The sequence below is a fragment of the Neobacillus sp. Soil_C_43 genome (genome assembly GCF_057656715.1).
Map to the genome: position 1 here is coordinate 34,570 of NZ_JBDGJV010000007.1, position 185,062 is coordinate 219,631.

The window sequence follows — 185,062 nt, forward strand, 5'->3', positions numbered from 1 at the left end:
CTTTTGAGCAAAGGTCTTTATCTCAATAAAAGATTAGTGAATCATCTTATTATGGCTCAGTAGCTCAGTCGGTAGAGCAGATTGCTCACATCTTGATTTTGCTTCTGCGGCAATCTGCGAAAAAGAACGGAAGTTCTTTTGAGCAAAGGTCTTTATCTCAATAAAAGATTAGTGAATCATCTTATTATGGCTCAGTAGCTCAGTCGGTAGAGCAAAGGACTGAAAATCCTTGTGTCGGCGGTTCGATTCCGTCCTGAGCCATCCAAAAAAGAAGTTTGCTTCGGCAGGCTTCTTTTTTTATTCCCTCACAAAACACATTTTGTAATCTTTTTGTAATAAAACACCCTCTTATTTTACAAAACAGGAATAATTCGCTTGTCCTATTATATAAAAAGTAATCTATTACTCTAGGACTATTGTAATCCTTGATATTATAGGAATTCTACCCTACTCCATATTTAAAAAATCCAAAGAAAAATCGAGCTAATTTGACTGATTAATTTTTAAAAAAGTAGAAAAATGTCAGCAATTATACATTTTTGTTACATTATATCAACTATTAATCTTTTTAAATCAAACTATGGTAAAGTAAAGGAGGTCTAAAATACTGGGAAATTCTTTGTTAGTCAAAAGTACTAGAGTAAGAGGGTTTTACCGTGGTTTAGGAGGAAAAGATGTTATTTTTTAATAAAATAGCGAAAACAAAAAAGTTTTTACTACTTAAAACGACCATTATTACTGTATTGGCAGCATCTGTCGTTGCCTTTAGCAATGGGCCAGTTGCACTTGCTACTTCATCGAAATTAACCACCATTTATCATGTATATTTGAATGGTACATATATCGGCAATGTTACTGATAAAAATATAGTCGATCAATTAGTGGACGAGGAAGTTATAACAGCCAAAAAATCCCTCAAGGATGTCACACTAAAATTTGGTCCACAGGTCAAGTACATACCTGAACAGGTTTTCCGTGCTTCTGCCGATAATCAAGAAACACTTCAAACTATTAAAAAGTCATTCCAACTGCAAGCGGAGGCATCAGCCATCGTTATTGATGGAAAACCAATTGCTTATTTAGAAAATAAAGAGGCCGCCGAGGATGTCATTAAGAAATTAAAGCTTCAATACGTAACTGAAGAGCAATTAAACGAACTGGAGTCTAGAAAAGCGTCTGCTACTCCTTCTTTACCCGCATTAAAGGAAAATGAAACTCGTTTATTAGACGTTCGATTATCAAAAGATGTTTCAATTAAAACGGAAAATATTGCTCCGGAAAAAATATTGTCTAGTGCGGAAGCCTTAACGTTTTTACAAAAAGGAACATTAGAGGAAAAGAAATATATTGTTCAAGAGGGCGATGTTCTCGAAACAATCGCTGCGAATCATGGCTTAAGTCAGGCTGATATCCTGGCATTAAATCCAGGTCTGACGGCTGAAACACTTTTGAAGATTGGTCAGGAATTAAATGTTACGGTTCTACAACCGTATGTGGCTGTCATTGTTGATAAAGAAGCCAATCAAAAGGAAGAAATAGCATTTACGAATGAAGTAGTTGAGGATTCATCTATGCCTAAAGGTGAAACCAAGGAAAAGCAAGCAGGACAAAATGGATCCCGCTTAGTAAACTATTTACTATCAGAACAAAATGGCGTAACCATTAAAAAAGATCAAACAAGTGAACAAATTCTACAGCAGCCAATCAATCATATTGTTATTAAAGGAACGAAAGCAATCCCGTCTCGTGGGGAGGGTTCCTTTGCCTGGCCAACTGTTGGTGGGTATGTATCCAGTAAGCTTGGCTATCGCTGGGGGAAAATGCATAAAGGGATTGATATTGCGAGACCAAGTAACAAGACTATTAAGGCTGCCGATAATGGCGTTGTTGTTTCTGCTGGTTGGGATTCAGGTGGCTATGGAAATAAAGTCATTATCGACCATAAAAATGGTTTCCGTACGCTTTATGGCCACATGTCATCGATTAACGTAAAAGTAGGCCAAACCGTTTCTAAAGGCACAGCAATTGGAATCATGGGTGCAACAGGAAACGTAACCGGCGTACACCTTCACTTCGAAGTATATAAAAATGGAAGCTTAGTTAACCCACTTACTTATTTAAAATAATGGCTATGTTAAAGAACAGTGTTGATTTTTACACTCTGTTGATTGGAGCGGAAGGCACGAAGACTCCTGTGGGAGTATGGTTCAGGGGAGACCCCGCAGGCGCATGCGCCGAGGAGGCTCGCCGAAACACCCACGAACCGCTTGTGCCTGGAGCGGAAATCAACAGGCAAGTTTAACAGAACCAAAATAATATAAATGAAAGGTCTCTAGTCGTTACTAGAGACTTTTGCTTTTTATGAAAAAAATCAAAAGTGGAAAAGTATAACATGCCAATCTTGCCAAATGCTAGTTAAAGATGAATTTATGCTAATAAAATGGTAAAGTAAAATAGTATAGTTATGACTTTTAACAACTTGTGATTGAATAGATAATTGATAAATAAAGGAGCAATGGTATGGAAAAGAAAATTCTTGTTGTGGATGATGAAAAGCCAATTGCAGATATTTTGCAGTTCAACCTGAAAAAAGAAGGATATGTTGTCTATTGCGCCTATGATGGAAACGAAGCACTCGAATTAGTGGAAGAGATACAGCCAGATCTAATTCTCCTAGATATTATGCTCCCATTAAGAGATGGTATGGAGGTATGTCGGGAAATTCGCAAAAAGTACGAAATGCCGATTATTATGCTGACAGCGAAGGATTCTGAAATTGATAAAGTATTAGGTCTAGAACTAGGTGCAGATGATTACGTAACAAAACCGTTCAGCACAAGGGAATTAATTGCCCGTGTGAAAGCGAACTTACGTAGACACCAACAAGTATTGGCACAGCCTGATGCTGAAAATGAGTCAAATGAAATTGAAATTGGTTCCCTCGTGATCCATCCAGATGCCTATGTGGTTTCCAAACGCGGTGAGACGATTGAATTAACGCACCGTGAGTTTGAGTTGCTTTATTATTTAGCAAAGCATATTGGGCAAGTTATGACGAGAGAACATCTCCTGCAAACCGTATGGGGCTATGATTATTACGGAGACGTGAGAACGGTAGATGTAACGGTTAGACGTTTGCGTGAAAAAATTGAGGATAGCCCAAGTCACCCAACATGGATTGTTACCCGCCGCGGAGTTGGATACTATTTACGGAATCCTGAACAGGAGTAATATCATTGATGAAAAAGGTTGGTTTTTTTCGGTCAATACACGTAAAATTTGTCATTATCTATGTATTGCTTATATTAGTTGCTATGCAAATTATCGGCGTGTATTTTGTAAAGCAGCTGGAAGAAACGCTTAGAACAAACTTCCAGACATCATTAAAAGAGCGCGTAAATTTGCTTGCATATAATATCGTTGAGGAAATGAAAAAGGAACGGTCCCCTGAGGATCCAACGGTCGAAGAGGATATTAAGAAAATCCTCCGAGACTTTGATGCAGGTGATATATCCGAAGTTCGAGTGATTGAAAACAGATCACTTAAAATACTAGGGACCTCTAATACCAACAATCAGGGGCTCGTTGGGCAAAGAACAACAGAGCTTAGGATTAAACAATCAATGGTGATGGAAGAAGACCAAAGTGTCATCCAAATTGACCCGCATACAGGGGACCGAATTTGGGTTCTCGCTACCCCAATTAAATCAGGAAAAAAAGTCATTGGGGCCATCTACCTTGTCGCAAAAATAGAAAATGTGTTTGAACAAATGAAAACTATTAATGGTATTTTTGCCACAGGAACTGCGATTGCTCTATCGATTACTGCCGTTTTAGGAATTTTATTAGCCCAGACGATTACAAGACCGATTGCCGATATGAAGAAGCAGGCATTAGCCATGGCAAAAGGGAATTTTTCACGGAAAGTAAAAGTGTATGGGTACGATGAGATTGGCACACTGGCGATTACCTTTAACAACCTGACGAAAAAGCTTCAAGAAGCACAAGCCATGACTGAAGGGGAACGGAGAAAACTTTCGTCGGTTCTTTCTTATATGACAGACGGGGTTATAGCTACCGATCGGAAAGGGCGAGTCATTTTAATCAATGAACCAGCAGCCAAGCTGTTGAATGTTTCACGTGAAACAGTTTTATCCCAACCGATTGTGTCCCTTCTAAACTTAGATGACACGAATACATTTGAAGACTTACTCGAGGAGAAGGATTCATTAATCCTAGATTACAGTACGAAATCGGAGCGTTATTTCCTTCGTGCGAATTTCTCTGTAATCCAAAAGGAAACCGGCTTTGTTAATGGACTGATTGCCGTTCTTCATGATATTACAGACCAGGAAAAAATTGATGCTGAGAGACGAGAGTTTGTAGCCAATGTATCACACGAACTAAGAACACCTTTAACCACGATGAGGAGTTACTTGGAAGCCTTAGCTGATGGTGCCTGGCAGGATGAGGAGATTGCACCGAATTTCCTAGAAGTAACACGGACTGAAACGGAGAGAATGATCCGGCTCGTGAATGACCTTTTACAGCTTTCAAAAATGGATAGTACAGATTATCGGCTTACGATAGAATGGGTCAACTTTGTTGACTTCTATCACCGAATCATTGACAGGTTTGAGATGACTAAGGAACAAAATGTTACCTTTAAAAGAAAGCTCCCTAACCATGCCATATTTATTGAAGTTGATGAGGATAAAATGACACAGGTTTTATATAATATCATTTCGAATGCCTTAAAGTACTCTCCTGAAGGTGGACAAGTGACCTTCTCTATTAAAGAAGAGGAAAGTAGAATTATTGTTAGTGTCAAAGACCAAGGTGTAGGAATTCCAAAAGAAAACATCGGAAAGATTTTTGACCGCTTTTATCGTGTTGATAAAGCAAGGACCCGTAAATTAGGTGGGACAGGCCTGGGTCTGGCCATTGCGAAGGAAATGGTCAATGCTCATGGGGGTTCGATTTGGGCTTCTAGTGAGGAAGGAAAAGGAACGACTATTGCGTTTTCCCTGCCATATGAGCGTTCAGAAGAGGATGAATGGTCATGAGATACGAAAATATTAAATCATGGATTTTAACCATACTAGTCTTGGTGAGCATACTTTTAACCTGGAACCTTTGGACCTATCAACCTAACTATGACACGATGGAAAATGGGAATACCGTGAAAGAGGTTACGGTAAGTGAAAAACAAGAGGTTCAAAGTATTGTCAGTCCTAACCAGATTTTATTCCATTTGAAGAGCAAGCACTATGGAACGAACAATCCAGTGGAATTAGACAAGATAGTCAAGGAACTAAGAAAATGGTCCTTTTTTGATGTGAAAAATGTGACCGACAAAGTTGGGAATATTAACGATTTAGCTCGTAAGGATGGAAATGCAGAAATTATTTATTCAGGGGAAATTCCCATTGAACTGTATCGCAGTGTATTAAATATTGAAGGAAAAAAGGTCCCCTCCTTCAATTTTAACCGTATTATTATCGATGTTGATAATTCGGAGAAGGACACGGGAAGCGTTTATTTTGTTTCCTCTGAAAATCAACAGGTGTATTTAAGTCGGATCTCTTCCGTTAATTTGAGCGAATTTAATCATGATTTTTTCAAAAATGCGACTCGGTATCCTGAATTTTTTGCCTTTGAAGCATCTGAAAGGCGAACGATTTACCTTCCTGAAGGAAAAACGGAGATGACCACTTATAAATATTTACCGGTAGCAATTAACTCAGAGGAATTCAAGGATGCGCTGTTTAATGATCCAAGTTATGTGCAAAAAAGCTTTATCTCAAATGGGGAAGAGTACGCAAATGATTCTAGTAAGATGACGATTAATTATGATACAAGTATGCTTCAATATGTAAACCCTATTCCGGAAGATACTTATATTGATAGCTCCTATGATTTAGTCAAGCGCAGCATCGATTTCGTGAATGAGCATGGCGGGTGGACAGGTCCTTATCGATATGTTTCTAAAAGCGAATATAATCGTTCCGTTACGTTCCGATTGTACAGTACTGACGGCTACCCAGTTTATAATGACAGAGGGTTATCAGAGATATATGAAGAATGGGGACGAGATGAAATAGAAAAATATGTTCGCTCGTTCATATCACTAAATCTACCGTTAACAACTGAAATGAAAAAGGTGACGCAGCCTTCAGGTCATGAAATAGTGGAGTTTTTACAAAAAAAGCAGAACTTTAAACCAGAGCTTCTTGAGGAATTGATTTTAGGCTATCGAATAGAAAGGGATTCGGAGGAGAATAAATTGATCCTCTTAGAACCTACCTGGTTTTATCGATATGATAAGACGTGGGGGCAAATTACGATGGATGATCTAGGAGGCTCGAAGCATGGATTGGAGTAAAATTAAAACCATTTTTATCTTAACCTTCTTGATTTTAGATGTGTATTTGTTATTTCAATTCATGAAAATTCGTGATGCCAATAAGTATGAAATCAAAACGGAAGCATCCTTTGAAGAACGATTAAAAACCGATGAGATAAAGTATGTAGAGCTTCCAAAGGAACCAGTAAAGAGTCAGTATCTAAGCGCTAAGCCGAAGACTTTTGCAAAAGGGGATTTGGCCAAGCTAAAGGGACAAACGCCTTCTTTAAAGGGGCCAGGGACTACCCTTGAAGCTACACTTGAAAAGCCGGTGCAGCTAAGTTCCAAGTTTGAACCAGCAGAGCTTGCCAACTTTTTAAAGGAAAATATTCTCTACGGTGAGCATTATCAATTTTGGGAGAAGAACGACAAAAAAAATACGGTTACTTACTATCAACAATATGATAATTTCCCCTTATTTAAAAATAGGAACGGGATGATTACCTTTACGATTAATACAGATAATCAAATTGTCTCTTATCAACAAACCTATCTTGAAGGAATTGAAAAGCTTATGGGGAAGGAAGAGATTCTTACTCCATTAAAGGCAATTGAAACCCTTCATTCTAAAGGGAATCTAAAACCGAAGAGTAAAATTACTAAAGTTGAACTTGGTTATTCGACACTTGTTCAGTTGGCGGCATCCCAAGTGTTAGCGCCAACCTGGCGTTTTGTTGTTGATGATAAGGAAAGCCTGTTTGTGAATGCATTTGAAGGTCAGATTATAGAATTTAACAGCGATGAAAATAGTAAAGTGGAGTGAAGTAGAATGTCTTTACGATATAGCATTCTGGCAAGCGGAAGTACAGGGAATGCTCTCTATGTGGAATCAGATGAGCATTCCTTCCTTGTAGACGCTGGTTTCAGTGGGAAGCAAATGGAGTCTTTATTTGCACAAGTTAACCGTGATATTAGTAAGCTTTCCGGCATTTTTGTCACCCATGAGCACAGTGATCATATTAAAGGCATTGGCATCCTTGCACGTAAATATCATTTACCCGTATTTGCAAATGAAAAAACCTGGCGTGCAATGGAAAGCTCTGTAGGAGCAATTCCAACGGAGCAAAAGTTTGTTTTTGATATGGAAACAGTAAAGAGCTTTGGTGGAACGGATATAGAATCATTTGGCGTCTCACATGACGCAGCTGAACCGATGTTTTATGTGTTTCATCATTCAGGAAAAAAACTGGTCCTGATTACGGATACAGGTTATGTAAGTGACCGAATGAAGGGGATCATCTCTAACGCCGATGTGTATATTTTTGAATCCAATCACGATGTACAGATGCTCAGGATGGGAAGATATCCTTGGAACATTAAGCGTCGAATTTTAAGCGATGTGGGGCATGTGTCTAATGAAGATGCAGCTTATGCGATGAGTGATGTGGTGGGTGATCAAACGAAACGTGTGTATCTGGCCCATTTAAGTCTTGATAATAATATGAAAGACCTAGCAAAGATGGCCGTGGCTCAAACGTTAGAAAGCCGCGGAATGATTGTTGGAGAACAATTTGACCTCTATGACACCGATCCAAAAACACCAACCATTTTAACAGCAGTATAATAATTGTTTCGAAAGAGGCTTCCATTCAGGGAGCCTTTTTTGGTACGAAAACAGCTAAGGTTAAATTAAACCTGTTGATTGGAACGGAAGGCACGAAGACTCCTGCGGGAGTAGCGGTCTCGGGAGACCCCGCAGGAGTGAGCGACGAGGAGGCTCCCGGAACGCCCGCGGAAAGCGAAGTGCCTGGAGTGGAAATCAACAGGTACCTGTTAAAAGAACCTTTATGAAAAAATTATGAACAAAGTCGTAAGTTTTTCTTAAATTTTGTACGTTCTTTAGAAATTTAAGGAAGAACGAGTATAATTGTTATTATAAGCCAAAATAGTAGTTAGCAATCTTTTCGAAAGAGAGGAATGGTGTAAATTGGGTTATTATGATGATCATTCACAAGGACGCTATCGGGAACAAAAAGGAAAAAAAAGCGGGATCTTTCTCGCTAGCTTAGTTGGTGCAATACTTGGAGCAATTTTAGTAATCATTGCCATTCCAGCCTTGTCCAATCAAGGTGTTCTGCCTTATGAGATTAATCCAGCTCAAAATGCAGGAACAGAAAATAACAACACGAATACAAGTCAGCAAAATATCGTCCAAAGGCAAGTTGCTTATGACGTCAATACAAATACCACAAAAGCAGTTGATAAAGCAGCAGATGCAGTGGTTGGAATTAACAACATTCAGTCAACCAGCTTCTGGTCTGACAATGGGAATGGGGATAATTCAGAGGAAGCTGCAGGAACCGGATCAGGTGTTATTTATAAAAAAGAAGGCAATCAAGCCTTTGTTGTGACGAACCATCACGTAGTAGAAGGGGCCACAAAGCTCGAAGTAAGTATGGCAGACGGAACAAAAATCCCAGCTAAGTTGCTTGGAAGTGATGTTTGGACAGACTTAGCGGTGCTTGAAATTGATGCCAGCAAAATAAAAAAGATTGCTGAATTTGGAGATTCGGATAGCTTGAAAATGGGTGAACCTGTTATTGCTATTGGAAATCCATTAGGTGCTACGTTTTCTGGATCGGTTACACAAGGGATTATCTCAGGGATTAAACGGACCATTCCAGTAGATATCAATCAAGATGGCATTATTGATTGGCAGTCAGAGGTTCTTCAAACAGATGCAGCGATTAACCCAGGTAATAGCGGTGGGGCCTTGATTAATATCGCGGGCCAAGTCATTGGAATTAATTCAATGAAAATATCTCAAGAAGCCGTTGAAGGAATTGGTCTGTCGATTCCAATTAACTCAGCTAAGCCGATTATTAATGATCTTGAGAAATTTGGTTCGGTTAAACGTCCATATATGGGCGTGGATTTAAAGTCCGTATCTGAGATTCCTGCATATTATCAGGAAGAGGCGTTGAAGCTTCCACGAGATGTAAATTACGGAGTAGCACTTCGCCAGGTAGTGCCGAATTCTCCTGCATCCTTAGCTGGATTAAAAGAACTGGATGTAATTGTGGAAATGGATGGGCAGAAAATAAATGACGTGATCGATCTTCGTAAACATTTGTACCAGAAAAAGAAGATTGGCGAGAAAATGAAGATTAAATATTATCGAGATGGCCAGTTAAAAGAGACTATGTTAACACTATCTGGAGAAAAACTACAATAATAGAAGCAGACAGGTGGTAGATTCACCTGTCTGTTTATTATTTTCATATGGTATGATGTATGAGTTATTTAAGTAGCCGTATGACGACTGCTTATAAAGTTAACAATAGGAATAACATATTTAATAGGTTTAGGAAGGTGAATAGTAAATGATTTATTGCTGTGAGGAACATGTAGATGTTGCTTTAGATACGGTTGTGGATGAATACGAAACTTTTCCGGTTTTAACAAAAATTGATGTGGATAACTTATCAACAAGTTGTGAATACTGCCAAAATACAGCTGTATATATAGTAGCGAACAAGTGATTCCATACAATATGTGGACAAATAATGTGGATATGTGGATAACTTCTGTGGATAAGTTGTTTGTAAACTGTTTGTAATAAAAATAAAAGGGCTGTGGATTGTGAATATCTCGATTGTTACGGTTGGTAAATTGAAAGAAAAATATTTAAAGCTTGGGATTGAGGAATATGTAAAGAGACTTTCTGCGTATGCAAAAATTGATATAATAGAAGTAGCTGACGAAAAAGCGCCAGAAGAATTAAGTGAGCTAGAAATGAAGCAGGTTAAGCAAAAAGAGGGAGAAAGAATTCTTGCTAAAATCAGCCCAGATACATATGTGATAGCTTTAGCGATCCAAGGAAAAATGCAATCATCGGAGGAGCTTGCGGTTACGTTAGATAAATTAGCGACATACGGAAAAAGCAAGATTGCTTTTGTAATTGGTGGCTCGTTAGGGTTAAGTGAGGAAGTGTTGAAAAGGTCGAACGAGCAGCTATCTTTTTCCCGGATGACCTTCCCCCACCAGTTGATGAAACTGATTTTGGTTGAGCAGATTTATCGGGCTTTTCGTATTAATAGAAATGAGCCTTATCATAAATAGATGCGGTTTTTTCGAAGAACTCGTTTATAGGAAAACTTGTTACTGTTTTAGCATAAGTAACAACCAAAACTTCTATATATAAAGAAAAACACATTGAATCGGGCGATCCAGTGTGTTTTTCAGCGGCCTCTCAAATCGAAAGATATATTTTATTCAGGCATAACAGCTATAAATTCGTCAATAGTTTCAGGGGTGTGTTTACCCTTTTTTCCTTTGAAAAGGTCGAGTTTAATGGTCACATCCATACAGCCAAGGTATTTTCCATTTTCATCACGTACTGCCATAAACCTTTGGTAAATTTGACCGGTTTCTCCACCAGAGCGTTTTTGAAACCAAAATTCCCATTCGTCGCGTGCTCCTGAACGGAAATCATTCAACAATTTTTCAACATGATGAGCCACTTTTGGGTGAAGCTCAAGCACATGGCGACCAATTGCTTCGTTACGACGACCATGGACACGGTTTGGATTATTTGAATACCAGCGGAAAATATCGTTAGCATCGCAAAAACCCATTTCAAAGGGTAAAAGATTGATAATTGAATCCAAAGTGCTCGCTTTAATTGCACCAGTTTCAAAATTAATGATAGCTTCAGGACTAATTAATTCTGACAATTTATTTTCAGACATTAGTAACACTCCTTTATGCAATCTCTCTTTATGAAAAGTAATAGTACAAATATTAGTGAGGAAAAGTCCTCAACTTTTAGGTGATTGTTATCTAACCTCATTAATAATGATAGCATTAATAATGATTGCGAATTGTGATTTATCTCACAAAAATTGTTTTTGATCATTACCTGCAATTAAGGGACTGGCCCTTTTCAAACCAAGATTAAAGTAAATTATCCTGAGCAATTCAAACGTTCAGGATAATTTTTTATAGGTATATTTTCAACTTTCGCAGAGTGAAATCGGTAAATAAGCCATGTTATAATTAGTGAAGGCCTGAGGTCCACTGCTTCAGTTGACTTTGAATTAACTTTTTGACTTTCTTATGTGTTAGTTCTAGTCTCTTGAAGAAGCTCGATTAGCTGCGAGACATTGTTCTAGTAGCATTTCGATTATGAAATTGATTCGGTTTATGATATAATCCCGAAGGTTATTATTTACAATCTTTGCTATCGGAATTTTAATTGATAATAGTTAATTTTAGTTTTCACTTTTTATTGAGTTATTCAAAGTTAGGAGAGTATAAATGAATGAATAGACTAGTATATTTGGATTGGCTACGGGTATGCGCGACGGTTTGTGTGGTTATTATTCATGTATGTGCTGCTGGTTATGTAACAACACTACAACCAGATAGGGAAACGACTTGGTTTATAGGAAACTTTTTTGAAACCCTTTCACGTTGGGCTGTCCCAGGATTTGTTATGATTAGTGGTGCTCTATTATTGAAAGATCAACGAGAAATGTCGTATTGGGATTTTTTTAAAAAGCGTGCGAGTAAAGTAATAATTCCTTTTGTGGGATGGAGTGTTTTATTTTATGCCTACGGAGCATATAGTGGTTATTTCCCACTATCAATTAAAAATGCTATAAAGCTTTTTATAAATAATGGTATATCCTATCACTTTTGGTTTTTTTATATGATTATTGGATTATATCTAATTACTCCTCTATTAAGGGTGTTTGTGAAGCATGCTCAAAAGCATCATATAGAATATTTTTTAATCCTGTGGTTATACACATCAGTAATTACAGGATTGTCAAATTTTTTAATTGGTATGAAATTTTCTTTGGAACTAGAACATGTAACTGGTTATGTTGGTTATTTCCTACTCGGGTATTATCTTAGTCATTTCGAAATCAAAAAGTTTTGGAGAATACTTTCATATTTTGGATTATGTATTGGTATGCTTTCGTTATTCTTTTTAACTTACTATTACACATTGGAAAATGGGGGAAAACTAAGCCAGTATTGGTATGGGTACTTTTCACCATCTGTATTCCTTTTCTCAGCTGGTCTGTTTATATTATTTCGATATAATTTTAATAAAGTATCTCTACCAATAATATTTTCAGCGATAAATAAAGCTAGTTTAGGAATATATATTATTCATTATTGGTTATTGAATAATTATTTATGGAGGGTATTCCCACAAGTTAACGCTAATTTCCATCAAGTATTGGTTATTCCAATAAATATTACAATTACTTTTGTTCTAAGTGCGTTAATTACAATAGTTTTACAACGTATTCCAATTGTGAAAAAATTGCTACCTTAATTATACATATACAACCGATTCAAAAATGTATATTTTTCATCCATGAGAACAAATTAATAGAGTGAAATATCCTGCCGACACTCGACAGGATTTTTTTCTATAAATCATTGATTAATATATAGGATGCTTTAATTGGTCCATGAACACCAACAACTAGATTTAGTTCGATGTCTGCAGAGTTACTCGGCCCTGTAATAAAGTTAATACAAGAAGGGACCTTTCCGCCTTTAAGTTCAATTTCCCTCATTTTCTTTGCAGCCTGAGTCATCCGAGGAACAAGGGTGCTCTTTGGAATGAGGGCAATATAGGTAGCTGGCAGGAAGTTTAGGGATCTGCCTCTATTCTCATTGCTATAAAGTACGACTGTGCCAGATTCAGCAAGTGTAATTTCACTGATGGTAATCCCCACATTTGCCTTTTCAGCAATTTGAATATTTTCTTCACCCTTTTTGTAGTCCCATTCATGGACATCAATTTTATTGCTTGGCCATTCGTTATGAAATAAATCACGAAGTCCCCACTCTTCAAAGCGCTTGTCTTTCCATGTCAGGATTGGACCGCCACCATAATTTGTGACAACTTGATTTAAAATGTCTGGTAACCCTTTTTTGTCTATCTTAAAGAAAGTAGTGTGAATTTCATTACACATATCCTCTAGAATATCGACTAAATCGTCTTGTGTTGCATCTTTAAAAACCTCATGTTGAGGTTGAAATTTCCACTTAGGAGGTTCAACGGATGTAACGCGTTCTCGTCCTAACCTTTTAGAAATTGTATTTAAAAACTGATCACGATTTTGAATGGTTCCTTCCATTATTATTTCCCTCCTTTTTCACGGTTTTTAAACCAATCCCTAAATCTCTCTTTGTTCGGAGCTGGGAACTCTCGAATTTCCGTCCAAGCCTTCATTGGTCCAGGTCCATTAGAGATTTTATCTCCAGTGGTGAATGGGCTCATAGCCATTGGTGCCATTTTGGATGCCATGTTATATAGTGCTGGAGAAGCTGCACCTAAACCAAATGCTTTCATGAGCAACTTTTCAGAAAATGGTGCTTTTCCTTCTTGTTCAACGATGACTTGGCGATGTTTAAGAAGAAGTTCATGCAATGGGATTTTTACCGGACAAACATCTGTACATGCACCACAAAGTGAGGACATATACGGAAGTTCCTTGAATTCATCATATCCTCCAAGCAGAGGAGTCAGAACCGCTCCGATAGGTCCCGGATAAATCGAATTGTATGAGTGACCGCCGACATGACGATAAACCGGGCAAACATTTATACAAGCTCCGCAGCGAATACACTGCAATATAGATTGGAAGTCCCCGCCTAAAATATCAGACCTTCCATTGTCAACAATGACAAGATGAAACTCTTCGGGCCCATCGACATCAAGTTCTTCTCTTGGTCCAGTCAATACGGTAATATAGCTGGTAAGTTTTTGTCCTACCGCACTTCTTGTCAACATGCTTACAAGAACTTCCATCTCTTCGAATGTAGGAACAATCCTTTCCATTCCCATTACTGTAATCTGGGTTTTAGGCAGAGCAGTAACAAGGTCTGCATTTCCTTCATTTGTTACAAGGCTAAATGAACCAGTTTCAGCCACAGCGAAGTTACAGCCGGTGATACCCACATCGGCTGATAAATATTCTTGCCGTAACACTTCACGTGCACATGCTGCCAATTCTTCAGGTTTTGATGTTCCTGTATAGCCTAATTTTTTGGCAAAAACATCGCGAATTTGTTCTTTGTTTTTATGTAGTGCTGGAACGACAATGTGTGATGGTGGATTATGGTCATCTATTTGCAGAATGTACTCTCCGAGGTCTGTTTCTACAACATCACAGCCTTCTTGTTCCAAAGCCTTATTTAAGCTGATTTCTTCTGTGACCATGGATTTTGCCTTTACAATTTTTTGGGCATTTTTCTTTTTAACAACTCCAGCGATATAGTCTCTTGCCTCTTCTGCTGTTTTTGCAAAAAAAACATGACCGCCGCGTTTTGCGACATTTTCACTTAGTTGCTCCAAATAGTAATCCAAGTTCTCCAAAACATGCTGGCGGATTTCTTCACCGTGTTTCCGCCACTCCTCCCAATTTCCAAGTGCATCAACTTGTCTTCTTCTTTTTACACCCATTCCATCTTGTGCACCTGCAACCGCACCACGCATAAAGTCATTTTGAAGCTCGTGATCGAGTCGTTCTTTCAAGTTTTCGGAGCTAATTTTCATTGCCATTTGTTGTCCCTCCGTTCAAAGATGATATCCTTTTGTTTTCATCAATGACTGTTTAATACTTCTGCTATATGTAATACTTTAACTTTCTTTCCGAGTCTATCCATACGACCACCGATGTTCATTAAACAGGCTGCATCTGCACCGATCAGATATTCCGCTCCTGTTTCTTCAACGTGCTGAACCTTTTCATCAACCATCTGCTCTGAAATTTTCCCCATTTTAACAGAAAAGGTTCCGCCAAAACCGCAACACTGTTCTTTTCCTGGCAACTCCGTAAACTCAAGACCTTTTACGTTTTTTAGCAATGTCATGGGTGCTTCTACGACCCCAAGTAATCTTGTCATGTGGCATGATGTATGATAGGTCACTTTTCCAATGAACTTTGCACCGACATCTTCAACTTTTAGAACATCAACAATAAATTGCGTTAATTCATATACTTTATCTGCTAATTTTTTTGCTTTTGGTTCCCAAATTGGATCGCCTGCAAATATATGAGGGTATTCAGTAAGCATATAAGCACAGGACCCTGAAGGACATACGACATATTCAGCATCCATAAACGTATCGATTGTCCGTTTCATTACATCTTTTGTATCTTTTACATAACCACTATTATAGGATGGCTGACCGCAACAGATTTGATTTTCGGGGAAATCAATTTCACATCCAAGGCGTTCCAACAATTCTACTGTTGCTTTTCCGACGTTGCTTTGAAACATGTCTACTAAACATGTTGCAAAAAGACTTATCTTCATGTTCTTCCACTCCTCCAATTACTAAAACTCATCGCTAGTCATTCGGTTAGATGATTATCAGGTCATCAGATGATTTATTCAAAAAAAGTAATATATTTATATTATGCATTCTTAATGATACTAGGAGATATGGTCTCTTCATAGTGTTGAAAAAAGAAAAAGTCGATTGAAATAATAGGCATTACAATTCCTCATTTTATTAATTTTATGTTATGGAATGGAACAAAATTAGCTGTGTCGAACGATTCCGAGACATTGCTGAAGCACTTGGCGAAAAAACGGATGGGATTTTTTATTATTATGAAACCCATTCTGTGGGTTCCTTTTTTGTGGTACTAACTTACTGAATTTCAAGTTTAATTTATAGGTATAAAGTAGGTAAAAAGTATGGAAATGAGGAAAATTTATGATAATTATGTAATCCTTGTATTAAATGGATGGGAACCTGGTGTAGAATGAAAAACATAGGGGAATTTGTCGAAATAGTATGACCGGGAGTGTTTGAATGTTAAAGGAGCAGACAAGATATTCACGACTAGCCAATATTACTGAAATGATTAATACGAAGCTTGATTTACGCGAAGTACTGGAGCAAGTAACAATCGCCATTTCTGAAGAAATCGTTCAATGTGATTCTGTTGGGATATATTTACCACAGGAGGATGGAAAATTCAGAGGATATGTAGGAAAGCCCGAGATCATTAATGGTTGGACATTGGATATGCATATCATTGATACGGAATATGATTTGTTAGCAAAAGAAGTAATTGAAACAAACAAGGCCATTTATATACCTGACACCTCAAAGGATGACCGACCTGATCCAAGGGCTGTCGATGGATTTCAAATTAAATCATTATTAGTTCTTCCCATCTCTTTTGAAGAAGAGCTATTTGGCTTGGTTTTTTTATTTGATTATGGAACGCCGATGAATTTAACAGACGATGAAATTCAAACCGTTGAAGCCTACGTCAATATGGCTGCTGTGGCCATCCAAAATGCCAACAACTTAACACATAAAGAGAATCTTATTTCAGAAAAGCAATTGCTTCTTGATGTAACACGTGATTTATCGATGTGTTCCTCCATGCAAGAAAGCCTAGATACGTGTTTTTCCTACATAGGAAAGGTATTAGATAATTACAATATAGGTGTTCACCTACTTGATCCTTTAGCAGAGAAACGGATTCGGCCGGCTAAATTAAGTAAAGATAGTGATTGGACTGAAGAAGAATGGATTAGGACCCATGAAAAAATAAAAATTGACCAAAGCAATGATCTGCTCATGCAAGAGGTTGCTGAAACAAAAAAGGCCATTTTGATTCCTGATGTATATGCAGATGAAAGACCGAATCATGATGTATGCCGCAATTTCGGGATGAAAGGTCTTTTTATGATTCCCTTAGTTTCTATGGGTGAAGTGTTAGGTCAAATTTCTGTTGTTGATCTTGGTGAGGATCATTTTTCGTTTTCCGAAACGCAAATTCAGCTGGCACAATCCATTGTTGATGCGACAGCTTCCACATTATCAAACCTCTTATATATGGAGAAACAAGAAGTCATTATTGAGGAGAGAACTTCAGAAATAACGGAGAAAAATCAAGAACTTGAAAAAGTTGTGACTGAGTTAAAGCAGCTTAGCCGTGAAAAGGAATTGATTCTTAACTCTGCGGGTGATGGAATATTTGGGTTAGATCTTGAGCGAAACATTACTTTTTGTAATCCTGCGGGAGCTTCCATGTTAGGCTACGATGCAAAAGGCGATTTAATAGGGAAATCTGCCACGAGTATTTTTTCAAATGGAAGTGACCAAAAAGGACAAAATAATGTGCCCACCCCTTTTGATGGAAACTGGGACCATTTTTATAAAGATGATAGGTTCATCAGAAAAGACAAATCTAGCTTTCCGGTTGAATATGTAATCACTCCTATTAAAGAGGGTGACAAAATTGTAGGGGAAGTAGTTACCTTTAAGGACATCACCCAAAGGAAACAATTGGAGGAAGAGATTAAGTACCATGCCTATTTTGATAGTTTAACAGAATTACCAAATAGAGTGCTGTTAAAAGACAGGCTTAATCAAGGGATTACTTACGCGCAGATGAATGGAGAAAAACTAGCCGTTCTCTACTTGGACCTAGACCGGTTTAAGTTTGTCAATGACACCCTTGGTCATAGCTTTGGGGATCTGTTGCTACGTGAGGTTGCCGAGCGTTTGAGTAACTGTGTGCCAAAAACAGCCACCGTTTCAAGGCAGGGTGGCGATGAATTTACGATTTATTTACCTAATATTAAGAATGAAAATGAAGTGTTAAAAGTAGTGAATCGAGTCATAGATTCATTTTCAAAGCCTTTTAACTTAGTAGATAGTGAAATCTATATTAAAACAAGCATTGGGATTAGTTTGTTCCCTGATAATGGTGATACAACAGAAATTTTAATAAAAAATGCGGATACGGCCATGTATAAATCAAAAGAAATTTCGGGTAATAGCTATCATTTCTTTAGTGAGGGAATGGACACACGAACATTTGAGACGATTAAACTTGAGAATGCCTTGTACAAGGCGTTAGAACAGAAAGAATTAGTATTGTATTATCAGCCGCAAATTAATTATCAAACGAAAAAGCTGGAAGGAGTAGAAGCCTTACTTCGTTGGAATCACCCAGACCGTGGCATGATTGCACCAGATAAATTTATTCCTATTGCGGAAGAAACGGGTTTAATTGTGCCTATTGGTGAATGGGTTTTGAAGGAGGCTTGCAGACAGTTAAAGGAATGGCATGACCAAGGATATCCTTCTATCAGTATGTCTGTAAATCTTTCCGTACGACAATTTGAACAGAACAACTTATTTTCGATTGTTAAGAACGCTTTAAAGAAGGTTGGACTATCGCCCGAGTATTTACACCTAGAGCTTACTGAAAATTTAATTATTAAAAATACTGAGTTAACCTTAAAGACCATGAAGAAATTAAAAGGTTTAGGTATTAATATTGCCATTGACGATTTTGGTACAGGCTATTCTTCACTAGGTTATTTGAAGAACCTTCCAATTAATACATTGAAAATTGATAAGTCCTTTGTACAGGACATGACCAATGATGATGCAGCCATTACCAATACGATTATTATGTTGGCTCAAAATTTAAGCCTCAATGTCATTGCGGAAGGTGTCGAGACGAAGGAACAGGCAGAATTTTTAGCCGCTCGAAATTGTCATATGATGCAAGGTTATTTTTTCAGCCGACCAGTAACAGCTCAGGAAATAATACAAAACTTTTTTTCTACCGTAGATAAAGATTAGTGAAAAGAGGGATTGTCATGAAGGCAGCACGTAGTGTATTAGAATATTTAAAAGGGTATGGGGTAAAACATATTTTTGGAATTCCGGCGGGTTCAGTCAATGCATTATTTGACGAATTATATGATATGCCGGAAATTACACCAATTGTCACGAAGCATGAAGGAGCAGCTTCTTACATGGCAGCTGCTTACGCAAAATATAGTGATCAATTAAGTGTTGTCATCGGCTGCAGTGGGCCAGGCGGAACCAATTTAGTAACAGGTGCGGCGAACGCCATGAGAGAACATTTACCTGTGTTGTTCATAACGGGTGCTGTACCTGTCAACACTGAAGGACTAAATGCCTCCCAGGAACTAGATGCTGAACCTATCTTTCGTTCGGTTACTAAATATAGTGTAACAGTTAAGGATTCCAGGGAGTTACTAAACCAAGTAGTAGTAGCTACAGAAATAGCATTATCAGGTGTGCCTGGTCCTGTCCATATTGCGATACCAATTGATATTCAACACGAACAAGTGCAAGATCATGATATCCCGAATCCACCTAAGAGAGATCCAATTGTTCCGGAGCTTGATTTCATAAAAATGGCCGCGAAAGAATTGCTGGCTAGAGAAAAGGGCTATATTTTTGCAGGACAGGGAATGAGGAACTCTGTTGAGCAATTAATAGAGTTAGCAGAAATGCTAGATTGGCCGATTGTGACTACCCCGCAAGCGAAGGGATATATTCCTGAAGACCATCCGCTTTTAGTAGGGGTGTTCGGTTTTGCTGGCCATGAGGCTGCATCAAAATTAATCACAGAAGGCGATGGCGAAGCCTTATTAATTGTCGGCTCAAGCCTAGGAGAAACGGCGACTAATAACTATAATGGCAGCCTGACAAAGAATCGCTTCACCGTACAAATGGATTTCGACCAAACCGTATTTAATCGAAAATATCCCATTGATTTGCCAATTTTAGGTGATATTCATTTAAGCTTACTATTTTTAATTGAAGAATTAAGAACGCTTGGGATAACGAGGAAAGAGCCAAAGGGTGTCGTTGATAAGCGGGAAGATACTATTCGAAATGTGGAAGAGTATAATACGAAAAATGTCTTGTTAACTCTTCAAAACTGCTTACCTTCATCTACTAGATATACCATTGATATTGGTGAATTTATGTCCTATGTCATTCATTATATGAGGGTAATAGATTCGGATAGTTTTAATATTAATGTTCATTTTGGCGCTATGGGAACTGGAATTGGCTCAGCTATCGGAAGTAAACTAGCTGAACCTGAACGCCCTGTCGTATGTATTACCGGGGATGGCTGCTTTTTCATGCATGGAATGGAAATTTTAACAGCGAAAGAATATAACCTTCCAATTTTGTTTGTCGTCATGAATAATGCTCGTTTAGGAATGGTGTATCACGGACATTCATTACAATTCCATCGTACCCATCCGTCCTTTGAACAGGAACCAATCAATATTAGTGCAATGGCAGCTGCAATGAATATTCCAAGTTTTAGGGTTTCTGCTCTAGAAGACCTTAATCAGAATGTCATTAACAGCTTATTGGATCTAAAGGGACCTGCCCTGCTAGAAATAGCGTTGACCGATAATAATGTTCCACCGATGGGCGACCGAGTGAAATTTTTATCATCTTTCGGAAAATAATCAAAAAAATCATATAGGTGCATGCGCCTATATGATTTTTTATTAGTAATTGTATAAATCTAGAATGATTTGGCGGATCGTTTCTATGGTCTCGACTTTAAATTCGTGTCCCACAGATTCCCCTGTCAGGGTACAGTAATAGCACCAGTTATGATCAGGATTATAGCGATAGCCAAGTGGCGCCAATGCTTGCTGCAACTCTGTTGGCACCAGTTCTAATCCAGTCTTTTCCTTAAAATACAGGGTAGGGTAAATCCTCACTTCCGCATCTCCGAGGGGTGTATCTACAACAAAGAGGTCATGCTCATGTTGAGTAATCCATTGCTCTTTGGAATAAATCGAAATCTTTGCCCCAGCTAACGAAGAAATGCCATCTAAATTGATGCCGAAAAGATTTTTGATGATATTGCGAGTTTCTTTCCCTGTTAATTCGCTTTTGGACTGATTTATGTAGCGGTCTATTGCCACTCTAGCCACTGGAATATCTTCATTTTGTTCATCCAATGATAGTGGCGCTAAGTATTCCTTAAAGACAACCACTTTCGTCTCTAAATCAATATCAAACAGCGATTGGACAATGTGACGCACCTCTTCATAGCCGAAGTCTTTTCCGCAAGACTCCAGATATTGATCCATCATTTCTACTTTTGACATAGTTGTCTTTGTTTGGCCCATTTTAAAACTCCCCCTCGTTACCATTCCTTTGGTTCATAGTTAAGTTCAAGGAATAATTGATTGCGTTCTTTTTTAGATAAATCGCGCCATTGTCCAACTGGTAAATTTCCTAAATGGATATTCATGATTCGAGTTCGCTGAAGCCTAACCACTTGGTAACCGAGAGCTGAACACATCCGCCGGATTTGGCGGTTAAGCCCCTGAGTTAAAATAATTTGAAAGACGTACTTAGATAGCTGTGTCACCTTACAAGGAAGTGTTGTGGTATTAAGTATCTCTACCCCCCCAGACATCCTCTTTAAAAATTCAGGGGTAATGGGCTTGTCCACAGTGACAATATACTCTTTCTCGTGTTTATTTTCCGCACGTAATATCTCGTTGACGATATCACCATCGTTCGTAAGCAGGATTAACCCTTCTGACTCTTTATCCAGTCGCCCAATATGAAAGATCCGTAAAGGATGATTAACGAAATCAACAATATTACCCTTTATATGCCGTTCGGTTGTACTTGTAATACCAACAGGCTTATTTAAAGCAATATATACATAATTGTTTGTGACCTTAATGGGATTGCCATCAATTCTTACATCATCTCCAGGCTCAACCTGGCTGCCGATTTGTGCCACCTTCCCATTAATGGTGATTCTACCCTCACTAATTAATTTATCCGCGCCACGCCTTGAAGACTTTCCAGATTCACTAATAAACTTATTAATACGCATAGTACGACACACCCTTAAGTGGATAATTGTATGTTTAAGAATAACTAACAATGGTTGGATTTTCAAGCTTCCCATTGGTGCCTGACACCCTCTTATACACGAAAATGTCATTTGAATCAGGTCTGGCCTCATAGTATAGTTAAATTAGTAGATTAATAGTAAGTGGTACCCTATTTGACTATATGCCAAGGAGAATTTGAATGGAAGAGATTTCTTTTCGAACAAAGATTTTTATTGGGGAACATGCGTTAGATCGCCTCAACCAAATAACAGCGGAACGAATATTTATTGTTACCGACCCTTTTATTGAAAAGTCTGGAATGACAGCAGAAGTGACCAATCGACTTCAGTCTAAAGATAATGAGTATCAAATTTTCAGTGATATCGTACCGGATCCTCCAATTGAAACAGTTGCAGCAGGAGTAAAAGTGATTCAGGAGTTCAATCCTAGTGTTTTGATAGCTATTGGCGGAGGCTCAGCTATTGATGCAGCCAAGGCGATGAAGGACTTTGCAATTAGATTATCACCGCAGCAAAAGGATATGAAATTCATTGCCATTCCGACAACAAGCGGCACAGGAACAGAAGTGACGTCCTTCTCGGTTATTACGGATGAAGTAAATCATGTGAAGCATCCACTCGTTTCTGATGCTTTATTACCAGATGAGGCGATTTTAGATACCCATCTTGTTAAGTCTGTACCTCCAACGGTTACAGCCGATACAGGAATGGATGTATTAACCCATGCCATTGAGGCATATGTATCAACGAAGGCAAATGATTTTTCTGATGCTTTTGCCGAAAAGGCTGTCCAGCTAATTTTGGATTATTTACCGCGCTGCTATAAGGACGGTAATGATTTAGAGGCACGTGAAAAAGTCCATCACGCTTCGTGTTTAGCAGGATTAGCTTTTAATATGGTTGGATTAGGAATCAATCATAGTATTGCCCATGTGTGTGGTGCACAATTTCATATTCCACATGGAAGAATGAATGCGCTTTTACTCACACCTGTTATTGAATATAATGCTGGGCTGCAGGGGTTAACTCACCAATCTTTTAGTGCGGCAGCAAAAAAATATGCTCAGCTTGCGAGAGTATCTGGTCTGCCAGCGGCAAACGTTCGAGTCGGTATTAATAGCCTGATTCAGCATATTAACCAATTAAAAAGAGAGCTTCAAATGCCAACAAGCCTGCGGGCATGCGGTCTGAAAAAAGAACAAGTGATGTCAGCATTGGCTGCTATCAGTGAAGCAGCCTTGAAGGATGGTTGTACGGCAACCAACCCACGAATTCCAACAAACAAAGAAATCGAAACCATCGTTGAAAAGCTATTCTAATTTAAAGTGGTTAATCCTAATGGATTAACCTTTTTTTATTGAAAAAATAGACATGTCGAATGATTCAAAGACTATTTTACTATTTTATTAAAAAAATACTAAAAAACTACGAATTATCCTCCAAATTCTGACAAAAAAATAAGTTCTAAAATGTTAACTTATTAGTAATTACCATTAGTGAGGAGATAGATATGAAAAAATTATCAGTCATTTTTGTACTCTTATTTAGTATCTTTTTCTTTAACCTGCCGCATTCAGAGGCAGCAAGTTCGCAATTACTTATTATCAATAAGCAAACGAACACCCTAGCATTTTATGATAGTGGGAAACTAGTAAAAACATTCAGGGTAGCTACAGGGAGGTCAAGAGATTTAACTCCTGAAGGTAAATTTAGGATTGTAACAAAGATTAAAAATCGTCCCTATTACACCGGAGGAATTCCTGGAGGAGACCCACGGAATCCACTTGGGGATCGATGGATGGGGTTAGAAGCAAGAGGTACATATGGAACAACGTATGGTATCCACGGTAACAACAATGAAAACTCTATTGGAAAATATGTAAGCTCCGGTTGTGTCCGAATGCATAATGAAGAAGTCCGTTGGCTGTATGACAAAGTTCAACTATATACAACGGTCATTATCACTTATTCCAGCAGCAGTTTTGATTCCATTGCGAAAGCTAATGGTTACTCTGTAAGTACAAATGGCTGGGTGTTGAATGGCGGTAAATGGTATTACTATGTGAATGGAGCAGCTAAAACCGGCTGGATGCTAAAAGGCAGCACATGGTACTACTTTGACGGATCTGGTGTCATGAAGACCGGTTGGGTATCTTATAATGGAAAGTGGTTCTATTTAGATAAAAATGGAGCGATGAAAACAGGCTGGTTGTCTTATGGTGGCAAGTGGTACTATCTAGATTCATCAGGTGCGATGAAAACCGACTGGCTTGGGTATAAAGGTCAGTGGTACTACCTAGAATCATCAGGAACAATGAAAGTCGGTTGGTTAAAAGATGGTGATGTTTGGTACTACTTACAAAATAGTGGTGTGATGAAAACCGGCTGGATGCTTGATAAAGGTAAATGGTACTACTTTGCGTCAAGCGGAATAATGAAAACAGGCTGGTTAGAATTATCAGGTGCAAAATACTTCCTAAACAGTAATGGCGCAATGATTACAGGTTGGAAGGAAATTGAAGGCAAATGGTACTATTTCAACAGCAATGGCTTAATGGCTGCAAATACGGCAATTAACGGCTATAAACTAGGTGCTGATGGAGCATGGATTCAAGTTGAGTATGTAGCGTTAGGGGATTCCTTAGCGGCTGGTATGACTCCATTAGGTGAAGACCGACATGGGGATAATGGTGAAGACCTAGATCTAGGTTATCCGAATTATATTGCAAAGAACTTTGCTAAGTCTTATCAATTACTTGATTTCGTTAATTTGGGTGTTTCCGGTTATACAACAGACAATGTTATCACGGATTTAGCGAAACCAGAGGTTCAAAAAGAAATTAAAGAAGCCACACATCTAACAATTGATATTGGGGCAAATGACCTGCTTCCAGTTATTCAAAAGAATCCTGCTGATGCACCAGCAGTGATTGGAACAATAGCAGCAAAATTAAATGGAATTTTAACCACCATCGACGGTTTAAATCCAAATGTAAAAGTATATGTGATGGGCTACTATAACCCATTCCCATATCTTCCGGAAGCACAACAGGCACAATTGCTTCCAATTTTAACCGGATTTAATGGGCAAATTCAAGCGGCGGCGGTCCAACATGGTGATACTTTTGTTCCAACGGCTCAAGTCATCAATACCGCTAATTTCGCAGAATACCTGCCAAACCCACAGAATATTCACCTAAGTGTAACAGGCTATCAAGTGGTAGCAGGGGAATTCTGGAAGGTCATGCAGTGATCAGAAACTAGCTTAAAGGCAAAGGCACCTTTTAATGAAGGTGCCTTTATTTTATGATCAATCAAAGCATTCCTAATGCTAAAATTAATAAAGGAAAACGCAATGGAAGGGAATGAAACGACGTGTCGGTTATTAAAAAGCTGCAGTTTAAAGACCAGGGACAAGCTGTGTTAGTGATCAATGCACCAAAGGCTTACGAAGAAGTAATGGCGATGTTCGAAGGTGAAGTACGTAATAAGGCTATAATTCCTGAGGGTTATGACTTTGTTGAAGTTTTTGGGACGAGTAATGAAGAGCTCCAAGCCTTCGCTAAGAGTGCTGAAGGCAGTATGAAGGATGATGGTTTGTTTTGGCTCTGTTATCCGAAGAAATCTTCTAAGACCTATAAGGGTTCGGATTGCAGCCGTGAAACAGTCATGAATTTGCTTGCTGAGGAAGGCTACGAACCTGTAAGACAAATTGCCATTGATGAGGACTGGTCCGCGCTAAGATTTCGTAAGCCCGAGAAAATTAAATCTATGAAGCGAAGCTTTGCAGTTACTGAAGAAGGAAAAAAACGTACAGAACAATAAAGGCCCCCAATACGATGACCTAAAGCAAACCATGCTTTAGGTTTTTATTTTCTTCGACAAAGTAATATTGGTCATCCTCCCCCATTTACATTTACGATTTGAGGTTGAGTTTATGTAACATTTGTAATAAATCAGCACTGTTTACTTATTTGTATACACGTGTACTTTTTGTAAACAAAATGTTTACAAGTACGTTTACATGTTTACGAATCTGTTTACTTCCCTTTAAACCAATATGTATACAATTTTGTCTATCAAGTATACAAAAAAGTATACATGTCTACCAAAGTTTACATATTGTTTACTTCTTTACACTTATATTTCTTTTCTGCCTGTGTCATTGAACAATCTATTAATCTCCTTTAGCCTTATAGAAAGTAACTAGATTTTGAGAATAAATCTATTAAATGAAAAGGAATGATGTGTATGACTAAGTCCAGAATCGCAGCAGTAGATGTGGGAAATGACTCCATTAAGGCCCTTTTCGGCGAGCTAGAGTATGAATTAAATATTCCAAACATTATCGCTAGAGACACAGAGGATCGCCCTGTCATTGGGATAGAAGAACTCGATAATAAAAACCCTTTAGACGGCATTCATATTAAGGTACACTCCCCTGCCCTAAAGGAGAACAATGCCATTTACCGTATCGGTCACCTTGCCACGAAAAGTAATAACGCCACTGAATTAGACCCTGGCAGCAGTAAATCTGAAGAAGATCAAACACTTGTCATGTTGTTTGCTACTTTGGCATTAGATGCAGTGCAGGAGAATCGCCCTTTTTCAAAAACAAAGAATGTCATTGATGCAAACTATACATTAGGAACCGGCCTCCCCCTTCGCGAAGTAAAGGAAGGGAAAGATGCGGGGTATCGCTCCAAATTAATTGGTTCCGTTCATCAGGTTGAGTTTCTTGTGACACCAAAATACCAAGGACTAAAGGTGAATATAAAATTTGATGAGGTAAAGGTTTATCCAGAAGGATTTGCCGCCTATATTAACCTAGTAATGGATAATGGCGGGAAAATTATTAATAAAGACTTACTCGATAAACGGATTTTAATCCAAGATATCGGAGGCTTATCCACTGATATCGCCGTAATCAAAAATAGAAATGTAGATGATGATAAAGCCCAGGGCTTTAACCTAGGAGTGTCTGAATCACTAGAAGCAATTCGTGAAGAGATTCGAACGAAGCATGGCGTTGAGCTCGACAGCCGCCGCGATGTCGTGGAAATTATCACGAAGAAAAATGACCGCAACCATATTATGGTGAAAGGAAGCCGGACGAGTGTTCATGACATTACAGACCGGATTTTGCTTGACTTAGCCAAAAAACAATACCGTTTATTACGGAATGTATGGCAACGAAATTCCCAAACGGAAATCTGTTATTTCGTTGGCGGCGGGGCCAATGTGTTAAAAGACTATCTTAAGACATTAAATAACAATTTGGATGGGTACAACATCGATTTCTTTGAGGATGAAAAAGAAAGCATTTGGATGATGGCCAATGCGTATTACAAACTTATTATAGATTTTGTAAGAAAATCCGAGAAACAAAAAGCAGCCACAGATAAAGCACCAGTAAAAAGTTAATAAGGTGATGCTATGAAAAAAGCTGCCGCAAATGAAATAAAGAGAGGCCAAGCGATTTCCTTTCGCGTTCCCTCTGATACCCCGGAACATATTGTTAAGCATTTGCAAAAATTAAAAGAAACCGAGCGAAGGAATTTTTCTAGTAAAATTGCTGAATTCGTAATGCAGGGTGTGAGCCACTCTTATTCCAGAGAAAAAGAAACCATAACCATCCCCCTTCCCCATAAATTAACGAAAGCTCAAAGGGACTGGTTAAAGCACGAGCACTCGGAGGCATTGCTGGGAAGTATACTTTTTCAGCTCATTTCGGACCCTGTACGGGCGACGTCGTTACTTGCCTCTTTAAATAGCCAATCACTGGACATTGAGGAAGCTCTATATCTTCAGGAAAAAATATTTCCCGAGAAACCACCAATTTCTACGTTTGAGGTTGGTGGTTTTGAAGAAACGGCGGCGGCTGTAGAAGAAGCACCCCCACCCATCGATTTGAGTGATATGGATGATGATCTCAGCGAGTTTGATTGGGATAGCGCTAAAAAAGTGGAAAATCCGGTTATAGAAGATGAGAAGGATAAAGAAGATGATGTCGAAGACCTGCTTGGCGGGTTTTTGGCGAATATGAATAAATGATGGAGTCAAGCGGCCAGACCTTTCACAGAGGGTCTGGCCGTTTGCGTTTATTGGATTAGTGCTGTTTATTTGGCAGTCGTTGGCTTTGATGTGCCCTGCTTTGACGTTCCTTATTTTTCTCATCTTTTTGCTGTTTTTCATGTAAATCTTCAACGAATTCATGCGTACTCTTGTTATCCATCTGCAACATCCTCCTTTTGTAAACTGAACCATTGTTAGTGTGACCAGATGCGGAAGAAATATGTAATCATCTACACTCACCCTAGTTTTAGAAAAATGTTGGATTGAAATGGAGTCTGGGTTCATATGAATAAATAATAGGGATTTCCTACTGACAAGCAAATTTACTTGCCATGAGTGTTGAATAAACATTATATTCATAGTGGAAACATTCGCCAAAAATAAATCTATGAAACTATTAATAGAGGAACAGGGTGGTGGGTTGATGGAGCTGCCTGCTAATATTGTCCGCGCCGACGGCACGTTAAATGATGAATTAATCTTGAAAAAAGAACAACTCTATAAAGGGATGAATGGAAGGTTTGTAGAAAGATTTTATTTGTCTCCAATGGAGAGCTATATTTTTAAACCGTTGACGAATAATGGTCAATTAGGGCAGGAGGTGTGGGTACATGAGAATGTCCTCCCCCAATTCCCTGCTATTTTCCCGAAAATTATTTCACATACGATCAGCGAGCAACCAGAGTTAAATTGGATGATTCTTGAGGACCTTGGCGCACTCACCCACACCTTTAATGAGGAAAGTGTGTTAGGTGTGATAAAGTGGGTGGCCTGGTGGCACTCACTATCGATTGAAAAGCTCACTCATGTTCCGACAGCAGGACTGAAGCCTCTTTTGGAAGACATCGTAACAGATGTGCTTCATATGAAGATTGAGTTCATGCAGCAATTAGCAGGCTTACAATTAGACAGTGGGCTGATCGAACAAGTGTACACCACACTCGAGACATTCGAGTTTTCTAAGAGGTTGGTATTATCCCATGGTGATTTGCATGTAGGGAACTTTGCTGTTGTCGGTCAGCGATTGATGATCCTGGATTGGGAGCACACACACTTAAATACACCTCACTGGGATTTGTACCATGTCATTGATATGTCTCACCCTCTTTTTCCGAAAAGGATTACGCCACAGTTTCGAGAGCAAATCCTGAAAGCATATTTGGCCCAAGTCGAATTTGAAATAGAGGAAGAGCAGTTTTTAAAGGAATATCATTTATTCTCTGCTGTATTTTCTGTTTGGATGCTTCTTCTTATTCAAAAAGATTTGAATGCCGAGGATGCCAAGTGGCCAAGAGAACAATTGGAGCGGCAATTAACAGAGACCATTTTGAGTCTAGAGCAGTGTGTTGCCGCTCTTTTCATATGCAAAAAAAGCTAACCCGTTTGTTGTGAATGGGTTAGCTTTCTTTTTGTTTTATGCTTTTTGTTCAGTTAGCTTGATGATCTCAATGACTGTTTGGGTAGCCTTAATCATGTTATCGACGGAAATGAACTCAAATTTGCCGTGGAAGTTTTCGCCACCGGTAAAAATATTCGGTGTTGGCAGCCCCATATAGGAAAGTTGTGAGCCGTCCGTACCGCCCCGAATTGGTTTGGTGATTGGCTCGATGCCTAAGCTCACCATCGCTTCGTGGGCAATGTCAACGATTTCGATGACTGGTTCAATTTTTTCCTTCATGTTGTAATATTGATCATTCAGGTCGAGGGTGATGGTGTCCTCGCCATATTTCTCTTTCAGCTCATTCACAATGCCTTCGAGGGTGGCCTTTCTAGCTTGGAAGGTTTCGCGATCATGGTCACGGATAATGTAGTTCAGCTTCGTTAGCTCAACATCGCCGTTAAATGAAATCAGATGATAGAAGCCTTCATATCCTTCTGTATGCTCTGGCGCCTCCCCTGCCGGTAGCTTACTATGTAATTCCATGGCAATTTTCATGGAGTTGACCATTTTGTTTTTAGCTGATCCGGGATGAATGTTGTTGCCCTTGATGGTAATCTTTGCTCCGGCTGCATTAAAGCTTTCGTACTCTAACTCTCCTAGCGGACCGCCGTCAACGGTGTAGGCATGCTTCGCATTGAACGCCGCAACGTCAAACTTATGTGGCCCCCTGCCAATTTCCTCGTCCGGTGTGAACGCAACGCGGACTGCACCGTGCTTGATTTCCGGATGGTTGATAAGGTACGCCATAGCTGTCATGATTTCGGTGATGCCTGCTTTGTTGTCGGCACCAAGAAGGGTTGTGCCATCTGTGGTGATTAATGTATGTCCTTTATAGGTAGGCAGGCTTGGGAAATCTTTTGGTGACATGACTACATTTAGTGCTTGGTTTAAGATAATTTCACCGCCATCGTAGTTTTCGACGATTTGTGGGTTGACGTTTGTTCCAGTGAAATCGGTGGCTGTATCAACGTGTGCAAGGAAGCCAATGGTAGGTACTGCTGGTTTCTCGGTGTTGGCCGGTAAGGTTGCCATCACGTAGGCGTTCTCGTCGATTGTTACGTCCTGCATGCCGATGGATTTTAATTCGTTGACGAGCATGCGGGCTAATGTCCACTGCCCCTCTGTCGATGGACAGGTTTCGCTGCTCTCATCAGATTGCGTATCGATTTTTACATAGGAAGTAAATCTTTCAATAAGCTCATTTTTCAATTCACTGCACTCCCCTTTTTAAGTATGATTCAAGGATATCATACCACTTTCTGGGAGGGGTTACATCAAATTGTGTGTGTGTGAATGGGCTGGATTTTGGGGTGAGGCGATATGAGTTACTGTCGGATAAGTTCCCATTACTGTCGTATGCGATTGGATAACTGTCGCATAAGAACCGTTTACTGTCGGATAAGGAGAAATAACTGTCGTAGGCCGATTTAACTGTCGTATGAGCCCAGATTACTGTCGGATAAAGATAAAAAACTGTCGTATGAGCCCAAGTTACTGTCGGATAATAATATTCCCTTTCTTACTTACGTCACTAAGTTTGATCTCATATGTCCTATTCCGAAAAGTTCCTGTGCTCGGCCAATCCATGCTTGTTAAAATCCGCTTTGCAAGCTGCATATCATCTATCCCCAAAAACTCCCTGCACTCCCGATTCGTGATTGTCCTTTTAAAAATCAAAAACCACTCCCTTAGATTTCGCTCGTGGGCCAGGTGGTCGGTTGCCTCACAAATAGGGCAGAACCACGTTCGAGGCAGCTTCACCATCCCTATCCTGCCGCACCTCCCACATCTTACGCCTGGTTTAAAATCCTTAAATGGAATCTTATATGCTTCAGAAATAGGCTTGGGGACAAATGGTTGATGACTATGGAGAAGTTCAGCAGAAAGCCAGTGGAATGTGTCATGATCTAACCTTTTTCCTTGCTGTGGAAGACTTCGAATATATGGTGGAATCAAGCTGGGGAATAACAGTTTTGTTTTCACTGGAGGAACAGCGACGATTTGTTTGGGGTACGCGAGGACGACCGCTCCGTAAATGGGAAGACGGATGTTTCGACACCGCAGCCACGTCGTCAATAAATCATGATTACGTTCCAACTGGACGACTGGGCTCTCGAACCCATCCTTATGCCCATCTTCCTTGGTCCGAATCAACTGTGGCGGATTATCCTTAAATTCCAGCACCCCGCCAATATTTTTCACCTCTAAAAGCACACCGAACCAAGGTGTCAAAGTAACAGTGTCCATTTGGAAATTCTCATTGGATGAGGGGGATAAATCGTGGAATAAGTGGTTGGTGAATGAAAATCTATGCCGGCGAAAAATCTCAGCAACCCGTTCCTCCCCGCCAATTCCTGCCTCTACAGAAGACTGTTTAGCTGCCAAAACTGGGAGCAACGGATGGCCAGCAGATAAACGGCTCTGAGCGGCAACTAGCCCTTCTAGTGTTAAAGAGTGATCTCTATTCTTCATACAAATAACACGTCACCTCCGAAAAATAAACCTTACATTATGCATCGTATCACTTTCGAACACCCCATACTATGACCAGCACAATAAATACAAATTTTTGTAAAAAATAAGGTTGAACACCATTGACCACTCCAGTCAACGGGAGTAGAATATAATTGACTCTAGTGGTCAACGGTTTACAAGGAGGACTCAAGTATGTATTCCAAATTTCTCAATCTCGATTCAGATAAACAAAACCGAATTATTAATGCCGCAATCAAAGAATTTGCTGAAAAGGGATATAGCAACGCCTCGACCAATGAAATCGTGAAGGAAGCAGGCATTTCAAAAGGGTTGCTGTTTCATTATTTTCAGAACAAAAAGCAGCTATTTTTCTTTTTATTCGATTCTTGCGTGGAACTCATCACGGATGACTTTTACAAAAAAATCGATTTATCGGAAACAGACTTCTTTCAGAGAATCCGTCAGTCCGTTTTAATCAAAATGGAACTCCTGGCCCAATACCCTGACCTCTTTAAGTTTGTCGAAAAAGCCTATATGGATGATGCTGCTGACATACAAGCAGAGATGCAGAAGAAAATCAGAGAACTAAATCACATCAATATCGGAAAAATTTACGAAGGCATTGACGTTTCCAAGTTTAGAGACGATATCGATATTCAAAAAATCTTTAAGATTATCACCTGGACCTTTGAGAAATTAAGTGACGAGGAGCTTTACAAAGCAAAGTTGTTACCTAATTATGAAATCGATTATCAAAAAGTTCAAAAGGAAGCAGAAGATTATTTTGAAATACTCATTAAGTGCTTTTATAAATAGGGGGTTGTGACGATGAATGTGATTGAAATTAATAATCTGACAAAGATGTATGGCAAATCACGAGGCATCACCGATATTAGCTTTCATGTGGAGGAAGGCGAAATCTTTGGCTTCATTGGGCCTAACGGTGCAGGAAAATCAACCACCATCCGAACACTGCTGTCGCTGATTTATCCAACCAGCGGCAGTGCGACCATCTTTGGGAAGGATTGCGTTAAGTTTGCCCCGGAAATAAAACGGGAAATTGGCTACCTTCCATCAGAGGTTTTTTACTATGACAATATGAAAGTAAAGGATCTATTAAACTATTCAGCTAGTTTTTATAAAAAGGATTGCAGTAAGAGAATCAAAGAATTAGCGGAAATCATGAACTTGGATCTGAATAAAAAAATCGATGACCTTTCTTTAGGGAACAAAAAGAAGGTAGGAATTGTCCAAGGGCTGCTCCATGAGCCAAAGCTCATCATCTTAGACGAACCGACGAGTGGTCTGGATCCGCTTATGCAGCAAAAATTCTTTGAATTGCTGGAGGAAGAAAATAAAAAAGGCGCGACGATTCTTTTTTCATCACATATCCTTAGTGAAGTTCAGAGACTATGTAATCGAGTTGCTATCATAAAAGAAGGGAAAATCGTAACCGTCGAAAAGATTAGTACCTTAAAGGAAAATACCTACAAAAAGTTCAAAGTTGAAACAAAAGTCCAACAGGACCCTGAGTATTTCAATATCAGCGGTGTCAATAATTTAACCGTAAAGGACCACGTGACGAGTTTTATTTTTAAAGGAAATATTAATACCATCATGAAAAAGATAGCGGATATTGAGATTACGAATCTTTGGATCGAAGAGCCAGACCTTGAGGAGATCTTTTTGCATTACTACGAAAAGGAGGCGTAAGGAACGATGAATATCTTTTTCCATGAATTAAAAGCCTATCGGAAGTCGACGATTATTTGGACGGTATCGTTAATACTGGTTACACTAATGTTCATGTCCATGTTCCCTGCGTTTGCGCGTGATGCAGAGGAGTTCAAAAAGCTTTTGGAAGGTTATCCTGAAGGGTTAAGGAAAGCAATCGGGTTGAATCTGGAAAATTTATTTTCCATTCTCGGATTCTATTGTTATGCTTTATCGTTTATCACCCTTTGCGGTGCCATTCAGGCAATGAATCTCGGAACGTCCATTGTCAGCAAGGAGGTACGTGAGAAAACGGCTGATTTTTTATTAACGAAGCCAGTTACAAGGACAACGATTGTAACCTCTAAGCTGTTGGCTGCCTTCTCGTCCCTCGTCATAACAAATATCGTTTATATTGCGGCGGCGGCAATCATTGCATCGCAGGTGAAGACGGAGGATTTCAGCTTAAAACTACTAATCTTGCTGTCACTTACTGTCTTTTTTATTCAACTGATCTTCTTGGCATTAGGAATCATTCTTTCGGTTGTAGTCCCTAAAATTAAATCCGTGTTGACGGTATCTCTTAGTACCGTGTTTGCCTTCTATTTTTTAGGCATGCTTAGTGCGACTTCAGGAGAGGAAGGAAAACGATACATTTCTCCCTTTAAATATTTTGATACGGCCTATATCTTAAAACATTCAGCATATGAAACATCGTTTATGTTCACAGGATTGATGGTGATTGTGGTCGCCATCGGAGCGAGTTATGTTGTTTATACCAAAAAGGATATCCATGCTGTTTAAGGTAAATGGAGGGGTTAATTCATGAATATTTATCGAAAAGAATTGAAATCTCACCGAAAATCGCTCATCTTTTGGTGCATTGGAGTCATCCTCATGGTGGCATCGGGTATGAATAAATACTCTAGTTTGTATTCGTCAGGGCAATCGATGAATGACTTGATCGCCGATATGCCTAAGTCAATGCAAGCCATCATGGGGGTCGGTGCTTTTGATTTATCCAAGGCGAGCGGGTATTATGGCATGCTGTTTTTATATTTGGTTTTGATGTCTTCCATCCATGCCACAATGCTGGGAGCTGGCATTATTGCAAAAGAGGAAAGGGATAAAACGTCGGAGTTTTTATTCGTCAAACCCGTATCGAGGGAAAAGATTATTACGGCCAAGCTTTTGGCTGCCTTCACGAATATCGCCATTTTTAATCTCGTTACGTTTGCATCATCGGTCGTCATTGTCGGGAAAGTCAGCGACGGTGAAAAGATAAACGGGGATATCGCGATAACCATGCTGGGCATGTTTATTTTGCAACTGTTGTATATGGTCATTGGCAGTGCCATTTCTGCCTTTAAAAAGCGGCCGAAAACAGCAGCATCCTTGGCTACAGCCATTCTTTTGCTTACATTTGTCCTCTCGGTTGTGATTGACTTAAATGAGGATCTGGACGCTCTTAAATACCTGACCCCTTTCAAATATTTTGAAGCAAAACATATGATGGTTGGTGATGGGCTGGAGGCTGTATTTGTTGTTTTATCACTCCTTATCACTGCGGTCCTTACGTATGGTACCTTTGCTTTTTATAAAAAAAGAGATTTAAACGGGTAAAACTCCCACCTTCCTTTTATTCATTTAACAATAGTGTTAATATAAGAAAATGAATTGGTAAAAGGAGGATAAATAGATGACACAGAATGATAATCAAACATTACCGCCAAAGAGTTGTTCCGTTGAGCGTTTAGTGACAATGGAAGAAGACGTGAAAAAGGTCTTAGCTGGTGAAAAGACAGCGACTCGCAGAAATGGAAGATATGCTGATCCAGGTGAAATTATGACCCTTGAAGGCCGTCAATTCGTGGTTGATAAGGTTTACTCACAAAGCTTAGGCGAACTAACAGACAATGATGCTCGCCGCGAGGGCTTCAACAATGTGGAAGAATACAAACAAAGCATCCTAAGCATCCACCCAGGAATGCCATGGCTGCCGCAAATGCGCGTATGGGTCCACGAATTCAGCCCAGTTCAAGAATAAAATGATTAAACGAGAGACTGACATTCCAGTCTCTTTTTTTTATCCCAATATTTCTAGAGTCTAATTATTTGTTTATTAAAGGAGTTCGAAATTATAATAGCTTTATTAAAGTTGGCTGACGGGTTGGGGTGGAATCATGAAGTTTCTTTCAAAATACATAAAAAAGTACTGGAAAACCTTTTGTTTAGCTGTCTTATTTCTCACTTTTGAGGCGGTTAGTGACTTGCTGCAGCCCACGATTATGGCAAAGATCATTGATGAAGGAGTAGCGAATAGGGACATTCATTATGTATTAAAAATGGGCGGACTGATGCTCCTGATCACTGCCTTTGGTGCAGTAAGTGCATCAACAAGGAGTATCTTAGCGAGCATTGTTTCACAAAGCTTTGGAACAGAATTAAGGTCCGATTTATTTAAAAAAATCCAATCCCTTTCGTTTAAAAACCTCGATAAATTTGACCGCGCGTCCTTAATTACTCGTCTGACAAACGATGTGACACAAGTGCAGGTATTCGTTAATGGTTTGATGCGGATTTTTGTAAAAGCCCCGCTTTTAGCGATTGGCGGCTTAATAATGGCGACGCGGTTGAATTTGCATTTATCCGTTGTGTTAGCTGTGGTAGTGCCTATTGTAGCTCTATTAATTATTTTTAACTTAAAATTAGGATTCCCCCTATTTTCCAAGGTACAAACGGCATTGGATCGGGTGAATTCTGTAATGAGGGAGTATCTATCAGGGGTTCGTGTGGTAAAGGCCTTTAATCGTTTTGATGTAGAAATTAGTAAATTCAGCAAGGCGAATGATCATTTTAAGGATCAATCTGTCACAGCTAGCCGCCTTATGGCCACCTTTAGCCCGGCGATCATGCTGACAGTCAATCTGGGCATTGTTGTCGTCCTTTGGATCGGTGGGTTAGGCGTGGATTCCGGAGAAATTCAGGTTGGCCATATTATTGCTTTTACCAACTATATGACCCAAATCTTATTTTCTTTGATGATGATTTCCATGGTATTCAATATGTTTGTCAGGGCAAAGGCCTCAGCAGGGAGAATCGACGAAGTATTTTTACTAGAAGATTCCTTTACCTGGAATCAGGAGGACCTTCATAGTCAAACGGAAAAAGGAAGAATTGATTTTGAAGATGTTACCTTTGTATACGAAGGAACAACAGGTGAACCCATTCTAAAACATATTAATCTCACCATCCATCCTGGAGAAACGGTTGGAATCATTGGTTCAACTGGTTCAGGGAAAAGTACCTTGGTTGGACTCATTCCCCGCTTTTACGATGTCACCAGTGGAACAATAAAAGTAGATGGTGAAAACATTCAACGTGTAAATCCCAAGAAGCTAAGGGAGAAAATTGCCATTGTTCCGCAGAAAAACATCTTATTCTCGGGAAGTGTGGCGGAAAATCTCCGCTGGGGAAAAGAGGATGCAACCGAGGAAGAAATGGTAGCCGCAGCATCAATGGCTGGAGCGCACGACTTTATCAATGCTTCACCTGAAGGGTATCACACAAGAATTGGCCAAGGCGGGGTTAATTTTTCCGGCGGACAGAAACAGCGGATTTCGATTGCCAGAGCGTTAATAAAAAGACCGGAGATTTTAATCCTTGATGATAGTACAAGTGCCGTGGATGTAGCAACGGAGGCGAAAATCAAAGCAGCCTTAAAAAAGTATGCTAAAGGGCTTACCTGTTTACTAATTGCCCAGCGGATTACCTCTATCATGGATGCCGATAAAATTGTTGTTCTTGATCACGGAGAATTAGTTGGGGTTGGCACCCATCAGGAGCTAATTGAGACGTGTAAAGTGTATCAGGAAATCTACCAATCTCAAATCGGCAAGGAGGGGTTGTAAGATGTCACAAGGAAATGCACAGACTGGGAACACCACCCCTACCCCGCCGCCAATTAGACCTGGTGGTGTTGGCGCGGGCCACCGCCGTGGTCCCGTGGTGAAACCTAAAAATTTTAAAGGGACATTAAAGCGACTTTGGCATTACTTTGGAAATGAAAAGAAGATGCTGACCCTTATTTTTACTTTTATTTTAATTGACTCTGTTCTGATGCTACTTGCTCCGTTCCTTATTGGAAAATCGGTAGATGCTATGACCCTAAAATCCGGGAAAGTGGATTTTAATCTGTTAGAAGTAATGATTATCGTCCTCACCTGTGCGTATGTGGCGGATGCCATTCTTACTTTTTTACAAGGATGGCTGATGGCTGGCGTGGCTCAACGAGTGGTGAAACGATTGCGAGAGGCTTTGTTTCAAAAGTTGCAAAAGCTCCCCGTTTCTTTTTTTGATTCAAGGACACATGGAGAACTCATGAGCAGACTTTCCAATGACATCGATAATGTGAGCAATACGATTTCCCAATCGACCACACAGCTCATGTCGGGACTGATGATTATTAGCGGTTCTCTAATCATGATGTTAATTTTAAGTCCATTGTTAACGGTAGCTAGTTTATTAACGGTACCGCTTGTTTTTTTACTAACAAGGACGATTGCCAAACGAACAAGCGTGTTATTTAAGAATCAACAAATCCAGTTAGGCACATTAAATGGACACATTGAGGAGACTATTTCTGGAATTGAAGTAGTCAAAGCCTTTAATCATGAGGAGAAGGTTATTGAAGAGTTTGATGTGGTCAATGAAAAGCTCCGTGCGGTTGGCTTAAAGGCACAAATCTGGTCGGGCTTCCTGATGCCGATCATGAATGTCATCAACAACCTTGGTTTTGCCATTGTAGCTGTTATTGGCGGCGTCCTAGCAGTTAAAAGCTTAATTACAGTTGGAGCGATTGCCAGCTTTATTACCTATTCCCGACAATTTGTTAGACCGCTAAATGATTTGGCTAACATCTTTAATATTTTGCAATCTGGTGTGGCTGGGGCGGAACGGGTATTTGAAGTCATGGATGAGCAGGAAGAGACTGCGGACCTTCCATCGGCTGTCATATTGGAAAATCCAAAAGGTCATGTCGTATTTGAAAATGTCAGCTTTGGTTACAGGTCTGATGTGCCAATTTTAAAAAATGTTAGTTTTGAAGCCAATATTGGCAGCAGTACTGCCTTAGTTGGGCCAACAGGAGCTGGGAAAACAACGATTGTGAATCTGCTGACCCGATTTTATGATGTGACGGACGGGAGAATTCTCCTTGATGGCCGGGATATTCGTGAATATACAAGAGATAGTCTGAGGAAATGCTTTGGATTTGTGCTTCAGGATACGTATTTGTTTTCAGGTACGATCAAAGACAACATTAAATATGGGAAGCCGGATGCTACCGATGAAGAAATAGAGCAAGCGGCAAAAATGGCTAATGCAGATGGATTTATTAAGCGGCTGCCACAGCAGTATGAGACGGCTCTATCAGAAAATGGAGGAAATTTAAGTCAGGGGCAACGGCAGTTATTAGCAATTGCGAGGGTGATTTTAGCCAAACCGTCCTTACTAATCTTAGATGAAGCCACAAGCAGTATTGATACGAGAACAGAACTTCATATACAAGCAGCCTTGCTCTCTTTGATGGAAAACCGAACCAGCTTTATTATTGCCCACCGCTTAAATACCATTCGTGATGCCGATACCATCATGGTCATTGATCAAGGAAAGATTATTGAAAAAGGCAGCCATGATGAACTAATGACAGCGCAAGGACGATACCACCAAATGTTTTATAATCAGTTTAAAAATGTAGAAAATGCCATGGACTAAAACAAGAAGCCTCCGCTAGTATTTCACTACGGAGGCTTTTTACGTTAGTATTAGTGTTTCCATACTCCATTTGAAGCAAAGTAGTACCATTTTCCAGCAATCAAATACGAGTTGGTCGTCATGGTGCCATCTGTCTTAAGGTAATACCACTGACTTCCCAGTGCAAGCCATCCTGTTTTCATCGCTCCGGTACTCTCAAGGTAATACCACTTGTTCCCACTGAAGAGCCAACCTGTTTTCATGAATCCGTTCGGATCCAAGAAGTACCATTTGTTTCCACTGAAGAGCCAACCTGTCTTCATGGCCCCGCTTGGTTCTAAATAATACCACTGATTAGATTCCTTTACCCACCCCGTTTTCATCAAACCTGATGAGTCGAAGTCATACCATCGGCCATTAATGAATACCCAACCAGTTTTCATGGCACCGGTTGAATCCAAGTAATACCAATGATTTTGATCAAACAGCCAGCCAGTTTTCATTTTCCCCTCACTTGTATAGTAATACCAAGTATGATCCTTTTGGTACCAACCCAGTAGCGGCTTGGTTGTAAAAGTGATTTTTATAGGGGTATCACTTAGGTTATCATAGGCGTCCATGGCGTACACTTCGTACATATGAGTAGAATCGGGAGCTAAATTGTTGAGTGTAACAGATACTTTTTCGTCTGGCTTCCAGAAGGATGAATAAACGGTGCGAACCACTTCTCCTCCCTCTTTAATGATGTAGCGGTCGACGACAGTGTCATCCTGCCCTTGATTCCATGAAAGAGTACAACTCGTCGTTTCAAGGTCTGAAACAGCTAGATTTGAATTCCCTGTAAAAGATGGTGTCGTTGTATCCTTAGCAGCTTCCTTATAAGGAATGGGAATGGTAGCTGTCCGAATCAAGGTATCGTTGCTGAATTCTAGGCCCTTTAGTTCCACTCGGTTATTATAAACATTTACCAAAAACCCTTGAGAAAAGTCGGGTACCCGGCCGCCCTCATACCAGGTGTATTCTACGGAACTAGTATTAACCATGGTAAACCCGTCTTGGTAAATACTTTTTGGGTGATTTATTAGATAATGAGAATGACCTGAGAACAAAATGGCTTGAGGATACTTTTTCAAAATAACCAACAATCTTTCGCTGTCAAACCCAGCATTCCAGTTAATACTTCCATACACGGTGTTGGTAATAGGCTGATGTAAAAAGACAAATATAGGTTTGTTGTTGGTTGCGTTGATTGCTAAGGTTTGTTCTAGCCACTCATATTGTTGGTCTGAAATATATGCCCAATCATGTGTACCAGGATTACTACTACTATAAGGAAGTAGAGTTCTAGGAGAAAGTTCCCCGCCTAAGGAAATAAAATGATAACCTTTAATCCACTTATCGTAATAAATGCTAGTAGGTGAATCGCTATTATAGTTCATGAACCTGGACTGTAACATTTCGTCAGTCACAGTGGAATTTCTATCTAGGTAAGATTCAAAGTATTCGTGATTTCCTATGGAGAGCAACTGCTCAGCCGAAGGGTTTTTATAGGTTTCTAGGAGATGATTAAAGAGTTGATAATCGGCTTCTGACCCACTATCAGTCATATCCCCAACAATGGCAATGGCATCATAATCAGGAGCTACCCCCTGCAAGGAGGTTAATGCCTGTTTAAAATGGTTGTTCGGATTTTTGCTAATAACATGTATATCACTCATAACGGCCATCTGAAGGTTAGGTTGTTCTATAGCTTTTGCACGGATACTTGGTGAACCAAGGGAGATTAGAACAGCAGTAATGAGTGCTCCAAATAGAAGGTATGTTTCTCTTTTCATAATCATCCTCTTTTCAACTTTTGAAAATAAATAGTTTTATAGAATTAGGAAGTAGTAAAGGCCCCTATACAACTAGTACTTTAATATTTAGATAAAAATGCCTATAAGTCAATGAAAAACAGTGAAGATTAGGGTGAAAATTGTCGTAAATTTTTCCAGTTAGTAAAAAATTTGTCGTTTAAATACCAAATTATGATAATGTAGATAAGGATAATTTAATGAAAAACAAAGGTGGAACGATTGTGAAAAAGTGGAGGATTTTTTTAAGTATCTTTGTTTTAGTGTTAGCCGCAGGAGGCGGTGCCCTTTATTATTTTCTTAATGTAAAGGAATATAAAACAGCTGATACAAAAGTAGAAGAAATTGTGAAAAGTGATTACCAGATCCAATTACCTGATGAAAATAGCACGGAAGACTCGACTCAAAGTGAAGATAATACAAGCCAAAGTGCGAATCAAAGTGCGAATCAAACTGGTGAAAATGCTGGTTCAGCAACAGCGGTAGCTAATAAGACGAGTGTTGTAGCTACTAGCAGTAAGCCGGCCTCAGTCGTTGTTGTAAAACCAAAAAAATTAACAGAAGCTGACATCCTGGCAAAGTATCAACCGGTGTTTGAGAACCTTGAAGGTCAGGCTGATGGAAAGCTGAATAATCTCCTCTCCTATGCATTCAGTGAATATCAATCAAAGAAGGCAAACGGAGAAGATATTTCTTACTTCTACTTTTATTCAAAATATACGGGCGCAGCAAAGAATCTAGAAGCTACTACTGATAATTCATTTTACTATATTTATAATGCACTTGTAAAAGAATTGGAAAATTCAGGATATAGCACGAAGGTAGCTGAGCCGATAAAAAGCCATTATGTGAGTGTGAAGAATCAAAGAAGAAGTACACTAATGAATCAAGCAATGGCACATATTCATTAATATAATTTTTAAAATAGGATAAAATGTCTAAATTTATTGTCATAGATGGTATTTTTATGTAAAATAATAGTATTATTTCTTTAGTGCGCTAGCAAGCTAGTGAATTTTTGAAAAAATACATAGATTCGTCAGGAGGATTACAGTGAAAAAAGTTCTAGCCATTACAAGTCTTCTTTTCTTGTTATTGGTAGCAGTGCTTCCGCAGAATGCAGTTCAAGCTGCTTCTACGTATAGTGCAACCGTTACTATTAGTGGAAAAGAATACAAGGTTAATAGTGTTAATAACGCTCTTGTTGTTAATATTGATGACCTTAAAACTCAGAATAATTTAAGTGAAACAGACAAGGTGGAGAAAATCTCCATTGAAACGCCAAATGGGGCAAAGTCAATCTCAGGGATAGGTGCGAGTGCATTAGATTTACCAGATGAAGCTATTCCAGTTGTTAATAATAAGGTTGAATTAGTCGTGGCAGACCTGTTAGGTGAGTTAGATTCACAGCAGGATGGCGTGGCTCTTAGTACAATTCGTGAGTTCTTGTATCCAGTAAACAACAAAGTTACGGGTCAAGCAGTAGTTGACTTTGGTACTAATAAGGAAAATATAACTTTAGTGTTTAGTGCAACTAAATTATTAAATGTTTCAAAAGGTACACCTGTTAATGTTGATAGCCTCTCATTAACTGCAAACGGTAAAGAACTAACAGCAAGAAAAACTGGCACGAACAAATTCGATGTTAATTTAGCTGGATATGAGCTTGAAGATTTATTTGAGTCAATTAAATTAACTTCTAAAACGGCAACAACTGTATCTATTTTTTCAAGAGATTCTGCATTCTATTCTGATTTAACAGATGTTAAGTTTGCGGATCACGTGGCGACATTAGACAGCGCGAAAGTGTCAAACTGGGCAGAGAACCTAGGCGTTACTGTACCAAGTGAGGCTGTTCTTCCAGTTTTTGTATTCAATGCGCTTCTTACAGGTTCAGGTATAACAACATTGAATGGTGTGGTTGCGGATGATAACGGAAATCAATCTCCGTTCTCAGTGACTATTTCTCAAAATGGCTGGGTACAAATGGATGGTCTTTGGTATTACATTAAAGACGGCAAAAAGGTAACTGGTTGGAACATAATTGGTGGTACTTGGTACTTCTTTAGCAAGCAGTCAGGTGCAATGCAAACTGATTGGCTAAGCGATGGCGGCAAGTGGTACTTCCTTAATAAAGAAACAGGCGCAATGCAAACTGGTTGGTTAAACGATGGCGGTAAGTGGTACTTCCTTGACAAATCAGGTGCAATGCAAACAGACTGGGTATACGTTGGAGGAAAATGGTATTTCCTTGACAAAAAGTCAGGTGCAATGGTAACTGGTCTATTAAAAGAAGGTAAGTCGAACTATATTCTTTCCACTAGCGGTGCTTGGCTAACTGGTAACGGTTGGGTGAAAGATGGAAACGATTGGTACTACCTAACTAAAAATTCAGCTAATCTTGGTTGGGTTAAATATGGTAAAAAATGGTACTATCTATATCCAACTACTGGAAAGATGGTAACAGGCTGGGCAAAAGTTAATGGTGTTTGGTACTTTATGTCTCAAAACGGCGCTATGTTAACAGGCTGGGTGAAAGACAATAATCATTGGTACTATTTAAAGGCAAATGGTGCAATGGCAACTGGTTGGGTAAAGGTTTCTAATAAATGGTATTACCTATACAGCAACGGTATCATGGCAGCAGATACAACAATTGGCGGATATAAGCTAGGTAAAGACGGAGCTTGGATCCACTAATTTATTTTAGTAAGAGAGAGTGCTTTTTGCATTCTCTCTTATTTTTTTGTAGAGAATTGTTACCTGTTGTATTTTTTTGGTGACAAGTGTAAAGACACTTGTTAAAATACAGTTGATTACTAGATTACATTGTATACCTAAAGAAGTAGAATTTGGGTAATAATGTAAGTGTAGGCATTAACATAGGGGGAACAATATGAAAAACAAAAAAGAAATATCAGAAAGAAGGCTGCTCGGAATCGCCGGGATGGGCTGGATGTTTGATGCAATGGATGTTGGAATGCTCTCCTTCATTATTGCTGCCTTAAAGGTGGAATGGGAGTTAACGCCTGAACAAATGGGCTGGATTGGCAGTATCAACTCGATTGGTATGGCTGTTGGGGCACTCATTTTTGGCTTAATGGCTGACCGAATTGGAAGGAAAAGTGTTTTTATCATTACCTTATTGTTATTTTCAGTTGGTAGTGGAGCATCCGCATTTGCTTCCACATTAGCTGTCTTTTTAGTGTTTAGGTTTATTATTGGTGCGGGTTTAGGCGGAGAGCTACCTGTAGCCTCTACCCTCGTATCAGAAAGTGTCGCAGTTGAAAAGCGCGGCAGAATAGTTGTGCTGTTGGAAAGCTTCTGGGCAGCCGGTTGGTTGATTGCAGCCATCATATCGTATTTCGTGATTCCAAAGTTTGGCTGGCAGGTAGCTTTATTTATCAGTGCCCTTCCTGCTTTCTATGCACTTTATTTGCGAATGGGTCTCCCTGATTCACCTCGCTTTGAGGCGATTAAGAAAAAAGAAAAAATCTCAGCATGGGAAAGCTTCGCAAAGCTTTGGTCTAAAGAACATAGCCGTCAAACGGCCATGTTATGGATTGTTTGGTTTTGTGTAGTCTTCTCTTACTATGGAATGTTTCTATGGCTGCCAAGTGTTATGGTCATGAAAGGATTTAGCTTAATCAAAAGCTTTGAATATGTGCTGATTATGACAATTGCCCAATTACCAGGTTATTTTACAGCAGCTTGGTTTATTGAAAAATTCGGCCGTAAGTTTGTATTGGTTGTTTATTTAATTGGAACGGCCATTAGTGCGTACTTCTTTGGAACAGCCGAGTCGACGGCACTGTTAATGACAGCAGGCATTCTGTTATCCTTCTTTAACCTCGGGGCTTGGGGTGGTCTGTACGCGTATTCTCCTGAACAATACCCAACGGTTATTCGTGGGACAGGAACAGGAATGGCAGCTTCCTTTGGACGAATTGGCGGCGTTTTAGGACCATTGTTAGTAGGAAATCTTGTTGCACAAAAAGTAGCGATTTCCACGATCTTTACAATCTTCTGTATTTCAATCCTTATTGGTGCATTGGCCGTTTTCGTTTTGGGAAAGGAAACCAAAAAGAAAGAATTAGTATAATAATTAGAAGAAGGAGATTCCCTTACAGGAATCTCTTTTTCACATTAGCAGAGGAAAGAATCATATTTAGACAAAATAATTCATTTGCCGTGTTACTTTCAACTTAAAAGTAATTTTCTATTCACTTTACCGAAGTAAAGCCTTTTAGGGCTGGAAAAGATTAGTTTTCTTTATTTTCAAAATTATTTTAAAATAATGGACTTTCCTACTAGACGAACCTCCGAATATTTTGTACAATGTTTTCAGAATATTATCTTTATTGCAAACAGTAGAGCAACTATCTTGGGAAAATTTTTTAAAAAAACAGGGGGTAAAGCCATGAGAAAGAAAAAATTAGCTGGTGTTTTTATGTCATTTATGGTAGCAGCAGGCGTAATGGCAGGATGTAACTCGACTACTAGTGGTGATGGTGGAGGAGATACAATTAAAATTGGAGCCAACCTTGAGCTCTCAGGCGGAGTAGCTTCTTACGGTCAATCAGAAAAAGAAGGTATCGATCTTGCAATTGAAGAAATCAATAAAAAAGGCATTGATGGTAAGAAACTAAAACTTGTTACATTTGACAATAAATCAGAGGCATCAGAAGCAACAAGTGGTGCACTTAAATTAGCCACACAAGACAAGGTTGCAGCAATCATCGGTGCGGCAACAAGTACAAATACGCTTGCACAGGTACAAATTGCGCAGGATAATAAGATTCCATTAATTACTCCAACAGGTACAAACCCTACTATTACAAATAAAGATGGAAAAGTAAGTGACTTTGTTTTCCGTACATGCTTTATCGACCCATTCCAAGGTACAGTTGCAGCGAACTTTGCAGCAAAAGAATTAAAGGTAAAGAATGCGGCGATCCTTATTGACAGCTCAAGTGACTATGCAAAGGGACTTGCAGATGCGTTCAAGAAGGCATTTAAGGCAAACGGTGGGAAAATTGTAAAAGAGGAAGCATACGTGGCAAAGGATACAGATTTTCATGCTACTTTAACAAATATCAAAGCGGCGAATCCAGAATATGTATTCATTCCTGGATACTATGAAGAAGTGGGCCTAATCATTAAGCAAGCTCGTGAAATTGGTCTAAATGTACCACTTATGGGTGGCGACGGTTGGGATTCTCCTACTCTAGTAAAAATTGCTGGCGGCGCGGATCCATTAAAGAATACGTTTATTACAAACCACTATTCATCAGGTGATAGTGACAAGAAAGTACAAGACTTTGTTTCAGCATTCAAAGCGAAATATGATGGTAAATCACCGGATGCTTTCAATGCTTTAGGTTATGATACTGTGTACTTTATTGCTGATGCGATTAAGCGTGCAGGAAGCAGTGATTCTAAGAAAATTCAGAAGGCACTTGCAGAAACTGATGGACTTGAGCTTGTATCAGGAAAGATGAAGCTTGATAAAAATCACGATCCAATCAAAGCAGCCGTTATCCTTGAGTACGTAAACGGTGAACAACAATTCAAAGTGAAGGTAAATCCTTAATCCAATTTTATAATGGGCAAATGAATAGGGAGAATGGATGTCTCCCTATTCCCATTTTAAGAGCAAGTTGAAGTCCTTTTAAGGGAGTGTTTGGACATGGAACAATTTATACAACAATTAGTCAACGGAATATCCCTGGGGAGCATTTATGCATTAATCGCCCTTGGATACACAATGGTATACGGTATCGTCAAACTGATTAACTTTGCCCATGGGGACGTATTCATGGTCGGTGCATTTATAGGCTTTTATTCTATTACTATTTTAGATTTAGGATTTTTTCCTGCCTTAGTTATCTCCATGGTAGCATGTGCGATTTTTGGGGTGTTGATTGAACGGATTGCGTACAAACCTTTAAGAAACGCGACAAGGATTGCGGCCTTGATTACCGCCATTGGTGTGTCCTTGTTTATCGAATATGGAACGATTTATGCGCGTGGTGCACAGCCAGAAGCATATCCAAGTAATTTGGTCCCAATCAAGAGCTTAGATGTGTTTGGTGTAAAAATTAGTGGACAATCCATCCTTATTTTAGGAACATCCATCGTCTTAATGATTCTTCTGCAATTCATTGTTCATAAAACGAAAATTGGAAAAGCAATGCGTGCTGTTTCTCATGATATGGATGCAGCAAGATTGATGGGGATTAACGTCAATAACACCATTTCTGCTACCTTCGCTATCGGTTCTGCTCTAGCAGGTGCAGCTGGGGTTATTTTTGGAATGTACTATACAAAGATTGAACCGCTGATGGGGATTATTCCAGGACTGAAAGCCTTCGTTGCTGCTGTTTTAGGCGGAATCGGAATTATTCCTGGAGCGATGGCAGGCGGGTTAGTTTTAGGTACAATTGAAGCGTTTGTTAGTGCGGCAGGCTATTCTTTATGGCGTGATGGAGTTGCATTCATTGTCCTAATCTTAATTTTAATCTTCAAACCAGCAGGCTTATTTGGTAAAAATGTCAGGGAAAAGGTATAGGGGGAGGCTTCTACGATGACTATTTTTAAACAGGCAAAGTTTTTTTGGACTTCAATCGTTTTAGCCGTTGTTTTTGCAGTAGTGATGCAATTTTTAATTACAGGCGGAACACTCAATCAATTTTATGTAAATACACTGTTTTTTATGGGAATTAATATTATTTTAGCGGTAAGTCTTCACTTGATTATCGGGATTACTGGCCAGTTTTCCATTGGACATGCTGGGTTTCTTGCAGTGGGTGCCTATGCATCTGCGATTATGACGATGAAATTAAGTATGCCGTTTCCAGTAGCATTAGTAGTCGGTGGATTAGCAGCAGCAGTAGCAGGTCTAATCATTGGGATCCCTACCCTCCGTTTAAGAGGAGATTATTTAGCCATTGCTACTCTTGGTTTTGGTGAAATTGTTCGGATTGTCTTTTTAAATATTGATTATGTAGGTGGAGCCAGCGGGATGACTGTATCTCATTTGACCACATGGCCGTGGTTGATTGGCTGTGTCGTATTGACGATTATTGTCATTGCCAACTTCACCAACTCTACACACGGAAGAGCCTGTATCTCCATTAGAGAAAATGAAATTGCTGCCGATGCGATGGGGATTAATACTACTTATTATAAAGTAGCTGCCTTTGCGCTTGGGGCCTTTTTCGCGGGAATTGCTGGTGCTCTTTTTGCACATAACTTTTATATTATCCAACCAACCAACTTTGGATTCTTAAAGTCTTTTGATATTTTAATTTTCGTTGTACTTGGTGGTTTAGGCAGTATGTCTGGTGCTGTCATTGCTACCATCCTGTTGACCATCATCTCTACCTATCTTCAAAACTATCCAGAGGTAAGGATGGTTATCTATAGCTTGGTGTTAATCGTGATGATGCTTTACCGTCCACAAGGATTAATGGGCACAAAGGAAATTACATCTTTATTTAAAACGGGTAAATCCGCTAAAGGAGGAGTACAGCATGGCAGCAAAAACACAGTTGCTTAAGGTTGAAAGTGCAGGAATCCGATTTGGCGGATTGAAGGCGGTGTCTGATGTAAACCTGGAATTAAAACAGGGTGAACTTGTCGGTTTAATTGGCCCAAACGGTGCCGGAAAAACAACCTTTTTTAACCTGCTAACAGGTGTGTATGTTCCGACTGAAGGAAGCATTTCATTAGAGGGAGAAAAATTGAACGGTCTAGCTCCTTATCGGATTACGAAAAAGGGAATCAGCCGTACCTTCCAGAATATCCGATTGTTTAGTGAATTATCCGTACTTGATAATGTAAAGGTTGCTTATCATTCTCAGTCTAAGCATTCCATTTTCAGCTCCATTCTTCGCCTCCCTTCCCACTTTTCTGGAGAGAAGGAGATGGAAGAAAAGGCGATTGAATTTTTAAAAATCTTTAAGCTTGACGATGTATTACATGAGAAAGCAAAGAACTTACCATATGGACAGCAGCGCCGTCTTGAAATTGCTAGAGCACTGGCTGCGAATCCAAAGTTATTGCTCTTAGATGAACCGGCAGCTGGTATGAATCCGCAGGAAACGGAAGAATTGATGAATTTAATCGCTCTTATTCGCGAGAAATTTTCATTAACCATTCTATTAATTGAACATGACATGCTCCTAGTGATGGGAGTTTGTGAGCGAATCTATGTCCTTGACCATGGTCAATTGATTGCTAATGGTACCCCAGAACAAATCAGAAATAATCCGAAAGTCATCGAAGCGTATCTTGGCGAGGAGGTCTCTTAATATGCTAAAAATAAAGGATATGAATGTCTATTACGGAAATATTCATGCATTGAAGGGAGTTTCCCTCGAGATCAATCAAGGAGAAATCGTCACACTGATTGGGGCAAATGGTGCGGGTAAAAGTACGCTTTTAAAAACGATTTCTGGGCTCCTGAAGCCAAAAAACGGAGAAATCGTGTTTGAAAATGAACACGTAGCTGGGAAGGTTGCCCAATCAATCGTTAAGAGAGGAATTTCTCAGGTTCCTGAAGGGCGTCGAGTATTTCAAAATATGTCCGTTGAGGAAAATTTAGAATTAGGTGCCTATTTACGAAAAGACAAAAAAGGCATTCGTGAGGATTTTGAAAAAGTCTATCAGCTTTTCCCACGATTGGAAGAGCGCCGTAAGCAGCAATCGGGCACACTTTCAGGTGGGGAGCAGCAAATGCTTGCGATGGGTCGTGCATTAATGGCTAGGCCGCGCCTTTTGCTATTAGATGAGCCATCCATGGGTCTTGCTCCATTGTTGGTAAAAACCATTTTTAAAATCATTGAGGAAATCAATCAGCAAGGAACGACCGTATTACTAGTTGAGCAAAATGCGAATATGGCATTATCCATTGCTGACCGTGCCTATGTCATCGAGACAGGAAAAATAGTGGCTGCAGGTACCGCTGAAGAGCTGAGCCAATCAGACCAAATAAGAGCTGCCTATTTAGGAGGGCATTAAAAAAGGGGATTGAACCCCTTTTTTTCATTCTTTATACTTTTAATTTTTGACGCTCTGCATCAAGTGTAAATTGAAACCTTTGTTTTGGACTTAATTTCGCTCGAATGATGTTGGAGTAATCCTGATAAAGCTGCTCTAATCCCACTAAAGCGAGTGAAAAGAAATTGGCATAATTCTTTTGAACCTCCCACTTTAGCTCATTCTTTCCGCAAATACTGTATTTATTTAACTCTTCTATCTCCTGTTGAATTTTAACCAATTCCGCTGCCTGATTTCCCTTAGGGAGGGCCAACACATGGTCGATTTTTTCTATATAGGCCATTGATTTCTCAATTTTCCCTTTGATTTCTTGATATCCCTCTTGATCAATTAGATTATATTGTAGCTTGAACTCGTTTAATTTATTAGCAGATTCATAGGTGGCATTCACGATATCATCCCTGGTCATATCCTTTGTTTCATAGCTAAGCATATGCTTCCAGGAAGGCTGAGTGATCGCTGTGCGGTGATCTTCAAGGGTGTGGCAGAATTTTTTATAGCCATGAAGCTCTGGATGTTCAAAAGCAGGGCTTGCAGGATCTAGGAATGGAGCAAGCGGCGCCACAAAGAAATAGACTCTTGGGTCCTGATGGCAGGCCAGATGAATCGTTTCACAGAAATCGATGTTTTCGATGGCACTTTGGTACGTCTGTCCAGGGATCCCCACCATGAAGAACAAATCGATTTTTTTACAGCCATTCTTTAGAGCAAAGTTAAGGGTGGCTATGACCTTTTGATTGGTACAACTGAACTTCCCATTGTAACGCCTAATTTTCTCATCATGTGTCTCAAGGGTGATTTCAATACTATACTTGGGCACACTTTCATTCATTTGCTTGAAAAATTCTTCGTCGGCATACTGGAACAGTTCAAAGACGATTTCATTTTTTAGGTTGATTTTTTTAAGGCGGCTAAAAAACTCATTTACATATTCACGACCACCCTGTCGAAGATCGTGAAGAATGAAAATGGGTGCGCGGCTAAACCGTGAAATAAATTGAATGTCCTCCACCAACTTTTTTGGTGATCGTAGGGCAAGTGAATTGCGGTTACAGTTTTGATCATAAGCCTCTCTTGATCCCCCGCAAATCAAACAGTTTTGTGTACATCCTCTCGCTGTTAACAGCGCTGTGTTAGGATATTGAAGCCATCCGTTATAAGGAAGCGGATCAAGGAAATTTCGGTATTTGAAAACGGAGCGAATGGTGTAGCGATAGCCAGGAACGTCTATATCATCTAAATCCTTTGGTACATACGTAATTGGATTGTAGCCGTACTCACTGCCTTTTTTCCAGGTTAAATTGGGTATGTCAGCATAATGAGTGTTCCTTGCCTCAATTTTGTTCATCAGGAGAAGCATCAGCTTTTCGGTAGAGTCGCCACGCATAACAAAGTCGATAAATGGATAGTCAATTAACTCTTTATGATAATAGGTGGCTGATAACCCGCCAAAAATGATGGGTGTTTGCGGATGAAGGGTTTTTACTATTTTGGCAAGTTCAATACTGCCATGTGCATGCGGGAGCCAATGAAGGTCAATTCCGAATGCTTTTGTTTGGATTTTGCTTAATTTTGCTTCGACATCAAATGATGAATTCATCAGCATCCGATTGGCAATATTGATGATCTTTACCCGCAGGCCATATCTTTCAAGGTAATCTGCAATACTTGTCAGTCCAATGGGATACATTTCAAAAACAGGTGATGACGGAACAACATCACTTATTGGGCCTGCAAGCAAAGCATTTTTCCTAAAGTCGTACACACTGGGTGCATGCAGGAGAACTAGATCATATTTCATAATTTCACCTCTTAAAATAGATGGTTGGTTTGTGAAGATATTCACAATAGAGTATAAGGTATGGTTTATAATTTTAGTTTACTATAATTATTGGTTGATAGAGTGACAAACGGGTGACAATATTTGGGTGATTTTGTGGATAAAACCAGTTGAATTTAGGACCCTAACCATAGACTTGTACTCATTAATACAAAGGTAGTAGAGAAGAATAATCCTTTTAGCAAATATAAAAAAAAGGGAAACTGTGCCATAATCATTTTACAAGCCGGAAACGGTTTGGCCCAGTATCGGTCAGTGTGTTTCATTGGACCGGTCTGGGTTTTTCTTTGTATTATTGGGAAATTTTAGATTGATTTTATCATCATGGGTCCTCTTTTATTGTTTTTATAGAATATATCCATTAAACTAAAAGTAATTAACAGAAAATTTAGATATCAAATCAAAAGCGGATGAAGGAGAGAAATGAATGAATAATTCGTCCAATTCGCAAAAAAAGGAACGGTTATCCAGGTACTTTTTACTGTGTATCTCCCTTATTGGCATTTGGATCTTTATCCAATTTGGACTAGTAAAAATAACGGCACCCAATGAAACAATGATTCTTGCTTTATTAGTTGTTTTTCTTCTGATTGTCGAGTTTTTTCCATTGCCAGTTTGGAAAGGCACCGTTACGATTTCCTTTCCACTCGTGTATGCCATTTATGTAATGGATGGCCTTTCATATACAATTCTTTCCTATGGATGTATCGTGGCAATGATTAATCTATATAAAAGAAGACCGCTCAGGATTGTGTTTTTTAATCCTGCCTTGCTACTTATCAGTTTTTATACTGCACACTTAATCAGTCAATGGTTTTTATCATTTTTAACAATTGAACTACAGTCAAGATTCTTGCAAGGAGTTCTTCACTTTAGCCTGCTTATCCTGCCTTTTTATCTTGTTAATAATTTAATTGTTGATGTATTGCTTACGATTAGACCTCAGCTCTATAACTTCCGTATATGGAAGCGGAAAACGCTGCAGGAATTGAATAGTTTCCTACTTTCATATGGATACCTGGTCCTTTTTTATTTTCTTGGAAATCAAAATAGAGGAGAAATTGATGTCTTTTCGTTCTTTTTCTTTTTTGCTCCATTAGTGTGCTTTGCGCTATTAAGTTCCATTATTGCTAACTTAAAGAAGGAGAAATCAAAATTAAAGGCACTATTTAGTATCTCTTCAGAACTTAATAAAAAAATTGCAGCACCAGATTGGTTATCTTTTTTAGCCAATAATCTTCAGGAATTTATAGATGTGGATGCCTGGATTTTATGGAAAAGAGAAAAAAAGGGTTGGAATCTAAGGTTTGCCTCAGGATTAGTTATGGATGAAATCATTTTAACAGATGAAACGGCTCAGGCGTTTGATAAAACCAGGCAGTTAACCGTTTACCATCATACGAAAAAGGACGCGGGGCCTGCGGGCAAAATATTTTCAGAAGAAGTGGGGTCGTTATTATATGCCCCATTAGTGCTTGAAAATGAGCTGGTTGGTATGTTTGTCTTTGGAAGAGTTCGGTCAAAAAGCTTTACGGAAGAAGATAGGCAGTCAGCGGCTACCCTTGCTAATCAGTTAGCCGTCTTAATTAAGACGAAATGGCTGTTTGCTGAACAGGAAAAAAGGCTGATTTTAGAAGAAAGAAATCGAATTGCGCGTGATATTCATGATGGGGTGGCTCAATCATTAGCAGGGGCCATCATGAATTTAGAAACAGCCACTCGGAAATTTACCAAAATGCCAGATGACTCGTTCCGACTAATGGTAGAAAGCACGGAAAAGCTGAGGAGAAGCTTAAAGGAAGTTAGGGAATCGATCTATGCTCTTCGCCCATATCCAACAGAACGCGTGGGTCTGCTGTCGGCAATTGCCTCAAAAATCAGCGCGATTCAACGAGATTCAAACATGGACATATCATTTGATACCCGCGGCCCTGAGTTTCAGCTCAGCCCCATGGTGGAAAAGATTATATTCGATATCTGCAAAGAGAGTATGCAGAATGCCCTTAAGCATGCAGAGGCAACGAAGATTGACATTTTATTAAGCTATCAAAAGGAGCATGTTCTATTAAAAATTAAGGATAATGGGAAGGGATTTTCATTATTCCAGGCGATGATTAAAGCAAGGCAGCACCCCCATTTTGGAATCCTGCATATGAATGAGGCGGCGGAGAAAATCCAAGCTTCGCTCCAAGTAGACAGTAAAGAAGGAGCGGGAACAGAGATTACGTTAACCGTACCAAGAATGGGAATTGAAGGGAGTGATTTACGTGATCAAGCTTATGCTAGTCGATGATCATGCGGTATTGCGTGATGGTCTTAAAAACATAGTAGGAATGGAAGCCGATATTGAAGTAGTGGCAGAGGCGGTAAATGGGAATGATGCGATTGCGAAGGTGGATGAGATTCTACCGGATGTCATTCTAATGGATATTAATATTCCTGAAAAAAATGGCATAGAAGCAACAAGTGTGATAAAAGAACGTTATCCGGCTGTTAAAATTCTCATTTTGACTATGCATGATCATGATGAGTTCTTTATGTCAGCCATCCGCGAAGGGGCGGATGGATATCTTCTGAAGGATGCTCCTTCACAGCATGTCATTGATGCGATCCGTGCGGTTGCTAATGGTCAGTCGGTTATTCACCCTGCTATGACAAAGAAGTTCCTGGGTTTCCACCAGCAGAAGGCAGAGCCTGTCGAAGAAAAGACCGACTCCGTGCTGACCGGAAGGGAAAAAGAAGTGCTTTTGTGTCTGGTTAAAGGAATGAATAACAAAGAGATTGCGCAAAGTCTATATATCAGTGATAAAACCGTAAAAATCCATGTCAGCAACATCTTCAAAAAACTCGGCGTAAAAAGCCGTTCACAAGTCGTCATCTACGCCGTCCAAAACCAGCTCGTCCCATTAGCATAAAAGGAAACTGTAAAGGGGGTCAGGCACCATGTGAATCCATCACATGGTGCCTGACCCTTTTCTGCTTACTGGAGCGGAAGGCACGAAGACCAACAGGACTATGTCCTATAACTTAAGTACGAAAACAAATTAGTACTTATTCTTACGGTAATTACTCCCTTTGCTGAATAGTGTTATCGTCTCCTTTTTTAGACAATAGACCTAACAACTATTAGTAGAAAAGGGGAATGGAATGTGAAAAAGAAAAGGTGGTTATCAGTCTTTCTTACTCTCGTCATACTAGTATCACTTGTAATTCCTGGTCTATCAAAAGCGAACGCTGAAGGGACATCTGCTATCATCGATAGTAAATTGCTCAAAGCACTCGATACAGCCGTAGATCCATTACAGGTCATAGTGACCTTTGATGGACAGGGTGCTCCAACAAAAGACCAACTTAATCTGTTAAATAGTCTAGGAATCTCCAAAGGACTTTCAATGAAGGCTTTACCAATGGCGGGGATACTTGCTACGAAGGATCAAATCAATAAACTAGCTGCTTCTCCGGGAATAAAGTCGATTTATTTAAATCGTAAGCTCACTTATTACAATGCAGATGCGACCAGTTTAACAGGGGTAGATAAAGTACGAACAGATCCAGCGATGCAAAAGGCTAATGGCGGATTGCCGATAACAGGAAAAGGGATTGGTGTGGTAATCAACGACAGCGGTGTGGATGGAACGCATAAAGATCTGCAATTTGGCAGTCACCTAGTCCAAAACGTAATGGCCAGTACAAACTTAAACAGCTTGGAACCTAGTTTACTGCCAATCACTTATGTAGAAAATGTGCCAAACACGGACTCTAATTCGGGACACGGTACGCATGTTGCCGGTATTGTTGGCGGGACAGGAGAAAGCTCAAATGGGAAATATGAAGGGGTTGCTCCAGGTGCTAGTTTAATAGGTTACGGTTCAGGTGCAGCCCTCTTTGTTCTTGATGGCATTGGCGGTTTCGATTATGCTATCACCCATCAATCTGAATATAATATACGAGTGATTACAAATTCCTGGGGTTCATCAGGCGACTTTGATCCTAATGATCCGATTAATATAGCCAGTAAGGCGGCCCATGACCGTGGCATTACCGTCTTATTCGCAGCTGGGAATGAGGGGCCGGGAGAAAATACCCACAACCCTTACGCAAAAGCTCCATGGGTCATCTCTGTGGCTGCCGGAGAAAAAGATGGATCACTGGCGGATTTTTCTTCAAGAGGGACAAAAGGAGTTGGTGGTACCTTTGAAATGGATGGGAAGACGTGGACATGGAAGGATGAACCGAGTGTGACAGCACCAGGAGTCGATATTATTTCAACTCGAGTTCTAGCCCCCGTCTCAACGTTAGGTGCAACAACAGATGCGGAGCTAATTGAACCAGCCTACCTGCCATATTATACAGCCATGAGTGGTACCTCCATGGCAACACCACATGTGGCAGGGATTACTGCACTCATGTTAGAGGCAAAGCCCACATTGTCACCAGATGAAATCAAGAAAATTTTACAGGATACAGCTACAAATATGCCTGGCTATGAAACATGGGAAGTGGGAACCGGCTATGTGAATGCCTATGCCGCACTTGATGCTGTCCTGTTTGGAAACCAATATGGCACAACCGTAAACGCCTATCAAACATTCAATAGCAATGTTAAATCAACAGTCACGAGATCTCCTTTTGAGGTGGAGTATAATCCATTATTATTATCGTCAAACACCTACTCATTTTCAGTCGCAGAAGGAGTTTCCCAACTCTCTGCTCGAATTGATGCAACCGGATTGCTGGGGCAAACAGGAAACCCTGTGAATCTCATTTTAGTCGCTCCAGACGGGACAGAGTATAGCTCGGGAATCAGCTTATTGTTCGCCCTTTATCCTGATCGGACGGCTTCCGTCAATTCACCCATGGCTGGAGAGTGGAAGGTTAGAATTGACGGGCTGCATGGCGACGAATCTAACCCAGTTGGTGTTGGATTGCCCGAAACCATTCAAGGAACGGTTTCTATGGCGAAGGTGAGCGGCTACACCGGCCTGAAGGATATTTCTGGCGATCCTGCAGCTTCTGCCATCCAAATGGCTGTAAGTGAAAGACTGGTTGATGGATATGCGGATGGATCATACAAACCAAAGCAAAACCTTTTACGAAAGGAACTAGCATATTATTTAGTCATGGGGACTGGAGTGAGGCAAAGTCAGACTCCAGCTTTAAAGGATGTGTCAGCAGGTGATGGGCCATTTGCGAAAGCAGTTGTGGCAAAAGGAGCGGCCATTCGTGATGCGGTTCAAACGCAGGGTGGCGTTATGCTTCTCGATACAAACGGCAATTTTAATCCAAACGGTGAGGTCAACCGCGCAGAACTGGCATACTCCCTTGTTCAAGCGCTTGGATTAGAAAAACAAGCCAAAGAAAAAACAGGAGATGTGACGGTACTTTACAAGGATGAACGAGTTCCAATTAAGGATAGCTCCTCTATTCCCGTAGCGCTTAGAGGTTATGTTCAATTGGCACTTGACCTGAACATCCTTAATGCCACCTTCCAGGTGAAACAAGGAACATATGATTTAGTCCCAACCGTTGAAGCCAGCTTTGAGCCAAGCAAAAAGGTAACAAGAGGCGATTATGCGGTCGCCGTAACGCGTTACTATCAGGCCTGGTTTCAATAATAGGAAGGAGAGCTGTCACAAGCAGCTCTCCTTTTTAATGGAAGAAATTGATATACTATAATTAGTATAAATAGTTAGAGGATGATGATCATGGCACAAGCTAAAACCAATGCAATGCGCATACTGGATGCGAAGAAAATCAAGTATGACATGCTTACATACGATAATAAGGATGGAAAAATTGACGGGATTTCTGTAGCGGGAAAAATCGGTCGGGAACCAAAGGAAGTCTATAAAACGCTCGTGGCACAAGGCCCAAGCAAACATATTTATGTGTTCGTCATTCCAGTTGCCGAGGAATTGGATTTGAAAAAGGCAGCAAGAGCAGCGGGTGAAAAAAGCATCGAGATGCTTCCTGTAAAGGATATTCAAAAGTGGACAGGCTATATCCGTGGTGGCTGCTCCCCTATCGGGATGAAAAAAGAATACAAGACCTTTTTGGACGAAAGCTGTAGCGATTTGCCTGAAATGGTGGTCAGCGCAGGCAAGATTGGCGTTCAAATGGTAGTGGAGCCTAATGTATTAAAAGAAGTAACAAAGGCAGAGATTCTGGACATCATTAAATGAGAGGCTGTGTTAAAGAACAATGTTGATTTTTATACCCTGTTGATTGGAGCGGAAGGCACGAAGACTCCTGTGGGAGTACGGTTCAGGTGAGACCCCGCAGGCGCATACGCCGAGGAGGCTCACCGAAACGCCCACGGAAAGCGAAGTGCCTGGAGCGGAAATCAACAGACAAATTTAACAGAGAAAAATGAGAATAAAATGAATTTTTCCATGGGCACTCACCTATAACCCAGAAGCGCATATGATAGGGTGTAAATATCTCACCTAATAACTGGCCATTAAATATGACTAGAGGATAAACGAGGCGCAGTTGAGTAGCGTAAAAGGGAGTGTTGATGAGTGGCAGGGAAAATTAGAAATTATTTTGCTGGCGGGAACACAGCCAGAGGTTTCCATAACCTTTACGATTCCAATCTTCAAGGACTAGATCGGTTGTATATTTTAAAAGGCGGTCCAGGGACAGGTAAATCTTCATTGATGAAAAAAATAGGCAACGAATGGGTGGAACAGGGCTATGATGTGGAGTTTTTACATTGTTCCTCTGATAATAATTCCATTGATGGCGTGCTCATTCCAGCGTTAAAAGTCGGGATCGTTGATGGAACCGCACCGCATGTCATTGAGCCGAATGCACCTGGAGCAGTGGAAGAATATATAAACCTAGGTGAAGCCTGGAATGCCCGTGCTCTTAGTGTGCAAAAATATGTGATTCAAAAGCTAACCAGACAGATTAGCCAGTCCTTTCAAAAGGCCTACGCAACATTTAAGGAAGCATTAGAAATTCATGATGATTGGGAAAAAATCTATATTAATAGTATGGATTTTAAAAAGGCTGATCAATTAACAAAAAAATTAATTGACACCTTCTTTGGAAAAATGAGATTGAATAAAACGCCTGATGTCCGTCATCGATTCTTAGGTGCAGCCACACCTAAAGGCGCGGTTGATTTCGTGCCGAACTTAACAGAAGAGATTCCTAAACGCTACTTTATTAAAGGGCGCCCTGGTTCCGGGAAATCAACGATGTTGAAAAAACTAGCAGCGGCGGCCGAGGAACGTGGTGTGGATGTAGAGATTTATCACTGCGGCTTTGATCCAGATAGCCTCGATATGTGTATTTTCAGAGAGCTCGGCATCGCTATTTTTGATAGTACGGCACCACATGAATACTTTCCGAGCCGTGATGGCGACGAAATCCTCGACATGTATGAACTTTTGATTGAACCTGGAACAGACGAAATTTTTGCTGATTTTATCAGTAAAATTTCTGCTAAGTACAAAAATAAAATGACTGAAGCGACCAGCTATCTAGCTAAAGCAAAAGAGTTGCACGATGAGCTTGAAGAAATTTATGTAGCTGCGATGGACTTCTCGGTTGTTGAAAAAATTCAAAGTAAAATTGCTGAGGAAATAAAGGATTTAGCGGCTTCTACCGTTTAATAATAGCATGTTAAAGGGGTCAAACCTCACTTTATCATAGTGGGGTCTGACCCCTTTTCCTGTTTATTTCTTTTGTTTCTTCTTTTGCGTATGATTGCTTTTTTTGCCCTTACTGTTATCGCCACTTACAAATTCAGTCGCAAACTCTGCTTCCGCATGCCCTGCTTGAGGGGAATTTTGATTTTTGCTACCTTTGTTGTATTTCTTAGTCATGGTTCATCCCTCCTTGTTATTTTTAGTTTGCTGTTTGGGTGTGTTTTCATGCTAATAAATAAAGGGTAAACTGGAAAAAACAGTAATAGGAAGGGGCGTTTTTTTTTGCAAACCAAAATAGAAAAGGTAACAAATCTGTTTGAAGCGTACCGCAACGAACGAGAGGCGGGGCCGATGACGAAGTATATGAAGAATCATTTCCCTTTTTTAGGAATCAAGTCTCCTATCCGGAAGGAGCTGGAAAAGGTATTTTTCAAAGAAACAGGAATATTGAAAGAGCCATTCGATCAAGAATTTATTATAGAGCTTTGGGAAAAAGATGAAAGAGAATATCAATATATGGCCTTAACCTACATAGAAAAATCGTTAAAGAAGTTGCAAAAAGGGGATTTAGCCTTAATGGAAAGACTAGTATTGGAGAAATCCTGGTGGGATACGGTGGATGCAATTGCGGCTAAGGCGGTGGGAAAAATAGCAGAGAAGTTTCCGGAAATCATTGAGGAAACGATTGACGACTGGGCAGAACATGACAATATGTGGTTGCGACGAACGGCGATTCTTTTTCAGTTAAAATACAAAGAGATAACCGATGAAGAGCGGCTGTACCGATACATAAGGAGCAATTCTGACAGTAAGGAATTTTTTATCCAAAAGGCCATTGGCTGGGCGCTTAGGGAATACTCCAAAACCAACCCGTCCTCGGTGAAGCAGTTTATCAATGAAAACAGTCTTGCCCCGTTAAGCGTAAGGGAAGGAAGCAAATATGTAGACTGAGCATTTAAACGATACTGTGTAACTATTCATGTTAGAATGGGCATTATGAAAAATTTTGGAAGGTGAGACTCTTGATTAAATGTATTGCATCAGACATGGATGGAACATTATTGAATTCCACACAAACAATCAGTGAAGAAAATAAGGAAGCGATTTTAAAAGCACAGGCACAAGGAATTGAATTTGTTGTGGCAACGGGTAGGTCCTATCAGGAGGCAACCTATGTATTAGCTGAGGCCGGTTTAAAATGCCCGGTGATTGGTGTGAATGGTGCAGAGGTACGCTCGAAGGACGGTGAAGTTCTTGTTGCGACGCCAATCAGTAAAGAGCTGGCTAGAAGGGTGGCGGCTAAGCTGGTTGAAAAAAACGTGTATTTCGAAGTGTATACCGACAAGGGAGCCTATACGATTGATGCGGATAAGGCAGTTTCCATCCTAGTCGACATCGTTGTCAGTGCGAATCCAGAGGCACATGTCCAAGAGATTGTGGAGGCAGCGGGGGCAAGGATACGAGATGGCTTAATTCATACCATTGAAGATTATGAGGTTCTATTTGTCAGTAATGACTATCAAATCTATAAATTCCTAGCATTTGATTTTGACGCAGACAAATTGGAAACAGCTAATCAATCGCTTGCTGAGTTGGACGACCTGGCTGTATCCACTTCAGGTCATGAGAACTTGGAAATTACCAATAAGAATGCTCAAAAGGGCATTGCGCTTGCATCTTTTGTGCAAGCAAAGGGAATCGAGCTATCGGAGACGATGGCAATTGGTGATAACTTTAATGATGTCTCGATGTTTGAAGCGGCAGGAAAATCGGTTGCGATGGGCAATGCGGGCTCGTACATAAAGTCCCTGTGTGATGCAGTGACAGCTTCCAACAACGAGCATGGTGTAGCGAAAGCGATTCTCGAGGTTTTGCTGAATGATTTAAATTAGTGGTTTTTAACGGATGAAGGACATTTTTGGTAGCCAGGCCAATTTGTCCTTCATAAGGTGGATGAAGGACATTTTTGGTAGAACCCTAGGTCAATTTGTCCTTCATAAGGTAGATGAAGGACATTTTTAGTAGAACCCCAGGTCAATTTGTCCTTCATAAGGTAGATGAAGGACATTTTTGGTAGAACCCCAGGTCAATTTGTCCTTCATAAGGTGAATGAAGGACATTACAGAGTAAAAACCCGGGAGATTTGTCTTTCATAAGATAAACGCCCGGGATTTCTGTCTTTCATTATTAACTTTTCGCAATAATAATCTCTGCCACCTTACAAAATTTCAATTTTCAATGAGTTGACTTGGGAGACGAGGAGTTCTTCGTATTGTTTTTGAGCTTGGAAGTAGACTTCCTGCTCGCCGAAGGTTGGGTTTTCCTTTTTGACCTTTGCAATCAGGTCTTTTTGGACCTTTTGCGCAAGAACAATCATCTGGTATTGCTGTTTTTCAGTCGACCAAAACTTCTCTTCACCATAATCAGCAATTAACCTTTTAGCAGATTCATACTGGTTATACTGTTCGCGGGCCTTACCCAAGGCCGCATCCACTTCGGCAGCCGTTGCCTGATGACCTTTTTCGTTCGCAAGCATCGCCATGGAGCGGAGTCGGATAATTTGTGTTAAGACTTGATTCTTATTGTTGTTTACTTTCTCCTGCGATTCTAAGTAGGCTAATTCTTCCTCTAATTGCTTACCTGTGTATTTCTTCTTCGCTGCCTCACGGTTAATTTCCAGCTGCAGATTATTAATGAATTGATAGAAGGCTACATCCTCATTCGTAACCCATTCTCCGTTGATTTTGGCTACTCCCTTAGGCTTCGTTACGTTAATGTCGATGACCTTTTCTGTCTTTTTCCCGTCTTTTTCTAACGTAAACGCTACTTCATATTTGCCGCTCATAGGTAGATTCACTTTACCAGAGTACGTACCATTTTTGCCTTCCGCAAATGTGACGTCGTACGATCCATGATCCATATTGGTCATCGATAATTGCGCGGAAACCTCCAATCCTTTAACAGCTTTCTTATTATCCGTTACCTTTATATCAAACGGCATAGCGGTATCCTTTTGATAGTAAAGCTCCTTCGTCACATCGATTGTATAATCAGGACCACTGCTGCAGCCGGTTATTAAACTGAGAAGCATAAGTAAGACGAGCATGGTTCGTGTCTTCATGAGCCGATTCCTCCTAGGTTATGAGTGTTTAAAAATTCCTCTACTGTATACTTTTCCATTTTTCCATCATTTAAATAAGCCACATGAGTACATACCTGCTTAATTTCATCCAAATGGTGAGAGGAGAGCAAAATAGTTTTATCCTGAAGAGAGCCTAACACCTCTAAGATTTCCTTTCGCCCCATGGGATCAATGCCACTTGTCGGTTCATCTAGAATCAGAATAGATGAATCTTGATACAAGGTAATCGCCAGACCGAGGCGCTGCAACATTCCCTTGGAATATTTCTTTACCTGAACATCGCGGTCGTCCCACAGCCTCACGGCGGTCAACACCTGTTGAATACGTTCCGCATCCGCTTGTTTAAACACCGCTTCTGCAAAAAAGGTCATATTCTCAAGGCCTGTCAGCATGGGATAGAGCATAAATTTTTCCGGTAAATAAGCAATGGCGTTTTTCCATTCGTTATTTTTCTTCGTCACCTCAGCCCCATTAATAGTAATCGTCCCTTGCTTAACGGGTAAGAGCCCTAGAAGACTATTAATTAAGGTTGATTTACCGGCCCCATTGCGGCCGACAAGGGCACAAATTTCATTCTTATGAATCTCAAGAGTAACTGCATCTAATACAAGCTTTTTCCCGAAGGATTGGTTTAAATTTGTTACTTTAATCATTCATACCCCTCCTTCCGGTTGAACAAAATGGCAGTTGAGTAGGAAACCATAAGCCAAAACGCTAGATTTCCCAGTAAAAAGAATGCGGGATTCGTCCACATAAAGGCCTGCAGGAGTCGTGACATATGGCCGAAGGAATACACGCCCATTCCCGTCTCGAGGAACATCCTCACTGCCTGCAATGGATTTAAAAAGTAGGCCGATGAAAAGAGTTCTACATTTTCATGGGTCACGTCTGGTAAAAATGAGAGCAAGATAAAATCATGTAAAAAGAAGAAGTAAAACCAGACGAAAATGGTATAACCGATAATCTGCATCCGCGAACGGCTGAAGCTGCCAATGGCTGCACCCATTTGTAAAAACACTAAGGCTAAACAGGTAATGGCCACTACAAAAATAAGATAGCCTTTCATATCAAGCTGGAAATTAAACTTTAACAATAGTAAATAGAAGAAAAACCAAGCTAGAAGCGGGACTAAAACCACGGTATACAGTCCCAGACTTTTTTTAACGAAGAAGGTAGAAAAATTGTCTTTTTTCGTTAGTAACATGATCAACGTTTTTTGTTCCTTTTCCTGAAAAATGGAGAAGGCCCCGATGAATAAGCAAAGGATTGGGATAAAGTAAATAATTGTATCAAATAGATTGATTAAGAGAACATAAAAGCCTTTATCAAATGAAAGGACAGAGGAACGAAACAATATACTGATTGAAATGAGAACGATGATACTTAATGATAGCCATAGTCCTTTTCCTCTTATATTTTCCTTCCATTCCTTCCAAATGTAATGCATAGTAAATGTCTCCCTTTTAATAAAATGAAAATCACCAGCAGGCCGATAACAGTGAGTAGAACAGGTAAATGACTGCTTTTTTCAGCTGCTAACGGATGTGGGTCCGTAAACATGACCTCGTCGTTCGTTAAAGTTGCATTTATTTTTTCATAGATTTTAATGGCAGGACTTTTTAAAAATAAAAAGGTTAATTCCTGGTCCTCAATCAGCTGATGGAGAGAAGAGTGATAGGTTACCCCAAAGTCGCCGATGCCGTTCTGGTTTAAGTCTGTGAGTGGAAAAGCGGTTCCCCAGTCATTTCCCTTCCCATTTTTACTCCACGTATTGTTGCCGCCTGTGCCCCCTATGGTGACCACAGGAATGGTATTTTCGGAGATTCGGTTTAAGGTGAACGTTTGGTCATTGGAACTGGCCCAAAGTTCAATCCCAATTTGGTTTTGGATGATTCGGTTTCCTTTAATGATGTTTCTTGTTGCCTGGTCAATGTACATGCCGCGTTGGTTCATGTAAAACGTGTTATGAGCTATATAATTATCATTGGCTTGAAGAAGTAATAAGCCAAACGATTGGTTTCCATAGTTAACGATAAATTGATTATCTTCTAGTTTCAGATGGTTCGAGTTCATGATGGCCGCACCGCCAGTATTCATCGTAAAAATATTTTTTTTGAAGATATTATCATCGGAATACATGTAATGCAGGCCGTACCGTGTGTTGCTAATGTTATTTTCATAGCTGTGATTATTGTTGGCATATTCGAAGAACATCCCGTCACGGGTGCCTTCAATCGTGTTTTTCTCTAAGAGATTATCGTTAGCGTAATAAACATGCAGGCCGTTTCCTTGAGCGGCGATCTCGCCCTTGCCCAGGCCTTTAATATCGTTATAGCGGATTTTATTGTGGTGAGCCTGGCTCAGATAAATCCCGTGAAAGGAATGGCGGATGTGGATATGTTCCACGATATTGTTGTCGGTATAAACCTTAATGGCCGCATATTCTTCACTCGAATTTCGGTTCAAACTTCCATGGGTCACGGTTAGATGGCTTAACTTGACATGAGGAGCCTTGATGGAAATGACGTTCCCCGTTCCGTCTCCTTTAATCACGGTATTTTTAACCCCAATGATGGTCAATGGTTTGGTAATGACGATATTGCCCTCATAGGTTTTATTTTCAAGCTTCAAAACCGCCCCCTCTTTCAAGCTGTCGATGATTGCTTGCAAATTTTCGGCCGCCATATTTTTTTCTGGTTTTATCAAGATAAAAAGAAAAAAAACTAGAGATAGGAGCGTTAATTTTTTCATTTTACTTTCGATCCTTCCATAACGGAATGAGTAAGAGAATAAAAGCCGCAATGACCAAATACGTTCCCAAGCCGAGTAGGCTCGTCGTTTGGAAGTTTGCGATGGTGTTATGCCCTAAAATAGGTGGCACAAAGGCATCAATTTTAATCGGTGCTTCAGGACTTAGGTTGGTACCAAATTTTTTCAAGGCAGCATGCAGGTCAATGACCCCAAGTGCACCGCCGATGACGAATATGCTAATCAATCCATAGAGGACAGATTTTTTTCGTAGCAACGCTGTTAATAGAGTAAGAGCTGCTAAACCTCCGATTAGATAGGGTAGATAGGATAATTCAGGGAAATTTTCTTCACTGAAGTTGGCCATCCCGATGTAATGGTTTAAGCCGTTGACAATATCAATTTGTCCTTCGAGCTTGTTAGGATAGACGATGATATTCAAGCCTTCCGGATATTGCGGTGCGATAAACACCATTTTCCACCATGGGAAAAATAATGAGACGGCAATCAATATAGCGGAAACACCTAACAGTAAAGCAGATACCAATGATAATTTTTTACTACTACCAATCAAGTTAACCACTCCTAATATAGTGATAAATAGATAAAAGGATGTGGGTATCAATTGCTAAAATTGATACCCATCATTCACTTTTTACTTCTTAGGTTTGACTAGGAAGTAACCAGTCATTTCTTGGTGTAAGGCTGAGCAGAAGTTTGTGCAATAAAGCGGGTAAGTTCCTGCTTTGTTTGCAACAAATTCCATAGTGTTGGTCTGCCCTGGTTGTACTTCCATATTTAAGTTATAGCTGTTGATGGCAAATCCGTGTGTAATATCCTCATCGAAATCAATATTGGTTAAGTGGATGAAGACGTGGTCGCCTTCATTAACCTCGATGACATCTGGGCGTTTGGCTTTTGCATCAAAGACGAATTTTGAACGCATGGCGATCCCATACACATGGACTTCGTTTCCTTTACGAACAATTTTTGCTTCATCTTTTTTGTACACAGCGTCCTTATTCTTTGCATCCTTCGGATACACATTAATGGTTTTAATCTTATCTGCCTTAATCATTTGAGCATAGTGTGGTTCAGGATTTACAGGTGCTGATTGAATCACCTTCATCTTGCCGCTGATGTCGATTAACTGCATAGATTCAGGGTGTGAAGGTCCGACAGATAAATAGCTGTCTTTCGCAATTTTATTGAGAGCAACGAGCCATTTTCCGTCCGGTGCCACTGTGTCACCTTCTGCTGCAACAGAGTGTCCTGGAGAATACTGAACAGGTACACGGTCTAGTGTTTTACCAGTGTTAGGGTCCCATTTAACGATTTCAGAAGATATGAACATGGTTGTATAGGCCATGCCTTTGTCATCAAATTGAGTATGAAGTGGTCCAAGTGCGTTTTCTGGATTTACTTCTCGTTCCATGACGGATTTGTAATTAAGGATTGGAATCCCATTTCTTTCACCAGAGAAGTCTTTGTTTTCTACTGCTTTAAAAGCTTTTTCAAACGAGAATACGGTCATTGTTGGTGCTAACTTCCCTGAAGCGATGAAGCGTTTCCCATCTGGTGTAACGTCCACACCATGTGGAGATTTGGCAACCGGAATTAAGTAAATACCACCCTTTTGTTTCTCAGGGAAGATCATCTTTTGTCCGCCAACATCCGTGTACTTGCCGTCCTTGACCATTTTCTCAAGCTCTTTCCAGTTAAAAAGAACGATAAAATCACGGTCCGCTTGTGAGGCATTAATTTCAAGATTTGTTGTTGACTCTTCTGTATTGTAAGTCGTCATAACAGCCCAATCAGCGGAGCTCTTTTTACCAGCATCAGAAAGGTCATAGGACCATGGCGGCAGGGCAACCTGATAGGCAATATTTAGCTTTTCTTTGTTTTGGTCAAAGGTGACGGCAGACATCACGCCGCGGTACTTTGTGCTGTAGTCATCAAGTGATTCGTAGGCGGAACCAAGCGGTACGGCGAAACGAGTTGGCAGGAACATGTACTCTGTGTTTTCAGTAACGAAGGCCGCACAGTGTGGTCCGCTCGTATTTGGCACTTTAATAATGTCCTTTACGGTAAAGGTTTTTAAGTCCATTGCGGCCGCACGGCTATTACCGACGTCTGTCGCAAACATGTATTTACCATCGTAGTCACCCTTTGTTTCAGAGAACGCTGGATGGTGAAGGTCACCCCAAGTGTAGTCACCCATTAATTTTTTTGAATGCTCATCAAAGCCATAGCCGGTTGCAGAATCTGGCGAGAAAACCGGAATGGTTCTGATATGACGCATGGATGGAACCCCGTAAATGAACATTTGTCCAGAGTGACCTCCAGATGCAAATAAGTAATAATCATCCTTTTTACCGAATGGAACATATACCTTTTCTGCGTCGCTCTTGTTGGTTGAAGAAGCTTCCGTATTCGTTTTTGCTGAAAAATCAGCAAATGAAATCGTAGCTGCTACAAACCCTGCGAGCAGTCCCGATGCAATCGGAATCCATTTTTTCATATCCTTTGACACCACCTTTTCCAATTATTTTGCTTCAGATGCTTGTTTCAGAAGGTCTAATACTTGCTTCCGTTCATCATCTGTTAGTGGACTTTTGCCAATGACTCCTGACATAACAGCTGATGTTGGTTGTTTCAGGAATTCTTCAATTGGCTTGCCATGCTTACCTTCAACGTTAACAAATGCCTGTGAAAGGTCTGGTCCTACTGCACCACCTTTTAAATTAAGAGCTTCAACACTGTGGCAGCCTAGGCATCCTTTTTTATTAAGGATATTGTCTTCGCTAACAGCACTGCTTGTTTCTTTAGCAGCGGTACTTTCTTCTTTGGTTTCGGTTGTGGCCTTTGTTTCTGTTTGGGCTGTTTGTGATGGCTGTTCAGAAGTGCCCATAATGACGCCGAAAACTAGGTAGCCAAGACCAAAGCCAAGTACTGCGCTTATGACGAAGCTTAAAATTGCCTTATTCATTCTGTCCCCTCCTTTTTATCAAATGAACACCTTCATCCTAAAGGGATTGCAACCGGAAAATTGTGATGTACAGCACAGTTTTATTTTTGTTTATGAACGTTTTGTGAATGGGATAGTAAAGTCCTGTTTTGTTGCGGTTTTAAAAAAATGAACGTTTTGTGAATCTCGTCACTACATCTTCGTTGGAACTTACTTACAATGAATGGTAGAAATGAGTGAATGAAGAGGTGGTGGGGAAAGTGAGTGAGTCGGAGTGTTTAAAGGATCTACATTTATCGGTTTATCAAGAGGGGAAGCATGTCGATCTACTGCGGAAAATTGTCATCTTTAAGGATTTATCGCCTAAATCTCTGCAAGTCATTGAAAAACGGATTCAGACTTTTACCTTTAAAAAAGGGACCAGGATTATTTCAGAGGATGAGATTGCGAGAGGGGTTTATTTTGTCCGTTTGGGCGCGGTGAAGCTGACAAAGCAGGACGAGAACGGCAATGAGATCATTGTTTGCGTGAAGCAAAAAGGGGATGTGTTTGCTGAGGCGGGTTTGTTTACGCAAAAAACGGCTAAGTATCCGGCAACAGCCACGATGCTGCAGGACGGAGAGATTCTGTTCTTGGATAAACTGGAATTAGAGAGGGATTTATATAATGAACCTGAGCTTGCAATGCAAATGATTCGCTATATGAGTGATAGTTTAAGGGAGATGACGTCTCAGTTACGAGATGTTGCTTTGTTGGATGTGTATGCAAAAACGGTGAAGACTCTTGAACGGCTTGGGGAGAAGTTTAACACAGATAGAGGAAGATGGGATATTGAAATTCCTTTGACTGTTCAGGAGTTTGCGACGGTGGTGGGAACAACTCGGGAAAGCGTCAGCCGCGTGTTTTCGAAGTTGAAGAAAGAGGGATTAATTGACTTAAAGTCTAGAAAAATTGTTATTTTGGATTGGTGCGGTCTTTGTACGCTGCTGCATCGAGAGTATTAGAATAGGCATTGTTGTAGAAGTGAGATTGTGTAGAGGTGGTTTACGTTACCGAACAGGGTAAGAAAAAGGGTAACGTAGAACGCCACTACGAGACCGTTTGCCATTTTTTCGAGAGGCAACGGTCGCATAGAACGCCACTACGAGACCTTTTACCATTTTTTCGAGAGGCAACGGTCGCATAGAACGCCACTACGAGACCGTTTGCCATTTTTTCGAGAGGCAACGGTCGCATAGAACGCCACTACGAGACCGTTTGCTATTTTTTCCAGTGACAACGGTCGCATAGAACGCCACTACGAGACCGTTTGCTTTTTCCCTGTGGCAACAGTGAAGACGTAGAAACAGTCTACGTGACCGAACAGGCCAAGAAAAAGGGAAAAGGGTAACGTAGAAACAGTCTACGTTACCCAAAAAGTCAAAGGAAAGAGAAACAAGTAACAAAACACAATGAAAAAAGCCCTTCGTGCGCGAAGGGCTGTTAGTTTGCAAACTTATAGGTCCAAAAACGTTCGTTATTGATCCAAATCATGACTTGTGGGTCTTGATTTTTCAGCTTCTCTTCCATACCAATAAACATCTGCTCTGTCTGCGAACGGTGTGCTTGGATGGCTGCGAGCTTTGTTTGGCCTACAGGCGTGATATTATTGATAATATCCGGTTCCCCAAGCTCTTCGACACAATTATTAGAGAAAGCGACACAGTGTAAGGTCGGCCTTACAGCGGCAGGCATCTTCTCAACCGCTCTCACAACCGCCGCACCGGTGGCATCGTGGTCCGGATGGACGGAATAGCCTGGATAAAAAGTGATAATTAACGATGGATTCAGTTCGTCAATTAAGGCTGACATTGTGTCCGTTAACTTCGCATCATCTTCAAATTCAATCGTTTTATCACGGAAACCAAGCATGCGGAGGTCTTGAATACCCAATACGCGGGCAGCCTCCTTCAATTCCTGCTTTCGTATTTTAGGAAGATTTTCCCGATTGGTAAAAGGGGGATTGCCCATATTTCTTCCCATTTCCCCTAATGTTAAACAAGCATAGGTAACAGGAGTTCCATTCTGAACATGAGTCGCAATCGTACCTGATACACCAAAAGCCTCATCATCAGGGTGAGGAAAAACAACCAAGACATGGCGCTCTTTTTTCATAGTTCATTCTCCTTTCCGAGATAACTGTTCAGCACTCCTTACTCAAATGGAGTATGGCTGATTTCAAGGGCAACGGCCAGCTTTCCTTCATGGTCATGGCCGGCTAATAATAGATGGTTCTCTTCGTCGATTTCAAAGTGGGTAATCCCCTCTGCGTAAATCCAACCAAGGTAGATCTTTAGACCGACGCGATACGGACCATTTCCTGTAATCTTTCCCAATTCATAACGAACAAGGGCGTTACGAATATAGGCTCCAGCGGAAAAGAAAGATTGATCCTTATGTGATGCATAAGCACCATTGGTTGTTTCAAGGTGAATATAAACATCTTTGTTTGCAAAGCCATTAATGGCCTCTTGGACACGGCTTAACTCCACTAACTCCATGCCTGATGACCTCCTTCCCTTTGATCCACAAGCAGAATCTATAAACTATTCTTATTTAATAATGTAACTATCATACTAAAATCATTTAAAAAATGCGAAATGAATGCTTAAAAAAAGAGGTTGCACTTAACGCCAACCTCTCTTGAACTTATTTATTCACAATCTTCACAGTACTCGGTAACAGCGCCGCCACGGTACGCACCGTGCCAAGTCGGACCAACAAATTGGTTTAAGCGGAAGCCTTGCTGAATAGCAGCAGTAATAAATTCCTTCGCCACATCTACTGCATCATAGACAGATTTCCCTTTTGCCAGTTCTGCCGTAATAGCCGACGAATACGTACAGCCTGCGCCGTGCGTATATGTTGTTTCAAATTTTTCAGACTCGTAAAGCTTAAATTCCTTCCCATCATACAGCAGGTCAACCGCTTTTTCTTCAGAGTGAAGCTTGCTGCCGCCCTTAATTAACACAAATTTAGCACCCTGCTCATGAATTTTCACAGCTGCTTCTTTCATTTCATCAACGGTACGCGGTGTCTTCATTCCAGCAAGCTGTCCTGCTTCAAAAAGGTTAGGCGTAACGACTAAGGCACGTGGTAAAAGAAATTCGCGCATCGCATCTGTTGTCTCCGGATTCAATACCTCATCTTCGCCTTTACAAACCATTACCGGATCAATGACTACTTTTTCCAACTTGTTTTCATCAATTTTTCTTGCAGCTAATTCAATAATTTCAACGGTTCCAAGCATTCCTGTTTTCATCGCGTCAATTCCAACGGATAGAACAGTTTCCAATTGAGTCTCTAATGTATCTACTGCAATGGGAAACACACTGTGGTGCCAATCCTTTGGATCCATGGTTACAATCGTTGTTAACGCCGTCATGCCGTAAACGCCAAGCTCTTGGAATGTCTTTAAATCCGCTTGAATGCCTGCGCCGCCGCTCGTATCAGATCCTGCAATCGTCATTACTTTTTTAATTGTCATTATGTACTCTCCTCCTTCAATGTATCTGCCTTTCTTATTATAATTCATTTCCAAAAATATAACATAAATGTTGCACTGTCTTTTGTTTGTTCGGTTAAAAAGGTCAATCCTTGACAGAAAAATGACAATTAGACCATTTGTACTATTTGCATGCATTTAGCGTGATAAATATTACTTTCAAAAAAATGCGACGAAAGTACGATGAATACATAGGGACGTCTGATATTTTTCGACAAAGTGACAAATGTCGCTGTGTTGGAGTTGCTCCTATTTTTACAATGATTAAACAAAGAAAAATCTTAGGTGGGGAGGGGAATCAATGAACCGCAAGGGTTGTCCCGATGAATATCCAATTTCCTTAATCATAAACGGTTTTGAAATAGCCGTTTTTCAACTAACCAAATACGACCTAGAGGATTGGACCTATGGATATTTGTTTTCTGAAGGATTTATCCAGGAAGCAAGTGATATTGAATCCATCTTAATCAATGAGGAAATGGGCAGCATTCACGTTTCTCTCAGCTCCCATTTTGACGAAGAACAAGTTTTTTCAAAAAAGAAGCATTATACCGCGGGGTGTGGTAGAGGAGTTACCTTCTTTTCTATGACAGATGTGAAGAATTTTGATAGAGTCGCCTCGGATAAGACTTATCAATTAAGCTATCTCTTAAAAAAGAGAAGTGAATTTGCCCAGAATTCAGATCTTTACCTGGAGACAGGCGGTATGCATGGAGCCTGCATTATTGATGAAGAGGGCATGTTGACAATTCGTGAAGATATTGGACGTCATAATGCCGTAGACAAAATTATTGGCTACGCAATAAGAAAACGGTTACAGCCCGAAAGGTTAATATTACTCACAACCGGCAGGGTTTCATATGAAATGCTCTCAAAAGCAGCGAAATTTGGCTTTCCTGTTATCGGTTCACGTACGGCAGCCACCAAGCAGGCTGTACAACTGGCAAAATTTTTAAATATTGAGGTGATTGGCTATTTAAGAGGGAAAATGGCCACGGTGTATACCACTAATGGTCGAGTGATCAATGATGTAACGGCCGAGTTGCCATTAGAGAGAAGCATTGAAGGGGGGAATTCATAACGTAGAGTAAATGATGAAGAGAAATAGAGAGAGAAATACGGGATGTTCTAATCAATTTTGGGAAGGAGATTAGTGATGGTTGAAATGAACTTAAATCGCCGGCAATTTTTAAAGCTATCAGGTGCGACTGCAGCTACTCTTGCTGTTGTTGAACTGGGCTTTAATGAAAAGAAGGCCTACGCGAATACAAAAGAATTCAAAATTGCCAAAGCTACTGTAACACCAACCATTTGCTGCTACTGTGGTGTCGGATGTGGAATCCTCGTTCACACCAAAGATAATACTGTGGTTTATACGGAAGGGGATCCGGATAACCCAATTAACGAAGGTAAGCTTTGTAGCAAAGGAACCACATTAAGACAATTATATACATCTGAAAAACGATTAACCAAACCACTTTATCGTGCTCCAGGAAGCGATAAGTGGGAGGTAAAAGAATGGGATTGGATGCTAGACACCATTGCCAAACGAACAAAAGAAACACGCGACAGTTCATTTGTTGAAGTTGAAAATGGCATCACCGTGAATAAAACAGAAAAGATTGCAAGCCTTGGCGGCGCAGCACTTGATAACGAAGAAACTTATTTGCTATCAAAATTAATGAGAGGGCTTGGTGTAACCTATTTAGAGCACCAGGCACGAATATGACATAGTTCTACGGTTGCCGGTCTGGCACCTACATTTGGTCGTGGAGCAATGACTAACCATTGGAATGATCTGCAGCATACTGATTGTGCGTTGATTATTGGGGCAAACCCTGCAGAAAATCATCCGATTAGCTTTAGATGGCTGACAAAAGCAAAGGAAAAAGGCGGCAAGATCGTCAGTGTGGACCCACGTTACACTAGAACGTCGGCACAGGCAGATGTGTATGCTCCGCTTCGCTCCGGTACGGATATTCCGTTCATTGGCGGGATGATTAATTATGCATTAGAAAACAATCTCATCCACAAAGAGTATGTTGTTAACTATACAAATGCCGCTTTCATCGTGAAAGAGGGTTATGACTTTAACGATGGCCTGTTCTCCGGATACGATGAAGCAAAACGGGCATATGACAAAACAAAATGGGCAATAGAAACTACAGAAGACGGGAAACCAGTGAAGGATGCATCATTAACTCATCCGCGCTCCGTATTCCAGCTAATGAAGAAACACTATTCCCGATATGATGTAAAAACGGTAACAACGGTCACAGGAACTCCAAAAGAAGATTACTTAAAGGTGTGTGAAGCCTTCTGCTCTACCGCAAAGGTGGGAAAAGCAGGTACCATCATGTATGCAATGGGCACAACCCAGCATACAGTCGGCTCTCAAAACGTCCGTATTTATGCGATCTTACAGCTTCTATTAGGCAACATCGGTTTACCTGGCGGCGGAATCAACGCGATGCGCGGTGAATCCAATGTACAAGGTTCAACTGACTTTGGCCTATTATTTGATAACTTAACGGGCTACCTTGGTGCACCTAAAGCCACTGTTCCAGAGCATGCTACCCTTAAAGGCTACCTGGACAAAGAAACACCAAAAACAGGCTACTGGAGCAATAAACCGAAATTTGTAGTTAGCTTACTAAAAGCTTGGTATGGTGCAACCGCAACAAAAGAAAATGAGTTTGGCTATCAATTCCTGCCAAAAGGAAACAAAAACTATTCTCACATCAATTTATTTAACGCGATGTATAAGGGTGAGTTAGACGGCGCGTTCCTATTCGGTACGAACCCAGTGGTCGGCGGACCGAATGCAGGAAAAGAAAAAGAAGCCCTCGGTAACCTTAAATGGTTGGTAGCCATTGACCTTTGGGAAACGGAAACGTCTGCTTTCTGGCAAAAAGAAGCAGGCAGTAACCCAGCAAAAATCAACACAGAAGTATTCTTACTTCCAGCCTCTGCTTCTTTTGAAAAAGAAGGTAGTATATCAAACAGCTCTCGCTGGATGCAATATCGCTGGAAAGCGATTGATTCACGGGGCGAAGCAAGACCAGACCTTGATATCATTCATGAATTAGCCTTAAAACTAAAATCTTTATATGCGAACAGTCTTAAATCAGCAGACAAGCCGTTCTTAGCTCTAGATTGGAACTATGGAATAGGGGATGTACCTGATATTGACCTAGTTGCTAAAGAAATCAATGGCTATGACTTGAAAACAGGTAAATTAATCGCTGGTTTTGGTGCTTTACTAGATGATGGAACCACTTCAAGTGGTAACTGGATTTATTCCGGCTTCTATCCTGAAGAAGGCAAAAACAAATCCAAGAACCGCGATAACAAAGACACGGGCGGCGAGAACTATTTGAACTGGTCGTATGCATGGCCTTCCAACCGTCGAATTCTTTACAATCGTGCAGCAGCCGATCCTAGTGGTCAGCCATGGAGTAAGGAAAAGGCGGTCATCTGGTGGGATGCTGCTCAGAAAAAATGGGTCGGAAATGACGTCCCAGACTTTAAACCAGTGTTAGGGCCAACAGAGCCAGGCGGAACAGGCGCATTCATGATGAACAAAGATGGAGTCGCTCTATTATTTGCACCAACCTTGAATGATGGTCCATTCCCAGAGCATTATGAGCCATTCGAAAGCCCAGTGGCGAATGCTTTTTCTAAGGTTCAATTAAATCCAGCAGTAGTGGTCATTGAAGGTGACTTTAATAAAAAAGGCGATAAAAAGAAATTCCCGATTATAGCAACCACCTACCGTGTAAGTGAACACTGGCAGTCTGGCTCCATGACAAGGAATCAAGAATGGCTTTCCGAACTAGCAGGTCATATGTTTATTGAAATGAGCGAAGAGCTTGCTAAAGAAAAAGGCATCAAGAATAAAGATAAAATCGTTGTCAGCTCCGCACGAGGGGAAATTAAAGCCTACGCGATGGTAACGAAACGCTTTAAGCCAATCCTCACGAACGGTAAGAAGGTCCATGAAATTGGAATGCCATGGCACTTTGGCTATAAAGGATTTGCTACAGGAGATACAGCCAACCGCCTGACTCCACATATTGGGGATGCCAATACAATGATCCCTGAATTTAAAGCATTCCTCTGTGATGTTAGGAGGGCGGACTAATGACGAAATATGTAAAATATGTCGACGTAACGAAGTGTGACGGCTGTCGTGCCTGTATGGTGGCCTGTAAAAACTGGAACGACCTTCCGGCGGAGCCAACGGAGTTCCAAGGAAGTGTGCAATCCCATGCGAAAACAACAGCAGATACATGGAATGTCTTGCAATATATTGAGCATGAAAATGGCAAAGGTGATTTAGAATATCTATTCCGCCACTCTTCCTGCTTCCATTGTACAGATGCAGCCTGTGAAAAGGTGTGTCCGGAAAATGCCATCAGCTATACAAAGTATGGCTCCGTGGTCATTGATCAAGACAAGTGTGTGGGTTGTGGCTATTGTGTTCAAAACTGTCCATTTGAGGTTATTTCTTTAAAGACTTATAAAGATAAAAATGGCAAGGAGTACAAGAAGTCGCATAAGTGCACGATGTGTACGGATCGTTTAGATGAAGGCCTTCAACCTGCCTGCGTAACCACCTGTCACACGGGAGCGATGGAGTTTGGTGATGCCGAGGCTATGATTCAAAAAGCAGAAAAGCGCGTGAAGGAAATCAAGGATCGTTACCCTAATGCCATGGTATACAACCCACAAGGGGTAGGCGGCACACACACTGTATATGTGCTGGCAGAGAGACCATCTGTATATGGGTTACCGGAAAATCCAAAGGTTCCTACCTCTGCGGTGGCTTGGAAGGATTACGCACAGCCAATCGGTAAAATGATGCTTGGTGCGACAACGATGGCTGTTGTAGGTGCGTTCATTACCAACCGTTTATTTAATAAAGAAGGCAAAGACGAGAAGCAAGATGGAGGTGGTAGCCATGAGTAAAAAACAAAAGCCAGCCGTCCAAGTAAAGCGGTTTTCGAAGGCCTTTGTCTGGGCACACGCCGTCAATGCCCTATCATTCTTTGCACTCTATATTACGGCACTGCCTATGTACACGGAATTCTTCGACTGGTTGTATCCCGTTTTGGGCGGTCCAGAAGGAGCACGTCTTCTTCACCGAATCTTTGCAGTTGCATTTGTTACGCCTACCGTTATTTGGGTGATTTTTGACTTTACTGGCTTTAAGCGCTGGATGAAAGAGCTTATTACCTGGAAAAAAAGAGATCTTCAATTTTTCACAGAATTTGTTAAAGAACTTTTTGGCTTTAATTTTAAGCATGTCAGACAAACATTCTTTAACGCTGGTGAGAAGATCAACTCGATCATCCAAATTGTTACGGCGATTATGATTATTGGATCTGGATTTCCAATGTGGTTCCCACAATTTTTCCCAAGAGCTGTCGTTCAGTGGGGCTACTTCTTCCACAACTTAGGCTTTGGCCTAGCCATTGCTGTTGTTGTTGGACATATTTATTTGAGTGTCGTTCATAAAAACTCAAGACCAGGCTATTCCGGTGTTGTCACAGGAAAGGTCCCTGCTTGGTGGGCTAAAGAACACTACACAGAGTGGTATGAAGAAGAAGTGAAAAAAGGCAACTTCCCTAAACTAGATGACCCAAGCAACAAGAAGAAAAAAGGCGCTTAATAACAAATCGGGGAAAGGCTGTCGGTAATCTGACAGCCTTTACTTTTAAAAATAAGGCTGTGTTAAAGAACAGTGTTGATTTTTACACCCTGTTGATTGGAGCGGAAGGCACGAAGACTCCTGTGGGAGTATGGTTCAGGGGAGACCCCGCAGGCGCATGCGCCGAGGAGGCTCGCCGAAACACCCACGAACCGCTTGTGCCTGGAGCGGAAATCAACAGGCAAGTTTAACAGAGACAAAAATAAAAGAATGAGGTGCAGCAACGATGATTAAATCCGTTGTTTCAAAAGAGTACCAGGAATTGCAGAAGGAAATTGTGAAGCTTCAAGAACAGTGGAAACAACAGATAGATAGAGAGACCATCAGGCCCAATCTAGATAAGGCAGCTATGGCCGCAGGGATACCAGTCGCATCATTTACGGCTATTGATTTTGAAATTTCACTATTCCTACAGTGGATAGAGGAAATAAATTCCATGCTAGTAAAGTTTAATCCAGAATTAGAGCCAAAACTAGCTAGTATTGGTAATCTATTGAATGAAGAAGTAGCGGTGAAGTGGATTGAAGAGGCATTTTCCATCAATCATGTGTATTTTGTTGGTTTTGCACAAGCAAATGGACTGGAAGAATGGATTCCGCAATTCCTGGCTGAAACAGCCCTTCGACCTTATTTACAAGTAACTGCTGAAAAGGTCCAAAAGGACATAGATAAGACTGTTCCAGGAGCCGGCTGCCCAGTCTGCGGAGAACCGGTAAGAATAGCGTCTCTTGAGGAAGAGGGAAAAAAAGTGATGCACTGCCCGCGCTGTCTGGCACATTGGCATGCTAGACGCCTGGAGTGCTCGCACTGCGGCAATGAAGACCACAAAACCATTCAGTTTTTAACGATTGAAGGCGATGCTGTTTCGCAAATTCAAGTTTGCGATGAGTGTAATGGCTATATTAAAATTATTGATACAAGACAATATATCAACAAACCCTCTGCCGCATTACTAGACTTAAACAGCATCCATTTAGACTTCGTCGCCCAAGAAAATGGATATAACGCGGTAGGTATAAAAAAAGTAGACAATTAGGCTTTGTTTAAACTGATAGGTTTTTGGCACTGTTGATTGGAGCGGAAGGCACGAAGACCCTGTGGGAGTACGGGTCAGGGGAGACCCCGCAGGTGCATGCGCCGAGACGCCCACGAACCGCTTGTGCCTGGAGCGGAAATCAACAGACAAGTTAACAGAAACAAAAACTAAGAAGGTGCTAAGGTGAAGGCTGCGGCTATTATTTTATCAGGTGGAAAATCTAGCAGAATGGGCACAAACAAGGCCCTGCTAAAAATAAACGAGAAAACAAACATCGAAAGAATTGCAGATACGCTAAAGCCCCTCTTTGATGATATAATTCTAGTAACCAACAATCCTGAATCTTATGAATTTTTAGGATTGAAGATGGTAAAAGACCATTATCCTGGTATGGGGCCACTCGCAGGGGTTCATGCAGGCTTAACTCACTCGAACTATGATGTGAATGTGATTGTTGCCTGTGATATGCCGTTTGTTTCAGGAGAACTGGCGCAAACGCTCGTCCACCTCTGTAGCCATTACGATGCCGTCATACCTGTGATCAATGGAATACAGCACCCACTTTTTGCTGTCTTTAAAAAGGAGATTGCAGGTGAAGTGGCTGGGAGTATTGAAGAAGGAACACTTCGAATGAAGCACCTTCTGAATCGCTTACAGGTGTTGTATGTTACGGAAAAAGAATTGCAATCTCATAGTCACTTCGATCTTGAAAAGGTCTTTTTTAATATGAACCACCCGAATGAGTATGAAGATGCTAAAAAGTGGGCCGAAGCAGAATAGAAAAGCGCAAGCGCCTTGTTCAGCCCCGACAGGCAAATGTTCTTCGGCGAGAAAAGTCCGCCTTTTGACTTTTATTGCCGAAGGTTATTTGACCCGAGGGGCTAGGCGCTGGAGCTAGACAATTCTCGAAGTCGAATTTTATACTTTCGTATAATGACACAAGGGGGAAAAGGGGAACCATGCAATTTTTCAAAGTAAAAACAGTGGAAGAGACATATTCCTTAATTGAGGAATATATACCGGTAATGCCACAAAAAGAGGTGCGGGTGCTGGAAGAAGCGCTCCATTACATTCTTGCCGAGCCGGTCGTAGCCAAGGAAAATGTCCCGAGCTTTGACCGCTCAACTGTGGATGGATATGCTGTAAAAGCGAAGGATACGTATGGTTCCTCTGAATCAATGCCTGGATTCCTTACTGTAACTGGGGAAGTGAAAATGGGCGAAGTCCCTCATTCTATGGTTTGCACGGGCAATGCTGTCTACGTGCCAACTGGCGGGATGATGCCTTCAGGCAGTGATAGTGTCATAATGATTGAACATTGCGAGGACCTCGATGGCCTCTTAAATACGTATAAGCAAATTGCACCAGGCGAAAATGTGATAAGAGCCGGTGAGGATATAAAAGAAGGAGAAACCCTCCTAACCGCTGGGACAAAGCTTCGTCCTCAGGAATTAGGGGCCTTGGCCTCCTTAGGGATTACCCATGTAACGGTCTTTCGTCAATTGAAGGTCGGCTACTTATCGTCCGGAGATGAAATTGTTCCCTATCAAACAGAAACCCTCCAAGAAGGGCAAATTCGCGACATCAATCACTTAACCATCTCAGGGTTAGCCCGTGAATGGAATGTAGACGTTGTATACGGTGGTATTGTAAGGGATGATTTTGAAGTCTTCCGTCAAAAAGCGAGAGAGCTTTACGATCAAGTGGATTGCCTGATTCTTTCAGGAGGAAGCTCTGTTGGGGCAAAGGATTATACCACTGAGGTCATTCAATCCTTAGGGGATCCGGGAGTATTTGTCCATGGAATTTCCATTAAACCAGGGAAACCAACCATCCTTGCTATGGCAGATGGGAAACCAGTCATTGGGCTACCGGGACACCCTGCGTCTGCGATGATTATCTTCCGTTTATTCGGTGAAAGAATTTTACGAAAGCTGATGGGGGAAAAAGTAGAGCGAAAACCAGAGCGGATATTTGCAAGAATCACAAAGAATATCCCATCCTCCCCGGGACGATCTGATTATATTCGTGTCCGTCTAGTTGAAAAAGAGGGAGAATGGTGGGCGGAGCCGATTATCGGAAAATCAGGCTTAATTACCACACTCGTTAAAAGCGATGGAATGGTTGAGATTAGTTCAGAAAAAGAGGGAATTTCACAGGGTGAATACGTTCCTGTGATTGCATCGCGATAGGGGGAAAAGGCAAATGGAGCAGACATATTATAAGCGGAAAATTTATTTAGAAGATAAACCCCGAGCGGAAGCGAGAGAAGAAATTCTTGCGGCACAACAGCTGCCCTCTGAAACGGAATATATCTCAGCAACAGAAGCTTTGGGACGAGCAACGGCTGAACCGATTTTTGCACGGGTTTCGATGCCCCATTATCATGCTTCAGCGATGGATGGCATTGCTGTAGTGGCAGAAAGTACCTATCAAGCACATGAGCAAAATCCACTGCAGCTAAAAAAAGGCAGTCAATTTTGCTATGTAGATACAGGCAATGCGATTCCATCCCCATTTAATGCCGTGATTATGATTGAACATGTGGATGTAATCGATGACGAAACGATTGAAATTATTGAGCCAGCCACACCTTGGCAGCATATCCGCCCGATTGGGGAAGATATCGTTCAGGAGGAAATGCTGTTCCCGCAAGGACATGTATTAAGACCAGCAGATTTGGGTGTATTGCTTGCTGCACAGCAAACCTCCATTCCTATCGTCAAAAAACCAGTGGTGACGATCATTCCAACCGGGAATGAACTGGTTGAGGCAGAATCAGAGCTGTCTTCTGGGAATATTATTGAATTCAATGGCACGGTTTTTGCCAATTTTATAAAAGAGTGGGGCGGAGAGCCGAAGCTCCATTCCATTGTTAAGGACGAGCCGGAAAAAATTAAAGAAGCCCTTTTGGCGGCATCGGAAACCTCCGATATTATTGTCATCAATGCCGGTTCTTCTGCAGGACGGAAGGACTTCACGGTGCACATTATTGGAGAAATTGGCACCGTCTATACCCATGGGGTCGCCGCACGGCCTGGAAAGCCTGTTATTTTAGGAAAAATAAATGGGAAAATCGTTGTTGGTGTTCCAGGGTATCCGGTTTCCGCCTATTTGGCCTTGGAGTGGTTTGTCCGTCCATTAGTGTGTAAGTACTTAGGAATTCCTGAACCAAAAAGACAGACGGTAACGGTTAAGCTTGGCCGCCGCATTGTCTCGTCCATGGGTGCAGAGGACTTTGTTCGAATGAATATCGGCTATGTGAATGGCCAATTTGTTGCTAATCCACTGACAAGGGCAGCCGGTGTAACGATGTCCTATGTCAGAGCAGATGGCCTCTTAATCGTACCGCCAAATATCATTGGTTATGAGCAAGGAGACTTTGCGGAGGTGGAGCTGTTACGACCGCTGGAAGAAGTGAGAAACTCCATTGTGTTTAGCGGCAGCCACGATATGACGATTGATCTATTATCATCCCAATTGAAACGAGTTCATACGGAAAGAAAAATTGTTTCATCGCATGTTGGCAGTATGGCTGGAATTATGGCGATTCGAAAAGGTGAGGCCCATGTAGCGGGCATTCATTTGCTTGACCCAAGTAAAAAGCAATATAATGTTTCATATGTAAACAAAATTCTAGCGGGTCAAGACGTGGTTCTGTATCCATTTTTAAAAAGAAAGCAAGGCTGGATTTTACCAAAAGGAAATCCACTTGAAATAGAAACTGTTGCTGATTTGGTTAGAGGTAAGGCGAATTTCGTCAACCGCCAAAAAGGAGCCGGTACAAGAATTCTGTTTGATTTGCTGCTCTCGGAAGAGGGACTCTCCTCAGAAGATATCATTGGCTATGAGCGGGAAATGTTCTCCCATCTTGCCGTAGCGGCAGAGGTCAAGGGTGACAGTTATGGTGCCGGACTCGGAATCTACCCTGCAGCGAAAGCAATGGACCTAGATTTTATTCCTGTTGCCGATGAAGAATATGATTTAGTGATGACAAGAAGCTTTTATGAAAGTGACAACGGAAGACAGCTAGTTGAGCTGATCCAATCCCCTGCGTTCAAAGAACAAGTAGAAAAGATTGGCGGCTATCAAGTAGTGGAAAATGCAGAGCCAAAGCGCTTGTCAGAAGAGGTGGAATAAATGAAAATGTTCGAGATTTCAAAAGAACCGATTGATATCCAAGCAGTGATTGATAAAGTCGTTCAGCGCGAGGCGGGTGCGATTACGACCTTTATTGGTACCGTCCGTGAATTAACGAAGGGAAAGAAAACGTTATTTCTCATTTATGAGGCGTATGAAGCCATGGCTGTGAAAAAGCTGGAGCAAATCGGTGCCGAGATTGAACAGCGCTGGGAAGGTTCATGTGTCGCAATTACTCACCGCGTTGGTCGTTTAGATATTACCGATGTAGCGGTAGTGATTGCCGTTTCTACCCCGCACCGTGCAGATGCATATGAAGCCAACCGTTATGCGATTGAACGGATTAAGGAAATTGTTCCCATCTGGAAGAAAGAGCACTGGGAAGACGGCGAAGAATGGATGGGCAATCAACTTGAAACGGTCGCATATCCAAGCGGCAAGCCTGAGGAGAGTGACATGAATGAATAAGGTACTATTTTTTGCCCATTTACGAGATGCAATCGGCGGTGAGGAGTTCCTTTCGATCGATGCAAGCGGTAAAACCGTTGCTGAGTTAAAGGCTGATTTAACTGCCAACTATAACTTGCCTAAAATGGATACGGTGATGACAGCGATCAATGAAGAGTTTGCTTCCAATGATGAGGTTATCTCTGATGGTGATATCATTGCGTTCATTCCTCCGGTTAGCGGGGGCTGATTCAGTATGGATGAAAGGTATTCACGGCAAGTTCTCTTTCCAGGGATCGGTAAAGAAGGGCAAGAGAAGATTAGGAGAAAACATGTACTGATTATCGGCGCCGGAGCGTTAGGGTCGGGAAGTGCCGAGGTTTTGGTCCGGTCTGGCGTGGGCAAGTTGACGATTATTGATCGGGATTATGTCGAAGCGAGTAATTTGCAACGGCAGCAGCTTTATACGGAGGAAGATGTCTCTGAAAAGCTACCAAAGGCTGCGGCTGCAGAAAAGCGCCTGCGTGCTATCAACTCCGATGTAGAGATTCGGGCAATCATCGGTGATGCGACTCCTGAATTGCTGGAGGAATTGGTAGTCGGTGTGGATTTGATGATGGATGCAACCGATAATTTTGAGACGCGGATGGCGATGAATGATGTATCGCAAAAATACATGATTCCGTGGATCTACGGCGCTTGTGTCGGCAGCTATGGGATGAGTTTTTCCATTATTCCAGGGAAAACACCTTGTCTTAACTGCTTGTTACGATCGATTCCGCTCCAGGGGCTGACCTGTGATACAGGTGGCATTATTTCTCCTGCTGTACAGATGGTTATTGCGCATCAAACCGCGGAAGCGCTAAAGATTCTGGTTGAAGATTATGATGCTGTCCGCACATCGTTTGTCAGTTTTGATTTATGGAGAAATGAATATACGAGTTTAAAGATGTCGAAGGCGAAGTTTGCTGGCTGCTTATCATGCGGCGAGGAGCGAACGTATCCGTATCTGGATTATGAGAATATGACGAAAACGACGGTGCTGTGCGGACGCGATACCGTGCAAATCCGACCTGGGGTTGCTAGTGAAATTTCCTTGGAACGGCTTGCCGGGCAGCTTAACTCACTAGGTTATGTAGTGAAAGGTAATCCCTATCTGCTATCTGTGGAAATGGGCGAAGAACGGATGGTTATTTTTCAAGATGGCCGCGCTTTGGTCCATGGAACCAAAGATTTAACACACGCAAAAACCATCTATCAACGAATTTTAGGATAAAAGAAACCCGTACCGGAATATGGTACGGGCTTTTTGCTTTATTCGACTTGTTTCACGTGGAACATGTCGAATGGTGGATGGGTCAATTTTTCGTAAAATAGTTGAATATCAGGTAGAATAGAAACGAGACTGAAAATAGAGGTGTCACAAATGAACATATCCATCCAAAAGCTCTTAACTAAAATAGAAGAAGAATTAAAACAAGCAAAAACGGCTCAAATGCAAGAAAGCTTGCGGGAAAAGGTATACTCTATTAAAATATTATGCGAATTGATACTGGATGATAAGCCAGCAGCACAGAGTGAACGACTGTTGAACGCTCCTGCAGCCGCGAGGCCAGTACAAACACAACCTGCCTATCAGCAGCCAGTGGCCGCACAGCCAGTTTTTCAACAGCCGATTATGAATCAACCCATCTTTCAACAACCGGCACCCGTCCAACAGGGAAAAAAACTAGAAATGGACAACGAAGCAAACGGAGATTCATTATTTGATTTTTAAAATGGGAGGAAATACAAAATGAAAGCTTTTATCGTAATAGGGGCGATTAATGCCTTTTTAGCAGTAGCACTTGGTGCCTTTGGCGCACATGGATTAAAGGACAAGCTAGATGCTCATTATCTTGAGATTTGGAAAACAGGCGTGACCTACCAAATGTTTCACGCAACCGGCATATTAATTATTGGTCTACTTCTTGGAAAAGTAGCAGCAAGCTCACAATTTGCCTGGTCCGGATGGTTAATGTTAGCTGGAATCATCCTATTTAGCGGCAGCTTGTACGCATTAAGCTTAACAAAAGTAGGCGTATTGGGAGCTATCACACCAATTGGCGGAGTGTGCTTCTTAGCGGCATGGATCCTGATGATTGTTGGAGCGGTTAAACATTTTTAATCTAAAAAAGGCATTGGGTTATAGCCCAATGCCTTTTTAGCATAATCAGAAGTATAAAATTCGACTTCGAGAATTGTCCAGCTCCAGCGCCTAGCCCCTCGGGTCAAATAACCTTCTGCAATAAAAGTCAAAGAGCGACTTTTCTTGCAGAAGAACATTTGCCTGTCGGGGCTGATCAAGGCGCTTCCGCTTTTCTTATTATCTTGGCTGATAAGTACCTAAGCCTGGTGCTGCACCATATGGATATTCATATTCGATTTCTTCAGCAAACGTAATGTAATCGACCGCAACCATCGGAATAAGGAAACGAGTACCGGCTTGCGGATCACTTAAAATAACATGGTCTCTTCCTGCCGCCTCAATAATTCCTTTAAATTCTTTCGCGTTCCATTGATTGTTACCCTCGAAGGTTGCAAAAACACTAACAAGTTTTCCTTTGTTTAAACGTAGAATATTTTCAATGTACGATTGCTCAATTGGAAGCATACCTTGCCCGCCCCCTCCACCAGCTGGTGGCATTTGTGGCATTTGCGGCATTTGCCCCATTTGCTGCTGCATCTGTCCTGTTGATGGTGGCGGGAATTGTGGGAAGCCTTGCCCTCCACCCATAGGTTGTGCACGGTTTTGTCCAGCTACTCCAGTATAAGGCTGAAATCCTTGTGGATTGTTATATTGGTTCATCTTTTCCCCTCCTAAAATAATTGAACGAATCGCCCAACAGTTTATTCATACTCCAAAGAAGCCCAAAGGGTTACAGTTGGTATGCTACTTTTTTCTCACCTCACCTTGATGAGACATACGGAGCTTTATTTGAGACTCGCTGTTTAAATAGTATGAAGGGGTTGGGGGAAATATGACTGGCTTTTGGCAGGAAAACAAAAAAGCTCTCAAGCCATGGCCTGAGAACTTTTCGTATTATACGTGAAGGAATGTGGATACGCGTTCTTCTTCGAGAAGATTCCCAACGAAGAAGGCTCCAAATTCGCCGTAGCGAGCACTTACCTCATCAAAACGCATTTCATAGATAAGCTTCTTGAACTGAAGAACATCTTCTGCGAACAGGGTAACGCCCCATTCGTAATCATCGAAGCCAACTGAACCAGTGATGATCTGCTTAACTTTCCCTGCATATGTACGGCCGATCATTCCGTGGCTGCGCATCATATTGCGGCGTTCTTCCATCGGAAGCATATACCAGTTGTCATTGCCTTGACGGCGCTTATCCATTGGATAGAAGCAAACATGCTTCGTTTTTGGAAGCGTCGGGTAAAGGCGCGCCAAAATTTGTGGGTTCTGGTATGGATCTTCTCCTGCTGGCAGGTAGTTGCTTAACTCCACAACCGAAACATACGAATGAGCAGGAATCGTGAATTCTGCTAATTTTGTTTTGTTAAATTCTGTTTCAATCGCATTTAATTCTTCCATTGTTGGACGTAAAATCATCATCATAAAATCAGCCTTTTGACCAACAATTGTATATAAAGCATGACTGCCTTCTTTACGTTCCTGTGTTTGGTTCCATTTTTCAACTAGACTTAGAAACTCATGGATAGCGGCTTGGCGCTCATCACTTGAAAGCATCTTCCACGTTGTCCAATCAACTGTACGGAAATCATGCAGGCAATACCATCCGTCAAGCGTTTGTGCTGCTTCACTCATTAAAATCACTCCTAAATAATGATTCTTCTTATTAACACTCTTAACTATAACATAGTTTGACCAAGTGAAGCCTCAATAAAACCTTAATTGAAGATAAGTGGATATTTTTATTAAAATGGGTAAATAGTAAAATCGAGAGTGTAATTTTTTGAAAACAAAAACATTTCGATGAAACCGTTATCTGTGACGTACTTTGCTTGAAATTTTACTTTGGTAAAGTATGCTAATAGGGGTAGTTTTTTTAAAAGGGAGGATTTCATTGTGAGTGATTTATTTGAAGGGTTAAAACAAAAAGTTTCCGGCCGTGATTTGCGTATTGTTTTTCCAGAGGGCTTAGACGAGCGGATTGTTAGAGCGACAGCCCGTTTAGCAGAGGAAAAATTAATCACACCGATTCTAGTAGGTAATATTGAACAAGTGCAGGCCAAAGCAAATGAGCTTGGCGTTTCTTTAGATGCTGCTGAAATCTATGATCCGGCAACTTATGCGGGTATGGATGAACTTGTTGCTGCGTTTGTTGAGCGCCGTAAAGGAAAAGCAACGGAAGAAGATGCACGTAAGATTTTACTAGATGAAAACTATTTCGGCACGATGCTCGTATATACGAAGAAAGCGCACGGTCTTGTCAGTGGTGCGGCACATTCGACTGCAGATACAGTGCGTCCTGCCTTGCAAATTATTAAAACAAAAGAAGGCGTTAAGAAAACTTCTGGTGTGTTCATCATGGTTCGTGAGGACGAGAAGTATGTATTTGCCGATTGTGCTATCAATATTGCACCAGACAGCAATGATTTAGCAGAGATCGCCATTGAAAGCGCGAAAACGGCTGAAATGTTCGATATGGAGCCACGTGTTGCCATGTTGAGTTTTTCAACAAAGGGTTCAGCGAAGTCTCCTGAAACAGAAAAAGTGATTGCAGCAGTGGAAGAAGCAAAGCGTCGTGATGCTTCACTAGTATTGGACGGCGAGTTCCAATTTGATGCGGCTTTTGTTCCATCTGTGGCAAAAAGTAAGGCACCTGGCTCTGTACTTCAAGGGGATGCGAACGTGTTTATTTTCCCAAGTCTGGAAGCAGGAAACATCGGTTACAAGATTGCACAGCGTTTAGGTGGATTCGAGGCAGTTGGCCCGATTTTACAAGGACTAAATGCACCGGTAAACGATCTGTCTCGCGGTTGTAACGAAGAAGATGTGTACAAGCTGGCATTGATTACAGCTGCACAAGGATTATAGAAAGAGTTGGTTTTAGAGAGCTAGTCCGAGGTGGGCTGGCTCTTTTTTGTCACCAACCCTCTCTTTTTGATAAAATAACTCTATCTGACGGGTAAGGAGTTAGGCGAATGGAAGGTTTACTGCGCCAGCCAGAGTGGCGAATCATTGACCAGTCTGCAGTTGGCATTCATTTTCAAGCAACACAATCCTTTGGCACGGATGATACCTTGTGTGCCTCGGTTGGAACCGGAAATGCACCAGCCACAGCGCGGACCTGGGTTCATCACAATACCGTAGTGCTAGGAATACAGGATACGAAACTGCCATTCTTACAGGAAGGCATCGACTATTTAAAGCAAGAGGGCTATCAGTCTATTGTTAGGAACTCCGGTGGCTTGGCGGTCGTTTTGGATAAAGGTGTCCTCAATATCTCGTTAATTTTTCCAGAGGCTGAAAAGGGTATTGATATAAACCGCGGCTATGATGCGATGTGGGACTTGATTCAGCGCATGTTTTCTGATTTTCCGCACAGAATAGAGGCGAGAGAAATTGTCGGATCCTATTGTCCTGGAAGCTATGACCTTAGTATTGACGGGAAAAAATTCGCCGGTATCTCCCAACGACGGCTGAAAAAAGGTGTTGCTGTTCAAATTTACCTTTGCGTCAATGGCAGCGGTAAGGCAAGGGCGGAGTTGGTGAAGCAATTTTACCAACGGGCAAAAAAAGAGGAGCCAACCAAATTTGAATACCCTCTAATTGTGCCAGAAGTTATGGCTTCTCTTTCAGAATTACTTGGCACACATTTCACGATTGGGGATGTCATGCTGCGCCTATTAAACCAGTTAAAAAGCAATAGTGATTATTTAGTTGCCGGACAACTAAACGAATATGAACTTTCATTATTTCCCGGATATTATCAAAGGGTCGTCGAGCGAAATGAAAAGATAGCGGAAAGGTAAAAAGAGGCTGGCTCATCGAATGAGTCAACCTCTTTTCTAAATGGGATGCTGCGCTTGTTCTCTTCTCCCAATTGTCTAGCTCCAGCGCCTAGCCCCTCGGGTCAAATAACCTTCGGCAATAAAAGTCAAAGGCGGACTTTTCTCGCCGAAGAACATTTGCCTGTCGGGGCTGACCAAGTCGCTTCCGCTTTTCTATTTACTCTGCCACTTTTTCTAGGTTCCCGTTACGGTCCATTTTAAATTTTGTAGCAGGTCTTTCTTCTTCTTCGAATAAAACGAGCTTGCGGGCACGGTTCATAATCTTCATTAAGGTCTCGTAATCTTCTTGAATGGTCTCCGTATTTTGCTCGAGTCCGGCGATCTTATTGGATAACTCTTCATTTTGCTTCCTTAATTCGGTGATCTCTCGCTTCAATCTTTCATTCTCACTTTTTAATGCTTCATTTTGCAGATTGGCATGATGAAAGTTTTGTAAGTAAGAAATTACCGAATCAAGCGTTAGTCCTCCAGAAGTTGCTGGTGCTGGCTTATAGCTTGGTGCTGCTGGTTTTACATAGGTTTCAGTGGCCATTTCTGCTGTCATATCTGGCATTTCAACCGTTGTTTCCACTGGCATTTCCATAGAAAGCGGTAGTGCTTCAAATTCTTCAGAAGTAGTAATCTGTGGGCTATATAGAAGCTTTTTCTTGCCACCTTGTTCTTTTCCTAGCACTCTTTGTCTTTGTTTCCGCTGTTTTTTAGCTAATTGCAATGCTTTTTCATACGTGTGACGAACCACTGCGTTCCACCTGAAGCCACAGGCAGCAGAAGTCCTGTTCAGCTTGTCACCCACCTCTTCAAAGGCATTCAGCTGTGTACTTCCTTCTCTTACATGGCGAAGGACAGTCTCAGCTAATAATAGATCATTTTCATCTGTCCATGCATCTTGACGTACTTTCATATTTTTCAACTCCCTAAAATAATTTCCTTTACAGTGCAGTCTTGTTTCTGACTAATTTTTTAAAGTTCTAGTCTTATGATGGACAAGTTTTTCAGGGTTTATACCAAAATGATTAAAAGGATACTAGATTTTTTAAATGAAAGATTTAGTCTTGGTGATGGGGATTGCTAAAGATTGCAACTTGCATTCAAAAACAAGAAAATGTAAAATACCAATGGAGTAAATATGGATATACTAAACAATAGATAAATGATTGATTGTAGAAAGGGTTGTACCAAATGTCCAATGAATTTCGTGTTTGCGATGATTGTCAGGCCGTGAATTTAAAGACATTGATCCCTCGTTTGAAAGATTGCGATCCGAATGCCGAAGTCAAAATTGGCTGCCAGTCTTACTGTGGACCTGGCCGGAAAAAGACCTTTGCCTTCGTTAATAACCGCCCGGTTGCCGCATTAACGGAAGAGGAATTAATGGAGAAAATAAATAAAAAGATAAAATAATCACCTTAAGCAAACTGATTAAGGTGATTTTCTTTTTTTATTAGAGTTGTGTGAAACTGATTTTGTCGAAAACTACTGCAGAATTCTGCTGGTTTTTGGGATATAATAGGGAAAAGAAAGTCAACGAGGAAGAGGGAAGTCCATGCAATATTCGGCGGAAAAACTGAGTGAAGAAAAAGTGTTTAAAGACCCCGTCCACCGCTACGTCCACGTGCGTGATTTGGCGATTTGGGACTTGATTGGAACAAAAGAGTTTCAGCGTTTACGGCGAATCAAACAGCTTGGAACCACCTTTCTAACCTTTCATGGTGCAGAGCACAGCAGATTCAACCATTCGCTGGGAGTATACGAAATCGTCCGCCGAATTATCGACGATGTGTTCGCAGGAAGGCCGGAATGGAACGATGATGAACGACTTCTTACCCTGTGTGCGGCCCTTCTCCATGACCTGGGGCACGGACCGTTTTCCCACTCCTTTGAAAAAGTCTTTGGTTTCGACCACGAAGATTTTACCCGCGCAATTATTTTAGGTGATACAGAAGTCAATCGTGTGCTCTTGAAGGTGGGACCGGATTTTCCTACTCAAGTAGCTGAAGTGATTGAAAAAACATCCGAGAAAAAGCTTGTTGTGAGTCTGATTTCAAGCCAAATTGATGCTGACCGCATGGATTATTTGCAGCGTGATGCCTATTTTACCGGTGTCAGCTATGGGCAATTTGATATGGAACGGATTCTACGCGTGATGCGGCCTAGAGAAGACCAGGTTGTGATTAAAAAGAGCGGTATGCATGCAGTCGAAGATTATATTATGAGCCGCTATCAGATGTATTGGCAGGTTTATTTTCATCCTGTAAGCCGCAGTGCGGAGGTTATTTTGACAAAAATCCTCCATCGTGCGAAACAGTTATTTGAAGAAAACTATTCTTTCAAATATGAACCGTTTCACTTTACGTCCTTCTTTCATGAAAAAGCGACATTAGAAGACTATCTAAAATTAGATGAGTCTGTTATTATGTATTATTTTCAAATTTGGCAGGAAGAGGCCGACCCAATATTGAGCGACCTTTGCCTTCGTTTTGTGAATCGTAATCTATTCAAATATGCAGAATTTGACCCTGCGAAGGAATACAAGAAGCTTGCTGAATTAACTTCCTTATTTCAAAAGGCGGGAATGGACCCTGAATATTATTTGGTGGTCGATTCATCTTCTGACCTACCGTATGATTTTTATCGCCCGGGTGAGGAAGAGGAACGGCTGCCGATTCATTTGTTAATGAAAAACGGGGATTTACGGGAGCTTTCCCGAGAGTCAGAGATTGTGGATGCCATTTCGGGAAAAAGAAGAACTGATCATAAGCTTTATTATCCAGCTGATTTTCTTGAGAGTGATTCCGGCTGTCAGGAGAGTAAAGCGAAAATCCGCGCTCTTTTGGAAAGTTGATAGACAGATGGCCCTTTGAGGCTGAATGGTAGATAATAAGAGACCTGTTTAAATGGAGTAGGAGATGACGAATGTTGTTAAAAGATCATGCGAAGCTGATGCAGGCAATTTTAGTTTCCGGCGAAATTACGGGGAGAAAAAAGCTGCAAAAGATGATATATATTGCAAAAAAGGTTGAATTTCCATTTCAGGAGCGATTCCAGTTCCATTTTTACGGACCGTACTCTGAGGAATTGACCACTAGAGTAGAAGAGCTCTGTAATATGGGCTTTCTGAATGAAGTAAAAGAGAAAAAGGGCGGCTATTTTCAATATCGCTACTCACTGACGGATGCTGGGAAAGAGTTTTTGAGCATGAATAATGTGGACATGCCATGCCTGCAGGATTGCCTCGTGGATATGAATGAGCAGAATGCTAGATTCCTTGAGCTTGTTTCTACGGTATTATATTTTGATAATCTTCCAAAGGAAGAGGTTGCGAATAAGGTCTTTACGTTGAAAAGCAGTCAGCGCTATACCGAAGCAGAAATTGATGAAGCATACCAGTATATTGAAAGCTTGAAGGCGAAAGTACAGTAAAAAAAGTGGAAGCGCAAGGGCGCTTCCACTTTTTCTTATTTATCACTAGCGCGGACACCGCCGACGCCGTAGTGGTTCTTGCTCATTTCTTCAATGAAAACGGTGATGTTTTCTTTTGGAGCGCCTGTTGTTTCGCTGACAGCGTCAGTTACTTTAGCCACTAAGGCTCTTTTTTGGTCTTCGGAACGTCCTTCTAGCATTTTGACTGTAACGTATGGCATGATCATTACCTCCTTGTAAACGTAACTAGTTTTAAGTTTCCCTCATTCTGCAAAAAAGTGCAATAATAGTCGGCATTTTTGATTTTCTTTTTCCAAGCGATTTCATGTATACTTAAAGAAATATAATAGAAGAAAGAAAACGGGGGCATGCCTTCCGTTCAGTAAGGAAGGAGAAACCAATTGGAAAATTTGGAACATTTTCTTGCCTATCCGCTAAAAGAAATTCCCTATGTTGTCATTACGCTTATGTTAGCGTTCACCTTTCATGAATTTGCACATGCCTATGTAGCCTATAAATTCGGTGACATGACAGCAAAACAACAGGGACGTTTGACGCTCAATCCGATTCATCACCTTGATCCATTTGGAACCATCTTGATTCTGATTGCCGGCTTCGGCTGGGCTCGTCCTGTCCCGGTGAATCGGTTCTATTTTAAAAAACCGCGCCTGGCTGGCGTTCTTGTTTCTGTTGCAGGGCCTTTAAGCAATCTAGTCTTAGCTTCGATTGGCTTTATCGTTTGGTATGCATTAAACCGTTTTGGTTCCATACCATCTGATAATTTTATTGATTTCCTCAATATATTTATTAATCTGAACGTCGTATTATTTATCTTTAATCTACTCCCACTTCCGCCTCTTGATGGGTATCGGATCGTGGAGGATTTAGCACCGAATCATATTCGTGCTAAAATGACCCAGTATGAACAGTATGGAGTTTTAATCTTTTTAATACTAGTCATTACACCACTGGACCAATTTACAATTCAGCCGATTTTTGGTGTCGTCATCCCGTGGGTATTAGAAGGGTTAAGTAATTTCTTTTATAGTATGTTTTTTTAGGAGGGTTACGTTCTATGGATGAAAAAAAGAAAAAGCTAGGTTTTAACATAATAAAGAAAAGCGATCCAATGGATAACCATAAAGGGTTTGGAAAAGGAGTGTTGAGCCTTGATAATGTGTCGCCTGTCTTCATTGATATCGATGCGGGAGAAGCGGTAATCGATGTAGGTGCGATGCATGCCCGCAGTGTGGTGGAGAAGGGAATCAAATTTTTACCGAATAAAGAAGAGGTTCCAAATGGTAAGCCGTATTGGCTGGTGTGGGTGACGATTGACCGCCATGAAGAGGGACCTTATTATGCCGGTGTGACAGCTTGTTATATGACGGTTGACCGTGAAATCCGCCGTGGCTATAAATCGCTTCCAGAGCATGTCAACCGCATGGATAAGTCGCTTAAACGCCATATTATCGTTGCTGATATGGATGACAAGTCAAAGCAGGTGCTAGCGGACTTTTTGAAAAATCATAATGAAGTATTGTGGAATAATTCTACAGACGAATTGAAACAAGGGTTAAATGCTCAGTAAAAAATACCGTAAGATAATTTTTGGTAGTTTTTTTAAACAATAGATAGTATGATAAACAATGTGTGAATACACGTAAAACTAGGACAAGAAAAGCTCCGGAGCACTCCGGAGCTTTTCTATTTAGCATAATAAGAAAGACAAAATTCGACTTCGAGAATTGTCCAGCTCCAGCGCCTAGCCCCTCGGGTCAAATAACCTTCTGCAAGAAAAGTCAAAGAGAGCAACTTTATTGCAGAAGAACATTTGCCTGTCGGGGCTGAACAAGGCGCTTCCGCTTTTCTAATTCCAAGGCATAATCTTTTTATACCAAGGGACCTTCTTATTGTCCTTCTTTTTGGTTGAATCAGGATTTTTAATGTGTTCGGTGCAATAGTCAGTTGGCTCCGTACCGGCAACAAAATAAGTGAAACGGCGGACTGGGCAATCCTTTGTTGCCAGCTTGCCGTTTGCCGGATTCACGTAAACGCCGACGACTCCTTCTTTTGGCGGTTTAAACGCTTTGACTGGCTTTCCATCTAAAGCTTCCTCCATAAAGTTCGCCCAAATTTTCTTGGCGTACGTCTTCTCTGCTATAAGCTCAAGCGGCTTCCCAATATCATATCCTGCCCACACAGCCGTCACGAGCTGTGGCGAAAAACCAATCATCCAACTATCGGTTTCGGTAGAACCGGATTTTCCTGCATAGGGACGGGTAATGTTTTTAATTACCGTACTTCCAGTGACCTTGGCATAGCCATTTAGTTTTGAATCAAAAATTCCCGTTAGCATTTGCGTCATGACATATGCCTTGGCTGGATCTAATACCTTTTCAGTCTGATTTTCTTTTTCAAAAATGACATTGCCATTATAATCTTCTACTCTTGTAATAAAGGTTGGGTTTACACGTTTTCCACCGTTTGCAAACAGGCTGTAGGCATTAGCCATCTCGATTACCCGAACACCTGAGGTTCCTAGCGCAAGCGACGGGACCTCTGCCATTTTTGTAGACAAGCCGAAACGCTTGGCGGCCTTAATTAATGTATCTTCTCCTAAAAATAGATGAGTTTTCACAGCAAAAATATTATCAGATACGGCGAGCGCTTGAGCGAGTGTAATTTCTCCATCTGCATACTTATTGTTAAAGTTATGCGGGGTATAATCTGCCTGGCCGTCATCAAAATGGAAGGTTGTAAATTCACTTCTCATGGTCGAGGAAGGGGTAAACCCCTGCTCAAGTGCCGCATAATACAACAGAGGCTTGATGGTCGAACCTGGCTGCCGAACGGCTTGAATCGCCCTGTTAAAAGGACTTTTCTCATAGTCGCGTCCTCCAATCATGGCCCTCACATATCCGTTCTTCGGATCCATTGCGACTAAACCGACCTGTATTTCAGAGGTGCTAGCCACATATTGATTGACTTGGCGTTCTGCTGCTTCCTGCTGGTGTAGGTTAAGAGTCGTATATACCTTTAAACCGCCGAGAGCAATCGTGCGGTCATCTAAATGTAATTGATTTTTCAACGCATTTTTGACCGCATCCTGAAAATAAGGAGCAACCTTCACCTTTTGAGTCGAATGAACACCCACTAAGGTGAGCGGCTGTTCTACTGCTTTTTTAGCAGTCTTTTTCGAAATGTATTTGTTTTTGACCATGCTTTGTAAAATAGTATGCTGCCGGGTTTTCGCTCGCTCCATTGACGCGAGCGGAGAATAATAGCCTGGCCCCTTTGGAATGCCTGCGAGCATGCTTGCTTCCGCCAAGGTTAAGTCCGCTGCCTTTTTTCCATAATAATATTGGCTTGCAGCTTCTACACCGTAAGCACCGTTGCCATAGTAGATGGTATTTAAATAACCTTCCAGAATATCCTTTTTCGAATAGTTCATTTCGAGGCGAATGGTATAGAATGCCTCATGCAGCTTTCGTTTCCACGTCTTGTCGTGCTCAAGAAAGAGATTCCTTGCGTATTGCTGGGTGATCGTGCTGGCTCCCTGCACTTTGGCAAAGGCTTGCACGTCGGCAATCACCGCACCGGCAATTCGTTTGAAATCAAAGCCATGATGCTCGTAAAAATTTTTATCTTCAATTGAAACGGTCGCATTTACTAAGTCAGGTGAAATATCCTTCAACCGCACCCAGTACCGTTTTTGACCACTATTGCTTTCGCCAATCAAGGTTCCATCATCTGCAAAAAATAAGGTAGATTGCGGAACCGCGAGCGGAGGTGCGCCTAGTATCTTTGCGTAGGCCAGAATGCTACCAAAGATAATAAGCATGCAAATCATGCCTATCAAACTGATGATAATAAAGGCACGCAAATATTTTATGGTCTTCCGAAACCCTTGATCAGTCATGATTTCCATTAGATTCACCCCCAATTAGAAAAGCGGAAGCGCCTTGGTCAGCCCCGACAGGCAAATGTTCTTCGGCAGGAAAAGTCCGTTTTTTGACTTTTCCTGCCGAAGGTTATTTGACCCCGAGGGGCTAGGCGCTGCAGCTAGACAATACTCATAAAAATTTAGATAGTAATAGTATTGAAAAAATAGAGTCTTTTTAAACATTTTTCGTATAAAAATGAAATTTTTCTTAAATTTTGCTAGACTTTTTCTTATGTTTGTAATTCAATAGTTTGGGTAGCATAAAAAAATGAAGTGATTATCTTATAATCACATGACTGCATAAAAATGAGATGAACTGAAAGGAAGATAAAATATGTCAATTTGGTTTACAGAAAAGCAAACCGAAAATTTTGGTATCACAATGAAAGTAAATAAAACATTACATACAGAGCAAACGGAATTTCAAAAGTTAGATATGATCGAAACAGAAGAATGGGGCAACATGCTTCTATTAGATGACATGGTTATGACTTCTGTTAAAGATGAGTTCGTTTACCACGAAATGGTGGCACACGTTCCTTTATTCACACATCCAAACCCTGAAAACGTACTAGTTGTTGGCGGCGGTGACGGTGGCGTAATTCGTGAAGTGTTAAAGCACCCAAGCGTGAAGAAAGCAACGCTTGTTGATATCGACGGGAAAGTTATCGAGTATTCTAAAAAGTTTCTTCCTGAAATTGCTGGAAAGTTAGAAGACCCACGCGTAGATGTACGTGTAGACGACGGCTTCATGCACATTGCGAACAGTGAAAACGAGTATGATGTCATCATGGTTGACTCTACAGAACCAGTTGGTCCTGCAGTAAACCTATTTACTAAAGGCTTCTATGCTGGAATTTCTAAAGCATTAAAAGAAGACGGAATCTTTGTTGCTCAATCAGATAACCCTTGGTTCAAAGCGGACTTAATTCGCAATGTTCAACGTGATGTGAAGGAAATCTTCCCAATCACTCGTTTGTATGTAGCCAACATTCCTACGTACCCAAGCGGCCTATGGGCATTTACAATCGGTTCAAAGAAATACGATCCATTAGAAGTAAGCGAAGATCGCTTCCACGAAATCGAAACAAAATACTACACAAAAGAACTGCACAAAGCAGCATTCGTATTGCCTAAATTCGTTGGCGACTTAGTGAAATAATGGCGGACAAATAAGGGGGACAGTCCCCCGATGTGGTAACGCGTTAAAAGGTCGGGGGACTGTCCCCCGACTTGGTGATGCGTTAAAGTGATGGGGGACTGACCCCGGGAGGAGGATTTTTGATGCGTTTTGATGAGGCTTATTCGGGTAATGTGTTTATTAAGAGTCACCCGAGTTTTGAAGAGAGCCAGGTGGTTCTTTACGGGATGCCGATGGATTGGACAGTAAGTTACCGCCCGGGTTCTCGTTTCGGTCCTGCTCGGATCCGCGAGGTTTCCATTGGTCTTGAAGAGTACAGTGCCTACCTTGACCGTGAACTGGAAGAGGTTAAGTATTTCGACGCGGGTGATATTCCGCTTCCTTTTGGAAATCCGCAACGAAGCATTGATATGATTGAAGAGTATGTGGATTCAATTCTTGCTGCAGGCAAGTTCCCACTTGGTATGGGTGGAGAGCATCTTGTTTCATGGCCGGTGATGAAGGCGATGTATAAGAAGTATCCTGATTTAGCAATCATCCATTTTGATGCACACACCGATTTGCGCGAGCATTATGAGGGCGAGCCGTTGTCGCACTCGACTCCGATTCGTAAAATTGCGGAGCATATCGGACCTAAAAACGTATATTCTTTCGGAATTCGTTCAGGTATGAAGGAAGAATTTGAGTGGGCGATGCAAAATGGCATGCATATTTCTAAATTTGAAGTGCTTGAGCCTTTAAAAGAAATTTTGCCAACACTTGCGGGACGTCCGGTGTATGTGACGATTGATATCGATGTATTGGACCCAGCGCACGCACCTGGAACGGGAACGGTTGATTGTGGCGGAATCACTTCTAAAGAGCTTCTTGCTTCGATTCATGCGATTGCTCGTTCAGAAGTGAACGTCGTGGGTGGAGACCTTGTAGAGGTAGCTCCAATTTACGATCCTTCTGAACAAACAGCCAACACGGCGAGCAAGTTAATCCGTGAAATGATTTTAGGATGGGTGAAATAGGTTTCCATCCAAGATAAAGTTTTTGATTGGTGCCTGTCCCATTGGGGCGGGCATCTTTTGATTTGTATCCTAACAATGTTTATAATAGAAAAAGTATGCGGTGACGCGCTTATGTCAATTATGAGGACTATAACCAGTCGAAAGAACAGGTTAAAGTTCCTTTTTAAAAAAGGAAGTGCAGTTTCGTTTGTCTACTCATGAGATTCCAATGAAGATTAAGGTGAAAACGACGATTGAGCAGGACGGGGACAAGGAAACCTATGAGTTGATGGTGTTTGGCCGTTATCTTGAGAAGGATGGTGCCTCGTTTCTTAAATATGAGGAAGTGCAGGACGAAGGTAGTGTTCGCACGATTGTGAAGGTGGCGGATCAGGACGCATTGATTTTACGAGGCGGTGCGGTGAAGATGCGGCTGCCGTTTCGGTTGAATAAGGTGCTTCGCGGAAGTTATGAGATGCCGTTTGGTGTGTTTGAAACGTTGACGATGGCCAAAAGGTTGGAGCATTCGTTTGAAAATGGCCAAGGCTTGATTGATATATTGTATGATTTTAAGATGCAGGGTTCGCCCGGTGGTACATATCGATTAGAAATTACCTTTGAGGAGGATGAGAAATGAATATAGTAGAGATGACGCAAAGTAAGATCAAGGAAGAGATTCGGGCGGCGGTTCTGAAGGCAGAGCTTGCGACGGAGGACCAGATTCCTGATGTAATCCTGGAGACTCCGAAGGATAAGGCGCACGGGGATTATTCGACGAATATGGCGATGCAGCTGGCTCGTGTGGCGAAGAAGGCGCCGCGGATGATTGCGGAAGCGTTGGTTGAGCATTTTGACCGCTCGAAGGCATCGATTGAAAAGATTGAACTTGCGGGACCCGGGTTTATTAATTTTTATATGAATAATTCGTATTTAACGGATTTGATTCCAACGGTTCTTGAGGCAGGGGAAAAGTACGGGGAAACTACGGTTGGCGGCGGCCAAAAGATTCAGGTGGAGTTTGTTTCGGCGAATCCAACGGGAGATTTGCACCTTGGACATGCTCGCGGTGCGGCTGTTGGGGACTCGCTGTGCAATGTGTTAGCGAAGGCGGGCTATGCAGTTTCCCGGGAATATTATATTAATGATGCAGGAAACCAGATTAATAATTTGGCGAAGTCTGTTGATGCTCGTTATTTCCAAGCGCTTGGCATGGATAAACAAATGCCGGAGGACGGCTACCATGGGGCGGATATTGTTGGTATCGGACAGGCGCTGGCTGATGAATTTGGCGATAAGTATGTGAATGTTGCCGAGGAGGAGCGTTTTGAGTTTTTCCGTGAGTATGGTTTGAAGTTTGAAATGGAGAAGTTGAGGAAGGACCTTGAGGATTTCCGCGTGGGCTTTGATGTGTGGTATTCTGAGACGTCTCTTTATAAGAATGGAAAAATCGATGAGGCATTGGACGCGTTACGTGCAACTGGCTATATCTATGAAGAAGAGGGCGCGACTTGGCTTCGTTCAATGGATTTCGGCGATGATAAGAACCGCGTGTTGATTAAGCAGGACGGGTCTTATACCTATTTGACACCGGATATCGCATACCATAAGGACAAGCTGGACCGCGGCTTTGAAAAGTTGATTAATATTTGGGGTGCGGATCATCACGGGTATATTCCTCGGATGAAGGCGGCGCTTCAGGCATTGGGCTATGATCGTGATACGCTCGAAGTGGAAATCATTCAGCTCGTTCATCTTTATAAGAACGGGGAAAAGATGAAGATGAGTAAGCGTACCGGTAAGGCGGTCACGATGCGTGATTTGGTGGATGAGGTCGGCCTCGATGCGACTCGTTATTTCTTTGCGATGCGCAGTTCGGATACGCATATGGATTTCGATTTGGATCTTGCGGTGTCTGAGTCAAATGAAAATCCTGTTTATTATGCACAGTATGCGCATGCTCGTATTTCTAGTATCCTGCGTTCAGGGGAAGAGCAGGGTGTGAAGTTTGATGCGGATTCGGCTGATTTTTCATTGGTGACGTCTGAAAAAGAGATGGACTTGTTGAAGAAGGTTGGTGAGTTCCCGGCTGCTGTTGGGGAGGCTGCTGTGAAGCGTATGCCGCACCGCATTACTAATTATATCTTTGATTTAGCGTCGACGTTCCACAGCTTTTATAATGCGGAAAAGGTGCTGGATATGGACAATGTCGAGCGTACGAAGGCGCGCCTTGCGTTGGTAAGATCGGTGCAGATTACGTTGAAGAATGCTTTAGCGTTGATTGGTGTTTCGGCTCCGGAGAAAATGTAGATTGTTATTTATGAAAGTGGCTCCTGATTTGGGGGCCATTTTTTGTTGTTTTTAGGTATTTGGAGAGTAAAATGGTAAAAAGACGAGTAAATCGTGAAAGTAGACGAGTAAAAGGTGGAAATTGACGAGTAAATTTCAAAAATGACGAGTAAACCTCAAAAAGAGACGAGTGAATGGAACAAATGAGTAAATCGCTGTCTTGGAGGAGATAAAACGGGACAATTCCACATAAAAAAACCAAAATAATGAATACTATCCAAAAAAATGCAGATAGTAATAAAGAATTATGAGTGAGGAGTGACCGATTGCATGAATGTTGGAAGAGCAAAGGAAATTATGGAATCAGCCGATATGATTAACGTGACGTACGATGGAACGCCAGTGATTATTCAAAACGTGGACGAAACCACCAGAATGGCCCGGATTTATTCCAGAAAAGACCCTGAGAACGAAAGAGATGTGCCTGTTTTAAATCTAATAGAGGAATAAAACGAAAACGGGGACAGTCCCCCAGTGCGATGAAGCTTCACTCCGCTGGGGGACTGTCCCCCTTATTTTATTTCAATCGTCCCTCCACTAATCCGCTTGTATCCCCGCAGTTTACTCAAATCCTCGATGAGTTTTAATGCTGCTTGGTCTTTCGACTTGGCTTCAATCATGAAATCGACATCTTGACCTGACTCCTTCAACAGTTGTAAAAAAGGCATAATGAATTCCGGATCCACAAAATCTGCATGAGAACGGAATTCTTTTTCCGATTTAGGCGAGGAGATATGAATTTTGGGAATATGCGGCACATGCTCCCACGTCTGGACAATCCGCGGCCACAGCTCCTCTAGCGAGGCTTCAGACAGATTTGCCATATGGTGGTGATAGTCAAACACCAAGGGAATGGTTTCTTTTTCACATACCACTAGCGTTTCCTCTGCGGTATAGGTCTTATCATCATTTTCTAACGTCATGACCTGTTTAATATGGGCCGGCAGGGTGGTTAAGTTTTGGTGAAAACGAATCAAGGTCTCCTGCTTATCCCCGTAAGCACCACCGATATGTATATTAATCAAGCCTTTATCGGCAATCCCCATCGCTTCAAACATTTGATAATGATAGCTCATGTCGATGACCGCATTTTTGGTAATAGTGTTTTTTGGCGAGGTAAACAAAGTAAATTGATTCGGATGGAAGCTAACCCGCAGATGATTGTTCCGAACCAGATCGCCAAGCTCTTCCCACTCTTTTTGAAAGGGGGTGGTAAAGTCCCAGCGCACCTCTGGATGGGTGGCGAGGGGGACAATGGAGCTAGACATCCGATAGACTTCAATTTCATGGGCAAGATTGAAATACAGCATTCGTTTCGTGTGCTCGATATTTTGCCTCGTCACATCCAGCAGCTTTTCTGTGCGCTCCTCGGGGCTAAGCTGCTGATAACGGGTGTAGGTGAGTGTCTTAGCCGGAGAAGCATCCCATAAAGTTATGGCAGTCGAAACATAGCCAAAACGAATTTTCATATCAGTAGCTCCCTTCTGGGGACAGTCCCCCATTGCTTTAATACGTTACTACTCCGTGGGACAGTCCCCCCCTTATAGGAAAAATGCGATTAAGCGGGCAAAACTCTCTTTCAGTGACCGTAATGGATTGGGTATGTTCAGGACTTCTAAAGTCAGCAACGCGGAGTCTTTGATGTCCTTTTCGATTACTTCCTTTACACGCCTGATAAAGGCAGGGTCATAGATATAACAGTTGATTTCCTTGTTTAAGAAGAAGCTGCGGTTATCGAAATTAGCGGTGCCGATGTCGCAAATCGTATCGTCAATCACCATCGTTTTTGCATGATAAAACCCATTTTTATATTGATAGACGACCGCTCCTTTTGTTAGCAGTTTTCGTAAATAACGATAGGATCCTTCCTGAACAAGCATATGGTCAGCGGTATACGGAACAACAACCGTAAGCGACACGCCGCGGCTTATCGCTTGAAGCAATTCCTTCATGACTCGTGTACTTGGTACAAAATAAGGGCTCCCGATAATAATGGAATGTTGGGCCTTTTGGATCACCTGGATAAACTTTTCCTCTAACATGCCGGCCTCGGTTGGAACAAACTGATGGCGGACAGGACCCTTAGAAAGCGATGGGAAATAGGCCGGTTGATGCTGGAGGTTTTCACCCCCATACTCCGCCCAGTCAATCATAAACTCACTTTGTAATGAATGAACACTTTCACCCAATATTTTTAAATGGTAATCACGCCAAGGACTTAGCTTTGGGTCTTGATCAATGTATTCCTTACCAATATTAAACCCGCCAACATAGCCGATTTTCCCGTCGATTATCGAAATTTTACGGTGATTGCGGATTTGAGAGGAGTAAAAAGGAAACGGCAACTTAATGCGGTTGCTAAATGCAAATTTGACCCCCGCCTCTTTAAGGGCTCTTACCGTTGACGCCTTGATCCTCCAACTGCCGAGACGGTCAATCAAAAGCCGCACTTCCACCCCTTGTCGTGCTTTTTCTTTTAAAAGAGCGAGAAATTCCTGGCCGAACGGATCATCTTTGACAATATAAAAGAGCACATGAACATGCTTCGTTGCTTGACGAATTTCTCGGAAATAATCAGCGAATAATTCCTTTCCATGTGTAAAAATGTCCACATGGCCATGGAGGATGCTTGTTTCCATATAACTAACAATAGAAAGATGCTTCTTTCGTCCTAATCTAAAATCTAATACGAGCCATATAATGATGAGTAGTAGTAGTGCGCTTAAAAAGATGGCCAAGCTCATGTAGAATCTTTCCTCCAATCGGTTTCATTAGTGTTTCCGAACCGGTTCATTTCTATAAGTCGAACGAATTTTGCAAAAATTGGTTGACTGAATGCTCATTCATAATATAATAGAGGTAAGATAGAGTTCAGAAAATTTACTATTTTCTTGTAAGAACTGGGGAAAGGGGCGTTAAATGATGAATGTTCTTTTGTGGATTAACCTCATTGCATTTTTAGTTGTAACCGCTTACGCTGTCAGCCTATTTGTTTATGTGGTTAAGACTCGGATTGAATTTATTAAGTTGGGGAAAAAGGTCGAGTTTGATAACAATGTCAAAGAGCGGCTGCAAAAAATTTGGGTTAATGTGTTTGGACAGAAAAAGCTGTTAAAGGATAAAAAGAGCGGCGCTATTCACGTTATGTTCTTTTATGGATTCATTCTCGTTCAATTTGGCGCCATCGATTTTATTTGGAAAGGACTTGTCCCAGGTTCACATCTGCCACTTGGTCCGCTATATGCAGGTTTCACGTTTTTCCAGGAAATCGTCACACTGACGATCCTCGTTGCGGTGATTTGGGCTTTTTACCGCCGCTATGTGGAAAAATTAGTTCGATTGAAGCGCAATTTTAAATCTGGGCTTGTATTATTGTTTATCGGCGGCCTTATGGTTTCCGTATTGGTCGGAAATGGAATGGGCATCATCTGGCACGGTGAAGAGGCTTCATGGACTGAACCGGTGGCTTCCCTGATTGCAATGGGCTTTTCATGGATAGGAGAGACAGCCTCCATCACCATTTTTTATGTAGCATGGTGGATGCACTTATTGTTCTTATTAACTTTCTTAGTATACGTGCCGCAATCCAAGCACGCGCACTTACTGGCTGGACCGGCTAACGTTTATTTTAATCGTTTAGAAAAACCAGGTAAGTTAAAGAAAGTGGATTTTGAAGACGAAACACAAGAGTCCTTTGGGGTTGGCAAAATTGAAGACTTTACCCAGCACCAAATGATTGATTTTTATGCCTGTGTAGAATGTGGCCGCTGTACCAATATGTGTCCAGCAACCGGAACAGGTAAAATGCTGTCTCCAATGGACTTAATTGTGAAAATGCGTGACCACCTCACTAATTATGGTGCGTCGGTAACGTCAAAGCAGCCATGGGTGCCTACGTTTGCTTTTTCCAATACAAAAGGAAACCAAATTGCTCTAGCTGCAGCTGGTCAAGGTGCAGAAGAAACGGCTGCTGCGCTTGCATATAGCCCAAGCTTGATTGGCGAGGTCATTACCGAAGAAGAGATTTGGGCATGTACAACATGCCGCAACTGTGAAGACCAATGTCCAGTTATGAACGAGCACGTAGATAAAATTATCGACCTTCGTCGTTATTTAGTGTTAACAGAAGGTAAAATGGATGCCGATGCACAGCGTGCGATGACGAATATTGAACGTCAGGGCAATCCATGGGGCTTAAACCGTAAAGAGCGCGAAAGCTGGCGTGAGGTTCGCGAGGATGTAGAGATTCCAACTGTCAAAGAAATGAACAAGAAGGGCGAAGAATTCGAATACCTCTTCTGGGTTGGTTCCATGGGATCTTACGATAACCGCAGCCAAAAAATTGCTCTTTCCTTTGCGAAGTTGATGAATGAAGCAGGCGTGAAATTCGCCATTTTAGGCAATAAAGAGAAAAACTCTGGTGATACACCAAGACGCCTAGGAAATGAGTTCTTGTTCCAGGAGCTGGCGACGAAAAATATTGAGGAATTTGAAAAGGCAGAAGTGAAGAAAATCGTTACGATTGATCCGCATGCCTATAATATCTTCAAAAATGAGTACCCTGATTTCGGGTTACAGGCAGAGGTTTACCACCATACAGAGGTTCTATATGAGCTGGTTCGTGACGGGTGCTTGGTACCGAAGCATGCAGTTAATGAAAAGATTACTTTCCATGACTCTTGTTACTTAGGTCGTTACAATGATGTGTATGATCCACCACGTGAAATCTTAAAATCGATTCCTGGCGTGCAACTGGTGGAGATGGAGCGCAATAGAGAAACGGGTATGTGCTGTGGAGCGGGCGGCGGCTTGATGTGGATGGAGGAAGAAACCGGTCATCGTATTAACGTGAGCCGTACAGAGCAGGCACTGGCTGTTAATCCTTCTGTCATCAGTTCTGGCTGTCCATACTGCTTAACCATGCTGTCAGATGGAACAAAGGCTAAAGAAGTGGAAGAGAAAATAGCAACCTACGATGTCGCTGAGTTGCTTGAAAAAGCGGTTTGTGGAGAAGTGAAAGAAATCGCATCGTAATTGTGATTGGCAATGAGAAGAATAGCAAAGGTTGAGATTTTCATTCAAAATTTTAGGAATTTTGTGTAAAACATTTCAACTTTTGCTATTTTTTATGTAAAATAGAAAGTAAGAATAAAACGCTTACATTTCCTTTTTTATTTTCGTACGTGGGCAGTTAGTTTTTTGTTAAACGATCTGGCTTGCGTTATTTTTTGAGATTTTTTCGAGCGAGCGTTCAGTCGCCGGAAACAGATGGGGTATTTTTGTGAAAATATAAGACTGAATATTAGGAAAAGGGAGAGTGTTTTGAATGGGAAAAACGGTTATTTTGAGCGGAGTAAGAACGCCATTTGGAAAACTTGGGGGTGCTTTAAGCAGCTTCACGGCTTCACAGCTCGGGGGAATTGCGGTTAAGGAGGCGTTGATTCGCGCAGGGATTAAGCCTGAAGAGGTAGGGGAAGTCATCCTCGGAACGGTTTTACAAGGGGGTCAAGGACAGATTCCATCGCGCCAGGCTGCTCGTCACGCAGGTTTGCCGTGGGAAGTGAAAACAGAAACGATTAATAAGGTGTGTGCGTCTGGCATGCGCAGTGTGACATTGGCAGATCAAATCATTCGCGCGGGCGATGAAGAGGTCATTGTGGCAGGCGGAATGGAATCGATGAGTAATACACCGTACATTTTACCGAAGGCAAGATGGGGCTTTAGAATGGGTGATTCACAAGTGAAGGATCTCATGATTCATGACGGCTTGAGCTGCGGCTTTACAGGTGTTCACATGGGAACGTACGGCAATTCAACGGCAGAGGAAATGGAGATTTCTCGTGAAGCGCAGGATGAGTGGGCGTTACGAAGTCATGTTCGTGCGCTGGAGGCGATCGAGAGTGGGAAGTTAGCAGAAGAAATTGTGTCTGTAGAAGTGCCGCAGCGAAAAGGGGAACCGATTGTTGTGTCTACGGACGAGGGGCCGCGTAAGGATACTTCGTTAGAACGCCTTGCTAAATTGACACCTGTATTCAATTCAACGGGGACGATTACGGCGGGGAACGCACCAGGGGTGAATGACGGTGCGGCTGCCATCGTGTTGATGAGCGAGGAGCGCGCGGCTCGTGAAGGTCGTGAAATCGGAGCGGTGATTCTTGGTCATGCGGCTGTCGCAGTCGAAGCGAAGGATTTCCCGCAAACACCGGGCCTTGTGATCAATGAGATTTTAAGGAAGACGGGCAAAAGCTTGGAGGAGATTGACTTATTTGAAATCAATGAGGCCTTTGCAGCTGTTGCGTTAGCGAGTGGAAAAATTGCTGGGCTAGATCCGGAAAAGGTCAATGTGAATGGCGGTGCGGTCGCACTAGGGCATCCAATTGGTGCGAGCGGTGCGCGGATTATCATCACGTTGATGCACGAATTGAAGCGCCGCGGCGGCGGAATCGGAATTGCAGCTATTTGCAGCGGCGGTGGCCAGGGTGATGCGGTGATGATTGAGGTGCCGAGAGGATAAGTGTTTGGCGCTACTGGCAGATGGCGGGGGTTAACTGTGGATGATACTGTTATCTGTCGGAGAACGAGGTTTAACTGTCACATAAGGTGGTTTCTGTCGGATAACCCGAGTTTACTGTCGCATAACACGGGGTAACTGTCTGATAACGTGGACTTACTGTCGTATAAGGTAACGTAACTGTCGGATAACATCAGTTTACTGGCGTAAGGACACTTTTTCATAAAAAAGGGGGCTGCGTCCGCGGGGAACAGCCCCCAATCTGGAGGGGAAAACATGAAGGTTTCGAAGGTAATGGTAATTGGAGCGGGACAAATGGGTTCGGGAATCGCCCAGGTCTGTGCCCAAGCAGGATATAACGTGTTGTTAAATGACTTAAAGCCTGAATTCGTGGAACGCGGCTTAGGGGTTATCAATAAAAACCTTTCCCGCAACGTCGATAAAGGCAGAATGACCGAGGAGCAAAAGCAGGAAGTGCTGGCAAGACTAACTGTTTCAACCGATCTAACCGATGCTGCTGGCGTAGACCTCGTCATCGAGGCAGCCGTTGAAAATATGGAAATCAAAACAAAAATCTTTGCTCAATTAGATGAAATTGCTCAGGCGCATACCATTTTAGCGAGCAATACCTCATCCCTGCCAATCACAGAGATCGCTGCAGCGACGAAGCGTCCGGAAAAGGTCATCGGCATGCACTTTATGAATCCAGTGCCAGTGATGAAGCTAGTGGAAATTATTCGCGGCTTGGCAACAGCGGATGAAGTGTATCAAGTGATTGAAGACATGACAAAAACGTTAAGCAAGGTGCCTGTAGAAGTTAATGATTTCCCTGGCTTTGTTTCAAACCGAATTCTCATGCCAATGATCAACGAAGCGATTTACACGTTGTATGAAGGCGTGGCAACAAAGGAAGCGATTGATGAGGTCATGAAACTGGGCATGAACCATCCGATGGGGCCGTTAACTTTGGCTGACTTTATTGGGTTAGATACATGCCTGTACATTATGGAAACACTCCATGAAGGCTTTGGCGACGATAAATACCGTCCATGTCCATTGCTTCGTAAATATGTAAAAGCAGGCTGGCTCGGCAAGAAAACAGGCCGTGGATTCTATACGTACGAATAGGAACGGAAGCAATTTATAAAAAAATACACAAAAACCAGGTGAATCACAACGACATTACATACATTTCTGTGATCTCCCCTGGCAAACGAATCCACCTTAAAAAGGGGAGAGACAAATGAATCTGACATTCACAGAAGAACAAGAAATGATGCGAAAAATGGTCCGTGACTTTGCAAATAGTGAAATTGCTCCATTCGTCGAGAGGATGGAAAAAGGAGAGTTCCCGCGAGAGATTCTCCGTAAAATGGGCGAGCTTGGCTTGATGGGGATCCCAGTGCCTGAAAAATACGGCGGGGCTGAGATGGATTTCACCTCCTATATTATTGCCATCAATGAAATTTCAAAGGTAAGTGCCACACTGGGTGTGATTTTATCAGTGCATACGTCGGTGGGGACGAACCCGATTCTTTATTTTGGAACGGAGGAACAGAAGCAAAAGTATGTGCCGAAGTTAGCTTCAGGTGAATACTTAGGTGCTTTTTGTTTAACCGAGCCGAGCGCTGGCTCAGATGCAGCAAGCTTGAAGTCGCGTGCAGTTAAGAAGGGTGACCATTATGTCATCAATGGCTCGAAGGTATTCATTACCAACGGCGGTGAGGCGGACATTTATATTGTGTTTGCCAGTACTGAGCCAAAGTTGGGCACAAAAGGCATTGCTGCTTTTATTGTTGAAAAAAATACCCCTGGTCTGATCATCGGGAAGGATGAACACAAAATGGGGCTTCACGGATCGAGGACCGTACAGCTTACATTCGAAGATATGCGTGTTCCAGTGGAGAACCTTCTTGGCAACGAAAGTGAAGGCTTTAAAATCGCCATGGCGAACCTCGAGGTCGGTCGCATCGGCATCGCCACCCAGGCGCTTGGTATCGCGGAGGCCGCACTGTCTGCCGCAACGACCTATGCGAAGGAGCGTCAACAGTTTGGCAAGCCAATCGCGGCACAGCAAGGAATCGGCTTTAAGCTGGCTGACATGGCGACAAGTGTGGAGGCTGCGAAACTATTAGTCTATCGCGCGGCTGATTTACGGTGCCGTGGGGTGAAATGCGGCATGGAGGCATCAATGGCAAAGTTGTTTGCCACTCGAACAGCGGTCGAGGTAGCAACGGAAGCCATTCAAGTGTTTGGCGGCTACGGTTATACGGAGGATTACCCGGTGGAGAGATACTTCCGCGATGCGAAGGTAACCGAAATCTACGAGGGTACAAGCGAGATTCAGCGGATTGTGATTAGTAAGTATTTATGATGATTTGTAGAAAAGTTCAAGATTTGTGTAGAAAAACTAGTAAACCGTGTAGAAAAAATTAAAAAGTGTGTAGAAAAAATCAATAAGTGTGTAGAAATCCGAGTCAATCATGTAGAAAAACATAAAAAATGTGTAGAAAAAATCCAAACATGTTCAAACTCAATTAAAAAAACGTGTAGATATCCCAAAGGAGGACCTGAAAATGAACTTTAAGTTAACCGAAGAACATGAAATGATCCGTAAGATGGTTCGTGATTTTGCTAGAAACGAAGTGGCGCCGACTGCTGCTGCACGTGATGAGGAAGAGCGCTTTGACCGGGAGATTTTTGACAAAATGGCGGAGCTTGGTTTAACGGGAATTCCATGGCCGGAAGAGTACGGCGGCATCGGCAGTGACTATTTGGCTTATTGTATCGCCGTTGAAGAGCTTTCCCGCGTCTGTGCATCAACAGGGGTGACTCTTTCTGCGCACACGTCGCTTGCTGGCTGGCCAATCTTCAAATTCGGCAGCGAAGAGCAGAAACAAACGTATCTTCGTCCGATGGCAGAAGGAAGCAAGATTGGGGCATACGGCTTAACAGAGCCTGGCAGCGGTTCGGATGCAGGCGGCATGAGAACAACGGCTCGCTTAGAAGGAGATCACTACGTTTTAAATGGCTCGAAAATTTTCATCACCAACGGTGGTATCGCTGATATTTATGTGGTGTTTGCATTAACTGATCCTTCCAGCAAACAAAAGGGTACAACCGCTTTTATCGTCGAAAAAGACTTCCCAGGCTTCTCTGTTGGGAAAAAAGAAAAGAAACTAGGCATTCGTTCGTCACCAACAACGGAAATTATTTTTGAAGATTGTAAGGTTCCTGTTGCCAACCGACTTGGTGAAGAAGGCGACGGCTTTAAAATTGCAATGATGACACTGGATGGCGGCCGTAACGGAATTGCAGCGCAAGCGGTAGGTATCGCGCAAGGTGCATTGGATGCAGCAGTTGACTATGCAAAGGAACGCCAACAATTTGGTAAACCCATCGCCGCACAGCAGGGAATCAGCTTTAAGCTAGCTGACATGGCGACAGGAATTGAAGCTGCAAGACTATTAACCTATCAAGCAGCATGGTTGGAGTCAAAGGGCCTTCCATACGGAAAAGAGTCCGCGATGTCTAAATTATTTGCGGGTGACACAGCGATGAAGGTAACAACGGAAGCGGTTCAGGTGTTTGGCGGCTACGGCTATACAAAGGATTATCCAGTAGAACGTTTCATGCGTGATGCAAAAATCACTCAAATATACGAAGGTACACAGGAAATTCAGCGCCTAGTTATCTCAAGAATGATCACGAAGTAAGGTGGTTGGGGATGAAAAAGCGGGAAGTACAGGCTTCGGTCAAGGATGAGCGTCTGGTTCAGAAGCGGCGCGATCAGATGATCAAGGGAGCCGTGACACTTTTTAAACAAAAGGGGTTTCACCGGACAACGACGAGGGAAATTGCGAAGGCAGCGGGCTTTAGCATTGGAACGCTTTATGAATACATTCGCACAAAAGAGGATGTTCTCTATTTAGTATGTGACAGCATTTATGATCATGTTAGTGACCGACTTCAGAAAGACCTGGCCTTGAAAAAGGGAACATTGGAAAGCCTTAAGCTTGGGATTGCCAACTTTTTTCAGGTCATGGATGAAATGCAGGCAGAAGTGCTTGTGATGTATCAGGAAGTGAAGTCCCTATCTAGAGACGCCCTTCCGTATGTGTTGAAAAAAGAGATGGAAATGGTGGCTATGTTTGAAAATCTGCTCACGCGTTGCGTGGAAAACGGGGAACTGACGCTGACGGAAAAGCAGGTAGAGCTGATTGCACATAACATCTTTGTTCAGGGGCAAATGTGGGGCTTCCGCCGCTGGGCACTTAGAAAATTATTTACGCTCGAGGAGTACATTGATTTGCAGACCGAGATTTTGTTATCGGGGATTGGCGGCGACGTCACGAGTGCCGAAAAACGTCTGGAAAACGAAACGAATCGCAACCGATAAATAGAGTTCATTTTTCAAAAAGGGGGAGTACGATGGGAACTTATCAGCCTAAGCATCATATCCGTTTTGTGACGGCGTCGAGTTTGTTTGATGGGCATGATGCTTCGATTAATATTATGAGGCGAATTCTTCAGGCGAGCGGGGCGGAGGTTATTCACCTTGGGCATAACCGTTCGGTGGAGGAGGTTGTGAACGCGGCGATTCAAGAGGATGTGCAGGGGATTGCGATTTCTTCTTATCAAGGCGGACACGTTGAGTACTTTAAATATATGTATGACCTGTTAAAAGAAAAGGGTGCCCCGCATATTCGCATTTATGGCGGCGGGGGTGGCGTTATCATACCAAGGGAAATTGATGAGCTTCATGCTTATGGGATTGCGCGCATCTTTTCACCAGAGGACGGTCGTTTGCTTGGCTTACAGGGCATGATTGATCGAATGATTCAGGAGTGCGATTTTTCAACGGTTGACATGGATGCGGCTGAGCAGATTGAAAAGCTGCCTACTGGGGATGTGAATGCGATTGCGAAGTTGATTACGTTAGCCGAGCTTCATGTCGATAAAAAGAATGAAGCGGCTGCGGCAGCTGAACAGGTGCTCGAACAAGTGAAGTCGCTCGAGAAGGCGATTCCGGTGGTCGGGATTACGGGAACAGGTGGCGCTGGAAAAAGTTCGTTGACGGATGAATTAATCCGCCGCTTTATCAATGAACTTCCTGATAAGAAGGTAGCGATTCTGTCTGTTGATCCAACTAAGCAAAAAACGGGCGGTGCCTTGCTTGGGGACCGAATTCGTATGAATGCGATTTTTTCTCCGAATGTGTATATGCGAAGTCTGGCAACAAGACGTTCGAAAAATGAATTGTCGCTTGCGATTAAGGATGCGGTTGCGGTGACAAAAGCTGCGGGCTTTGACCTGGTGATTGTGGAAACGAGTGGAATCGGGCAGGGTGATGCGGAAATCACGGAAATATGTGATGTTTCCATGTACGTCATGACGAGTGAATTCGGGGCGCCATCTCAGCTTGAAAAAATTGATATGATTGATTTTGCTGACTTAATTGTCATCAATAAATATGAGCGTAAAGGTTCAGAGGATGCGAAGCGCCAGGTGCAAAAGCAGTACCAGCGCAGCCATATGCTGTTTGAAAAAGACCCATCCGAAATGCCGGTGTACGGAACGATTGCGAGTCAGTTTAATGACCCGGGTACAAATGCCCTGTTTGCGGCATTAGTGGAAAAAATCAATGCAAAAATGGCGACGGATTGGGTGACTTCTTTTCGTAAGAGTGCCGTGGTGGAAATGCAGAACGTGATTATTCCAACCGACCGCCGTTACTATTTAAGAGAGATTTCTGACACAGTAAGGGGCTACCATAAGAAGGCGGAAGAGCAAGCGAGTATTGCCCGGAAATTATTCCAGTTGGAAGGGGCGATTCTTGCGGTTCAAGACCAGCCGGAGGTTGTGGCTGCTTTAGAAGTGGTGAAGCAGGAGACGGAAGCTCGTTTAACGCCTGAATCGAAAAAGATTCTCGATACGTGGGAACAGACGAAGAAAGCCTATTCTGGCGACCAGTTTGTGACGCGGATCCGCGATAAAGAGATTATTACGGTGTTAAAGACGAAGAGTTTATCGGGAATTGATATTCCGAAGGTGGCCTTGCCGAAGTTTAAGGACTATGGGGAAATTCTTCGCTGGGTGTATCAGGAAAACGTTCCGGGTGCGTTCCCATATACGGCTGGAGTATTTCCATTCAAGCGTGAGGGAGAGGATCCGAAGCGCCAGTTTGCCGGGGAAGGAACACCGGAACGGACGAACCGTCGTTTCCACTATTTATCGAAGGATGATGCAGCAAAACGTTTAAGTACGGCGTTTGACTCGGTGACGTTGTACGGGGAGGATCCGGATTACCGTCCAGATATTTATGGCAAGGTCGGCGAGAGCGGCGTCAGCGTTTGTACGTTAGATGATATGAAAAAGCTGTATGACGGTTTTGATTTATGCCATCCATCGACTTCCGTTTCGATGACGATTAATGGGCCGGCGCCAATTATTTTGGCGATGTTTATGAATACGGCAATCGACCAGCAGGTGAAGCGGAAGGAAGAGGAACTTGGCCGCGTGTTAACGGTTGAAGAGTTTGCGGAGGTACGTGCCTATACACTGCGTACGGTCCGTGGTACGGTTCAGGCGGATATTTTAAAAGAGGACCAAGGGCAAAACACGTGTATTTTCTCAACGGAATTTGCACTTCGGATGATGGGGGATATCCAGCAATATTTCATTGACCATCAGGTACGCAACTATTATTCAGTTTCGATTTCGGGGTACCATATTGCCGAAGCGGGAGCGAATCCAATTTCGCAGCTGGCGTTTACGCTTTCGAATGGATTCACCTATGTGGAATATTATTTAAGCCGCGGCATGAAGATTGATGATTTTGCACCAAACTTATCGTTCTTTTTCTCAAACGGATTGGATCCGGAGTATACGGTTATTGGCCGTGTGGCGCGCCGCATTTGGGCGACCGTAATGCGTGATAAGTATGGTGCGAATGAGAGAAGCCAGAAGCTGAAGTACCATGTTCAGACTTCAGGTCGTTCGCTCCATGCGCAGGAAATCGACTTTAATGATATTCGCACAACGCTTCAGGCGTTAATGGCGTTGCATGATAATTGTAATTCGCTTCATACCAATGCGTATGATGAGGCGATTACAACGCCAACTGAGGAATCGGTGCGCCGAGCGATGGCAATTCAGATGATTATTACGAAAGAGCACGGCTTAACGAAAAATGAGAATCCGCTTCAAGGCTCGTTTATCGTTGAGGAGCTGACGGAATTGGTTGAGGAAGCGGTGCTTCAGGAGTTTGAGCGTTTGAATGACCGAGGCGGTGTGCTTGGTTCGATGGAAACGCAGTACCAACGCGGAAAAATCCAAGATGAGTCGATGTTTTATGAAATGAAGAAGCATACAGGGGAGTTGCCGATTATTGGGGTGAACACCTATTTGAATCCAAATCCTCCATCAGAGGAAGAGGTCAACAATATGGAGTTGGCACGGGCAACGACGGAGGAAAAGGAATTGCAGATTCATAATTTGCGTTCCTTCCAAGAGGCGCATGCGGACAAAGCGGCAGAGGCGTTAAAGCGGTTAAAAGAAGCAGCGGTCTCTGGCGGCAATATTTTTGCTGCATTAATGGAAACCGTCCAAGTCGCAAGCCTCGGCCAAATCACACGTGCACTATACGAAGTCGGCGGACAATATCGTAGAAATATGTAGGAAATGTAGGGTGTCAGGCACCATGTGAAACGTTCACAAAGGTGCCTGACACCAATCTTTGTTTTTATGGAAAAATTTTTGGGTACAACATGTTAAATTGAAGCGTTATCTTATATAATCAAACTAGTGTAAAACTTCTAAGAGATTTGGCAGGTGAGTGTAGATGAAGGTTAGTCATATATTATTAATTTTAATTGTATTTGCCTGGCCATTAAACTATCTCTATCAGCGTCAATTAGGAGCTATCTCGTTTCTTTTACTAGCAATTTTCTTCTTGGTGATCACGATTAAAGAGACCAAAAAGCTAAAAAATCAGGAAAATGGTGACACACCTAAGTCCAATCAAGAAAAAATCAAGTGAAACATAAGTTAGAAACTAGCATAAACGGGAAGAAATTGTTTATAATGGAGAATATGTCTTTAAAGCGGAAAGGCGGAAGCGGATTGGACCCGAGGGGCTAGGCGCTGAAGCTGGACTAGAAACGCCCGTTATCACTCCTACAAGAGTGTTAAATAGAGAAAGGAAGTGCCAAAATTGAGTTTAGCACAATACTCAAAAGAGGAATTACAAGAGTTATCCCTCATAGAAATGGCTCACGAATACTTAAAAAATAGCAAGCAACCAATCGCTTTCAATGAACTAATTAATGAAATTACAAATGCTGTAGGTATGTCTCAAGAGGAAATTCGCTCAAGACTTGCACAGTTTTATACGGACATGAATATCGATGGCCGCTTCCTCTCATTAGGAGATAATCGTTGGGGACTTCGCGTATGGTATCCGGTTGATACAGCGGAAGAAGAAGTAGTTACTGTGGTTAAACCGAAGAAGAAGAAGGCGAAGAAGGTTGTTGAAGAAGACGAACTTGAAGATTTCGATGAAATCGATGAGGAAGAATATGATGAACTCGACGATTTCGCCGATGAGGACGATCTACTTGATGATGACGACGATCTAGACATTGATGAAGATGAGGATTTGGAAATTGATGAAGACGTCATTGAAGAGGATGAATTCGATCTAGACGAAGATGAAGACTTAGATGAAGAGCTTGATGAGGAAGAAGTTTTTGAAGAGGAAGAAGACGAAGATTTGTAAACAGCTTGACTTTTTTTTCTCGCCCTTGTATTATCTTTTTTGGGCTCCTTAAAAAAGGACAAATCAATCTTTACTTATATGCGCTCCCTATTGGGGCGCTTTTTATTTTTTAAAAAACTCCCGAAATATGGAGTTTTTTCGTTTTTTAGTCTATAGGATAGGTAAGTAATTCATGACGATTGACGAACCCGACGGCCTTGATGGATGATGCGTTCATTCAGCAGGCCAAAATATTTTTTATGAAAAATCCTAAACAGACTGAATAATGGTCAAACTGTTAATAAGGGGGAATTTTTAATGACAAAGTATATTTTTGTAACCGGTGGTGTGGTGTCATCACTTGGAAAGGGAATTACCGCTGCTTCTTTAGGGCGCTTGTTGAAAAATCGGGGCTTGAACGTGACCATCCAAAAATTTGACCCGTATATTAACGTGGACCCTGGAACGATGAGTCCCTACCAACACGGTGAAGTATTCGTTACTGGTGACGGCGCGGAAACAGATTTAGACCTTGGGCACTATGAGCGCTTTATTGACATCAACTTAAACAAGTATAGCAATGTGACAACAGGAAAAATCTATTCAACGGTTTTACGTAAAGAACGCCGCGGTGACTATTTAGGTGCGACGGTTCAGGTTATTCCGCACATTACGAATGAAATTAAAGAGCGCTGCCTGCGTGCCGGTAATGAAACAAATGCCGATGTGGTCATTACTGAAATCGGCGGTACTGTTGGTGACATTGAATCCCTGCCATTCCTTGAAGCGATTCGTCAGATGAAGAGTGACATCGGCAGTGACAATGTTATGTACATTCACTGTACCCTAATTCCGTACATAAAAGCGGCGGGTGAGATGAAGACGAAGCCAACACAGCACAGTGTAAAAGAGCTTCGCAGCTTGGGAATCCAGCCAAATATTATTGTTGTTCGTACGGAAATGCCTGTTTCACAGGACATGAAGGATAAGATTGCTTTGTTCTGTGATATTGACGCCAAGGCTGTTATTGAATGTCAGGATGCAGACACACTTTATTCCATTCCGCTTGCCCTTCAAGAGCAAAACATGGATCAAATTGTGTGTGACCATTTGAAGCTACAGACGAAGGAAGCCGAAATGACTGAGTGGAAACAGCTTGTTGACCGCGTTCTTAGTCTTTCCAACAAGACACGTATTGGTCTTGTCGGAAAATATGTTGAGCTCCAGGATGCTTATATTTCCGTTGTTGAAGCGATGAAGCATGCCGGATACGCGTTTGATTCAGATGTAGAAATTAAATGGATTAATGCAGAGCATGTAACCCGTGAGAATGTAGCTGAACTATTGGCTGATGTAGATGGCGTACTCGTTCCAGGTGGATTTGGCGACCGTGGTGTGGAAGGGAAAATTGAAGCGACTCGCTATGCCCGTGAGCAGAAGAAACCGTTCCTTGGTATTTGCTTAGGCATGCAGCTAGCAACAATTGAATTTGCACGTAACGTCCTTGGTTATAGTGATGCACATTCTGCTGAGTTTGTTCCGGAAACAGCTCATCCAATTATTGATTTACTACCAGAACAAAAGGATGTAGAGGATTTAGGCGGTACATTGCGACTAGGTCTGTATCCTTGCCGTTTGGTTGAAGGCTCGAAAGCGTTCGAGGCGTATGAGGATGAGGTTGTTTACGAGCGTCACCGCCACCGTTATGAATTCAACAATCATTACCGTCAAGAAATGGAAGCACAAGGCTTTATTTTCTCAGGTACTAGCCCTGATGGCCGTTTAGTGGAGATTATCGAGCTTGCGGATCACCCGTGGTTTGTGGCTTCTCAGTTCCATCCAGAGTTTGTGTCCAGACCAACGCGCCCGCAGCCGTTGTTCCGTGACTTTATTAAAGCTTCTTTGCAAAAATAATTTGAGTGGGCCAGTTTTCCTTTGGGGAGCTGGTCTTTTTTATTTGGTTATTTTCCATAAATTGTATAAATCAACAAAACACCTCAAAAATGGCACAAAACTATATGAAATTGGCACAAAATCCATTAATAATGACACAAAACATAGACAAAATGACACAAAAACTATCCAAAATGGTACGAAATCCCAAAATCTACAAAAAAACGGCACCAATCAAGGGCCGTTCACTCAAAATATTCCGCTAAAATCTCATCAATCGTAAATTTCAACCCAAAATAGACGTACAAGGCGGCCATCGACGACGGATAACCAAAGCGATTGCCTAAATCTTCTGGCAATAACCCTTTTTTTAACCGTAAATCAATATGTACATCTGCTAAACTTGTTAAATCGCCTGCGCCAGCTTCCTCCATAACCGTAGAAACAGCCACAAAGGGGATGCCTTTTTCCTGCAAAGCCACAGCAACCGCCATCGCGGCTTCATCCATGGAAGTGCGACTAAACAAGATGACGCGGTCCGCATCGCTTAGCTCGTCCACTTGCTCAAGAGTTAACGACTTTGCACTCTTAAGCGGCTCCACGCCTTCTAACGCTTCAAATTCCACGGCCTTCATTTCAGCCCCACCAAAAATATATATAGACCCATCGCCAACAGGTGCTTGGGCCAGCAATCGGGCACCATCCTCAAACGCAAATTCTTCTTTTTCCTCAATCCGCTTGAATAGGCCTGTTAATTGGGTAGTAAACATCTTTAACATAGTAACCCTCCTTATCACGCCTCCTATTATAGACTTTTTTACCATAATGTAAAATTAGGTAAAAATTACCATAAAAATCATCGCTCAGCTAGCAAAATACAAGAAGGAAAATGACACCCTCTGTCGAATAGGTATAAGGATATGTATAGATAAATGAATCAAAATAAAATAACCAAGGAAGAGGTGGAAGGTATGAAAGAGAAAATTTTAATTGTAGACGACCAATTTGGCATTCGGATTTTGCTAAATGAGGTGTTCCAAAAGGAAGGATACCAGACATTTCAAGCAGCTAACGGCGTTCAGGCATTGGACATCGTCACCAAGCATGACCCGGACCTTGTACTACTTGATATGAAAATTCCAGGAATGGACGGAATTGAAATTTTAAAACGAATGAAAGTGATTGATCCAGAGATTCGCGTGATTATCATGACCGCCTATGGTGAATTGGATATGATTCAAGAGGCCAAGGATCTTGGTGCAATTACACATTTCGCAAAACCGTTTGATATTGACGATATCCGTGCGGCGGTTCGCAAACATATCCCACAAAAAACGAACTAAACATTTCAAAACGAGGCATCGAAAAGGTTGCCTTTTTTTATAAAAAAATAACCAATTGATGTGGTGAAAACGCTTGCTGTGACTTGGGTGCGCTTTCATTATGACAGTTTGCAAAACTGATGGTTGTTTAATAGCATTTCTCTATTTCTTTTGATATGATACATATGAATCTTAACAGGATGAACATCATTTTTCGGAGAATACATAAACACCTTATGAGAGGGAAACCTTTAATATGGAAAGCAGTCTTTCGAAAAGGAGTTCAACCTAATTTAAGGAGGAAAAGAAATGCCTTTAGTTTCAATGACAGAAATGCTTAACAAAGCGAAAGCAGAAGGCTACGCAGTTGGGCAATTTAACCTTAATAACCTAGAATTCACACAAGCTATTCTTCAAGCTGCAGAAGCAGAAAAATCACCAGTTATCCTTGGTGTATCTGAAGGGGCAGCACGTTATATGTCAGGCTTCAAGACTGTTGTAAAAATGGTTGAAGGCTTAATGGAAGATTTAAAAATCACCGTACCAGTGGCTATTCACCTTGACCACGGTTCAAGCTTTGATAAATGTAAAGAAGCAATCGATGCTGGCTTCACATCTGTTATGATCGATGCGTCACACCACCCATTTGAAGAAAACATCGAAATTACAACTAAAGTAGTTGAGTATGCACATTCAAAAGGTGTTTCTGTTGAAGCTGAATTAGGAACAGTTGGCGGACAGGAAGACGATGTAGTAGCTGAAGGCGTTATTTACGCAGATCCAAAAGAGTGTCAAGAACTTGTTAAGCGCACAGGTATCGATTGCCTGGCACCTGCATTAGGTTCTGTACACGGTCCTTACAAAGGCGAACCAAACCTTGGTTTTGCTGAAATGGAGGAAATCGGTAAGATCACTGGTCTTCCATTAGTACTTCATGGTGGAACTGGAATCCCAACAAAGGATATCCAACGTTCAGTTTCTTTAGGAACAGCTAAAATCAACGTGAACACTGAAAACCAAATCGAATCTGCGAAAGCGGTACGTGAAACACTTGCTGCGAAACCAAATGAATACGATCCACGTAAATATTTAGGACCAGCTCGCGATGCGATTAAAGCAACAGTAATCGGCAAAATGCGTGAATTCGGTTCTTCAGGCAGAGCGTAATAAAAAAAGCCGTTTTTTGGCACTTTTTGTTGGTTGCTCAACTATGATAAAATTAAAACCGCCCTTACCTTGAGGGCGGTTTCAGTGTGTAAGTAGAAAACTGAAAATTTAGTCGAAAAATTGGAGGTTATACCATGAAATTTTTTATCGATACAGCGAACTTAGAAGAAATCCGTGAAGCCCATGAACTTGGATTATTAGCTGGAGTAACAACAAATCCATCCCTTGTTGCTAAAGAAAAAGGCGTTTCTTTCCACGATCGTTTACGTGAAATTACAGCGCTTGTTCCTGGATCTGTTAGTGCAGAAGTAATTGCATTAGATGCAGAAGGTATGATTAAAGAAGGAAGAGAACTAGCTGCCATTGCTCCAAATATTACTGTTAAAGTTCCGATGACTCCGGATGGCTTAAAAGCGGTCAATGCTTTTACAAAAGAAGGAATCAAAACGAACGTTACCCTCATCTTTAATGCAAATCAGGCATTGCTTGCAGCACGTGCAGGTGCAACTTATGTATCCCCATTCCTAGGAAGATTAGATGATATCGGTCAAAACGGTTTAGACTTAATCTCTACAATTGCAGAAATTTTTGCCGTTCATGGTATTGAATCAGAAATTATTGCTGCTTCGATCCGTAATCCCATTCATGTGACAGAAGCTGCGTTACGAGGCGCGCATATTGCGACCATTCCTTACAATGTATTAATGGGATTAACAAAACATCCTCTAACAGATAAAGGAATTGAAGCATTCCTTAAAGACTGGAATTCTCGTACGGAAGCCTAATTTACCGCAGTTTTTCCATTTTTGAGCAAATTTTTTTAATATGCATACATGAAAATAGGATTTTCGTGTAAACTAAAGGATAGACAAGCTGTCGGAATTTGGCTTTTGATGTTGGAAAAATATACCTAAAGCCTGGTAGGATGGTACGTAGGTGAGGATACTTATACCCCAAAAGGTAAGCGCATTCTTATGAGGGAATTTTCACACAACGTACACCGGCCATCATCACTGGACCATTCTTGTGATACATAGGGCTTAGAAGGGAGTCAAAAATGGAAAAACTTAAAATTGCGGGCGGGTATCCGTTAAAAGGTACAGTTCGAATCAGTGGAGCGAAAAATAGTGCGGTGGCTTTAATTCCTGCAACGATCTTAGCTGAATCACCTGTTACAATTGAAGGCTTGCCGGATATTTCGGACGTGGAGATTTTGAAGGATCTGCTTGAGGAAATCGGCGGGAAGGTTCAAATCAGTGAGGATGAAATGACGGTCGACCCTTCATCGATGATTTCGATGCCCCTGCCAAATGGCAAGGTGAAAATGCTTCGTGCATCCTATTATTTAATGGGGGCCATGCTCGGACGCTTCAAAAAGGCGGTTATTGGGCTACCAGGCGGCTGCCATCTAGGTCCAAGACCCATTGATCAGCATATTAAAGGCTTTGAGGCTTTAGGTGCACAAATTACCAACGAGCAAGGGGCGATTTATCTTCGCGCCGATGAGCTTCGCGGTGCCCGCATCTATTTAGACGTGGTCAGTGTGGGGGCAACAATCAATATTATGTTGGCTGCGGTAAGAGCTAAGGGACGGACGATCATTGAGAATGCCGCGAAAGAGCCAGAAATCATTGATGTAGCCACGCTTTTAACAAACATGGGTGCAAAAATAAAAGGTGCTGGAACCGATGTCATCCGCATTGATGGGGTGGACACCTTACACGGTTGCCGTCATACGATTATTCCGGACAGGATTGAAGCGGGCACATATATGATTCTTGGGGCAGCAGTTGGCGAAGGTGTGGTTATTGATAATGTGATTCCACAACATTTAGAATCACTGATTGCTAAGCTTCGTGAAATGGGTGTGCACATAGAATCTAGCGATGACCAAGTGTTTGTCGATGGAGGAAATAACTTGAAGGCGGTTGATATTAAGACACTCGTGTATCCTGGATTCCCAACCGACCTGCAGCAGCCGTTTACGACTCTTTTAACAAAAGCCACGGGTTCTAGCGTCGTGACCGATACCATTTACGGTGCACGATTTAAGCATATTGATGAACTAAGACGAATGAACGCCAATATTAAGGTGGAAGGGCGCTCCGCAATCATTAATGGCCCTATTCAGCTTCAAGGAGCGAAAGTGAAGGCCAGTGACCTCCGCGCAGGAGCGGCACTTGTCATCGCCGGCCTTTTAGCAGAAGGAATTACGGAAGTGACTGGACTCGAGCATATTGACCGGGGTTACAGCAATCTGGTTGAAAAGTTAAACGGGCTTGGTGCGACCGTATGGCGTGAAGCATTAACGAAAGAAGAAGTTGAACAACTGAAAAACACATAAAAGGCGGAAGCGACGTGTAATATCGTGTCCGTTTGAGAGAGTAACCTTCAGAGATAAAACAAACGAAAACATGGGAGATGGGAATCGATGGAAAGAAGTTTAACGATGGAGCTTGTCCGCGTTACAGAGGGAGCTGCCTTGGCATCAGCACGTTGGATGGGTCGTGGGAAAAAAGACGAGGCAGATGGTGCAGCGACAACAGCCATGCGTGATGTTTTTGACACGGTTCCAATGAAAGGCACCGTTGTAATTGGTGAAGGGGAAATGGATGAAGCCCCAATGCTTTATATCGGGGAAAAACTTGGTACAGGCTATGGTCCGCGTGTGGATGTCGCTGTTGACCCGCTTGAAGGAACGAACATTTTAGCGTCAGGTGGCTGGAATGCTCTTGCCGTTTTAGCAGTAGCTGACAATGGCAACCTACTTCATGCCCCAGATATGTACATGGAAAAAATCGCTGTCGGTCCGGAAGCTGTTGGCCTGGTTGACATTAATGCCTCTGTCTTAGATAACCTAAAGGCTGTAGCAAAAGCGAAAAACAAGGATATCGAGGACGTAGTTGCAACGGTTTTAAACCGTCCACGTCATGAGCATATTATTGCCCAACTTCGTGAAGCAGGTGCGAGAATCAAGTTGATCAATGATGGTGATGTCGCAGGTGCCATTAATACGGCGTTTGATAATACTGGCGTAGATATTTTGTTTGGTTCCGGTGGTGCGCCTGAGGGTGTTATTGCAGCGGTAGCCTTGAAATGTCTTGGCGGTGAAATCATGGGTAAGCTATTGCCTCAAAATGATGCAGAGCTTGAGCGCTGTATCAAAATGGGATTAGACGTGAACCGTGTTCTTCGTATGGAAGACCTTGTTAAGGGTGACGATGCTATTTTTGCAGCAACCGGTGTTACAGACGGAGAATTACTGCGCGGCGTTCAATTCAAAGGCTCATACGGCTCTACACACTCAGTCGTCATGCGTGCAAAATCAGGCACAGTCCGCTTCATCGAAGGCCGTCACAGCTTGAAAAAGAAACCAAACCTAGTAATTAAATAAATTATTTTATAGAAATTGTTGATTGGAGCGGAAGGTGCGAAGACTCCTGTGGGAGTACGGTTCAGGGGAGACCCCGCAGGCGTAAGCGCCGAGGAGGCTCGCCGAAACGCCCACGGAAAGCGAAGCGCCTGGAGCGGAAATCAACTGTAACAGAGCCGTAAAATAGACATAACTGCAACGGGTGTCAGGCACCAATTCGACTTGGTGTCAGGCACCAATTCGACTTGGTGTCAGGCACCCTTATATTTCTAACAAAAAATTTAGTTGATTAATTTTTTATTCACAGGGTAAAATAGTAATTGTTTTTATTATCTTTAATTTCTGCAATTCTATTCATTTCCATTCTACTTCAATCATCAATTCCTCTAATCTCATTACTATCTAACAGGAAGATCTCCCGCTATGGAAAAGAAGCGGATTTGATGGAAAAATTCAAAAGTGTGGTGTACTAATGGACTTAACAATTTCAAGTTTAGAAAATATGAAGCTGAAGGAACTTTACGAGCTTGCTCGCGAATTTAAAGTAACTTACTACAGCAAATTAACAAAAAAAGAATTAATCTTTGCCATCCTAAAATCTCGTGCGGAACAACAGGGGTACTTTTTCATGGAAGGTGTTCTCGAAATTATCCAATCTGAAGGTTTCGGATTCTTACGCCCGATTAATTACTCGCCAAGCTCAGAGGATATTTATATTTCAGCATCCCAAATCCGCCGTTTTGACCTGCGTAATGGGGACAAGGTCTCTGGTAAGGTTCGTCCTCCGAAGGAAAATGAACGTTACTATGGCTTGCTGCATGTAGAAGCGGTGAACGGAGAAGACCCAGAATCTGCAAAGGAACGAGTCTACTTCCCGGCATTAACACCTCTTTATCCAGACAGACAAATGAAGCTCGAAACAACTCCAAAATATCTTTCTACAAGAATCATGGATGTCGTGGCGCCGGTCGGTTTTGGTCAAAGGGGATTAATCGTTGCTCCACCTAAGGCTGGTAAAACGATGCTGTTAAAAGAAATCGCTAACAGCGTTACGACAAATCATCCAGATGTTGAACTGATTGTTTTGTTAATCGATGAGCGTCCAGAAGAGGTAACCGACATTGAACGTTCGGTTGCGGGGGATGTTGTCAGCTCGACGTTTGACGAAGTGCCTGAAAATCATATTAAAGTGGCCGAGCTCGTGCTTGACCGTGCGATGCGATTAGTGGAACATAAGCGCGATGTCGTGATTCTAATGGATAGCATTACACGTCTGGCTCGTGCCTATAACCTTGTCATTCCACCTAGCGGACGTACGCTGTCTGGTGGTATTGATCCTGCGGCGTTCCACCGTCCAAAGCGTTTCTTTGGTGCGGCTCGTAACATTGAAGAGGGCGGAAGCTTGACGATTCTTGCTACGGCCCTAGTGGAAACAGGTTCACGTATGGACGATGTCATTTATGAAGAATTTAAAGGAACAGGTAACATGGAGCTTCACCTTGACCGTGGTCTGGCTGAACGCCGTATTTTCCCTGCGCTTGATATCCGTCGTTCTGGAACGCGTAAGGAAGAATTGCTGATTCCGAAAGATCATTTAGATAAACTATGGGCGATCAGAAAATCCATGTCGGATTCACCAGACTTTGCCGAGCGTTTCCTGAAAAAACTACGCCAAACAAAGTCCAACGAAGAATTTTTCGCCCAACTTGGGGAAGAGCTAAAAACAAGACGGTCGTAGGTAAATACATTACACATTGGACAAGCAACTTGTTGATTGGAGTGGAAGGAGCGAAGACTCCTGTGGGAGTACGGTTCAGGGGAGACCCCGCAGGCGCTTTTGGCCGAGGAGGCTCGCCGAAACGCCCACGAACCGCTCGCTCCTGGAACGGAAATCAACAGGATGTGTTCAAAAAAGCCAGCAAATCCCAACTTGCAAAAAAAGGGTACCCTTGTTATAATGGGTGCAGTGTGTTTTAAGTAATTCAGTGCCTGTTGAAAGACAAGCACCTTATATAACTCTGTTTCGAAAGATTCAGGGCGGAAGGAGATGAAAAGAATGAAAGCAGGAATTCATCCAAATTATAAAACAGTATCGGTGACTTGCGCATGTGGTAACACATTCGAAACTGGTTCTGTTAAAAATGAGATCCGTGTTGAAACATGTTCAGAATGTCATCCATTCTATACTGGTCGTCAAAAATTCGCTGAAGCTGGCGGACGTGTTGACCGTTTCAACAAAAAATACGGCCTTAAGCAACAGCAACAATAATCGCTCAAAACAGGCAAGAAGAAAGTCGGCTTGCCTGTTTTTTATTGAAAAAAATAGGAAAATTCACTTGCCGGCGGCTGGTTAGTTAGGTCGATATAGGGTAAAGTGATACTAATAAGAAGGTAACAGAGTTCTGTTTAATATAGATCAGCGATACATAGGAAAGTTTGGACAAGTATCGTTAAAAAAGGGTTCGTTTTTTTAGGAAGGAGATGCCGTTTATGTATTTAATGAAGCAAACCGGATGGGTTGAGGTTATCTGCGGCAGTATGTTTTCTGGAAAGTCAGAGGAATTGATACGTCGTGTGAGACGGGCTCAATTCGCGAAGCAAAAAATCGCTGTGTTTAAGCCGAAAATTGATAATCGCTACAGTGAACAATCCGTAGTCTCCCATAATGGCTCTTCTTTTCATGCGAAGCCAATTTCCCATTCTATAGAGATTCTTCATCATGTAGAAGCAGATATGGATATTATCGCGATTGATGAAGTGCAGTTTTTTGACGAAGGAATTGTCCGGGTAGTTCAGCAGCTAGCAGATAGCGGGCACCGCGTCGTTTGTGCTGGTCTTGATATGGATTTCCGTGGCGAGCCGTTCGCACAAATGCCTGCGTTAATGGCGATTGCCGAGACAGTAACAAAGCTTCAGGCAGTTTGCACGGTTTGTGGTTCACCATCTAGCCGCACACAGCGCTTGATTGACGGACGTCCGGCATCATACCATGACCCGGTAATCTTGGTTGGCGCTTCCGAGGCATACGAGCCACGCTGCCGTCACCATCACGAAGTACCAAAAACAGCTTCTTATCGGTCGGTGTTACAAGAAGAAGCAACCAACTAGTGGGGACAGTCCCCCACTGCTTTAAAGCACGGGGGGACTGTCCCCAGAATTAAGAGTTCAGGATGAGGTCCTGGCTCTTTTTTGCGTTAATATGGGGATAGTATAGTAACAAGATTTTTCATCAGAAAGGTAGTGGGTGGATGAAAAAATTTGCTTTTTTGTTCGTCTGTTTCTTAATGATTTTGATGTCGGGATGCAGCTCAAATGATTTTCAAATAGATCTACTGACCCCTAAATCGTTTTCACCTGAACAGTCTTCGACCATTCAAATTAAAGTCCTGGACAGCGAGGGGAAGCCGGTAACTGGTGCGAAGGTTCGTGCGGATTTAAATATGCACATGATGAGTCATGGAGATATTGCCATGAAGGATATGAAAGAAACATCGAACGGTGTTTATTCGGGAGTCGCTACCTTCGAAATGGAAGGGGACTATACGGCCACCATCCAAATCGATGATAACGGTAAAAAGTGGACAGGAGAAAAGAGATTCTCCATTGTTTCTAGCCAAGCAAAGTAGGTAAAGCTTTGGAAGGAATTCACAACGTAACTTCACCTTCTAGACGGGCATGATAGTAGTAATGGGAGGTGTAAGATGCTGAAAAAGTGGATGTTTCTATCCATCACAATGTTATTTTTAGTAAGTGGTTGTCAGAGCAACCGCGGCGCGAATGAAGAGGCCTATGATTTGAAGAAAGACCGCACGGCCCCAAACTTTATGTCCAGCACCCGTAATAATGCGGATGATCCGGATACTTTCGATGATATGTCCACACCAAACCGAGACATCGTGGATAATATGAGCAACAGCAGCAACGACAAAAATCATCCTAACAATCTGTCAGACCGCGGCAAAAATAAGCGGCATTTAGTGGAAGATGATATCACGAACCAAAATCCAAATTTCCTTGACCTAAAGAGGACGGGAAGTGGGTCGGAAGCTGGTGGCGGAAAAAATACCGGTAATGACACTTACAAGGCAAAGCAAGTGATTGCTAAGACAAATGAATTTGTCACTGATTCTGTTTGGATTAATGGGGACCGTATGTGGGTGTCTGTTTATAAAAAGGGCATGCTTTCTGATAAAGAAAGAATGGACGCACAAGCACGTCTCCACCGCAAACTTGTACAAGCTCTACCGCGCTACAATATCGAAGTTCGTGTAAAAGAAGACCGAAGATAACATGCTCTGATTCTAGGGCATGTTTTTATTTGTATTTTTTTACTGGGATTGATAAAATTAGAACAAACGTTCCTTTGGAGAGGGGATTTCCGGATGCAGCTCTATTTTTATAATGAGGGATTTAAACAAGATATCGAACAATATCAAATAACAGAAGATCAATTGCGTTTTACAGGGAAGCCATTAGATTGTATCCGGCTTTCCCAAGAGGATGTGGACCGCTATTCCATCTTGGCAATGGATGAAAAACAGCTGGTTACGTATTTTGATTTACATAAAAATGAGGGTGTGGAACCATACTCTGATAATAAGAATGCGATATTAATTAGAGCTTTTTCAACCGATTCCCGCCACCTTGGAAAGGGCTACGCAACAAAGGCACTCAAGCTATTACCTGGCTTTGTGAAGGAACACTTTAGTGAAATCAATGAGCTTGTATTAGCGGTGAATCTGAAAAACGAAGCCGCACAAGCTTTATACAAAAAATGCGGATTTGTGGATGAAGGCGTAAGAAGAATGGGACCAAAGGGAGAACTAATCGTCATGAGTTACTATCTTTAGGTGAAATTTTAACTATATGGCTTTGTTAAACTCATTGGTGATTTTGGCATCTGTTGATTGGAGCGGAAGGAGCGAAGACTCCTGTGGGAGTATGGTTCAGGGGAGACCCCGCAGGCGCTAGCACCGAGGAGGCTCGCCGAAACACCCACGGAAAGCGAAGCTCCTGGAGCGGAAATCAACAGACTAGGTTAGTAGAAGTGAGCTACAAAAATTTTTTTCCCGCAAATTGGTTTTGACTGCGGTTTTCACCTATACTATAATTAGAATGTTATGGACTAAAACTCGAGGTGAATGCTGTGTTTGATCGTCTTCAATCTGTGGAAGATCGTTACGAAAAGTTGAATGAACTTTTGAGCGACCCAGAAATTATTAATGATTCAAAAAAACTTCGTGAATATTCAAAAGAACAATCTGATATACAAGAGACTGTACAAACGTATCGTGAATATAAAGAAGCTCGCGAACAGCTTCAGGATGCGAAGGCAATGCTTGAAGAAAAGCTCGATGCCGAAATGCGTGAAATGGTAAAAGAAGAAGTGAACGAGCTAGAAGCCCAAATCGAAGAACTAGAAGCCAAGATGAAGATTCTTCTTATTCCAAAGGATCCGAACGATGACAAAAACGTTATTTTTGAAATCCGCGGGGCTGCCGGCGGAGATGAAGCGGCTTTGTTTGCTGGTAATTTATATCGCATGTACAGCCGTTATGCGGAAGCACAGGGCTGGAAAACTGACCTCCTTGATGCCAGCCCAACTGGACTTGGCGGATACAAGGAAATCAGCTTTATGATCAATGGTCAGGGCGCATACTCCAAATTGAAGTATGAGAACGGTGCCCACCGTGTTCAGCGTGTTCCGGAAACGGAATCAAGCGGCAGGATTCATACGTCGACGGCAACCGTTGTTTGCTTGCCGGAAGCAGAGGAATTAGAAGTAGAGATCAATGATAAAGATATCCGTTTTGATGCGTTTGCTTCGAGCGGTGCCGGCGGACAGTCCGTTAACACGACCATGTCAGCCGTTCGCCTAACACACATTCCAACCGGGATCGTTGTTTCGATTCAGGATGAGAAATCGCAGCATAAAAACAAGGATAAAGCGATGAAAGTCTTACGTGCGCGTATTTATGATAAGTATCAGCAGGAAGCACAAGCTGAGTATGATTCCGTACGTAAATCTGCCGTTGGTACGGGAGACCGTTCTGAACGGATTCGTACGTATAACTTCCCGCAAAACCGAGTGACTGACCACCGAATCGGCTTAACGATTCAAAAGCTGGATCAAATCTTGGAAGGTAAGCTTGATGATATCATCGATGCGTTAGTTATGGATGACCAAGCGAGAAGACTGGAAAGTGCATCTAATGAATAAAAAAGGTTTTGAAGCTCTTCATTGGGCTTCTTCTTTTTTAGTTGAGAATGGCCGTGATGAGAATGCAGGGGAGCTGCTTCTTCGTCATTTCAGTGGTATGTCACGGGCGCAGCTGTTCGCGAATATCCGCGATGAGTTAGCTCCAGGTGTGTGGGAAGTCTTTGAAAAAGCAGTCCGTGAGCATGTTGCGGGTGTTCCGGTGCAATACATTATCGGTTCGGAGGATTTTTACGGACGTGAGTTTATTGTGAATGAAGAGGTACTGATCCCAAGGCCGGAGACGGAAGAGTTGGTGGAAGGAACTCTTCGGCGAATCAAACGACTTTTCAGTGAAAAACAAGAAATTAGGCTCATTGATATTGGTACCGGTAGTGGTGCAATTGCAATTAGCATGAAGCTTGAACAGCCTGCACTAACGGTTTTTGCTTCTGATATTGCTGAAGAATCGTTGAAGGTGGCGCAGGAAAACGCACTTCGACTACAGGCGGACGTCGAGTTTTTCCAAGGTGACTTGCTGAAGCCGTTTATCGGAGGAGCGTTTGATGTGGTGATGTCAAATCCGCCGTATATTCCGACTGGTGATATTGTGACGATGTCGGAAGTGGTAACGGAGCATGAGCCTCATCGTGCGTTGTTTGCTGGGGAGGACGGCTTGGACTTTTACCGGCGCTTTATGGTGGAGCTCCCACAGGTACTAGCGCCGTGCGCGTTAGTATGTTTCGAAATTGGGGCCGGTCAGGGCGAAGCGGTAGCGGAGCTTTTTCGAAAAGCGTTCTCGAATGTGAAGGTAGAAGTGGTCAATGATATTAACGGCAAGGACCGAATGGTGTTTGCGGAAATCGGCTTCGGGGCATAATGCCTCGGAGCTTTTTGTTTTAAGGAGGATCTTTATACTCTACAAAAGGATGACTTGACAATGAAAGGGATAGGGATGGTAAGTGTCTACGTGCCCGAAAAGGTAGTTGAATAAAGGAAAAGGTCGCGTAGGAAGTGTCTATGAACCCGAAAAGGCAGATGGAAAAGGGAAAAGGTCGCGTAGGAAGTGTCTATGAGCCCGAAAAGGCAGAAGGAAAAAGGAAAAGGTCGCGTAGGAAGTGTCTATGAACCCGAAGATGTAAGTTGGATAAGGGAAAAGGTCGCGTAGGAAGTGTCTATGAACCCAAAAAGGTAGTAGGAAAAAGGAAAAGGTCGCATAGGAAGTGTCTATGAGCCCGAAAAGGCAGTTGGATAAAGGAAAAGGTCGCGTAGGAAGTGTCTATGAACCCGAAGATGTAGTTGGATAAAGGAAAAGGTCGCATAGGAAGTGTCTACGAGCCCTAAATTACGGTTTAGCAACTCGTCGTTCTTATGAAAAAATAGCATTTTTTATCATTTTACTAGTTTAAGATTCTGGCAATCTGTCCACAATGAAGATATCGAAGGGACGGTGCTGAGATGAGAAGCAAATTAGTAGTTTGGGGATATTTAGTGGTTTTATCGTTAGGGACAATCCTAAGTTTATATATGCCGAAGACGGAAGCTGCAGCAAAGGAGTCGATTGTGATTCCGGGGGAGGCGATTCGCCTCAGAATTCTAGCAAATAGTGATTTCGAATCAGACCAAGCGATTAAGCGCAAGGTACGGGATGCGGTGAATGCGCAGATCACCCTGTGGGTTCAGGATTTAACATCAATGGAAAAAGCAAGAACGGTCATCAATTCGAAGCTTCCAGAAATTCAAGAGATTGCGGAAAGAACCGTACGTGAGCAAGGTTCGGATCAGTCGGTAAAAGTAGAGTTTGGCAAGGTACAGTTTCCAACGAAGCTATATGGACAGTTTTTATATCCAGCAGGCGAGTATCAAGCGATCTTGATTACTCTTGGTGAGGGTGAAGGAGCGAACTGGTGGTGCGTGCTTTATCCACCATTATGCTTTCTTGATTTTTCAAATGGTGTGGCAGTGAGTAACGGGTTTGAGGAAGAGAAAACGGCGAAGGCTGAGATGGCAGCAGATAAAGAAGTGGAGCCGAAAGCGGAGGTAAAGCAGGATAAAGAAGTGGAAGCGTTGGTTGATCATAAGAAAGTTACAGCGGCTGTAGAGCAAGAGGTAGTCGAACATAAAAAAACGGCTGTGGTAGAAAAGGAAGCAGTTAAGAAAGAAGAAAAGAAGACGAAAAAGCAAGTGAAGAAAAATGCACCTGTGTACACAGAAGAAGATGAAGAGCCGGTAAAGGTGAAATTCTTCGTAGTGGAAATGTGGGAAAAGCTCATGTACTAAACCAGTTTCTAGAAGGAGCTGGTTTTTTCATTATAGGAAAGTATAATTCGACTTCGAGAATTGTCCAGCTCCAGCGCCTAGCCCCTCGGGTCAAATAACCTTCGGCAATAAAAGTCAAAAGGCGGACTTTTCTTGCCGAAGAACATTTGCCTGTCGGGGCTGATCGAGGCGCTTACGCTTTTCTTGTTGCGAAAAAATTTACTAGATTCCCGGAATAGGACTGTTCTATTTTTCCTACCTATTCATATTAATAGAGTAGAAAAAGTAAATGAATGAGGTGGAAGAGAGATGCAGGCATTAATTCGTAGAGCAAATAAAGAGGATTTAGGAAATGTAAGAGAGTTCCTTTCACGGGCGGGGCTTGGGACGGATGGACTAAATGGTGAGACCATTGATCATTTTCTACTGCTAGAAAACGAGGACGGATCGTTACGGGGGTCGCTTGGCATGGAGGGATTTGAAGAACATGGGTTGCTGCGTTCGCTGGTCGTGTCTCCTGGACAAGCAGATAAGGAAATTTTCGTCCTTTTTGATCAAATGGTGCAATTAGCGAAAGAAAAGGGAATGAGAAGCTTATTTTTGGCAACAAATAAAAGTGTGGCTCTTCCGTTTTTTGAATTAATGGGCTTTCAACGGGTCGTTCGTGAGGAATTACCAGAAGGATTTTATCAATCAGAGCACATTCGACACGTTTTAAATGTGGATAACTCGTTATTCTTAAAATTCTCTTTATAAATGTGGATATATCCACAAAGTTATCCACTTTTTTCGGAAACTTATACACAATTTGTGGATAAACCTTGTTTTTATACCCACCTTCTTTTATACTTTCAAACGTACTCGTTCAAAAATCTGAGCCAAGGTGCCTAGATTCGCCAAATTTCGATAAAAGGCTCAGTTACGATAAAGGTGGATAACTATGAACACAAAAGTCTGGAAAGTGGATAAGTATGTGGATAATCTCGTAAATAATCCACAAGTTGTGGATGCAGCTCATTTTTTACGGGAAAAAGAGGTGGTAGCCCTCCCGACGGAGACAGTGTATGGCTTGGGTGGGAATGCCGAAAGTGATGAAGCGGTAGCGAAGATTTTTGCTGCGAAAGGACGGCCAAGTGATAACCCGTTAATTATCCACATTGCAGACCGGGAACAGTTGAACCGGTTTGTAGAGGAGATTCCTGCTAAGGCCGAGATTCTAATGGATGCTTTTTGGCCAGGACCGTTGACGGTTATTTTTAAAAAGAAAGAAGGCGTTCTTTCGGAGAAGGCAACTGCTGGTTTAGCGACGGTTGCGGTTCGCATGCCGGATCACCCCGTGGCATTGGCGCTGCTTAAGGTGTGCGGTTTGCCGATTGCAGCACCAAGTGCCAATAGCTCAGGCAAACCGAGTCCAACGAATGCCGTGCATGTGATGGATGATTTAAATGGGAAAATTGCCGGAGTGCTCGATGGCGGTGCGACCGGGGTGGGTGTGGAGTCGACGGTGATCGATTGCACGGAATCAGTTCCAGTTATTTTACGGCCGGGCGGTGTTACCAAGGAGCAGCTTGAAGCAGTGATTGGTGACGTTCGAGTCGACCCGGCGTTAACCGATGAGGCAGCAAAACCAAAAGCACCGGGAATGAAATATCGCCATTATGCGCCGAACGCACCGCTTTATATGGTGTCAGGCACCAGAGAATTTCTGCAACGTTTAGTAGAAGGAAAGCGGCAGGAAGGTTTGCGGGTCGGGGTGTTAACGACAGTGGAGAATGTGGAGTTCTACCATGCCGATGTGGTGTTCGCCTGCGGAAGACGGGCAGAGTTGGAGACGGTGGCCACGGCACTATATGATACGTTACGTCGATTTAACGAGACCGATGTGGATATCATTTATAGTGAAGTATTTTCAAGTTCAGGTGTAGGACATGCGATCATGAACCGCCTGCAAAAAGCAGCAGGAAATAAGTTGATTACCGAGTAAGCACCAGGATTAATCCCGGTGCTTTTTTTTCATTTAGACAGAGCTCCAATTTCTCCCTAGTGACTTCTAAACTGGTTTGGACGTGCATATGCTTAGGTTAGTTAGTCCAAGGGGGCGGGGACAGAATGTCTGAATTAGTTGGAGAATTACTTACATTAGTGATCATGGCCTTTGCACTAGGCATGGATGCCTTCTCGGTGGGGCTTGGGATGGGGATGTACAAACTGCGGCTGAGGAAAATCTTCGAAATTGGGATCACCATTGGAATTTTCCATGTATGGATGCCGCTTGTGGGTCTACTAACCGGTAAATTTTTATCAGAGAAATTTGGCACGTTTGCCAGCTTAATTGGCGGACTCTTACTCATCATTCTCGGATTGCAGATGATTTGGGCAAGCCTGAAAAAAGGAGACGAAAAAGTCATTACGCCGGTTGGTTTCGGCTTACTCTTATTTGCTTTAAGTGTTAGTCTCGACAGTTTTTCTGTGGGTCTGACATTAGGGATTTACGGGGCAAAAATCGTGCTTGTGCTAATCTCTTTTGGAATCATGGCCACGGTACTAACCTGGGCAGGCTTGCTGTTAGGAAAAAAGGTACAAGGCTGGCTTGGCAACTACAGTGAAGCTCTTGGTGGGGCGATTTTACTTGCGTTCGGCTTAAAACTGATCCTTCCATTATGGTAGGTATTTCCTAACAAATGAGGTAACTCTTTCAAAATTACGGCTCAATTATGGTAGAATAGAAGTTGGTAAATTTTTAACATACCAATCTATTAAATAAGCAGATGAGACGTTTTTTGAGGAGGGACACAGGTTGCAGCGGAAATTTTGGATGAATCTATGTATTTCATTGGGCGTTATCACTCAAGCTATTTTTCCAAATCTAGCTTTTGCTGAAACAAGGATAAGTGCAAATGAACAGCAACAAATTCAACTGGTGGAAAAAATAACGAATCAGACGACGGTGATTAAAGGGATTACAATCCCAAATGCCACCGTTACAGTGAAAAATAAGGAAGTCCTCCTTGGTTCCAATCAAACGGATAGCGAGGGGAAGTTTGAGGTAGGTGTGGTAAAGCAGCCTGCAAACAGCCTCCTGACAATTAGTGTTGATGATGGGATTCATACATATGCAATGGAAATAACGGTAGCCACTACTGGTTGGGTTCAGGAAGCTGGCGTATGGTACTTCTTTGGCCCAAATGGAGAAAAGCAAACCGGTTGGATCAACGATAACGGTAGTCGCTATTATTTAAATTCAACGGGTGCCATGAAAACGGGTTGGTTATTGGAGAATGACAAGTGGTATTTTCTAAAAAGTTCGGGCGCCATGGCCACCGGTTGGGCGTATGACAATGGTAAATGGTATTTGCTTGCACAAAGCGGGCAAATGCAGACAGGCTGGCAGTTTGACGCTGGGTCTTGGTATTATTTGGCTGGCTCTGGTCAAATGGTAACCGGCTGGCTGAAGGACAATAACCGCTGGTATTATTTAGCGGGTAATGGTGCGATGAAAAAAGGCTGGGTCTATACTGGCGGCAAATGGTACTTCCTTGGTTCAAGTGGGGCGATGGCGACTGGTTGGCTTTATGATGGTGGAAAGTGGTACTATCTCAATACAGATGGTTCTATGAAAAAATCTAGCTGGATTCAAAGTGGTAAAGACCGTTACTATCTGGGGACAGGCGGTTCAGTTTCCTCGGTTGTGCTCGATATTCCTCTTGTAGCACAAATGCCGGAACTTCCGCGCGGCTGTGAGGTTACGTCGCTGGCGATGATGTTGATGGATGCGGGGAAAAGCGTGTCTAAAATGACGTTGGCGTCTCAAGTGCGAAAGGACCCGACACCTTATTCAAAAACAAATGGACAAGTGTACTTCGGCAATCCGTATTCAGGATTTGTTGGTGATATGTACACCTTTAGCAAGCCGGGTCTCGCTGTTTATCACGGACCAATTGCTGATTTGGCAAATCAATATTTGCCAGGTCGCGTCGTTGATTTGACTGGTTCCAATTTTGAAGAGATTTATAAGCATTTAAATAACGGGAAATCGGTGTGGGTCATCAATAATGTGTATTTTGATACTGTTCCATCACAGTATTGGCAAACGTGGAATACACCTACCGGAAAAGTATCCATTACCTATAAGGAACACAGCGTTCTTGTGACAGGCTATGACAGCCAATATATCTATTTCAATGACCCATTATCTGTAACCAAAAACCGCAAGGCAACGATCAGCGCCTTCAAACGCGGCTGGGTACAAATGGGCAAACAAGCCATCACCTATCGGTAAGTAAGTTGGAAACTTGGTAAAGTGTTTATAATAAGGATATGTGAAGGCTCATATTGATATGGTACCCTGTTGATTGGAGTGGAAGGCGCGAAGACTCCTGCGGGAGAAGCGGGTCACGGGAGACCCCGCAGGAGCGAAGCGACGAGGAGGCTCCCGGATCGCCCGCGGAAAGCGAAGCGTCTGGAACGGAAATCAACAGGCAAGTTAAAGAGAGCCTATAATAGAGGAAAGGGGGCAGACACATTGCAGCGCATTTTGTTTGTTTGTACGGGAAATACATGCAGAAGTCCTATGGCCGAAGCCATTTTGAAAAGCAAGAACCTCGCTGGGATGGAAGTCAAATCGGCTGGCATATATGCGGCCACCGGCAATGAGGCATCCTCACATGCAAAAACGGTGCTCGGGAATAACGCCATTCGGCATAACCACCAGTCGAGTTTGTTGACCACGGCAGAGGTGGAATGGGCTGATCTGATTTTAACGATGACCTCCTCCCATAAGTATGCGATTCAACAGCAATATCCGAATGCCATTATGAAGGTGTTTACTTTAAAAGAATTCACAGGAGAAAAGTATAATCACGATGTTGTCGACCCATACGGCGGAAGCCTGCCAATCTATGAAGAAACATTTCGTGAGCTCGACCAACTCATTGATAAAGCAATTGAAAAATTAAAACCTTAGTTGTGCCAAAGGGCTCTCTTTTTTAAGAGAGCCCTTTATATTTCTGGTGCAGTATGTCAAAATTAATAGAAGAAATAGACTATGTTAAAGTATATTGTGTGATTTTATCCCCTGTTGATTGGAGCGAAAGGAGCGAAGACTCCTGTGGGAGTATGGTTCAGGGGAGACCCCGCAGGCGCAAGCGCCGAGGAGGCTCGCCGAAACACCCACGAACCGCTCGCTCCTGGAGCGGAAATCAACAGACAAATTTTAAAGAACCAAGAAATAGACAAAAATAGGGGGCTTTTAAGATGAAAGTAGCATTAGCATCAGATCATGGCGGAGTCAATATTCGCAAGGAAATTACCAGCTTGCTTGAGGAATTACAGATTGAATACGTTGATTTTGGCTGTGATTGCGAAACATCTGTCGACTACCCAGATTATGCCCTGCCTGTGGCAGAAAAGGTCGCAAGCGGTGAGTTTGACCGCGGCATTTTGATTTGCGGAACAGGTATTGGTATGAGCATTGCTGCAAACAAAGTAAAGGGCATCCGTTGTGCACTTGTACATGACACCTTCAGTGCGAAAGCGACACGAGCACATAATGATACAAACATGCTTGCCATGGGCGAACGCGTCATCGGGGCAGGACTTGCACGCGATATTGCAGAAATCTGGTTGACTGGTGAGTTTGAAGGCGGCCGTCACTCCAATCGAGTAGGCAAAATTACGGAATACGAAAATAAGCAGGCGTAAATGACAGGCTGTTCCTAAGTGAGGCGTAGTTTTGCTTAAAATGAAGCTGGCTTTAAAAGACGTATACTTTCTAAAAACTATGTTGTTTTCACAGTGTTTGAAAAATAAAGGGAAAAATTCCTCTTAAATTGGGAAATACCCTTATTTCCTTAAAAATAAGGGTACTTTTTCCGTTTATTTGATCCAAATCGTTGATTTTGTCTTATTTTAGAGCAGTTAAGGGGAATTTTTTCGCTTATTTCTGCTTATTAAGCTTACTTTTTATACAATAGAGGGAATTTCTCATCTTATGATTCTCATACCTACACGAAAATCAACAATGAATGATAACATAGCCAAAAAGAAAGGTCGGGTCCAATGATTCAGGAATGGGAAAAACAATTAGAAACAATAGTAACGGAATTCAAGGAGCAAGCTTCGTTTAAGCCGGGGCAGTTGTTGGTGATCGGCTGCAGCACAAGCGAAGTGATCGGGGAGAGAATCGGTACCTCTGGAACCCTTGAAGTAGCCGAAATGATTTTTCGCCAATTAAAAAAATTGCAGGAAGAAACTGGAATTCAATTAGCATTCCAATGCTGTGAACACTTGAACAGGGCGTTGGTTGTAGAACGGTCTGTCGCCGAACAACGCGGATTCGATGAGGTTTCCGTGGTCCCGGTCCGTAAAGCGGGCGGTGCTATGGCTACCTATGCATTTGAGCAGCTAAACGATGCAGTGGTAGTGGAATTCGTAAAGGCCGATGCGGGAATGGATATTGGGCATACGTTGATTGGCATGCATTTGAAGCATGTAGCGGTGCCGATTCGCGTCACACAAAAGCTTGTCGGAGAGGCGTATGTCACGTTAGCAAAGACGAGACCAAAGCTGATTGGTGGTGCGAGAGCAGTATATGAACGGACGAAAGCGAATTCTAGCTGTTCGTAAGTGTCTGGACAACAGGGGAATGTGAAAAAATTTTCGAGCGTGCGCTCAACTTATTTTTTCACATAGAGAAAAAACGTGTTAAAATAAATAAGGAATTTTCAAATTTTTTACGCTTGCATACATAAAAGGGGGAGAAATATCATGAAGCATTTGTCTCAAGCCGACGAACAGGTTTTTCAAGCGATCCAACAAGAATTAGGTCGTCAGCGGTCTAAAATTGAATTAATTGCCTCAGAAAACTTTGTAAGTGAAGCAGTCATGGAAGCACAAGGTTCTGTTCTAACCAATAAGTACGCAGAAGGCTACCCAGGCCGTCGCTATTATGGTGGCTGTGAGTATGTCGATGTTGTGGAAGATTTAGCACGTGAACGTGCGAAAGCGATCTTCGGAGCGGAATATGTAAACGTGCAGCCTCACTCTGGTGCACAGGCCAATATGGCGGTTTACTTCACCGTTCTTAAGCAGGGCGATACAGTGCTTGGCATGAATTTATCCCACGGCGGTCACTTAACACACGGCAGCCCAGTCAATTTCAGCGGTATTCAATATAACTTCGTTGAATATGGTGTCGATGAAGTGACACACCGCATCAATTACGAAGATGTTCGTGCAAAAGCACTTGAGCATAAGCCAAAGATGATTGTGGCGGGTGCAAGTGCTTACCCACGGGAAATCGATTTTGCGAAGTTCCGTGAAATTGCCGACGAAGTGGGCGCCTACCTCATGGTCGATATGGCTCACATTGCTGGTCTTGTTGCAGCAGGCTTGCATCCAAACCCAGTGCCATACGCAGATTTTGTAACGACAACTACTCACAAAACATTGCGTGGTCCACGCGGCGGAATGATTCTTTGCAAAGAGGAATTTGGCAAGAAGATTGATAAGTCGATTTTCCCTGGCATTCAAGGCGGTCCGCTTATGCATGTGATTGCGGCAAAGGCTGTTGCTTTCGGTGAAGCACTGCAGGACAGCTTTAAAGAATACGCTGGCAACATCATTACCAATGCCAAGCGCTTAGCGGATAGCTTACAAAAAGAAGGCTTGAAGTTAGTGTCTGGCGGTACGGACAACCACTTGCTATTGGTGGATGTACAGTCGCTTAACTTAACTGGTAAGGTAGCTGAAAAAGTACTTGATGAAATCGGTATTACCGTTAATAAAAACACGATTCCATTTGATCCGCAAAGCCCATTCGTAACGAGCGGTATTCGCATCGGTACGGCAGCAGTAACGAGCCGAGGCTTTGGTCTAGAGGATATGGACGAAATTGCATCCATCATCGCCTTCACTTTGAAAAATCATGAAGATGAAGCGAAACTAGAAGAAGCACGCGGGCGCGTAGAAGCCTTAACAAGTAAATTTACACTCTATCCAGAATACTAAAAAGTACAAAGACCTTCACAAAGAAGGTCTTTTTTTTATGCCTAAAAATGCACATAGTTGATATTAGAATAATATTGAGGGAGCGTAGATAAAATTCAATGCTTTTTTACAAAAAAGCATTTACATAAAATTCTGTCAAAAACTGAAAAGTAAATATATACAAATTTTCAGCTGTATGATATGATTCTAATGTTCAAAAATTGAACACGTAAGGAGTTAGAGGCAGGATGAATACATTTCGCATATTAGAAGTCCTTTCGAAAAATGCAGAAATTAGCCAAAGATCATTGGCTGACGAATGTAACCTTTCGATTGGCAAAGTCAATTATACCTTAAATGAGCTAGCTGAAAATAACCTAATTAGTATTGAAAAAACAGGAAATAAACACAAATATTATATTACAGAATCAGGAATCGATTATTTGAAAGAGGAAGTAGACAACCTCCATCAAATGAAAGTAAGCCTGCATAGGACGGAAACAAAAACGGTCAAGCAAGCGGTAATCCTTGCTGCTGGTGAAAAAGCTGAGTTCGACCTTCCGGCTTGTTTGCTTCCAATTAAGGATACCACTCTTTTGGAGCGGAACATTCGCATCTTAGAAGAAAACGGCATTGAAAAGATAATCATTGTTACCGGCTATAAAAAAGAGGCGTTTGCAGAAGTAGAATTTTTAAAAGGGAAAGCAAATGTGCAGTTTGTTGAAAACCCAAGATACCTTTGGACAGGAAGTATGTCTTCACTGGCAATGGCAAAGGACTTGATCACGGATGATTTTATTCTCATTGAGGATGATATATTAATTGAAGAAACAGCAGTGACTGAGCTGTTAAACCATCCAAAACGGGAATGCATCTTGGTAACAAAAGAAAGTGGCTTAGGTGATGAGGTTTTCATTGAGATTCAGAATGACCACCTGTTTAAAATCTCCAAGGATATTCATCAGCTAAACCGAATCGACGGAGAAATGACAGGCGTTACGAAATTTTCCTATGACGTCTTCATGGAAATGCTTCGATTATTTGAGAAAAATAAAAATCCGTTTGTAAATTACGAATACTTACTATTCGATGTTTCACGGAAAATAGATGTAGGATACTTGAAAATTGCCGACCTAGTTTGGGCGGAGATTGATAGCTATCAACATCATTTCAAGGTAGTGGATAGAATTTATCCTTTCCTTCAAACAAAAGAGGCTGAGTTTAAAGAGAGAGAACTGAAACTCGTTGTGGCGAATGCCTTGAATATAAGTGTGGATGTGGTTACCTCTGTAGAAGCGTTAGGGGGCTTAACCAATCGGAATTATAAAGTAACAATTGGCACCGAGGAATTTGCTGCAAGGATACCGGGCAAGGGTACCGAGCATTATATTAATAGGCTCGATGAAAAGATTAACTCGGAGATTACTTGCCGTATTGGCATTAATCCAGAGGTCATTTACTTTGATGAACACACGGGGTTGAAAATTGTTCGGTTTATCCCGAATGCAGAAACCCTGAATCCAAAAACCGGTACACGGGAAGACAACCTGGTGCAGGTGGCGAGAGTATTTAGCACCCTACATACATCAGGAGAAACCTTCAGCTCCCGCTTTGATGTGTTCGAGAAAATTACGGAATATGAAAATATTCTTTCTGAGTTAAACGGAAAATTATTTGAAGGCCATGATGAAGTAAAGAAACAAGTACTTGAACTGGAGGCATTCTACAAATCCTTGAACGTTCAGCCTGTTCCATGTCATAACGATCCACTTGCTGAAAACTTCGTCAAAAGTGGAGAAGAGAAAATGTACCTGATTGATTGGGAGTTTTCCGGCATGAATGATCCGCTTTGGGACGTAGCGGCCTATATCATTGAAGCAGAGCTATCTCCAGTACAGGAAACGCTTTTCTTGCTTGAATACTTCAATAACAATGTGACGAAAGAAAATCTTCAACAGCTATTATTGAATAAAATTTTTCTTGATTTCTTATGGACGATTTGGGCATTGATGAAGGAAGCGGGCGGCGAAGATTTTGGTTCCTACGCCTTTAATCGTTTTACTCGTGCACAAAGCAATTTACAGGAATACCAAACTCAATTTAAGGGGATTGAAAATAGTGGAAAAATTTAATGGAAAAGGCGTTGCCTTCGGACTTGGTGCAGGATTAACCTGGGCAATTGATACGATTTTAATTGGCTATGCTTTATCATCCACAACGTTTTTAAAATTTAGTGATATTGTTTTGGCTGCACCATTATTAAGTACCTTTTTACATGATGCCTTCTCATCTATCTGGATGATGATCTTAATGGCAGTAAGAGGAGAGCTTGGTGAATCGTTTAGAAAGTTCAAAACGAAAAGTGGACTGTGGGTAGTATTGGCCGCAACACTTGGGGGACCAGTTGGGATGACGTTCTATGTCTTATCTGTTCAGAAAATCGGAGCGTCATTTACCGCCTCGATTTCATCTATTTTTCCAGCCGTCGGCGCATTGTTTGCCTTCTTAATTTTACGAGATCGACTTTCTTTGAAAAACTGGATTGGTTTGCTCGTAAGTATTGGCTTTACGATTGCATTAAGCTATTCAGGAAACTTAATTACCGGTACGTCTGTATCGATTGGTTTGATTTTCATTATCTTTTGTATTTTTGGTTGGGGAATGGAGTCAGTGATTTCGGCTTACGGGATGAAGGACGATGAAGTAAGCCCGTTACAAGCTCTTTTCATTCGACAATTAACGTCAGGGATTATCTTTGCTGTCTTAATTATCCCAATTTTTGTGGGTCACTCCCTTACTGTTCAAGTGGCATCAACGAAAACATTTTGGTTTATTGGCCTAATTGCCTTGTTTGGAACGCTTTCCTATGTATTCTATTACCAGGCGATTAAGCTGATTGGTCCAGTTCGTGCAATGTCAACGAATATTTCCTATGTAGCTTTTGCCATCTTTTTAGATGTGATCTTCTTAGGTGGAGATTTCTCCTTAAAGAATATTGTCTTTGCCGTGTTCATTATGGTAGGTGCGATTCTAACAGTCGTAGTTGATAACAAGGAACCCGACTTGGGAAGAAAGGTAGCATAGAGGCAGATGAAAGCAATTATTTTAGCAGCAGGAATGGGCACACGCTTAAGACCGCTAACGAATGACACACCAAAAGCATTAGTCAAAGTCAATGGCAAACCGATGGTGGAAAAGCAAATTGAGTTTCTTTTAGACAAAGGAATGACTGAAATATATATCGTCACAGGTTACCTAGGGGAGAAGTTCAATTACTTGGTAGAGAAGTATGGTGTTCAATTGATTCATAATGACAAATATGATCAATATAACAATATCTATACAATGTATTTAGTGAAAGAACTGCTCCCAGATGCTTATATATTAGAAGGCGATGTGTTCTTGAACCGTAATGTAGTTGAAGTCGAACCTAAAACGTCCCTTTATTTTTCAATTCAAAAAGATCACTTTCATGGTGAATGGGTAGTTGAAACAAATGAAGAGGGTAAAGTGACGGCTGTCGATGTTCGTGACGGTGAAAACGAATATATATTGTCAGGTATCTCCTATTGGAATCAGGAAGATGGCGAATATATTGTCGGCAAGCTGACGGAAGTAATCGAGTCCGGTGACTTTAGTGAAATGTACTGGGACGATATTGTTAGAATGAATATTTCTGAAGTAAACGTCTATCAGAAGCGACTATTACCAACAGACACCTTCGAAATTGACAGTGTTGAGGATTTGAAGAGCGTAGAGCGAATTTTAATGACTGTATAGGATAGCGGGCTGACTCATCACGAGTCAGTCTTTTTTCTGAAAAAATTGAAATTGAGCTGTAAGTTGCTCATTGTATTTTTTTTCTGTAAAATAGTACGGAGTATTTGAAAATTTTTTAAAAAAGGGGCGATTTTTTTGGCAAAGGTATACGTCTTCGACCATCCACTGATCCAACATAAGTTGACTTACATACGTGATAAAGACACAGGAACAAAGGAATTCCGCGAATTGGTTGATGAAGTGGCAACTTTAATGGCGTTTGAAATCACAAGGGACATGCCGCTTGAAGATATCAATATTGAGACACCCGTGTGCCAAACAAAATCGAAGGTTCTTTCTGGGAAGAAAATTGGTTTAGTGCCAATCCTGCGTGCCGGGATCGGAATGGTTGACGGAATCTTAAAGTTAATTCCAGCGGCAAAGGTAGGTCACATCGGACTATACCGCGACCCAGAAACACTGAAGCCAGTTGAATATTATGCAAAGCTTCCAAGCGATGTGGAAGAACGTGATTTCATCGTGGTCGATCCAATGCTAGCAACAGGCGGTTCTGCTAATGAAGCGATTAACTCCTTGAAAAAGCGCGGCGCTAAAAATATCAAATTTATGTGTTTGATTGCTGCACCTGAAGGCGTGGAAGCGGTGAAAACGGAGCATCCGGACGTGGATATTTATATCGCAGCGTTAGACGAGAAATTAAATGACCATGGCTATATCGTACCAGGCCTTGGTGATGCCGGTGACCGTTTGTTTGGAACGAAATAAGGATAATTGGAGAAAAGCCGACGTTGTTCGGCTTTTTTTTATTTGTTTTTGGGTTGAATTCTGGTAATTATTGTATAAGTGCACAAAACACCTCGAAAATGGCACAAAACATTGTAAAATTGACACAAAACCATAAGTTTTTCGCACAAAACCTATCAAGTTTAGCACAAAACACCCCGTAAAACGCACAAAACTCAAATAAGCACAATTGTAATCAATATAACGAACATTTGATCTATAAAAATTCACATATTGTCCTTAAATCCTAGGCAGGAAATGACTCTTTTTAAAAGAATTTACCAGTAAATCTAGTAAATGAGGTGAAGGAATGATTGTTTTACCATTAAAATTGCCTATTAGTGCTTTACAGTGTATGGCTCTGCTCCGCAGACTACCGAAAAATCACCCAATGAGGCCTAAAATCGAAAAAGACCTGCGAGCTTGGTTGAAGGGATACTACGGAGAGAAGGAGTTTAGCTATTATTTATCGTTTTTACCAGAGGACCAATACTATATCTTCCACGGACTAAGGCTAAAGGATAAAAAAGCGTTTCAAATGGACGTCCTAATCGTTTCGCAGTCATTCGCATTAATTGCAGAAGTGAAAAATATATCGAGAAGATTAATTTTTAACAAAGAAACTAATCATGTAACAAAAGAGTTCAATAATGAAGAGGAAGGTATCCCAAATCCGATTCTTCAGGTAAAACGGCAAAGGATGCAATTCATAAATTGGCTAGAAAAGGTACAGATGAAAGGACTGCCAATTGAAAGACTAGTTGTCATCAGTAAAACCTCCACGTTGGTAGAAACCACGCCAGATAATCAACAAATTTATAAAGAATTAATCTATGCGGAATCCAGCATTGACAAGCTACAGGAATTAGAAGAGAAATATGAGAAACCCCGCTTTAGCAAAAAGAATCTCACTCAATTAGTAAATCTCCTATTAACGCACAATCAGCCTCTTATACCAGATATTCTCCAAACGTATAATATTTCCAAAGATGAAATTAAAACGGGTGTTATTTGCCCCAAGGATCATATTTCTACCATGACGTATTATTCGGGAAGCTGGCACTGTTCAAGTTGTCATTTTTCATCAAAAACAGCCCATCATCCCGCTGTTGATGATTATTTTCTTTTGCTTGGACCAACGATCACTCGAAAGCAAGTAGCAGAGTTTTTACATATAGGATCAACTTATATTGCAGGGAACATGCTTCGAGCACTTGGACTCCCTTTCACTGGGGCAAAACGCGGAACGAGTTATTTCTTGCCGCAGAACTATGAGTTTATCCAGCCCGATGAGAAGGACATAAAATTGCCTGTGCATACTTTCCCTGCTAAATGAAAACGATAGGAAAAAAGGGGATTTTCATTGATGAAATTCATACTTGCGTTGCTCCTTGCCTTTCAAACTCCAAGAATTCTTATTCATCCTCCTATTCCAAAACCTACAAACGAACAAACCGTAGCGATTATCCTTTTGGATAGGCCGCAGTCGGAGCAGGAAATCGCGCAACTCATCCATCCGTACAGGGACATCAAGCTAAGACGAATCTTTAAAGAGGCAATAGACGGGTTTTCTGTTCAAGGTCCCGCCGAAACCATCGCCAAACTCACCAACCAACAGCATATTATGAATGTCTCACAGGTGACCCAGTATCAGGTAGAAACCGAGGAAAGTGTCAAAATAATTGGCGGAGAAGAGGTCCGTAGCTATTTTGACGCAAAAGACGAACGCCTTACCGGAAAAGGGGTGACGGTTGGGGTCATTGATACGGGTGTCGATTATACGCATCCCGACCTACAGCGTAACTATGCCGGCGGGCATGACCTCGTTGACAATGACCGCGATCCGATGGAAACCCTTGCTATCGGGAAAGCAACCATCCATGGCACCCATGTCGCGGGAATCATTGCGGCTAATGGAAAAATTAAAGGCGTGGCGCCGGAGGCGAAAATTGTGGCGTACCGGGCACTTGGGCCGGGAGGCGGCGGGACGACCGAACAGGTACTGGCGGCCATTGATCAGGCAATTAAAGACAAAGTTGATATTATGAATCTATCGCTCGGGAATGATATCAATGGGCCGGACCTCCCAATTAGTATGGCCCTCAACCGCGCAGTGGACAAGGGAATAGTGGCAGTGGCTGCTTCCGGGAATTCTGGACCGAATGTGTGGACGGTTGGTTCACCGGGAACGGCGTCCAAAGCGATTTCGGTCGGAGCCTCCACACCCACGATGGAAATACCTTTCATATTAATAGAAGGAAGCCGGAATAAATATCGGATTCAGCCGATGGAGGGCTCAGCTAAATGGGCGCTAGACCGGTCAGTCGATCTGGTGGACGGCGGTATCGGCAGGAAAGAGGAATTAAGGAATGTTCAAGGAAAAATCGTCCTGATGAAGCGGGGGACACTGACCTTTACTGAGAAAGCAGAAAATGCCCGTGCAGGGGGAGCCAGGGCGGTGTTGATCTACAATAATATGAGCGGAAGCTTTATTGGGAATTTGGAATCTCCGCTGACCCTACCAGTGGGTTCACTATCGAAGGGTGACGGAGTTTTTTTACAAAAAGAAATAAAGAAACAGCGTGTGGCGGCGAGAATCTCTGTGGTAGAAGAGCGGGACAGGCTGGCAGACTTTAGCTCAAGGGGGCCGGTGACGGGAACGTGGGAAATTAAGCCGGACATTGTTGCACCGGGGGTAGCCATTAATTCGACGATTCCAGGAGGCTATTTGTCTTTGCAGGGTACGAGTATGGCGGCACCGCATGTGGCCGGGGCATGTGCGTTAATTAAGCAGGCGCACCCGGACTGGACGCCGGTGCAAATTAAAGCAGCGTTGATGAACACGGCAAAACCGCTTGTGAAGATGGAGCGCGGACATATAATGTCTGCTGCTGATGAGAGCCTTGGGTTTTACCGCACGTACGAACAGGGTGCCGGCCGCATTCAAGTAGATGAAGCGATTAAGGCGACCTCGCTTGTTTCGCCGAGCAGTATGAGGTTTGGGAAATATAGTGACGATCATGATGTTCATCAAGCCACACTGCATGTGGAAAATAGGAGTACAGAAACGCAGCGGTATTCCTTTTCGATTCCGCAGCAGGTGGAGGGGCTGAGCTGGAAGTTCCCGCTGTCGTTCACGCTTGGGCCGAAGGAGTCGAGGGAGGTAGCAGTTGAGTTAACGGTCGACCCTAAAGTGTTTTTACGAAAAGTCCATGACGGTTATATTCAAATGCAGGCAGGTTCATCGACAATTCACATTCCGTATTTGTATGTATTAGAGGAACCGGGATATCCAAGGGTGATGGGCTTTGATTTTGGTGAAAGCGACCATCCTGGACAGTATCGGTATGAGGTGTATTTGCCTGGTGGAGCAGAGGAGTTTGGAATTGCTCTGTTTAGCCCTGGGGATTACCGGTTTGTTGGCTTTTTGGATACGAAGACAAATGTGAAAAAAGGGTTAATTCGGAAAGTGATTCCGGCTGATCAGCTGCCGGAAGATGGGACGTACCTCGTGAAGGTGTTTGCTAAAAAGGCTGGGAAGGAAGATTTTATCGAGCGGATGGTCGTCATCGAGAGGGAAAAAGAGTAAAATGTGCGAGTGAATGGGCAAGCCAAAAACTGGACGGCTTGTCCACCCCATGAATCACGGATATCTGCCTCGTGTGACAATGTTCACAAAATAGACACAAAATGGTCAAAAAAAGTTTGAAAAATCCACTACAATAATAGAGTAAATTAAAATTTGATGAGAGAAAATTCTTGGGAAATTGTTTGTGGAATAATTCACTAAATTCATTGACTTTAAAAGTTGCCTATTGTATGCTAACAAAGGGTGTAAAATGATAGGGTTTTCATCGGATTAATAGACTATTTTCCACGGTGTTTCCCGCCTATTTGCATACTATTATCCGGTTCACATTCTCTTATAGTGAGGATGCGATAAGCATGCGAAAAAACAACCGCAATCCATTACAAGCTATGGCTTTAATGTCCGCGATCGTCTCCCAGTTAGTCGGTTCCATTCTAATAGGTATTTTCTCAGGCAGATGGCTGGATCGGCATTGGGGTACCGAACCAATTTTCTTAATAGTTGGACTGCTTTTAGGACTTGCAGCAGGCACCTATTCCATGCTTCTTTCAATCCGTCATTTCTATTCAGGAGATAAATAACTATGCCAGATTTCAGAATCATGTACAACAGACAGCGGAAATGGATTTTTTACTTGTTGTCCATTTATGTTCTCGGCTGGGGATTTACATCATACCAAACAATCTTCTTAGGGTTGATTCTTGGGACATGCTTTGGTTTCTTAAATCTTTGGTTATTAGTTAGAAAAACCGAAGACTTTGATAAAAAGGTATCACAGGGCAAAAAGGTCCGCTCACTTGGGTCGCTTTCCAGGATGGCAGTAGGTGGAATAGCGGCATTAATTGCATTGAGGTATCCAGAGTATTTCAATGTGATGGGTTTAGTAATAGGATTGATGACATCCTATATTGTCATTATGATAGATTATTTTTATCATGCATTGCATGTACATAAATGAAGCGGAAACGAGGTGAGTTTACATGGAACACGGAACTCCGGATTTTAAGTTTATGGGGCTTTGGTTTAACGGGGCCAATATTCTAATGATTACGGTTGCAAGTGCGATTGTTTTCCTTATTGCAGTCCTTGCTACCCGCAAACTTGCGATGAAACCAACGGGCGTACAAAATTTCTTTGAGTGGATTTTGGACTTCGTTAAAGGAATTATCAACAGTACAATGGATTGGAAGACTGGTGGTCGATTCCACATTCTTGGGATTACACTATTGATGTATATCTTTGTATCTAATATGTTAGGTCTTCCGTTTGCAATCGTAGTTGGCGAAAACCTTTGGTGGAAATCACCGACAGCTGACCCAACGATTACGTTAACGTTAGCGGTTATGGTTGTTGCGTTATCGCACTTCTATGGTGTAAAGCTAAAAGGTGTAAAAGGATATGCAGAAGGCTTCTTCAGCCCAATGAAATTTCTTTTCCCATTAAAGATTATTGAGGAATTCGCGAATACGCTAACTCTTGGTTTGCGTTTATACGGTAACATTTTTGCCGGTGAATTGCTTCTTTCCCTATTAGCAGCTGGACTAGCGCATCAAGGAATTGCTGGAACTATTGCAGCAGTACCATTAACACTAGTATGGCAAGGTTTCTCTATTTTCGTAGGTTCAATTCAAGCGTACATTTTCACAATGTTAACAATGGTTTATATGGCTCATAAAGTGAGTCACGACCATTAATATAAACCGTTCATTACTCATGAACAAAATAATAAACTATATTTTTTTATACATTTAAGGAGGAAAAACGAAATGACAGGTTCAATTGGTATTTTAGCAGCAGCGATTGCAATTGGTTTATCAGCTATTGGCGCAGGTATTGGTAACGGTCTTATCGTAGGACGTACAGTAGAAGGTGTTGCTCGTCAACCTGAATTACGTGGTACACTACAAACTACAATGTTCATCGGGGTTGCGTTAGTTGAAGCATTACCGATCATCGGTGTAGTTATTGCGTTCATGGTTTTAAATAAGTAATTATCATTAAAACTCCAGATGGCGAAGATACATACATCCTTCGCCATTCATTTATGTCTAGTTAAATTGTTGTTACTTTCATCGTTTAGCGACTCTTGAAAGGAGTGAACCCAGGGTGTTAACAAGCAATTTTGTATTGGCTACTGCTGCTGAAGGCGGTTCCCATATTAATTTTGGAGATATCTTCTTCCAGTTATTAATGTTTATCATTTTATTAGCATTGCTTAAAAAGTTCGCATGGGGTCCATTAATGGGCATCATGAAGGAACGTGAAGCGCACATTGTTAATGAAATTAATGCGGCTGAAAATAGTCGTTTAGAAGCGAAAAAACTTTTAGAAGAGCAAAGAAATCTTTTAAAAGAAGCACGTACTGAAGCACAGAACTTAATGGAAAACGCTAGAAAACAAGGCGATATCCAGCGAGAAGAGATCGTAGTTGCAGCACGTACGGAAGCAGAGCGTCTTAAAGAAGCTGCTAAGCTTGAAATTGAGCAGCAAAAAGAAAAAGCAGTTGCAGCTATTCGCGAACAAGTTGCTTCCCTGTCTGTATTAATTGCTTCTAAAGTAATTGAGAAAGAATTAACTGCAGCAGATCAAGAACAACTTATTAGCGAATATATCAAAGAGGCAGGAGAAGAGCGATGAGCAATTCTATGGTAGCAAAACGCTACGCGTCAGCTCTTTTTCAAATTGCAAAAGAACAGCAGATTCTAAGTACAGTAGAAGAAGAACTTCGTGTAGTAAAAGAAGTTTTACAATACAATGCTGATTTGAAAGCTGTCCTAAAATCATCAAAACTAACGATTGATAAGAAAAAAGAGGTTATAAAAGCCGCTTTTGTATCTATCAATTCCTATGTACTAAATACATTGTTAATTTTGATTGATCGTCACCGCGAAGATGAAATCGTCGAAGTGGTGGACCAGTTTATTGAGCTGTCAAATAATGAAATGGGAATTGCTGAGGCAGAAGTATTCAGCATTCGTCCGCTAACAGATGCTGAACGCGCGGCTATTTCTACTACATTTGCAGCAAAAATAGGCAAGAAATCATTAAGAATTGAAAATATCGTAGATTCCGAATTGCTTGGTGGCGTGAAGCTCCGCATCGGAAACCGTATATATGACGGAAGCTTGCGCGGCAAGTTAAACCGTTTAGAACGTAAATTGTTAAGCTAAGATTCGTAGATAGGGGTGAAACTCATGAGCATCAAAGCTGAAGAAATCAGTGCCCTGATTAAAAAGCAGATTGAAAACTATCAGGCAGAAATTCAAGTGAGTGATGTTGGTACAGTTATCTCCGTAGGTGACGGTATCGCTCGTGTTCATGGCCTCGACAATGTCATGGCTGGAGAACTTGTTGAATTTTCAAATGGCGTTATGGGTATGGCACAAAACCTAGAAGAAAATAACGTCGGTATTATTATCCTTGGACCTTTCACAGAGATCAAGGAAGGCGGAGAAGTTCGCCGTACAGGACGCATCATGGAAGTTCCAGTTGGTGAAGAGCTAATTGGACGTGTTGTTAACTCTTTAGGACAACCAATCGATGGAATGGGTCCAATCAATGCGACAAAAACTCGCCCTGTTGAAGCAGTAGCTTCAGGCGTTATGGCTCGTAAATCCGTTCATGAGCCATTACAAACAGGTATCAAAGCGATTGACGCGTTAGTTCCAATCGGTCGTGGTCAACGTGAGTTAATCATCGGTGACCGTCAAACAGGTAAAACATCTGTTGCAATCGATACAATCTTGAACCAAAGAACCGAAAACATGATCTGTATCTATGTTGCAATCGGTCAAAAAGAATCAACAGTACGTAATGCGGTTGAAACGCTTCGTAAGAACGGTGCATTAGATTACACAATCGTTGTATCTGCATCTGCTTCACAACCAGCTCCAATGCTATTCTTAGCTCCATATGCTGGTGTTGCGATGGCGGAAGAGTTCATGTACTCTGGCAAACACGTGTTAATCGTATATGATGATCTTTCTAAACAAGCGGCTGCATACCGTGAGCTTTCCCTATTACTTCGTCGTCCTCCAGGTCGTGAAGCATATCCAGGGGATGTATTCTACTTGCACTCCCGTTTATTAGAGCGTGCTGCGAAATTGAACGACACATTAGGTGCAGGTTCAATCACAGCATTACCATTCATCGAAACACAAGCAGGTGACGTTTCTGCTTATATTCCAACAAACGTTATCTCCATCACTGATGGACAAATTTTCTTACAGTCTGACTTATTCTTCTCTGGCGTACGTCCAGCGATTAACGCAGGTCTTTCTGTATCACGTGTAGGTGGTTCTGCACAAATCAAGGCGATGAAGAAGGTTGCAGGTACACTGCGTCTTGACCTTGCTTCATACCGTGAACTTGAAGCATTTGCTCAGTTCGGTTCTGACCTTGATAAAGCGACACAAGCGAAGCTTGCTCGTGGTGCACGTACCGTTGAGGTATTAAAACAAGATCTTAACAGACCGCTTTCAGTTGAAAAGCAAGTGGCAATCCTATATGCATTAACACGCGGATTCCTTGATGATATCCCTGTTCAAGATATTCGTCGTTTTGAATCAGAAATGTTAAATTGGTTAGATCACAACCGCAAAGAAGTGTTAGACCATATTACGAAAACGAAGGATCTTCCTTCTGATGACGATTTCGCTTCTGCTATCAACGACTTTAAAAAGACGTTTGCAGTATCCGAGTAATATTGGGGGCGCCTAAGGGCGCTCTTAGCTAAACATTCTTTGAATGAGGGTGGTGAGAACCAATGGCATCTTTACGCGACATTAAAAATCGTATAAATTCAACCAAAAAGACGAGTCAGATTACGAAAGCAATGGAAATGACGTCGGCAGCGAAATGGAACCGTGGAGTGATGAATGCGAAATCATTCGTCCCTTACATGGAAAAAATCCAGGAAGTAACGGCATCAATTGCAATCGGCAGCAAAGGAATTAACCATCCAATGCTTCAGGCTCGTGCTGTTAAGAAAACCGGTTATATCGTTATGACTTCTGACCGTGGACTTGCAGGCGCATTTAACAGTAACGTGATTCGACGCGTACACCAAACAATCCAAAGCCGTCATAAATCCAATGATGAATTTGCGATTATTGCAGTGGGTCGAGTAGCTCGTGACTTTTTTGTTAAGCGCGGTATGAATGTAGCCCTTGAAATTATAGGGGTTTCCGATCAGCCGAGCTTTGCAGATATTAAAGATATCGCTTCAAGTACGGTAGGAATGTTCTCTGACGGTACGTTTGATGAAATATATGTGTATTACAGTCATTATTTAAGTGCCATTTCTCAGGAAGTAACGGAGAAGAAGCTTCTTCCGCTAACGGATATCACAACTTCTTCAAAGCTGGCTTCTTATGAGTTTGAACCGTCTCCAGAAGAAATCTTAGAAGTTCTCCTGCCACAATATGCAGAGGCTTTGATTTACGGTGCTCTTCTAGACAGTAAAGCAAGTGAGCATGCTGCCCGTATGACAGCAATGAGAAATGCAACTGATAATGCGAAAGAAATGATTCGTAACTATACGCTTAGCTACAACCGTGCACGTCAAGCTGCGATTACACAGGAAATCACAGAGATTGTTGGCGGTGCGTCGGCGTTAGAATAGAATTTTTAAAAATTAGCCCATTCGGCGGGCAAAAAAAGATAATGAACGGGAAGGCAGCATTTGTTCATGACTGAACAGATGCGAGTCTCCAACTACGTTCATTTTCAAAAGAGTAAGTTAGGAGGGAAAAAGATGAACATAGGACGCGTAGTTCAAATTATGGGTCCGGTCGTTGACGTTAAATTTGAAAACGGTCAGCTGCCTGAGATCTATAACGCATTAAGAATTAGTTCCAAAGCGCGTAATGAATCAGAAGTTGATATCAACTTAACCCTTGAAGTAGCCCTTCATTTAGGTGATGATACTGTTCGTACGATTGCAATGGCTTCCACTGACGGTGTAACTCGTGGAGTAGAAGTAGTGGATACTGGTGCACCGATTTCCGTACCAGTAGGGGATGTTACACTTGGACGTGTATTCAACGTTTTAGGTGAGCACATTGACCTTGCTGATGAAATCCCTGCAAGTGCACGCCGTGATTCGATTCACCGCGAAGCACCAACTTTCGAAAATCTTTCTACTGAGGTAGAAATTCTTGAAACTGGAATTAAGGTAGTAGACCTTCTTGCGCCATATATTAAAGGTGGTAAAATCGGTCTATTCGGTGGTGCCGGTGTAGGTAAAACTGTATTAATCCAGGAATTAATCAACAACATCGCCCAAGAGCATAGCGGTATTTCCGTTTTCGCTGGTGTAGGTGAACGTACTCGTGAGGGTAACGACCTTTACCACGAAATGACGGATTCTGGCGTTATTAAGCAAACAGCGATGGTATTCGGACAAATGAACGAGCCACCAGGTGCACGTATGCGTGTTGCCTTAACTGGTTTGACTATGGCTGAATATTTCCGTGATGAGCAAGGACAGGACGTTCTTTTCTTCATGGATAACATCTTCCGTTTCACGCAAGCAGGTTCTGAGGTTTCTGCCCTACTTGGCCGTATGCCATCTGCGGTAGGTTACCAGCCAACTCTTGCTACTGAAATGGGTAAATTACAAGAGCGTATCACATCTACTAACGTAGGTTCTGTTACATCAATCCAAGCGATTTACGTACCAGCCGATGACTATACGGATCCGGCTCCGGCTACAACTTTCGCTCACTTGGATGCAACGACTAACCTTGAGCGTAAGCTTTCTGAGATGGGTATCTACCCTGCGGTGGATCCACTTGCATCAACTTCTCGTGCATTGTCACCTGAAATCGTTGGTGAAGAGCATTACGAGGTATCACGTCGTGTGCAAAAAACGTTACAACGTTACCGTGAATTACAAGATATCATCGCGATTCTTGGTATGGACGAACTTTCTGATGATGATAAGTTAGTCGTACTTCGTGCGCGTCGTCTACAGTTCTTCTTATCACAAAACTTCCACGTAGCTGAACAGTTTACTGGACAGCCAGGTTCATATGTTCCTGTTAAGGAAACGGTTAAAGGATTTAAAGATATCCTTGACGGTAAATATGATCACCTTCCTGAAGATGCATTCCGTCTTGTTGGACGCATCGAAGAAGTAATTGAAGCTGCAAAACGCATGGGCGTAGAGGTCTAAATCCTGCCAGGAGGGTAAAAAATGAAGACGATTAAAGTCAATGTTGTTACTCCCGATGGCCCGGTGTATGAATCAGATGTGGAAATGGTTAGTACAAAGGCTCAAAGTGGTGAGCTAGGTATCTTACCTGGTCACATTCCGTTGGTTGCTCCTCTTGCAATTGGGGTTGTTCGCCTCAAGAAGGATGGAAAAACGGAATTGGTTGCGGTGAGTGGTGGATTTTTAGAAGTCCGTCCTGATCAAGTAACCATTTTGGCGCAAACGGCTGAAAAAGCATCCGATATTGATGTTGAACGTGCAATAAGAGCGAAGGAACGTGCAGAACAGCGTATGCACGATCAGCATGCTGAGCATATTGACTTCAGACGTGCGGAGCTTGCCCTGCAACGTGCCATCAATCGCCTCGCCGTATCGGAAGGTAGAAAGTAAAAATATCTTATATTTATCAAACCCCTTTGGCGGATTATTTAGGATCCGCTGGAGGGGTTTTTTTGCGTTTTGGGGTTGGTGTTGAGTCTTGGGACTTGATTAGGGTTTGATGGCCCTGGGCGGTTGATAAAGTGGTGGAAGTGGACGATAAGTTGTTGAAAGTGGTTGATAAGATTAATGAAGCGGTCGATAAGAATGGGGAAGTGGTTGAAAAGTAATTTTGGTTAGGGAAACTATGCTGGCTTTATATAAAAAAGGTCTCTTAAGAAGGGGTAGGAGATAAAAGCATTGGATTTTAATTGATAAAAGGGTAGAAAAGTTAGTTTTGCCAGTCTATCGACTGGCATTTTTAGTGGAAATTTTGGTGGTTTGGAAGGCTTGGTTGATAAAGTTCTGGAAGTGGACGATAAGTTGTTGAAAGTGGTTGATAAGATTGGGAAAGTGGTCGAAAAGAGTGGGGAAGTGGTTGGTAAGCAGTAATTGATGGGAATCTATTTGGGCTTTTTATAAAAATGGCTCGCTTAAAAATGGGGATGTGGAGAAATCAATAGATTTGGTTATATAAATGGGTGGGAAGTTAGTTGTGCCAGTCTATCGACTGACATTTTTAGTGGATAGTTTTAGTTTTTTTGGAAAGTAGAGTGGGGAAGTAGAAGTAGGGAGGTTCTACATCTACTTTTGATGAGGGAAAGATAAAGAAAGTAGAAGTAGGGAGGTTCTACATCTACTTTTGATGAGGGAAAGATAAAGAAAGTGGAAGTAGAGAGGTTCTACATCTACTTTTGATGAAGGAAAGATAAAGAAAGTGGAAGTAGAGAGGTTCTACATCTATTTTTGATGAGGGAAAGATAAAGAAAGTGGAAGTAGAGAGGTTCTACATCTACTTTTGACCAGTGATAGATAAAGAAAGTAGAAGTAGAGAGGTTCTACATCTACTTTTGATGAAGGAAAGATAAAGAAAGTAGAAGTAGAGAGGTACTACATCTACTTTTGACGAGGGAAAGATAAAGAAAGTAGAAGTAGAGAGGTTCTACATCTATTTTTGATGAGGGAAAGATAAAGAAAGTGGAAGTAGAGAGGTACTACATCTACTTTTGATGAGGGAAAGATAAAGAAAGTGGAAGTAGAGAGGTTCTACATCTACTTTTGATGAAGGAAAGATAAAGAAAGTGGAAGTAGAGAGGTACTACTTCTACTTTTGATGAGGGAAAGATAGAGAAAGTAAACGTAGGGAGGGTCTACTTATACTTTTGTTTGAGAAAAGAAGAAAAAAGTTTATGTAGAGAGATAGTTACGGCCAGTCTTGCGACCGGCCTTTTTATGTGGAGTTACTCTCGATAGGGGAAAGACTGCATGAATAGTATATTTTTGCATATGATGGTAGGGCGAAAACAAGATTGGAATTGTGATAAAAATGTATATTTATTGTTTTTACATATTGTGAGACGGATTTTTATATAGTTAGGTAGTAAACGTAGATTTAGTGAAGATTTAATGACAAATCTCACATACAATTTTCATCATTTGTTGTTAAATTGGGGGTGTTGTCGGTTTTTTGTAGTATTGTTACGGTTCTTGTGAACCTTTTTTAGGAAAAAGCATGGCTCTTTCGAGACTTCCACTATGCACGTCATCTTCCGCTAACGCTCCAGATCACGTGCGCTAACCCCCTGGGCTTCCGTAAAGTACATGCTGCGGTTCGGTTCGCTCTTGCGTCATCTCTGAAGCACCTTCAAGGGAGCTAACTCAGCGAGATCACGCAAACGCTCAGGGGGGTACCCATGTCGACTACCTAGTGTACCGTAAAATTGAAATTCTCCCGCATGTGCTACCCGCACATTGCGCTTCAGCTATCGCTGGAGCTTGCGAAAATTTATCAGTTTAAGCCCCTTTTGAGAGCGAGCTCTCAAGTGTCTTAAACTGATAAATTTTCGCTTCGGGAGAATTCCAATTTAAGTATAATGGCTTGTCGACATGGGTTTGTAACAATGCTATAATGAATTCGGTTACAATATTCATTAGTATGAAAATTTACAACATTGGAGGGGATAGACATGGAACTTCTTAATGTATATCAGAATAATTATCTGATTGTTTTTGCGTTTCTGTGTCTTGGGGTGTTGCTGCCGGTGGTGGCATTATATTTAGGTAAACTTTTGCGTCCTCATAAACCTAGCGATGCGAAGTTAACTACATATGAGAGCGGTGTTGAGCCATTTCACGATTCCCGTGTACAGTTCAATGTCCGCTATTATATTTTTGCCCTTATGTTTGTTGTTTTTGATGTGGAAACGGTGTTTTTATATCCATGGGCTGTGGCCTATGATAAGCTAGGTGTTTTTGCGTTAATCGAGATGTTAATTTTCGTGATTATGCTGTTAATTGGCCTAGTGTATGCTTGGAAGAAGAAGGTGCTACAATGGATTTAAAACTAGATGGCATTTCACCTAAGGAAATGGAAGATTTACAAAGAAGTGTATTTATGACTACGCTAGAGCAAATTAAGGCCTGGGCTCGAAGTAATTCGATCTATCCGGTGACATTTGGTCTGGCTTGTTGTGCGATTGAAATGATGGGTGTAGGCGGAGCGAATTATGACTTAGACCGTTCCGGTTCGTTTTTCCGTACGTCTCCAAGGCAATCGGATTGTATGATTGTGTCTGGGACAGTAACGAAGAAAATGGCGCCGATTTTACGCCGATTGTATGATCAAATGCCTGAGCCAAAGTGGGTTATTGCAATGGGTTCTTGTGCAACAGCTGGCGGGCCGTATGTAAAGTCGTATTCAGTTGTTAAAGGAGTCGATCAAATCGTTCCTGTTGATGTATACATACCTGGATGCCCACCAAACCCAGCTGCTTTAATTTATGGAATCAATAAATTAAAGGAAAAGATTCGCTATGAAGCGAAGACTGGGAAGAAGGTGATTTAACCGATGAGTGGGGAAAAGGATCTTGAACAGTTAAAGAAAGAGGCGGTAGCAAAGGCGAAGGCTGCGGCGGCTGCGAAACGTGCGGCAAAGGCTGCAGGGGAAGCTCCTTCAAAACCTGCTGAGCCGGCTAAAGACGAAGCACCTGCATCAGCGGCGAGCGAAACGCCAGTTGAAAAAACGGTGCCACCGACTGAAGCACCGGCAACAGCGCCTGCGAATGACGCGGATGACCTTGCGAAGAAAAAAGCGGCAGCGGTAGCGAAGGCGAAGGCGGCAGCAGCGGCAAAAAGAAAAGCGATGGAGCTCGCAGGAGCTACGGCACCATCAGAATCAGCCCCAGCGGAGGAAACAGCCGGTGCAGGTTCGAATGAAGCCCCAGCAGCAAGTTCTGATGCGGATGACCTTGCGAAGAAAAAAGCAGCAGCAGTAGCGAAGGCGAAGGCGGCTGCGGCAGCAAAGAGGAAAGCCATGGAGCTAGGTGGCACACCTGAAGCAGCTGGAGATGACGCACCATCTGGTGATGATGCGAAAGCTAAAGCGGCAGCAGCGGCAAAAGCCAAAGCAGTAGCGGCAGCCAAAGCGAAGGCAGCGGCCGCAGCAAAGGCGAAAGCAGCCGGAATGGCAGACGCGGACGCGGCAGCAGGCGGCGATGATGAAAAGGCAAAGGCGATTGCAGCAGCTAAAGCAAAAGCGAAAGCAGCAGCGGCAGCCAAAGCAAAGGCAGCAGCAGGCGGAAAAGCAGAGACAGCGGCCCCTGCAGCAGAAGAGAAGCCTTCAGTCAATCAGCCATTTTTAGATAAATATTTGAAAGTCATTGAAGAAAATATGGGATCTGATGTTTTAGAAGATTCTTATATTAATAAACTTTCAAAGGATGTTCCAACACTTGTAGCGAGACGTGAAACATATTTTAAACTGGCTCAATTTTTAAAATACAATGAGCTGTTAGGGTTTGATTATTTATCAGAGCTTCATGGATCAGACTTCGAAACACATATGGAGATTTATGTTCACTTATTCTCATACAAAAACCGTCAATCCGTCGCGTTAAAAGTGAAGATTGACCGTGATGAACCAATCATCGAGTCCTTGCAGCCGCTTTGGGCAGGCGCAGAATGGCCTGAATGTGAAGCCTATGATTTATTAGGAATTAAGTTTACAGGACATCCGGATTTACGTCGTATCTTACTCGGCGAAGATTGGGTTGGCTATCCACTGCGAAAAGATTATGAGCCTTACGATGTGGAGGTGTAACCAATGATCAGAACAGAAGAAATGATACTAAACGTAGGACCTCAGCATCCAAGTACTCACGGGGTGTTCCGTCTTGTTGTAAAAATTGATGGGGAAATCATTGTTGAAGCGACACCTGTTATCGGATATTTACACCGTGGGACTGAAAAAATTGCTGAGAACCTGCAATATACACAGATTATTCCATACACAGACCGAATGGACTACTTGTCATCCATGACAAACAATTATGTCCTTTGTCATGCCGTTGAGACGATGATGGGGATTGAAGTGCCAGAACGTGCGGATTTTCTTCGTGTCATTGCGATGGAATTAAACCGGATTGCGAGTCACCTTGTTGCATGGGGTACATATATTCTTGACCTTGGAGCTACAAGTCCGTTCATCTATGCATTCCGTGACCGCGAAATGATTATTAATATGCTAAACGAACTTACGGGTGCTCGACTGACATTTAACTATATGCGTGTCGGCGGAGTGAAGTGGGATGCTCCAGAAGGATGGATTGAAAAAGTAAGAGACTTTGTGCCATATATGCGCGGTCAGCTTGCTGGTTTCCACGATCTTGTCAGCGGAAATGAAATCTTTTTAGACCGTGTTAAAGGCGTCGGAAAGTATACAAAAGAAGAAGCCATCCAATATTCACTTAGCGGACCGAATCTTCGTAGTACCGGTGTGAAATGGGATCTTCGGAAGGATGAACCATATTCCGTTTATGACCGTTTTGACTTTGATGTTCCAACATCGGAGGAAGGTGATTGCTTAGCTAGGTACCATCTACGCCTTGCTGAAATCGCAGAATCCTTGAAAATCCTCGAACAAGCAGTGGCGCAATTTCCTGCAGAGGGAGCAATTCTTGCCAAAGTGCCGAAGATTATTAAGGCGCCGAAGGGTGAAGCTTTTGTACGAATTGAATCACCACGTGGTGAAATTGGCTGTTATATTGCGAGCGATGGTAAAAAAGAACCGTACCGCTTAAAGTTTAGAAGGCCATCCTTCTATAACCTGCAAATTCTCCCAAAACTTTTAAAGGGCGAAAACATTGCAAACATGATTGCTATTTTAGGGGCAGTGGATATTGTCCTTGGGGAGGTTGACGGCTAATGATAGAAGAATTGCTACAGTCAAGTCCTAGTTGGGCTAACTTTGGGATTTTCTTTTTACTCGGTGCTGTCTTACTTTTAATCGTATTAGGCTTCGTTACTTACGGAATTTTAGCAGAACGAAAAGTAATGGGTTACATGCAGCTCCGTCATGGTCCAAACCAAGTCGGCGGTAAGTGGGGACTCTTACAAACGGTCGCTGACGTCCTCAAGCTTTTATTAAAAGAGGATATTATTCCGAAGGCAGCTGACAAGCCATTATTTATTATTGCACCGGTCATTGCTTTTGCACCATCCTTTATGGTCCTAGCAACGATGCCGTTCACTGACAAATTTCAGTTTGCCGATATCGGTGTGGGATTACTTTATTATATTGCTGTTTCTGGATTGACTACCTTTGGTATGCTGCTAGGCGGCTGGGCATCGAATAACAAGTATGCACTCTTAGGAGGTATGCGTGCCTCAGCCCAGATGATTTCCTATGAGATTCCGCTTGTTATGTCTGTGTTAGGCGTTATTCTTCTATCAGGAAGCTTGAATCTAAATGAGATTGTGGCAGCACAGAAGAACGGATGGTTCATCCTCTTGCAACCAATTGGATTTATTGTCTTTTTCATTGCATCGATTGCGGAATTAAACCGGACACCATTTGACTTGCCAGAATCGGAAAACGAACTAGTTGCCGGTTACCATGTTGAATATTCCGGATTCCGCTGGGCATTCTTTATGCTCGCTGAATATGTGTATTTGTTCGCGATGTCTGCTTTGATTACAGTTATCTTTTTAGGCGGATGGTTAGCGCCAATTGGCTTCCTAAGCTTTATTCCTGGAGCAGTTTGGTTTTCACTTAAATTCAGTGTGGTTGTCTTTGTTTACATTTGGCTGCGAAGCACGTTCCCACGTTTCCGAGTCGATAAACTAATGGAATTTGGCTGGAAAGTACTTTTGCCAATAGCACTAGGCAACATATTCCTAACGGCTTTAATCAAATCATTATTTTTCTAAATCAGGAAAGGTGCCTGACACCAATACCACCACTAACAATTCTTAAAAGGTAAAAGGGGTGAAAAACGTGCTTGGATTAGCAAAAGGCTTGAAATATACCCTAAAACAATTAACACGAGAAAAGGTTACTTACGATTATCCGAATAAGCCGATTCCACTGCCAGATCGCTTCCGTGGTATTCAGAAATTTTATCCGGAAAAATGTATCGTGTGTAATCAATGTATGAATATCTGTCCGACCGAATGTATTAACCTGACAGGTAAAAAGCATCCGGATCCAACGAAAAAAGGGAAAATCATCGACACATACGACATCAACTTTGAGATTTGCATCCTTTGTGACCTATGTACGGAGGTTTGCCCAACTGAAGCCATCATCATGACCAATAACTTTGAGCTCGCTGAATACAGCCGCGATATGTTATTTAAGAACCTTGAATGGTTAGATGAAAACGACGAAAACATACGGAAGGAGAATAAAGCATGACCTTCTCAGGCGAATTCCTCGCATTTATGGGACTCGCACTTGTTGCGATCATCGGCGGCGTGCTTCTGTTGAACCTAACGAAAGTGGTTCATATGGTTGTTGCCCTGATTTTCACTTTCGTCGCAATCGCCGGTATTTACGTTCTGCTATCTGCAGAATTTGTAGCTGCCGTACAAATCTTAATTTATTCTGGTGCGATCACCATCATCATGCTGTTTGGCATTATGTTAACGAGGCATGATGACGAAAGTGAACCTAAAGCAGGCAGATGGAGAAAGTTACTCTTGTTCTTAGGAATTGTAGGTTTTGCCTTTGCAGTGTATATTGGCATCTACGATTTCAACATCGAACAGACACCATCCACGCTGCACGAAAATAACACGTTACAAATTGGTAAGGCACTCTACTCAAAATATGTCATTCCATTTGAGTTAACATCGGTACTACTTTTAGTAGCCCTTGTAGGCTCCGTTATCTTGGCAAAAAATGAGAAAAAGGAGGCGGATAAGGAATGAGTTCAGTTCCCGCTTCAGCCTTCCTGGCACTAGCACTTATTCTGTTTTGCATCGGCTTATACGGTGCGTTAACAAAAAGAAATACAGTGATCGTCCTGATCTCAATCGAATTGATGCTGAATGCTGTGAACATTAACCTGGTCACCTTCAGCAAATACGGTTTGTCGCCATCGATTACAGGCCAAATTTTTGCCCTGTTCGCAATCAGCGTGGCAGCAGCCGAAGCAGCGGTCGGACTAGCGATTCTAATCGCACTCTACCGCAGCAAGAAAACCGTCAACATCGACGAAATGGACACAATGAAAAACTAGATAGAGCACTTTGGGTGTCAGGCACCACAAAAAGACACTACGCCCCATTTGTCCGTATCAGGAGGGCACCTTTCGCTTAGCGAAGGATGTAAATTCTAGAAAGATAAAATAGGGATTTGTCCACGGAGGGTGTCAGGCACCATGTTCTATAAAGGGGATAGTGATAATGATGGAGAATGCATGGCTCATACCGCTTTTCCCGCTATTATCGTTTTTGATCCTTCTTCTATTCGGTAAGCGGTTGAAGGAGGCAAGCAGTTATGTGGGGATTTTGCTCACGCTGGCGTCGCTTGTCTATTCAATCCTTGTGTTATTTGAGCGCTTTTCAGAGCCAACTTACGTCACGAAATTTGACTGGCTCACGATAGGAGATCTGCATCTAACAGCGGGCTTTGAAGTGAATCAATTAAATGCATTAATGCTGTTTATCGTATCGCTCGTAAGTTTCTTAGTACATACCTACTCCAAAGGGTACATGCATGGAGACGAGCGGTTTCCAGTATTCTATGCCTACTTAGGATTATTTACCTTTGCAATGCTTGGGCTGGTTCTTTCACCAAACCTGTTGCAAACTTATATTTTCTGGGAACTTGTCGGTGTCGGTTCGTTCCTATTAATCGGTTTTTATTTTTACAAAGAAGAAGCGAAGGCCGCTGCGAAAAAGGCGTTCATCATGACCCGTATCGGGGACGTGGGCCTATTCATCGGGATGTCTCTTCTATTCTGGGAAACAAAAAGCTTTGAATATAGTGATATTTTCGCCGCAGTAGAAGCTGGAAAGATTTCACCGACAATGATTACGTTAACTGCGATCCTTATTTTCATCGGAGCAGTCGGTAAATCAGGTCAGTTCCCACTTCACACTTGGCTACCAGATGCAATGGAAGGTCCGACACCTGTTTCGGCCCTCATCCACGCAGCGACCATGGTTGCCGCAGGGGTATACTTAGTGGCAGCACTATTCCCACTGTTCTTAGCAAGCCAAACAGCACTACTTACCATCGCCGTAATCGGTGCATTTACAGCAATCTTTGCAGCGAGCATCGGTCTGGTGCAAACGGACATTAAGCGTGTATTAGCGTACTCAACCGTTTCACAGCTTGGTTACATGATGCTTGCCCTAGGGTCTGCTGGTTATGTAGCGGGTGTGTTCCACTTAATGACTCACGCTTTCTTCAAGGCGTTACTTTTCCTTGCAGCAGGTTCTGTCATTCACGCGGTTCACACACAAAACATTGAAGAAATGGGTGGGCTTTGGAAAAAGCTGAAGCTGACCGGACCGCTTTTCTTAATCGGAACACTTGCGATCAGCGGTGTGCCGTTACTATCCGGATTCTTCTCCAAGGATGAAATCTTAGTCGCTGCATGGGAAGGCGGACATCCAGTCCTTTTCTTGCTAGCATTAATCGCAGCCTTTATGACTGCATTTTATATGTTCCGCTTGTTCTTCTTAGTTTTCACTGGGGAAGCACGCGGCGATCAAAAACATGTTCACGAATCACCGTCCAACATGACCTTCCCGATGATTCTTCTCGGTGTCTTGGCAGTGGTCGCTGGTTACGTCAACACTCCATGGTTCGGTACGTTCCTTGGCGATTGGTTAGTGGATGGCAATGAAGCACTTGCACACCATGGCCACGTCGAAGGTCCAGTCTGGATTATGATTGCAGCAACACTCGTTTCTTTAGCAGGAATTTTCCTTGCTTATATGATGTACTATAAGCGTTCACTAGCCCGCAACTGGTTGAGTGGCACAGGTGACACGCTGCATACGATTCTTTTTAACAAATATTACGTTGACGAGTTCTATCAATTGACTGTCGTAGCCGCTACAAAAGCAATCAGCTACTTCTTACGCTTCATCGATGTTTTCCTTGTAGAAGGACTCGTGAAGGGTGTAGTCGGGATCGTCCAAGGGCTTGGTCAAACAGGTTCGAAGATGCAGACCGGACAGGTTCAAACCTATGGCGCAGTGGCCTTCATCGGTCTTGCAGTATTAGCCGTCATCTTTGCATTAACAGGGGGGTACCTACGATGAATTTACATGCAGTCCTTTCCGTCCTAGTATTCTCCCCTTTACTAGGTATTGCGGTTTTGGCGTTCATGCCTAAAACGCAGGAAAAATCAATTAAACTAGTCGGATTTTTAGCGACACTACCGGCTTTAATCCTGGCATTAGCGGCCTACCTCCATTATCAATGGGGCAAGGATTTAGCGGACTTTTCTGTCTCGGTGCCTTGGATTCAATTCCGCGGTATGAACGGGATTTCTGAGCCAATTTTCTCAGTTCACTACGAGCTTGGATTAAGCGGCTTCCAGCTTCTATTGGTTGTCTTAACAACGGTTGTTGCGACACTCGCATCCATTGCTTCCATTTTTATAAAAAAAGAATGGAAAGGTTATTTCATGCTATTCCTTCTTTTAGAAGTGGGTATGCTTGGCGTATTTACCGCTGAGAACTTAATCCTGTTCTTTATCTTCTTTGAAGTAACACTCATTCCGACCTTTTTCTTAATCGGAAAATGGGGTTATTTTGAAAAAGAAAAAGCAGCTTACAGCTTCTTGATTTATAACGGTTTAGGATCAGCAGTTCTGTTGATCGTGATCATGATTCTGTTTGCAAAAACAGGAACATCGAATATTGAATTATTAACACAAATGATGGCCGATCCAAATACACCGGTAACTGGTGATTTGAAGCTTGGCTTACTAATTGCGCTTTTAGTTGCATTTGGTGTAAAATTACCGATTTTCCCACTGCACAGCTGGATGCTAAAGGTACACGTTCAGGCACCGCCATCAGTCGTTATGATTCACTCTGGTATTCTGTTAAAGATTGGTGCGTACGGATTAATCCGTTTTGGAATGGGTATTTTTCCGAAGCAATTTGAGACGCTTGCTACAATCATTGCTGTACTTGGAGTGATCAATCTACTCTACGGGGCGTTTCTAGCGTTCATTCAAACAGACTTTAAAATGGTTTTGGCGTATTCATCTATTTCCCACATGGGAATCGTGTTAATTGGCCTTGCTGCGATGAATGAGGCAGGGGTCCAGGGAGCGATTTTCCAAGTGATTTCACATGGATTGATTTCCGCGCTCTTGTTCTTCTTGGTGGGTGTCTTGTACGAACGTACGGATACATCGTTAATGGAGAATTTGGGCGGAATGGCGAAGGGAATGCCGATTGCCGCAGGCTTCTTGCTTGCCGGTGCGATGGCATCACTCGGACTGCCAGGAATGTCTGGATTTGTCAGCGAATTTATGGCGTTCTTAGGTCTTTTCAAAGAAATGCCGTGGATTGCGGCAGTTGGTACCATTGGTATTATCATGACGGCAGCCTACTTACTGCGTGCGGTTCTAGGTATGACGTATGGCAAGTCGCACCGTGAATTTACTGGTGTGGTTGATTTAAAAGGCGTGGAATTCATTCCAGTTCTGGTTCTTACATTATTAATCGTATTAATTGGTGTGTATCCAAGTGTTCTAAGCTCTCCGCTGCAAACTACACTTGAAACAATCATGCTAGGGTTAGGAGGGTGATGAAGGATGGATTTTGATACATTGAAATCATTTGAATGGAGTGTCATGACACCGGAGTTCATCATCCTTGGTGTGTCAGCACTATTAACATTGCTCGATTTATTTATGCCGAAAAAACAAGACCGACGAGTTCTTGGCTGGATCGCCATTCTCGGAGTTTTTGCAGCAATCGTGTCTGTTGCCGGCTTGTTGAACACAGATGTCACTTCGATTTTAGAAGACAGTTTTACATTGGATGGCTTTGGCAAGGCCTTTAAACTATTGCTTCTTGTCGGATCAGGGCTAGTGCTATTTTTAGCTGTCAGTTATGAGAAAAAGGATGGATTGGAAGACAGTCACGGCGAGTTTTACTACCTGTTCTTAGCAGCGTTGCTCGGTGCGATGATTATGACTTCCAGCGGTGATTTAATTACTCTTTTCATCGGATTAGAATTATTAACGGTTTCTTCTTATATTTTAGCGGGTATTCGCAAACACCATGTCGAATCCAACGAATCTGCGATGAAATACGTCATCAACGGCGGAATTTCCACTGCGATTACGTTATTCGGAATGAGTTATGTGTACGGGTTAACCGGTACCACGAACCTTTTCAAGATCGCGCAAACTCTTGCAGCGATTGGTGATGCGCAACAGACCTACTTACTTGGTCTCGCTTTCTTAATGATTTTTGTTGGTTTATCCTTTAAGCTCGCGGCTGCTCCGTTCCATATGTGGGCACCTGACGTGTACCAAGGAGCGCCAACACCTGTTACTGCTTTCTTAAGCGTAGTTTCCAAAACAGCAGGCTTTGTCATCGTTGTTCGTATCCTTGTTGCTGTATTCTACAATGCAGCACCGGAGGGCGGCGCCGGTGGTGAAAGCATTCTGTTCAAGATGCATGACTACCTTGCCGTGATTGCAGCGGTAACAATGGTTGTCGGTAACGTGGTAGCCTTGAAGCAGTCAGATATTAAGAGAATGTTCGCCTATTCCAGTATCGCCCATGCAGGATATGTGCTAGTGGCTATAACAACTATGAGTGCGAACTTAGTATTCTCAATCTGGTTCTACTTGCTTGCTTACATGCTGATGAACCTTGGTGCCTTTGCTATCATTCAAGTGGTGACGGAAAAATCAGGTTCAACAAAGATTGCTGATTTTGCTGGCCTTTACCGCCGCTCGCCAGTTCTTGCGGTGTTAATGGGAATTTTACTTGTTTCCTTGGCAGGCTTCCCTGGTACAGCGGGCTTTATTGGGAAATTAAACATCTTTGTCGGAGCGTTTTTCGGAACTCCGCATTATGTGCTCGCATCAATCATGATTGCGACAACTGTTGTTTCTTATTTCTACTATTTTGGCGTCATGACGCAGATGTTCTTCCGTCCAGCTAAGGACGAAAGCAAGCTACGTGTGCCATTTGGAATTGTGGTTGTGCTGCTGGTTGCGGTTGTCGGCTCCGTCTTGTTCGGAGTAGCGCCAAACCTAGCACTCGACTTCTTGAACAACATGTAAGGTTTTTGGTTTTTGGGGGAAATGGATGGACCGGCTGGGGCCTTGGGGAAGGCAGCTAGCTCAAATATAGGGGTTATATATCAAAAAGAAGAGGTTCGGGAACCTCTTCTTTTTTTATGGTTGTTTGTTAGAAGATTGGTATGTGGATTCCGCCGGATTTGATGGATATTCCGCCGATTTGATGGAGGATTCCGCCAGTTTCTACATTAATTCCGCCAACTTTTAAAAGTATTCCGCCAACATCTCACATTATTCCGCCAAACCATCAAAAAAGTGCCAGACCCTGCATCAAACAGTACAGAGTCTGGCACTTTTCAGGTATCTTAAAATGTTTTTACCAATCGTTTTAATCTTCCATTTTATCTTTCACATCGCCGTAGCCTTCTTGTACTTTTCCTTTGACCTTATCCACTTTACCGTCGACTTCGGTTGAACGATCGTCGGTTAATTTGCCCCACTGCTCTTTTGCTTCGCCTTTGGCCTGTTCCAAATTTCCTTTTACTTGGTCCTTATTCATTGTGTCGTCCTCCTTGTTTTTGGTTAGTATTTTTAATACCAATATTGGTATGGTATTAAACATGTTTTGTTACATCTAAAAGCCTTTTAGATTACAGGTTGTCAGGCTCGTCCTTCTTTTCACCATCGCTGACACCATTATCCTGGTCGACACCGTCGCCAACGCCGTCTTCCTTCAATTCCTTTTCAATATCTTCTTTTGCTTCTTTTAAATTATCCTTTGCATCCTTGAAGGAGGTATCGGTTGCCTTCTTGGTATCTTTATCGATGGCGTCCTTTTGTTCGCCATCACTGATGCCATTATCTTGATCGACGCCGTCGCCACAACCGGCTAAGCCGCCAAATGTGAACAAAACCGCTAAACCACCCGCTAATAATTTTCTTCGCCTATTGGTAATCATATAAGTCTCCTCCTTGTAATTTGTGTGTTTCGTTGTGTTGGTGACTATATTCCCAGCGAAAACAAATTCAAAACCTTTCTTTTTTGAAAAAATTTCCCCTTCATTAAATGCATTTTTACAAAAAGTTTGTTTGCTAGATTGTTGGTTTGAATAAGAGGAGAGGGGGTAATACAGATAGCAGAACAAATTCGAGTGGATGAAAAGGAGAGAGATGATATGCACGTAAACGAAATGATGATGGGCTGGTCCTCTTATTTTCAAGACCTTCCCAACCTAATCATGGCATTAGTAGTGCTATTAGTGGGCTGGCTAATCGCCAAGTGGATTGGCCGAGGCGTAGAAGCGGCCTTAAGAAAGACCAGCTTTGACGACAAGCTATTTTCAAAGTTTGGTAAGCGAAAATACTCATCAGAAAAGATAATCGGAAAAATAGTTTACTATCTTTTATTAGTAGTAGTTTGGACGATTTTCTTCAATATGTTGAGCTTAAGCTTTATTGCCACACCATTCGTTCAAATGCTTTCGACCATTACGGCGGCAATTCCTAATCTATTAAAAGCAGCACTTATCTTACTGTTTGCCTGGGTGGTCGCGTTCTTGCTGTCTAATCTTTTCACAAAAGCAGCAGCCCGCTTCAATTTAGAAAATCATTTAGTGAAACGGAAGCTGGCAAAAGGTGAAATTGATTCGATGAATAAAGTGAACAGCATCTCAAAGGCAATCTTCTACTTTGTGCTTCTCTTATTTTTACCAGGAGTATTAGGCGCACTGCATATGGAAGGCATCTCAAAGCCTTTTGCACAAACGTTATCTGTGTTACTCGCGTTTATTCCGAAATTATTTGCAGCCGCATTGATTATTTTCATCGGCTGGTTAATTGCCAAAATCGTTCGTGATGTGTTAACAAACCTATTAACGAATGTAGGGCTGGAAAAAGTAAGTCAGCGTTTAGGCTTCGATCAATCCGTAGATGGACGAGCGAGCCTTGCAAATATTATTGGAAATATCGCGTTTATTTTAATCTTACTTCCAACGATTGTTACGGCTTTAGAAAAATTAGATTTGAAGGGCGTTTCGGAACCAGCAATCAGCATGCTTCGTGCGGTACTGTCGATGATTCCAAACATTGCTGTGGCCGTATTGTTGATTTTAGCAGGGATTTGGCTTGGAAAAATGGTGGAGAAAATCGTCACCCAAATGCTGTGGCGAGTAAGGTTTGATAGTCTATTCCATAGAATGGGCGTCGGCTCATTAACTCCGGATGCTTCGAAGACAACCTTGTCACAGTTGGTAGGGTTGCTGGCAAAAATCGTGGTGGTTCTGTTATTCACTGTGGAAGCCTTGCAAATTGTACATCTAAACTTCTTAGTGACACTCGCGACAGGTGTAATTGCGTATTTACCAATGCTACTAGCGGCTCTTGTCATTTTAGGGGTTGGCTTATACGTTGGGCACTTGGTGGAGCGAATCTTACAAAATGTGTTGAAACAAACCTACTCTCGCACACTGGCAGCGGTAGCGAAATACGCTGTGTTTGCGATTACCATCTTTATGGCACTAGATCAACTCGGTGTCGCACATAGCATTGTCAATGCAGCCTTCATCCTTGTCCTTGGTGGACTGGCCCTCGCCTTTGGACTAGCCTTCGGAATCGGAGGAAAAGAATTCGCAGCCAAATATCTACGCAAACTAGACCAAAAACTCGAGGAGTAAAATTTGGGGTCAGTCCCCCACTGCTTTACAGCGGTGGGGGACTGACCCCATCTCTGTAAGGTGGGATAATTTATGATGATGAAGTTGGTATCTGTTGCTTTGTTGATTGCTTTGACCGGGTTCTTTGTGGCGATTGAATTTGCGATTGTGAAGGTTCGGCCTTCGAGAATAGAGCAATTGCTGAGGGAAGGAAAGAAGGGAGCGGTTGCCGCCAAAAGGGTGGTATCTCATTTAGATGAATATTTATCGGCCTGCCAATTGGGGATTACGGTAACAGCATTAGGACTTGGGTGGCTTGGGGAACCAACGGTAGAAAAGCTGCTGCACCCGTTGATGGAAGCCCTCCACTTGAATGAATCACTTACCCATATTTTATCGATAGGAATCGCCTTTGCTCTCGTCACCTTCTTGCATGTGGTCGCAGGGGAATTGGCGCCAAAGACGGCAGCAATCCAGAAAGCGGAGACGATTACGCTGCTGTTTGCTACACCAATGATGTGGTTTTACAAAATTATGTATCCGTTTATTTGGCTATTGAATAGTTCGGCACGAATGCTTACAAGAATGGTAGGATTAAAGCCGGTTTCGGAGCATGAACTAGCGCATTCGGAGGAAGAGCTTAGGATTCTTTTGTCCGAAAGCTTTAAAAGTGGGGAAATCAACGAGAACGAGTGGACTTATGTAAATAATATTTTTGAATTCGATGAGCGGACAGCCAAGGAAATTATGGTTCCGCGGACTGAGATGTCTTGTTTGTCTGTCGACGATAGTCTACAAAAAGTAATCCAAACAGTAAGGACGGATAAATATACTCGTTTTCCAGTCATGGATGGGGACAAGGATCATATTCTAGGTGTGTTGAATGTGAAAATGTTTTTAACCTCCTCTATATTGAAGAAGGAACAAGATTGGACGTTATCAACCTTTATCCAGCCGGTCATCCGGGCGATTGAGTCGATTCCGATTCATGATTTGTTGGTGAAAATGCAAACGGAACATGCGCATATGGCGATTTTAATGGATGAATATGGAGGAACCTCTGGGTTAGTGACGGTCGAGGATATCCTGGAGGAAATAGTTGGTGAGGTAAGAGATGAATTTGACGCCGAAGAAGTCGCGGCGGTCAGAGAATTTCCGGGAAATAATTTTGTGGTAGATGCCAAGCTGAGTATCAGTGAGGTGAACAATCTACTCGGTACAGATTTATCGGAAGATGGCGTCGATACGATCGGCGGATGGTTTCTACAACAAAATGGCGATGTCGAGTTTGGGGCTTCTGTAGAAGCTGAGGGCTATGAGTTTACCGTGGAAGAGGTGGATGGGTATCATATTTTGTATCTAAAAATTGAGAGACGATGAATAAGGTTCTTACCCAAGGACCTTTTTTCAAAAGTGAATAATTCTGTCCCACCACTATCCTTGATAACTGTGGTGTTTTTATGGAGGAATGGTTGTAGTTTAGTAGTTGGCGAGTAAAATGAGGTTATTGACGAGTAAAGTGTGAATTTAGACGAATAAAATAGAAAATCGACGAGTAAATCATATATTTGACGAGTAATTCATCGAAAGTGACGAGTAAGACAGAAAAACATATAAAATAGGAAATATTAAAGGTACTTTAAGAGGGGATCAACACATAATTTGAAAAGAAGATACTTGAGCCAGGTCTACACGCCAGAACAAATAAAGGGCTTCTTAGAATTCGTCCCACAAACAGGAAAATAAATGTGCAAACCAACGGTCAGCGAGTCTCATGCCGTTGGTTTTTTTGTTGTTAGGAAATTATAAAAAGGTCCGAGTGTGGTAACTGAACTAGTTGTCCGAATCTAGCTCTAGCGCATAGCCCCTCCTCCTTTTGTTCTGTCTACATTTCCTCGTCCTTCCGCTTCTCCTCAAGAACCCGCCAATCATGCTCAAAGGCTGACCACAGCACTTTTTTATCCCCAAATAATAGGAGCTGGTCACCTTCATGGAGCACCACCCCGTAGATATCTTTCCTCAATTTCATTCCGCCTCGTTGAATAAAGAGGACCACGAAATCCATTCCTTGATGTCCTGGAATGACATCATGAATCGTACGGTTATGTAGCGACGATTCCTTATAGATAGGCAGATTGAGCACGGCTTCCTTTTTAGAGGATAAAAACACATCCCTTACTGGCAAATCAACGAGCTCCACATTCTGTTTCATTTGACGGTTAAACAACGTGGACAACAGCCGCTGCATCCGAGACATACGTAGCACAACAAAGACCAGCAGCACCCCAACGGCTACGGCTAAGATTTCCTTCGTTCGGAGCCCCTCTGAAAGAAACTGACTGATCGAGGAAATAATCACTGCAAGCGAGAAAGCGCCAAACAGAATTAAAAAAATAGCCAGTTTCCTTCGTATCGGGTGTCCTAAAATCAGCTCAGATTCACCCGTCGTAAATCCTGTTCCTGTCATCATCGAAATCACTTGAAACCGTGAGATTTCCACCTTCAAGCCCGTACAACGAAACAGCACCACAAAAATCTCAATAACCGCCGTAATAATGACAAAATATACCAGCAAAAAGAAGAGGACCATATTTCCACCTCAATTTGGGGACAGTCCCCCACCGCTTTAAAGCAGTGGGGGACTGTCCCCAAAGATTATTGTATTTTTTCATTATAGAACTGGACCGAGTACTGCGCGCCTTCACTTACCATGTTGTTGTCTTCGACATCGTGGGGATGTGGGTGTCCGCCTTTTTCAATCGGAAGCTGTTCGGCTTTTTCATAAACTGTGGGTAGAAACTTTCGCTTCCACTCCCGCAGTATCGTTTCTGCTTTGACGCGGTTTGGCTTTGACGACAACCACACAGCAGAGGCGCCAATTCCCACAGCTACTATTGATTTCATTCCAAACACTTGCTTCATTACAAATCCCTCCTAGAAAAAGTAGTTCCAAAAATCATCCATTTACATCAACCAATCGAATATTCTATTTGAAATATGTATACCCACTAAAACAACCCTCAAACATAAAAGTTTCAATTCCGACCAAACAGGGAACTTTAAACATAAAAAAAGGAGACCGCCATGATCACCTACCGAACACCGACCAACTGGACCTGGATTCAGGCGAAACAAAAAGAAATCGAGCAACTCACCCCCATCCTTGAGCATGAAAGCAGCATCGATTGGCTGCAACAAATTCAAAACAACAAAACCAACTGCCTCAGGGTATCCATCACCCCTAATGGAAAAAAAGTAGTCAAAGGCACACTCATCTATAAACAAAGCTTCGAAGAGGAACATGACGTCAAATTCTTTCATTTCTATGTCACCACCGATCAATGGGTAACAATCGACCTTGATTGGGACACCCTGAAACACATCGATCTCCAGCTTCTCCAAAGTCAAATCAGCCAAACTACCAACGCCGTCGAAGGCTTCATGCTGTTCATCGCAGAATGGATGAATGCATGGCTAGTTGAAATTGACCGGTTTGAAGAGGACCTAAAAACCCTGATCTGGAGCATCCGCAAACGAAATGAAACGAGCATACTCGAGCTCGTTTATTTGCGCAGGCACGAACTATTAGTGTGGAAGAGTCTCCTCATTCCGGTCAAAGAGCTAAAGATGGCGATCGAAGAAGTGAATCTTCATGAACCGTGTGAGGGAAGAATTTTCCCAATGACTTGCAAACGGATTGAGCGAGCGCTGACCCTTCTTCAGGAATACGAACATGAACTTGATTCCATCATCAATTTAGAGGAAGTCATCTCCTCCCATCGAGGAAATGAAATCACGAAAACGTTAACCGTAATCACCACTGTGTTTACCCCGATTATGGCTTTCGGGGCCTTGTGGGGTATGAACTTCAAGCATATGCCCGAACTTGAATGGAGCTTTGGCTATCCATTATCGATCATTCTCATCGTCATCTCCACCATCCTTCTCTATGCGTATTTAAAGATCAAAGGCTGGACAGGAGATCTATTAAAAGGGAAAAAACGAGGCTCCTTTTTCAAGTGAGGGACAATAATTGACCAGGAACTAGTACTTTTGGTCTAGTCCATTATGGTGATTTTTTTGTATAGAGTATATTGGTATAATAGTAACTAGAAATAATAGGAAAAAAGGTAGGATGGGAGAGGTAAGATGGAAAACGCAACTCGAATGATTGAGTTTATTCAAGCGAACAGGGGACAGCTTTTACAAGAGTGGGTAGAAAAAATGAGCTCGATGGATGAGCAGAAACTTTCAACTGTCATAACCGACCAAGTCTATACGAATATTGGCGATGAATATATTAATATATTAGTTCATGATTTAATTAATCAGGACAACCAAGCGAAGAACAAAATGAGAGATTTCGCGCAAAAGTTGGTCCAATTAGGCTGGAATCTAAACTTTATTATGGACAGCTTAATGGAGTTTTCCAAAATTATGTTCTTCCACATGGTGGGAGAGGCATCGGAAAAAGAACAGATTGAATTTGGCTGGGCCTATGATAAATGGGTAACGCCGATTAACAAAGAAGTGCTCAATCACTATGCATCGTCCTGGCAAAGGACTGTTTCATTGCAAAAAATTGCTCTTCAGGAGTTGTCAGCACCGCTGATTCCAATTTTCGACAATATCACTGTGATGCCATTGGTCGGCACAATCGATACCGATAGAGCAAAGCGGATTATGGAAAATTTACTGCAGGGTGTCGTGAAGCATCATGCACAAGTCGTGTTAATTGATATTACGGGTGTGCCAGTAGTAGATACGATGGTGGCCCATCATATTATTCAAGCATCAGAGGCGGTCCGATTAGTGGGGGCCAAGTGTTTAATCGTCGGCATTCGACCAGAGATTGCGCAGACAATCGTTAACTTAGGGATTAACCTCAATCAGGTCGTTACGAAAAACAGCCTGCAAAAAGGGGTTGCCGCTGCATTGGAAATGACTAATCGCAAAATTGTCTCAGTGGGGGAATAAGCAATGAATGGTAGAATTCCAATTTTAAAATTATACAACTGCCTGCTCATCTCGATCCAATGGGAGCTGGATGACCAAACTGCGTTACAGTTTCAGGAGGATCTTCTTTCCAAGATCCATGAGACAGGAGTGGGCGGTGTTGTCATTGATTTGACCTCTGTGGACGTGATAGATTCCTTTATTGCCAAGGTGCTTGGCGATGTGGTCAGTATGTCCCATCTAATGGGTGCAAAAGTGGTGTTGACGGGTATCCAGCCAGCTGTAGCGATCACACTAGTAGAACTAGGGATACACCTTCAAGATGTGCGAACAGCACTAGATTTAGAAAAAGGGTTGGAAACACTACAGCGGGAGTTGGGGGAGTAAAGCATGGAGAACGAATCCTGTGTGAAAATTATAACTGAATGGGATATCGTTGCAGCGCGTCAGCTTGGGAGAAACGTTGCAAAGGAGCTTGGATTCGGTTCGGTTGACCAAGCAAGGATCACAACAGCGATTTCGGAACTGGCCCGCAATATTTATCTGTACGCTGGAACAGGCGAAATCGAAATTGACCGCATGTATGAATTAGGAAAATGCGGCTTAAAGGTTATTGCTTCGGACAAAGGTCCAGGCATTCATGATATAAGAAAAGTAATGGAAGATGGATTTACCACATCGGGTGGCTTAGGGGCAGGATTACCAGGGGTGAAACGATTAATGGATGAGTTCAGCATTACTTCTAAGGTGGGAGAAGGAACGAGCATTCAGGTGGTGAAATGGCTTCGCTAGGAGGGTGTGAAGAAATGGATTTCAAAGATATGTTTCAATCAAAATATCGCAGCATACTATACAGCTATCTGAAAGAATCAACCGAAGCAGCACTATATCAAGGACAAAAGTTTAGTCGAAAAGCAATGGAACACCAAATCTCCCCTGAAGAAATTATCAATGTGCATTGTACGGCATTGAAGGAGCTTTTCCCCGACCTCCCGCAAGAAGTGTTCGCTTCCTGCGACTTTCTATTAGAGGTAATGATGGACTATGGTTTAGCCTACCAGGAACATCAAAGCCTCCGTGACCAGCAGCTTGAAATCAGATCGGAAATTGAGATTGCTGCGAGCGTTCAAGATAACCTTTTAGAAACGAAAATTCCCCAAATAGATGTGTTAGATATTGGCGCTATCAGTATTCCTGCCAAGCAAATGAATGGTGATTATTATCGATTTGTTCAAGACAAGCAGTTAATCAGTATTGCGGTCGCTGATGTCATTGGCAAAGGCATCCCTGCTGCTCTGTGCATGTCGATGATTAAATATGCGATGGACAGTCTGCTAGAGTCACGTGTCCATCCACAACATGTGCTCGAAAATTTAAATAGAGTCGTAGAAAACAATGTCGATTCGAGTATGTTTATTACTATGCTATATGGCATCTATGATTCACATGAACATACCTTTACATATGCATCAGCCGGTCATGAACCAGGTTTTTATTATCAATCGTCTAAGGATACATTTTCGGACATCCTCGCAAAAGGTCTCGTCCTCGGAGTGGACCCGAATGCCAGCTATCATCAATATGAGAAAAAAGTCGAGCCGGGTGATATGATTGTTTTATTATCAGATGGTGTCACCGAATCAAGAACCGAAGAGGGCTTTATCGAACGGTCCGTCATCACGGATTTTATTCGTAAATATCAGCATCTGCCTGCACAAGAAATGGTAGAAAATATCTATCGTGACCTCGAGAGAATTCAGAATTTTGAAATACGTGACGACTTTACTTTAATTATTTTAAAAAGAAAGGTTTAGACTTTTGTTGAAGCGGGTATGTAAAAAATAAATAATCCTGAGGTGATCAAAGAATGAATCTACTAATAGATAAATATCACAATAATGAGGATACAGTCGTAAAGATTGCAGGCGAAATCGATGCCTTTACAGCACCACAGCTGAGGGATGAGCTTTTACCTCTAGCAGAAGGGAAAAATCAATCGATTGTCATCAGTCTGAAGGATGTGTCTTATTTAGATAGTACAGGCCTAGGTGTATTTGTGGGCCTTTTCAAACAGCTGAAGAAAAATGAAGGCGAATTGAAACTGGTTGACCTTTCTGACCGACTGAAACGGTTGTTTGAAATTACCGGTTTAAGCAATATTATTACCATTGCTACCAATTAGAACGGGACGATAGTAAAACAAACACGGCAAAAATTATTTGCATATGAAAAGGTGGGGGAGTATGAACCAAGTGATGGATTATATCGAAATGAAGATTCCAGCGAAACCCGATTATGTGGGGGTAATCCGGTTAACATTATCAGGTATCGCGAGCCGTATGGGATTTACATACGAGGAGATCGAGGATATAAAAATTGCCATTAGTGAGGCAACAACGAACGCCGTACAGCATGCCTACCAAAGTGATGAAGGTGGAGAAATCATCGTCGGCTTTGGGATCTACCCGGATAAATTAGAAATGATGGTCGCTGATTACGGACAAAGCTTTAATTTTATCCAAACGAAAAAAGAACTAGGCCCTTACACAAAATCAAGTACAGTGGACGATTTGGCAGAAGGAGGGTTAGGTCTATTTTTGATAGAAACGCTCATGGACGAGGTCCGTGTATCGAATCAGTCCGGGGTAACGGTCTTCATGGTGAAGAATGTAAGTGGGGAGCGTGAAAATCATGACCAAACCATCTCAAACCGTGAAGCGAACTAAGGAAGAAATTGATGCCCTCATTCTCGAGGTGCAGCAGACAGGCTCTCCAGAGGTGCAGCAAATCCTCGTGGAGAATTATACCGCTCTTGTCGGGAGTCTTGCCAATAAATTTTCAAAGGGCAGGGACTTTCATGAGGATATCATGCAGGTAGGGATGATTGGGTTATTAGGAGCAATTAAGCGATACGAACCAGATGTTGGACGGTCGTTTGAATCGTTTTTAATCCCAACGGTCATTGGAGAAATCAAGCGATTCTTACGAGATAAAACATGGAGTGTCCATGTGCCGAGACGCGTGAAGGAATTATGGCCGAAGCTTAAAACTGTAGTGGACGAGCTGACCAATCTGTATCAACGCTCACCGAAAATCCCGGAAATTGCCGATTATTTGAATGTGAGTGAAGAAGAAGTGCTAGAAGCAATGGAAATGGGGAAAAGCTATCAATCCGTTTCTGTTGACCAACCAATCGAAACCGGATCTGAGGGAAGTACGGTTACGGCGCTCGATGTGATGGGATCGAAGGACGAAGGTTTTGAAAAAGTGGACCAACGCATGATGCTTGAAAGTGTCCTCCATGTGTTATCGGACCGAGAAAGAGAAATTATTCACTGGACGTACATCGAAAATAAGAGTCAAAAGGAAACAGGTGAGTTTTTGGGAATATCACAAATGCACGTATCACGTCTGCAAAAAAAGGCGATTGAAAAATTACGAAAGGCACTAGTTAAGGATGCCTATTCAGGGGTTACTCATGCTTGATCATGAAACCAACGCATATGTTCAAGCACGTGCCTTTCAAATTCAAAAAGAAGGAAATAGCTTTAATGGTGATAGTTTTTTCATGAAGGCAACGGACGAGTACTTTATCTGTTCGGTGGCTGACGGTCTAGGGAGCGGGCTGTACGCGAATCAGTCATCGGATGCTGTAAGGAAAGTGATTGAGCAGCACCATCATGAAGAAGTCGAGGTGCTGATGGACTATTGTAATCAAGCACTGAAATTGAAGAGAGGCGCCACCGTTTCGGTTTTAAAGGCCCATTTTCAACGGAAGGAAGTCACCTACTGCTCCGTGGGTAACATTCAATTTGTATTCTATCTTCCTTCAGGACTCTATATTTATCCCATTCCTGTTACTGGCTTTTTATCAGGAAAGCCGCAAACCTATCGAATTGATACCTTTCCCTATGAAGAAAACTCCAAATTTATGATGCACACGGATGGCCTTCATCTCCCTTCGATTAAGCAGGAGCTAACCCGATTCCAGTCGATTGAAGATATGTCCAACCATTTAAAACTGCATATGACGAAGCGAAAAGATGACGCCACCTTTTTAGTCGGCCAGCTATTTTAATAGAAATAGTTTGGTCGGCTTTTTTTGTTGGTTCGTAGAAGGAAGAAGGGGGACAAAAGTCAGTGCGTTAACCAGTTAATTATAGTGAAAACATCACATCCTCTCTAAAAAACTAGATAAATGGAACGATGGGAAATTTGTCCAATTGTGTAGAAACATTAGGAAATATTGGTTATATAAAAATAGAAAAATATTCCTTAAGATTAAAATTACATTAGAAGCATACATAGAGGTTGATATTAAAGGGGAGGAATTAAGATGAAACAGAAATTTTTAGTCAATGCGGCAATTGCAGGAGTATTAGTATTTTCAGCAGGAGGAACGTCCGTTTTCGCTCATGATGAATTGGGTGGAGGCGAAGAAAAGGGAGAAAACCTGGCAGGTGTAGAACTGGCAGTCCCATTGCTTGAAGGCAGTAAGAATACAGGCAACCTCAAGGAAGTAGCGGCAGTTCAATTGCAAGAAATCCGCCCAGGTGTTAAAAATACAACAGGCGATGTATATGGCTATAAAGGGTATGCCTACTTAGGAACCCATTCTGCCAATGGAGGCGGAGGGGGAGTTCGGATATTTGATATGAAGAACCCATCCAACCCAGTAGAAGTTTCTCACTTTGCCGATATTCCAGGCACATGGCAGGAAAAAGTAATTGTAAAATCGGTCAATACGAAAAACTTTAAGGGAGATTTGGCGGCAGTAAGTGTGCAAAAAACGAATCGATTGGATTCAAATACACAAGGTGGATTTGTCCTTTATGACGTAACCAATCCCCTTGAACCTAAAAAACTCGGTTTTTGGGAATCCTCTTCATCAGGATCACGCGGCACCCATGAGCTGTATCTAACCGTTCAAGGAGATAACGTCTATGTTCTGACAGCTGATTGCTATGCAGATTATTACTCGCATGGAAAAAGAATGGATGTGTCTATTGTAGATGTATCGAATCCATCTAATCCGGAAACCGTTTACGAGTTTAATCCTCGTAATTACATCTCTCAAGTCAGCAATGAAAACTATGACGGCTACAACTGGACAGATGAAGAAGGCATTAAACGTACGGCATTTGCGCATAGTGTAAAAACAGATGAAACTGGAAAAACTGCTTTCCTATCATACTGGGATTTAGGGACGATTATGCTTGATATCAGCGATGCGAAAAACCCTGTCTACCTCGGAAGAACCGATTTTGCTAATACTGTTCAAGGGGCAGCACACTCTATGGACTTGGCCAAGGGAGGCACTGTCTTAGTTGAGACTAGAGAAGTATTCGGACCAGTAAGAGAAGGATTCGAATCGGCATATGGCTACACAATGATTTATGATATTAAGGACAAATCAAAACCAATGCTATTGAGCACATTTAGAACCGATTTTACCGGGGTCATTCCTGGTGGGGCCACTGTCCATGATCCTAAGGTCCATGGAAATACCTTATATCTATCCCATTATTCGGGTGGTGTAAGAACGGTTGATATCACAGACCCATCAGCCCCGAAAGAAACAGGCATCTATATCCCAAGCAAATCAAATATTTGGGGCGTATTTGTAGACCGAAACTATATTTTGGCCTCTGATATTGGATCAGGCTTAAAAGTTTTACAAAAAAATGCAGGCAATGGTGAATTGGAATAAAAGAAGTGGCAGGAGCTCCTTTAAGGACCTCCTGTTTTTATTTGGGCTGTTATGGGGGCGTTGCCTGCTTTGGTTTAGCTTTTTCAAGGAAAGGGTATTCATTTGTAAAAAGCTATGGGGAGAACTCTATATGAAAAAACTCAGGGTAGAATTTGTTTATGTCCTCATGATGATGATTTTTGGCTACGTGGCGTTGTGCACTGACGTCCCCTTTCACTGGAAAGCACTCTGCCTCACGTTTTACACCATTATGATTGTAAATACAGTGGTCTCACTGTGGCTCGAAAACCGCCCAGCCCAGAACACCTTGCTATGGATGTATATATTAGTGTTCCTGCCAATACTGGGCTATATCTTCTACGTCTATTCCGGCCAACTGGTACATAAAGGCGAGCTGTTTAAAAGGAAACGCAGCCTCGACCGGGACATGTTTGAGGAGCTGAACAAACAGAAATGGGGAATGGCTGGTGGTGGGACCGCAACACTGACGATGTCCGGGTTAAATGAGCACCAGCGTGAATTTGCGAACTATTTGGAGCGGGTAACCTTAACCAACTGGAATCAGAATACAAGAACGAAAGTGTTGAAAAACGGAGATGAAACCTTTGAGGAAATTAAACGTCGACTCCAGCAAGCAACGGACTTTATCCATATCGAATACTATATTTTCCGCTATGACCGCCTGGGGAAAGAGCTCATTGACATCCTTACAGAAAAGGTCCAGGCCGGTGTAGAGGTCCGTCTCATGTACGATGCAGTCGGCAGCTTCTCCCTTTCCACAGCCGACTTAAAAATCATGGAGGAAGCCGGCATTCAGATTCACCCCTTTTTACCGATCCAAGCAGGATTCATCAATCAAAAATTCAACTTTCGAAATCACCGCAAAATCATCGTCATCGATGGAAAAATCGGCTTTGTCGGCGGCTTAAACGTCGGGGTCGAGTACCTGGGAGAGGACGACCACTTTGGCTTTTGGTGCGACACCCACCTCATTCTCGAAGGGGAGGCCGTACAAACCTTACATGCCGTCTTTTTGCTAGACTGGCTCTATGCCTCAGGTGAGAACTTTTTTGAAAATGAACGCTATTTGGAACCGAAACCGGTGGACGGTGATGGATTAGTACATGTTGTCGCAACTGGTCCCGAAACACGTGATATGAGTGATCACTATTACGCGATGATTTCCTCGGCCACAGAATCCATTTGGATCGCCACCCCCTACTTTATTCCGAGCCCGTCCATCCAAACGGCTCTTCGGATTGCTGCCAGGAAAGGCATCCAGGTACGCTTAATGGTACCTGAAACGAATGATGGGTTTCTTACCCAGTATGCGACGCAATCCTATTTTCCAGAACTGCTGCGTGCAGGAATTGAAATCTATTCCTACCAAAAGGGCTTTCTTCATAAAAAGGTCCTTATTGTCGATGGAGACCTGGCCTCGATTGGAACCGCCAACTTCGACATGCGCAGCTTTCATTTGAATTTCGAAGTCAATTTGTTTTTATCAGGAACAGACTCAATTGCCGAACTGGTTGACCACTTCCAAGAGGACCTTAACGACTGCCGCCGCATTCGCGCTGTTGAATTTTACAAAAGGAAACCAGTGGTCAAATTCAAAGAAAGCTTCGCTCGGCTGTTTTCGGGGGTTTTGTAAGTCAAACTTTTGGATGGAGGTCTAAATTTCACTCGAATCTAATATTTTTAGGTAGAAGGAATTCTAACCATACCATATGAAAATAGGTGATTCGATCATGTTTGCTGTTCATTTTTTAGAAAACAAAAATGTATTATTAACACAGCTTCTCAGGACTGTGCCGGAAGAAGGAGAAGCCATCAAGATTAAAGGGCTAAAAGGGACAGTTGCTAAAGTAACCAATGTGGATGAGAAAAATGTCCATGTGCAAGTGGTCTTAGAAAAGGTCAATAAAAATAAACAAGCAGCCCTGGATCTTTCTAAAAAGAAAAAAAGATAGCAAACGCAAGCACGCACCTTTAGTAGGTGCGTTTTTTTAATTATGTCGCACCACAGTCTTGGATAATTGTAGTATATGGGTTTACCTGCCCTAATCGATTAGGAAAGAGAGATTCAGGTAACCTGGGAGGAGTCTATGAGCCTGAACTTAGTGGAATGGATAGCCTTGGGTAACGTAGGAAGGTTCTATGAGCCCGAAGAGAAAGAAAAAAACAGCAAAAGGGCTCATAGAGGGGTTCTATGCGATTAAGTCCATATAATTGTGTAAAAAGAAAATAGGTCATCATCATGACCCGTGTTACAATGTTTTCGACCAAGAAAACCATAAACGGAGGACATGATGATGACCCAAATCAATATTACTATAAATT

Annotated in this window: 173 protein-coding genes, 1 tRNA gene and 2 pseudogenes; 141 read left to right on the forward strand and 35 right to left on the reverse strand. The window is 42.2% G+C overall.

Annotation, left to right across the window (positions count from 1 at the left end; translation table 11 throughout):
- Nucleotides 1–188: 188 nt before the first annotated feature.
- The 10 genes from AC3A54_RS11305 to rlmH all read left to right on the forward strand — a co-directional run bounded on the left by AC3A54_RS11305 (nucleotide 189) and on the right by rlmH (nucleotide 10,468).
- Nucleotides 189–261, forward strand: a tRNA-Phe gene (locus tag AC3A54_RS11305).
- Between the two features lie 413 nt (nucleotides 262–674).
- Entirely contained in the window at nucleotides 675–2,126 is a 1,452-nt protein-coding gene (locus AC3A54_RS11310; RefSeq protein ID WP_487654535.1) for a peptidoglycan DD-metalloendopeptidase family protein, read from the forward strand.
- A 394-nt stretch (nucleotides 2,127–2,520) separates the two neighbouring features.
- Nucleotides 2,521–3,231, forward strand: coding sequence for a response regulator YycF (yycF, locus tag AC3A54_RS11315; RefSeq protein ID WP_430116666.1), 711 nt, complete (start codon nucleotides 2,521–2,523; stop codon nucleotides 3,229–3,231).
- 8 nt (nucleotides 3,232–3,239) lie between these two features.
- On the forward strand, nucleotides 3,240–5,066 hold the full coding sequence (walK, locus tag AC3A54_RS11320) for a cell wall metabolism sensor histidine kinase WalK (protein ID WP_487654536.1): 1,827 nt from the start codon (nucleotides 3,240–3,242) through the stop codon (nucleotides 5,064–5,066).
- The gene (locus tag AC3A54_RS11325) at nucleotides 5,063–6,385 is read left to right on the forward strand and encodes a YycH family regulatory protein (protein ID WP_487654537.1); all 1,323 of its coding nucleotides are present in this window, start codon (nucleotides 5,063–5,065) and stop codon (nucleotides 6,383–6,385) included. The genes walK and AC3A54_RS11325 overlap by 4 nt, the downstream gene beginning before the upstream one ends.
- Nucleotides 6,372–7,169, forward strand: a complete 798-nt coding sequence (locus AC3A54_RS11330) for a two-component system regulatory protein YycI (RefSeq protein WP_308081695.1) — start codon at nucleotides 6,372–6,374, stop codon at nucleotides 7,167–7,169. Before AC3A54_RS11325 ends, AC3A54_RS11330 begins: the two co-directional genes overlap by 14 nt.
- A gap of 6 nt (nucleotides 7,170–7,175) precedes the next feature.
- On the forward strand, nucleotides 7,176–7,970 hold the full coding sequence (locus tag AC3A54_RS11335; RefSeq protein ID WP_487654538.1) for an MBL fold metallo-hydrolase: 795 nt from the start codon (nucleotides 7,176–7,178) through the stop codon (nucleotides 7,968–7,970).
- A gap of 363 nt (nucleotides 7,971–8,333) precedes the next feature.
- Nucleotides 8,334–9,581, forward strand: coding sequence for a S1C family serine protease (locus AC3A54_RS11340; protein WP_487654539.1), 1,248 nt, complete (start codon nucleotides 8,334–8,336; stop codon nucleotides 9,579–9,581).
- A gap of 148 nt (nucleotides 9,582–9,729) precedes the next feature.
- Entirely contained in the window at nucleotides 9,730–9,888 is a 159-nt protein-coding gene (locus AC3A54_RS11345) for a CxxH/CxxC protein (RefSeq protein WP_487654540.1), read from the forward strand.
- A 100-nt stretch (nucleotides 9,889–9,988) separates the two neighbouring features.
- Nucleotides 9,989–10,468 (forward strand): 23S rRNA (pseudouridine(1915)-N(3))-methyltransferase RlmH, encoded by a 480-nt coding sequence (rlmH, locus tag AC3A54_RS11350; protein ID WP_335544914.1) that lies wholly within the window; start codon nucleotides 9,989–9,991, stop codon nucleotides 10,466–10,468.
- A 149-nt stretch (nucleotides 10,469–10,617) separates the two neighbouring features.
- Here the strand turns inward: rlmH and AC3A54_RS11355 are convergent, their stop codons facing one another.
- Nucleotides 10,618–11,097: a PAS domain-containing protein gene (locus AC3A54_RS11355; RefSeq protein WP_487654541.1), complete on the reverse strand. Its 480-nt coding sequence runs from the start codon at nucleotides 11,095–11,097 to the stop codon at nucleotides 10,618–10,620.
- A gap of 264 nt (nucleotides 11,098–11,361) precedes the next feature.
- Nucleotides 11,362–11,510, reverse strand: a pseudogene (locus tag AC3A54_RS11360) (IS4 family transposase); the annotation flags it as partial.
- Nucleotides 11,511–11,669: 159 nt separating this feature from the next.
- Here AC3A54_RS11360 and AC3A54_RS11365 point away from each other — a divergent pair.
- The gene (locus AC3A54_RS11365) at nucleotides 11,670–12,698 is read left to right on the forward strand and encodes an acyltransferase (protein WP_335544916.1); all 1,029 of its coding nucleotides are present in this window, start codon (nucleotides 11,670–11,672) and stop codon (nucleotides 12,696–12,698) included.
- A 97-nt stretch (nucleotides 12,699–12,795) separates the two neighbouring features.
- Here the strand turns inward: AC3A54_RS11365 and AC3A54_RS11370 are convergent, their stop codons facing one another.
- Genes AC3A54_RS11370 through AC3A54_RS11380 form a run of 3 tightly spaced genes read right to left on the reverse strand, consistent with a single transcriptional unit; the run spans nucleotide 12,796 to nucleotide 15,697 of the window.
- On the reverse strand, nucleotides 12,796–13,512 hold the full coding sequence (locus tag AC3A54_RS11370) for a LutC/YkgG family protein (protein ID WP_487654542.1): 717 nt from the start codon (nucleotides 13,510–13,512) through the stop codon (nucleotides 12,796–12,798).
- Nucleotides 13,513–13,514: 2 nt separating this feature from the next.
- Entirely contained in the window at nucleotides 13,515–14,939 is a 1,425-nt protein-coding gene (locus AC3A54_RS11375) for a LutB/LldF family L-lactate oxidation iron-sulfur protein (protein WP_487654543.1), read from the reverse strand.
- Nucleotides 14,940–14,980: 41 nt separating this feature from the next.
- Nucleotides 14,981–15,697, reverse strand: a complete 717-nt coding sequence (locus AC3A54_RS11380) for a (Fe-S)-binding protein (RefSeq protein ID WP_487654544.1) — start codon at nucleotides 15,695–15,697, stop codon at nucleotides 14,981–14,983.
- A 505-nt stretch (nucleotides 15,698–16,202) separates the two neighbouring features.
- Between AC3A54_RS11380 and AC3A54_RS11385 the strand changes: the two genes are divergently transcribed.
- Together AC3A54_RS11385 and AC3A54_RS11390 are read left to right on the forward strand one after the other, a co-directional pair.
- The gene (locus tag AC3A54_RS11385) at nucleotides 16,203–19,004 is read left to right on the forward strand and encodes a bifunctional diguanylate cyclase/phosphodiesterase (RefSeq protein ID WP_487654545.1); all 2,802 of its coding nucleotides are present in this window, start codon (nucleotides 16,203–16,205) and stop codon (nucleotides 19,002–19,004) included.
- Nucleotides 19,005–19,021: 17 nt separating this feature from the next.
- Nucleotides 19,022–20,665: a thiamine pyrophosphate-binding protein gene (locus tag AC3A54_RS11390; RefSeq protein ID WP_487654546.1), complete on the forward strand. Its 1,644-nt coding sequence runs from the start codon at nucleotides 19,022–19,024 to the stop codon at nucleotides 20,663–20,665.
- A 42-nt stretch (nucleotides 20,666–20,707) separates the two neighbouring features.
- Here the strand turns inward: AC3A54_RS11390 and AC3A54_RS11395 are convergent, their stop codons facing one another.
- Complete coding sequence (locus tag AC3A54_RS11395; protein ID WP_487654547.1) at nucleotides 20,708–21,340, reverse strand: hypothetical protein; 633 nt, start codon at nucleotides 21,338–21,340, stop codon at nucleotides 20,708–20,710.
- Nucleotides 21,341–21,357: 17 nt separating this feature from the next.
- On the reverse strand, nucleotides 21,358–22,065 hold the full coding sequence (gene rluF / locus AC3A54_RS11400) for a 23S rRNA pseudouridine(2604) synthase RluF (RefSeq protein WP_487654548.1): 708 nt from the start codon (nucleotides 22,063–22,065) through the stop codon (nucleotides 21,358–21,360).
- A 200-nt stretch (nucleotides 22,066–22,265) separates the two neighbouring features.
- Between rluF and AC3A54_RS11405 the strand changes: the two genes are divergently transcribed.
- The 5 genes from AC3A54_RS11405 to AC3A54_RS11425 all read left to right on the forward strand — a co-directional run bounded on the left by AC3A54_RS11405 (nucleotide 22,266) and on the right by AC3A54_RS11425 (nucleotide 28,140).
- The gene (locus AC3A54_RS11405; RefSeq protein ID WP_487654549.1) at nucleotides 22,266–23,405 is read left to right on the forward strand and encodes a 1-propanol dehydrogenase PduQ; all 1,140 of its coding nucleotides are present in this window, start codon (nucleotides 22,266–22,268) and stop codon (nucleotides 23,403–23,405) included.
- A 191-nt stretch (nucleotides 23,406–23,596) separates the two neighbouring features.
- Entirely contained in the window at nucleotides 23,597–25,339 is a 1,743-nt protein-coding gene (locus AC3A54_RS11410; protein ID WP_487654550.1) for a L,D-transpeptidase family protein, read from the forward strand.
- Between the two features lie 122 nt (nucleotides 25,340–25,461).
- On the forward strand, nucleotides 25,462–25,911 hold the full coding sequence (locus tag AC3A54_RS11415) for a DUF3052 domain-containing protein (protein ID WP_487654551.1): 450 nt from the start codon (nucleotides 25,462–25,464) through the stop codon (nucleotides 25,909–25,911).
- Nucleotides 25,912–26,337: 426 nt separating this feature from the next.
- Nucleotides 26,338–27,510: an Alp7A family actin-like protein gene (locus AC3A54_RS11420; protein ID WP_487654552.1), complete on the forward strand. Its 1,173-nt coding sequence runs from the start codon at nucleotides 26,338–26,340 to the stop codon at nucleotides 27,508–27,510.
- Between the two features lie 12 nt (nucleotides 27,511–27,522).
- On the forward strand, nucleotides 27,523–28,140 hold the full coding sequence (locus AC3A54_RS11425) for a hypothetical protein (RefSeq protein ID WP_487654553.1): 618 nt from the start codon (nucleotides 27,523–27,525) through the stop codon (nucleotides 28,138–28,140).
- A gap of 55 nt (nucleotides 28,141–28,195) precedes the next feature.
- Here the strand turns inward: AC3A54_RS11425 and AC3A54_RS11430 are convergent, their stop codons facing one another.
- On the reverse strand, nucleotides 28,196–28,321 hold the full coding sequence (locus tag AC3A54_RS11430; protein WP_308081715.1) for a DUF4023 domain-containing protein: 126 nt from the start codon (nucleotides 28,319–28,321) through the stop codon (nucleotides 28,196–28,198).
- A 264-nt stretch (nucleotides 28,322–28,585) separates the two neighbouring features.
- Between AC3A54_RS11430 and AC3A54_RS11435 the strand changes: the two genes are divergently transcribed.
- Nucleotides 28,586–29,539 carry a phosphotransferase gene (locus AC3A54_RS11435; protein WP_487654554.1) on the forward strand — a complete coding sequence of 318 codons (954 nt, stop codon included), beginning with the start codon at nucleotides 28,586–28,588 and terminating at the stop codon, nucleotides 29,537–29,539.
- Nucleotides 29,540–29,575: 36 nt separating this feature from the next.
- On the opposite strand, the gene pepT is transcribed toward AC3A54_RS11435, so the two are convergent.
- Both pepT and AC3A54_RS11445 read right to left on the reverse strand, forming a co-directional pair.
- The gene (gene pepT, locus AC3A54_RS11440) at nucleotides 29,576–30,811 is read right to left on the reverse strand and encodes a peptidase T (protein WP_487654555.1); all 1,236 of its coding nucleotides are present in this window, start codon (nucleotides 30,809–30,811) and stop codon (nucleotides 29,576–29,578) included.
- Nucleotides 30,812–31,093: 282 nt separating this feature from the next.
- A complete protein-coding gene (locus AC3A54_RS11445) occupies nucleotides 31,094–32,074 on the reverse strand; it encodes a nuclease-related domain-containing protein (protein ID WP_487654556.1) in 981 nt (326 codons plus the stop codon).
- Between the two features lie 195 nt (nucleotides 32,075–32,269).
- On the opposite strand from AC3A54_RS11445, the gene AC3A54_RS11450 reads away from it, so the two are divergent.
- The 7 genes from AC3A54_RS11450 to AC3A54_RS11480 all read left to right on the forward strand — a co-directional run bounded on the left by AC3A54_RS11450 (nucleotide 32,270) and on the right by AC3A54_RS11480 (nucleotide 39,565).
- Complete coding sequence (locus AC3A54_RS11450) at nucleotides 32,270–32,893, forward strand: TetR/AcrR family transcriptional regulator (protein WP_335544217.1); 624 nt, start codon at nucleotides 32,270–32,272, stop codon at nucleotides 32,891–32,893.
- 12 nt (nucleotides 32,894–32,905) lie between these two features.
- A complete protein-coding gene (locus tag AC3A54_RS11455; protein WP_487654557.1) occupies nucleotides 32,906–33,790 on the forward strand; it encodes an ABC transporter ATP-binding protein in 885 nt (294 codons plus the stop codon).
- Nucleotides 33,791–33,796: 6 nt separating this feature from the next.
- Complete coding sequence (locus AC3A54_RS11460; RefSeq protein WP_487654558.1) at nucleotides 33,797–34,594, forward strand: ABC transporter permease subunit; 798 nt, start codon at nucleotides 33,797–33,799, stop codon at nucleotides 34,592–34,594.
- Nucleotides 34,595–34,615: 21 nt separating this feature from the next.
- Nucleotides 34,616–35,413: a DUF2705 family protein gene (locus tag AC3A54_RS11465; protein WP_487654559.1), complete on the forward strand. Its 798-nt coding sequence runs from the start codon at nucleotides 34,616–34,618 to the stop codon at nucleotides 35,411–35,413.
- A 76-nt stretch (nucleotides 35,414–35,489) separates the two neighbouring features.
- Nucleotides 35,490–35,837 (forward strand): ASCH domain-containing protein, encoded by a 348-nt coding sequence (locus AC3A54_RS11470; RefSeq protein WP_487654560.1) that lies wholly within the window; start codon nucleotides 35,490–35,492, stop codon nucleotides 35,835–35,837.
- 136 nt (nucleotides 35,838–35,973) lie between these two features.
- On the forward strand, nucleotides 35,974–37,701 hold the full coding sequence (locus AC3A54_RS11475) for an ABC transporter ATP-binding protein (protein WP_487654561.1): 1,728 nt from the start codon (nucleotides 35,974–35,976) through the stop codon (nucleotides 37,699–37,701).
- A gap of 1 nt (nucleotide 37,702) precedes the next feature.
- Nucleotides 37,703–39,565: an ABC transporter ATP-binding protein gene (locus tag AC3A54_RS11480; RefSeq protein WP_487654562.1), complete on the forward strand. Its 1,863-nt coding sequence runs from the start codon at nucleotides 37,703–37,705 to the stop codon at nucleotides 39,563–39,565.
- A gap of 50 nt (nucleotides 39,566–39,615) precedes the next feature.
- Here AC3A54_RS11480 and AC3A54_RS11485 read toward each other — a convergent pair whose 3' ends face one another.
- Nucleotides 39,616–41,379, reverse strand: a complete 1,764-nt coding sequence (locus AC3A54_RS11485) for a metallophosphoesterase (RefSeq protein ID WP_487654563.1) — start codon at nucleotides 41,377–41,379, stop codon at nucleotides 39,616–39,618.
- 242 nt (nucleotides 41,380–41,621) lie between these two features.
- On the opposite strand from AC3A54_RS11485, the gene AC3A54_RS11490 reads away from it, so the two are divergent.
- From AC3A54_RS11490 to AC3A54_RS11525, 8 genes are all read left to right on the forward strand, one after another.
- Nucleotides 41,622–42,308 carry a hypothetical protein gene (locus AC3A54_RS11490; protein WP_487654564.1) on the forward strand — a complete coding sequence of 229 codons (687 nt, stop codon included), beginning with the start codon at nucleotides 41,622–41,624 and terminating at the stop codon, nucleotides 42,306–42,308.
- Nucleotides 42,309–42,450: 142 nt separating this feature from the next.
- Nucleotides 42,451–44,097: an N-acetylmuramoyl-L-alanine amidase family protein gene (locus tag AC3A54_RS11495; protein ID WP_487654565.1), complete on the forward strand. Its 1,647-nt coding sequence runs from the start codon at nucleotides 42,451–42,453 to the stop codon at nucleotides 44,095–44,097.
- Between the two features lie 196 nt (nucleotides 44,098–44,293).
- Nucleotides 44,294–45,499, forward strand: a complete 1,206-nt coding sequence (locus tag AC3A54_RS11500) for an MFS transporter (RefSeq protein ID WP_487654566.1) — start codon at nucleotides 44,294–44,296, stop codon at nucleotides 45,497–45,499.
- Nucleotides 45,500–45,817: 318 nt separating this feature from the next.
- A complete protein-coding gene (locus AC3A54_RS11505) occupies nucleotides 45,818–46,990 on the forward strand; it encodes an ABC transporter substrate-binding protein (protein WP_309857352.1) in 1,173 nt (390 codons plus the stop codon).
- 96 nt (nucleotides 46,991–47,086) lie between these two features.
- On the forward strand, nucleotides 47,087–47,968 hold the full coding sequence (locus AC3A54_RS11510) for a branched-chain amino acid ABC transporter permease (protein WP_308081730.1): 882 nt from the start codon (nucleotides 47,087–47,089) through the stop codon (nucleotides 47,966–47,968).
- Nucleotides 47,969–47,983: 15 nt separating this feature from the next.
- Nucleotides 47,984–48,958 (forward strand): branched-chain amino acid ABC transporter permease, encoded by a 975-nt coding sequence (locus tag AC3A54_RS11515; RefSeq protein WP_487654567.1) that lies wholly within the window; start codon nucleotides 47,984–47,986, stop codon nucleotides 48,956–48,958.
- On the forward strand, nucleotides 48,933–49,712 hold the full coding sequence (locus tag AC3A54_RS11520) for an ABC transporter ATP-binding protein (protein ID WP_335544205.1): 780 nt from the start codon (nucleotides 48,933–48,935) through the stop codon (nucleotides 49,710–49,712). The genes AC3A54_RS11515 and AC3A54_RS11520 overlap by 26 nt, the downstream gene beginning before the upstream one ends.
- A gap of 1 nt (nucleotide 49,713) precedes the next feature.
- On the forward strand, nucleotides 49,714–50,421 hold the full coding sequence (locus AC3A54_RS11525; protein WP_308081733.1) for an ABC transporter ATP-binding protein: 708 nt from the start codon (nucleotides 49,714–49,716) through the stop codon (nucleotides 50,419–50,421).
- 31 nt (nucleotides 50,422–50,452) lie between these two features.
- Here AC3A54_RS11525 and AC3A54_RS11530 read toward each other — a convergent pair whose 3' ends face one another.
- On the reverse strand, nucleotides 50,453–52,261 hold the full coding sequence (locus AC3A54_RS11530; RefSeq protein ID WP_487654568.1) for a TIGR04190 family B12-binding domain/radical SAM domain protein: 1,809 nt from the start codon (nucleotides 52,259–52,261) through the stop codon (nucleotides 50,453–50,455).
- A gap of 466 nt (nucleotides 52,262–52,727) precedes the next feature.
- On the opposite strand from AC3A54_RS11530, the gene AC3A54_RS11535 reads away from it, so the two are divergent.
- The 5 genes from AC3A54_RS11535 (at nucleotide 52,728) to AC3A54_RS11555 (ending at nucleotide 59,922) form a co-directional block, all read left to right on the forward strand.
- Complete coding sequence (locus AC3A54_RS11535; protein WP_487654569.1) at nucleotides 52,728–54,593, forward strand: GAF domain-containing sensor histidine kinase; 1,866 nt, start codon at nucleotides 52,728–52,730, stop codon at nucleotides 54,591–54,593.
- Nucleotides 54,568–55,215, forward strand: coding sequence for a response regulator (locus tag AC3A54_RS11540; RefSeq protein WP_487654645.1), 648 nt, complete (start codon nucleotides 54,568–54,570; stop codon nucleotides 55,213–55,215). The genes AC3A54_RS11535 and AC3A54_RS11540 overlap by 26 nt, the downstream gene beginning before the upstream one ends.
- Before the next feature lie 234 nt (nucleotides 55,216–55,449).
- Nucleotides 55,450–57,915: a S8 family serine peptidase gene (locus tag AC3A54_RS11545; protein ID WP_487654570.1), complete on the forward strand. Its 2,466-nt coding sequence runs from the start codon at nucleotides 55,450–55,452 to the stop codon at nucleotides 57,913–57,915.
- 90 nt (nucleotides 57,916–58,005) lie between these two features.
- Nucleotides 58,006–58,482, forward strand: a complete 477-nt coding sequence (ybaK, locus tag AC3A54_RS11550; RefSeq protein ID WP_487654571.1) for a Cys-tRNA(Pro) deacylase — start codon at nucleotides 58,006–58,008, stop codon at nucleotides 58,480–58,482.
- A 339-nt stretch (nucleotides 58,483–58,821) separates the two neighbouring features.
- Complete coding sequence (locus AC3A54_RS11555) at nucleotides 58,822–59,922, forward strand: PRK06851 family protein (protein ID WP_487654572.1); 1,101 nt, start codon at nucleotides 58,822–58,824, stop codon at nucleotides 59,920–59,922.
- Nucleotides 59,923–59,985: 63 nt separating this feature from the next.
- On the opposite strand, the gene AC3A54_RS11560 is transcribed toward AC3A54_RS11555, so the two are convergent.
- The gene (locus tag AC3A54_RS11560) at nucleotides 59,986–60,135 is read right to left on the reverse strand and encodes a hypothetical protein (protein ID WP_308081740.1); all 150 of its coding nucleotides are present in this window, start codon (nucleotides 60,133–60,135) and stop codon (nucleotides 59,986–59,988) included.
- Between the two features lie 105 nt (nucleotides 60,136–60,240).
- Here AC3A54_RS11560 and AC3A54_RS11565 point away from each other — a divergent pair, with 105 nt between their 5' ends.
- Nucleotides 60,241–60,909 carry a DNA alkylation repair protein gene (locus tag AC3A54_RS11565; protein WP_487654573.1) on the forward strand — a complete coding sequence of 223 codons (669 nt, stop codon included), beginning with the start codon at nucleotides 60,241–60,243 and terminating at the stop codon, nucleotides 60,907–60,909.
- Between the two features lie 62 nt (nucleotides 60,910–60,971).
- Complete coding sequence (locus tag AC3A54_RS11570) at nucleotides 60,972–61,850, forward strand: Cof-type HAD-IIB family hydrolase (RefSeq protein ID WP_487654574.1); 879 nt, start codon at nucleotides 60,972–60,974, stop codon at nucleotides 61,848–61,850.
- Between the two features lie 326 nt (nucleotides 61,851–62,176).
- Here the strand turns inward: AC3A54_RS11570 and AC3A54_RS11575 are convergent, their stop codons facing one another.
- From AC3A54_RS11575 to AC3A54_RS11605, 7 genes are all read right to left on the reverse strand, one after another.
- On the reverse strand, nucleotides 62,177–63,079 hold the full coding sequence (locus AC3A54_RS11575; protein WP_487654575.1) for a FixH family protein: 903 nt from the start codon (nucleotides 63,077–63,079) through the stop codon (nucleotides 62,177–62,179).
- Nucleotides 63,076–63,753, reverse strand: a complete 678-nt coding sequence (locus AC3A54_RS11580) for an ABC transporter ATP-binding protein (protein ID WP_487654576.1) — start codon at nucleotides 63,751–63,753, stop codon at nucleotides 63,076–63,078. Before AC3A54_RS11580 ends, AC3A54_RS11575 begins: the two co-directional genes overlap by 4 nt.
- Nucleotides 63,750–64,547, reverse strand: coding sequence for an ABC transporter permease (locus AC3A54_RS11585; RefSeq protein ID WP_487654577.1), 798 nt, complete (start codon nucleotides 64,545–64,547; stop codon nucleotides 63,750–63,752). Before AC3A54_RS11585 ends, AC3A54_RS11580 begins: the two co-directional genes overlap by 4 nt.
- Entirely contained in the window at nucleotides 64,511–65,851 is a 1,341-nt protein-coding gene (nosD, locus tag AC3A54_RS11590; protein WP_487654578.1) for a nitrous oxide reductase family maturation protein NosD, read from the reverse strand. Before nosD ends, AC3A54_RS11585 begins: the two co-directional genes overlap by 37 nt.
- 1 nt (nucleotide 65,852) lies before the next feature.
- Entirely contained in the window at nucleotides 65,853–66,422 is a 570-nt protein-coding gene (locus tag AC3A54_RS11595; RefSeq protein WP_487654579.1) for a hypothetical protein, read from the reverse strand.
- Nucleotides 66,423–66,503: 81 nt separating this feature from the next.
- Nucleotides 66,504–68,369 carry a Sec-dependent nitrous-oxide reductase gene (nosZ, locus tag AC3A54_RS11600; protein WP_487654580.1) on the reverse strand — a complete coding sequence of 622 codons (1,866 nt, stop codon included), beginning with the start codon at nucleotides 68,367–68,369 and terminating at the stop codon, nucleotides 66,504–66,506.
- Nucleotides 68,370–68,393: 24 nt separating this feature from the next.
- The gene (locus tag AC3A54_RS11605) at nucleotides 68,394–68,837 is read right to left on the reverse strand and encodes a cytochrome C (protein ID WP_487654581.1); all 444 of its coding nucleotides are present in this window, start codon (nucleotides 68,835–68,837) and stop codon (nucleotides 68,394–68,396) included.
- Nucleotides 68,838–69,076: 239 nt separating this feature from the next.
- On the opposite strand from AC3A54_RS11605, the gene AC3A54_RS11610 reads away from it, so the two are divergent.
- Complete coding sequence (locus AC3A54_RS11610) at nucleotides 69,077–69,820, forward strand: Crp/Fnr family transcriptional regulator (protein ID WP_487654582.1); 744 nt, start codon at nucleotides 69,077–69,079, stop codon at nucleotides 69,818–69,820.
- A gap of 478 nt (nucleotides 69,821–70,298) precedes the next feature.
- Here the strand turns inward: AC3A54_RS11610 and bshB2 are convergent, their stop codons facing one another.
- From bshB2 to pdxK, 3 genes are all read right to left on the reverse strand, one after another.
- Entirely contained in the window at nucleotides 70,299–70,970 is a 672-nt protein-coding gene (gene bshB2 / locus AC3A54_RS11615) for a bacillithiol biosynthesis deacetylase BshB2 (RefSeq protein WP_487654583.1), read from the reverse strand.
- A gap of 38 nt (nucleotides 70,971–71,008) precedes the next feature.
- Nucleotides 71,009–71,356 (reverse strand): YojF family protein, encoded by a 348-nt coding sequence (locus AC3A54_RS11620; protein ID WP_487654584.1) that lies wholly within the window; start codon nucleotides 71,354–71,356, stop codon nucleotides 71,009–71,011.
- 152 nt (nucleotides 71,357–71,508) lie between these two features.
- A complete protein-coding gene (gene pdxK, locus AC3A54_RS11625) occupies nucleotides 71,509–72,342 on the reverse strand; it encodes a pyridoxine/pyridoxal/pyridoxamine kinase (RefSeq protein WP_335544186.1) in 834 nt (277 codons plus the stop codon).
- 319 nt (nucleotides 72,343–72,661) lie between these two features.
- Between pdxK and fdhD the strand changes: the two genes are divergently transcribed.
- The 14 genes and pseudogenes from fdhD (at nucleotide 72,662) to AC3A54_RS11695 (ending at nucleotide 85,863) form a co-directional block, all read left to right on the forward strand.
- Nucleotides 72,662–73,441 (forward strand): formate dehydrogenase accessory sulfurtransferase FdhD, encoded by a 780-nt coding sequence (fdhD, locus tag AC3A54_RS11630; protein ID WP_335544185.1) that lies wholly within the window; start codon nucleotides 72,662–72,664, stop codon nucleotides 73,439–73,441.
- A gap of 75 nt (nucleotides 73,442–73,516) precedes the next feature.
- Entirely contained in the window at nucleotides 73,517–74,089 is a 573-nt protein-coding gene (locus tag AC3A54_RS11635) for a twin-arginine translocation signal domain-containing protein (protein ID WP_487654585.1), read from the forward strand.
- A 12-nt stretch (nucleotides 74,090–74,101) separates the two neighbouring features.
- Nucleotides 74,102–76,504 (forward strand): annotated as a pseudogene (gene fdnG / locus AC3A54_RS11640) (formate dehydrogenase-N subunit alpha); the annotation flags it as partial.
- A complete protein-coding gene (locus tag AC3A54_RS11645) occupies nucleotides 76,504–77,331 on the forward strand; it encodes a 4Fe-4S dicluster domain-containing protein (protein WP_487654586.1) in 828 nt (275 codons plus the stop codon). The pseudogene fdnG and the gene AC3A54_RS11645, both read left to right, overlap by 1 nt.
- Nucleotides 77,324–78,034 (forward strand): formate dehydrogenase subunit gamma, encoded by a 711-nt coding sequence (locus tag AC3A54_RS11650; protein WP_335544183.1) that lies wholly within the window; start codon nucleotides 77,324–77,326, stop codon nucleotides 78,032–78,034. The genes AC3A54_RS11645 and AC3A54_RS11650 overlap by 8 nt, the downstream gene beginning before the upstream one ends.
- A gap of 265 nt (nucleotides 78,035–78,299) precedes the next feature.
- Complete coding sequence (locus AC3A54_RS11655; RefSeq protein ID WP_487654587.1) at nucleotides 78,300–79,109, forward strand: formate dehydrogenase accessory protein FdhE; 810 nt, start codon at nucleotides 78,300–78,302, stop codon at nucleotides 79,107–79,109.
- A 183-nt stretch (nucleotides 79,110–79,292) separates the two neighbouring features.
- Nucleotides 79,293–79,889 carry a molybdenum cofactor guanylyltransferase gene (gene mobA, locus AC3A54_RS11660; RefSeq protein WP_487654588.1) on the forward strand — a complete coding sequence of 199 codons (597 nt, stop codon included), beginning with the start codon at nucleotides 79,293–79,295 and terminating at the stop codon, nucleotides 79,887–79,889.
- Nucleotides 79,890–80,068: 179 nt separating this feature from the next.
- Nucleotides 80,069–81,301 carry a molybdopterin molybdotransferase MoeA gene (locus AC3A54_RS11665; protein WP_487654589.1) on the forward strand — a complete coding sequence of 411 codons (1,233 nt, stop codon included), beginning with the start codon at nucleotides 80,069–80,071 and terminating at the stop codon, nucleotides 81,299–81,301.
- Nucleotides 81,302–81,314: 13 nt separating this feature from the next.
- Nucleotides 81,315–83,249 carry a molybdopterin biosynthesis protein gene (locus AC3A54_RS11670; protein ID WP_487654590.1) on the forward strand — a complete coding sequence of 645 codons (1,935 nt, stop codon included), beginning with the start codon at nucleotides 81,315–81,317 and terminating at the stop codon, nucleotides 83,247–83,249.
- Nucleotides 83,250–83,717, forward strand: coding sequence for a molybdenum cofactor biosynthesis protein MoaE (locus tag AC3A54_RS11675; protein ID WP_487654591.1), 468 nt, complete (start codon nucleotides 83,250–83,252; stop codon nucleotides 83,715–83,717).
- Nucleotides 83,710–83,946 (forward strand): molybdopterin converting factor subunit 1, encoded by a 237-nt coding sequence (gene moaD, locus AC3A54_RS11680; RefSeq protein WP_335545829.1) that lies wholly within the window; start codon nucleotides 83,710–83,712, stop codon nucleotides 83,944–83,946. The genes AC3A54_RS11675 and moaD overlap by 8 nt, the downstream gene beginning before the upstream one ends.
- Before the next feature lie 6 nt (nucleotides 83,947–83,952).
- Nucleotides 83,953–84,972, forward strand: coding sequence for a thiazole biosynthesis adenylyltransferase ThiF (locus tag AC3A54_RS11685; RefSeq protein WP_487654592.1), 1,020 nt, complete (start codon nucleotides 83,953–83,955; stop codon nucleotides 84,970–84,972).
- A gap of 150 nt (nucleotides 84,973–85,122) precedes the next feature.
- Nucleotides 85,123–85,473: a YwdI family protein gene (locus tag AC3A54_RS11690; protein WP_487654593.1), complete on the forward strand. Its 351-nt coding sequence runs from the start codon at nucleotides 85,123–85,125 to the stop codon at nucleotides 85,471–85,473.
- An 18-nt stretch (nucleotides 85,474–85,491) separates the two neighbouring features.
- On the forward strand, nucleotides 85,492–85,863 hold the full coding sequence (locus AC3A54_RS11695) for a DUF423 domain-containing protein (protein ID WP_308081767.1): 372 nt from the start codon (nucleotides 85,492–85,494) through the stop codon (nucleotides 85,861–85,863).
- A gap of 198 nt (nucleotides 85,864–86,061) precedes the next feature.
- Here the strand turns inward: AC3A54_RS11695 and gerQ are convergent, their stop codons facing one another.
- The gene (gene gerQ, locus AC3A54_RS11700) at nucleotides 86,062–86,544 is read right to left on the reverse strand and encodes a spore coat protein GerQ (protein ID WP_487654594.1); all 483 of its coding nucleotides are present in this window, start codon (nucleotides 86,542–86,544) and stop codon (nucleotides 86,062–86,064) included.
- 234 nt (nucleotides 86,545–86,778) lie between these two features.
- Complete coding sequence (gene hemQ / locus AC3A54_RS11705) at nucleotides 86,779–87,522, reverse strand: hydrogen peroxide-dependent heme synthase (protein WP_487654595.1); 744 nt, start codon at nucleotides 87,520–87,522, stop codon at nucleotides 86,779–86,781.
- A gap of 261 nt (nucleotides 87,523–87,783) precedes the next feature.
- Between hemQ and pta the strand changes: the two genes are divergently transcribed.
- Nucleotides 87,784–88,755: a phosphate acetyltransferase gene (gene pta / locus AC3A54_RS11710; protein ID WP_335526693.1), complete on the forward strand. Its 972-nt coding sequence runs from the start codon at nucleotides 87,784–87,786 to the stop codon at nucleotides 88,753–88,755.
- A 107-nt stretch (nucleotides 88,756–88,862) separates the two neighbouring features.
- On the forward strand, nucleotides 88,863–89,693 hold the full coding sequence (gene lipL, locus AC3A54_RS11715; RefSeq protein WP_487654596.1) for an octanoyl-[GcvH]:protein N-octanoyltransferase: 831 nt from the start codon (nucleotides 88,863–88,865) through the stop codon (nucleotides 89,691–89,693).
- A gap of 196 nt (nucleotides 89,694–89,889) precedes the next feature.
- Here the strand turns inward: lipL and AC3A54_RS11720 are convergent, their stop codons facing one another.
- Complete coding sequence (locus AC3A54_RS11720) at nucleotides 89,890–90,633, reverse strand: RsfA family transcriptional regulator (protein ID WP_487654597.1); 744 nt, start codon at nucleotides 90,631–90,633, stop codon at nucleotides 89,890–89,892.
- A 278-nt stretch (nucleotides 90,634–90,911) separates the two neighbouring features.
- Here AC3A54_RS11720 and AC3A54_RS11725 point away from each other — a divergent pair, with 278 nt between their 5' ends.
- From AC3A54_RS11725 to AC3A54_RS11735, 3 genes are all read left to right on the forward strand, one after another.
- Nucleotides 90,912–91,133, forward strand: coding sequence for a YuzB family protein (locus tag AC3A54_RS11725; protein WP_307283366.1), 222 nt, complete (start codon nucleotides 90,912–90,914; stop codon nucleotides 91,131–91,133).
- A 142-nt stretch (nucleotides 91,134–91,275) separates the two neighbouring features.
- Nucleotides 91,276–92,574, forward strand: coding sequence for an HD domain-containing protein (locus AC3A54_RS11730; protein WP_335545840.1), 1,299 nt, complete (start codon nucleotides 91,276–91,278; stop codon nucleotides 92,572–92,574).
- Nucleotides 92,575–92,648: 74 nt separating this feature from the next.
- Nucleotides 92,649–93,152, forward strand: a complete 504-nt coding sequence (locus AC3A54_RS11735) for a YwgA family protein (protein ID WP_335545849.1) — start codon at nucleotides 92,649–92,651, stop codon at nucleotides 93,150–93,152.
- Nucleotides 93,153–93,187: 35 nt separating this feature from the next.
- On the opposite strand, the gene thmT is transcribed toward AC3A54_RS11735, so the two are convergent.
- Entirely contained in the window at nucleotides 93,188–93,373 is a 186-nt protein-coding gene (thmT, locus tag AC3A54_RS11740; RefSeq protein WP_335545843.1) for a 2-hydroxymuconate tautomerase, read from the reverse strand.
- A 189-nt stretch (nucleotides 93,374–93,562) separates the two neighbouring features.
- Here thmT and AC3A54_RS11745 point away from each other — a divergent pair, with 189 nt between their 5' ends.
- Together AC3A54_RS11745 and AC3A54_RS11750 are read left to right on the forward strand one after the other, a co-directional pair.
- Nucleotides 93,563–94,213: a site-2 protease family protein gene (locus AC3A54_RS11745; RefSeq protein WP_335545851.1), complete on the forward strand. Its 651-nt coding sequence runs from the start codon at nucleotides 93,563–93,565 to the stop codon at nucleotides 94,211–94,213.
- Between the two features lie 14 nt (nucleotides 94,214–94,227).
- Nucleotides 94,228–94,740 carry a YwhD family protein gene (locus tag AC3A54_RS11750; protein WP_309857468.1) on the forward strand — a complete coding sequence of 171 codons (513 nt, stop codon included), beginning with the start codon at nucleotides 94,228–94,230 and terminating at the stop codon, nucleotides 94,738–94,740.
- A gap of 279 nt (nucleotides 94,741–95,019) precedes the next feature.
- On the opposite strand, the gene AC3A54_RS11755 is transcribed toward AC3A54_RS11750, so the two are convergent.
- A complete protein-coding gene (locus AC3A54_RS11755; protein ID WP_487654598.1) occupies nucleotides 95,020–97,080 on the reverse strand; it encodes a transglycosylase domain-containing protein in 2,061 nt (686 codons plus the stop codon).
- Between the two features lie 349 nt (nucleotides 97,081–97,429).
- Between AC3A54_RS11755 and speE the strand changes: the two genes are divergently transcribed.
- The 5 genes from speE (at nucleotide 97,430) to AC3A54_RS11780 (ending at nucleotide 102,027) form a co-directional block, all read left to right on the forward strand.
- Complete coding sequence (gene speE, locus AC3A54_RS11760) at nucleotides 97,430–98,257, forward strand: spermidine synthase (protein ID WP_308081777.1); 828 nt, start codon at nucleotides 97,430–97,432, stop codon at nucleotides 98,255–98,257.
- A 122-nt stretch (nucleotides 98,258–98,379) separates the two neighbouring features.
- Nucleotides 98,380–99,252: an agmatinase gene (gene speB, locus AC3A54_RS11765; protein ID WP_487654599.1), complete on the forward strand. Its 873-nt coding sequence runs from the start codon at nucleotides 98,380–98,382 to the stop codon at nucleotides 99,250–99,252.
- Nucleotides 99,253–99,439: 187 nt separating this feature from the next.
- Nucleotides 99,440–99,868, forward strand: coding sequence for a YwiB family protein (locus tag AC3A54_RS11770; RefSeq protein ID WP_487654600.1), 429 nt, complete (start codon nucleotides 99,440–99,442; stop codon nucleotides 99,866–99,868).
- Nucleotides 99,865–101,538 (forward strand): arginine--tRNA ligase, encoded by a 1,674-nt coding sequence (argS, locus tag AC3A54_RS11775; RefSeq protein ID WP_487654601.1) that lies wholly within the window; start codon nucleotides 99,865–99,867, stop codon nucleotides 101,536–101,538. The genes AC3A54_RS11770 and argS overlap by 4 nt, the downstream gene beginning before the upstream one ends.
- Before the next feature lie 309 nt (nucleotides 101,539–101,847).
- On the forward strand, nucleotides 101,848–102,027 hold the full coding sequence (locus tag AC3A54_RS11780; protein ID WP_308081781.1) for an H-type small acid-soluble spore protein: 180 nt from the start codon (nucleotides 101,848–101,850) through the stop codon (nucleotides 102,025–102,027).
- A 62-nt stretch (nucleotides 102,028–102,089) separates the two neighbouring features.
- Here AC3A54_RS11780 and uvsE read toward each other — a convergent pair whose 3' ends face one another.
- On the reverse strand, nucleotides 102,090–103,046 hold the full coding sequence (gene uvsE / locus AC3A54_RS11785) for a UV DNA damage repair endonuclease UvsE (RefSeq protein WP_487654602.1): 957 nt from the start codon (nucleotides 103,044–103,046) through the stop codon (nucleotides 102,090–102,092).
- A 72-nt stretch (nucleotides 103,047–103,118) separates the two neighbouring features.
- On the reverse strand, nucleotides 103,119–104,321 hold the full coding sequence (cls, locus tag AC3A54_RS11790; protein ID WP_487654603.1) for a cardiolipin synthase: 1,203 nt from the start codon (nucleotides 104,319–104,321) through the stop codon (nucleotides 103,119–103,121).
- Nucleotides 104,322–104,499: 178 nt separating this feature from the next.
- On the opposite strand from cls (AC3A54_RS11790), the gene AC3A54_RS11795 reads away from it, so the two are divergent.
- From AC3A54_RS11795 to pyrG, 10 genes are all read left to right on the forward strand, one after another.
- Nucleotides 104,500–106,611, forward strand: a complete 2,112-nt coding sequence (locus tag AC3A54_RS11795) for a heterodisulfide reductase-related iron-sulfur binding cluster (protein WP_487654646.1) — start codon at nucleotides 104,500–104,502, stop codon at nucleotides 106,609–106,611.
- 292 nt (nucleotides 106,612–106,903) lie between these two features.
- The gene (locus AC3A54_RS11800; RefSeq protein WP_487654604.1) at nucleotides 106,904–108,091 is read left to right on the forward strand and encodes an acetyl-CoA C-acetyltransferase; all 1,188 of its coding nucleotides are present in this window, start codon (nucleotides 106,904–106,906) and stop codon (nucleotides 108,089–108,091) included.
- A gap of 273 nt (nucleotides 108,092–108,364) precedes the next feature.
- Entirely contained in the window at nucleotides 108,365–109,216 is an 852-nt protein-coding gene (locus AC3A54_RS11805) for a 3-hydroxybutyryl-CoA dehydrogenase (protein WP_487654605.1), read from the forward strand.
- Nucleotides 109,217–109,331: 115 nt separating this feature from the next.
- A complete protein-coding gene (locus AC3A54_RS11810) occupies nucleotides 109,332–110,462 on the forward strand; it encodes an acyl-CoA dehydrogenase (protein WP_487654606.1) in 1,131 nt (376 codons plus the stop codon).
- Between the two features lie 202 nt (nucleotides 110,463–110,664).
- Nucleotides 110,665–111,804 carry an acyl-CoA dehydrogenase gene (locus AC3A54_RS11815; RefSeq protein ID WP_487654607.1) on the forward strand — a complete coding sequence of 380 codons (1,140 nt, stop codon included), beginning with the start codon at nucleotides 110,665–110,667 and terminating at the stop codon, nucleotides 111,802–111,804.
- Between the two features lie 11 nt (nucleotides 111,805–111,815).
- Nucleotides 111,816–112,487, forward strand: coding sequence for a TetR/AcrR family transcriptional regulator (locus AC3A54_RS11820; protein ID WP_487654608.1), 672 nt, complete (start codon nucleotides 111,816–111,818; stop codon nucleotides 112,485–112,487).
- 32 nt (nucleotides 112,488–112,519) lie between these two features.
- Nucleotides 112,520–115,768, forward strand: coding sequence for a fused isobutyryl-CoA mutase/GTPase IcmF (icmF, locus tag AC3A54_RS11825; RefSeq protein WP_487654609.1), 3,249 nt, complete (start codon nucleotides 112,520–112,522; stop codon nucleotides 115,766–115,768).
- Nucleotides 115,769–115,931: 163 nt separating this feature from the next.
- Entirely contained in the window at nucleotides 115,932–116,129 is a 198-nt protein-coding gene (locus AC3A54_RS11830) for a hypothetical protein (RefSeq protein WP_308081789.1), read from the forward strand.
- Between the two features lie 174 nt (nucleotides 116,130–116,303).
- Complete coding sequence (gene rpoE, locus AC3A54_RS11835; RefSeq protein WP_335544448.1) at nucleotides 116,304–116,867, forward strand: DNA-directed RNA polymerase subunit delta; 564 nt, start codon at nucleotides 116,304–116,306, stop codon at nucleotides 116,865–116,867.
- Nucleotides 116,868–117,164: 297 nt separating this feature from the next.
- The gene (gene pyrG, locus AC3A54_RS11840) at nucleotides 117,165–118,760 is read left to right on the forward strand and encodes a CTP synthase (RefSeq protein WP_487654610.1); all 1,596 of its coding nucleotides are present in this window, start codon (nucleotides 117,165–117,167) and stop codon (nucleotides 118,758–118,760) included.
- A 224-nt stretch (nucleotides 118,761–118,984) separates the two neighbouring features.
- On the opposite strand, the gene AC3A54_RS11845 is transcribed toward pyrG, so the two are convergent.
- Nucleotides 118,985–119,518 (reverse strand): DUF2529 domain-containing protein, encoded by a 534-nt coding sequence (locus AC3A54_RS11845; RefSeq protein ID WP_487654611.1) that lies wholly within the window; start codon nucleotides 119,516–119,518, stop codon nucleotides 118,985–118,987.
- A 192-nt stretch (nucleotides 119,519–119,710) separates the two neighbouring features.
- Between AC3A54_RS11845 and AC3A54_RS11850 the strand changes: the two genes are divergently transcribed.
- The 49 genes from AC3A54_RS11850 to nuoN all read left to right on the forward strand — a co-directional run bounded on the left by AC3A54_RS11850 (nucleotide 119,711) and on the right by nuoN (nucleotide 169,444).
- Nucleotides 119,711–120,082, forward strand: a complete 372-nt coding sequence (locus tag AC3A54_RS11850) for a response regulator (protein WP_308081794.1) — start codon at nucleotides 119,711–119,713, stop codon at nucleotides 120,080–120,082.
- 288 nt (nucleotides 120,083–120,370) lie between these two features.
- Nucleotides 120,371–121,228 carry a class II fructose-bisphosphate aldolase gene (locus AC3A54_RS11855; RefSeq protein ID WP_335544446.1) on the forward strand — a complete coding sequence of 286 codons (858 nt, stop codon included), beginning with the start codon at nucleotides 120,371–120,373 and terminating at the stop codon, nucleotides 121,226–121,228.
- A gap of 134 nt (nucleotides 121,229–121,362) precedes the next feature.
- Complete coding sequence (gene fsa, locus AC3A54_RS11860) at nucleotides 121,363–122,013, forward strand: fructose-6-phosphate aldolase (protein ID WP_308081796.1); 651 nt, start codon at nucleotides 121,363–121,365, stop codon at nucleotides 122,011–122,013.
- A gap of 272 nt (nucleotides 122,014–122,285) precedes the next feature.
- Entirely contained in the window at nucleotides 122,286–123,572 is a 1,287-nt protein-coding gene (gene murA, locus AC3A54_RS11865) for a UDP-N-acetylglucosamine 1-carboxyvinyltransferase (protein WP_308081797.1), read from the forward strand.
- Between the two features lie 87 nt (nucleotides 123,573–123,659).
- Nucleotides 123,660–124,622 (forward strand): class II fructose-bisphosphatase, encoded by a 963-nt coding sequence (gene glpX / locus AC3A54_RS11870; protein ID WP_335544445.1) that lies wholly within the window; start codon nucleotides 123,660–123,662, stop codon nucleotides 124,620–124,622.
- Nucleotides 124,623–125,073: 451 nt separating this feature from the next.
- A complete protein-coding gene (gene rho / locus AC3A54_RS11875) occupies nucleotides 125,074–126,339 on the forward strand; it encodes a transcription termination factor Rho (protein WP_308081799.1) in 1,266 nt (421 codons plus the stop codon).
- A 318-nt stretch (nucleotides 126,340–126,657) separates the two neighbouring features.
- The gene (gene rpmE, locus AC3A54_RS11880) at nucleotides 126,658–126,870 is read left to right on the forward strand and encodes a 50S ribosomal protein L31 (protein ID WP_308081800.1); all 213 of its coding nucleotides are present in this window, start codon (nucleotides 126,658–126,660) and stop codon (nucleotides 126,868–126,870) included.
- 221 nt (nucleotides 126,871–127,091) lie between these two features.
- The gene (locus AC3A54_RS11885) at nucleotides 127,092–127,709 is read left to right on the forward strand and encodes a thymidine kinase (protein ID WP_308081801.1); all 618 of its coding nucleotides are present in this window, start codon (nucleotides 127,092–127,094) and stop codon (nucleotides 127,707–127,709) included.
- A gap of 140 nt (nucleotides 127,710–127,849) precedes the next feature.
- The gene (locus AC3A54_RS11890) at nucleotides 127,850–128,227 is read left to right on the forward strand and encodes a FixH family protein (protein ID WP_487654612.1); all 378 of its coding nucleotides are present in this window, start codon (nucleotides 127,850–127,852) and stop codon (nucleotides 128,225–128,227) included.
- 75 nt (nucleotides 128,228–128,302) lie between these two features.
- Nucleotides 128,303–128,890, forward strand: a complete 588-nt coding sequence (locus AC3A54_RS11895; protein ID WP_487654613.1) for a hypothetical protein — start codon at nucleotides 128,303–128,305, stop codon at nucleotides 128,888–128,890.
- Between the two features lie 93 nt (nucleotides 128,891–128,983).
- Nucleotides 128,984–129,451 (forward strand): GNAT family N-acetyltransferase, encoded by a 468-nt coding sequence (locus AC3A54_RS11900; protein ID WP_487654614.1) that lies wholly within the window; start codon nucleotides 128,984–128,986, stop codon nucleotides 129,449–129,451.
- Nucleotides 129,452–129,747: 296 nt separating this feature from the next.
- Nucleotides 129,748–130,821, forward strand: coding sequence for a peptide chain release factor 1 (prfA, locus tag AC3A54_RS11905; RefSeq protein WP_308081805.1), 1,074 nt, complete (start codon nucleotides 129,748–129,750; stop codon nucleotides 130,819–130,821).
- Complete coding sequence (gene prmC, locus AC3A54_RS11910) at nucleotides 130,814–131,677, forward strand: peptide chain release factor N(5)-glutamine methyltransferase (protein ID WP_487654647.1); 864 nt, start codon at nucleotides 130,814–130,816, stop codon at nucleotides 131,675–131,677. The genes prfA and prmC overlap by 8 nt, the downstream gene beginning before the upstream one ends.
- A 578-nt stretch (nucleotides 131,678–132,255) precedes the next feature.
- Complete coding sequence (gene spoIIR / locus AC3A54_RS11915) at nucleotides 132,256–133,077, forward strand: stage II sporulation protein R (protein ID WP_487654615.1); 822 nt, start codon at nucleotides 132,256–132,258, stop codon at nucleotides 133,075–133,077.
- Between the two features lie 288 nt (nucleotides 133,078–133,365).
- Nucleotides 133,366–133,812, forward strand: a complete 447-nt coding sequence (locus AC3A54_RS11920) for a GNAT family N-acetyltransferase (RefSeq protein WP_309857553.1) — start codon at nucleotides 133,366–133,368, stop codon at nucleotides 133,810–133,812.
- 184 nt (nucleotides 133,813–133,996) lie between these two features.
- On the forward strand, nucleotides 133,997–135,040 hold the full coding sequence (locus AC3A54_RS11925; protein WP_487654616.1) for an L-threonylcarbamoyladenylate synthase: 1,044 nt from the start codon (nucleotides 133,997–133,999) through the stop codon (nucleotides 135,038–135,040).
- A gap of 125 nt (nucleotides 135,041–135,165) precedes the next feature.
- Entirely contained in the window at nucleotides 135,166–135,723 is a 558-nt protein-coding gene (locus tag AC3A54_RS11930; RefSeq protein ID WP_487654617.1) for a manganese efflux pump MntP, read from the forward strand.
- 130 nt (nucleotides 135,724–135,853) lie between these two features.
- The gene (locus AC3A54_RS11935) at nucleotides 135,854–137,335 is read left to right on the forward strand and encodes a C39 family peptidase (protein ID WP_487654618.1); all 1,482 of its coding nucleotides are present in this window, start codon (nucleotides 135,854–135,856) and stop codon (nucleotides 137,333–137,335) included.
- Between the two features lie 243 nt (nucleotides 137,336–137,578).
- Nucleotides 137,579–138,019 carry a low molecular weight protein arginine phosphatase gene (locus tag AC3A54_RS11940; RefSeq protein WP_487654619.1) on the forward strand — a complete coding sequence of 147 codons (441 nt, stop codon included), beginning with the start codon at nucleotides 137,579–137,581 and terminating at the stop codon, nucleotides 138,017–138,019.
- Between the two features lie 290 nt (nucleotides 138,020–138,309).
- Nucleotides 138,310–138,756: a ribose 5-phosphate isomerase B gene (gene rpiB, locus AC3A54_RS11945; RefSeq protein WP_487654620.1), complete on the forward strand. Its 447-nt coding sequence runs from the start codon at nucleotides 138,310–138,312 to the stop codon at nucleotides 138,754–138,756.
- 357 nt (nucleotides 138,757–139,113) lie between these two features.
- Entirely contained in the window at nucleotides 139,114–139,680 is a 567-nt protein-coding gene (locus AC3A54_RS11950; RefSeq protein ID WP_487654621.1) for a TIGR01440 family protein, read from the forward strand.
- A 141-nt stretch (nucleotides 139,681–139,821) separates the two neighbouring features.
- Nucleotides 139,822–141,063: a serine hydroxymethyltransferase gene (gene glyA, locus AC3A54_RS11955; RefSeq protein ID WP_487654622.1), complete on the forward strand. Its 1,242-nt coding sequence runs from the start codon at nucleotides 139,822–139,824 to the stop codon at nucleotides 141,061–141,063.
- Between the two features lie 227 nt (nucleotides 141,064–141,290).
- Complete coding sequence (locus AC3A54_RS11960) at nucleotides 141,291–143,174, forward strand: winged helix-turn-helix transcriptional regulator (RefSeq protein ID WP_487654623.1); 1,884 nt, start codon at nucleotides 141,291–141,293, stop codon at nucleotides 143,172–143,174.
- Nucleotides 143,161–144,126, forward strand: a complete 966-nt coding sequence (locus tag AC3A54_RS11965) for a DMT family transporter (protein ID WP_335544432.1) — start codon at nucleotides 143,161–143,163, stop codon at nucleotides 144,124–144,126. The genes AC3A54_RS11960 and AC3A54_RS11965 overlap by 14 nt, the downstream gene beginning before the upstream one ends.
- Before the next feature lie 6 nt (nucleotides 144,127–144,132).
- Nucleotides 144,133–144,822, forward strand: a complete 690-nt coding sequence (locus AC3A54_RS11970; protein ID WP_487654624.1) for a sugar phosphate nucleotidyltransferase — start codon at nucleotides 144,133–144,135, stop codon at nucleotides 144,820–144,822.
- A gap of 135 nt (nucleotides 144,823–144,957) precedes the next feature.
- Nucleotides 144,958–145,587, forward strand: a complete 630-nt coding sequence (gene upp / locus AC3A54_RS11975; RefSeq protein ID WP_335526762.1) for a uracil phosphoribosyltransferase — start codon at nucleotides 144,958–144,960, stop codon at nucleotides 145,585–145,587.
- Nucleotides 145,588–145,915: 328 nt separating this feature from the next.
- On the forward strand, nucleotides 145,916–146,941 hold the full coding sequence (locus AC3A54_RS11980) for a nuclease-related domain-containing protein (protein WP_487654625.1): 1,026 nt from the start codon (nucleotides 145,916–145,918) through the stop codon (nucleotides 146,939–146,941).
- 30 nt (nucleotides 146,942–146,971) lie between these two features.
- Nucleotides 146,972–149,194 carry a S8 family serine peptidase gene (locus tag AC3A54_RS11985; protein WP_487654648.1) on the forward strand — a complete coding sequence of 741 codons (2,223 nt, stop codon included), beginning with the start codon at nucleotides 146,972–146,974 and terminating at the stop codon, nucleotides 149,192–149,194.
- Between the two features lie 356 nt (nucleotides 149,195–149,550).
- Complete coding sequence (locus tag AC3A54_RS11990; protein WP_308081819.1) at nucleotides 149,551–149,775, forward strand: AtpZ/AtpI family protein; 225 nt, start codon at nucleotides 149,551–149,553, stop codon at nucleotides 149,773–149,775.
- A gap of 2 nt (nucleotides 149,776–149,777) precedes the next feature.
- On the forward strand, nucleotides 149,778–150,152 hold the full coding sequence (locus AC3A54_RS11995) for an ATP synthase subunit I (protein ID WP_308081820.1): 375 nt from the start codon (nucleotides 149,778–149,780) through the stop codon (nucleotides 150,150–150,152).
- A 22-nt stretch (nucleotides 150,153–150,174) separates the two neighbouring features.
- On the forward strand, nucleotides 150,175–150,888 hold the full coding sequence (gene atpB, locus AC3A54_RS12000; protein WP_308081821.1) for a F0F1 ATP synthase subunit A: 714 nt from the start codon (nucleotides 150,175–150,177) through the stop codon (nucleotides 150,886–150,888).
- A 72-nt stretch (nucleotides 150,889–150,960) separates the two neighbouring features.
- Nucleotides 150,961–151,185 (forward strand): F0F1 ATP synthase subunit C, encoded by a 225-nt coding sequence (atpE, locus tag AC3A54_RS12005; RefSeq protein ID WP_308081822.1) that lies wholly within the window; start codon nucleotides 150,961–150,963, stop codon nucleotides 151,183–151,185.
- A gap of 115 nt (nucleotides 151,186–151,300) precedes the next feature.
- The gene (locus AC3A54_RS12010; RefSeq protein WP_308081823.1) at nucleotides 151,301–151,831 is read left to right on the forward strand and encodes a F0F1 ATP synthase subunit B; all 531 of its coding nucleotides are present in this window, start codon (nucleotides 151,301–151,303) and stop codon (nucleotides 151,829–151,831) included.
- Nucleotides 151,828–152,364, forward strand: coding sequence for a F0F1 ATP synthase subunit delta (locus AC3A54_RS12015; protein ID WP_308081824.1), 537 nt, complete (start codon nucleotides 151,828–151,830; stop codon nucleotides 152,362–152,364). Before AC3A54_RS12010 ends, AC3A54_RS12015 begins: the two co-directional genes overlap by 4 nt.
- A gap of 24 nt (nucleotides 152,365–152,388) precedes the next feature.
- Entirely contained in the window at nucleotides 152,389–153,897 is a 1,509-nt protein-coding gene (gene atpA / locus AC3A54_RS12020; RefSeq protein WP_309857589.1) for a F0F1 ATP synthase subunit alpha, read from the forward strand.
- A 62-nt stretch (nucleotides 153,898–153,959) separates the two neighbouring features.
- Nucleotides 153,960–154,817 carry an ATP synthase F1 subunit gamma gene (gene atpG, locus AC3A54_RS12025; protein ID WP_308081826.1) on the forward strand — a complete coding sequence of 286 codons (858 nt, stop codon included), beginning with the start codon at nucleotides 153,960–153,962 and terminating at the stop codon, nucleotides 154,815–154,817.
- Nucleotides 154,818–154,949: 132 nt separating this feature from the next.
- Nucleotides 154,950–156,371: a F0F1 ATP synthase subunit beta gene (atpD, locus tag AC3A54_RS12030; protein ID WP_335526778.1), complete on the forward strand. Its 1,422-nt coding sequence runs from the start codon at nucleotides 154,950–154,952 to the stop codon at nucleotides 156,369–156,371.
- Between the two features lie 21 nt (nucleotides 156,372–156,392).
- Nucleotides 156,393–156,800, forward strand: a complete 408-nt coding sequence (locus AC3A54_RS12035) for a F0F1 ATP synthase subunit epsilon (protein WP_308081828.1) — start codon at nucleotides 156,393–156,395, stop codon at nucleotides 156,798–156,800.
- A 2,054-nt stretch (nucleotides 156,801–158,854) separates the two neighbouring features.
- Nucleotides 158,855–159,229: an NADH-quinone oxidoreductase subunit A gene (locus AC3A54_RS12040; RefSeq protein WP_308081840.1), complete on the forward strand. Its 375-nt coding sequence runs from the start codon at nucleotides 158,855–158,857 to the stop codon at nucleotides 159,227–159,229.
- Nucleotides 159,220–159,732 (forward strand): NuoB/complex I 20 kDa subunit family protein, encoded by a 513-nt coding sequence (locus AC3A54_RS12045; protein WP_308081841.1) that lies wholly within the window; start codon nucleotides 159,220–159,222, stop codon nucleotides 159,730–159,732. The genes AC3A54_RS12040 and AC3A54_RS12045 overlap by 10 nt, the downstream gene beginning before the upstream one ends.
- A gap of 3 nt (nucleotides 159,733–159,735) precedes the next feature.
- The gene (locus tag AC3A54_RS12050) at nucleotides 159,736–160,986 is read left to right on the forward strand and encodes an NADH-quinone oxidoreductase subunit C (protein WP_487654626.1); all 1,251 of its coding nucleotides are present in this window, start codon (nucleotides 159,736–159,738) and stop codon (nucleotides 160,984–160,986) included.
- Nucleotides 160,987–160,989: 3 nt separating this feature from the next.
- Nucleotides 160,990–162,090, forward strand: coding sequence for an NADH-quinone oxidoreductase subunit D (locus AC3A54_RS12055; protein WP_487654627.1), 1,101 nt, complete (start codon nucleotides 160,990–160,992; stop codon nucleotides 162,088–162,090).
- The gene (nuoH, locus tag AC3A54_RS12060) at nucleotides 162,090–163,094 is read left to right on the forward strand and encodes an NADH-quinone oxidoreductase subunit NuoH (RefSeq protein WP_308081845.1); all 1,005 of its coding nucleotides are present in this window, start codon (nucleotides 162,090–162,092) and stop codon (nucleotides 163,092–163,094) included. Before AC3A54_RS12055 ends, nuoH begins: the two co-directional genes overlap by 1 nt.
- Before the next feature lie 67 nt (nucleotides 163,095–163,161).
- Nucleotides 163,162–163,581 carry an NADH-quinone oxidoreductase subunit NuoI gene (gene nuoI / locus AC3A54_RS12065; RefSeq protein ID WP_430116225.1) on the forward strand — a complete coding sequence of 140 codons (420 nt, stop codon included), beginning with the start codon at nucleotides 163,162–163,164 and terminating at the stop codon, nucleotides 163,579–163,581.
- Entirely contained in the window at nucleotides 163,578–164,096 is a 519-nt protein-coding gene (locus AC3A54_RS12070) for an NADH-quinone oxidoreductase subunit J (RefSeq protein WP_487654628.1), read from the forward strand. The genes nuoI and AC3A54_RS12070 overlap by 4 nt, the downstream gene beginning before the upstream one ends.
- Nucleotides 164,093–164,407, forward strand: a complete 315-nt coding sequence (gene nuoK / locus AC3A54_RS12075; protein WP_487654629.1) for an NADH-quinone oxidoreductase subunit NuoK — start codon at nucleotides 164,093–164,095, stop codon at nucleotides 164,405–164,407. Before AC3A54_RS12070 ends, nuoK begins: the two co-directional genes overlap by 4 nt.
- Before the next feature lie 166 nt (nucleotides 164,408–164,573).
- Nucleotides 164,574–166,445 carry an NADH-quinone oxidoreductase subunit L gene (nuoL, locus tag AC3A54_RS12080; protein ID WP_487654630.1) on the forward strand — a complete coding sequence of 624 codons (1,872 nt, stop codon included), beginning with the start codon at nucleotides 164,574–164,576 and terminating at the stop codon, nucleotides 166,443–166,445.
- Nucleotides 166,442–167,950, forward strand: a complete 1,509-nt coding sequence (locus tag AC3A54_RS12085; protein ID WP_335544375.1) for an NADH-quinone oxidoreductase subunit M — start codon at nucleotides 166,442–166,444, stop codon at nucleotides 167,948–167,950. The genes nuoL and AC3A54_RS12085 overlap by 4 nt, the downstream gene beginning before the upstream one ends.
- A gap of 6 nt (nucleotides 167,951–167,956) precedes the next feature.
- Nucleotides 167,957–169,444 carry an NADH-quinone oxidoreductase subunit NuoN gene (gene nuoN, locus AC3A54_RS12090; protein WP_487654631.1) on the forward strand — a complete coding sequence of 496 codons (1,488 nt, stop codon included), beginning with the start codon at nucleotides 167,957–167,959 and terminating at the stop codon, nucleotides 169,442–169,444.
- A 346-nt stretch (nucleotides 169,445–169,790) separates the two neighbouring features.
- Here nuoN and AC3A54_RS12095 read toward each other — a convergent pair whose 3' ends face one another.
- The gene (locus tag AC3A54_RS12095; protein WP_308081852.1) at nucleotides 169,791–169,961 is read right to left on the reverse strand and encodes a CsbD family protein; all 171 of its coding nucleotides are present in this window, start codon (nucleotides 169,959–169,961) and stop codon (nucleotides 169,791–169,793) included.
- 91 nt (nucleotides 169,962–170,052) lie between these two features.
- Nucleotides 170,053–170,361 (reverse strand): hypothetical protein, encoded by a 309-nt coding sequence (locus tag AC3A54_RS12100; RefSeq protein ID WP_487654632.1) that lies wholly within the window; start codon nucleotides 170,359–170,361, stop codon nucleotides 170,053–170,055.
- Between the two features lie 216 nt (nucleotides 170,362–170,577).
- On the opposite strand from AC3A54_RS12100, the gene AC3A54_RS12105 reads away from it, so the two are divergent.
- On the forward strand, nucleotides 170,578–172,074 hold the full coding sequence (locus tag AC3A54_RS12105; protein ID WP_487654633.1) for a mechanosensitive ion channel: 1,497 nt from the start codon (nucleotides 170,578–170,580) through the stop codon (nucleotides 172,072–172,074).
- A gap of 72 nt (nucleotides 172,075–172,146) precedes the next feature.
- Nucleotides 172,147–173,433 carry a hemolysin family protein gene (locus tag AC3A54_RS12110; protein WP_487654634.1) on the forward strand — a complete coding sequence of 429 codons (1,287 nt, stop codon included), beginning with the start codon at nucleotides 172,147–172,149 and terminating at the stop codon, nucleotides 173,431–173,433.
- Nucleotides 173,434–173,938: 505 nt separating this feature from the next.
- Here the strand turns inward: AC3A54_RS12110 and AC3A54_RS12115 are convergent.
- Nucleotides 173,939–174,643, reverse strand: a complete 705-nt coding sequence (locus AC3A54_RS12115; RefSeq protein ID WP_487654635.1) for a TrkA C-terminal domain-containing protein — start codon at nucleotides 174,641–174,643, stop codon at nucleotides 173,939–173,941.
- 65 nt (nucleotides 174,644–174,708) lie between these two features.
- Entirely contained in the window at nucleotides 174,709–174,975 is a 267-nt protein-coding gene (locus AC3A54_RS12120) for a hypothetical protein (RefSeq protein ID WP_487654636.1), read from the reverse strand.
- A 162-nt stretch (nucleotides 174,976–175,137) separates the two neighbouring features.
- On the opposite strand from AC3A54_RS12120, the gene AC3A54_RS12125 reads away from it, so the two are divergent.
- From AC3A54_RS12125 to AC3A54_RS12180, 12 genes are all read left to right on the forward strand, one after another.
- Nucleotides 175,138–176,076: a magnesium transporter CorA family protein gene (locus AC3A54_RS12125; protein WP_487654637.1), complete on the forward strand. Its 939-nt coding sequence runs from the start codon at nucleotides 175,138–175,140 to the stop codon at nucleotides 176,074–176,076.
- A 126-nt stretch (nucleotides 176,077–176,202) separates the two neighbouring features.
- Complete coding sequence (locus AC3A54_RS12130) at nucleotides 176,203–177,030, forward strand: STAS domain-containing protein (RefSeq protein ID WP_487654638.1); 828 nt, start codon at nucleotides 176,203–176,205, stop codon at nucleotides 177,028–177,030.
- A 3-nt stretch (nucleotides 177,031–177,033) separates the two neighbouring features.
- Nucleotides 177,034–177,396, forward strand: a complete 363-nt coding sequence (locus tag AC3A54_RS12135; RefSeq protein WP_308081860.1) for an STAS domain-containing protein — start codon at nucleotides 177,034–177,036, stop codon at nucleotides 177,394–177,396.
- A gap of 3 nt (nucleotides 177,397–177,399) precedes the next feature.
- Entirely contained in the window at nucleotides 177,400–177,801 is a 402-nt protein-coding gene (locus AC3A54_RS12140) for an anti-sigma regulatory factor (RefSeq protein WP_487654639.1), read from the forward strand.
- Nucleotides 177,802–177,815: 14 nt separating this feature from the next.
- A complete protein-coding gene (locus AC3A54_RS12145) occupies nucleotides 177,816–178,823 on the forward strand; it encodes a PP2C family protein-serine/threonine phosphatase (RefSeq protein WP_335544366.1) in 1,008 nt (335 codons plus the stop codon).
- Nucleotides 178,824–178,876: 53 nt separating this feature from the next.
- Nucleotides 178,877–179,191 (forward strand): anti-sigma factor antagonist, encoded by a 315-nt coding sequence (locus tag AC3A54_RS12150; protein WP_487654640.1) that lies wholly within the window; start codon nucleotides 178,877–178,879, stop codon nucleotides 179,189–179,191.
- 61 nt (nucleotides 179,192–179,252) lie between these two features.
- Entirely contained in the window at nucleotides 179,253–179,735 is a 483-nt protein-coding gene (gene rsbW, locus AC3A54_RS12155; protein WP_487654641.1) for an anti-sigma B factor RsbW, read from the forward strand.
- A complete protein-coding gene (sigB, locus tag AC3A54_RS12160) occupies nucleotides 179,701–180,495 on the forward strand; it encodes an RNA polymerase sigma factor SigB (RefSeq protein WP_308081867.1) in 795 nt (264 codons plus the stop codon). The genes rsbW and sigB overlap by 35 nt, the downstream gene beginning before the upstream one ends.
- Nucleotides 180,488–181,087 (forward strand): PP2C family serine/threonine-protein phosphatase, encoded by a 600-nt coding sequence (locus tag AC3A54_RS12165; protein WP_487654642.1) that lies wholly within the window; start codon nucleotides 180,488–180,490, stop codon nucleotides 181,085–181,087. Before sigB ends, AC3A54_RS12165 begins: the two co-directional genes overlap by 8 nt.
- A gap of 258 nt (nucleotides 181,088–181,345) precedes the next feature.
- On the forward strand, nucleotides 181,346–182,719 hold the full coding sequence (locus AC3A54_RS12170; RefSeq protein WP_487654643.1) for an LVIVD repeat-containing protein: 1,374 nt from the start codon (nucleotides 181,346–181,348) through the stop codon (nucleotides 182,717–182,719).
- Nucleotides 182,720–182,849: 130 nt separating this feature from the next.
- Nucleotides 182,850–184,373: a cardiolipin synthase gene (gene cls / locus AC3A54_RS12175; RefSeq protein ID WP_487654644.1), complete on the forward strand. Its 1,524-nt coding sequence runs from the start codon at nucleotides 182,850–182,852 to the stop codon at nucleotides 184,371–184,373.
- Nucleotides 184,374–184,470: 97 nt separating this feature from the next.
- Nucleotides 184,471–184,692, forward strand: a complete 222-nt coding sequence (locus AC3A54_RS12180; RefSeq protein WP_335544362.1) for a hypothetical protein — start codon at nucleotides 184,471–184,473, stop codon at nucleotides 184,690–184,692.
- The last annotated feature ends 370 nt before the right edge of the window (nucleotides 184,693–185,062 follow it).

Coding starts and splice junctions, on each gene's coding strand:
- AC3A54_RS11310 (WP_487654535.1), top strand. CDS start 675: ATGTTATTTTTTAATAAAATAGCGAAAACAAAAAAGTTTTTACTACTT.
- yycF (WP_430116666.1), top strand. CDS start 2,521: ATGGAAAAGAAAATTCTTGTTGTGGATGATGAAAAGCCAATTGCAGAT.
- walK (WP_487654536.1), top strand. CDS start 3,240: ATGAAAAAGGTTGGTTTTTTTCGGTCAATACACGTAAAATTTGTCATT.
- AC3A54_RS11325 (WP_487654537.1), top strand. CDS start 5,063: ATGAGATACGAAAATATTAAATCATGGATTTTAACCATACTAGTCTTG.
- AC3A54_RS11330 (WP_308081695.1), top strand. CDS start 6,372: ATGGATTGGAGTAAAATTAAAACCATTTTTATCTTAACCTTCTTGATT.
- AC3A54_RS11335 (WP_487654538.1), top strand. CDS start 7,176: ATGTCTTTACGATATAGCATTCTGGCAAGCGGAAGTACAGGGAATGCT.
- AC3A54_RS11345 (WP_487654540.1), top strand. CDS start 9,730: ATGATTTATTGCTGTGAGGAACATGTAGATGTTGCTTTAGATACGGTT.
- AC3A54_RS11355 (WP_487654541.1), bottom strand. CDS start 11,097: ATGTCTGAAAATAAATTGTCAGAATTAATTAGTCCTGAAGCTATCATT.
- AC3A54_RS11365 (WP_335544916.1), top strand. CDS start 11,670: ATGAATAGACTAGTATATTTGGATTGGCTACGGGTATGCGCGACGGTT.
- AC3A54_RS11370 (WP_487654542.1), bottom strand. CDS start 13,512: ATGGAAGGAACCATTCAAAATCGTGATCAGTTTTTAAATACAATTTCT.
- AC3A54_RS11375 (WP_487654543.1), bottom strand. CDS start 14,939: ATGGCAATGAAAATTAGCTCCGAAAACTTGAAAGAACGACTCGATCAC.
- AC3A54_RS11380 (WP_487654544.1), bottom strand. CDS start 15,697: ATGAAGATAAGTCTTTTTGCAACATGTTTAGTAGACATGTTTCAAAGC.
- AC3A54_RS11385 (WP_487654545.1), top strand. CDS start 16,203: ATGTTAAAGGAGCAGACAAGATATTCACGACTAGCCAATATTACTGAA.
- AC3A54_RS11390 (WP_487654546.1), top strand. CDS start 19,022: ATGAAGGCAGCACGTAGTGTATTAGAATATTTAAAAGGGTATGGGGTA.
- AC3A54_RS11395 (WP_487654547.1), bottom strand. CDS start 21,340: ATGGGCCAAACAAAGACAACTATGTCAAAAGTAGAAATGATGGATCAA.
- rluF (WP_487654548.1), bottom strand. CDS start 22,065: ATGCGTATTAATAAGTTTATTAGTGAATCTGGAAAGTCTTCAAGGCGT.
- AC3A54_RS11405 (WP_487654549.1), top strand. CDS start 22,266: ATGGAAGAGATTTCTTTTCGAACAAAGATTTTTATTGGGGAACATGCG.
- AC3A54_RS11410 (WP_487654550.1), top strand. CDS start 23,597: ATGAAAAAATTATCAGTCATTTTTGTACTCTTATTTAGTATCTTTTTC.
- AC3A54_RS11420 (WP_487654552.1), top strand. CDS start 26,338: ATGACTAAGTCCAGAATCGCAGCAGTAGATGTGGGAAATGACTCCATT.
- AC3A54_RS11425 (WP_487654553.1), top strand. CDS start 27,523: ATGAAAAAAGCTGCCGCAAATGAAATAAAGAGAGGCCAAGCGATTTCC.
- AC3A54_RS11430 (WP_308081715.1), bottom strand. CDS start 28,321: ATGGATAACAAGAGTACGCATGAATTCGTTGAAGATTTACATGAAAAA.
- AC3A54_RS11435 (WP_487654554.1), top strand. CDS start 28,586: ATGGAGCTGCCTGCTAATATTGTCCGCGCCGACGGCACGTTAAATGAT.
- AC3A54_RS11445 (WP_487654556.1), bottom strand. CDS start 32,074: ATGAAGAATAGAGATCACTCTTTAACACTAGAAGGGCTAGTTGCCGCT.
- AC3A54_RS11450 (WP_335544217.1), top strand. CDS start 32,270: ATGTATTCCAAATTTCTCAATCTCGATTCAGATAAACAAAACCGAATT.
- AC3A54_RS11455 (WP_487654557.1), top strand. CDS start 32,906: ATGAATGTGATTGAAATTAATAATCTGACAAAGATGTATGGCAAATCA.
- AC3A54_RS11460 (WP_487654558.1), top strand. CDS start 33,797: ATGAATATCTTTTTCCATGAATTAAAAGCCTATCGGAAGTCGACGATT.
- AC3A54_RS11465 (WP_487654559.1), top strand. CDS start 34,616: ATGAATATTTATCGAAAAGAATTGAAATCTCACCGAAAATCGCTCATC.
- AC3A54_RS11470 (WP_487654560.1), top strand. CDS start 35,490: ATGACACAGAATGATAATCAAACATTACCGCCAAAGAGTTGTTCCGTT.
- AC3A54_RS11475 (WP_487654561.1), top strand. CDS start 35,974: ATGAAGTTTCTTTCAAAATACATAAAAAAGTACTGGAAAACCTTTTGT.
- AC3A54_RS11480 (WP_487654562.1), top strand. CDS start 37,703: ATGTCACAAGGAAATGCACAGACTGGGAACACCACCCCTACCCCGCCG.
- AC3A54_RS11485 (WP_487654563.1), bottom strand. CDS start 41,379: ATGAAAAGAGAAACATACCTTCTATTTGGAGCACTCATTACTGCTGTT.
- AC3A54_RS11500 (WP_487654566.1), top strand. CDS start 44,294: ATGAAAAACAAAAAAGAAATATCAGAAAGAAGGCTGCTCGGAATCGCC.
- AC3A54_RS11505 (WP_309857352.1), top strand. CDS start 45,818: ATGAGAAAGAAAAAATTAGCTGGTGTTTTTATGTCATTTATGGTAGCA.
- AC3A54_RS11510 (WP_308081730.1), top strand. CDS start 47,087: ATGGAACAATTTATACAACAATTAGTCAACGGAATATCCCTGGGGAGC.
- AC3A54_RS11515 (WP_487654567.1), top strand. CDS start 47,984: ATGACTATTTTTAAACAGGCAAAGTTTTTTTGGACTTCAATCGTTTTA.
- AC3A54_RS11520 (WP_335544205.1), top strand. CDS start 48,933: ATGGCAGCAAAAACACAGTTGCTTAAGGTTGAAAGTGCAGGAATCCGA.
- AC3A54_RS11525 (WP_308081733.1), top strand. CDS start 49,714: ATGCTAAAAATAAAGGATATGAATGTCTATTACGGAAATATTCATGCA.
- AC3A54_RS11530 (WP_487654568.1), bottom strand. CDS start 52,261: ATGAAATATGATCTAGTTCTCCTGCATGCACCCAGTGTGTACGACTTT.
- AC3A54_RS11535 (WP_487654569.1), top strand. CDS start 52,728: ATGAATAATTCGTCCAATTCGCAAAAAAAGGAACGGTTATCCAGGTAC.
- ybaK (WP_487654571.1), top strand. CDS start 58,006: ATGGCACAAGCTAAAACCAATGCAATGCGCATACTGGATGCGAAGAAA.
- AC3A54_RS11560 (WP_308081740.1), bottom strand. CDS start 60,135: ATGACTAAGAAATACAACAAAGGTAGCAAAAATCAAAATTCCCCTCAA.
- AC3A54_RS11575 (WP_487654575.1), bottom strand. CDS start 63,079: ATGAAGACACGAACCATGCTCGTCTTACTTATGCTTCTCAGTTTAATA.
- AC3A54_RS11580 (WP_487654576.1), bottom strand. CDS start 63,753: ATGATTAAAGTAACAAATTTAAACCAATCCTTCGGGAAAAAGCTTGTA.
- AC3A54_RS11585 (WP_487654577.1), bottom strand. CDS start 64,547: ATGCATTACATTTGGAAGGAATGGAAGGAAAATATAAGAGGAAAAGGA.
- nosD (WP_487654578.1), bottom strand. CDS start 65,851: ATGAAAAAATTAACGCTCCTATCTCTAGTTTTTTTTCTTTTTATCTTG.
- nosZ (WP_487654580.1), bottom strand. CDS start 68,369: ATGAAAAAATGGATTCCGATTGCATCGGGACTGCTCGCAGGGTTTGTA.
- AC3A54_RS11605 (WP_487654581.1), bottom strand. CDS start 68,837: ATGAATAAGGCAATTTTAAGCTTCGTCATAAGCGCAGTACTTGGCTTT.
- bshB2 (WP_487654583.1), bottom strand. CDS start 70,970: ATGAAAAAAGAGCGCCATGTCTTGGTTGTTTTTCCTCACCCTGATGAT.
- AC3A54_RS11620 (WP_487654584.1), bottom strand. CDS start 71,356: ATGGAGTTAGTGGAGTTAAGCCGTGTCCAAGAGGCCATTAATGGCTTT.
- pdxK (WP_335544186.1), bottom strand. CDS start 72,342: ATGACAATTAAAAAAGTAATGACGATTGCAGGATCTGATACGAGCGGC.
- fdhD (WP_335544185.1), top strand. CDS start 72,662: ATGAACCGCAAGGGTTGTCCCGATGAATATCCAATTTCCTTAATCATA.
- AC3A54_RS11635 (WP_487654585.1), top strand. CDS start 73,517: ATGGTTGAAATGAACTTAAATCGCCGGCAATTTTTAAAGCTATCAGGT.
- AC3A54_RS11645 (WP_487654586.1), top strand. CDS start 76,504: ATGACGAAATATGTAAAATATGTCGACGTAACGAAGTGTGACGGCTGT.
- AC3A54_RS11650 (WP_335544183.1), top strand. CDS start 77,324: ATGAGTAAAAAACAAAAGCCAGCCGTCCAAGTAAAGCGGTTTTCGAAG.
- AC3A54_RS11655 (WP_487654587.1), top strand. CDS start 78,300: ATGATTAAATCCGTTGTTTCAAAAGAGTACCAGGAATTGCAGAAGGAA.
- AC3A54_RS11665 (WP_487654589.1), top strand. CDS start 80,069: ATGCAATTTTTCAAAGTAAAAACAGTGGAAGAGACATATTCCTTAATT.
- AC3A54_RS11670 (WP_487654590.1), top strand. CDS start 81,315: ATGGAGCAGACATATTATAAGCGGAAAATTTATTTAGAAGATAAACCC.
- AC3A54_RS11675 (WP_487654591.1), top strand. CDS start 83,250: ATGAAAATGTTCGAGATTTCAAAAGAACCGATTGATATCCAAGCAGTG.
- moaD (WP_335545829.1), top strand. CDS start 83,710: ATGAATAAGGTACTATTTTTTGCCCATTTACGAGATGCAATCGGCGGT.
- AC3A54_RS11685 (WP_487654592.1), top strand. CDS start 83,953: ATGGATGAAAGGTATTCACGGCAAGTTCTCTTTCCAGGGATCGGTAAA.
- AC3A54_RS11690 (WP_487654593.1), top strand. CDS start 85,123: ATGAACATATCCATCCAAAAGCTCTTAACTAAAATAGAAGAAGAATTA.
- AC3A54_RS11695 (WP_308081767.1), top strand. CDS start 85,492: ATGAAAGCTTTTATCGTAATAGGGGCGATTAATGCCTTTTTAGCAGTA.
- gerQ (WP_487654594.1), bottom strand. CDS start 86,544: ATGAACCAATATAACAATCCACAAGGATTTCAGCCTTATACTGGAGTA.
- hemQ (WP_487654595.1), bottom strand. CDS start 87,522: ATGAGTGAAGCAGCACAAACGCTTGACGGATGGTATTGCCTGCATGAT.
- lipL (WP_487654596.1), top strand. CDS start 88,863: ATGGAAGGTTTACTGCGCCAGCCAGAGTGGCGAATCATTGACCAGTCT.
- AC3A54_RS11720 (WP_487654597.1), bottom strand. CDS start 90,633: ATGAAAGTACGTCAAGATGCATGGACAGATGAAAATGATCTATTATTA.
- AC3A54_RS11725 (WP_307283366.1), top strand. CDS start 90,912: ATGTCCAATGAATTTCGTGTTTGCGATGATTGTCAGGCCGTGAATTTA.
- AC3A54_RS11730 (WP_335545840.1), top strand. CDS start 91,276: ATGCAATATTCGGCGGAAAAACTGAGTGAAGAAAAAGTGTTTAAAGAC.
- thmT (WP_335545843.1), bottom strand. CDS start 93,373: ATGCCATACGTTACAGTCAAAATGCTAGAAGGACGTTCCGAAGACCAA.
- AC3A54_RS11750 (WP_309857468.1), top strand. CDS start 94,228: ATGGATGAAAAAAAGAAAAAGCTAGGTTTTAACATAATAAAGAAAAGC.
- AC3A54_RS11755 (WP_487654598.1), bottom strand. CDS start 97,080: ATGGAAATCATGACTGATCAAGGGTTTCGGAAGACCATAAAATATTTG.
- speE (WP_308081777.1), top strand. CDS start 97,430: ATGTCAATTTGGTTTACAGAAAAGCAAACCGAAAATTTTGGTATCACA.
- speB (WP_487654599.1), top strand. CDS start 98,380: ATGCGTTTTGATGAGGCTTATTCGGGTAATGTGTTTATTAAGAGTCAC.
- argS (WP_487654601.1), top strand. CDS start 99,865: ATGAATATAGTAGAGATGACGCAAAGTAAGATCAAGGAAGAGATTCGG.
- AC3A54_RS11780 (WP_308081781.1), top strand. CDS start 101,848: ATGAATGTTGGAAGAGCAAAGGAAATTATGGAATCAGCCGATATGATT.
- uvsE (WP_487654602.1), bottom strand. CDS start 103,046: ATGAAAATTCGTTTTGGCTATGTTTCGACTGCCATAACTTTATGGGAT.
- cls (WP_487654603.1), bottom strand. CDS start 104,321: ATGAGCTTGGCCATCTTTTTAAGCGCACTACTACTACTCATCATTATA.
- AC3A54_RS11795 (WP_487654646.1), top strand. CDS start 104,500: ATGAATGTTCTTTTGTGGATTAACCTCATTGCATTTTTAGTTGTAACC.
- AC3A54_RS11800 (WP_487654604.1), top strand. CDS start 106,904: ATGGGAAAAACGGTTATTTTGAGCGGAGTAAGAACGCCATTTGGAAAA.
- AC3A54_RS11805 (WP_487654605.1), top strand. CDS start 108,365: ATGAAGGTTTCGAAGGTAATGGTAATTGGAGCGGGACAAATGGGTTCG.
- AC3A54_RS11810 (WP_487654606.1), top strand. CDS start 109,332: ATGAATCTGACATTCACAGAAGAACAAGAAATGATGCGAAAAATGGTC.
- AC3A54_RS11815 (WP_487654607.1), top strand. CDS start 110,665: ATGAACTTTAAGTTAACCGAAGAACATGAAATGATCCGTAAGATGGTT.
- AC3A54_RS11820 (WP_487654608.1), top strand. CDS start 111,816: ATGAAAAAGCGGGAAGTACAGGCTTCGGTCAAGGATGAGCGTCTGGTT.
- icmF (WP_487654609.1), top strand. CDS start 112,520: ATGGGAACTTATCAGCCTAAGCATCATATCCGTTTTGTGACGGCGTCG.
- AC3A54_RS11830 (WP_308081789.1), top strand. CDS start 115,932: ATGAAGGTTAGTCATATATTATTAATTTTAATTGTATTTGCCTGGCCA.
- pyrG (WP_487654610.1), top strand. CDS start 117,165: ATGACAAAGTATATTTTTGTAACCGGTGGTGTGGTGTCATCACTTGGA.
- AC3A54_RS11845 (WP_487654611.1), bottom strand. CDS start 119,518: ATGTTAAAGATGTTTACTACCCAATTAACAGGCCTATTCAAGCGGATT.
- AC3A54_RS11850 (WP_308081794.1), top strand. CDS start 119,711: ATGAAAGAGAAAATTTTAATTGTAGACGACCAATTTGGCATTCGGATT.
- AC3A54_RS11855 (WP_335544446.1), top strand. CDS start 120,371: ATGCCTTTAGTTTCAATGACAGAAATGCTTAACAAAGCGAAAGCAGAA.
- fsa (WP_308081796.1), top strand. CDS start 121,363: ATGAAATTTTTTATCGATACAGCGAACTTAGAAGAAATCCGTGAAGCC.
- murA (WP_308081797.1), top strand. CDS start 122,286: ATGGAAAAACTTAAAATTGCGGGCGGGTATCCGTTAAAAGGTACAGTT.
- glpX (WP_335544445.1), top strand. CDS start 123,660: ATGGAAAGAAGTTTAACGATGGAGCTTGTCCGCGTTACAGAGGGAGCT.
- rho (WP_308081799.1), top strand. CDS start 125,074: ATGGACTTAACAATTTCAAGTTTAGAAAATATGAAGCTGAAGGAACTT.
- rpmE (WP_308081800.1), top strand. CDS start 126,658: ATGAAAGCAGGAATTCATCCAAATTATAAAACAGTATCGGTGACTTGC.
- AC3A54_RS11885 (WP_308081801.1), top strand. CDS start 127,092: ATGTATTTAATGAAGCAAACCGGATGGGTTGAGGTTATCTGCGGCAGT.
- AC3A54_RS11890 (WP_487654612.1), top strand. CDS start 127,850: ATGAAAAAATTTGCTTTTTTGTTCGTCTGTTTCTTAATGATTTTGATG.
- AC3A54_RS11895 (WP_487654613.1), top strand. CDS start 128,303: ATGCTGAAAAAGTGGATGTTTCTATCCATCACAATGTTATTTTTAGTA.
- AC3A54_RS11900 (WP_487654614.1), top strand. CDS start 128,984: ATGCAGCTCTATTTTTATAATGAGGGATTTAAACAAGATATCGAACAA.
- prmC (WP_487654647.1), top strand. CDS start 130,814: ATGAATAAAAAAGGTTTTGAAGCTCTTCATTGGGCTTCTTCTTTTTTA.
- spoIIR (WP_487654615.1), top strand. CDS start 132,256: ATGAGAAGCAAATTAGTAGTTTGGGGATATTTAGTGGTTTTATCGTTA.
- AC3A54_RS11920 (WP_309857553.1), top strand. CDS start 133,366: ATGCAGGCATTAATTCGTAGAGCAAATAAAGAGGATTTAGGAAATGTA.
- AC3A54_RS11925 (WP_487654616.1), top strand. CDS start 133,997: ATGAACACAAAAGTCTGGAAAGTGGATAAGTATGTGGATAATCTCGTA.
- AC3A54_RS11930 (WP_487654617.1), top strand. CDS start 135,166: ATGTCTGAATTAGTTGGAGAATTACTTACATTAGTGATCATGGCCTTT.
- rpiB (WP_487654620.1), top strand. CDS start 138,310: ATGAAAGTAGCATTAGCATCAGATCATGGCGGAGTCAATATTCGCAAG.
- AC3A54_RS11950 (WP_487654621.1), top strand. CDS start 139,114: ATGATTCAGGAATGGGAAAAACAATTAGAAACAATAGTAACGGAATTC.
- glyA (WP_487654622.1), top strand. CDS start 139,822: ATGAAGCATTTGTCTCAAGCCGACGAACAGGTTTTTCAAGCGATCCAA.
- AC3A54_RS11960 (WP_487654623.1), top strand. CDS start 141,291: ATGAATACATTTCGCATATTAGAAGTCCTTTCGAAAAATGCAGAAATT.
- AC3A54_RS11970 (WP_487654624.1), top strand. CDS start 144,133: ATGAAAGCAATTATTTTAGCAGCAGGAATGGGCACACGCTTAAGACCG.
- AC3A54_RS11980 (WP_487654625.1), top strand. CDS start 145,916: ATGATTGTTTTACCATTAAAATTGCCTATTAGTGCTTTACAGTGTATG.
- AC3A54_RS11985 (WP_487654648.1), top strand. CDS start 146,972: ATGAAATTCATACTTGCGTTGCTCCTTGCCTTTCAAACTCCAAGAATT.
- AC3A54_RS11990 (WP_308081819.1), top strand. CDS start 149,551: ATGCGAAAAAACAACCGCAATCCATTACAAGCTATGGCTTTAATGTCC.
- AC3A54_RS11995 (WP_308081820.1), top strand. CDS start 149,778: ATGCCAGATTTCAGAATCATGTACAACAGACAGCGGAAATGGATTTTT.
- atpB (WP_308081821.1), top strand. CDS start 150,175: ATGGAACACGGAACTCCGGATTTTAAGTTTATGGGGCTTTGGTTTAAC.
- atpE (WP_308081822.1), top strand. CDS start 150,961: ATGACAGGTTCAATTGGTATTTTAGCAGCAGCGATTGCAATTGGTTTA.
- AC3A54_RS12015 (WP_308081824.1), top strand. CDS start 151,828: ATGAGCAATTCTATGGTAGCAAAACGCTACGCGTCAGCTCTTTTTCAA.
- atpA (WP_309857589.1), top strand. CDS start 152,389: ATGAGCATCAAAGCTGAAGAAATCAGTGCCCTGATTAAAAAGCAGATT.
- atpG (WP_308081826.1), top strand. CDS start 153,960: ATGGCATCTTTACGCGACATTAAAAATCGTATAAATTCAACCAAAAAG.
- atpD (WP_335526778.1), top strand. CDS start 154,950: ATGAACATAGGACGCGTAGTTCAAATTATGGGTCCGGTCGTTGACGTT.
- AC3A54_RS12035 (WP_308081828.1), top strand. CDS start 156,393: ATGAAGACGATTAAAGTCAATGTTGTTACTCCCGATGGCCCGGTGTAT.
- AC3A54_RS12040 (WP_308081840.1), top strand. CDS start 158,855: ATGGAACTTCTTAATGTATATCAGAATAATTATCTGATTGTTTTTGCG.
- AC3A54_RS12045 (WP_308081841.1), top strand. CDS start 159,220: ATGGATTTAAAACTAGATGGCATTTCACCTAAGGAAATGGAAGATTTA.
- AC3A54_RS12050 (WP_487654626.1), top strand. CDS start 159,736: ATGAGTGGGGAAAAGGATCTTGAACAGTTAAAGAAAGAGGCGGTAGCA.
- AC3A54_RS12055 (WP_487654627.1), top strand. CDS start 160,990: ATGATCAGAACAGAAGAAATGATACTAAACGTAGGACCTCAGCATCCA.
- nuoH (WP_308081845.1), top strand. CDS start 162,090: ATGATAGAAGAATTGCTACAGTCAAGTCCTAGTTGGGCTAACTTTGGG.
- AC3A54_RS12070 (WP_487654628.1), top strand. CDS start 163,578: ATGACCTTCTCAGGCGAATTCCTCGCATTTATGGGACTCGCACTTGTT.
- nuoK (WP_487654629.1), top strand. CDS start 164,093: ATGAGTTCAGTTCCCGCTTCAGCCTTCCTGGCACTAGCACTTATTCTG.
- nuoL (WP_487654630.1), top strand. CDS start 164,574: ATGATGGAGAATGCATGGCTCATACCGCTTTTCCCGCTATTATCGTTT.
- AC3A54_RS12085 (WP_335544375.1), top strand. CDS start 166,442: ATGAATTTACATGCAGTCCTTTCCGTCCTAGTATTCTCCCCTTTACTA.
- nuoN (WP_487654631.1), top strand. CDS start 167,957: ATGGATTTTGATACATTGAAATCATTTGAATGGAGTGTCATGACACCG.
- AC3A54_RS12095 (WP_308081852.1), bottom strand. CDS start 169,961: ATGAATAAGGACCAAGTAAAAGGAAATTTGGAACAGGCCAAAGGCGAA.
- AC3A54_RS12100 (WP_487654632.1), bottom strand. CDS start 170,361: ATGATTACCAATAGGCGAAGAAAATTATTAGCGGGTGGTTTAGCGGTT.
- AC3A54_RS12105 (WP_487654633.1), top strand. CDS start 170,578: ATGCACGTAAACGAAATGATGATGGGCTGGTCCTCTTATTTTCAAGAC.
- AC3A54_RS12110 (WP_487654634.1), top strand. CDS start 172,147: ATGATGATGAAGTTGGTATCTGTTGCTTTGTTGATTGCTTTGACCGGG.
- AC3A54_RS12115 (WP_487654635.1), bottom strand. CDS start 174,643: ATGGTCCTCTTCTTTTTGCTGGTATATTTTGTCATTATTACGGCGGTT.
- AC3A54_RS12120 (WP_487654636.1), bottom strand. CDS start 174,975: ATGAAGCAAGTGTTTGGAATGAAATCAATAGTAGCTGTGGGAATTGGC.
- AC3A54_RS12125 (WP_487654637.1), top strand. CDS start 175,138: ATGATCACCTACCGAACACCGACCAACTGGACCTGGATTCAGGCGAAA.
- AC3A54_RS12130 (WP_487654638.1), top strand. CDS start 176,203: ATGGAAAACGCAACTCGAATGATTGAGTTTATTCAAGCGAACAGGGGA.
- AC3A54_RS12135 (WP_308081860.1), top strand. CDS start 177,034: ATGAATGGTAGAATTCCAATTTTAAAATTATACAACTGCCTGCTCATC.
- AC3A54_RS12140 (WP_487654639.1), top strand. CDS start 177,400: ATGGAGAACGAATCCTGTGTGAAAATTATAACTGAATGGGATATCGTT.
- AC3A54_RS12145 (WP_335544366.1), top strand. CDS start 177,816: ATGGATTTCAAAGATATGTTTCAATCAAAATATCGCAGCATACTATAC.
- AC3A54_RS12150 (WP_487654640.1), top strand. CDS start 178,877: ATGAATCTACTAATAGATAAATATCACAATAATGAGGATACAGTCGTA.
- rsbW (WP_487654641.1), top strand. CDS start 179,253: ATGAACCAAGTGATGGATTATATCGAAATGAAGATTCCAGCGAAACCC.
- sigB (WP_308081867.1), top strand. CDS start 179,701: ATGACCAAACCATCTCAAACCGTGAAGCGAACTAAGGAAGAAATTGAT.
- AC3A54_RS12165 (WP_487654642.1), top strand. CDS start 180,488: ATGCTTGATCATGAAACCAACGCATATGTTCAAGCACGTGCCTTTCAA.
- AC3A54_RS12170 (WP_487654643.1), top strand. CDS start 181,346: ATGAAACAGAAATTTTTAGTCAATGCGGCAATTGCAGGAGTATTAGTA.
- cls (WP_487654644.1), top strand. CDS start 182,850: ATGAAAAAACTCAGGGTAGAATTTGTTTATGTCCTCATGATGATGATT.
- AC3A54_RS12180 (WP_335544362.1), top strand. CDS start 184,471: ATGTTTGCTGTTCATTTTTTAGAAAACAAAAATGTATTATTAACACAG.